Raw genomic sequence first — 225,942 nt, 5'->3', positions numbered from 1 at the left:
GCGAAGTTGTCGCTCGCGTCCAAGACGATGTCGTAGTCCCCCGCGATGTCCGCGATCGTTTCGCTGGTGAGTCGCGTTTCGTAGGTCTCGACGTCGATATCGGGGTTCAGTGCGTCGACGTACGAGGCCGCGCTCTCGACTTTCGGGGTCCCCACGTCGCCGTCGGCGTGGACGATCTGGCGCTGCAAGTTCGAGCGCTCGACGACGTCGTCGTCGACGATCCCAACGTGACCGACGCCTGCCGCGGCGAGGTACTGGATCGCCGGCGAACCCAACCCGCCGGCGCCGACGATCAGCACGGATCCCTCGAGCAGCCGCTGTTGACCCTCCGGGCCGACCTCGTCCATGATCACGTGTCTCGAGTACCGCTCGAGTTGCGTCGCGTCGAGCCGAAGATCGCTCATACCAGCCGATAGGGCGATGGCGAACAAAAGGGCGAGGGTCCGTGGCTGAACGCGTCGCACCCATCGATTATATCCACCGTAAGCGGCCGTCGGAAGCCTATATTGTCCCCTTTCGCGGCGACAAAGTGGGCCAACCAATTGATTTAATACTCTGGTGTGCCATACCATGACTATGGCAACCTCACCCAGTGGTGCCGACGACGTGTTCGATCAATTCCTCGCAGAACGCGGTCACGATGTCACAGACGCCGGCTGGGAACGGACGTATAACAAGAAACAGTGTCCGGAGTGTGGCGGCGTACACGATACGGCGGCGACGGACTGCACCGTCTGTGGCTGGTCGCCACACCGATAACGTCTGACGCCGAAAACGGATCGAGGTTTCTCGGGTCGGTTCCGGACGGCCGTCCGGAACCGACCCGTCGCGGTTTCGTCTCGAGCGATGACACGGGAGAAGCATCGTCACACGGGCTCTCGTCGTCCCGTCGCGCGTTCGGACCGTCCGCGAGAGGTGTGACTGAAGATCGGGACGTTCGGTTTCGATCCGGCCGCGGTTTCTACTCACATCTGTTCACTCCCCTTATTTTTCCCTATAAATGTTAGTAGTAATGATTAAATACGAGAGGGACCGATCTCGAAACGACGATGCCCACCTGCCAGAACTGCGATTCGTTCGTCACGGAGCGGTACGCGAAAGTGTTCACCCCGCAGGGAGTCGATGAGCCGCGAGTCTGCCCCCGCTGTCCCGACAAAGTCCGTGACGGAGCCGAAGTCAGAACCGCCCGCTCGACGCGAACTGCCTGACGTGTCCAAAACCCTCCGCCAGAGAGGGATTCGCTCGGCGACAATCCACGTGACTTATGCGTCTCGCGCCCTTGTACCGGTACAATGACTACCACGGAGACGACGGTTACCCGGCTGTTTGGCGGCCCGGGAAGCGGGAAAACGACCGCTCTTCTCGACCAGGTTGAAGAAATTCTCGAAGACGACAACGTTACATTCCGAGACATTCTCGTCGTTTCGTACACGCGAGCGGCCGCACAGGAGGTCCGCGAGCGACTCGCCGACCGACTCGACGAGAGTCCGCGAGCCCTCCAGGGCAACGTCTGTACGATGCACGCCAAGGCGTACGATCTGCTGGATCTCTCTCGCGGCGACGTGATCGGCGAATCCGACAAGGAGGAGTTCTGCGAGGACTACGGAATCGAGTTCGAAGACGAGTACAGCGGTGCCGGCAGGCGGACCGCCCGCTCGACGACGATCGGAAACAAGATCATCGCGACGAGCCAGTGGCTCCAGCGGACCCGACGGGAGGTCGTCGACTGGTACGACGTCCCCTTCCAGTGGGACGTCGAGGAGGTTCGGCTCCCCCCGGAAATCGATCCGAACGCCCAGGAGGGGAACAAGTACACCCCGACGTGGCCCTCGGACGACGACCGGATCGACGTGCCGGAGGCGATCCGCGCCTGGCGAAACTACAAGGGCTCCGAAGAGAAGATCGGCTTCGCGGACATGCTAGAGCGGGTCAGACAGCGCTCGCTCGTCCCGAACGTCGACTACCTGGTGATCGACGAGTTCCAGGACATCACCACGCTGCAGTACGATGTCTATCAGGAGTGGAAACCCTACGTCGATCAGGTCCTGATCGCCGGCGACGACGACCAGGTCGTCTACTCCTGGCAGGGCGCGGACCCGGCCCTGCTGCTCGAGGAGGAAGTCGACGAGGACATCATCCTCCCGAACTCCTACCGGCTGCCGTCGAACGTGCTCAACGCGGTCAATCAGGAGATCAGACACATCGAGAAGCGACAGGACAAGGACCTCAAACCGCGCAAGGAAGGCGGCGCCGTCGAGGCCAAACGCAACGCGTCGATGCTCGACGTCGTCAGACTCGTCCGACAGACGCTGGTCGAAGGCGAGGGGACGATCATGATCCTGTTCCGGGCCCGGTACCAGATGTTCCAGTTCATCGACGAGTTCATCACCGAGGGCGTCCCCTTCACCTCGCTGACCGACCAGCGGATGTGGACCGACCGTCTCACCCAGTACGTGCGCGCGGTCGAGGCGATCGATAACGGCGAAGACGTCACCGGACTGCAGGCCCGTCGCCTCGCCGACATGCTCCAGGACTCCGCGTTCGGAACCAACGAGCGCGACGACCTCTTCGATACGATCGACGAGCGCCAGGAAGAAGCCGGCATCGACGACCTCGAAGAGCTCATGATCCCGGCCGAGGTCGTCGCCGACCATACGCCGTTTATGCCCGGGCCCGAATCCGCCTCGGACATGCTCCGAAAGGTGACGAACTTCCAGAAAAAGAGCGTCAAAGCCTACTTCGCGATCGGCAGCTACCAGAAGATGGCGACCGACCGCGTCCGCGTCGGAACGATCCACTCCGCGAAGGGCCGCGAAGCCGACCACGTCGTCGTCGGCACCGACCTCACCGAGAAGGTCGTCGAACAGATGGTCGCGACCATCGAGGACCGATCGACCGCCGACCTCGAGAACGACGCCGAGGGGATCACGGACATTCCCGGCTGCGAGGAGTTCACCAAGACGACCTCGCCGGTCCCCGTCCTCACCGACAACGAACGCCGGGTCTTCTACGTCGGCATGTCCCGCGCTCGAGAACGGCTGGTCCTGCTCGAGAACCTCGTCGACGGCGCGCCGACGCTTCCGGTCGACGTGTTGCTCAACAACCGCCTGACCGACACGCCCCTCGAGGAGCTCGTCGAACAGGCCCAGAATCCGGACGCCGACGAAGCCGAACCCGAGGTCGAAGCGGAAGCGCCGTGAGCGAGCGTGTGTCCCCGACCGCGCGCGTCGCGTCGACGCTGTCCTCGAGAGACGCCGCGGCGTTCGTCCACGCCGGGCCGTCCCGCGACCCGGCGGTTCAGTACTGTCTGCGAGCGATCGATTCGATCGAGAGCGCTCCGACGGCCGATTCGTTCGATACGACCCACGCCGTCGCGTTCGACGGCACGCGGTGGCACCACGTCAGCCGTCGCGGCGTCCCCGAAGACTGGCCCCGGCATCCGGTCGACGAACTCGCGACTCGACTCGCGGACGATGGAGTCCCCGGAACCGTGCTCGCGCCGGCGACGATTCCCCACGACGCCGCACTCTATCTCGAGCAGAACGGGTTCACGCTCGCCTCGAGCGACGTCCTGACTCGCTCCCGACGCTCGAAAACGGATCTCGAGCGCGCGCTGATCGAACGGGCCCAACAGGCGACCGCAGCCGGCGTGAAGCGAGCGGCGACGGTGCTCGCCGAATCCGACAGCGACGACGAAGGGGCGCTGCTCGCCGGCGGAACGCCGTTAACGGGCGAGCGACTTCGAATTGCGATCGACGAGGCAATCGTGGCGGCGGGATCGCTTCCCGACGGACGGACGCGGGTTACTGGTGGGATGCGAAACGACGCACCCGCAACGAGTGACGACAGTGCCGGAGCAAGCGGCGACAGAGCCGAGACGAGCGACGATGTGCTTCGCGCGGGCGAACCGATCACCGTCGCCGCCTCACCGCGCGGCCGCGAGGGATATCACGGCGGACTGGTCCGCACGTTCGTCGTCGATAGCGACGGCGGCGATTCTCGGCGAGCACACGTCGCACTGACCCAGGCGTTTCGGTCCGTACGGTCGATGCTGACGGACGCGACCCACACGACTACGGCCGTCGAAGCCGAACTCGAGGCCGAGATTCGTGCGTACGGGTTCGGCGAGGCGGACGCCGTCGATACCCGCGTTACCGGCGTCGGGCTCGAGCCGCGAGAAGCGCCCGCAGCGGCCGATTCCGACGTCGGACCCGAAACCGTCGTCCGGATCGAAGCGGCGGTTCGCGTCGGCGACGGCCGATCGGTTCGCATCGCCGACCTGCTCGCCCCCGGTCGACCCGCACAGTGGCTCGAGTCGCCGTCTCGGTCGCTCGATCCCGGGGCGTACGCGGATGCAGAGCCGCGATAGCTCAGACCGTATAGATCGGAGTCGCATCTATTACGAACACGCGCGGACGCGAACGAAAAATAGGGAAGACCGGCGACTGAACCGCTCAGAACCGGTCCAGCGAAAACGTCTCGATGTCGTGTTCGGTTTCGCCCTCGAGCGTGAGGTCCGCGAGCACCTCGCCGATCGCGGTCGCGAACGTGGCCCCATGGCCCGAAAAACCGGCACCGATAGCGACCTGCGGGTGGTCGGCGAGCGTATCGAGGACGAAATCGCCGTCGGGCGTACTCGCCGACGGACGCGCCTGCAGACCCATCGTCGGCCCCGCGCCGTCCGGGAAGTGCTCCTCGGCGAACTCCCGGAGGAGACGCTCGTCCGCCTGCGTCGGTTCGCGTTCGAACGCGCGCGGTGAGTCGGCGGTCTCCCGACGATTACACCGGCCGAGCTCGAACCCGGGGACGTCGTGGACGGGAAACCCGTAGAATAGGCCCTCGGGAACCTGCAGCGTCCAGACCGGATGTGCTTCGGGTTCGAAGGATTCCGGTACCTCGGGCTGGAGCCTCGCCAGCACCTGTCGGTCGGGAACGACGATTCCCTCGAGTTCGTCGACGAACTGTGCGGTCCACGCGCCGGCCGTGACGACGAGGTTGTCCGCCTCGTACCTCGCGTGGTCCGTGTCGACGGTGACGTCGCCGTCTCCCGTCGACTGCCAGCCGACGACGCGCTCTCGAGCCCGGATCGTCGCCCCCGCGTCGTGGGCGCGCTCGACGTGGGCGACGATACACCGCTGGGAAGCGAGAAAGCCGCCGTCGGGTTGGTATATCGCCTCGTACGCCTCCGGGAGTTGAAATCCCGGATACCGATCGGAGAGGGCCGCACTCGAGAGCGATTCGTACTCGAGGCCGTGTTCCTCGCAGGCCTGGCGCGATCGCTCGAGGCGATCGCTTCCCGCGGGTCCGGCCTCGATCGACCCGGTCTCGTAGGTGAGCCGCCTGTCGTGGCCCGCCTCGAGGTCGGTCCAGAGTTCGTCGGCACGTCGGCGCAGGGAAACGTACGCGGGGTCGCCCTCGTACGCGCGTCGGATGCGACGCGTCCCGGCGGAACCGTCTCCGCGCGGAACGTCGTCGCGCTCGAGGCCGAGGACGGTCGTCCCCCGCTCGGCGAGGTGCGCGACCGTCGCAGCGCCCACCTCGCCGACGCCGAGGACGATCGCGTCGTACCGGTCGGTCATGCACCGACGTATCACGGCACGGACGAAAACCCTTCTCACTTTCGACGGCTCACTCGTCCGAACCGTCGCCGCTCGAGCGCCCGTTCGCCGCCCGGTCGCGAACGCGGCGCTTCTGTCGGCGTTCGCTCACGTGGTCGAGGCCGTCGGCTAACTCGTCTCGCACCTCGCTCTCGAACCGATCGAGTTCCTCGAGGAAGACCTCGGAGAACTCCTCGACGAGTTCGAACGTCCACTGGTCGCTGACCGCGCCCGCCGGGAGGTGCTGGTCCCGGAGTTCGTCGGCCCACGCGTCGTGACCCGCGTCTCGAAGTCGGGACTCCGCGTCCGCCATTCGATCCATCGCGTGGCCGAGCTGGTGGTGAAACGCAAGCAGCGAGCCGTAGGCCCGGTGGACGTGCTCGATTCCCAGCTGGAGATTGTGAAGTGCCTCGAGTTCCGCGTCGCTCAGCTCGAGGTCGTCGGCTCCGCCGGTCGGTGGTGTCTCTGAATCGTCCATGGTACCCCCCTGACGGCGGGTGGCGACAAAAAGTTACAGACGGGAGGGGTGGATAGACTGCCGAGCGGATCCAACTCGGTGCGATCGGACCGGCAGGTCGGCATACGCGATACGCTCGAATCGGCGGGTCGGCCAAACCAGTGCGATCGGGTCGACCAGTGCCGACCGAGTTAGCGACGCCCGAACAGTCGCTCGTAGAGACTCCGCTTGGTCGGCCGTTCGGCGAGGACGACCGATTTATCGATTTTCTCGATGACCTCGAGATGTAACGACCCCGAGACGAGTCGCGAAAGGAGCCCTCGTTCGGTCGCACCGATAACGAGCATCGTCTGGTCGTCGACGGCGCGACAGATCGCGTCCTCGACGTCGCCGGAGTCGTCGACCTCGAGTGTGGCATCGTCTAATCCGTGTTCTGCGGCCCACTCCCGTAAGAACTTCTCGCCTGCCTCGCGCTCGTCCGGCCCGTCGACGATGTGCAACAGCGTTATCTCCGAACCGGTCCCCGATCGGAGTAGTTTGACGACCTCGGCGCTCAGATCGGAGTCCGGACCGCCGGCGGTCGGAAGCACGATTCTCGAGGCGTCCAAGTCCCGCTCTCTGAGGACCAGGAAGTCACAGGGAAGCTGCTGGGTCAGTTCGCCGAGCGGCCGTTCGGCGCGGGCGGCGTCCCACAGGTCGTCGACCTCCCAGTTCATCACGACGAGGTCGGTGTGCTTTCGCTCTGCGGTCCTGAAGATCTCCTCGAACGAACGGTAGGTAACAACCGTCGACGTCTCGACGCCGACATTGTAGCTCTCGACCGTCTCGCGGATCCCCTCGAGTTGGCTGTCGGACTCGTCGATGATCTGCTGGCGCTGGTCCATGCTGTAGCCGGCGATCGTCTGGTCGGGAAGCTGGACGATGTGGACGACGTGGACGACCGCCGACTCCTTCTGGCTGGCGAGCGTGCTCGCGAAGTTGACGAGCGCCGACTCGGTCCGCGGGTTGGCGATCGGAACGAGAATGCGGAACGTATCGGGGTCCGCCGCGGTCTCCTCGACGGTGTCGATCAGGGGCACGAACGAGCGACCGGCGATCCCGCCCAACAGCCACTCGGTCGGGGTGAGGCGCGAATCCGCCCCGCCGAAGCGGGCGGACTCGAGGCGCTCCTCGCTGGTCTGATAGTAATTGACGATGGTGACGAGCACGACGCCGCCGATGGTGTTGCCGAGCAACACCGGGAGGACGAATCCCGTCAATCCCGGGAGCAACTCGAGTTCGCCGACGAAGACGACGTAGGCCATTTCGGTGAAGGAGGTGACCACGTGAAAGAGGTTCCCCAGCGGGATCGCAAGAAACGCGAGGTAGACGACGACGAGCCGGGAAATCGTATCGCGTGAGGCGAATGCGACCCAGACGACGCCGGCGACGATGAGCCCGGCGAAGGCGGCCTTGAAGAAGAGGTCGAACCACGGCGTCTCCGCGCCGTGGGTGCCGAGGTAGACCGCCGCGTCAGCCGCGTCGTCCGAGAAGACGCCGCCCCACGCGAGGACCGCCGCGCCGATCGTTCCCCCGATGAAGTTACCGATGATGACGATCAGCCAGTGGCGAAGCAACGCCGGGACGCTGGCCAGTCGCTCGATGGTGAGCGCGACGGGCGGGAGGGTGTTCTCGGTGTAAAGCTGGTAGCCGCCGATGATGATGTAGATGAACCCGAGCGGGTACAGCAGCGCGCTCAGTATCGGGTGTCCGTCGGTCGCACCGCGCAGCGACGAGTAGAGCAACACCGTGATCGAGATCGCCAGCCCGGCGGCGATGCTGCTAAACAGCAGTTCGCGACTTCCGGAGGTGATCTCCTCGTCGGCGGCGGCCACGATCCGCTGGAACACTTCGTCGGAGGAAAACCGATCCCGAACGACTGCACCGACCGCCGGCGCCCCGCTTCTGGACCGCTCGACCGCATCACGGACCGCATCCACCTCGTCGGGCGGTCCCGTATCCCGCTCCTGGGTCGTCTCCGCCTCCCGTGTTGCCCCCGCCTCCGCGGAGGAGTCGGAATCGTTCATTGGTTGGGTCAAACGAGCAAAGCGACTAAGCGTTTGGCTTTTGAGCCCGCGAAACCGGCGACATGTGCCGCCGAAACGAACGGAGACTCGAGTATCGTTCGAGTGGGCTCTCGTTCGACGAGCCGACCACCGAAACGAGTCGTCAGGCTGTACTCGTCCACGTCTCGCCAATCGCCGGCGCACTCGCGTCGAACCCGTCGTCGGCTAACTCGGCCGCGAACGCCCCACACCGGTCGCCGTGAACCGCGAGAACCTCCGTCTCGCGGTAGGACTCGAGAAACGAAAGCAGTCCGAAAGGATATGGTATGTGTCAGAGAGTGTGATTACCCATCGACCGACCGGATATCAAGAAGGAATCGACGAGGACAAACATCGCGGGCTGCTAACAGAGGGTAATGAAAATCCGGTTTCTCGGTGGAGTTCACGAGGTCGGTCGGAGCGCCATCCTCGTGAACGACCGCCTTCTTCTTGACTACGGGATGTTGACCGGGAACCCGCCACAGTTTCCGGTGGATACGCCCGACCCCGATGCTGTTGTAGTCAGTCATGGTCACCTCGATCACGTTGGCGCAATTCCATCGCTCCTCTCCGGCGACCGTCGCCCACCGATCCACTGGACACCACCGACACGAGAATTAGCACTGACGCTTGCCCGCGACACGCTCAAACTCCACGGCGGTACCTACGACTGTCCATTTACGGAAGAAGAGGTGCGGCGAGTTACTCAGGTCTCCAAGACGCACAGCTACCGAGAGAGCTTTGAGGCGGCTGGCCACGAGATCACGTTCTTCAACGCAGGTCATATCCCGGGGAGTGCTCACGTCCTCGTAGACGATGGCGAAACGAGGCTCTTCTACACGGCGGACTTCCATACAGAAGATCAGCGATTGGTCTCGGCATCGACTGCCCGCCCCGACGCTGACGTCGTCATCTGTGAAAGCACATACTCTGACGTCGAGCATGAGCGTCGACAGCGCATCGAGGATCAGTTCGCCGAGAGTATCGAAACGACGCTCTGGGAGGGCGGTACCGCCGTCGTGCCGGCATTTGCCATCGGACGGACACAGGAGATGCTACTTGTCTGTGAAGCCCGTGACATCGACTGTTACGTCGACGGTATGGGAAAACAAGTGACTCAGATGCTCCGACGCCACCCAGAGTTCGTCCGAGACGATGAGGCACTCCGCCGAGCGAAGTCGAACGCTCGCTTCGTCACCGGCCGAGATGGTCAGCGGAAACGAATTGCTGCTCAGAATACGGTTATCGTTACGACCAGCGGTATGCTATCTGGAGGACCGGCCATGACGTACATTCCAGAGATTCGGTCAAGTCCAACGAACAAGATCGCGCTCACGGGCTATCAGGTCGAGGGGACACCGGGGCGCGAACTTTTAGAATCTGGCCGAGCTGAGATCGACGGTCGCGTCATGCCCGTCAGCGCGCAGGCTGAATGGTACGACTTCTCTGCACATGCAGACCGTGACGGACTGTTGAACTTACTCAGTGAGTATAAAGATAGTCGGGTTCTTGTAAATCATGGCGACCGCTGTGATGCGTTTGCTGAGGAACTCTCTGAGATTGGATATGCGGCATCGGCACCAGAACTAGGTGACGAGGTCACAGCTTAGCTGCCTGGACTTGTCGAAAACACCATTATAGATTACGGCGGTTGTGCCAAATAGATTCACGTAGTGGTCAGCAGACATAGCCGTAACCACCACGGTGTCAGACGTCTGGCCGCGATTGTTCTCACGGCGTACTACCGCCCGCAACATGGTGAAAATTCTGAGAAACGGCCGATAAGATAGCCGAGGCTTCCGCTGATTGATTGCGGCGTGCGTAAATACCACCGTATTGATCCGGCACCAGTCCCTCGACACTTGGTCGAATAATTACAGATAATGACATCATCCACCCGCTCTCAACGTAGACCAAGCTTGGACCAACAACAAATGAACGTCGTTCCAGTAGATAGTGACCGCCAGATCACGTATACTGAATACGGATGTCCAGATGGAGTTCCAGTGGTATTTCTCCACGGAACGCCCGGGTCTCGTCAGCTAGGGGCGCTTTTTGAGGCAGAAGCGCAGGAGAACGGCGTTCGAGTACTCGCGCCCGATAGACCAGGATACGGCCGCTCCTCACCGTGGCCGAATCGCTCAGTGCGTGATGCCGCTGAGTTCGTTACGCCAGTTCTGGACGACGCAGACGTGCAAACTGCGGGTCTCATCGCATTCTCTGGTGGCAGTCCATACGCGCTATCAATAGCAGCAACGCAAGCCGAGAGAATTAACCAAATCGATATTATTGCCGGGGCGACGCCCCCGACCGCCAGCGATGAATCCCCTGCGATACAACGACTCCTGGCGAGTTTGGCGACCACGACACCATCCGTCCTCCGAGGACTCTTCCGTGGACAGATGTGGCTGGCGGAACGCTTGGATCCGTCGTTCGTCGTCGGGCAATATACTGCAAATGACGACGCGGTAGCCAACGCTGCGGCAGAGATCGTGAAGGAGGACTTCGTCGAGGCGTTCGCCCATTCTCGCAATGGCGCAGTGATTGAGTTCCGCGATACAGCAACTGACTGGGGTGTCGACTTCGACGAGATCGACGTAGAAGTACGGTTGTGGCACGGGAGTAACGATACGAACGTACCGATTGCCGGGGCTCGTCGCCTAGAAGGGGAGATACCGAGCGCCGAACTGCACGTTCTCGACGATGCAGACCACCTTCAGACGCTGCTTCGGAGTACTCCCCACGTGATGGAGGGTATCGATGACTGACTCCCAACACGGCGGTTCGACAGCTATGGACGCCGACGTGCTGATCGTCGGTGGAGGTCTGGCTGGCCTCGCGGTGGCAAACTACCTCGCCCGTTTCGACTACGAACCGACGATAGTCGAACAGCGCGCCGAATGGGATAGGAGTGGATACGGTATCGGCCTCTGGGCTGATGGCCAAGCTGTACTCGCGGACCTCGACCTTCTGTCGTCCGTCCGTGAGGTCGCGACTGACCCGCGAGCGGTTGCCGTGCATGCGAGCGATGAGAAAGTTCTCACACGGATGTCGATCCCGCGAGGACAATCGCTTCTCTTGGCGGTTCACCGTGCCGACCTGCACGCGACCCTCCATAATCATATTCCTGAAGCATGGCTCCGAATGGACACAGAACCAGTCCGAATCAACGAGACCCGCGGCGGCGTTGAAGTCACATTCGACGACGGTTCGACGGAGACGTTCGATGTTGTCGTCGGTGCGGACGGCGTACATTCCACCGTCCGTGAGCAGTGCTTTACCGACTGGACGGTACGCGAACGCGATACGTACATCTGGTCACTCTGGGCTCATCAAGACATCAAGATCGGCCCGGACATGGTCAGCGTTTGGGGTCCCGGAAGTGAAGGATTCGTGGCACGCGTCGGCGACCGCGTCGGATTCAATCTTGCCGCACGCCACGACACACCGGTAGCCGGGCCGGCCCGCGAGACGCTCCGCGATCATGCAGAAGCCATTGGTTGGAAACTCCCGGCGCTCCTCGACGGAACGGACGACGAGCCGTTCTTCGACCGCGTCCGAGAGGTTTCCTGTGAGAGCTGGCATACAGATCGTATCGTATTAATCGGCGATGCTGCGCACGCGGTTCACCCGATCTCAGGCATGGGCGCGTCGCTCGCGCTACAGGACGCCCGTGTGCTAGCCCAAGAACTGCTGACGACGGACCGATCGTCGTCTCGGAAAGCTTTCAGTCGGTTCGAACAGCGCCGCCGCCCCGATGCAAAACGCGTCCACCGAACTGCCCGAGTTGAGTCCACGTTCACACTCCTCAAATCACCCGTCCTTCGTCGGGCACGGAACGGTCTGACGAAACGGACACCGCTGTTCGAATGGTTTCTCAAACGTGAATTACGTTAGATAGTATGACGACCAGATCCCTCCATATCATTGCACTGGGTTTGGAGCTGCTCGGTCGAGACCATACTGATTGATATGTGGCTCAGTCGAACGCCGTTCAACGGCGGCATGAAACGAATCCAGTTCTCGGCCACCTATCCGAAGCGATTCATTCACCCACTTCACCAGCAGATCATGGAGCGGACATCGATTTCACGGGCCGAGCTGCTGATGTGGAGTCCGACCGAAGACGCGACGACGTTGTTCTGGTGTGACGGGGATCGAGAAGCGACTGAGAAAGCCATCGCCCATATCGACTCGCTTCTCGTTAGTAACTTCGTCGTGGATAATGATGGGACGTACGCGTTTCTACGGCAGTCCGACTACGAGTTCGCTTCGGCACTGCTGGATACAATCGAAGGTTCAAACGTGATTTTCCTCCCGCCAGTCGTCTTTCTCGAGACGGGTGAGGTACAGTTCGAAGCGGTCGGTGAAACGGCGGCACTCAGTACGTTCTACGAAAAGCTCTCCGAACTCGGTGAACTCACCATCGAACAGGTCCACGACTTCGAGCGGAAGAACTCGCCTTCACACCTCACTGACCGGCAAGAGGCGGCACTGGAGGCCGCGGTCTCGGTCGGCTATTACGAAGTACCTCGGGAGGGAACGGTTGCTGATATCGCAGGTGTACTAAACTGCTCGACGAGTACCGCCGGGGAACTGGTGCGGAAAGCAGAGGCAGCCGTGATTCAAAGCCATACCGAAACGGAGTGACGAGAGTGTCAAATGCGTCCGGCACAGGTTCGCGGGGAATCCAGCATTCGGCGATTAGTCTTTTCTACGCCGACCGAGAACGTCGTCCAACGTTGACGGATTGGCCTGAGAGGCGGAGCTCTTCTAAACTGAATCGGTGCCCCTACGAAGCTGACATAATAAGCGGGGAGGGAGTTATTACGAAGGGACGGCAGGTTCATCAGGACAAAGTGGAAGGCATCTGAATTTTAGCTATGGCGTCTGATCCGTTTACCGTTGCTGCTACAGGGGACGCAATCCTCGCACAGTCTATATCAGAACTGGAAGACGAAACGGAGGAGTTTGCCGCGCTTCTTGACGTTCTCCGTGAGACGGATGCGGCGGTAACTCAGGTCGAGCCTGTCTTGGTAACCACAGATAATCAACACGCCTCTCTGCGGCAGGTGACCGACCAGTACCAGTACCTCGCCCCATTCCCAGGCACAATCATGGGAACCACCCCCAGTATTCTTGGCGAACTGACCGACATGGGACTAAATCTCTTCACAGCCGCCTCTAATCACGCTCTCGACTTCGGGACCACTGGACTTCGAACCACCCTCTCTGCGATGCGTACGCGCGATCTCACGTTCGCAGGTATCGGACGGAACTTGACCGAGGCGCGAGATCCAGCGTATTTGGACACTGAAGCAGGCCGTGTCGGCCTCCTCAATGCTACAACGAGTATCCCACCTGGGGGAGAAGCGGGTGTCTCAACGCCTACGTTCGATGGCACATGCGGTGTCAATCCGCTTCACGTAGAGTGGACATACCGTATGATGCCTGAACATCTCGATCAGCTTCGGATGATCGCCTCCCAGACCGGGATTGACCAAGTTAAAGGGGAGTGGCTCCGGCGGACAAATCCTGATTGGCAGACCGATGACGCGTACTACTTCATGCAGATGCGATGTGCCCCCGCCACAGAGCAGCAGTCGCCTGGAATTTATCATTCTATTCACGAGCGTGACCGTGAAGCGCTCCTCGCCCGGGTCAGCGACGCGGATGCTATGACTGGGTGATAATGGGTTTGCACGCTCATCAGGCCAGAAACGGGAATCGAAATACGAGTGAGACACCCCTGTTCCTTCAGCAGTTCGCCCATGAATGTGTAGAAGCAGGCGTTGATGTAGTCGTCATAACCGGTCCGCACACTCTCCGTGGGATCGAAGTTCATCAGCGACGACCGATTTTCTATTCGCTCGGAAACTTCTTCTTCCACGAAGATGCCATCCGTCGGATCCCCGAGTCTATCAACCAAACTGTGGAATCGACTGTGCCTGACGTACGCGGAGAGGTTGCCTCACCAGAGACAGATTCAACCGTCACACATGATACGGACAACTGGATATCTGTCGTCCCACAGTGTGAATTTTCGGCAGATGGGACGCTCGCTAACGTGACTCTCTATCCATGCACCCTCCAACCACGCGCGCCTACTCCGCAGCGCGGTACACCGGCGCTTGCAACCGGCGAAAAAGCCCATGAGATTCTCCAAACGCTTGCTGAGCGCTCAGAGGCGTTCGGCACTACCATCCATATTAACGGTGATACCGGGACGATTGATCTGCCGTGACGTTTTCACGTTTATTCCTCTCGCCGTAGGGAATACCCTGGGACTATCTCATGACGATCATTCAGAATGACCACCTTCGTCCACCTCACAGCGTCAGCCAACGTTGTTAGGCATACGTGACCTCGTAGCCGGCGACCTCGAAGGTCTCGCGGTAGTCGTGGGTTTCGGACACCTGACTCACCTGCGCGAGCTCGGCCTCGGTGAACGGACAGTCATAGCTCCCGCCGCGCCGAGTCGGCCCGTTCGAGACGCCGTGGAGTTTCAGCGTGTCTCGAGCGAGCACCATCCGAGATCCCGGGTCGGCGGCGTCCAGTTGATCTCTGGTCGCGTATCGCCCGCCAGCAACGAGGCAAGCGACCCGACGTGATCGAGGTGGCCGTGGCTCACGACGATCGCTTCCGGGTCGACATCGCCGACGGGAAACGACGGCGGGTTCCCCGAATCCATGCCGAAACCGACCACCAGCGTCCCGTCGATCACGAGCACCTTCGACCGACTTCGCCGGCACCGCCGCGAAACTCGAGTTCCATCTGACGGTCCTACCGGTTCGAGGGGTTTTCGTCCATCGGTTCGCCCCCGTCGGTAGCGACGCCGATGAGATAGAGATCGAGCAGACAGACGAGCAAAACCGCGAGCGGAACGGCCACGTCGGCGTAGGCGACCGACTCGAGTTGCAGCGCCGTCACGACGAACGGATCGCTCGGGTCGAAGGCACCGACGACGGTTCGGGCGCTCAGGAAGGCGAGTGCAAGCGCGTACAGACCGAACCAGGCGAAGCCGCGGCGCCACTTCCCGAGATACCAGTGTCCTGCGCCCGCGACGAGCACCGACAAGACGTACGCCGGCCAGTACGGACGAGCGGCGTCACTCATCGGCGGCGAGCAAGCCCTGGAACGGGAGGTGCGCGGCTCGCTCGAGCCGTGTTCGGGGAGCGAGTTCGGACTGGTGGATGTCGTCGGAATGGCGATCCGACGAACCCTGGGCCGATCGAGCGGGGTCGTCAACAGCGGGCGAATCCTCACCGTCGGCCGTCGCGGGACCTCGATCGATCGGATCGACCGTCTCGATGGTCTCGAGGGCGCTTCGGGCGGACTCGAGTTCGTCCTCGAGGACGGCCGATCGATCACCCGCCTCCAGCGAGCCGTCGCGGTTGCCGACCGGTCCGTCGAGCGCGCACTCGCTCGCCGACAGCGGCGGTTCGTCCGTGTCATCGTCGAACGATCGCGCCGAGAGGACGCGAGTCGCGACCCACCGGGGTGATTCGTCCCGTGTGTCGACCGATCCGCGTTCGGCGATCGAGAGGGCCCGCGAGAGCGACGCGCCGTAAGCGCGAGCGGATTCGCGGACGGTTTCGGTCGCGCCGGCCGCCGCCGCCCCGAGTTCGGCGGCGGCACCCGCGAGTATCGCGGTCGGCGCGTCGCCGGCCGGCCGGTCCGGCCGGCTGGTCCGCGATGGGTCCGACACCGGCGTCGTGTCCGATCCCGAATCGCCCTCGGACGTCGCGTAGGCACTCGCCAGGGCGTTCGAGGCGTCCGTGAGCACGCGGAACAGTTCGAGCCGACCGCCGTCGGCCGGCGAGGCGTCGCCGATCGAGGCGTGGGCGAAGGCGTGGAGGTAATCGCCCGCGAGGATAGCCGCGTCACGCTCGGCCGCGCTCTCGTACCGGTCCGCCGCGAGCAGGTCGTTTCGGAGTCGAACGTAGCCCTGAAGCGGTTCGACGACGAGCGCGATCGACTCGAGCGTTCGCGCGCTCGGCCCGTCGCTCGAGACCGCCCCGGCGCTCGCTCGACAGAGAGCGACCGGAAACGACCGATCGACGGGTTCGAGCGCGTCGAACGCGATCGATCGAACCTCCGGGGAGAGCGCGGGGAGCGTTCGATCGAGTCGGTCTGCGATCGTTTCTCGGGCGGGCGTGGAGGTGCGTTCAGTCATGGTCGATCACCGGCGGACGTCGTCGAATCCCGTCTATCCGCCGTGCACCCGCAGTGACGGACCCCGACCGGCCGACTGGCCGACAGGATTGGCGTTCGAGACGGCGCCGGAACCGGTCACTGGGTACCTTCATCGTGGTCGTCGGCGGAATCGTCCGAACTCGCGGATTCGTCGTCATGCGAGCTACTGTCATGTTCGTCGTCCAACCCGTTTGTAGTTTCTGCTCTCGAATCGGCTCTCGACCCCAGTTTCTCGTTGGGTTCGAACGGGCCGTCAGTGCGTGGGTCCGTCGGGAGTTCGACGCCGTCGGCGAGAATATCGTCGATCACCCTGTCGACCGCCGTCGCTTTGAGGGTCTCGAGGTAGTCATCGTCCTCGAAGGTTATCTCTCGGATGCGCGCGCCGTTGACGAGCGTAACCAACAGCGTCGCGACGGCTTCGAAATCGTGGTCGACGAACGCGCCGGACTCGATGCCGTCTTCGAGGATGGTCTCGAGCGTGGCCTGCAGTCGTCGATCGCTCTTTTGGAACTGCTCGCGGTAGGTGTCGTTGTACGGTGCCTGGGCCCGCAACTCGAGCATCGCGGTGTGAAACGACGTCTGATCGGTGTCGTCGGGGCCGTACAGGAACAGATCGAGGAACGTCGCCAGCCGCTCGACCGGCGGCTCGCCCGCGGCCGCCTCGACGTGCTCGTCGTGGCGCTCTAAGAGATAGTCGATGAAGTCGGCGACGAGGTCCTCCTTGGAGTCGTAGTGGTAGAACAGGAGCGATTTGCTCTTGTCGGTTCGATCAGCGATGTCCTGTGCGGTCAGGTCGGTGTACCCGTGGGTACACAACGCCTCGTAGGTCGCGGTCATGATCGCTTCGCGAACGTCCGGATCGGTCACTAACTGACTAGTTAGTCAGATCCGTTCAAAGAGGTTTCGCTTCCGTCGAACCGTGTCCTCGTTACCGCCGGTAACGGCTTATTTCGAACCGCTCGTAGCCGCCGAACGCGACCTCTAGCGAGCCAATCCACCAGTTCCAGCGCGCTGGCGCGGTTCCGTCGGGCGCGTCCGAGAGCTCGTCGACGACCACGTCGTTCGTCAGCTCGCAGGCCAGATCGGCGCTGTACCGACCGGAATCGTCGAGGTCGACGGCCTGACGGGTGACTACCCTGGCTGCCCCGGCGGGCCCGCCGAACGCCTCGCGCAATCGCCGCTCGAGCGATTCCGGTTCGATGGCCACGAACGCGATGAGGAGCGCGACGAACTTGAATGCACCCGTGCATCGACCGGACGGTGCGAGAGGAGGTGACGGGGAACGATCGATCGCGAACGGAGCCACGGCGGTCGTGTCCGCGATCGGACCGAACCCACCCGGTCTGGATTCGACGTATTTTTGACTGCAGACCGTTTTCCCTCGGGCATGGCAAGTTTCACTGTCGTTGTCGGCGACCCGGACTCCGGGCTCGCACACCAACTCGAGGCGGACGGACAGGACGCGAATCGATTCCTCGGCAAATCGATCGGGGACGAAGTCGACGGCTCCGCCGTCGGCCTAGACGGCTACACCCTCGAGATCACCGGCGGCTCGGACGACGCGGGTCGACCGCTCAACGAGACCGTCGCGGGCTCAGAACTGCAGGAAGTGCTGATGGAAGAAAAGCAGACCGGCTACCATCCAGAACGGGACGGCGAGCGACGCCGTATCACAGTCCGCGGCCGCGAGGTTTCCGACGCCGTCGCACAGATCAACGCGACGATCGTCGAATCCGGCGAAACCGACGTCGATGAGCTGCTCGCCGAGGACGAGTAACGACAGCAACTCAGTTATGGCAGATCGACTTTCGAGTGACCACCCGTCGATTCGAACCGTCAGAGCGACGCTTTCCGAGACGACGACGGGAGTCAGACTGGAGATTCCCGGCGAGGAACGCGACGCCTTCGCGGTCGACGAACTCGTCCGGATCACGCTCGAGGGAACGGAGCGGTTCGCTCGAGTCGAGCGGGCGCTTACCGGCGACGAACTCACGATCGAAGGCGTCTACGAGACGGCAGACGGTGCCCGCGACCCGCGGGCCGGAACCGACGTCTTGCCCGAGTGGTGCGACGAGCACACCAGACGAGACGGGGGGTCGGTGCTGATCGACGTCATCGAACCCGAATTCGCCTACGGGATTCGCGGACCCGGCGAGACGACGTTTTACGACGCCTCGGAGCCGCCAAAGTCCAGCCTCTCCGATATCGCAAGCGACATCGACGGCTAGGCGTTCGCTCGAGGCCCGATCAGCCCAGAAACAGGTCGACCATATCGCCAGACGACTGGCCCCTGTACAGTTCGGAATAGCCGCAGTTGGTACAGCTGATGACCATGAACTTCCGGTTCTGTATGTCGAAGAACTTCGATAAGCCCGTGCCCGTCGTGGATATCTCGTCGATTTCCGTCTCCGTGTGATCGCACTTCGGACAGCCCTGATCGTCTTTCATATTCTCTCTTTCGTGTAATGTAACAAAACATTTGTGCTCACACCGCGAGAAAGACAGTACCGATGCTCGGTGTACTCGTCTTCGGCGCGTTTGTGCTCGTCGGCGTCGCCATCGCGATCGCACTCTGGGTCGGGATCGACAGCGAAACGTCGGACCCGACGGTCGTCGATCGAAGCGAGGCAGAACGACGCGCTCGAGAGCAAGGCGGCCAACGCTACGGACAGGCGTCCTCGAACCAAACTGGTAGTCGACCCGACGACGGGGGAAAGCGCGACGAACACGATGCCGAGTCCGGGTGGGACCGGGCCGAAGACGACGACCCGTGGGGACGACCCGCGGATGACTCCGACGGCGACGACCGGTGGCGATAGCTACCCCTGTCCAACCATTCGATCCTGGTCCGCCCACTCTTCTTGACGGAGTTCGTACTTCTGGACCTTCCCGGTCGCCGTCGTCGGCAGTTGCTCGACGAACTCCGTCCGCCGAACCGCCTTGTAGCCGGCCAAATTCTCTTTCGTGAACTCGAGTAGTTCCTCCGTCGTGACCCCCGGCTCGTCGGGGTCGCCGCTCTCGGGAACCACGAACGCCTTTGGCGTCTCGCCCCACTCCTCGCTCGGTGCCGGGATCACCGCCACGTCCGACACCTGGGGGTGATCGAACAGCGCGTCCTCGAGTTCGATGCTCGAGATGTTCTCGCCGCCGGAAATGATGATGTCTTTCTTCCGATCGCGAATCGCGATCATGCCGTGCTCGTCGATAGTCGCGAGATCGCCCGTGTGATAGTAGCCCTCGATTCGATCGGAGAAGGCCTCCTCGGTCGCCTCGGGCTTGTTCCAGTACTTCTCCATGATCTGGTTACCCCGGACGACGACCTCGCCGAGCGTCTCGTCGTCCCGGGGAACGTCTTCCCCGTCCTCGTCGACGACCCGGATCTCGGTGCCGAGGTAGGCCAGACCCTGGCGTTTCTTGATTCGGAACCGGTCGTCGCTGTCGGCCTCGAAGTGCCGACGCGCGTCGGAGGTGGTGATAAGCGGGCCCGTCTCGGTCGCCCCGTAGACGTGTTTCAAGTACCAGCCGAACTCCTCCTCGACGGTCCGGATCGTGGCCTCGGGCGGTGCGCTCCCCGCGGTCGCGAGTCGCACCGGCGCGTCGCCGGTCGTCTCCGGTTCGTACTCGCCGTAGTAGTCGACCAGCATGTTCAACACGGTCGGTGCGCCGCACATGTACGAGACGTTTTCGTCGCGAACCGCCTCGAAGATGCCACCGGCGTCGACGCCTCGCGTACAGACGTGTTTCGCGCCGATGCCGGTCACGGCGAAGATGTGACCCCAGCCGTTGGCGTGAAACATCGGCAGGGTCCACAGGTAGACGTCGTCGTCGGTGATCTCCTGATGGGCCACCAGCAGATAGGCGTGGATCGTCTCGCAGCGATGGGTCCGGCAGACCCCCTTCGGATCGCCCGTTGTCCCCGAGGTGTAATTGATCGTGATTATCTCGTCTTCGGCCATCTCCGGCCGATCGTATTCGGTGCCCGCCTCCTCGAGCACTTGGTCGAAGCCCTCCCAGTCCCCCTCGACGGCGGCGGCGTCGTTCGTGATGAACGTCTCCGTCGGCACCACGTCGCGCACCGCCTCGATCCCGCCTGCGTACTCGTAGTCGGCGTAGATCGCGTCGACGCCCGCATCCGAGAGGATATACTCGAAATCGTTCGGCGTGAGTCGGTAATTCAACGGCGTGTGGATCGCGCCCGCTTGCATGATCCCGTAGGCCGCCTCGAGGTGATAGTGCGTGTTCGGGTCGAGCACGGCCACCCGATCACCCTTCTCGATGCCGCGCTCCTGAAGCGCCGCCGCGAACCGGTCGGCCCGATCGCCGAGTTCGTCGTACGTGAACCGCTCCCCCGTCGTCGCGACGACCGCCTCCTCGTCGCCGTAGTGCGTCCGCGCCCGGTCGAGGAACTCCGGCACGAGTAGTGGTTTGTGCATACAAACCATGCTTCGTTAACGGCCCATACCATAGTTTCCATCAGTTGCACGCAGTGACAGTTCGACAATCAGTGACGACGGCTGGGGGGTGACCGCTATCGAACGCCCCCGATACGAGAACCGGTTCCGTCGGAGTCGTGCGCGGCTACCCGCCTCGCGGTGTCCGCTAGACACGCGGGAAATCGATGTCTCGGTGCTCTTTCTCGTTCCCGTTTGCCCTCTAGGGAGTAAGGGGACGGCAGTTTCCCCAATTACTGACCGACGAACGACCGAACGCCCCGCCGAAGAACGCGGTGGACTGACAGAGCATGACTCATATTCGGAGTCGATTGGCGACACTCGAGAGCATGCTGACAGACGGCCTCAATACCGAAAGCAGGACTTGTAGTGACTCTCCGTTAGACGATTGATTGACTTGAATATCCCAAGCCAGATGGAGGTCAAAGACTTGAGGCCCAATCCGCAGTGGTCAAGTTAATACTCTTACCGAAATTTGGCAGCGATTAAGACTATGACGGAAGCAACTACAATTCCGGCGAGACCGTATGATATAGCCGAGAGATGGTGCTCTACTACGTATATCACTACTCCTGTTCCACCACCAACGAATGCGATGTTGAAACTGCTCCGAATTGCCGACTGGATCGTCCCCTCATAACGAGGGATCATCCCCGTGTTCGAAACCTCTCCGTATACAAACACTATGACTGTCCAGCCGGCTCCAACAAGAAACGCAGCGGTAGCATCATTCATAACTATCATATAATATCGAATACAACTATATATTGAGTTTTTGGATTATACTAGCTGAGTCCGTGTATATCCTACAGCAAGGCTTCAGTATGGACACCGGTGTACGTTTCTTCCGGTCCTCCATCACGTAGGTCGCTCGGCTCGGGATCGTATTCGCTTGATCCTCCAACTGCGAGTTCTGGCGTACTGATTAAACCACCGCTTTCTCGATCCCAAACTGCAAATGTGCCATCTCCTCCGGAGAAAATACCATCTAAAATATCCTCGAATATAAGTGCACAGATACCGTCGGGAAGAATTCTGATAAGCGGTGTATCTGATATTTTCTTCAATAATTTCTTAATAGTCTTACTTTTCTTCCCGACTAGAATGAAAAGTGCATCACAAACGGCCCCCATCCCAAGTGTATCCAAGTCATCAAACTCGTAATCACCTAATTCCATTGCAACGTGATAATAATTGTGCTCATCATAGCCGACTGTACCACAGTCACCTATGTATTCTGTTTCTACATCTACCTGTTCAAATATCACACCACTTGACTGAAGCTGAATCCCTTTTGTGGCTTCAACTATCTCTTCCGGCTTCACAGGGTTCAAATAACTATCCGTAGATTGGATAGTCACGTTCTCAGCGGCAGTCATAGAACGAGTTTGATCTCTTAGCTCTTCATCTTCTGATGAACGCACCGTTGACACAGATCTACTCTCATCGGCTGTAGTGTTAGTAGATCCCATTTTGGCAAATACTGCTTCACCTTTTTCTAAATCAAACCGTAACAGCATCTTTGCCTCTGCCGTATCCACGCGTCGGTAAATATATCCGTCCGATTCAACGTAATTTTCGGCACTGAAATCGGTTTCTCCCGTGAGTTCATTTGACTTGTTGTTATTCGCGGTAGCTGATCCACTGAGACAGAGCGAACCGATTCCTGCAACAGTTGCGCCTTTGAGTATGTTTCGCCGATTCATTTCATTTCTATCGGACATATAAGAACAATATGCCTGGGGTCATATATAATTTTTCCACAGTATCTAATTTAGAACATTCTCGTATACACTATAACGTATATTGGAACGGGAAATAAAACTGCGTGCAACTACCAGCAACAGCGTATCCACTGGTCGGCGGGATAGTTAATAACGAAAAACAATCCGATCCGAGAGACTGAGGTGTATTAGTCGGCCTGGACGACCTCGGTCTCGTCTTCGCGGTAGTGCTCTTCGATGAGGTCCTCGTCGATACGGTTGAGCGCGTCTTTTGGCAACATCGACAGCAGGTCCCAGCCGATCTCGAGCGTCTCGTCGATCGAGCGGTTGGTGTCGTAGCCCTGCTGGACGAACTCCTTCTCAAAGCGGTCGGCGAAGTCGAGGAACTTGTTGTCCCGTTCGGACAGTGCTTCGCGACCGACGATGTTCACGAGGTCGCGCAGGTCCTCACCCTCCGCGTATGCGGCGTACATCTGGTCGGAAACGTCGCCGTGGTCCTCTCGAGTGAGCCCTTCGCCGATACCGTCGTCCATCAGTCGCGAGAGGCTCGGGAGAACGTTGACCGGCGGCTCGATACCCTGACTGTTCAGGTTCCGATCCATCATGATCTGACCTTCCGTAATGTAGCCGGTCAGGTCGGGGATCGGGTGGGTGTCGTCGTCACCGGGCATCGTGAGGATCGGAATCTGCGTGACCGATCCGTCGCGGCCTTCGATCCGACCCGCCCGCTCGTAGAGTTGGGCCAGGTCGGTGTACATGTATCCGGGGTAGCCACGTCGGCCCGGAACCTCCTCGCGTGCGGCGCCGATCTCTCGGAGCGCCTCACAGTAGTTGGTCATGTCCGTCAGGATAACCAGCACGTGATAATCCTTCTCGAAGGCGAGGTACTCGGCGGTCGTCAGGACCAGCCGCGGCGTGACCTGCCGTTCGACGGCGGGGTCGTCCGCGAGGTTCATGAAGACGACCGAGCGCTCGAGCGCGCCCGTGCGCTCGAAGTCGTCCATGAACTCGTTTGCCTCCTCGGCGGTGATACCCATCGCGCCGAAGATGACCGCGAACTCGGAGCCGTCGTCGTCCTCGCCCTCTTCCTCTTCCGGGACGGTCGCCTGTCGGGCGATCTGGAGCGCGAGTTCGTTGTGTGGCAGTCCCGAGCCGGAGAAGATCGGCAGCTTCTGGCCGCGAACCAGCGTGTTCATGCCGTCGATGGCCGAGACGCCGGTCTGAATGAACTCTTCGGGGTACTCTCGAGAGTACGGGTTGATCGCTTCGCCGACGATGTCGTGTCGTTCGTCGGGGACGATTTCCGGACCGCCGTCGATTGGGTTGCCGGAGCCGTCTAACACCCGTCCGAGCAGATCCTCGGTGACGGGCATCTTCATCGTCTCGCCCAGGAAGCGAACGGAGGCGTTGCGGTCGATTCCGCCCGTGCCCTCGAAGACCTGGATCGAGACGATACCCTCGCTCGATTCCAGCACCTGCCCGCGAAGGGTCCGCCCGTCTTCGGTCTCGATCTCGACGATCTCGTCGTATCCGACCGGCTCGTCGACTTCGGCGAACACCAGCGGACCGCTGATTTCCGTGATAGTCTGGTACTCTTTCATTGTTAGTACAGTGCTCGCAGTTGTTCTTTGAGGTCGTCTTCGATCTCGTCGATGAATTCGTTCCACTCCTCGGCCGTTCCCATGCGGTTGAGCCGCGGCGCGGCGTCGACGTTCTGGATCTCGTCGACGGGAACGCCCGCCTCGAGCGCTTCGAACGCCTCGTCGTTGAACGTCTTGATCGCCGTGAGCATACGATATGTCTTCTCGGGCTCACAGTAGGTGTCGACGTCGTGGAGCGCGTTCTGTTGCAGCCACGCCTCGCGCAGGTAGCGTGCGATCTCGAGGGTCAGCTGCTGGTCTTCCGGCAGCGCGTCCTTGCCGACGAGCTGAACGATCTCCTGCAGCTCGTCTTCCTCGTCGAGGACGTCGACCGCCCACTGTCGCACGTCGGACCAGTCGCCCGCGATGTTGTCCTCCCACCACGGATCGAGCTGGTCCTTGTACAGCGAGTACGACTCGTTCCAGTCGATCGACGGGAAGTGCCGCCGTTCCGCGAGGTCGGCGTCGAGCGCCCAGAACGTCTTGACGATACGGAGCGTGTTCTGGGTGACTGGCTCGGAGAAGTCCCCGCCCGGCGGCGAGACCGCACCGACGACCGAAATTGATCCCTCGTCGCCGTTGATCAGCTGGAACTTGCCGGCGCGCTCGTAGAACTCAGAGAGCGAGGCGGCGAGATACGCGGGATAGCCCTCTTCGCCGGGCATCTCCTCGAGTCGGCTCGAGATCTCCCGCATGGCCTCTGCCCACCGCGAGGTGGAGTCGGCCATCAGCGCGACGTCGTAGCCCATGTCGCGGTAGTACTCCGCGATCGTAATTCCCGTGTAAATGCAGGATTCACGCGCTGCGACGGGCATGTTCGACGTGTTCGCGATGAGACATGTACGAGCCATCAGCGGGTTCCCGGTCTGTGGGTCCGGCAGTTCCGGGAAGTCCTCGATGACCTCGGTCATCTCGTTGCCGCGCTCGCCACAGCCGATGTAGACGACGATGTCCGCGTCGGACCACTTGGCGAGTTGCTGCTGGGTGACGGTCTTCCCGGAGCCGAAGGGGCCGGGAATTGCCGCCGTCCCGCCTTTCGCGAGCGGGAAGAGGCCGTCCTGTACGCGCTGGCCCGTGACGAGCGGTTCGGTCGGCGTCTCCTTGTCACCGGCTGGGCGGGCCTCTCGGACCGGCCACTCCTGGTGCATCTGGATCTCCTCGCCGTTGTCGAGTTCGATGACGGTCTCCTCGACGGAGAACTCGCCGCTCTCGACGCTTGTGACTTCCCCGCCCTCGTAGTCCGGCGGGACCATCACTTTGTGCTCGATGGTGACCGTCTCCGGGACGACACCGACGATGTCGCCGGGTTCGACTACGTCGCCTTCCGCGACTTCGGGCTCGAACTCCCACTCTTTCTCCAAGTCGATACCGGGGGCGTCGACCCCGCGGTCGAGAAACGCCGTCCCCATCTTGTCCTCGAGAACGTCGAGCGGGCGCTGGACGCCGTCGTAGATGGAGTCGAGCATCCCCGGCCCGAGGTCGACGCTGAGGGGCTCGCCCGTGTTCTCGACGGGTTCGCCCGGGCCGACGCCGGAGGTCTCTTCGTACACCTGAATCGTGGTCAGGTTCCCTTCGATCTCGATGACCTCGCCCATCAGCCCTTCGTCGCCGACGTAGACGACGTCGTTCATCCGGGCGTCGAGGTCCGTGGCGGTCACGACCGGACCGCTCACGCTTTCGATTACACCGTCTTCGTCGACGGTTTCAGTTTGTTCTGCCTGGCTCATAGTTTAGCTGTCTTCGTCCTCGTCCATCAGGTCGATCCCGATCGCGCGTTTGATCTGTTCGCGCAGCCCGCCACCACCGGTGCCGCTTCCGATCGTGACGACGACCGGCTCGACGCTCGTCTCGACTTCCTGTCTAACGTTTCGCGACAGGTACTCGAGATCGTCGTCGTGCATGACGACGATACCGACGCCGTCGTCTTCGAGGGCCGCCGTCGCTGCGTCGTCTAACTGCTCGTCTTTCTCGTCGTCCGGAACGTTCTCGAATCGGCTGACGCCAGCGAGGCGAAAGCCGGTGGTGAACTCCGGGCTGCCGACGACTGCGATTTCCTGGCTCATAGGATCACCAGCTCTTCTTCGATTTCGTTCTCGTCGAGTCCGACCTCGCGACCGCGCGCGATAGCGCGGATGTTATCGACCTCGCGCTCTTTGGCGAGCACGAACGACAGAACCGGCGATATCGAGGTCGGGTACACGCTCGAGAGCGTATCGGCGTACTCGAGCAACGCGGCGTCTAGTGCGTGCTCGAACTGGATAAGGCTGTCAGCGTCGCGCAGTTGATCCAGCGCCCCCGACAGGCGGTCGCCGTAGCGTTTGTTATCCGCGATGTGGTCGACGAGCGTGTCGTAGTCGTCGATCAGCCGGTTCAGGTCGGATTCGTCGAACAGAACGCCACCTTCGATGAAGTACGCAGCAGGGTCGAGATCCGCTCCGCTCCGCGCGAGACGCAACGCGTTCCGCGCGTTTCGGAAGTCGATCTCCGCCTCGAGGAACTCGACGTACTTCGCCTGCGGTCCCTCTCGGGGCCGACCCAGGTCCTCGAGTAGGTTCTCGTAAAACGCTCGATCGAGCGCGTTCTCGATCGGAACGAGCGCCCCGCTCTCCTCGTAGTCTTCGTAGGCGTCCTCGAGCTGTTCGGCGAAAATCGTTCCCTCGAGGATCTCGACGACGTCTTCGACCGAATCGACTTCGACAAGTCGATCGAGCGTGCCGTCGTCGAGCTCGCCGGCGCGAATGAGGTCGGTCTGGATCTCCTCGGGATCGCTCTCGGTGTAGATCCCGCGAACGATCGTCTTCAGGTTCCAGACGTCGAACTTCCGGAGGTATCGAACGATGCGATCGTACAGTTCACCTTCGGACCACTCGAGCAGATCGTCGAAGTGCTTCGCGAGGTTTCGGTTCAACGCGTACTCGATCAGATCGACGCCGGAGAAGCGGGTTCCGAGGGCGTTGATCTCGGTTTCGTACTCCGTCTCTTCCATGAACCGCGCGATCTCGCTCGGCCCCATCCGGATCAGCTTGCGGTAGTCCTCGTCGGACAACATCGCCGCTCGGCGCGAGCGAACACGGGCGTTTACGTACTCCGGATTCGAGGCACCTGTGCTCATTGCTCGAAGAGTCTGTTACTGATCTCCTGGAGGTTGTCTTCCCAGACGTCCTCGAGCACGGAGTCGAACGTGTTGTTGACTCGCAGCCGGGACGCCTCGCTCTCGACGACGACGCCGCCGAGACAGTCGTACTCGCCGGCGTACTCGTAGTCGTCGTACTCCTCGAGGATCGATTCGATCAGTTCCTCGTCGGAGTCGCGACCGTAGACGGAGACGTCGTCGCCGTCGTCGAACTCGACCGTCGCGGCCTCGAGGAGCTCGCGAGTGAGTTCCTCGCGGGTGTCGCCCTCGAGCGAGGCGAGTTCGTCTTCGACGGACTCACGTACCTCAGTGAGCACGTCGCGGCGTGCCTCCAGGCGTTTTTGTTTCGCCTCCAGTTTCGCACTGGAGAGTCGCTGTTCGCGCAACTGTTCGATCTCGCGTTCGACTTCGTCTTCGGCGTCGGCGACGATCTCGTCTGCATCGTCACGGGCGGCGGACTCGATCTCTTCGGCGCGCGTTTCGCCCTGTGAGCGGATATCCTCCGCACGCGCGTGAGCCTCTTCTCGAATGTCCTCAACGACTGTGTCCAAACTCATTGTAAGAAGGTTCGAAGGGAGACGCTTTAAGGTCCGACGAAGAGCGCGACCAGTGCGAAGATCACGAGCGTCTCGGGAAGGACCGTCAGGAGAATGCCGATACCGGGCGAGATGGAGTCCTCGGCGAGTGCACCGACGACCGACGCGCCGATCGCTCGCTCTGCATACCCTGCGCCGATAGCTGCGAGACCGATACCGAGAGCCGCCGCCGCACCTCGTTCGATCATCGGACCGCCGCCACCACCAGCGGCCTGTTCCTGCAACACAACCGCGTTCTCAGCGAAACTGTTCAGCGCGAGTCCAAGTTCGAGTGGAGCTTCGATCATGATTGTAATTTACTCGTGGTTTTGCAACCGGACAGGTAGTACTACTCCGCAGTGTCTTCTTAAAACTTCCCAAACCAAACCGCCAAATCTGGCCTGCTAATCCCTGACACGCGGGTCCGAGACGCTCTCTCGCGGGTTTATAGCTATCGTATCGAAGACGAAAATAAATGAAACCGAACCCGAACTGATCTCGAAACGACTGCCGAGTCAGTTGTCGTCGTCGAGTCGCTCTCGACCGAACGGTTCGAACTTGCGACCGCCGCCATCGTAGAACCGGTTGAAGAACTCGACGTACTCGAGACGGATTCCCTGCAGGCCGGCGCTGGTGATGCCCAGCAGCAAGACGACGACGTGACCGAGGACGAGGATGAACACGCCGATGATCGCCATCAGGATGCCCCCGTGGAGCAGACCACTGAACATGACTTCGCTCACTTCGTATCCGTGGTAGGTTCCCTGCTCGAGCATGTGCTGAGGCGCGTGGGTGGTCCCGAAGTGCCACTCGGCACCGGAGTCGGTTTCGACGACGTAGACTCCGAAGAACAGCATGTTGACGACGAACGCCATCCCCGCCTTCGCGAGGATGACCGCCGCCATTCGGAGATACGAGAGCACGTCACCGAAGACGTTGAAGCTCTCGAGGCCGCCGATGATGATTCCGAGGGCACCGTAGTGTCTGACCTCGCCGTAGACCATCGTCACGAAGCCAAACAGTGCGATCAATAGTGGAACGCCGACTGCGAGACCACCAAGTCCCGGGACGGCTTCGGGCAGCGAGAACACTTCCATGACCGGGAAGCCGCTGAAGCCGATCGGAATCGGCCCCTCGCTACTGAACGTCTCGAAGAGGAACGCGGGCTTGGCTCCCTCGCCCTGGACGCTGAAGATCCACATCCAGAGACCGATCATGAGCAGCGCCCACGAGCCGTTCTCGAAGTAGGCTTCGCCAACGCCGTGCTCGAGGTCGTTGATGAAGCCGAAGATGTACCCGACGGTAAGGTGGCCCAGTCCGATGAAGACGCTCGCCAGCAGCCACGCCTGGCTGAACTGGGAGAACGCGGGCTGGATCCCTTTGCGCAGCGGCGGGCCGTCGCTAAACAGGACCTCGCCGAGGACGTGGAGTCCGAACACCTCGCCGTACAGAATCCCGAACAGCATCGTGAACCCACCGGCCCACATGCCGATCGCACCGAGACTCCGAACGATGTCCTGATCGAACTGACTGTACAGCAGGTATCCGACACCGGTGTACAACAGTCCGTATCCGAGGTCACCGAGCATGAACCCGTAGAACGCCGGGAACGTCAACAGCAAGACGATTGTCGGATCGAGTTCGCTGTACTTGGGCCGGTCGATCAGTCGAAGCAGGAACTCGAACGGTTTCGCGGGACCGACGTTGTCCTGGACGACCGGCGGCTCGTCCACCATCGTCACTGCACCGGTCGCCGTCGCCGACCCGCCGTCGGCGACCGCCTCTCGAGTTTCCCGCTCTTCTTCCTCTTTGGTGACCGTTTCGCTCGAGTCCTCGCTGTCGCCGTGTTCGACGGCCTCGGTTCGGGTCGGATACCCTTCGTCGTTGTAGTCGGCTCGAACGAGTTCCTCGATCTCGACGCTGTCGCCGACGACGTCGTTCAACCCGGAGACGAGTCGGTCGTACTCGTCGGTCGGCAGCCACCCTTCGGCGACGAACGCGTGCTCGGTCGTCGCGAACTGCAGGGGCGCTTCCGCCTGTTGAACCTCGACCGATAGCTCCTCTTCGGCTCGCAGGAGGAATCCGCCCTCGGCCTGTTTGATCTCCTCGAGTTCGGCGTCGATCTCCTCGAGTTGGGACTCGAGTTCGTCCCGTTGGGACTCGAGGTCCGAGACGTACGCCTCGGGAGTCTGGTCGGTATCGGGGACGTCGTGACGGGTGAACTCGACGCCGACGAGCGCGTCGTCGATCGGACTGTCGCCGGCCGATTCGGCGGGCGCGGCGGCGATGGCGACGACGCCGTCGCCGGTGAACGTCTCGTAGGCACGGATCTCGTCGGCCGCCTCGACGGCCGCCTCGACTTCCTCGAGGGAGCCCTCGCCGACGAGGACGTCGATCGAGTCGTATCCCGACAGCAGATCGAGGTCGATCCCGAGCGCGGCGAAGGGCGCGACGCGATCGATCCGTTCGTTGACCTGTCGAAGCTCGTCGTTGATCTCGCTTCGCCGGTCGTCGAGTTCGTTAACTCGCGTACGGATGGACTCGAGTCGGTCCTCCCAGCCGTCCTCGAGCGAACCCGAATCCGGGTTGGCGTCCTCGACCGAGAGATCCAACGTGCTCTCGAGGGCCCGGACGGTGACGAGCTTCTCGGACGCGGTCTCGGCGCCCTCGATCGGATCGCCGTTGTCGAACCCCTCCCAGGAGCCGTCGTAGTCCGAGAGATGAACCAGGTTCAGCCCGTGAATCGTCTCGATGACCTGGGACATGACGCCCCGTGAGCCGGTCACCGAGACCTTGCTCATCCGTTCAGGTCTGAGCATGGACGTCCTCCTGGAACAGTTCGACGACGTGGGCTGTCACTTCGTCGACCCGGTCTCGGGCGCGCTCGGCGAGTTCCTCCCGCTCTTGCTCGCCGTCCTCGAGAACGCGCTCGCACTCCTCGTCTATTTCTTCGCGCGCCTGCTCGAGCCGGCGTTCTTTGAGCTCGCGCGCTTCCTGTTCAGCGTCGGTGCGAATCTCCTCGGCGCGTTCCCGGGCCTCGGCTATTCGCTCGTCGCGGTCATCTTCTGCCTCTGCGACGATGTCGTCGGCCTCTTGTTCGGCCGACTGAAGTCGTTCGAGAACCTCTGGCCTCGGCATAATCTAAGCAAGCGAATCTTTGCTCAAGGGCGTATATGGTAGTTGCGAAAGTGATCCGCCGCTGGACCGCCGACGCAGCCGTATCGTGGTGTGGTTGCCCAACCCATTCGCGCCGGAATTCGGCAGAAAACCGAGAACAGCAAGCATATTGTGTTCGAACTGGAACTGCTCACCCAATGGGAATCCTCGAGAACAAAGCCAGGGCCCGGCTCTTTTATAAGTATCTCTCGACGGTCTACGACTGGATCAACCCGTTCATCTGGAACGAGGAGATGCGAACCGAGGCGCTCGACCTCCTCGAGCTCGAGTCAGATATGACGGTGCTCGACGTCGGCTGTGGGACCGGATTCGGGACCGAGGGCCTGCTCGAGCGGGTCGATCACGTCTACGCGCTCGACCAGAGCGAACACCAACTCGAGAAGGCCTACGGCAAGTTCGGCACGCGGAATCCGTCGGTACAGTTCCACCGCGGGGACGCCGAGCGGCTCCCGTTCGCGACCGATACCTTCGACGTGGTCTGGTCCTCCGGTTCGATCGAGTACTGGCCGAATCCGATCCTCGCGCTTCGGGAGTTCCGGCGCGTGTTGAAACCGGGCGGGCAGGTCCTCGTCGTCGGTCCGAACTACCCCGACAGGCTCGTCACGCAGAAACTCGCCGACGCGATGATGCTCTTTTACGACGAGTACGAGGCGGATCGAATGTTCAAGCACGCGGGATTCGAGGAAGTCAAACACAAGTTCATGGGGCCGTCCTACGAACCGGACGTCGCCATCACTACGATCGGTCGGGCTCCCGATCGGTAATTACGCTTTTCCCGTCGACGCATCCGGAATTGGGCTGCGAGCCATCACCGCGCCGTCGTCTCGAGCGTGGCGATCCGATGGTCGTCCGTCACGAGCGTCACGGTGACCGTCGCGCCCGCCCGTAATCGAGGATCGTTGGTCGACGCGAGATCGACGCGCGCGGATTCGCCGGCCCGCCAGATCGGCTCGCTTCTCGCGTTGAACGGGCCGGTCGGCGTCTCGTCGAACCCCTCGGCACCGACGAACGGAACCGGCGGCTGGTTCTCGAGTGCGACGCCGTCTATCTCGACGCGTACCGCGAGTTCGCGAACGTCGACCGCGTCGCCGCCGGCGTGCTCGAGTTCGATCGTCGAGTCCGCCGCGTCGGCCGAGAGGTCGAATCCGGCCGTCGGCGGGGTCCCGCCCGTCCCGAGCGCGCTGGCACCGACTGTGAGAATAGCTGCGAGAACGACGGTCACGGCAATCATGACAAGAATGCCGATCAACGGGCTGAGCGCTCGGGCGGGACAGTCGGTCGGTTTTCGCCCGTTCGAAGTTCGCTCGCCGGATGATTGCCCGTTCGGTTCCACACCGACGGTTGGGCCCCCGATCCGTCATAAACCCTCGTCTCGTCAGGAGACGTCCATCGAGACCGTACTCGAGCCCGATTCGGCCTCGAGTTCGTACGATTCGGTCGGGGGAACGTACCAGACGACGCCGTCGTCGTCGGTCTCGCCGATCACGGCCCCGTCGACGGAGATCGTAGCCGACTCGACCGGAGTGTCAGAGTCGGTCTCGTTGACCTGTACCCTGACTGGACCATTCGAAGGCGTCTGGTTGTGGGTCAGCTCCAGTCCGTCTGCCGTCTCCGTGGTCGACCCCGTGATCGGGAGCGTTTCGACGTTCAGTTCCTGGACCTCGTGGAAGACATCGGCAGAGTTGCTATCGAGGAACGAGGTGAGAATCCCCTGACTGTGTGGGACCTCCACGCGATACAGGTTCCACGGGTCCTCATGGTCGTTGCTGAAACTGGCGTCCCCGTCTTCGGTCGCCCACGGGTACAACTCCTCGAACTTATCGAAAGCGTCACCCTGGTCCGCGTACTCGCTGAGGCCATCGAGATCACGGTTGTCAAACCGGGTCGTCTCGACGACGTACGTACCGTCGACTATCGTCTGAAGGCGGTATCCATCGTTCGAGGTCTGTACTTCGATGGAGAGTCCGCCCGTCGTTCCCGGGCCGGTTCCCTGCTGAGCCGACGCCGCTAACGCCCGAACGGTCCCCTGCTGGACCGCCAGTCGCTCCCGATCGGACCGAAGGTCGCTTTCAACGTCATCGCCGATATGGTACCCGATGACGTCGTCCGATCGTTCGATTATCTCTTCGATTCGCTGCTCGAGGGCGTTCGCGTCGTTGTAGTTCCGTATGAGGGTCTGTAACAGCCGACCGGTCGACATATCTCCCGCGGCGTGGGCGCGGACGGCATCGAGCTCTCGCTGCTCGAGTTCGTCCGTCCGGTTGCGAACGTTCTCGAGGGACATGTTGATCATCTCGTCGCGTTCGCCGTCGTCGACGGTTTCGAACTCCTCGCCGAAGAGGACCTCCCACTCGTATTCGTTGCGGAGGTCGTCGTCGCTTTGAGCGAGTATCGTCCCCAGACTCTGGCCGTACTCGACCGAGTCGGTTCGAGCCGGATCGGACAACTTGAGACGGTTCGGCGTATCCATTACGGAAACTGGTTCGACCGACTGGGGGACGGGTTCGTACTGGTGTTGGACTCGCTGTTGGGTGGATCCCGGTGCCGCTGCGGTGACGGTCATGGCCGGAAGGGAGACGGCGAGAAGCAACGCGAGGAGGGCCGGAGTCGCGTTCGTCATTGAACGATAGTAGAGACCACTGATACAAAAATTGGTCGACAGCTACTCATCGCGAGTAAGCACAGGCTACCATCAGAATACCCACACGACGCGTGAAGTAATAATCGATTTTCCTATGGAAAGTGTTTTTTCCTCTGGGAAACCACCGCTTGTACGTATGCGGTTATCGACCGCCCTCACGCTTGCCCTCGTCGCCCTCCTCACCGCGTCGACGCTCGGGACGGTGGCCGCCGCCCCGACAGTCGCTTCGCCGACAGGGACGGCCTCTGCCGGTCCCCAGTACGACGTCTCGTCTATACCTCAGGATTCGAATGTTTCGGTCGACACTGCGGATCCGAAACAGGTCTTCCGTCTCAATATCACCGAATCGGGCGATGCCGAGTGGACGGTCGAGCACCGGTTCGTCCTCGCAGGTGACGACGAAGCAGAACAGTTCGAGGAGTTCGCAGCCGACAGGGTCGACAACACGTATCCGATCGACGCGTTCGAACAGGCCAGCGACATCGCCGAGGACTCGATCGGCCGAAATATGTCGATCGAAAACGACCACTGGAACGAACCGCGATTCGAACCGCCGACCGAAGCCGAACTTGAGACGCTCGAAAACGACGACGACATAGCGGCCGACAACGCCTCTGTCGGCGTGATTTCGTACTCGTTCACGTGGACGAACTTCGGATACGTCGACGGCGACCGCGTCTACGTCAACGACGTCTTCGAGGACGAACACGGCGATCCGTTACCGTATCTCAGCAGTAACCAGCAGTTAGTCATCCAGACACCGCAAGGATACGAGGCAGCGACGCCCGGCGACGAAAACGGGACCTACGTTTGGGACGGCCCCGTCGAGTTAGACGAAGAGCCGGATCTCGTCTTCTTATCGTCTGGTGGATCGCCGCTGTTCCAGAATCTGGGCTGGATCGGCGGGGTCTTCGCCGTGCTCGCGGTCGCGTTCGGTGTGAGCGGCTATCTACTCGCTCAGCGACGCTCGGAAATCGAGCCGTTGATCGAGCGCATTCCGGAGATCAACGTCCCGGGGACCGATTCAAGTCACGGCTCCGAGGCCGTCACCGACGGAGACTCCCTGAGTATCGCTGGCTCCGCCCGCGCTTCGAACGACCGGTCGGCGTCCGACGGGTCCCGCGATGCCGAACTCGAGTTCTCCGAGAACGATGAGGTCGACCCCTCGCTGCTGAGCGACGAAGAACGCGTCCACCGGATGCTCAGTAAGAACGGCGGACGGATGAAACAGGCGACGATCGTCAAAGAGACCGGCTGGTCGAACGCGAAGGTCTCCCAGCTCCTCTCGAAGATGGACGACGACGACGAGATCGAAAAGCTCCGGATCGGTCGCGAAAATCTCATTACGCATCCGGAAGTCGATCCGACGGAGATCGACTGAAGAGTTCGGTTGACGTGGACGTTCGCGAAATTCTAAAAGTGCCTACGCGAGCGGCGTCCGCTCGACGACCTGCCCATCGTAGGTCGGATACTGTTCGACGATTTCGCCGTCCTCGAGGTCGCCTTCGTCGATCATCTCCTCTAGGAGCCACCAGGCGACTTCGACGTGGTTCGTCTTGACGGTGTAGAACTCCTCGGGAACGCCGAGGTCGACGAATCGGGACGGATCCGCCCTGGTCTTGCCGTAGACAAGGGTTCCGTCGTCGGTGATGTCGTCGAACTCCCGGCGAACGTTTCGCGCGGCCCGTTTGAGCCGTCGCCGGTGCTGGGCGGCGTCTTTGAACACGGAGGTACAGAAGTAGGTCCGCTCGTGGTCGCCCATCACGTCGAGGATGGACTCACGATCGTTGTCGACTGCACTCATGTGATCTTCTTTGAGTTCGTATCCCTCGGCTTGCATCCGGCGGAAGTTCCCGTGGCTCATCTCGAACTCGTTTATGTTACAGAACTCCGCCGCGCCCTCGTCGAGAAACTCGAGGAACTCCGGTTCGGGACGGATACCGGGGATTTCGAACGCGGGCGTGAGCCCTTCCTCGCGCGCGATGTAGAGGATGTCCTCCCACTCCGTTCCGTGGAGGTCGCCCCACTGCTCGAGCGGCGGGTGGAACCGGATCTCGTCGAGACCGGCTTCGGAAAGTCGGCGCATGTTCTCTCTGCCGCCCGTAATGCCGGTGTAGAGGTGCGTGTGGTGATCCTCCCCGAACTCGTCTTTGAGGAGTTCCAGGTAGTGACAGGTTCGCTCGAGAGCCTCCTGCGGTTCACCGCCCGTGATCGACGTCCCGAGCGCGTCCATCCGGTGGGCCTCGGTGAGAACGTCCTCGTCGTCCTCGACGAGTCGTTCGTTCGCGTAGACGTCGGTGACGTTCTTGCGTGACTCGCCGAGCGGGCAGTAAAAGCAGTCGCGCTGATCGCAGTAGCCGTAGACGAACAGCACCATCTTGCCGCCTTTCGCACACTGCTCACAGCCCTTCGAGATCATTCGACTCCGTCTAGCGTCTCGAACGCCAAAAGCCGTGTGGAATCGCCCCGGTTTGCGGGTCTCACCCACGAAGATCGGTCGGTACGGCGAGTCTCCGGCCCGCGTACTACCCCAGAAGATGGAAATACCACGCACCCGTACCTCGACTCGATGCTGTTGGTCCTGTGTGTCGATCTCGACGACGACCTCGGCCGCAAGACCGGCTTTTCGACCCCGGTGATCGGCCGCGAACCGGTCGAGGAGGCCGCCGTCGCGCTGGCGACCGAAGACCCCGAGGACTCGGACGTCAACGTCATCTTTCAGGGGATCCACGTCTACGACGACCTCGCGGAACGCGACGAGAGCGTCGAGGTCGCGGTCGTCACGGGCAACGACGGGAGCGACCTCGAGGCCAACCGCGAGGTCGGCGACGAGGTCGACACCGTCCTCGCGAGCCTCTCGACCGCGGAGAACGTCACGACGCTGGTCATCACCGACGGCGCACAGGACGAGTCGGTCATTCCGATCATCCGCTCGCGGGTCCCGATAGACGGCGTTAGACGGGTGGTCGTCCGTCAGGCGCAGAATTTGGAGTCGATGTACTACACGATCAAGCAGGTGCTCGACGATCCGGAGACCAGAGGGACCGTCCTCATCCCGATCGGCATCCTGCTTTTGATCTATCCGCTCGCGCTGGTCGGCGCGTTGCTCAACCTGCCGGGGCTCGTCCTCGGGGTCACCTCGACGCTGCTCGGGCTCTACCTCATCTCCCGCGGACTCGGACTCGGCGAATACCTCGACGCCGCCGTCGAGTACGGTCGTCGTTCGCTGTACGCCGGTCGAACAACGCTGCTTGCGTACGTCGTCGCGGCCGCATTGCTCGCGCTCGGCGGTGTCAGCGGCGTCAACATGCTCGAGGACACGCGAGCGGCCACGTCGACCGACCTCGGGATTCCCATGATGTTGGCCGCGCTGGTGTACGGCTCGATCCAGTGGTTGGCGGCCGCGGGCATCACCACGAGCCTCGGGCAGATCACCGACGAGTACATCGCCGGCCGCCTCGAGTGGCGCTACCTCAACGCGCCGTTCTACGTGATCGGGATCGCCGTCGTCCTCTATGCGGTCAGCGGGTTCTTCCTCGACGAGTTCGGCATCACGATGCTCGCCGGTGCGCTGACCGCCGGAACGGTCCTCGGTATCGTGAGCACGCTCGCGTTCGCTGTCGCCGAATCGCGTTTTTCAGAGGGGACGCCTCGAGCGGACAGCGCCTAGCTGCAACGCGTCCGACCCTGATTTTCATTTCAGTCGTCGATTGGAACGGTACGCAAAATCGACCCAGAACCGCCCTGAATCCAGGCACAAAGCCCTAATCGATCCCGGTCGAAGGCACCGACATGGGACCGGTACAGGCCGACGACCTCGAGTGGACGGAACTGACCCAGGGGACGATGAACGTGCGACGCAAACAACTCGGCGAGGCCGCAGACGGCGAGCGACTCGGCTGTAGCCTCTACGAGCTTCCGGCCGGAAACGAATCGTGGCCGTATCACTATCACGCCGCGAACGAAGAGGCGATGTACGTGCTCGCCGGAACCGGAACGCTTCGGCTCGCGGACGAGACGTACGATCTCGAAGCCGGCGACTACGTCTCGTTCCCGGCCGACGAGCGCGGCGGCCACAAGGTGATCAACGATTCCGAGACGGCGCTTCGATACCTCCTGGTCTCGACCATGAACGAGCCGGACGTGACGGTGTACCCGGACTCGGAGAAGTTCGGCGTCTACGTCGGCTCGCCGCCGGGCGGGCGCGAGGAGCGGTCGCTCTCGGGGTACTACCCGATCGAGGCCGACGTGGATTACTGGGACGGTGAATAGTGTGGTCGCTCGAGCGTCGTCTGGGATGGCGGCCGATTACCGCTCGCGCTCGACGACGAACTCCGCCAGCTCGAGGAGGTAGTCTCGAGCCGCCGTATCGACGGCGTCGACTGTCTTGAGCGCGTCGATCGCCCGGTCAGCCTGCGATCGGGCCCGTTCGTTCGCCTCCGCGGGCGTCAGGTCGGTCACCTGGACGACCGAGGGACGCTCGAGGGCGGCGTCGTGGCCGGTCGGTTTTCCGAGCGAGGAGGGATCCGCAGTCGCGTCCAACACGTCGTCTCGAATCTGGAAGGCGACGCCGACGCGTTCGGCGTACTCGCCGAGCGTCTCGACGGTAAACGGATCGGAGTCGGCGGCGATCGCGCCCAGTTCCGCTGCGGCGCGAAACAGCGCGCCGGTCTTCCGGCGCGCGAGGGTCATGTACTCGGCTTCGTTCGATGGCTGGGAAGAGAGTTCGGTCGCCTCGCCGACGCCGAGTTCGACCAGCGACTCGGCGACGACCTGCGTCGCCTTCGGATCCGCCGAAAAGAGGGCGAACGCCTCGCCGAGTAGTCCGTCGCTCGCGATGATCGCCGGCCCGTGGCCGAACTCGGCCCAGGCGCTGGTCGTCCCCCGTCGAAGCTCCGAGCGGTCGATGATGTCGTCGACGACGAGCGACGCGGTGTGGACGAGTTCGATCCCGACGCCGAAGTCGACGGCGTCGGTCCGGTCCCCGCCGACCGTTTCACATGCCAGTATCGTCACCATCGGCCGCACTCGTTTCCCCCCCGAGAGCGTCACGTGGCGAACTTCCGAACTGAGCGTCTCCGGATCGAGGCCGTCGACGACCTCGACGAGACGCTCCTCGACCAGCGCCCGGCGGCGCTCGAGAAGTTCCATTGCCAGCGCTTCGAACGGGGGAAAAAAGTACGTGACGGTTACGGCCGAAACCGTTCGGTCCCTCGAGACGGTTCGGCGGAGTTCGAGATCGGCGGGACGACGAGAATAGCGGTATTGGGCCGTGTTACTGGAACTGTTCGGTCAGCGCCGGCACGACGTCGAAGAGGTCGTCGTGGATCGCGTAGTCGGCGATGTCCATGATCGGCGCGTTCGGGTCCGTGTTGATCGCCACGATGGTATCGGAGCCTTTCATCCCGGCGACGTGCTGGACTGCCCCCGAGATCCCGATGGCGATGTAGACGTCGGGCGTGACGACCTTGCCCGACTGACCGACCTGCCGGTTTTTGGGCAGCCAGCCGTTGTCGACGATCGGCCGCGACGACGACAGCGTCGCGTCGAGCGCGTCGACGAGGTCGCGAATGATGTCCAGATTCTCCTCTTCCTCGATGCCGCGACCGATCGAGACCAGCACGTCCGCCTCGCTGATGTCGACGTCGCCGCCGCCGACCTCTTCGAAGCCCGTGACGCTCGAGCCGATGGCGTCCTCGTCGATAGCGGCGTCGAAGGCCTCGATTTCGGCGTCGCCGGTGCCTTCGGCTTGGGGCCACTCGGCGCTACGGATCGTCGCGACGGCGGCCCCCTCGAGTTCGGTGGTCGTCTCGACCTTGCCGCCGTACATCTCGCGGTTCGCCCGAAGGGTCTCGCCGTCGGTCTCGAGGCCGACCGTGTCCGTGACGATCGGAAGGTCTAGCTCGTTGGCGACGGCGGGGGCGTAGTCGAGGCCGTTGACGCTGTTGGGCGCGAGCACGTATTGCGGACTGAGTTCGTCGTAGAGCTGTGTGATCGCCTGCGTGTAGACGTCGTGGTTGAACTCCTCGCCGTAGGAAACGGTGTGGATCGCGTCAGCGCCCTCGCGGTTCGCCTTCTCGGCGAACTCCTCGACGGGGCCGCTGATGATCGCCAGATGGAGATCGCCTCCGGTCTCGTCCGCGAGTTCGCGCCCGGCGGTGATGATCTCGTAGCTCACGTCTCGGAGTTCACCGCGGCGGTGGTCGGCGATCGCGAGTACGTCCGTCATTGTGCCACCCCCTTCTCGCGGAGCAACTCAGCGAGTTGTCCGGCCGTGTCGTCGGCACCGCCCTCCCAGACGGTCACGTCGCTCTCGGTCTCGGGTTCGTACATTTCAGTGAGCTCGAGATCGCCTTCGACGGCACTGGCGTCGACGCCGAGATCGGCCAGCGTCTGGACATCGAGGTCCTTGCGCTGGGCCTGGCGAATACCGCGCAGACTCGCGTAGCGGGGCTCGTTGATCCCGGTCTGGATCGTCAGCACCGCGGGCAGGTCGATGTCAGTGAGTTCTTCGACGCCGCCCTCGAGTTCGCGCCGGACCGACGCGACGCCGTCTTCGAGGTCGTGCTCGAGGCCGTTGACGACCGCGCCCCACTGGAAGCCGACGGCGCTGGCGAGCGAGACGCCGGTGGCGCCGAAACTGTCGTCGCCGGACTGCACACCCGAGAGGACGAGATCCGGCTCTTCAGCCTCGACGACGGCGCTCAGGATATCGGTCTTCGCGCCGACATCGAGTAGGTCGACATCCTCGAGGGCGTCGTCCCAGACGCGGATGGCGCGGTCGGCGCCTTTCGCGAGGGCTTGGCGGATGGTCTGCTCGCAGTCTTCGGGGCCAATGGTGACGGTGACGACCTCGTCGGCGAGGCCGGCTTCCTGAAGTTGGACGGCCTCCTCGACGGCGTAGTCGTCCCATTCGTTGAGATCGGCACCGAGGTACTGGTCGGCGATCGCCGTTCCCTCGATCTCGAACTCGTCTTCGACGGTCGCGACTTCTTTGACCGTAACGAGAATCTTCATCATTGTTTTGTGCGTTGCCATCCCCGTAAACGTTTTCGAAACCCCGTTTCATACGCGAGCAGTTGTCGCGATAGATTCGACGCGACCGAGAGTTCGTGAGTCGAGATGGGATCGCGCCTATGTGTCGAGTTCCGTTCGTCGCCGGCGACAGACCGGCCCGGACTGGACGCAGAAGTCGGGTCGAAACTGCGCGATCGGCGGCCGTCGGTCGCAACGCTCGCTCGAGCGTACCCGTCGTTTCCAAGACGCAAGCGGTTTAACGCCGCCGCTGATAGAAAACCGTATGGCAGACTGTCCACTCGCCGACGACTGTCCGAGCTTTTCCGAGCGGATTTCGGGAATGGGGTGTCAACACTACGGCGACCGTGGTGGCAAGGAGTGGTGCCAACACTACAACCAGCCCATCGACGACCTGAAGAGCCAACCGATCAAGCGCGGCGAGGAAGTCGTCGTCGACATCGTCGACATGCACGAAAGCGGCGCCGGCGTCGGCCGAACCGAGGACGGGTTCATCGTCATGGTCGACGGCGTGCTCCCGAAGGCCCGATCGCGCGTCGAGATCGAGCGCGTCCACAGCAACCACGCGAGAGCCAAAGAACTCGAGCGACTGCCGTTGGAAAGCGACGAAGACGACGAGCCGGACGACGAGAGCGACGACTTGAGCGACGACGACGAGGACGACGAAACCGAGAGCCAGCACAAACGGGAACGACTTGGCAGCCGCGACAACTTCTGGGGATCGTAACCGGCCCGCGCTGGCGACAGCGGCGGTCCGTGGACAGTGCCACCCACGACGTTTTCTTCGGTCTATCTCGTTCGATCTGGTGCAGTTGCGGTTCGAGCACGGCAGCGATTCGCTACCGCTTCGAGTCCGGCATCGATTCGATCGGAGACGCTTTGATCCTGCCGACCCGATATCAGATTATGACCACGCGCGCGACCCCGCTCGAGGTGGCTTCGCCGTGATCGACGACGTCGAAACGCTGCTCGAGGACATCGGGTTCGAAGCCGAGACGAGCGTCCTGACCCACAGGCAGGCACAGATCCTCGCGTTGCGAGAGCGAGACGTGTCCCAGGCCGACATCGCCGACGCGCTCGGCACGTCGCGAGCGAACGTCTCGTCGGTCGAGTCGAGCGCTCGAGAGAACCTGACCAAGGCCCGCGAGACGGTGGCGTTCGCGGAGGCGCTTCGCGCACCGGTCAGGGTTCGTATCCCCGCCGGGACGGACCTCTACGACGTGCCGGATCGCGTCTACGACGCGTGCGACGAAAACGGCGTCAAGGTCGATCACACCGCCCCCGATCTGATGAAAGTCGTCAGCGACGCCGCCGGGCCCGCGGTCCAGGGACGCAAGATATCGACTCCGCTCGTCATCGGGGTGACGTCGAACGGGCTCGTTCGCGTCCGCCACCGAGAATAACGGCGGCGGACGAATCCGCCTTCTTCACGTCGCTCCCGATTTCGTCCGCCATTCTGTCTCACTGTCGCGGTCAGCCTACTGCCGTGATCGTCTCGCAGTCGCTGCCAGCCGACGGTCGCGGTCGTCTCCCGTCCCCGAAACCTTTTGTCACCCGTCCCGTTTCCCCGCGCATGGATCTACACCTTGACGGGAACACGGCACTGGTAACGGCATCCTCGAGCGGTCTCGGTCTCGCGAGCGCGAGGGCGCTGGCGCTCGAGGGCGCGAACGTCGCCATCTGCGGGCGCGGGGAGGATAAACTCGAGGCAGCGAGAGAGTCGATCGAAGACGCCAGCGAGTCCGCGGACGGACCGACCGGGGACGTCCTCGCAGTGCGGGCCGATCTCACCGCGCCCGAGGAGATCGGAAACCTGGTCGAAGAGACCGTCGACGCCTTTGGCGGGCTCGATCACCTCGTCACCTCCTCCGGGGGTCCGCCGAGTACGACCTTCCTCGAGACCGAGCAGAAAGACTGGTATCAGGCCTACGACCTGCTCGTGATGAGCGTCGTCTGGACGATCGAGGAGGCCCACCCGCACCTCCGCGAGTCAGAATACGGGACGATCACCTCCATTACGTCCAGAACGGTCAGAGAGGTCGCGGACGGACTCCTCCTCTCGAACTCTGTTCGCCGGGGCGTGATCGGGCTGATCAAGACGATCTCCCGCGAGTTCGCACCCGATATCAGGGCCAATGCCGTGCTTCCGGGAACCATCGAGACCCCCCGAATCGAGGAACTGATCGAGGCCGGCGTCGAGCGGGGAACCTACGCGGACTACGAGTCCGGACTCGCCGAACTGGCGGCCGACATTCCGGTGGACCGAATCGGACAACCCGAGGAACTGGGCGAGACGGTCGCGTATCTCTCGAGTCCGCACGCGAGTTACGTAAACGGCGCGGAGATTCCGATCGACGGCGGTCTGCTCCGGAGCTAGGGTCGCTCGGCGCGGGCGATCGATCTCGCTCGGTTCTCCCCGCACTTCGCCAGGCGGTCCCGCACGTTTTTGGCCGCCCGCCGCGCGTGTCCGAATATGAAAGGTGCCGACCACGAGCGAACGGAGGCGGGCTTCAAGGTACGGACGCCGCTCGAGGAGGCCCGCACTGCCTTGCGAGACGCACTCGCGGTCGACGAGCGCGAGCCGCGAACGGAACGGCTCCCGATCGAGCAGGCGACCGGCCGCGCGATCGCCGAGTCGGTGACCGCCTCGCGGGACGTGCCCCACTACCGTCGGGCGGCGATGGACGGCTACGCCGTCGTGGCCTCTGATACGTTCGGCGCAAGCGACCGGTCTCCCGCCGTGCTCCGCGTCGCGGACGCCGACGATTCGATCGCGTCCGGGACCGCGGTCCGGGTTCACACGGGGAGCGCGCTTCCCGAGGGAAGCGACGCGGTCGTGATGATCGAGCGCGTCGAGACGATCGACGGGACCAACGAGCTCGAGGTCCTCGAGGCGGTCGCGGAGGGCGAGAACGTCGCCCCGGTGGGCGACGACGTCGAGTCGGGACAGCCGCTCTACGAACCGGGCCATCGACTCAGGCCGTCGGATCTGGGGCTGCTCAAATCCGTCGGCCGCTCGCGGGTTTCCGTCGCACGGGAACCGCGGGTCGGCGTCGTCCCGACCGGCGAGGAACTCGTCCAGCGCGATCCCGAGCCCGGCGAAGTCGTCGAGACCAACGGACTCACGGTCTCGCGGCTGGTCGACGGCTGGGGCGGCCGATCGACCTACCGGAACGTCGTCACGGACGATCGCGACGCGCTTCGGGTCGCCATCGAACGCGACCTCACCAAAGACGCGATCGTCACGACCGGCGGCTCGTCGGTCGGCGAGCGCGACCTGCTTCCGGAGGTCATCGACGACATCGGCGAGGTGGTCGTCCACGGCGTCGGCCTCGAGCCGGGTCATCCGGTCTGTCTCGGGATCGTCGAGGACACGCCGGTCCTTGCCCTGCCGGGCTACCCGGTCGCCTGTATCGTCACCGCCGTCCAGTTCCTGCGGCCGGTGCTCCGGTGGCTCGAGGGAACCGAGCCCGAGCCGCACCTGACGACGATGGCGCGTCTCACCCGAAAGATCCCGAGCGAGCCGGCCACGCGGACGTTCGCGCGAGTCGCGCTCGAGCCTCGAGCGACGGGCGGGGACGGATCTCCGGCCGACGAGGACGGAACCGGGCTCGACGACACGGACTCCAATGGAGCAGATCCCGACAGCGCGGCCGACGGACCGGTCGTCGACGCCGTGCCAACGCGAGCGAGTGGGGCCGGCGTGCTCTCGAGCGTCGCGCTCGCCGACGGCTGGGTCGTCGTCGACGACGACCGCGAGGGGATCCCGGCGGGCGAGACCGTCGCGGTCCAGCGCTGGGAGTGACGCTGCGGCCAGCGCGAACCGTGCCGTCGGCGTGCTCGAGGGTGACGACGCTCCTTTCGCTCCACAAAACTTATTTCAGATAGATACACAGAATCGATCATCTCACTGAACGAACCGATGATCGACTATTCGACAATCCTCCCCTCGGCGTCGAGAGCGGTTCCCTCGACATCGAAAGCGGTTCCGGTGACGGACTCGCGGTCGGTCGACAGCGGCGGGTGTCCCTAGATGGGCGTCGCCTCGAGACTCGAGCGGGTCGGACCGGACGCGGAACGGTACCGGCGGCTGCTTGGCCACCTCGAGCCGGTCGGCAGGCGGGTTCGCTCCCGGTTCGAGGTCGATACCCGCGCCCTCGCTGCGGTTCGCATCTCGTTCGGACTGATATTGCTGGTCGACCTGCTCGTCCGCTGGGGGAACATCGAGCAGTTTTACACGGACGACGGCGCGTACCCGATCGAGGCCTACGAGGCCACCTACAGCCAGTTCACCGGCCTGTCGGTCCACGCGCTTTCGGGCGAACTGTGGTTCCAGCAGCTGCTGTTCGGTATCGCGGGCCTGTTCGCGCTCGCGTTCGTGCTCGGCTACCGGACGAGATTGGTCGGGTTCGTCTCGCTGGGACTATTGCTGTCGCTGCAGGCGCGAAATCCCGCGGTTCTCAACGGCGGGGACAAGCTCCTTCGAGTGTTGCTGTTCCTGGCGCTTTTGACCCCGCTGGGAGAACGTTGGTCGGTCGACGCGCTTCGTCGCGGCTCGGCGCGGGCAAGCGTCGTCGGGTTCGGTACCGCGGCCCTGCTGATACAACCGTTGATGGTGTTCTCACAGAACGCCGTTCTCAAGCACCAGGGCAATACCTGGTACGAGGGCGAAGCCCTCCAGATCGCGATGTCGAACGACGTGATGACGATCTTTCTCGGCAATCATCTCACCGCGTATCCGACATTGCTCGAGGCGATGAACTGGGCCTGGGTGGGCCTGCTAGCCGGCTCGGTTCTCTTTTTGCTCGTGACCGACGGGCGGGTGCGAGCGGCCTTCGCGCTCGTCTACGTCGGCGCGTTCGCGGGGATGTTGCTGACGATGTCTGTCGGACTCTTCCCGCTCGTCCTCACGACGGCGCTCCTCCCGTTTCTCACGCCGCCGTTCTGGGACGCGCTCCGTCGTCTCGTTCCAACGGGCCTGCTCGAGCGGCTGCCGAGCAGGGCGAGACTCGAGTCGATCGCCGGACGGCCGCTCGAACGGCGCGCGTTCGACGCGCTCGAGCAACGGGGATACGAGTCGAAGCTGTCGTTCGTCCGCGCGTACTGTCGCTCGCTGCTGACCGTCGTTAGCGTCCTCGCGCTCGTTTCGATCCTCCTGTACGGGACGGCCTACGTCACCGATCACGATCTGCCGGACGAACTCGAGACGTCGGTCGACCAGCAACAGTGGGGGTTGTACGCGCCGAACCCAACGGAGGGCTACAGCTGGTACGCCGTCGAAGCGCAACTCGAGTCGGGGGAGGAGGTCGACGCGTTCGGCAACGGAACGATAACTGACGATCGGCCGCCTGACGCTTCGAAGGAGTACGACACGTTCCGCGAGCGAAAGTTCATGCAGACCGTCTGGGCCTCCGGAAACGGCGATACGGATGGAATCATCGCCGTCGACTACGCCGAGTGGGCCTGCGAACAGGCGATCGACCGCCGCGGCGACTCGGTCGAGTCGATCACCGTCCACCGGTTCTACCAGCCGAGTCCGATCGACGGCGAGTACGAGGAAACGGGTCGATTCACCGTCGTCGAACAGGCGTGCTAGGCGGCTTCGATCCCCGTCGGTTCGCGGGCACCTTCGGTCTCCGTCGGCTCGCAGGTGACTTCGGCGCTCGAGACGACCTCACCCGCTCACGGCTAGCCGAACCGCGTCGCCGAGCGCGCTGGCTCTCGTAACGTGCTCGTAGGTCTCCTCTCGCACGCCGTTCGTCACGTACGCGAAACTGATGTTTTCGGCGGGATCGGCCCAGCCGACGCTGCTTCCGAGACCGGAGTGGCCGAACACGCGAGACGGCGTGAGCGAGCCGAACGGATCCGTGCTCGTTCCCCCTTTCCAGACGCCGAGGCCGTACCGCGAGGGTCGACCCAGCGTCCCGTCCTCGTCCGTCGCGGCCCAGAGAGTCGTCACCGTCTCGACGACCTCGGAATCGAGGATCCGCGCGCCGTCGAGTTCGCCGCCGTTCGCGAGACAGGCGTAAAACCGGGCCATGTCTCGAGCCGTTCCGATCCCGTTTGCGGCGGGGATCACGGCCCGGTGGATCGCCTCGCTGTTGAACGAGTCGGCGATCTCCGCGTGCCCGCCGAGCCCCTCCTCGAGGTCCCGACAGCCGTCGAAGGCGTCGAACCCGGTGAGCGTCGCGACCGGCCCGTTCTCGTCGTCCCGCAGGCCGATTCCCGTGTCGTTCATCTCGAGCGGGTCGAAGACCCGATCCGCGACGACCCGTTCGATCGGGCTGCCCGAGACGCGCCTGACGAGTTCGCCGACGAGCCAGCCGAACGTCAGCGAGTGGTAGGCCGGCCGTTTGCCGGGCGGCGAGACCGGTTCCATCGCCTCGAGACGCTCGACGACGGCGGCCCAGTCGTCCCAGAGTTCGGGGCGGCGGTCGATGTCGCCGGACGGAAGCCCCGCCGTGTGACTGAGAACGTGCCGGACGGTCGTGCTTGCTTTCGTCGAACCAGCCTCGGCGAAGGAGGGCCAGTGGTCGACGACGCGGTCGTCGTAGGCGAGCGCGCCGTCACAGACGAGGGCGTGGAGCGCCGCGGCGGCGTAAGGCTTCGTACACGAAAACAGCACGTGGCGGGTGTCCGGCGTCGTCGGGAGGGCGCTTTCGGACGACTCGTCGCCCGCGTTCGCCTGTCCGCCGGCCAGATCGAGTTCGAGTTCCCCGTCGACGTAGACCGCACACTGGGCCCCGTGGTGGAGGCCGACCTCGAGGTGCCGTTCGAAGAGTTCGCGCACCCGCTGTCGGTCCCCCTCGCTGATTCGTGCCATAGTGGCGACTCAACTGGCAATTTCATAACTATTCCCATCTAACGTGACGACAGGGATCGAGAATGCAAACCGACGCCTCGCTGCTGACCGACTCGAGTGCCGAATCGACCTATCGCGACGTAAACGGCGTTCGACTCCACGTCGTCGCCGCGGGAGACGAAGACGGTCCGCTGGTCGTCTTGCTCCACGGGTTTCCCGACTTTTTCTACTGCTGGCGCGAGCAGATCGAACCGCTCGTGGAGGCGGGCTATCGCGTGCTCGTCCCCGACCAGCGCGGCTACAACTTGAGCGAGAAACCCGACGGCGTCCGATCCTACAGGAAGAGCGAACTCGTCCGCGACGTCGTCGAACTCGTCCACAGCGAGGGACGCGAGTCCGCACACGTCGTCGGCCACGACTGGGGCGCGTCGGTCGCCTGGGAACTCGCGCTCCGCTACCCCGCGACCGTCGACCGCCTCGGAATCGTCAACGTCCCCCATCCCGCCGTCCTCCGACATCACGTCCTGTCGAACCCGACACAGCTGAAAAAGAGCTGGTACGTATTTTTCTTCCAGTTACCTCGACTGCCCGAGTGGACCTGCAAGCGCGAGAACTTCGCGTTCTTCGAGCGAGCCCTGCGAGCCAACGCGTCGCCGGGGACGTTCACCGACGAGGATATTGCGCGGTATCGTGCCGCCTGGCGTCGACCCGGCGCGCTGACGGCGACGATCAACTGGTACCGCGCCGCCGCCCGTCACACCGCCTCGCCGCCTCGAGACCTCGTTGACGCTCCCACGCTCGTCATGTGGGGCGAACAGGACTTCGCGCTCGAGCCCGAGATGGCCCCAGAGAGTCTGGCCTACTGCGAGGACGGCCGCCTCGAGCGGTTTCCCGAAACCGGCCACTGGGTCCCACACGAGGAACCCGAGGCGGTGACGGCGCTGGTGCTCGAGCACCTAGGCGAGTAGCGTATTCCACCCACTGCGAAGGGTGGCGACCCGTCCTGCAGGAGGTATCGACCGACGTTTTTAGCCCCCGCGGCCGAACACCCGCTATATGGACCGCACGGAATTTCGCGACCTCGCCTCGCCCGCCGAGGCCCGCGAGGCGATCGACTCGCTCTCGCTCGAGGGCGGCGTCGAACGGGTATCGCTCGAGAATGCGCGCGGGCGCGTGCTCCTCGCGCGGATCGACGCCGAGCTCGACGTGCCCGGATTCGACCGCTCGAGCCTGGACGGCTACGCGCTTCGGGCGCGAGACACCTTCGGCGCCGACGAGGGCGATCCCGCGCGGCTCTCGGTCGTCGGGACAGTCCACGCCGGCGAGGAACCGGCCGTCTCCGTCGGCGAGGGCGAGGCCGTCGAGATCTCGACCGGCGCCGTGATGCCCGACGGGGCCGACGCGATGGTCCCGGTCGAACGGACGAGCGAGGATAGCGGGGACGCCGGGAGCGCGGCCGACGAGAGTGCCGACCGCGACGTTCTGGTGCGCACGAGCGTCGCTCCCGGTCACAACGTGATGTTCGCGGGCGCTGACGTCGCCGCGGGCGAACGGGCCGTCGGCCCCGGAACGCGGCTGACGCCGCGAGACATCGGGCTCCTCTCCGCACTGGGCCGCGAGGAGGTCCCGGTTCGATCGAAGCCTCGAGTCGGCATCGTCTCGACCGGCGACGAACTCGTTCGACCCGGCGAGCCCATAGAGAGCGCCCGCGGCGAGATCTACGACGTCAACAGCTACACCGTCGCCGCGGGCGTCGAAGACGCGGGCGGCGAACCCGTCCTCTACCCCCACGCGGGCGACGACCCGGCGGAGATGGAGCGGGTGCTTCGCGAGGCCGCCGCCGAGTGCGACCTCGTGCTCTCCTCCGGCTCGACGAGCGCGAGCACCGTCGACGTCATCTACCGCGTGATCGAAGACCAGGGCGAACTCCTCGTCCACGGCGTCAGCGTCAAGCCCGGCAAACCGATGCTCGTGGGCCGACTCGAGGACGCCGGACCTCGAGCCGACGACGCCGCAAACGGGGCGCGACCGTCGGCCGGCGAATCGGCCTACGTCGGCCTCCCCGGCTACCCCGTCTCGGCGATGATGGTCTTCCGGACGTTCGTCGCCCCGGCGATCCGCGAGGCCGCGGGACTCCCGGAGCCCGCGAGCGCGACCCTCTCGGGATCGATGGCGACCGAAGCGCGCTCCGAGCAGGGGCGACTTCGACTCATGCCCATCGGCATCACGACCGACGGCGACGGCGAGCGGCTCGTCTATCCCGTCGATAAGGGAAGCGGCGCGACGACGAGCCTCTCCGAGGCCGACGGCGTGGTCGAGATCTCGGCGGAGACTGACTACCTCGAGGCGGGCGAACGCGTCGAGGTGAAACTCTTTTCGCCGGACGTGCGCCCCCCAACACTTCTGGGCGTCGGCGAGGGCGACCCGACGCTCAATCGGTTGCTCGACGGCCTCGAGCACCCCCGATACCTCTCGGTCGGCACCCGACCGGGGCTCAGACGCCTTCGAGACGGCATCCCGGATTTCGTCGTCGCCGCCGGACCGCTCGAGCGCGATGTCGACGCGACCGAACTCGGCCGCTACACCCGCGAGTGGGGGCTGATCGTCCCGCCAGGAAATCCGCGAGAGGTAGAGGGGATTGTCGATCTCGTCGAGGGCGATCACCGCTTCGTCAACCGCACGCCCGACTCGGGGCTTCGAACGAGCCTCGAGCGCGAGATCGACGAGTTAGCCGACGAGCGCGACGCCTCGCGGGCGGACCTGACCGAGTCGATCGACGGTTTCGGCCTCGGGCTCCGCGCCCACGAGAGTCCGGCACGACGAATCGTCGACGGGTCGGCCGACGCCGCCGTCGGTCTCCGCGAGACAGCCGACCGACTCGATCTGGGATTCGTCTCCCTCGGCGAGCAACCCGTCCGCGTGCTGGGGAATCCCGACCGACTCGAGAAACCGGGCGTACGTGAACTCGCCGACCGGCTCGCGGACTGAGACGAGCCGAAGGTAGAGACGATTCGCAGAGATGGCGATTTGCAACCGGTAACGATTCACAGAGACGGCGGTTCGCAGACGATGGCGACTCGAACGTGCCCCAGCGACGAACAATCGCCGTAACTGGTTTTTCACGATATGACCGAAAACACGCTCGAGAGACCCTCTATTTGAGCGGAATAGGAGTTTTATCGCTCACTGCTGTACCAGTAGTGATGTCGACGATTGCCGAGTTCCGTTTCCCCGCGACGGAGACGATGCTCGCAACCACGTTCGAACAGGTGCCGGATATTCGCTTCGAGCTCGAGTCGTCGGTTTCCCAGAACCGGCCCTGTCTGTGGGTCATCGGAGCCGATCCCGAAACCGTTCGCGAGGCCTTCGAAACCGATCCGGCGGTCGAGGGCTACGAGCATCTCGTCACGGCGGGCGACCGGCTCCTCTACGACGTCCGGTTCGCGGGAACGACACCGCTGCTGTCCGACGAACTTCTCGAGGGGACCTGCTCGCTGTTGGCCGTCTGGGGGGTCGACGGCTGGTGGCAGGCGCGAGTCCGCGTCAGGGACAGAGACGACCTCTGGACGATCAGGGATCGGCTTCTCGAGGAGGATATCACCGCCGACCTTCGGCGGGTGACCGACGTGACCGCGGAGACGACCCGCGACACGAGGCTTACCCCCGAGCAGCAGGAAGCCCTGGAGGCGGCCCTCGAGGAGGGGTACTTCGAGATTCCGCGCCAGATTTCGATGGAGGAACTCGCCGAAACGCTCGACATCTCACATCAGGCGCTGTCCGAACGGTTGCGCCGCGCCTACGAGACGCTGGTCAACGAGGAACTTCGACCCCCGGGCGAACCGCCGACCTCGAACCAGTAGCTCGTTGTTCTCGTCAAAAGGCGATCAACCGTCTCAAATTCCTAGCAGTAACAGTCCCCGCGCTAAAACAGTTCGTCGAACGATTCGACGCGGTAATCGCCCAGCACGCACCGACCGCGTCGGTCGTGGCCGACGCGTTCGACGTGGATCGCGTCGAGTCCGGCGTTCCAGGCCGCACCCACGTCGTTCGCGCCGTCGCCCGCGAGGACGCCCTTGTGCCCGTTTTTCGCGACCTCGAGATCCGCCATTACCTGTTCGACAGGCGTCGGGTCGGGTTTCCAGCCCGTCTGTTCGGTACAACAGAGGATCGTATCGAACCAGTCGGCGATGTCGACGTTCGCCAACACCGGCTCGGCCAGAAACTCCTGGCAGTGGGTAACCAGCCCCACCGGCTCATCGAGGTCGCCGACGAACTCGGCGTCTTCGTGAAGGTAGGTCTGTTCGGCCCGGACGAGCGGGTCCTCCTCGTCGTGAAACGCCTCCCAGAACGTCGTCGGGTCGATCCCCCACTCGCGCAGTTGCCGGTCTCGAGAGCCGGTCAGCCCGCTCCAGACGATGTCCGCTTGCGCGTCCGTGAACTCGTAGTCGATTCGCTCGCCCACGCGGTCGAACACCTCGCGGGTGTAGGACCACTCGACGTCGACCAGCGTGCCGTCGAGATCGAGCAGCCAGAAGTCGTACTCGGAGACCATTCGGACGGTGTTTTACGAGACTCTCGACCAAGAGTGTGTCGCCCGCACGAACCGGTCCGGAGGACCGACAGGTCGACGACCGGCGGTTCAGATTCGCCTCGCCAGATCTGGGTGATCCGTCCACTCGAGCCGATTTCTCCTCACTCGGACCAGTCGCGCTTCCCACTCGGCCCTGCCGTTCGTCTCATTCGACTCGAACGCTCGAGCCGAGGTACTTCGAGAGGGCCTCGCGGGCGCTGTCGGCGTTGAACACCTCGAGGTCGCCCTCGATTTCGGTCCGGAGCGCCTCGAGGTACGCCTCGTCGGTCCGAAGCTCACGAAAGTCCACGGCGTCGATTTCGGCCGCGTGCTCGAGCCAGTCTGCGGCCAGCCGGCGACCGTACTCGCGGTCTGCGAGTTCGCCGTGCCAGAGGACGTCGCGAAAGAAGCGCCAGCCGTCGGTCCCCGGTTCGGCGGCCGCGACAGATATCGTCGTCTCGACTGTCGCCGGGTCGACGGAGACATCTGTGCGGTCCGGCTCGAGGCGAACGCGAACGCCGAAGACGTACTGAGCCTCCATCTGTGGGCCTCGGTCCGGGTCGAAACGGTTTTCCCCCGGTTCAGGCGGACTGTTCGGATTCGATCAGTTCGGCCATCTCGATGTCCGCATCCGTAATTCCACCCTCCTCGTGGCTCGTGAGTCGAACCTCGAGTTCCTCGTACCGGATGATGATCTCGGGGTGGTGAAACTGCGACTCGGCGATTTCGCCGACCATCTGGGCGGCGTTGACGCCGTCGAGATAGTCGTCGAACTCGTAGACGCGGACGATTTCGTCGCCATCGCGGTCCCACTCTTCGGGCAACTGGTCGCTGATCTCGTCGTCGGATAAGAGGTCGGCCATGGGCGATCGAACGAGAGCCAGAAAAATAACGATTGTGCCGCTCGAGACAGCCGCAGGTCAGTCGTCGTCGGTCGCGCCGATCGGACCGGACGCAGCGCCGAACAGCGACTGGGGGCGCTCTCCGTGCTCGCCACCGTCATCGCGGGAGCCAAAGTCCGGATCAAATAGCTGGAGTGCGGTGTTGATCGTCCGCCAGTCGTCCTCTTGGGCGGCTTCTCGAAGGCTCTTGGTCGGCGGCGCCAGGAGCTGGCTCACGAGCGAGTCGGCCATCGATTCGACGATGTCGCGCTGTTCGTCGGTGAGTTCGCCGCCCTTTGCGTCCTCGAGCCGGGAGACGGCGGTCTCGAGTTCCCGCGCTTTGATCCGTTCTGCGGATTCGTACATCGTCCCGATGACGTCGTCGGCCCGCGCTCGTTTGTACTGACTCTGGAGGTGGTCGAACTCGCGTTCGATCATCGTTTCGACCGCCGCGGCCGCCTCGGCACGCTTGCCCTGGGTTCGCTGGGTGACCGTCTCGAGGTCGTCCAGATCGAAGACCGTCACCGGCTCTAATCCGGCCACGGAGGGGTCGACGTCGCGCGGCTGTCCGAGGTCGACGACGACCTGATCGCTATCGCCGAAGTGGCGTCGATCGAGCAGCGGTTCGTCGCTCCCTGTCGCGGTCACGATGACGGTCGCGCGCTCGGCGACCGTCTCGAGCGACTGGAGCGAGACGGCGCGTCCGTCCACGTCGAGTTCCTCGATCAGGTGCGTCGCGTGTGACACCGTCCTGTTCGCGACGACGAGTTCCGAGACGCCCGTCTCCGCGAGGTTTCGGGCGGCGAGTCGCCCCATCTCGCCGGCGCCGACGACGAGTCCGGTCGCCCCCTCGAGCGAGCGCTCGCTGGTCGCGAGCCTGGCCGCCGCCGAGCCAAGCGAGACGACCCCCTCGTTGATCTTCGTCTCCGTCCGCGCGCGCTCGCCGACGTGGATCGCCTTCGTCACGGCCATCTCGAGCAGCGATCCGATCCCGCCGGCGGTTCGAGCGTCTTCGTAGGCGCGTCGGACCTGCCCGATTATCTGGTCCTCGCCGAGGACGACCGACTCGAGCCCGCAGGCGACGCGAAGCAGGTGTTTCAGGCTCTCGTCGTGGTCCGACCAGACGAGCGCGTCGTCGTCGGTCCCGTCGAAGAACTCGCCGATCGCCGCCCGTCCGACCGCGCTGTCGGTCGTGACGACGTAGGCCTCGACGCGGTTGCACGTCGACAGGACCAGCGCCTCCTCGACCTCGGGAACCGAGAGGAAGTCGGCGACGCTACGCCGCTGGCTCTCGGGACTCGCGGCCGCCAGGTCGTCGACGGTCCCGCTCTCGTGGGTGATCCGCGCGCCGGTGACGACGCCAGCCGAATTCACCGCGGATCACCCCCTCTCGAACGTTCATCGTCCAGCACGTCCTCGATCACTTGGCTAGTGTTCGAATTGCCAGTACGTAAAGCTGTCCAAGTCGCGGAATCGGAGACGACGTCGGAGACGATGGTTCGCCGCCGATTCGCAGGAACTCCCCGACGTTTGAGCTCCGTTCGAACCGCCGCGAGCACCGTTGCCATCTCGCTTGCGCCCTCGAGCGTGTCCTCGAGTTCCCGTCGGAGATGCTTGCTCAGCGCCGGTGCGGTGGCGCCGGTCGAGATCGAGACGACGACCTGTTCGTCCCGGACCGTCGCTGGTACGACGACGCTCCCGGGATCGCGCTCGCCGGCTCGATCCGCCCGGTTGACGAGAATCCCCCTCTCGCGGGCCGTTTCGACGGCCGCCTCGTTGACCGTCTCGTCGTCGGTCGCGGCGACGACCAGCGCCGGCTCGAGACGGTCGATCCACTCCGCGACCGCGTCGGAATCCGGTTCGGCGCGGACGAAGTCGACGTTTCCGGCCGTAGACTCGGCATCGTCGGCTTCGTCCGGAGCGAACGGTTCGTCCGCGAATTCGGGACTCACGACGGTCACGTCCGCTTCCCGGGCGAATCGACGGGCCTTCCGCGCCCCCACACGGCCACCGCCGAAGACGAGGACCGGAACGTCCGTGAAGTCGTGTAGCAGTGGAATCATCTCTCAGTTGGCGTCCTGGGTCGTGTTCGCATCGGCTCGTTCGGCCAGCCGAATGCCGGTCTTCTTGAGGATCTCAGTCGAGAACAGCGTGTCCCAGTCGTCGTCTTCGACGTCCCAGTGTTCGGCCATCGTCTCCCTGACCTGCTCGATCCGACGCTCGCTCTCCGCCTCGCTCCGGCCGTGTGTCATCGCGAAGAAGTTGTACGGCCAGACGCCCTCGTGGCGCGGGCGTTCGTAACAGTGCGTGACGAACGGGAGACTGGCCACTTCGGGACCAACAGTCGAGACGAGGTCGTCGGGCACGTTCCAGACGGTCATCCCGTTTTCTGTATACCCCAGCGCGTAGTGGTTCGGAACCACGCCGACCCGACGGATCTTCCCCTCGAGGACGAATCGCCGTATCGTCTCGAGCACCCACGAGGTCTCTTTCCCGATCGTTTCCGCGACGTCGGCGTACGGCGTCGGCGTCAGCGGAAGACCGCCCTGGACCTCGAGGATCAGGTCGCGTTCTGCCGGCGTGAGCGTATCCCTACCGCTCGGGGACACGTCGGGACCGAGGCCGGAGCAGTCGATCCCGCGGGTTCCGCTGGCCGCTTCGGGAGCGGTTCGGTCGGTTTCGTCGCCGACACTCGTCCCGAACGGCCCGTCAACGTAGAACTTCGCCTCGACGCGGAACTCCTGTCGTTTCGGGAGGTTGTAGGTCTCCTGTCCGGTCTCGGCTTCGATCTCCGCGAGCACCTCCTCGACGCGACTGCTCACGGCTTCGCCGTTCGCCCGTTCCGAGGCGCGTCGCGCCTCGCGCTCTGCCACGCTGACGACGAACCAGACGTTCAGATGCGGGTGTTCGCGCTCGTAGTTGTGCGCGACCTCGCGGCGGTCGTTGACGGCCTCGACGACCTCGTCGAATCGCTCTTCGGGGGCGTGCATGGCGACCAGCGTCGCCGCTCCGCCGATCTCCTGTGCGTTGACCAGCGGCCCGAACCGCGAAAGGACGCCCCGCTCGTCGAGGTCGCGAATCGTCTCGAGCACCGACTCGCCGGTCGTCTCGACGCCGCGATCACGCATGGCGGACGCGGCGGGTTCGAACGGCCGTTCGGTGACCGGAAATCCGCCCTGAAAGGCGTTGACGACCGCCCGCTCGTGCTCCGACAGATCGACGCTCGAAACCGCGTTCATATCGGTTCGTCAGGAGTCGCGTCACATAAGCCAATCGGCACTGTACGTGAATGATTGCCACCCAAATGGTTCTGTTGAAACCCTCGGCTGGTGATTGGTTTCAACAGCTGTGCTGAATAGCGGACGCAAGTCGGTCACTGGTTAATCGCCATCTGGCGGTAGCTCGGAGTGGAAAACACGGAGATCAAACGAATCATATACCTATAGATTGATGACAGTATGTGCAACAAGGGCGCGCCCAGAAGCTGCTCCCGTTGATGATTGTCGGTGGTCTTATTCAAGTAGGGATCGGCGTCTTGAGCGATAATTTACTTTTTGCAGGTTTTGGACTGTGCTACGTTCTAATTGGTATTATGTGGCTTTGGGCCTATCGGTAACTCACTACTCAGCACGCTATCTGCAAGTTGCTGACTAAACCCCGTATTCAGCAGCCAAACCCATCATCTACTAAGAATTAAATGTAATCGCCAAAATTGCTACCCGAATTCACTCGCCTTCGACGCCGGTCACGTCGAATCCGAGGTCGCGAACGTCCGACAGAATCGCCTCGTGGTCCGCGCTCGCTTCGTAGTAGATGACGATGTCGAAGCTGCCGTTTCGAAGCAGTTGCTGGCACTCCCAGACGAACTCCTCGCCGTCCAGGGTCAGCCCCTGATGCTGGTTCGAGGAAAAGTCGGTGTCGTCGTTGCCGGAGTAGACGAAGCAGTCTTTCGGGTCGTAGCCCGCGTGTTCGGCGATGACGTCGCCGACGTCGATCGTCGCCTGCATCATCTTCACGTCTTCCTGCCCCTCGTAGTCGGTGTGGACGACGGTCGCGTTGAGATCGATGTCGCCCGGCTCGAGCAGCGCCTTCGTCCGCTGGTAGAGGTCGTCGTCGATCGCGTCTGTCATTGGCGGAGACGAACCCCCGCGGACTCATAGCCGTCACGGTTCGAGGATCGGGGGGTTACTCGCTCGGTATAAAACAGTTATCACACGTATCATTGGTTCCGACTACCACACAAGACACATAGTGTCCGGCCCCCTCACAAAAGGTGATGAAGCGGTGGCTTCGCCGACGCGTCGACCGGGCCTACGAGCAACTCCTCTCGAGGGAAATCTCCGGCGCTCCCACCCACGTCGCCGTGATTCAGGACGGAAACCGGCGCTACGCGCGCCAGCACGGCGACGACGCACCCGACGGCCACCGCGCCGGCGCGAAAACGACCGAGCGCGTCCTCGAGTGGTGTCAGGACGTCGGCGTCGAGGAACTGACCCTCTATACCTTCTCGACGGAGAACTTCGATCGACCGGACGAGGAAAACGAGGAGCTGTTCGACCTCCTCCGTGAGAAACTCCACGAGTTCGCCGACGCTGACCGCGTTCACGACAACGAGGTGTGCATCCGCGTCCTCGGCGACGTCGAGCGACTTCCCGAGCGCGTACAGGACGCAGTCGAGTACGCAGAGCAGCGAACCCGCGGCCACGATCGGTTCGTCCTCAACATCGCGCTCGCCTACGGCGGGCGCACGGAACTGCTCAGTGCCGCCCGAAGCGTCGCTCGAGACGTCGACGAAGGCGACATCGCACCCGAGGAGATCGACGTCGAAACGATCGAATCGCGCCTCTACGATCGGACAGTCAGAGACGTCGACCTGATCATCAGAACGGGCGGCGACGAGCGGACCTCGAACTTCCTGCCATGGCACGCCAACGGCAATGAGGCCGCGGTCTTTTTCTGTACGCCCTACTGGCCGGAGTTCTCCAAACCCGACTTCCTCCGCGGGATCCGCACCTACGAGCACCGCGAGGCCTCCTGGCGTCGCACCCGCGCTCGCCGCGCCCTCGCGCTGCTCGGTGCCGTCAGCGAGCCCGAACTCTCGGAGGCGAAGTCGATCGTCGATCGGTTCCGCGACTCGCTTCCCACCGGCGAACGGCCCGACGAAGACGAGGAGACAGAGGGGCTCGAGGCCGGCGGACAGGCGGCGGACTGACTCGAGTTGGTGGACCGGCCGCGGACTAGATCCAACGACGGCGGCCCGAATCGATGCGAGTCCGAAGCGTCGGGAGCCGGCGCCGGTTACCGATCGAAACGTTGAATCGCCAACACGCGAAACGACCGGACAGGATGGATCGGCGACTCTTCGCGATCGGGCTCGCGGCGACCCTGCTCGGCGTCATCGGACTGGGATACCTTCTGGTCACCGGTGTCTTACAGCACCCGAGCGACGCCGCCGATCAGTACCGACCGGCCGATTTCGCCCTGATCGGCGGGTTCTTCGCGTCGCTTTCCATCGGCGTCGTCCTGACGTTTCGGTCGTACGTCGACCTCGAGCGCATCGATCGCTCTTCGGATAAATAACGGCGCTTGCGGACGCCGAATCCTACTCGCCGAACCGGCGGGAGCGGTTACGGAACTCGCGGACCGCCCGGAGGAAGTCTCGCCGTCTGAAATCGCGCCAGTTGACGTCGGTGAAGTACAGTTCCGAGTAGACCGACTGCCAGATCATGAAATCCGAGAGCCGCTCGGCGCCGGTCTTGATGACGAGGTCGGGTTCGGAGGGGAAGATCAGGTGCTCTTCGACTGATTCGTCGTCGATATCTTCGGGCTCGAGTTCGCCCTCGTCGACGCCAGTCGCAAGCGTTTGGACAGCGCTCGTAAACTCGTGTTTGCCGCCGAGGCCGATGCCGATCTGGATCGGCGCGTCCGCGGGAATTCGGTCGTCCGGCCCGCGAACCGCGCTCTCTCGAGGCGTTTCGATCGTCTCGAGGTCGTTGCGAAGCGTCGGCACCGCCGCGGCGTCGAGGACGCTGACGTAGACGGTCACGCGGTTCGCGTACTCGAACGCCCACTCGAAGAACGCAGAGAGCGTCTCGTAGGCGTCCTCCTCTAAGAGGTCGCGTTCCGTGATGACGAGCGCGACGTGGTCGGGACCGTCGGCGTCGTAGCGACCGATCCGGTGTGTCAGGTATCGCTCGTACAGTCCCACAGCTAGACCTTTCCCGCGAGATGCATACCGGTTTCGGGTTCGCTCACGAACCGATTCGTCCCCGCACGGTGGCGGTGACTTCGGCGCTACCGTGACCGGTTCCCGAACTGGTCGCAACTATTATCTCGAATGACACTCGAGTATCGATATGGGTAGCTCCGATGTCGTCGTCGAGTCGGTGATCCGATCGGGTATCACGCTCGCGATCTTGCTTCTGGCCGTCCCACTCGGGTTTTATCTGGGCATCGGAACGATATCTGCGTTCACGCAGGACCACGTTTCCGGCGTTCTCGCCCTGCTCGGATCATCCGCCGCGGTGGCGATGGTCGGTCTCGGGCTCTACATCGTAGCCGAGGGGGCCGTTCCGTCACCCCTTCGACGGTACGTCTTGGGACGTCTTTCGCGGTGAGTAGCTCGAGCGCCACTCGAGGACGTTCAGATTCCGTCGTGATTCCCTGTCCCTGCTCGAAACGTCCGCGAAGAAATCGGACTGGAACCGCCCTCTATCGGTTTATTTCACCGCCTACGTCGGTTCGGGAACCTTAAAGTAAACCCCACAGAAAGGATCTGCTATCGTGACAGCACCCGTCTGGCGAGCCGGCGCATTCGCAGTGCTCTCGACGCTGTCGCTCGTCCTTCCGCTCTTCGGGCCGGAGATCGGGCTCATACTCGGTTCGGTGGTGATTCTGGGCGCGCTCGTCGTCACCGAGGGTCGACTCTTCGACCTCCTGGCGTATCCGGACGACTACGAAGACGGCCGCCTCTACGGCGTCATCGCCTTCGTCTTCGGCGCCGGCATCCTCGGGTTTTTCACCACGGCGTTCTCGATGCCCGTCTCCGTGCTCGTCGGGACGGTGGTGCTGGTCGGCTACGGCAACCTCGCGGAGCGACTCGCTCGCCGTCGCTTCGACCAGGGGGTCCGCTCCGTCGCCGCGTTCTGTGTCGGGGGTGCCGTCGCCGGAGTCGCCGGCCAGATCGCGACGATCTCGATCACCGGCGACTCGCTCGAGTCCGCGCTCCCGGCGGTCCTCTTTCTGGCCGCCAGCGGCGTTCTCCTCGCGGCGCTACTGCGGGACGTTCTCCTGCTGTACGACGATCCGGTTATCATGCTGTCGGTCGGCCTGTTGCTCTGGTTGCTCGCCGAACTCGAGACGGCGATCGGGCCGGTCGAGATCCTCGCCGCCCTCGCGGTGACGATCGCGCTCGGCTACGTCTCCTACGCGCTCGATACGGCCTCGATCGCCGGGATGCTGACCGGCGTCTTGCTCGGCCTGTTGACCATCGTCCTCGGCGGGTACGGCTGGTTCGTCGTCCTCATCTCCTTTTTCGGCATCGGCGGGCTCTCGACGAAGTTTCGATACGACGAGAAGGAGAGTCGCGGCGTCGCCGAGGACAACGCCGGCGCTCGTGGCAGCGGAAACGTGCTCGGCAACTCCGCAGTCGGCCTCGCCGCCGTGCTGGGCTACGCTGCCAGCTCCGCCGAGATAGTCCCCGCCGAGTCCGAACTGTTTCTGTTCGCCTTCGCGGGATCGGTCGCCGCCGCGATGAGCGACACGCTCTCGAGCGAGGTCGGGAGCGTCTTCGACGAGCCGCTTTTGATCACGACGCTCGAGCCGGTCGACCCCGGAACCGACGGCGGCGTGACCTGGCAGGGGACCCTCGCCGGCTTCGTCGGCTCGGCGATCGTCGCGGCGCTTTCGTTCGGCTTTTTCACCGAAGTGGGCGCGGTCGGCGCGGCGATCATCGCCGCTGCCGGCTTCGTCGGGATGCTCGTCGACAGCGTCCTGGGGGCGACTCTCGAGGGGACGAGACTCGGCAACCAGGGCGTGAACTTCCTCGCGACACTCAGTGGAGCGATTTTCTGCGCGTTGATCGTGTTGTCGATGGCGGCGCTCGCCTGATCTCGAGCGGCCGAAGTTGCTGTCGTGCGGGATTACGCAGCAAACGGCTTTGCAGTCGTCGTTCACCGATCGGCTCCCTCGAGCGAGCGGGACCGCCGACTCGAAATCGTGAAAATTGAGGATGCGTCCGTTCGGTGAGCGTTTCCGCTCTCGCTCTGTTCGCCGTCGGCCACGCTCGATCAGGAGCTATTTCCCTGCGATTACGCCCGATCCGGCGGTTTCTCTGCCACCTCGTCGATGGCGTGAATGCGAACCGCGGTCGGTCGCTTCGTGAACTCGCCGAGCGCTCGAGCGATAATCCGCTCGACGCCGCGGTCGGTCGCCAGATCCAGCAGTCGCTGCTCGAGCACCGCGTCGAGCACGACCGCGGTCGGTTCGTCCTCGCTTCCCTCGAGAGTTTCGTAGGCGTCGTCTGCAGGGGCCGTCTCGAGTGCGTCTCCGTCCGCGTCGATGAGGCGAACGGTACCGCTTCGCTCGCGAACGACCTCGTTGGCGTGCTCGTAGACGGTTCTCTCCCCGTCACATGCGCTCTCGGTCAGTTCGCTCGTCGCCGACTCGGTCGTCGTCGCGGCGGTTTTCACGTCGGCCTCATCCCCGGTCGTGTTCGCGGGTGTCGGCGATTCGGCGACGCCGTCCGGCGGCGCGCTCGATCCCGCGGCATCCTCTGCGTCGAGGCCGTCGGGACGGGCGCTGGTTTCGGCTCGCCCTCTTTCTGTCGTCTGCTGGTCGTCGCCCTCGAGCGGTTCCGTCTCGGTTCGGCTCGGAACCGGCGGTGCGGGTTTCGCGCTCCCGTCGGTCGCGGCGACGGCCTCCTGGGGTTCGTTCAGTTCGGAGATGGTCTCGTAGGGGACCTTGTTGCGCAACGCGGCGAACAGTTGGTGGTGGTCTAAGTCTTCGACCGATTTATTCGCGGGCGCGAAGGTGACGTAGTCGACCTCGCCGACCTGCGCCAGTTCCTCGAGGATGAGGTCGCCGCCGCGGTCTCCGTCGAGGAAGGCGGTTACAGTTCGGTGGGTGGTGAGTTCCGCGACCGCCTCGGGGACGTTCGTTCCCTCGACGGCGATCGCGTTCTTGACACCGTATTTCAGCAGCGTGAGCACGTCGGACCGGCCTTCGACGACGATGATCGCGTCGCTATCTTGCACTCGAGGACCCGCTGGCAGCCCCTCGAATTCGGCGATGTCCTCGATGCGGACGTTCTGGCGGACCTCCGTGAGGATCTCCTCGGAGGTCATCACGGAGTCGTCGAATCCGGTCCGCAAGAGCTCTTTCGCCCGGTCGACGACTTCCTTGCGTTTGGCCGCCCGGACGTCTTCGATCCCGGTGATCTCGAGCGTAGCACGACACGGGCCGATGCGGGTGATCGTCTCGAGCGACGCCGCGAGGGTCGCGGTTTCGACCTTGTCGAGACTGGTCGCGATCGTCAGCGTGCCGTGTGACTGGCCGTTGGTGCTTGCGATTTCGACGTCGATTCGACCGACCTTCTGGGATTGTTTGAGGTCGCGCAGATCGAGTTCGTCGCCGAGGAGCCCTTCGGTCTGGCCGAAGACGGCCCCGACGACGTCGCTTCGCTCGACGACCCCTTCGGCCGTGACGTCGGCGTGGATGAGATATTTCGACGTGTCTTCCATTGGAGATCCGCCCCGCGAGAGACGCGTTCAGAGGCTCGGAGACTCGTTACCCGAACGTACGTCCGACGACGGCAAATACTTGTTGACCTCGATTCCCGGCGGCGTTCGACTCCGTTCGTCCGGTTCTATCACGCGGTTGTGATTCCGACGGCGCTCGGTTGCCAGCGGTCGACGCGTCGATCAGTAGGACCGCCAGTACCAGTAGACCGTCACGCAGATCAGCACTGACAGTCCGCCCAGGAAAAAGAGCAATCCCGGCGGTACGCTCGAGAACACCGCGTCGACGGTTTCGGCCACATTGTCGCCGAATACGTCACCGAGGATGCCCCCGTCGTCGGCGACCTCGTGTTCGCCCGTACCGGGGCCACCGCCCGTGTGGTCGGCGGTGCCGACGGTATCGCTCCCATCGCCGGATGCGGAGCCAGTCTCGCCGCCTGTGTCGTCGCTTCCGTTGGAGCCGTCGTGTTGTGTGGCTCCGATTTCGCCGCCGTCTCCGCCGTCGGCCGTCGAATCGTCGCTCGTCGTTCCGCCATCGCTCGAGGAGCTGTCGTCGCCCGACCGATCGTCCATCGTTTCGACGTCCCCGCCGGAGCCCCCGGCGTCGCCGCCGGAACTGCCGTCGCTTCCCCCCGCGGCTCCCGCGTCGGCTCCGATCCCCGGCGTCGCGTACCGCTGGAGGCCGTACTGGACGAGCAGGCTTCCGGCCGCGAGCGCGCCAACTCCGCCGAGAAACCGCGAGAGGGCGGTCCGAACCTTCGAGGCGGTCGACTCGTCGCTCGTGACGATCAGCGGCCCGTCGGCAGTCGCGTAGACGCTCATCTCGTTGCCCCGGGAGGAGTACCAGGTGTCGACGACCTCGACGAGGCCCGCGTCCTCGAGCTTTTCCAGATGGTAGCGGACGTTCTGGATCGAGGAGTCGACCGCCTCCGCGACGTCGCTCGGGGTGCCGGGTTCCTCGGCCAGCCTCGAGTAGATCTCGCGGGCGGTCGAAGAAGAGAGCGCGCCGAAGACTGCGTCGGCGTCCTCGTCCTCGAGGTCGACGACCCGCGGTTCGTCCCCGGCGGATTGAGCGTCGGATCGCAGGGGGAACAGTCGGGCCATCGTGGTCTCAGATAGGGTTCTCTCGCCAACAGTTATACTCCTTTTCCTACCTGAAATAGGGATTTCACCTTCGAAAATCGCACGACTGGACCGCCTCCTCGGATTGTGTGAAAATATCTCTTCGACCTGCGGTATCGAATAGAAACTATTACCAACGCGGGGGCTCGAGAGTGTGCTAATGAGTCGCATCGAACTCGTCGGGTGGGGAGTCGTCGGGGTGGGCCTCGCCGTCTTCTCGGTACCGTGGTTCCTCTGGGGGAACGAGACCGTCGTCGCCGGGCTTCCGATCTGGCTCTGGTGGCACGTCGGGTGGATGATCCTCACCGCGGTCGTCTTCTGGGTCTTCACGAAGCGCGCGTGGGGGATCGGAATCGAAGCCGACGTGGGTGATGTCCCGTGAGCCTCGCGATCCAACTGGGTATCATCGTCGGCTACCTGCTGCTCGCGCTGGCGATCGGTCTCCTCGCGTATCGACTGACCGACCGGACCGCCGAGGACTTCTACCTGGCGAGTCGAACCGTCGGGACCGTCGTCCTCCTGTTTACGACCTTCGCGACGCTGCTCTCTGCGTTCACCTTCTTCGCGGGGCCGAACATGGCCTACGCGTGGGGCCCGGAGTGGATCCTCGTGATGGGACTCATGGACGGAATCATCTTCGCCGTCCTCTGGTACGTCGTCGGCTACAAACAGTGGCTGCTGGGCCAGCGCTACGACTACGTCACGCTCGGGGAGATGCTCGGCGACCGGTTCGCCTCGAGCGGCCTCCGCGGACTCGTCGCCGGAATCAGCCTCGTCTGGCTCTTTCCGTACGTCATGCTCCAGCAGGTCGGCGCTGGGACGGCCCTCGAGGCGCTGACCGACGGCGCGGTATCCTACGCGATGGGTGCCGGACTGCTCACGGTGTTTATGATCTGCTACGTCGTCGTCGCGGGCTTTCGCGGCGTCGCCTGGACCGACACGCTCCAGGGTGCGTTCATGCTCGTAACGACCTGGCTCGCGTTCGCGTGGGTGCTCGTCGCCGTCGGCGGCCTCGAGGCGGCGACCGGAACGCTCGGCGACTCGCCGGCGACGGCGGAGTTCCTCGCGCTCGGCAGCGCCAACTACACGCCACAGTGGATGCTCTCGACGGCGATTACGATCGGCTTCGGCGTCGCGATGTTCCCGCAGGTGAACCAGCGGTTTTTCGTCGCGGGGTCCAAACGGGTCGTCAAACGCTCGTTCGCGCTCTGGCCGATCCTCTGTGTCCTGCTTTTCGTCCCGTCGTTCCTGCTCGGCGTCTGGGCGCGGGGACTCGGCCTCGAGATGGGCGAGAGCGGGAACATCCTCCCGGTCGTCCTGAACGAGTACACGCCGGTCTGGTTCGCCGCGGTCGTCGTCGCCGGCGCGATGGCGGCGATGATGTCATCCTCAGACTCGATGTTGCTTTCGGGCTCGTCCTATTTCACGCGAGACCTCTACCGGCCGTTTGTCGAGGCCGACCTCTCGGATCGACGCGAGGACCTGATCGCCCGCGCGGGCGTCGTCTGCTTCGCCGTCGCGACCTTCCTCGCGAGCCTCTACAACCCCGCGACGCTGTTCGAACTCGGGGATGCGGCCTTCGGCGGATTCGCGCAACTCGCGTTGCCGGTGATACTGGCTCTCTACTGGCGCGGGACGACCAGATCCGGCCTCATCGCGGGTATCGCCGGGAGTCAGGCGTTTTACCTCTCGAGTCTGTTCGTCCCACCGCTGCCCGGGAGCTACGCGGGGTGGACGGCCGGCGTCGTCGGCATGCTCCTCGGGGCCGCGCTCACCGTCGCCGTCTCGTGGGCGACCGCCTCGACCGTCGCGGACCGCCGATCACGATACTTCGACATCTCGAGCGACGACTGATCGGCCGGTTGGAGAACTCGAGTTGACTCAGAAGCACCCGCAGAGAGATGATCCAGAATCGAAACTGCTGAAGTCGATTCAGAACCGAAACCGCTCGAGCCAATCCAGAAGAATCCGCTCGAGGTCAGTAGCCGTCTTCCGGATCGGCGACGCCTTCGAACACCGAGTAGAGTACGACGAATCCCGCCCCCACGATGGGGAGGAAGATCGCCGCCATGATCGTCGTGATGTGAAGCGTCATCGGGGCGACGACCGCGTCGGCGATCGAGAGGTCCGCCGCGGGGTCGATCATCGGGTACAACTGCACGGCGAGAAAGCCGACGAAGACGACCGCCAGCCCGGCCGCCGATCCGAACGCGCCGCGGTCGGCGTCCAGTCGAGCGCCGGCGACGACCCCGAGCGAACAGACCGCGGTGGCCGCCGCGGCGAGAGCGACCACCTCGAGGGCGGCGCTTCCAATGGCGTACAGGACGCCTCCGGTGGCGGCGAACCAGAGGGCGTAGACCGGCGTGGAACTGGTCGCGTAGGTCACCATCTCCGCCCGGAGCGGATCGGTCGTTTTGACCGCGAGGAACGTCGCGCCGAGGACGAAACAGAGTCCGAGGAGGGTGACGCCGCCGGCGACCGCGACGGCGAGCGGGATCGCGCCGAACACCCACTGGACGACGAACGCGCCGAGGACGACCGGCGAGACGACGCTGCCCGCCACGAACGCGTAATCGCAGTAGCGTTTCCAGCGGTCGCCCTCGCGCTCCTCGCGAAGTTTGACGCCGATCCCCCGCAGGATCACCCCCAAGAGCAGGAGGAAGATCAGCAGGTAGTGACGCGAGAGGAGGTTCGCGTAGACGCTCGGGAACGCCGCGAACAGGACCGTCACGAACAGGACGAGCCAGACCTCGTTGGCCTTCCAGATCGGCCCGAAGGCGGCGTGGAGGGTCTCGCGCTCGCGTTCGCTCTCTCGAGTTCCATAGATGAGCCCGACGCCGAAGTCGAACCCGTCGAGGACGACGTAGATCGCGAGGACGCCGAACAGCAGCCAGAACCACGCCTCCGGGAGCCACGCGACGGCGTAGGCGGGGGTCGAAACTGGCTCAGTCATCCGCGGTCACCTCCGTCGGATCGGGGCGATCCGGCTCGTCGGTCGGACCGGATCGCTCGAGGACGTCCTCGCGTTCCGACGCGACGATCCCTCGACCGATGTACAGGAAGAGCGCGAGCAAGACGAGGTAGCCGACGGTGACGCCGACGAGCGAGAGCGTCGCCTCGAGCCCGTTCAGCGCGGGCGTGACGCCGTCGCTCGTCCGGAGCACGCCCTGGATGATCCACGGCTGGCGACCGATCTCGGTGACGTACCAGCCGGTGACGAGCGCGACGAACCCGAGCGGTGCCGAGAGCATCATCGCGAGGAGGTATCGCGGGCTCTCGGTCAGTTTGCCCCGGAGTCGGTTGTACGCCCCCCAGACGCCGAGGCCGACGAACCAGAACCCGAGCCCGACCATGAGTCTGAACGACCAGAAGACGATCGCGACCGGCGGCGACTCGTACTCGATGTCGTTCAGCCCGGTCACCTCCGCCCCCGGATCACCCCCGCTGGCGAGGAACGACGCGAGGTGCGGGATGCTTACCTTGTAGAGGTTGTCGGCCCGCGGATCGGTGAACCCATCGAGCGTCGTCGGGACCGCGATGAGATGCAAGTCGGCGCCGCGTTCGGTTTCGTACTGGGCTTCCATCGCGGCGAACTTCTGTGGCTGGGTCTCGGCGACGTGCTCGCCGTACATATCGCCCTGAACGACCTGAAAGACCGAGGTGAGTATCAGGACCACGATCGCGACTCGAAACGCCGTCTGCCAGGCCTCCGAGTCGCGGTTCTGCCAGAGGAAGTACGCGGCGACGCCGGCGACCAGCAGCGTGACCGAGATGATCGCCGCGTTCTGCATGTGGACGAACATCCACGGGAATCGCGGATTGAAAAACGCGGCGAGCGGGTCGGTCATCTGAACGATTTCGGTGCCGTCGTGACTGGCGAGTTCGTACCCTCGCGGCGTCTGCATCCACGAGTTGACGACGAGGATCCAGAAGGCCGAGAGCCACGCGCCGAGGGCGACGAAAAACGACGAGAGCGCGTAGAACCAGCCGGAGACCCGCTCGCGGCCGAACAGCAGGATTCCGAGGAAGATCGCCTCGAGGAAAAAGGCCATCTTGGCCTCGAACGAGAGCGGGCCGCCGATGAGCTCCCCCGCGACCGTCGAGAACGCAGAGAAGTTGGTGCCGAACAGAAAGCCCATCGGGATGCCGGTCACCGTCCCCATCACGAAGCCGACGGCGAAGACGTTGGTCCAGAACTCCCTGAGCTTTCGGTAGCGCTCCTCTCCGGTCCGGACCTCCTGGACGGTGAAATACACCAGGTACGGCCCGAGGCCGATCGACAGCGCGGCAAAGAGGATGTGGATCGTGATCGCGACGGCGAACTGCAGGCGACTCGCCAGGACGGGATCGATCATCGCGACCACCCGTACGGGAACTCGGTGACGAGGGCCCGCCCGTTCGCAAGCGCGGGTTCGAACGCGGCACAACGCGCGGCCGAACCCGGCCGCAGTGACACTCCCCTCAAGCGGCGTGCCGGCGGGACGCGTGGTAGAGCCATCAGCGGAAGTTCGGCGGCCGTTTCAATCAGTCACGAGTCGATTCCCGTCGCCTGGAAATCGACGGAATCGTTTCCTCCCCAATGAAAATACGTGGATGCAAGACAGTTCAGCGTCGAAGACGTTCTCGCGTCCGGCGCTCGAGCGGCCGACTCGAGCTATCGGTGGGGCCGGTACCAGCTTTTCTTGCGACGGTGGAGCGGTACCCGCTTTTTTCGCGACGGTGAGCTGATACCCGCTTTTCACGCAAGGTTGAGCCGGCGTGCATCGTCTTCCCCCGCGACGGCGACCGCTCGAGCCCCGATGGTTCACACCGTCGCCGACGGAACCTCCGGGGATTCTTAACGCCGCCGACGAAGTATAGCGTATGCAAACGCACATCGTCCCGGTCGGGTTCGACTACGACCGGCTGATCGCGCCGCTGGTCCGCGATCAGATCGACGTCGACCGGGTCGTCCTCCTCGAGGGGGCGGTCGGCAGCGAGGCCAACGTAGAGTACTCGAGACACCTCTCTAGCAAGCTCGAGGCGGATTTCGAGAATTTGCTCGGCGCGAGCACCGATCGGTTCGTCCTCGAGAACGTCTACGACTACGACGCGGCGTTCGAGCAGGCCTACGACCTGATAACGAACGAGCTCGACTGCGGAAACGAGGTCTGGGTCAATATCGCCGCGATGCCCCGGACCGTGAGCTTCGCGTTCGCGAACGCGGCCCACTCGCTGATGGTCGAGCGCCAGGAGGAACGCGAGCAGATCCACACCTACTATACGGCCCCCGAGAAGTACCTCGAGACCGAACTCGCCGAGGAGCTGCGCCGGCAGGCGACGCTGCTCGAGGAACTCCTCGAGGAAGCCGACGACACCCGCCGAACCGACGCGGGACGGTCCCCGTCGGCGGTCGACGACGACCGGATCGAGGAACGACTCGAGAGCGCTCGCGACCTGCTCGCGGAGTTCGACGAGCGGGGGACGACGATCGGTGCGAAAGAGATCGACGGCTCGCACATCGTCGAACTCCCGGTGGCGTCGTTTTCGAACGTCAAGCCCTTCGAGGAGTTCATCCTCTACAAACTCGGCGAGGACGGCGAGTTCGACTCCGTCTCGGAACTGGCCGAGGCGCTGGCTCGAGAGCTAAACGAGGAGTACACCGACAGCTTTCGCTCGAAGGTCATCTACAACGTCGACCGACTCGGCCCGGGCGGGAAGGGATACATCGAGCGCGAAGAACACGGCAAGTCCTACCGGACGCGCTTATCGCGGATCGGCGAACTGTGGGTTCGATCCCACTCCAACGACGTGCTCTCAGAGTGATCGATCCCGTCAGTTCGCCGGGGGAAAAAACTGCCCCTGCGTGAGCCGAAACGGGAACCGGTCCCGAGCCGCCGCCTCGAGCGATACCGTTCGCGTCTCCCGGTCGTACTCGACCAGCCCGTGGTCGACGAGACGCGGGATGTGACAGTGGACCAGTGCCGTCACGACCCGAGTGTAGATCCCCTCCGGAACGGTACTCGGCGGTTCGTCGCACTCTTTGGCCGCGATTTTTCGGCCGAACGTCTCGAGCGATCCCTCTTCGCGTTCGAAAAGCAGTGCGAGGAGTCGTCGTCGCCGGGATTTCGAAAGGATGCTGTAGGCTGTTTCCCGACTGATCGACTGGCCGTCGGTGGAAGGCATACGAATTACTTATGGCTATCTCCTATACAATAGTTGCCCCTAATCGCTGAGTGGGGGGATCGATTCCGGCGGGAATCGGACGCGAAACACATAACTCGGTCGGACCCAGACGTATCGCGTATGGCCGATACCGCCTGCAGGACCCGTCGAGGGGTCACCGATCCGCCGGCGGCCGTTTTCGTAGGGCCGTCCTAGGCCCACCTCTCTACCCCGTTTCGACGGATGTATTGTTCGCGACTGGATTCAGGCGAGTAACGACTGGTATTACCGATGTTCGAACACCGACTGCGATTTCGACGACAGCGCCACCGACAGCATCGACGACGCCCGACGCGGGCGGTGAGAGCATGAGCGCGGAGACCCCAAACTCCGAGTCCGGCGCGGACGGCGAACGCTCGTTCGAAGAGCCGGACCTCGAGGGCGGGTACGAGCCGGAAGCGGTCGAATCGCGCTGGCAACGCCAGTGGGTCGACGAGGACGTCTACGCCTACGACGGCGATCCGAAGCGCGATCCGAACACCGTCTACGCCATCGACACCCCGCCGCCGACGGTGTCGGGGAGCCTGCACATGGGCCACCTCTACGGCTCGACGCTGCAGGACTTCGCCGCCCGCTTCCGACGGATGTACGACGGCGAGGTGCTGTTCCCGTTCGGGTACGACGACAACGGCATCGCGAGCGAGCGCCTGACCGAAGCCGATCTGGACATCCGACACCAGGACTTCGAGCGCCGGGAGTTTCAGGAACGCTGCCGGGAAGTCTGCCAGAAGTACGAGGCGGAGTTCACCGAGCAGATGCAGTCGCTCGGCTGTTCGATCGACTGGAATCACACCTACAAGACGATCGAGCCACGCGTCCAGCGCATCTCGCAACTCTCCTTTATCGACCTCTACGAGAAGGGCCGCGAGTACCGCAAGAAAGCGCCCGCGATCTGGTGTCCCGAGTGCGAGACCGCCATCTCGCAGGTCGAGACCGAAGACGACGAGCGCCACGCGCACTTCAACGACATCGGGTTCGAACTCACCGGGGAGAACCCACCGCGCGAGGAGTTCGTCATCTCGACGACTCGACCCGAACTCCTCCCGGCCTGCGTCTCGGTGTTCGTCCACCCCGACGACGAGGACAATCGGGACCTCGTCGGCGAGACGGCGCGCGTTCCGCTGTTCGGCCACGAGGTTCCGATCATCGAAGACGACCGCGTCGACATGGAGAAGGGCAGCGGCGTCGTGATGTGTTGTACCTTCGGCGACCAGAACGACATCGAGTGGTACCAGGCCCACGACTTGCCGCTGCGGGTCGCGATCGACGAGACCGCGACGATGACCGACCTCGCAGGCGACTACGAGGGCCTGTCCACCGAGGAGGCTCGAGAGGCCATCGTCGAGGACCTCGACGACGCGGGATACCTCCGCGACCGGCGCGAGATCGTCCACGACGTCGGCGTCCACGAGCGCTGTGACACCCCCGTCGAGTACCGCGTCTCCAAGCAGTGGTACGTCGAGATCCTAGACCACGCAGACGAGTACCTCGAGGCCGGCGAGGCGATGGAGTGGTATCCCGAGAAGATGTTCACCCGCTATCGCCACTGGATCGAGGGCCTCGAGTGGGACTGGCTGATCTCCCGCCAGCGCGACTCGGGGATCCCGTTCCCTGTCTGGTACTGTACGGACTGCGACCACGCGATCATCGCCGAGAAGGCCGATTTACCCGTCGATCCGCTCTCGGACGAGCCGCCGGTCGACAGCTGTCCCGAGTGTGGCAACGACGCGTTCGAACCCGAAGAGGACGTCTTCGACACGTGGGCGACCTCCTCGCTCACGCCCCTGATCAACGCGGGCTGGGACTGGGACGAAGACAGCGAGTCCTTCGAGATGGACAACCCCGAACTCTACCCGTTCGATCTGCGCCCGCAGGGCCACGACATCATCTCCTTCTGGCTGTTCCACACAATCGTCAAGTGCTACGAGCACACCGGCGAAGTGCCCTTCGACGCGACGCTGATCAACGGCCACGTGTTAGACGAGAACCGCGAGAAGATGTCCAAGTCCCGCGGCAACGTCGTCGATCCCGACGACGTGCTCGCGGAGTACCCCGTCGACGCCATCCGCTTTTGGGCGGCAAACGCCGCCGTCGGCGACGACTTTCCCTACCAAGAGAAAGACCTCCGGGCGGGCGAGAAGCTCCTCCGGAAGCTCTGGAACGCCTCGAAGCTCGTCGACACGCTCGCGCCGCGCGAGCCCGACGAACCGGCCGAACTCGAGGCGATCGACCGGTGGCTGCTCGCGGAGTTAGACGACGCAATCGTCGACCTCACCGACTATCTCGAGGAGTACGAGTTCGCCAAAGCCCGCGACCGCCTGCGGACGTTCTTCTGGAACACCTTCTGTGACGACTACCTCGAGATCGCGAAGACCCGGGAGGACAACCCATCGACCCAGTACGCGCTGCGAACGGCCCACCGGACCTTCCTCGAGCTGTGGGCACCGATCCTCCCCCACGTCACCGAGGAGATCTGGCAGGCGATCTACGCGGGCGACGCGGCTGGGGACGCTGACGCAGGGTCGGATTCTGGCGACGCGGGATCCACCGCTGGCGACGACCTCGAGAGCATCCACCGGCGAGACTGGCCCGAACCGCGCGGGTACGACGCCGACCTCGCGGCCGGCGAGACGGCCACTGAGGTCATCTCGGCGCTCAGACGCTACAAGAGCGAGCGCCAGCTGCCGCTCAACGAGGAGCTCGAGGCCGTCGCCGTCTACGGGTCGATTTCCGGCTTCGAGAACGCGGTCCGGGACGTGATGCACGTCGCCGACCTCGAGGTGCTCGACGAGCAACCGGAGATCACGACTGAGATCGCCTCGATCGATCTGGATTACTCGACGCTCGGGCCGAAATACGGCTCGAAGGTCGGCGACATCGACGCGGGGATCGAAAGTGGCGAGTACGAGATCGACGACGATGCGGGCGTCTTGCGCGTCGCCGGCGAAGAACTCGAGGACGAGTTGTTCGACGTCTCGCTCGAGCGAACCTACTCGGGCGACGGCGAGATGCTCGAGACCGAATCGGCGGTCATCATCGTCGACCACGACGAGTAGGCTCCCCGAAGCCGAACCCGACGTTTCTGTCGTAACTGCGCATGGAGAAGACCGCGTTCCCCGATCCGTCAGCGACGCCGTCTATCAGCCGTTCCTGACGGCGAGTTTATATTCTCGGGCTAGCTAGAATAGCGAAGTGTACGATCCGTCGTACACCGATGGTGCTATGGCAGCAAATTACTACGACGAAGACACTGCGGAGGCGATTACCGAATTCGAGCGGAACCTCGAGTCGCTCGTCCTCGAGGCGTTCGCGAGCGGCGTCCCCATCGAGCGACAGTGGGTGTTCGTCTCCGAACCGTCTTCCGTCCCCGACTGGACCGTCCGGATCGAGCGCCGGTCGGCGGCGAGCGACGAAGAAGACTGAGAGACGGCGACGAACGCTGAGACGGTGGGAATCAGCCGAGTAAGCGTGCTCCGATAGTCTCGAGGAGAGAAGGGACGAGTACGCAGGGCTTACTTTCAGGGAGCGATGGGGGTTGGGAAAAGGTTATAGAATCGTCTCCCAATCGAGTACTGTGCTCAGCTGAAGTCGGTTCGAGATACCTCCTCGCAAGCCGCCGCGTAAGCCGAGTATAGCAAGCCATGAACTCAGATACCACGAACGCCGAGCAAGGAAGCGGCGACGGGTCCCTCCCGCCGAACACAATCTTCGACCTGTTGCTCGACCGACGGAGACGCCACGCGCTGTATTTTCTCTCCCGGCGAGTCGGGGCGGTGTCGATCGAGGAACTCGCCGACGGGATCGCCCACCGCGAGGGCACCCACCGTCCGGACGACCGCGAGCGCATCAGCACGGGACTGCACCACATCCACCTGCCGAAACTGGTCGAAGCGAAGGTCGTCTCGTACGATCCGGTCACCGAACGAGTCGAGCGACTACCCGCCTGCGATCGGCTTGACCCTTACCTCGAGTTGGCCGAGACCGACGACCTCGTCCACTCCCGCGAGTGAGCAGCCGTTCTCGAGCGCTCAGGATTCGGTTCGCCCGCGCTCGAGCCGGCCCAGTTCACACAGCTTGATCCGGATCGCCAGCGCGAGGAAAACGGCGGCGAACGTGAACGTCACTTCGCCGGCGGCGATGACTCCCAGCGCGTCGGCCTCGAGGAACATCGCGGTGTCTCGAGCGACCGGAATCGTCGTGTGGTGTGGGTCGCCGACGATCGGGACGAAGTAATCGACGACGAGATTGCTGCCGTACCAGATGGCCGCGACGGCGACGGCGTAAAGCGGAAAGTCGGTGATGCGATAGAGAACGAGCGCCTGAACGACCATCGCGAGGTGGCTCCAGAACAGGAAGTTGTACATCGCCCAGTGCAGCCCCGCGTACGCGTCGGCGAAGACCAGCAGGGTGAACGGGGTCCACAGCCCGAGGACGATGTTTCCGACGAACGCGAGCGCGGTGAGCCAGGCCTGTTCGCGCCCGAGCTTCCAGCAGGCGATCGCCAGCGCGATAAACAGCGTCGCCAGCGGGCTGTCCGGCACCCACGGCCACATGATCGCCGCGGTCTCGGCGAACTGCCCGCTGTAGTACCAGAAGCCGAACGCGGTCCCCAGCAGGTTGATCGCGACGACGACCCACGCCAGTCGCAGTCCGAGATCCTCGAGAACCTTTGGAACCGGCGCGAAATACGTCGGCAGTGAGGTTCGGTCGGGCAACCGACTCGTCGCTGTCATCGTCCGACGCGATGGGTGGCACCCCCAAAACGATAGCGGTCGCGGGTCGTTTCACTTTCCCAGCCCGGGCGATTTTAGGGACTACCGGCTACCAGCAAAGCCACGTGCGGTGGCGCGCGCTCGAGAGCGGGTCGCGAACCGCGACCCGCGAGCGAAAGCTGTGCGAGGGATGAGCGAGTGAGTGTGCGAACGAGCGAATCGGTTGGGGAGTGCGAGATCCTCACTCCGTTCGGATCTCGAAATGTGAACGGGGAACGGAGTGACCCGTGAGCGGTGTGGAAATCATAGTTGCCAGCAGTAGTAGTGTTCAAGAATACAGCAACGGCCCTTATCGTACAACTCGAGTACCGAAGCCGCGAGACGACATTATTCCTCCTCTGAAACAGTAGTTATATGACACTACAGGACGTTGCAGCAAACGGAAGCCATACACTCCACGGCAAGGGGGCATACGTATTGAAATGCCCCGGGTGAGTACAGCACCCGAGACGTGGCTTCCAACCCGTTAGAGGATCGGTTGCCATGATTGGATATCTTCTCCGCGGGCTTAAACATCCCGTCCGACAGACGAATCGAACCCAAGTACCGCCACTTGCTGCGCACGCACCACGACCCACGACGAACGCATCCTCGAACGCGGAACACGCACTCGAGAGGAGGCGCGAGCGATGACCGTCTCGACCGACGATCTGGTCGTGGACATCGTCCGCACCCTCGAGAAGCAGGGCATTCCTCGAGACGCCTACCAGCTCGGCAGAGAGTTCGACCCCGAAGCGCTCGCCCGACTGCTCGAGACCGGCGGCGATTCGGTCGAAGTCCGCCTCGAGGTGCGCGGCGTCTCGCTCGTTGCGACGAACCACGGCGTCTGGGTGACCGACGACCCACCGTCCTCTCAGCCCGAGTGCCCCAAGTGTGGCCTGCCGGTTGCCGCCGTCGTGCAACTCGTTCCGGCGTATCACACAGCCTACCCCTGTGGCTGTCGGGTCGAGGAAGATTTGCTCGAGTAGGCGCTCGAATCCGCAGCCGCAGGCGTTACGCTGGGTGTCGGTTTCAGAAGACGAACGGAGTACTCGAGTTGCGAGTGAATCTGCGACAGGTACAGAAGACAGACGTGTCGGTCAGATCAGCACTTCGAACAGTTCAGCGGAGAGTGTACGACATCACCCCTTTCCCAATCGAACGCGTCGGTTCGGGTATGGCTACTGAGGCGACGTTCACGGTTCCGTCTGACCAGTTCCCCTTGGGGACGGTGTTCCACCAACTGCCGGACGTGACGGTCGAGTTGGAGCGACTTATCCCCGCACAGGACGTGGTGATCCCCTACTTTTGGGTGCGGGGAACCGAGGTCAACGACATCGAGAGCGTGTTCAACGAGCACCCGGGTGTGAAGGATATTCGACTCGTGGACTCTGTTGAGGACGAGTACCTGTTACGCGTTGAGTGGGCGCTGGACTACGACGACGTGCTGACCATACTGGGGGAAACAGAGGTTCCATTGATTGAGGCCACCGGGACAAATCGCCAGTGGACGTTCGAGATCCGCGGTGATGAGCGAAGTGACATCGCCGCCTTTCAACGGCGCTGTCGAGAGTTGGACATCCCGATCACGTTGACGGAGTTGCACGCATTAACGCCGGTTGAGACGGCGGCCGAAGCCGTCCTCACTGACACCCAGCAAGAGGCGCTGGTGCTTGCCCACGAGCGCGGGTACTTCGAGTCCCCCCGCGAGGTCACGTTGGAAGACCTCGGCGAGGAACTCGGCATCTCACAGCAGGCCGTCGGCTCCCGCCTCCGAGGGGGGATCAAGCACGTTCTCGGGAGTACGCTCTCAGCTCTTACAGTCTGATCCCGATCGGAATGTTAAAAACAGTTTGTGTATGAAAAAGCCAGCGTGATTGCCGTCAGTCGTCTACAGTCGTCCAATGAATGGGGACTCGAGCGCCTTCGACTCGGCACTCGACCTGTGTCAACACCAGCACCGTCGGATCGTCCTGGGGACGCTCGCAGAAGAACAGCGGTCGTTGACGGTCAATGACCTCACGAAGGTCGTACTCAAGTACAATCATCAGACACCAATTACAGAGGCGTCTACGGACGTATTAGCAGAGATTCGCCTTTCGTTATACCATGTCCACCTCCCGAAGTTGGCTGCGGACGGACTCATAACCTATGATTCGGAGCGCCAACTCGTGGAACCGACCGAGCAATTCGATCAGGTGCAGCCGACCCTGTCTACGATCCTTGATGCCGATCCCTCGCTCGAAACGCCGATGACACTGTAGTCCCGAGCAACCGGTCTCAATCCTCGTTCACCCGGATCGTTTCACTGGATGAGTAAAGACGACGAACAACGTACGTAATTGTCGCCACATCACCGACTGGTACCGCAGCCGCTACGGCCCCTCGAGTCGAACGAACAAAGGACACGCGTAAGTACAGCGCGTTCGAACGCCTCGACATGACCGAGACGACCGATCTCGAGGAGCTGCGACGCGGGACGGACCTCGTCAAGCGCGGGTTCGCCCAGATGCAAAAAGGCGGCGTCATCATGGACGTCGTCAACCCCGAACAGGCCCGGATCGCCGAAGACGCCGGTGCCGTCGCCGTGATGTCGCTCGAGGCAGTCCCCGCGGACATCCGAAAACGCGGGGGCGTCGCCCGGATGGCGGACCCGGCCGACGTCGAGGAAATCGTCGAAGAAGTCTCGATCCCCGTCATGGGGAAATCTCGAATCGGACACACGAAGGAAGCCCAAATTCTCGAGACCGTCGGCGTCGACATGATCGACGAGAGCGAGGTGCTCACCCCGGCGGACAACGACTACCACATCGACAAGCGCGACTTTACCGCGCCCTTCGTCTGCGGCGCGCGCGACCTCGGCGAGGCCCTCCGCCGGATCGACGAGGGCGCGGCGATGATCCGGACCAAAGGCGAGGCCGGTACCGGCGACGTCAACCAGGCGGTCTACCACCAGCGGACGATCAAAGGCGAGATCCGAACGCTCGAGGGGATGTCCCACGAGGAGCGAGAGGCCTACGCTCGAGAGATCGAAGCGCCCGCTGAACTCGTCCACGAGACCGCCGAGATGGGGCGACTTCCGGTCGTCAACTTCGCCGCGGGCGGCATCGCGACGCCCGCCGACGCCGCGCTCATGATGCACCACGAGTGCGACGGCATCTTCGTCGGCAGCGGGATCTTCGGCGCGGAGAACCCGTCGGAGATGGCCGAAGCGATCGTCGAGGCCACGAACAACTGGGACGATCCCGAGACGCTCGCCGAGATCTCGAAGAACCTCGGCAAGAGCATGAAAGGCGACGCGAACGTCGACCTTCCCGACGAGGAGCAGTTGCAGGGTCGAGGCGTCTAAGCGAATCGCTCGAGTGGGTCAGCACCACTATCGGCGCTGGCGGGCGCTCGAGTCACCCCGGAGTTGCTGAGACGAACGCTCGTTTTCAGGCCGTATTTCGACCGATACTCGCGAGTAGGAGAGCGAGCAGAGATGCCACCAGTGCCCCGATACCGGCCGAGAGCACGCTCGAGGGGACGAGGACTGCGCCGATCCGGCGATACCGAACGCCGCGGCGAGCGACGCCGGACGGACTCTGCGGCTTCGCCGCTCCGCCTCGAAGTCTTGCGGACCCGCAACTCCAGATCGTTCCCAGTCGTCTCGCACCGTTTCGGGGTCTCGAGTCGCCACCTGTTCGAACGCGACCGCGGCTGCGCTTCCGAGGAGGAAAAACGGCGTCGAAACCGAGACCTCGACGAGAACGAACGCGAGTCCGAAGCTGCGAGCGAGATCACGGCGAGAAAGGCGGCGATTCGCGTCCGTCCCGGCGAACCCGGTCGCAATCGATCAATCGCGGTACAGCGTCGCGCCCGAACCGACTCGCGTCTGGTAGGCCCGGCTTTCGATGTCGTTGTCGTCGAACGCGTCGATCATCGCCCCGGCGACGGCCCGCCGACTCGAGCCCTCGCAGACGGCGAGGATCCCCGGCCCGGCACCGCTGACGGTGACGCCGGTCGCGCCCGCCTCGATGGCGGCCTCGCGGACGTCGTCGTAGCCGTCGATGAGGGCGGTTCGCTGGGGGGTGACGATGTCGTCGTCCATCCCGCGACCGACGAGTTCGGGGTCGTTGCGGGTCATCCCGACCGCGAGCGTGGCCGCGTTGCCGACCGACGAGACGACGTCCTCGAGGGCGGCCTCGTCGGGGACGACTCCGCGGGCGTCTCGAGTCGAGACGACGGTTTCCGGGAGGCAGGCGACCAGCGGGACCGACGTGTCGACCTGTGTGACGCCGTGGTCGGTCACGATGGTAAAGCCGCCGAGCAGCGAGGGGGCGACGTTGTCCGAGTGGGCTTCGCCCGAAACCAGCGCCTCGCCCTCGGCGGCGACCGGGACGAGTTCCTCGCGCGAGTGGCCGCGGTCGTAGAGTTCGTTCAACGCGACGGCCGCCGCAGCGGCGCTCGAGGCCGAGGATCCGAGTCCCGACGCCGGGCGGACCCCCTTGTCGATCTCGATGCGGGCCGGCGCGTCGAGGGCCTTCGCGACCGCACCAACGGTGTTTTCGGCTGGATCCTCGGGGATGAACTCGCTGCCGGCGCCCGTCACCGAAATCGTGGTTTCTCGCGCCCGCTCGACGCGAACGACGTCGGCGGGCGTCTCGAGCGCGACGCCGAAGACATCGAAGCCACTCCCGAGGTTCGCGCTCGTCGCAGGTGCCCGCACGGTGAGCATGTCGATTTATTCCGAGAGTGCAGGCAAAAAGGTAGCGAACGAAGACCGCCGACATCGAGAGGGGAGCCACTCGGTGCGTTCGAGGCGAACCGCGTCGGCGGATCGGGATACCTGCTCTGCGCTTGCCGACGCATCCGCTTCCCGCGGGTCAACACATCCGATCACTGCGATTCGACGCACCCGATCATCGCGGGTTGACGCATATACTCGCCCCCGGGTCGACGCGCCCATTGCGATCCGACACACCCGCTCTCGAGGCCCTTCGAACTCAGTCGTCCGTCGCCTGACCGGCAGCCGCCGATTCGCCGGTATAGAGCCGGTCGAGACCGAAAAGCAGCGCGGACGAGAGTACCGCCCCGAGGATCGAAAACGCGGCGATCGTCGCGAAGAACCAGGTCTGGGAGATGCCGAGGACGAAGCCGCCGACCGCGATGCTCGCCGCGCCGATGCCGAACTCGCCGAGGTAGGTGTAGCCGTAGGAGAGACCGCGGCTATCGGCGCCCGTGTAGACGGCGACCGCGTTCTGGTAGAACGGCTGGATCGCAAAGAGGAAGAACCCGAACACGCCACAGAGGGCGACGATCGGAACCAATCCCATCCCCGTCACCGGGACGAACGCGAGCGCGAGCGCGGTCAGAATCGCGAAACTGGCCGCCAGCCCGCGGGCCGGCGCGACGCGGTCGACGAGTTTGCCCGCGACGTACTGGCCGCCCATCCCGACCACCAGCAGGCCGACGTAGATGTAAAACGCCGGATCGATGTCGTAGCGCTCGAGCGCCGGCGCGATCTCGATGCCCTGGATCGCCCCCAGACCGTCGAGGATCTCGGGCAAATACGTGAGCATCCCGCGGTAGTACAGCCCTTCGAAGGCGACGATGACGAAGATGATCGCGAACGCACTGGCAAAGAGCGTGCGCGTACTCGAGACCAGTTCCGGGAGCGAGAGGGCGTCGTCGGGGCCGGCGTCGACGTCGTCCGCGACGGCGGCGACCGGATCGAAGGTCGCCCGCAGACCGTACAGCGTGGCGACGAGCCCAGGAACGGCCAGCAGCGCGGCGACGACGTGCCACTCGAGGACGATAAGCAGCGTGGCGGCGACGAACGGCCCGAGCGCAATGCCGACGTTGCCGGCGATGCCGTGCCAGGCGAAGACGGTTCCGCGGTCGTCGACGCCGGTGCTGATGAGCGCCAGTCCGGCGGGGTGGTAGACGCTCGCAGTGGCCCCCCACAGGACCAGGCCGATCGCGATCGCGTAGATCGAATCGACGACCGACGCCCCGGCGAGGGCGACGAACGAGAGGCTCATGCCGAGCAAACAACAGAGAATCAGCCGCTTCGGACCGTACCTGTCCGCGAGAATCCCGCCCGGCAGCGCGCCGATGCCGAACGGGGCGTACCCGAGCGCGACGACGAATCCGACCAGCGCGACGCTGACGTCGAACTCGGCGAGCCAGACCACGAGAAAGATCGGGATCGACGTCTCGAACCAGTGGACAAGCGCGTGGGCGGCCATCGTGAAGGTCGCGATGGATCGGTCGTTCGCGTTCAGAGCCATGGGACGGTAGTGAGTACCAATACCGCGTCGCCCGGCGCACTTAGCCCCTTGGAAACGCGAGCAACCGGCCGGTTCGCACGCCGCCGATTCCGGATGCCCGCTTCCCGATTCGGATCGCCGTTCCACTCCCGTTTTGGATGCTAGGTTCTCGTTTAGATACTCGCTTCCCGCTTCAGAAGAGGAACTCCCGTTCGACGTCCGGGGGAAGGATCACGTCGATCTCGCCGGCGGACTCGTACTCGTAGAGCACCTCGAGCATGTCCTCGAAGTCGGTTCGGAACTCGCCCTCGAGTTCGTGGTAGAACACGCTCGTGATCCCCGGCATGCGCGCGGTTCGCTCGAACGCGACTTCCGCCTGTTCCCTGTCGGGTTCGCTGATTCGGGAGGCGAGTGCGGTGTTCGAGGTGTACCCCTGTACGGGATACCCACCGGCGTAGCCGATCTCGTGGTACTCGTCGACGAGTTCGACCGTCGTCGCGTCGAAGTTCCCGAAGGGGTACGCGAAGTACTTCGCCCCCTCCTCGTAGCCTCGCTCCTCGAGCCAGGCCTTCCCCCTGCGAAGCTCCCGTTCTTGGGCGTCCCGGTCGAGCGTCGGCATGTCCGCGTGCGTGTCGGTGTGGTTGCTCAGACACCACCCCGCATCGTGGAGGTCCGCGAGCTGTGATTCGCTGAGGCGCTCGTAGCCGCCGACGTCCTTGCCGACGTAATTGGGATTGACGAACGTCACCGCCCCGTAGCCGTACTCGGAGAGCAAGGGCATCGCCTCGGTGTGGTCGGTAACGTGCGTGTCGTCGAACTGGATCATCACTTTCCCCGTGTCCGGTCGCGGGACGAAATGAAGGTCGTCGAACCAGACAGTTCGCTCGGTTCCCGCTTCCGCCCAGAGCTGAAGGTGCACTTCCGTCACGGCCGTCTCGTCGAACGACTCGTCGAGTTCGTCGATCCCGAAGTTATAGCGCATGAACGGGAGCCCGCCGGTCACCGTTCGCCGGTAGTCGATACGGTTCCCATTCTCGTCGAGTAGCCGGAGCCAGGGCGAGACGACCGTTTCGGCGGTAATTGCGACGCCCGGAACGACGTTCGACACGTCGACGGGTTCGTCGAACGTCTTGGAGAGGCGGCCGGTCGTCTGCGACGACCCGACCGTGAGGCGTGCGCTCTGGCTCCCGACGAGCGCGCGGCCCGGATCGGCCGAGAGCGATCCGGCGTCTTCGGTCCACCTCGAGAGGTCCTCGAAGTCGTCCTCGGAACCGGGTTCGACGACCCCGGAAGCGGGGGTCACCGGCCGCTCACGGTCAGTGTGCCCGTCGTCGGTACTGTCCGTGGTACTCGAATCGAGCGGTTCCGATCCCGCACAGCCCGCGAGACAGAGCGAAGTTGCCGCGGACGCCGTCATCGCCAGATACGCACGCCTGTTCATACACCGCGAAGATATCAATAGCGACCATTGTTATGGCCGGGTTAGCGTCACAGGTTCCGACAGTAATCAGCTCCCAACCCCGAGAAGGAAATGGCTTCGGGGAGTTCGGTGCTCGATTCGAACTGGCTCGAGCGAGCAACACCGGAACGGACTCGAGCGTGCAGTTCCGTAGTCCCGAGTAGGATGCCAATACCTGCGGTCGCGCCGGTCGGGTTACCGGTCCCGGTTCCCGGCGGTGTCGTCCGAAGTCGTCTCGTCGGTGGCATCGTCCATCACCGCTTCGTCGGCCCCGGTGGCATCTGTCGTCGCTCCGTCGGCCCCGGTCCCGTCGACGCCGACCGCACTCGTGAGATCCACGTCCGCCGCGTCGGGTTCGTCCTGTCCGCCGACGACAAGGTCTCCGTCGTCCGTTTCGACGTACACGTCGTCCGCGAAGCCGCCCTCGGCGTGGGGGTGGTCTGGATTCTCGAGTCGCTCAGGCGTCGAAGGGGCGTCCGGCAGTCCGTTCGGCGGCGCGAACTCGCCGAGCGGGTCGTCGATGGTGATTCCCCAGGTCTCGAAAAAGTCCGCGTAGCGGTCGTAGTGGTCCTCGAGTTCGTCGCCGGGAAACTCCATCATCTCCGTCCAGCCGTGGTTGTAGAAGTCGAAGTTCGACTGGATGTGAGTGATTTCGCGCGCCTCGGCCTCCGAATACCCGTCCTGTAAGGCCGCCAGATACGCGTCCATCGTGGCGTCGAAGAAGGCGTCGAGTCGCGACTTTCGCTCCGCCGCGTGGGCGGAGTCGGCCTTCCCGGTGAAAATTCCCGTGTGCATCCGAACGAGTCCCGATCTGACGACCGAGCGGACCACGGGCGTCTCGAGGGCCTTTCTCGAGGCGAAGTGACGAGCGTTCTGGCGGATCTTCATACTGATACGTGTGAACCCGAGGATAAAGAGGTGTTTGGATCGCCAAAAAGTGAATGATCGGACACGGAAACATCGCCGAGATAGCAATCCACTTTAACCCTCGTTACGAACGATCCGAATATGACCGAGTACGTGATCATCGGTGACGGAATCTCGGGCAGTTCGGCCGCTGAGACCCTCCGGGAGGAAGACCCGGACTCCGACATTACCGTTATCACCGATGAGGGAGAGTCGCTGTATAATCGCATTCTGATCAAAGAACACGCGAAGGGGAAGCTACCGGAGGCTCCCATCTCGATTCACGACGAAGACTGGTACGACGAACGGGACATCGATCTCTCGCTCAACACCCACGTCACGACCATCGACCCCGACGAGAAGATTGTTCACATCCACCAGGATGAGAACATCTCCTACGACAAACTCCTGATCGCGACGGGCGGGACACCGACACAGCTCCCGGTTCCGAACAGCGACGCGGACGGAGTCCACCACTTCTGGACGTTTCAGGACGCGCGCAAGATCAAAGAGAGCGCGGAGAGCGCGGACGACGCGGTCGTCGTCGGCGCGGGACTGCTCGGCATCGACTTCGCGGCGGTCTGTGGTGCACAGGGCGTCTCCGGCAAGTACCTGATGCGCGGCGACCGCTGGTGGCGCTACGCGCTTTCGGCCGACGGCGCAGAGATTATGCACAACGGGATGCGCGATGTCGGCGTCGAACCGGTGTTCGACAGCGGCGTCGACCGCTTCGAAACGGACGACGACGGACGGGTGACCGCCGCGGTCGATCCCAACGGCGAGCGCTACGAGTGTGACTTCGCCGGCGTCGCGATCGGCCTGACGTTCAACACCGAGTTCCTCTACGATACCGACCTCGAGATGGACAACGGCATCGTCGTCGACGAGTACATGGAAACGAACCTCGAGGACGTCTACGCCGCGGGAGACATCACCCGTTTCTACGACGTCCTGCTCGGCGAGCAGGCCCAGAACGGCTCCTGGGGGTCGGCCAAAGAACAGGGACGCGTCGCCGCGACCAACATGGCTGCAGACGAGCGATCCGAGGAGTTCCAGTGGGTCTCGTCGTACTCGATCACGCACTTTGACTTCCCGTTTCTGTCCTTCGGGCACCCGACGCTCGGCGACGACCACGCCGAACGGCGCTACAGCGATACCGAGTGGCGGCGGGTGGCGTTCAAAGACGGCAAAATCGTCGGCGGGGTCCTAATCGGCGATCTCTCCCCGCAGAGCACGTTCAAACAGCTCATGCGCGAACAGCGCGAAGTCGCAGACCAGGCGGACGTCCTCTTAGAGCAGTCCGTCGACATCGACAAACTCGCGCCGGCCCAGGAGCAGTAACGCGGGTCCGAGCTACCGGCTTCTGATCATCGTACTCGAAACCGACGAGTCACACGACCGTCTCCGCTCGAGGTTCGACGAGAAACGCGACGGTTCGACCGCGCTCGAGACGCGTGCCGAGGCAAACGTTTATGTTCTACCATGATAATTGATACCAACACACATGGCTACCAGCGAAACCGTCGACCGATCACCGGCGCTCCGTCGCGTCGAGTCACTCCCCGCGGACGCGACCGTACGGCACGTCGACCAGCTCGAGCCGTCGACGCTGACGTGGTTTCTGGAGGCGATCGAGGCCGGCCCGACGACCGCCCCCGTGGCGACCGACCTCGAAGACGGCGACGTAATCGTGTTCACGGCGTGCTATCGGATTGATCGTTCCTGACGCTTGTTGGTCGATCGACGCTTGGCTCGAGTGACTGCCTCGAGTGACGGCCTCGATCGGATGATGAGAATAGATCGGACCATAGCGCGTGTCGATTACGTCGAAACGCCGCTGCTCGGTATATTTCGACCCGGTCTGGGCGGATCTATGTCACTATTTAAGGTGTTCCCGCTACACTATGGCGATATACTCAGTATGTCCGACAAGACGGTATTTGCCATCGGGAGTGGAAAAGGCGGTGTCGGGAAGACGACGACGACGGTGAACCTCGGAACCGCGCTGGCACAGACGGGCGAGCGGGTCGCGATCGTCGACGCCGACCTCGGGATGGCGAACCTCGCGGGGTTCGTGAGTTTGAGCACCGACTCGACCACCCTGCACGACGTCCTCGCCGGTAACGCCTCCGTCTCGGAGGCGACCTACCCGCTGACGGACAACATCGTGGCCGTCCCCAGCGGCACCGGACTCGAGGCCTACGCCGAAACGTCGCCGGAGGGACTTCGAGACGTCGTCGACGAACTGCGAGACGAGTTTAGCTACGTCTTCCTCGACGTCGGTGCGGGCGTCAGCCACGAAACCGTCCTCCCGCTCGGACTCGCGGACGCGGTCTTGCTCGTCTCCACGCCGGAACCCGCCGCCGTCAACGACACGAAAAAGACCCTCAAGCTGACCGACCACGCGAAGGGAACGCCCGGCGGATTGATCATCACGCGCACCCGCACGGAAAGCAGCGTTTCCCCCGAGGACATCGCCTCGCGTCTCGATCTCCCGCTCGTCGGCTCGATCCCGGACGACCCCGCCGTTCGCGACAGCGTCTACGCGGGGACGCCGCTGGTCGTCTACGACGCCCAGCGACCCGCTGCGGTCGCGTACAAGCGGCTTGCGTCGGAGTTTCCCGAGATCATCTCGAAGATCGAAACCGAAGGCTCGGCCACCGATTCTCGAGGCGGACCGGCGGTTACCGGGGCAGTCCCCGACGGCGACGGATCGGCCCCCATCGACGATCCCTCGAGTGGCGGGCCCAGCGCAGAACCCGATTCCTGATTGCCGCCGACCACTTCACTTCGCCGCTCCCGACTGCTACAACTGTTTTTCCTGAACGAACACGCTGATCGCGCTCCCGGTAGTTAGACCCTTATCAGCGAACTAACTGGTGCCTACCGCCCCTATACCCGTCGCATTTCCGGATGTCAATCCATTCCGGAAAGAATGAGATGATTACTAATCAGGGGTGGGCTGGAGTGGGTGCACATGGAGCGAAGAAAAATCCTCCTCGGCAGTGGCGCCGTGTTCGCAACCGTGCTCGCGGGTTGTTCGGAGAATACTAGTGACGAGAACGACGACGGTGACGACGGAGACGACAACAGTCTCGACGACGGCACCGACGACTCGAACGGTGACGACTCGAACGACGACAACTCGAGCGAAGACGACTCGAACGACGAGGGACCGGACGAGATCCCCGGCTTCAACAAGGACAAACTCGACCTCGAACACAGCGAGGTAACGATCGAACACGTCAAACGCGACGGGTACCACGTCGACGTCGAAGCCAAACTCGAGAAAACGCCGAAACGAGACGAACTCGACGCGATCATCGAAGAGCTCGGTATCGTCGCCGCGGAAGCCATCGAAGATCCGGAAGCGTTCTTAGAATCGATCGAGAGCATCGAATTCACGCTACTCAACAAGGACGGAGACACGGTGTTGGGCTTCTACGTCGATGTCGCCTGGGCGGTCGCGTACATCCGCAACAACATGTCCGCCGAAGAGTTCGCCCATAAGGCGATGGCGACGGCATAGACGCTTTCGCCACTTCTGCGGGCGTCTTCTGAGTCGGAGAGTGGATCGGTCCCGCGGTAATAGAACCCGCTTTCGCCCGGATCCACCCTCGGCTGAAGGTCCGTCGCAACACTACAGCGCCCGCCGAATGTAGGCGTCCAGTTCGGTGACAGTCGCCGGATCGAACGTCCAGAATCCCTCCCACGTTCGCGGGCCCGTTTCTAGCGCAACGAGTGCCGCGTGCGTTCCCGTCTCGTCGGGAACGGAGACGACGAACCACGAGTCGCGGATCTCTCGAGACTGACCGCCGTGTACCGTCACATCGAACTGGGGGTCTCGATCGGGGACACCGTAAACGTGGGTCTCCGCGCTCGTCTCGGAGAGCCGTCGGTAGACCGCTCGAGTACCGCGTTCGTCATCGATCCGCGAGAGCCGTTGGAACGAGGCGCGATGGATCCCATCGCCGCGCTCGAGCGAAAGCCCCTCGATGTACCGCGAGATCGTAATGAGGAGGAGCTTTTCCTTGCTCGAGTCGGGATATCCGCGGACCCGAAAACGGGTATTCTCGAGCGCCGCAATCACTTCGGGCAAATCGACATCGAGTGGGCCGCGAGTCCCGGTGATGTACAGGTCCGAGTTGCCGAAAAGGATCGACTCGCTGAGTTCGCGTAACGGCGACGTTGCGACCACCGCGTCGTCTTCGAGGAGATACACCATATCCGCCGCTTCGTCGGGTCGATCCTGCTCTTCGATCGAAACCGGCTGATCTGTAACGAGGTCTTCGAGCATCGACTGCAGTGGCTGGGGCGCCTCGCGGTTGATGACGGCGAGGGTCAACTCGGATCGGTCAGCCGCTTCGATAACGTCTTTGAGACTCACGGATGTCGTTCGGAGAGATTGTCTGTGCGCGGGATAACTGTTCGCTCTCGAGCGTTCGGCGCTCACATCGAGCGAGGGGCGGCGACACCGAGCACCGACAGCGCGTTCGCGACGGTGTGGCGCGAGGCCGCGACGAGCGCGAGTCGCGCCTCCCGGACCTCGGGGTCGACGTCATCGGAAAGGACCGGACATTCCCGGTAGAACGCGTTGAACGCGTCGGCGAACTCGCGGGTGTAGGTCGCGACCTGGTGGGGCTGGAGGTCGTCAGCCGCGTCGTCGATCACTGCCGGGAACCGAGCGATCGTCTCGACGAGGTGTCGTTCCGCGTCGGTCTCGAGCGCGGCGGCGTCGACGCTCGCCGACAGCGTCTCGACGACTGCCTCGGGGTCGTCCGCGTCGAGGTCGTCGGCGTCGACGCTTTCGGCCAGGATGCCACAGCAGCGCGCGTGGACGTACTGGACGTAGGGAGCCGACTGGGCTTCGAAGTCGAGGGCCTGTTCCCACTCGAAGGTGATCGCCTTGGTCGGTTGCTTCGAGACGATATCGTAGCGAACCGCGCCGATCCCGACTTGGTGGGCGATGCGCTCGATGTCGTCCTCGTCTAAGTCGTCGTCGCGGATACGGTCGTCGAGACGGGACTCGACTTCATCGCGTGCGCGCGAGATGGCCTCGTCGAGGAGGTCGTCGAGGTCGACGCCGGTCCCGCGTCGGGTCGACATCTTCCCCTCGGGGAGGTTGACGTAGGAGTAAAGGACTTGTCGGAGATCAGATGTATCCGTGCCGAGCAACTCGAGGGTCTCCCGAATCTGGCTCGCCTGCAGTTTGTGATCCTCGCCGAGGACGGTGACCGCCCGGTCGTAGTTCTCGAGTTTCCACTCGTGGTGGGCTAAATCGCGCGTCGGATACAGCGAGGTTCCGTCCGAACGGAGGAAGACGAGGTTCTTGTCGATGCCCTGCTCGTCGAGTTCGAGTTGCCAGGCCTCGTCCTCGTAGACCGCGCCGTCGAGTTCCTTGAGCCGCGAGACGACGTCGTCGGTCGAGCCGTCTTTCATGAATCGCGTCTCCTTGACGAACTCGTCGAACTCGGCGGGCAGCCGAGCGAGACAGGTTTTCATCCCCGAGAGCACCTGATCGACGACCTCGGTCACGCGCTCGTAGGCTTGCTCCTCGCCCGCCTCGAGCCCCTGCATGATCGACTCGATCTCGGCCTCGGCGGCCTCGAACTCGGCTTCGGGCGCGCTCTCGAGGTAGGCGTTGCCCTTGCGGTAGTATCGCACCAGATCGTACTCGATGCGGTCGCGTTCGGGGTCGGTCTCGAGGTCGTCCTCGTCGAAGGTCTCGTATGCCCACGTGAAGACGGCCATCTGGCGGCCGGCGTCGTTGACGTAGTAGTGGCGTTCGACGTCGTAGCCGGCCGTCTCGAGGAGATTCGAGACCGCGTCGCCGATTATCGGGTTCCGGGCGCGACCGACGTGGACCGGTCCGGTCGGGTTCGCGCTCGTGTGCTCGACGACGACGGACTCGCCGCGGTCCTCGAGATTCCCGTAGGTCGGATCGGTCGCCCGCTCGACGGTCGCCTCGACGTAGGCGTCGCTCGGAAGGAAGTTCAGATACGGGCCCTGCGTTTCGACCCGATCGACGTAGGGCAGTTCGTCGACGTCGATTTCGTCGGCCAGTTGCTGGGCGACCTGCGGCGGCGGCGCGCCCGCTTCGCTCGCCAGTCGAAAGGCGACGCTCGAGGCGAGGACGCTGTCGACGTCTTCGGGCGGCTCTTCGATGCCGAGGTCCCCGGTCGGGAACCCGCAGGCCGAGAGCGCCCCCTCGAGGGCGTCTTCGACCGATTCGCGCAAGGCTAGGAACATATCGATCCGTATTCAGGGCTCGAGTAAAGGGGTGTCGGGTTCGACCGAAACGCGAGCCTCGCCGTTCGTCGTCGAGGGTTACAAAAGGCCGCTCTCGCCACGTTCCTCGTCTACCGCACTCGGTTACAGAAGGCCACCGTCGCTTCCGCTTTCTCCGCCGTCGCTCCCGTTTTCGTTCCCGCCATCGTTCGATTCGTTCTGATTTCCGTCGTCTTCCGGCGACGCCTCGGTAACCGACTCCATGAGCGAGATGATGTTGGACTCTTCCTCGTCGCGTCGCTCGTTCGGATAGACGCCGACGGTAACCAGGAGATCCTCCTCGGTTTCGACCGCTTCGCTGATGTGTATGGACACCTCGACGTCGGAGCCGTTGTAGCTCGATTCGGCGGTGAATCTGGACTGGGTCGTCTCCTGGTCGAGAATCGTCACGCTGCCGTCTTCCTGATGCGTGACGTTCTCCATCCCCGCGTAGTTGCCCTCGACGCGCTCGATGAGTTCTTTCGGCGACATGTCGCTGACGGGGTTGAGTTCCTGACCGAGCACGCTCGCCTGCGGCGTCGTCACGACGAGGAATCCGCCGCCGCCGTCCATAGTGAGCGGTCCGACCGTGATCGGCTTTTCGTGTTCGGTGATGTAGTTCGTCACCGAGACCTCCTGGGAGAACACCGCGAGGTCGACCGATTGCTCGATGGTGTCTTCCGTGACGCCGGTCTGTTCGTAGCCGGTGTCCTGACGCGCGCTCTCGTCGACGCTCGCGGGCGACGCCTCGTGCTCGGCCATTCCGAACGTTCCGAGACACCCGGCGACGCTCGTCGTTCCGAGGACGGCCGCTCCGGCGAGTAGGCTGCGACGATTCATAATCCGGTATTACTGTCCTGTTTGTATGAATTTATCGGAGCCGAGACAGACTGTTCGCGGCTTAACAGGTTTGGGGCCGAACGCGCCAGTTCAGAGATATATTCCGTCTGTCGTTTCTGCTACGAATACTTGAGGCCGCTGCCGGTCAACGGGACGACGACCTCGTCATCGGGTTCGACCATCCCTTGCTCGCGATACCGCTCGAGTCCCGCGGGCGCGACCGCGCTCGTCGGCTCCACGTTGAAACCGCTGGTGTGCAGCGACTCGAGCGTCGTCTCGAGCGTCTCGTCGCCGACCGCGATCGCGTCGCCGTCGGTCGCGTCGATCGCGTCGAGAATCTCGTCTTCGCGCGCAGGTGTCGCGATCCGGATGCCGTCGGCGAGCGTGGCGGTCGTCTCAGTTGGATCCCCGGCCTCGGGAGCGTCGCCCGTCCCGTCGCCGCTCGTCTCGTCGACGCCCGTCTCGCCCTCGAGTCGGCGAACGACGGGTGCGGAGCCGACCGCTTGCACGCCGAGGAGGCGGGGCAGTTCGTCGGTGAGTCCGGCCTCGACGAGACGCGAAAAGCCGCGATACGCGCCGAGAAAGAGCGTTCCGTGTCCGACCGGGAGCACGACCGCGTCCGGCACCGCCCAGTCCCGCTGGGCGGCGATCTCGAACGCGAACGTCATCGTCCCGGCGTAAAACGCCGGGTTCCAGGCGTGGCTCGCGTACCAGCCGTCCCCCGCCGCGACGGCCTCGAGACACGCCTCGGTTACGTCCTCGCGACTCCCCTCGATCGCGACGGCACGAGCCCCGGCTCGTTCGATAGCGCGACGTTTGGCGGGTTTGACGTCCGCGGGGACGTATATTTCAGCGTCCAGTCCGGCGCGGGCGGCGTACGTTGCGATCGCCGCACCGGCGTTGCCCGAGGAGTCCTCGATCACCGTGTCGACGCCGAGTTCGACCGCTCTCGAGAGCGTCGTCGTCGCGCCACGATCCTTGAACGATCCCGTGGGGGAGACGTACTCGAGTTTGAACGACGCGTTCCACCGGTCGGTCTCGACCAGCGGCGTCAGTCCTTCCTGTAGAGTCACGCGTTTCTCGACCGGCAGTAAGTCAGCAAAAGTCCAGAGCCCGTCGTTCGCGTTCATCGCCGGCGGGGATTCGATCGTCGACGGAAAGTCGACCGCTTCCGCTCGAGAGGGGTCCTCGCGGAGCTCGAGCGGGTGACCACACGCACAGCGCCACGGTTCGCCGGGCCCCGCTTCGTAGACGGTCCCGCAGTCGGGACAGTACAGATCAGCGGCGACCATCAGTACGAATCGACCTCGGTTCCGACCGAGCAGACGTACTCGCCGGTCGCGACTTGCGGGAGTCGACGCGCTCGCCAGAGCACGCCGTCGCTGTCGGCGGTGATCTCGGCTTTGGGCTCGCCGAAGACGGTCGTGACTTCGAACAGGGTCTCGCCGGCACGGACCTGCTGGCCGAGTTCCTTCTCGACCGAGACGAGGCCGCCGACGGGCGAGCCGTACTGTTCGAAGCTGCTCGCGCGGATCTGTCGGTTCAGGTCGTGGCTCTCGGGGAGAAAGTCGTAGTATCGAAGGACGTTGAACACGCCTTCGGTTCCCTTCTGGAGGCTCGTCTCGTCCCAGCCGACACAGCCGCCGAGTTCCGGGTCGACGGTCGGAATGCCCTCATCGGGGGCGGCTCGAGCGAGCTGTCCGTCGGGTCCCTTCTGGTCGAGCACGTAGCCACAGCCGAAGGCCTTCGCGAGCTCGAGACACTCATCGTGGAGCCGGTGGCGCTTGCCACAGCGGACGCGGACCTCGTCGATCATCCGGCTGGTCGATCCCTGATGGAGGTCGAGAATAACGTCCGCTCGTTTGGCCACGTCGAAGGTCGCGCGGGCGATCCGCTCGCTCGAGGTCCCGCCCTCCGAACCGGGATAGGTGCGGTTCATCTTCGTGTCGTCGATCGGGTTTCGATGTTGGGCGACCTGAAACGCGTGGTAGTTGACGATCCCGACGATGAGAATCGTTCCGGAAATCTCGGCGGGATCGAGCCGCGGCACGACGCGCGTGAGGACCCCGACACCGTTCAACTCGTCGCCGTCGCTTGCCGCCTGCAGGTACAGCGTTTTCCCGGCGTCCGCGCCGTTGACTACGGCGACGGGGAGTCCGAACGGACTGCCGTCTCGAGTCTCGCCGACCTCGAGACGACCCGTGTCGATTTCGCCGGGGTCCGCGCTCGCCGTTCCGAGCGTCGTCGTCATGTGCACGACGAAGAGGCCGCTCGCCTTTACTGGTTCGGTATACGGGCCCGTTTCAGGGCGGAACTGCCGCGCGATTCGGCGCGGTTCGGCGCGCTGGGGACGGAGTTATCTGTACGTTCGGTCGTCGAACTCGTCTCCGTCGGCGTCGTCGGTCCCGCCGGAGAGTCGCGGCGTGAAGCCGCCGGTCAGGATGACGGCGACGACGATCAGGGTCGAAGAGAGGACGACGAAATCGTCGCTGGGGTCGTAGTTCGCGAGCTCCGACCCCGTCGAGACGACGAAGATCGTGACGAAGAACACGACCGTTGCGAGCAACACCATGACGGCGACACCGGCGACGAGCATCGCCAGCGACGAGAGGTATTTGACGACCGACATACTGGACATTTTCCAGTCAGGGGTGTAGTGATTTCGGGTTCGGGTCCAATCGAACGAGAAATCGAATCCGATCGAACGAGTCGAAGACGAAATCTCGAAAACAAACTTTTTGGTTCGGAAATCTAATCGGGTGATACAGAAAGAGTAATGGCGAGATGCGATAACGTCTTTGCGACGACGGAAGCGGTCCTCCGTTCGCGAGAGAGGTCGACGAATCTCCACCTCGAGTCTCGGCACGTCGCTCGACGGGCGAGTACTCCTGATCGAACCGCGTCTCCGTACTAACTCGTCTACTGACAGCGGTTCGCAAATAGGAAAAATCTATTGGGCGTATAGGAAGAGTTCGTTTTCGAATTAGACAATCTTAATAGGGAAAAGCAATAATCGATCGATGATGCAAGAATCAGACCGAGAGTGGTGGCCTGATCAGTTGAGTCTGGATATTCTCGATCAGAACGCCCGCGCGGGCGATCCGATGGGCGAGGAGTTCGATTACGCCGAGGAGTTCGAAAAACTCGACTACGAGGCCGTTAAGGCGGACTTGGCGGAGCTGATGACTGACTCTCAGGAGTGGTGGCCGGCCGACTACGGCCACTACGGACCGCTGTTCATCCGAATGGCCTGGCACAGTGCCGGGACGTACCGGACGAGCGACGGTCGCGGCGGCGCCTCCGGCGGGCGCCAGCGTCTGGCTCCCCTCAACAGCTGGCCGGACAACGCGAACCTCGACAAGGCCCGTCGCCTCCTCTGGCCCGTCAAGCAGAAGTACGGCCAGAAGCTCTCGTGGGCGGACCTGATCGTGTTGGCGGGCAACGTCGCACTCGAGTCGATGGGATTCGAGACGTACGGCTTCGCCGGCGGGCGCGAGGACGAGTACGCACCCGACGGCGCCGTCGACTGGGGTCCGGAAGACGAGATGGAAGGTGCCTCTCCCGAGCGGTTCGACGAGGACGGCGCCCTTCGGGACCCGCTCGGCAACACCGTGATGGGCCTCATCTACGTGAACCCCGAGGGGCCGAACGGCGAACCCGACCCCGAAGCGTCCGCGAAGAATATCCGCCAGACGTTCAGTCACATGGCGATGAGTGACGAGGAGACGGTCGCGCTCATTGCCGGCGGGCACACGTTCGGAAAAGTTCACGGCGCCGCCGAGGCCGACGAACACGTCGGTCCCGAGCCCGAAGCGGCGCCGATCGAGGAGCAAGGTCTGGGCTGGAAGAACGACTACGGCTCCGGGAAGGGCGCCGACACGATCACCGGCGGTATCGAGGGGCCGTGGAACACCACGCCGACCCAGTGGGACATGGGCTACGTGGACTCGCTGCTCGATTACACGTGGTGGCCCGAGAAGGGGCCGGGCGGCGCCTGGCAGTGGACCACGCAGAACGACGAACTCGACGAGTCCGCCCCTGGCGTCGAGGACCCGTCGGAAAAAGAGGACGTGATGATGCTCACGACCGACATCGCGCTGAAGCGCGATTCCGACTTCCGCGAGGTCTTAGAGCGCTTCCAGGAGGACCCGGCCACGTTCCAGCGGACCTTCGCGAAGGCGTGGTACAAGCTGATCCACCGCGACATGGGACCTTCCGAGCGATTCCTCGGCCCCGAAGTCCCGGACGAGGAACTCATCTGGCAGGATCCGCTTCCGGACGCCGACTACGACCTGATCGGCGACGCCGAGATCGACGACCTCAAAGAGCGCGTCCTCGGCTCGGACCTCACGCGCACGCAACTCGTCAAGACCGCGTGGGCGGCGGCCTCGACCTACCGCGACAGCGACAAGCGCGGCGGAGCAAATGGTGCACGCATTCGCCTCGAGCCACAGCGTAGCTGGGAGGTCAACGAGCCCGAGGAGCTCGAGACGGTCCTCTCGACGCTCGAGGAGATCCAGACTGAGTTCAACGACTCGCGCTCGGACGACGTGCGCGTCTCGCTGGCCGACCTGATCGTCCTCGGCGGGAACGCGGCCGTCGAGCAGGCGGCAAGCGACGCCGGCTACGACGTCGAGGTGCCGTTCGAGCCCGGCCGCACCGACGCCACGGCGGCCCAGACGGACGTCGAGTCCTTCGAGGCCCTGAAGCCAGACGCGGACGGCTTCCGCAACTACCTGGGCGACGACGCGCGGAACTCGGCCGAAGAGGAACTCGTCGACAAGGCGGACCTCCTCGACTTGACGCCCGACGAGATGACCGCGCTGGTCGGCGGCATGCGCGCCCTCGGCGCCACCCACTCCGACCACGGCGTCTTCACCGACGAGCCGGGAACGCTGACCAACGACTTCTTCGAGACCGTTCTCTCGATGGACTACGAGTGGGAGCCGGTCTCCGAGGACCGCGAGGTCTTCGAACTGCGCGACCGCGAGACCGGCGAGGTCGCGTGGACGGGCACGCGCGTCGACCTCATCTTCGGTTCCAACTCCCGCCTGCGCGCCATCGCCGAGGTCTACGGCGCCGAAGGCGGCGAGGAAAAACTCGTCTCCGACTTCGTCGACGCGTGGTACGGCGTGATGGCGGCCGACCGCTTCGACCTCGAGTAATCGCGGCTTCCGACGATCACACGCTTCGGCTTCCGACGATTACGCGCGCTTTCGTTTTTCTCGTTCGAGTCCGGTCTTCTCGTTCGAACTGAGAGGCTGCACTCGCCGGGCGGCCTTTAGGGTCACGAGCCCCTAGCACGGTATATGGTCACCACGCTCTCGGCCGACCGACTCGCGGAGCTACAGGACGCCGACGAGGAGTACGCCCTTCTCGATACGCGACCCGAAGAGAGCTTCGAGTCGTGGCACGTCACCGGCGCGATCAACTTTCCGTTCGACCCGGAGGAAGACCTCGAGGGCCGCCTCGAGGAACTCGAGGAAACCGTCAACGGAACCGAACGCGTCCTCACCGTCTGCGCGAAGGGGCTCTCGTCGGCCAATCTCGCGACCCAGCTCGAGTCTGCCACCGACGAGTACGACGTGGCGGCCATCGAGGGCGGGATGAAAGGCTGGAGTCGCGTCTACGACCGGGCGCGGATCTCCGCCGGCGACTCCGTGACGCTCGTACAGGTGCAGCGACGAGCCAAGGGCTGTCTGTCGTATCTCGTCGGCTGTCCGGAAACCGGCGACGCGGTCGTCGTCGATCCCACCGCGGACACAGACGAGTTCGCGGTCGCCGCCGAGGAGGCCGGACTCTCGATCGTCGGGGTCATCGATACGCACGTCCACGCCGATCACGTCTCGGGCGGGCGCGAACTCGCGGACCGCCTCGAGGTCCCGTACTACCTCGGCGAGCGCGTCGCCGAACGCGGCGTCGAGGTCGAGTACACGCCGCTCGAGCGAAACGAAGTCCTCGAGGTTGGTACCCTCGGCCTGAAGGCACTCGAGACGCCGGGCCACACGAGCGAGATGCTCTCGATTCTGATCGACGACCGCGCGCTGTTGACGGCGGACACGCTTCACGTCGACTCGACGGGCCGGACGGAACTCGAGTTCAACGAGGACGAGGGCGAGCGAGGCGCGCGGATGCTCTACGAAAGTCTCCACCGCACCGTGCTCGCCGAACCCGAATCGGTCGTGGTCTGTCCGGGCCACGTCACCGTCACCGCCAACGGCGAGTTCTCCCACGGTTCGCCGGGCGAACCGATCGAAACGACGATTCGGGCGGCCCGAACCGGGATCGACGTCCTCGACCTCGAGGAAGCCGCGTTCGTCGACCGACTGGCCGACGCCGGCGAAAAGCCCACGAACTACGAGGAGATTATCGATCACAATCGGGGCACTGCGGCGGAACTCGAGTCGGAGGATCGCCTCGAACTCGAGTTGGGGCCGAACAACTGCTCGGCCTGATAACAGTAAGATATCTCGTCGATTCGTTGCTCGAAACCAGTGTTTGCCTGAGACTCACTATCATTATAGGTTTATTATAATTGAGGGATGCTAGCACTCATGGTGGCTGCTGATCCATTTGGACGAGCGATCCGAGACCACTACCTCGGCGAACGGGACGAACCGCTCGTCGATAGAAATGGCTCTGAAACTCGTGTTCACCCTATCGAAGCGTTCTATTTTGGAGCCGTGACCGGCGAGAGTGACGCACAACAGTGGGTCGATTCCTGGCTCAACGGGCCGCTTCTCGATATGGGTGCAGGAGTCGGGGCTGAGTCGCTCTACTGGCAAGAGCAGTTTGAGACGGTCGCGATCGAAATCAGCGACCTCCTCGTCAAAACGATGCGGGACCGGGGTGTCGAGAACGCGGTGCAAGCGGATATGTTCGCGCTCCCGGATTCTTTCGAACGGAACCAGTTCGCGTCGGTTCACGCCAAAGGAACGCAGGTCGAACTCGCCGGATCGATGCACGGACTCAGGCGTTTTCTCGGCGATCTCGCCGTTATCACGAAGCCGAACGCGACTGCAGTTATCGACTTCCACGATCCCGAACACGCAGACGCGGATGAGCTATTTGGCTATCGAAACGATCCCACGCGAGGGCTCGCCTACCGACTCTTTCACTGCGAGTACGAAGGGGCCGCGGATGAGGCGCTCCTGTTCCGGTTGGTTAGCCCAGCCCGGTTGCGAGAGGCAGCGATCGGTACCGGCTGGGAAGTGTCTGACATCAGACGGAGCGATACCGGATACCACTATCGGGCGGCCCTGACACGCACCTGAATAGGTCGGTGTTCTTCATCACGTTAGCTCAGATAGTTACGCGCCAACCGGCTGGCGTCCCCCTTCAAACCACGTGCGGTGGCGCGCACTCGAGAGCGGGTCGCGAATCGCGACCCGCTCTCGAGTGCGCGCCACCGCACGTGGGTTTTACCGGCTGTACGTTTCCAGCCGACAGATCGAGTCGTCCGCTAGCTCGAAGAAATCCGCGAACTCGAACAGTTCCGCCTCGCCCTCGAGGACGCGCCCTCGAGCGGCGATTCGGCCGCGTTCGTCGTCGACGACGAGTTCCGCGAGGTCGTGGCTCGTGTCGGGATTCGGCCGCTTCTCGCGCATGAACGCGACGAACGCCTCGCGGCTCTCGAAGGTTCGATCCGGTCGCTGCTGGACGAACGTCGGGTCTAGCAGTCCTGCGAGCGTCTCGTACTCGTGGTCGTCGAGCGCGTCGTAATACCGTCTCACGAGGGCGGCTCCGTCCATGGTCGCCTCGAGGTTCGGCCCGGCGGGTGAAAAGCGTCGGCGTCTCGGGTTCGTCTGGTTCATCGTCACCAGCTTCGGGCGACCCGACTGACGAGTCACACGGTTTTTCTCCCGGCCCCGCCTACGGCGGGTGTGGAGTGTCACGTCTACTACGAGGGCGACGACGACCCGGACAAGTGCACCGCCCGTCGCCTCGAGCAGTTCGACCGGGCGATCCTCCACCGGTCGATGCGACGGGTGCCCTACGGGATCGTCCTCAATCCCCACGCGGAGCAGGCGCTCTCGCCCGCGGACGCCGCCGACGGACTCGGGACGCTCGTCGCACTCGATTGCTCGTGGGAGTCTGCCGAGGAGGCGTCGTTCTCGATGAACGGCGTCCATCGCGCGCTGCCCTTTCTCGTCGCCGCAAATCCCGTCAACTACGGCCGCCCCTTCGAGCTGACGACCGTCGAAGCGCTCGCTGGCGCACTCCGTATTTTCGGCGAGCGCGAGGCGGCCGCGGACCTCCTCGAGCCGTTCCGCTGGGGCGAGACCTTCCTGACGCTCAACGAGGAGCCGCTGGATCGGTACGCCGAGTGCGCGGACTCGAGGGAGGTCGTCGCCGTGCAGGAGGACTATCTGGCCGACGAGTGAGAGTTCCCGAGGCTCCCGACGACCGCCTTGAAACGTCTCAGTGCGGACCGCAGCCATTATATGCGCCACCGGCCAATCCACCCACATGGCCAGTTTCGACGCCGCGGAAAAACGGATGCTCGAGAAACAGATCTGTATGCGCTGTAACGCTCGCAACTCGAAAGAGGCGAACCGCTGTCGCAAGTGCGGTTACAAGAAGCTCCGCCCGAAAGCCAAAGAAGCGCGCGCGGCATAATCGGCGAATTTTCTCACGCGATTTCGATCTACGGATCCTCGAGCGACTGGTTTTGCCGAGGAACCGACGATTCTCGAGGTTACTCGCTCACTCGTCGGGGTACTTCGGCTCGCGCTTTTGGGCTCGCTCGAGTGCCGTCTCGACCACGTCCGTGACGTCGCCGTGGAAGACGCCGCCGTGGCCCGCGTACATGTGTTCGACGGAGTCGGGCAGGCGACCGAGCAGGTCCTCGAGGCTCTCGATGAGTCGCTCGCGCGATTGGCCGGCCATGTCGGTTCGGCCGAAGCTCCCGTAGTCGAACGCGCCGTCGTCGTGGACGACCACGTCGCCCGAAAACAGCGTCGTCTCGGAGACGAAGGAGACGTGATCGTCGGCGTGACCCGGCGTGTAGACGACCTCGAAGGACTCGTCGCCGATTCGGACGGAGTCGCCGTCGTCGATCTCGTGCGTCCGAAGCGGGTGGGCCGCGTAGGCGTACACCTCGGGATCGAAGGCGTCGCAGACGGCCTCGAGTTCCGCGACGTGGTCGCCGTGTTGGTGGGTCAGGACGACATCGTCGAGAGAATCGCCCTCGAGGTGGCTTCGAACCGCGTCGACGACGCCTTCCCACGCGCCCGCGTCGACAAGTGTCGTCCGATCGCCACGAACGAGAAAGGCGTTGCAGGTGAACGTTTCGGCGTCCTCGGTGACGTGATGTACCTCCATAGGCGAGTTCTTGAGAGCCGTCGATATAATACTGGCGTCGACCTTCCCGAAAGCTGATAGTCGTATGACCCACGAAACTTTTGATGCCCCGGGTCGTATGGAACACCGTATGGGATTCGGAAGCTACGACGAATCCGAACAGCAAGAGGTTGACGCAGATTTTGACGACGACGACGCGGTAGAGTCCGAACAGAGCCACCACGACGGCACGCTCGAGTTCGAAAACGGCGCCTCGAGCGACGAACTACTCGACCGCCTCGCGGAGATCAAAGACGAAGACGACGACGCCTGATGAAAGCCGGGGCGCGGGTGTTGGGGATCGCAGAATCAGCCGCTGGTGAGCAGAGCACGCTCGCCGGTGCGGTCGTTCAGGCCGACCGAGTCGTCGAGACGATCGCGTTTTCGACGTGTACCGTCGGCGGGATGGACGCGACCGACGCGATCGTATCGGTCGTCGAAAAGATCGACCGACCGGACGTCGAGGTGGTACTGCTCGGTGCCGTCGCCCCCGCGTGGTACAACATCGTCAACCTCTCACGTATCGCACGAACAACCGACCGATCCGTTCTCGCCGTCACGTTCGAGGAGAGCGACGGCCTCGAAGACGCACTCAGTGACGCTTTTTCCGGCGACCAACTTACAGAGCGACTCGAGCGGTACCGATCGCTGCCGACGCGACGACTGGTGTCGGTCGACGACGAAACGGTGTACGTCCGCGCCGTCGGTGTCTCGCACTCGCGAGCGGCGGAGATCGTTCGCGAGTTCACTCCCGAAGGCGGCCGACCGGAACCGATTCGAGTGGCACGAGCGGCCGCGCGTGCGGGCCGCGAATACCGGTTCGACGCCGCGTGAATCAATTCACCGGGGTGAGTTGGACGGGCGGCGGTGAAACGACTCCGACCTAGCGGGTGCGATCGGCCGGCATGTGCGACCCGAAACACGTAGTATGGGGGCGTCCAAGCGACGACCATGGACGAGGAGCTAGACGGACTCGAGGTAACTGCCTGCGAGCGGTGTCCGAAACTGGTCGACTCGCGGAGTCAGATCGTCAACGGAACTGGCCCCGAAGACGCCGACATCCTGTTCGTCGGCGAGGGACCGGGTGCGAACGAGGACGAGCAGGGCGAACCGTTCGTCGGACGGAGCGGGTCGGTACTCGACGACACTCTGCTCGTCGTCGGCCTGGAACGCGAGGACGTTCGGATCACAAACTGCGTTCGCTGTCGACCGCCCGAGAACCGCGATCCGACGAAGACGGAACTCGAGAACTGTCGGGGCTACCTCGAGGCCGAAATCGAGCGGCTGGATCCGGACGTGCTCGTCACGCTCGGGAAGGTACCCAGCGAACACCTGCTCGGCCGCTCCGTCGGAATCACCGCCGAGGCGGGCTCCGTTGAGGAGATCCGGATCGACGGCTCGCCGCGACGGGTCGTCCTCTCGGTGCATCCGGCGGCGACGCTGTACGACCGCAGCCAGGAGGAGACGTTCAGGGACGCCCTCGAGACGGCCGCGGATCTGGCGGGTGCCGACGGCAGTACCAGCAGCCAGCGGCGACTTGACGGGTTTTGAGAGCGGCAACGGTCGGATCGTCCTCGACCGGCCGGTTTTCGGGGTGAGACTTCTCGAGCGAGACTTTCGGGGTGGGATTCTGAGGGAAACTTTCGGGTGGGACTTGCTCGAAGGGCAACGCACTTGCCGTCCCGAACCCCAGTCGACACTATGAGCACGATGCCATCGCCGCCGGAGGAGGAACTCGCCTCCGTGGTCGTCGTCGACTACGGGCTCGGGAACCTCCGAAGCGTGACCCGCGGGTTGGAACGCGCGGGCGCAGCCGTCGAGATCACCGACGACCCCGAGGCCTTCGAGGCCGCCGACGGGGTCGTCCTCCCAGGCGTCGGCGCGTTTCGGGAGGGCGTCGAGAACGCGGATTCGATCCGCGAGGACCTCCTCGCGGTCGCCGAGCGCGGCCAACCGCTCTTCGGGATCTGTCTCGGGATGCAGATGCTGCTCACCTCGAGCGAAGAGGGCGAGACAGACGGTGACGCCGCCGTCGAAGGGCTGGACCTGATCCCGGGGACGAACGTTCGCTTCGACGACGGGCAGAAAGTCCCTCACATGGGCTGGAACGAACTCTCCGTCGAGCGCGAACACCCGCTCGTCGAGGGCGTCGACGGGGAGTACGCCTACTTCGTCCACTCCTACTACGCCGTTCCCGACGCGGCGGAGGCGACCGTCGCCTCGACCGACTACGAACGGGAGTTCGCCTCTATCGTCGCCAACGAGGACGGCACCGTCTTCGGAACGCAGTTCCACCCCGAGAAGAGCGGCGAGACGGGGCTGCAGATCCTGCGGAACTTCGTTGAGATCTGCGCGGACGCATAGGGGCCTCTGCGCGGATGTGTAGTGGTTCTCTGTGTGGATACGTAAGAGTCGGTTTTCCCTCGGAGCAGTTTCGAGACGTTTTGTGACTGCATATCTCAGCGGAATGGGACGGGGACACACCCCGCGTTGCCGCTGTATAGGCACTCGAGAAGGTCTGAAAACCGTCGGTTGCTACGGTACGCCTGAGAGCGATCTATCACGGATTGCCAGCGGATTGCATACGAATTTCGATAGCGCTACAACAGGATCTAGCAATTGAACCGGTTCCAACATTCCTAAATAGGTGACTTTCGTGATAGTCCAGTAAGCAAATTGAACGTCGTGACGGTCACTTGGAATTGACCGTCTGTCCGCTCGAGTCGACTCGAGGTGCCGTTCTGGCTCGTTTTTCGCTCTATCGCGGCTTCCAGCACCGTCTCAGACGTCATTGACCTCAGTTTCGAGTCGACGGGACGACCGATCCATACAGCGGCAACGCGGGGTGTGTGTCTCCGCATACAGCGGCACCAAGGGGTGGAAAACGGCCCGCTAATTCCCTATAGAAACTCTTTTCAACCAATACAGCGGAACTACGGTGTCCGTCCTGCTCCCGCCGATTCGCCCGTAGGGTGGGACACTGTCGTCGATCGGCACCGATACAGCGGCACTCCGGGGTGGTCGTACACCATACAGCGGCACTCCGGGGTCCCGCCGCGGGGCCGTGGCGTAACTCGCGATCTGCTCGTGACGACCGCCGACCCAGCTCGCCTATACAGCGGAAAGTCGGGGTCCCCTCTAGCCCATACAGCGGCACCGAGGGGTGTAGATGCGTCGATTCAGTTCTCGTACCCTTCGAATCTCGAGTATACAGCGGAACTGCGGTCCCGAACGCTTAAGGGGTAACCGGCGAATGTCTCGAGCAACCGAATGTCGGGCTCGACGGATTACTTCGGGAGCGAAAACGAGATCTTCCGCAACAAAGAGCTGTTGCAGGTGTCGCACCTTCCGGACGGCGATCGGATCATCGGTCGCGAGGACGAGTTGACGAACCTCGCGAACGCGATCAAACCGGCGACGCGGGGCAACACGCCCAACAACGTCCTCGTCTACGGGAAGACGGGAACCGGCAAATCGCTCTGTTCGAAGTTCATCACGAACCAGGCGGTCGACCGCGCCACGGGCAACGACGTCTCGATCGGCGTCGCGTACGTCGACTGCCTCCAGGAGTCGACGGAGACCCAGGCCGTCCAGTCTGCCGGCCACCAGCTCAATGATCAGGCGGAGACGGACATCTCGATCCCCCACTCGGGGCTGAGCACCGCCGAGTATTACCGTCGGCTCTGGCAGATCATCGACACCCGTTACGACGTCGCGCTGATAATCCTGGACGAGGTCGACAAGATCGAGGACGACGACATCCTCATGCAGCTCTCCCGGGCCGTCGAGTCCGGCAAGCTCACCGAGAGCACGGTCGGCGTCATCGGTATCTCGAACAAGGTCCGGTACAAGGACTCGCTGGACGAGCGCATCAAGTCCAGTCTCTGCGAGCGCGAGTACGTCTTTTCACCCTACGACGCGACTCAGATCCGTGAAATCCTCCACTCGCGCTCCGACGCGTTCCACGAGGGCGTCCTCGAGGACGGCGTCGTCCCCCGCGTCGCCGCACTCGCGGCCCGCGAACACGGCGACGCGCGCAAGGCGATCGACATCCTGCGCTTCGCGGGCGAGATCGCCGAGGAGAACGACCTCGAGCGGGTTACCGAGTCCTGCGTCGATCAGGCCCACGAGCGCGAGGAGACCAGCCGGCTGGCCGAACTCATCTCTAAGAGCCCGAGCCACGCGAAGCTGGTGCTCGAGGCGATGGCCCTGCTCACCCAGCAAAAGGAAGGCGACGACGCGCCCGTGACGACCAACGAGGTGTACGACCTCTACAAGCGACTCTGCGATCGCGATCAGTCCGAGCACCTGAAACTGCGCCGGGTGCGGGACATCCTCTCGGAACTCGAGTTCCTCTCGATCATCGAGCAAGAGCGCAAGTGGGCCGGCAAGGGGAAGGGCAACTACATGGAAAATCGGCTGATCGACGACCCCGAGGTTATCATCGCGGCCTGTAACGAGTCCGACTGAGCTCCATCGGCTGGACGCTGCCAGCTCCGAGTCGTCCCCTCAAAGCAGTTCCCGCACGTCCGAGTACCACATATCGTGATACTCGACGTGGCCGACGCGTCTGGCGATGGCGACCGCCAGCGCGTGCCAGCACAGATCGGTCGGGTCGTCGTCGTCGAGGTTGTACTCGCTGTCTTTGCACGTACAGCCACGCTCCTCGACGATGTACTCGTCGTCGTAGCCGACGACGATGGTGAAATCCTGGTAGGCTTTCACCCGACCCTCGCCGACTGCCTCGATGGCCTGGACCCCGCGGTCGTCGTGCAGTCTGGTGATCTGCTCGACGATGTCCGGCGTGAGCCGCCCGGCTTCCTCGAGTCGGGCCTCCCACGCTTCGACGGAGTTCGAATCGGACACGACCGAACCTCTATTCCGAACTGTAAAATCCGTTTGGTTGTCGCAGCAGTGTTCGTTGGGTCGTCGGTGTGTCAACCGACGACCGACGATGCCGTCCTGACGACCCAGTCGGTCGATATTTGACGCCTCACACTGTAGCGTCGGTATGAGAATACGGCGACCGCACCGGCCACCCCAATTTCGACTCGCCGACTCCGCTCAACAGATCGTCGGCGGGTTTTTGCTAGCGGGGCCGTTCGTCGTGACCGAGGAGGTGTGGGACCTCGCGAGCAACATGAGCCTCGCTCAGGGACTGGCTACGACGGCGATCGTGTTCGCCATCGGCTACGCGACGCTGTACAAAGCCGACTCCACTCGAGATCCGGAGATCGAACAGGAACTGGCCGGGATCCCGATCCGATTCATCTCGCTGATGTGTGTCTCGTTCGGATCGGTGGCGATGCTTGCGCTCCTGTTCGACGCTCCCGACACGTTCCTCGAGTCCGGCCAAACGAGTGTCCAGACGTTGCTGATCACGTTCAAAGCCGTGAGTATCGGTTCGCTTTTCAGCGTCGTCGGCGCGGCGACGGCAGACAGCGTCTTTTCGAAATAACGTCCCGTCGCCGGTTCCCGCCGACGAAACGCGGTACTTGCTCGAGTCAGACCACGGCGTTTTTCGCCCCGCTCGACGGAGTGGACGTATGCGCGTTACGGAGGGGACCGCGGAACTCGAGGTTCCCGGCGAACAGACGGACGGGTTCGAGGAGTCGGTCTTTTACAACCCGCGCCAGGAGTTGAACCGCGACCTGACGATCGCCGCCCTGCGGGCGTTTCGAGAGCGGGAGCCTCGGGCGGAGACGTACCTGGACGCGATGACTGCAAGCGGGGTTCGCGGCGTTCGCGCGGCGACGGACGGCTGGGACGTCACCTGCTGTGACGTCGATTCCGAGGCCGTCTCGCTCGCCCGGGAGAACCTCGAACGAAACGACTGCGAGGCGACCGTCGAGCGGGCGAACGCGAACGCCCTGATGCACGAGTCGATGTTCGACGTGATCGACCTCGATCCGTTCGGGACGCCGATGCCGTTCGCCGACGCGGCCTTTGCGAACTGTCACAACCTCGTCTGTGTCACCGCGACCGACACAGCACCGCTTTGTGGTGCCCACCTCAACAGCGGGATCCGGTCGTACGGCTCGGTGCCGCGAAACACCGACTATCACACCGAGATGGGCGTTCGAACCCTCCTCTCGGCGCTCGCCCGAAGCGCCGCTCGTTTCGACGTCGGCGTCACGCCGATCCTGACCCACGCGACGAGCCACTACGTTCGAACGTACCTCGAGCTCGACCGCAAAGCGTCCGCGGCCGACGGGGCCATAGAGCACCTCGGTTACATCTCTCACTGCGAGGACTGTCTCCACCGCGAGTCGGCAGCAGGTCTTATCGCGGACCCGCTCGAGCGCTGTCCGAACTGCGGCGGCGAGCGGATCCTCGTCGCCGGCCCGGTCTGGCTCGGCGCGATTCAGGACGAGGAGTTCCTCGAGTCGGTTCGCGGCCACCTCACCGGCGAGTTCGAGACCGCGGAGACGGCCCGAGAGCTACTCGAGACGCTCGTGGCCGAACTCGAGGTGCCGACGTACTACGACCAGCACAAACTCTGTAAGAACTGGGGGCTTCCCGCGAACGCGATGGACGACTTTCTCGACGCCCTCAAGGAAGCGGGCCATCGAACCTCCAGAACCCACTACGGCGGGACGACGTTCAAATCCGACGCGACCGTCGAGGAGATTTTCGACGCGACCGCCGCAGACCTCCGCGAGTAGTCGGTCCAGAGTGGCTCACGCCGACCGGGACGATTTCCGGCCGATCCGTTCGCTCACTCGAGATCGGCGTAGAATCGAACGAGTCCACACTCCGGACAGCAGACGGCGTCGACGCCGGTCGTCGATCCGACGCCGAGTTTCCCCAGCAGGCCGCTTCGCTTGCCTGTGTTCATGGTGAGCGAAAAGCCGTCCTTGGATCGAACCGTCGTCTCCTCCATCGTTACGGCACAGTCCGGACACCGAACGTCGTTCATGGGGACCGACTCGAGTGCCACCCACAAAACGGTGTGTCTTCCTGATCGTCTACCGAATCGGGGGGTTCCGATATTTGCCGCTCGGTCGCGACTAGGAGAGCGTGATCGACCACAGACGGCTCCTCGAGGTGGGACGGCGCGCCGTCTTCCTCGCCCGGACCGAGCAGTTAACGCTGTTAGCTGCCGGCGTTGCCTACTACGCGTTCGTTTCGCTCGTCCCGCTGATGTTGCTCGCGCTCGGGGTGGCGGCGACGATCGGCGGCCAACAGCTCGCGGGATACGTAACGACGGCCGCGGACGACGTGCTCACGCCACCCGCACAGCGGCTCCTCGCGGAGACGATCACCGACGAGACCGGACGACAGAGCGCGACCGTCGTCGGCGCGCTCGGACTCCTCTGGGGCTCGAGTCGGGTCTTTCGCGGCCTCGATCGAGCGTTCTCAGAGGTGTACGGTACCGCGTCCTCGAAGTCGCTCGTCGATACGTTCTGGGACGTGTTAATCGTCAGCGCCGCCGTTATGGGGGGACTTATCGGCATCACGGTCGCCGAGATCGTCCTCGCGTTTGTCCCGATCGTCGGTGGCGCGTTGATCGGTCCCGTGCTGGTTCTGGCGGGCCTGTTCGCCGCGTTCTTGCCGATGTTCGTCGTCTTCCCGGGAGTCGACGTCGATCTCCGCGAAGCGATCCCCGGAACTGTCGTCGCCTCGGTCGGCTGGTTTCTGCTGAGTCGGATCTTTTCGGTCTACGCGGACTTCGTGGACGAGTACGCTATCTACGGCGCGCTCGGCGCGGTCTTGTTAGTTCTCGTCTGGCTGTACGTCGGCTCGATCGTCGTCGTCTTCGGCGCTGTCGTCAACGCCGTGCTCGCGGGTCGTGATACGGATCGGCAGCTACAAAGTCCCGGCGTGCGACAGGTTTCGACAGAAGCGATGACCGACGACGCTACGGGTGCCGACGGAGACCGATCGGACGACCGCACGAGCGCCCAGACGCGGGACAGAGCCGACGATCCGGCGGCGCTCAGAGAAGAGATCGAACGGCTTCGCGATCGCCTCGAGTCCTTCGAAGCCGACGTCGACCGACGAACGGTCGAGCGCGATTCGCTCGAGGAGGAACTCAAACGATACGTCAGAGGCCGGATCCGGAGCGGCCACTTCGTGGGCTGGGGACCGTACGTCGTCTTGCTCTACGGAACGGCGATGGCGATCGCGGCGTTTTACTTCCTCGATGGGATCTGGGCCATCCTCGCGATGTTTACCGTCTGGACGTCGACGCTCGGCGTCTACGTCCTGATGGTGCTTTTCGGTGCCGGGGTCTCGGCGCTCGGGATTCCGGGTCGGCTGCGCGATCGCATCGGCGAGTGGCGATCCTAACTCGCGTCGGCGTTCCTCGCTCCGCGTTAGCGTTTCGGGAATAGCATCGCAGGTTTCTCCGAGGGACGACCTCGAGTACTGTCTCGACGGTCGGCGTTTCGAATCGCGGTGACTCGAGTCGGTAGAAAGAGAGCGGAAAATAGCGGGCGCGCAGAAACGACGGCGTCGGCTTAGAACGTCTCGAGGTACCGGTCGAGTTCCCACTGGGAGACGTCGACCAGGTACTCCTGGAACTCCTGACTCTTGGCCTCGACGAACTTCTGTGCGATGTGGTCGCCGAGCGCGTTGTAAATGATCTCGTCTTCCTCGAGCGCGTCGACCGCTTCGCCGAGGTTCGTCGGGAGCGTCTCGATGCCGTACTCTTCGCGTTTGTCTTCGTCGAAGTCGTAGATGTTCTCGCGAACCGGGTCCGGACACTCGAGGCCCTTCTCGATGCCCTCGAGGCCGGCGTGGATGAGCGCGGCGAGCGCGAGGTACGGGTTACACGACGGATCGGGGAAGCGGGCTTCGATACGCGAGGCCGCCGGGATGCGCGCGGCCGGCTTGCGGATCAGCGCCGAGCGGTTGCGGTCGGACCACGCGATGTAAACTGGCGCTTCGTAGCCCGGGACCAGACGCTTGTAGCTGTTGACCGTGGGGTTCGAGATGGCCGTGATCGCCGGCGCGTGCTCTAAGATCCCGGCGGTGAAAGCGTGGGCTTCCTCCGAGAGGTCGAACTCGTCGTCGCCGTCGTGGAACGCGTTCTCGCCATCCTCGGTGAAAAGCGAGAGGTGCGTGTGCATGCCCGAGCCGTTGATCTTCGGAATCGGCTTGGGCATGAAGGTCGCGTGCAGGTCGTGTTCGGCCGCGATCGCGCGAACGACGGTGCGGAACGTGGCGACGTTATCGGCTGTCGAGAGGGCGTCTTCGTACTCGAAGTTGATCTCGTGTTGACCCTCTGCGACTTCGTGGTGACTGGCTTCGATCTCGAAGCCCATGTCCTCGAGGCCGTAGATGATGTCGCGGCGCACGTCGCTGGCGAGGTCTTTCGGTGCGAGGTCGAAGTAGCCGCCGGCGTCGTTGGTGTCCGTCGTCGCGCGACCTTCTTCGTCCTCTTCGAACAGGAAGAACTCCGGTTCCGGCGCGGCGTTGACCGTATAGCCGAGGTCCGATGCGCGCTCTAGGGCCTGTTTGAGAACGTAGCGCGGGTCGCCCTCGAACGGCTCGCCCGTCGACGTGTTGTACACGTCACAGATCATCCGCGCGGACGCGCTCTCTTCGCTGTTTCTCCACGGCAGGACGGCGAAGGTGTCCGGATCCGGAACGAGACGCATGTCAGATTCCTGAATTCGAACGAAGCCTTCGATCGAAGAACCGTCGAAGTAAATACCGTCGGTGAACGCTTTCTCGGCCTGTCGGGCCGGAACGGAGACGTTCTTGACCGTTCCGAGGATGTCGGTGAACTGGAGTCGAAGGAAGTCGACGTCCTTCTCTTCGATCTCGTCTAATACCTCCTGTTCCGTAGATGTGATGTTTCCGCTTGTCATCTTTCTCGTCGTGCTATCCGAGGATCCCTACTACTAAAACCCTACTGTATCGAGCAAATCTTCTCCTCCTGCGAGGAAACTGGATATTCGTAAAGTTCTAATGTGATGGGTGCGTGGGTCGATGTGATGACGTACGAAAATCTCGATGCAAAGTTGGTGAATGCGTTGCTCGGCGACGGCCGGGCGAGTCTTCGAAGTCTCGCCGAGGAGCTCGACGTCTCCGTGACGACCGTCTCGAATCACCTCTCGGATCTGGAAGAACAGGACGTAATCGACGGCTATACCCCCCGCGTCGACTACGATGCGGTCGGCTACGACGTAACCGCGGTCATCCAGCTCAAAGTCGAAGGGAACGCGCTCCCCGACATCACCGAAACCCTCCGCGACCACAAGCAGATGACCAGCGTCTACGAGGTCACCGGCGACTACGACGTGATCGCCATCGGCAAGTTCGTCGACACCGACGGAATGAACGAGCAGATCAAAGCCCTGCTGACCGATCCGGACATCAAAGCCTCGAACACGAGCGTCGTTCTCAACTCAGTCTCGGAGAACGAACAGTTCGAACTCGAGGTCCGCGAAGACGAGTAGTCTAGCTGCGACGTGGCGATTTTCCCGCGACTCGAGGCATCCACGGCCGATTCTCGATCATCTTCCCTGTGTGGCCCGGAGCGTCGTCTCTCGATCTCTCGAGTCCGGGTTCGGGCCCGCTCTCGAGGTGTCATGTTCACCTGACATACAACACGAGTATGCCGAGTACGAGCAGTCCGATCCCCCACCACAGTGAATCGCCGGGGAGGACGAACAACACGAGCGTGACGAGTCCCGAGGAAACGAGCGACCAGCCGATCGTGGTTCGATAGGCCATACGCTCTGTTCGGGGTCCAGCAGTAAAGAACCGACACACCGGTCGGTCGTCACCGTATTCGCTCGCTCGAAAAAATCGTCGAAACGGTCGGTCGTTCGCTGTCGGTCGATTGGCGGGTTGATGTGGCTTCGAGCCGAGTTTACATCATGCCGCCCATGCCACCGCCCATGCCGCCCATGCCGCCTGCACCGCCGGGCGCGCCACCCTCGTCGTCGCCCTTGTCGGTCGAGAGGTCGCCGGCGGAGATGATGTCGTCGATTTTGAGCACGAGGTTCGCGGCCTCGCTCGCGGAGGTCACGGCCTGTTCTTTCGCGTGGGCTGGCTCGACGACACCGGCGTCGAAGGTGTCCTCGACGTCTCCCGAGAAGACGTTCAGGCCGGCCGTAACGTCGCCGTCCTCGTGGGCCGCACGGAGGTCGACGAGCGTGTCGATGCTGTCGAGGCCGGCGTTCTCCGCAAGCACGCGCGGGACGAGCTCGAGGGAGTCTGCGAACGCCTCGACGGCGAGCTGTTCGCGTCCGGAGACCGAGTCAGCGTAGTCGCGCAGACGCGAGGCGAGTTCGACCTCGATCGCGCCGCCGCCGGCCAGAACGCGGCCGTCGGAGACGGTCTGTGCGACGACGTCGAGCGCGTCGTTGACGCCGCGCTCGAGTTCGTCGACGACGTGGTCGGTCGAGCCCCGAAGGAGGAGCGTGACGCCGTGGGCGTCCTCCCCTTCGACGTAGAACAGCTCGTCTTCCTCGTCTCGGGTGACGTCGCCGAAGCCGAGGTCCTCGGTGCTCGCGCTTGCGAGGTCCGAGACGACGGCCGCGTCGACGACTTCCGAGAGGAACTCGAGGTCGCTCTTTTTCGCGCGGCGAACGGCGAGGATACCCTCTTTGGCGAGGTAGTGCTGTGCGAGGTCGTCGATACCCTTCTGACAGAAGACGACGTCCGCGCCGAGGTCGGCGATCTGCTGGACCTTCTCCTTGAGCTGTTCTTCTTCGCGGTCGAGGAACTTCTGGAGCTGGTCCGGATCCGTCACGGAGACTTCGGTGTCGACGTCGGTCTCCTCGACTTCGATCGGCTCGTTGAGCAGGAGAATATCAGCGTCCTCGGCGTCGGTCGGCATGTTGTCGTGGACCGGGTCCTTGTCGACGATGCCGCCCTCGAGGAGGTCGGACTCGCCGACGGCTCGGCCAGTCTGGGTCTCGATGTTGAGGAACTCGAGGTCGACGACGTTCTCGCCGTCGTTCGTTTCCACGGTGACGCCGGAGACGGCGTCGACGATGAGCTGCGAGAGGTGCTCTTTGTTGACCTCGGCGCCCTTGCCGGTCATCGAGGTTTCCGCTGTTTTGCGGATGAGTTCCTCGTCGCTGGGGTCGATATCTTCGGCGATATCGTCGACCTCCGCTCGAGCCTGCTCTGCGGCCATGTGGAACCCTTTGATGATCGCCGTCGGGTGGATGTCCTGCTCGAGCAGGTCCTCTGCGTTCTTGAGGAGCTCGCCCGCGATCGCGACGGCGGTCGTTGTGCCGTCGCCGGCTTCGTCCTCCTGCGTTTCGGCGACTTCGATGATCATCTCGGCCGTCGGGTTGTCGATGTCCATCTCCTTGAGGATGGTGACGCCGTCGTTCGTGATGGTGACCGATCCCATCGAGTCGACGAGCATCTTGTCCATTCCCTTCGGACCGAGCGTCGAGCGAACGGCCTCGGCGACCGCTCGAGCGGCGCTGATGTTGTAGTCCTGCGCGTCCTGGTCTTTGACGCGCTGGGAGTCCTCGCTCATTACGATCATCGGCTGTCCCTGTTGCATTCGCTGACTCATAGTCAGCTGATTCTATGTTTGTCCTTCTATATAAATCTTCACTCTCGGTGTCGACAGGGGTCGCTCGGTCGCGGACGCGGTCGTGCCCAAAAATCGCACCACTGCGACCGGTTCACTCGAGAATCATGCCACATGATAGCGTACCTTCACAGGAACGAGCGTCGTCGGTTCCGTGCTACTTTTATATTCTATTGATCGGAGCGATCACACCGGTTCGATGAGCGACGCCTCGTCGGTCGCCGGACTGTTCACCGCCGTCGAAACCGGATAGGCGACCATCTCGTCCGCCGAGTGGGGCTCGAGCGCCGCCGTCGACGCCGCACCCGTCAGCCAGTCGCGCTCGACCGTCGGCTCGAGAATCGCCGCCATTCGGTGGTGTAACTCGCCGACGAGGTCGTTCGGTTCCGTCGTGACGACCGTAAAGGTCTCGAGCGGCCCCGCCTCCTCGTCGGCCTCGGTGTTCCCAGCGCCGCCCCCGAACGACTCGAGCCCGGTCTGGGTCGTCTCCGGCTCCCAGCGCTCCCAGAGCCCCGCCATCGCGAACGGTCGATCGTCTTCGAACGCGACTCGATACGGCTGTTTCCCGCCGTCTTCGGTCTCGGTCCACTCGTAGAACCCGTCGGCGAGCACCAGCGCACGGCGTTGCTCGTAAGCCTCGCGAAAACTCGGTTTCTCGTCGACGGTCTCCGCACGAGCGTTGATTAGCCCGTCTTTATCGTCGTCGGCCCAGGACGGAATCAATCCCCACTCGAGGGACCGGATCGTCTCCGGTTCCTCGTTCGTGATGACAGGGAGGCGCTGGCCCGGTGCCATGTTGTACCGCGGCGCGAACGGCTCGGCGAACCGGGCGTCGAACCGATCCTCGAGATCGTCCTGATCGACGAAGAGCGTGTAGCGACCACACATACCGGTTCCTACGGGACGCATCGATAAGTCCCTTTCATCGATTGGGGTACTGTCGAACCTCCCGCTGTGCTCGCTCGCACCGACTCCCGTCGGTCGATCGCCACTCGAGTTTCATCCCGCACCACGATGGTACACGGTCCTTACCGTCCCGATAGCCGTGGGTAGGTGCCCCGTTACCATACTCGATCCCGGTGGATCGGCGGACGATTCCAATGGACGACCGATACGAACTCGTGGTCTGTGACGACGGACTGCTCGAACTGCGCGACCGAGACGACCCCGACTGCTGGATCGCGACCGACTCCCCCCTCGAGATCGAGCGGTAACGCCGACTCGAGCGGCACAGACGGAAAACAACGCCCGCTCGAGGACCCCCCAAAGAGCGGCTTCGGCGGGTCGACTCTCGGGAGGAGTCGAATAGTCTCGAGGCTACAGTTGCGAACTGAGTACAATAAGTATATAGTTTGTCATCTAATCTCCATCTAATATGGACAGCGGGACTATCATCGGTATCGGGACATTTAGTATCGCCGCCGTCGCCGCCGTCTATCAATTACATCAGGAACAGTGGCCCACCAACCGGACCCTCGGTACTGGTATCTTTCTTGTCGGAGTCGCTATTGAGTTCTTTCTCGAGGATCTCATGCCGGCGAACGCGACCGTTGAGTTCTGGTTAGAGCCAGTCGCTGGCACAGTCATGATTATCGGCTTTCTCGTCACGTGGTTCTGGCAACCGGACTGATCGCGTTCTTCGAGACGTCGCTGTCGTGTACTGCCCCAGTACGGTCGTCTCAAAACGGGGCAGAGACTGTTGTTTACTAGATTCTGGAGGGATACGGTTTTAGGCGTCAGAATACGTGGAAAAACGGGACCAGACGGGGATTTGAACCACGGTCGGACGTGCTCGCTCACGGCTTCGCCGTTCGAAAGCGCGGTCGCATCGCGACCGCGCCCTCGCTGTGCGCGACCTCCCTGATTCAAATCCCTTCTTCGGGTATCTGTCGCTCACGAGTTTGTTCGCGACAGAATACGCCAGGACAGGGATTTGAACCCTGAATCCCAAAGGGAACACGCTTTCCAGGCGTGCGCCTTACCGTTCGGCCATCCTGGCTCACCCGTAGCTAACCGGGTCGATCGTTTAAAGACTACGATAGTGACCGCGCCTGCCTGCGGTCATCGTTCGTCCGTGCGTTGGGCCGTCCACGCGGCGATGCGATACTCGAGCCCGTAGGCGACCGCTGCCGTCACCCCACCGACGACGGCGGCGACGAGAACCGCCTGCGTGATCGAAAGCAACGGTTCTCGAGCGAGCGTGTATCCTTGCAATACGGCGAGAAACGCCATCGAACCGACCAGACCCCAGAGGAGGGCGGATTTGCGTCGTGAGTGCACTCGCTCGAGGGAAGTACCGGAGCCGACCTAAACGTACCGAAGCCGGCGCAAGCGCTGTCCACGCGCGAGCCTACACCAGCACGTCGACTTCGTACCCCTCCGAGCGCAGATCCTCGAGGAATTCCGCGACGTGGTCGTGTCCGCGCATCTCGAGGTCGATCTCGACCTCGGTGTCGCTCATGCTGATGTCGCGAGAGGTCCGATCGTGCTGGATGCCGTAGATGTTCGCGCGGTGGGCCGAGAAGATGTCGAGCAGGTCCTCGAGCGCGCCGGGTCGGTCCTCGAGGACTGTTCGGATCTTGAGGTACCGGCCGGTTTCGACCAGTCCGCGGACGATGACCGTCGAGAGCATGTTCATGTCGATGTTGCCCCCACAGAGCGCGGGGACGATGACCTCGTCGTCCTCGTAGTCGAACTGTTCGAAGAGCACGGCGGCGAGCGGTACCGCACCCGCGCCTTCGACGAGCGTCTTCGAACGCTCGAGCAGCTGTACCAGCGCTGTAGCAATCTGGGCGTCCGAGACCGTGACGACCTCGTCGACGCGCTCTTGAATGATCGGGAACGTCTGCTCGCCGATGCTGCGCGTTGCGATGCCGTCCGCGACGGTGTCGACCGAATCGAGCGTGACGAGTTCCCCCTTCTCGAGCGAACTGGCCGCGCTCGAGGCACCCTCGGCCTGCACGCCGATAACGCGCACGTCCGGGCGCTGTTCTTTGATCGCCGTCGCGATCCCGCTGATCAGTCCGCCGCCGCCGATCGGGACGACGACGGTCTCGGCCTCGGGGCAATCCTCGAGGATCTCGAGGCCGATCGTTCCCTGGCCCGCCATCACGTCCGGGTCGTCGAAGGCGTGGAGGTAGGTTCTGTCCTCCTCGCGTTCGATCTCGTGTGCGCGCTCGGCGGCCTCGCTGTAGTCGACGCCGTGGAGGACGACCGACGCGCCGTAGTTTTTCGTCGCCTTGACCTTCGCGATGGGCGCGTCTTCGGGCATGACGATCTTCGAGTCGACGCCCGTTCGCGTCGCGGCGAGCGCGACGCCCTGCGCGTGATTGCCCGCACTCGCGGTGACGACGCCGGCGTCTTTCTCGGCCTCTGTCAGCGTCGCGATTCGGTTCGTCGCCCCCCGAATCTTGAACGCCCCCGTTCGCTGCTGATTTTCGAGTTTCAGGTGGATCTCCGCGCCCGTCATCGCGGAGAACGTGTGCGAGTACTCACACGGCGTGTGCCGCGACGTCTCCCGTACCCGCGGACGTGCCTCGAGAATCGCCTCAAGTGAGAGCATACAATCGACTACTCGGGACGAACTGTAAGGATTGCTGTGGGCCGTCGTCGCTCGCCGATCGCTCGAGACGCGTCGCTCACGAGCAGTGTCGGAAGGTAGTGCTGATACAAGGGAACAGCACTACGGGAATACAGGGAATGCACGGCGTGTGACGTGCGACTATACAGGAGGACCGGGAACATATAAATCTCATGCCTCCGAAGTGAAAGTGGAATCGCAAGCGGGAAGCGACCTGTAACTGACGTCTGACGGCGAGCAGACGATCGTCATTCGTCGGTCAGTACCACGGTTCGATCCCGCTCGAGACGCCGACGAACCCGTTCGCCGAACGGCCCCGAGCCCGGCCAGTAGGGCGTCGATTCCCGCTCGGGTTCGACCCCGAGCCGATCCGGATCGCCGACGTACGTCCACACGGACGACTCGAGAGTCGGCTCACCTGCTGGAACGGCACCGGGCTCGTCGGACACCGTGACGTCGAAATCGTCCGCAGGCGGCGTCGCCGTCGAACCGCGCTGCTCGACTCGCGGCAGCCTCGCTCGCACGTACAGCCCTCGTGTGAGTCCCTCGTAGGCGTCGAGCGCCTCGAGATCGCGTTCGTCGACCGAGAGCACTCGCCCGGTAACGCGTCCGCCGGGAACGAGCGTCGGATACGCGCCGTCGGCGCGGTGGAGCCCCTCGAGCGTCGCGTCGCCGACGAACTCGGGGTCCGCGTACTCGGGCGGTCTGGACCCGCGGGTCGTCTCGTCGAGCACGGCATCGACTCGAGTCGCGTCGGTGAGCGTTCCGTAGACGAAGACGAACATCACTCAAAACCGGTCCCTGCGGCGGTTCTCGACTCGATCTATCGCTCTTCGAGTGGAGCGAGTTCCCGTTCATCCGGGCCGGTGTAGCGGGCGCGCGGCCGGATGAGTCGGTTTTCCTCCTGGTACTCGAGAACGTGTGCGATCCAACCGCTCGAGCGGCTCATCGCGAAGATGGGCGTGTACATATCGATCGGGATGCCCAGTTGGTAGTAGACCGACCCGGAGTAGAAGTCGACGTTCGGCGCGATGCCCTTCTCGACGAGTCCCTTCTCGTCGGTGAGGTAGTCCTCGATCGTCGTGGTGATGTCGTACCACTTCGAGTCGCCGGTTTCGGCGAGTTCGCGGCTGCGTTCCTGAAGGATCTTCGCTCGAGGGTCCTTGACGCTGTAGACGCGGTGGCCGAAGCCGGGGATGCGCCGCCCGTCCTCGGTCGCCTGCTCGACCCACTCGAGCGGGTCGAGACCGCTCTCGTCGATCTCGATGAGGACTTCCATGACGTCCTGATTCGCACCGCCGTGAAGCGGCCCCGAGAGAGCGCCGATTCCGCCGGTGACGGCGGAGTAGATGTCGGCCATGGTCGAGCCGATGACCATCGAGGTGAACGTCGAGGCGTTGAGCCCGTGGTCGGCGTGGAGGATCAGCGCCTGATCGAACGTCTCGGCGGCGACCTCGTCCGGCTCCTCGCCGGTCATCATGTAGAGGAAATTGGCCGCGAGTCCGAGACTCGGATCGGGGTCGACCGGCTCCTCGCCCTGTCGATACCGCTCGAACGCAGCGAGGATCGTCGGGATCTTCGCCGTAATTCGACGCCCCTTCCGAAGCGACGCTTCACGGTCCGCCGGGTCCGCGTCCGGTTCGGGTTCGGACGACGAGAGCATCGAAACCGCGGTTCGCATCGCCGCCATCGGTCGCTCGTCTGCCTCGACGAGCGCGCGAATCGTCTCGAGGATAGCGTCGTCTACGTCGCGCTCTGCGGCCATCGCGTCGGAGAACTCCGCGAGCTCCTCCTCGTCCGGAAGCGTGCCGTGCCAGAGCAGGTACGCGACTTCTTCGTAGCTCGCACCGCGTGCGAGGTCTTCGATGGTGTACCCGCGATACACCAGGCGACCCACGTCACCGTCGATGGAGCTGAGTCCTGACTCTGCGACCAACACTCCCTCCAGCCCTTTCTTGAGGTCGTCTGCCATACCTGTCGTTTCGGACCCCGATGGAAAAGTATTGTCGTTTGTCGGTTGTGACGGCCGAACGCGGGCGATGTTGCGGGTACAGAGCGTAAACCAGGAAATACAGCGAGTTCGTCAATTTCAAAAATTGTACTATAAATTGAGTTCCTTCTTTTTATAAAGAATATCGATCGTGTAGAATCTGAACTCGAGCCAACCCCTTGGGGCTTCGGTCGTCGACCGGACCGCTATTCGCTGCGGAGCGAGTCGACGATCCACGAGACCGCGACGAAACCGACGACCGCGATCACGGCGATAGAAAGCGTGAGCTCGCCTCGAGCGACGAGCTGGTATCCGAGGATCGCGACCAGGAGGACGGGAGCCTGCCAGAGATAGTCGGGGATCGAATCGAACGTCGCCATGACGACCGGTCGGTCGGCCGAACGAAAGAAGCTGACGATCGGTCGGTAAATCGCGTCGATCGGGTCGCAGTCTCGAGCGGTCGTCGAGCTCTCGGAGACGACGTAACCGGCGACTCGCGGGGTTATCGGCCGAGCTTTTCGCGACCGATTTTGACGCCGGTCGGCGTGATGATGATCTGGTCGTCGCCCTTCCGGACGATGTCGCCGTCGACTTCGTTCGCGACCTGTCGGAGCTCGTCGACGATGTGTTCGACCGTCTTGTCGTTCGTGCGCAGCCGCGTGATGTCGGCGATGACGATGTCGCCATCGTAGACGGTGTCTTTGATGTCGATCGCGGCTTCCTGTCCGTCGACTTCCGCGACGTGTACTTGCATCGCCGCCTCCGTCGTGTTGTCGGTCACGTCGTCGAGGTTCAACTCGACGTAGTCCTCGGCGGATCTGGATTGCTCCCCGCCCAGGATTTTAGTCATCAGTCCCATTGGCGGAATTCAGCCTCGCCGTGAGTATAGTTCTTACGTCAGACACTGTCTCGATAGCGAGACGTTCGCCGCCGCCTCGTCGCCGATTCCGCGAACGCCGTTCGACGGGCTCGAGGTGGCGAGGTGTTAAGGCCTCGGGAAGCGAGTATCAAGACGAAATGGAACGCCCCACCCGTCAGCGCGAGCGCGCGACCGAATCGGAACAGCAAGCGCAGGAGTCGGATCACGAACGGGTGTGCGACGAGTGTGAGTCCGGCACGCTCGTCAACAGCGACGACCAGGGCGAACTCGTCTGCGATCACTGCGGGCTGATCGTCGAGGAGACGAACATCGACCGGGGCCCGGAGTGGCGCGCGTTCAACCACTCGGAACGACAGAACAAGTCCCGCGTCGGCGCGCCCACGACGAAGACGATGCACGACAAGGGGCTGACGACCTCGATCGACTGGAAGGACCAGGACGCCTACGGGCGCTCGCTCTCGGCGGACAAGCGCAGTCAGATGCGGCGACTCCGCAAGTGGCAAGAGCGCATCCGGACCAAAGACGCCGGCGAGCGAAACCTCCAGTTCGCGCTCAGCGAGACCGACCGCATGGCCTCGGCGCTCGCGATCCCGCGTTCGGTCAGGGAAGTCGCCTGCGTGATGTACCGGCGGGCGCTCGACGAGAACCTCATCCGCGGGCGCTCGATCGAGGGCGTCGCGACCAGTACGCTGTACGCGGCCTGTCGCATGGAGGGAATCCCCCGCTCGCTCGAGGAGGTCGCTGCCGTCTCCCGGGTCGATCGCAAGGAGATCGGCCGGACCTACCGCTACGTCGCACAGGAACTCTCGCTGAAGATGGAGCCGGTCAATCCAAAAAAGTACGTGCCGCGGTTTTGCTCGGAACTCGAGCTATCCGAGGAAGTCCAGGGGAAGGCGAACGAGATCATCGACACCACGACCGAGAAGGGGCTCCTGTCGGGCAAGTCGCCGACCGGTTACGCAGCCGCCGCGATTTACGCTAGTTCGCTGCTGTGCAACGAGAAGAAGACCCAGCGCGAGGTCGCAGACGTCGCACAGGTCACCGAAGTGACGATCCGAAACCGGTACCAAGAACAGATCGAAGCGATGGGTATCCACCACTAATCCGCGAGCCGACGGTGTGGGACGTCTCGAGCCGAATCGGCCGTTTCTCCTCCGAACAGAGCGAGTGGGGCGAGTCAGCCCGCGAATTCGTAGAGATCGTCGCCGACGTGATGGAGCGAGTCGACGACTTTCCCCTCGTCGCCGACCATCTGGGTGCCGTCGACGCGTGCTCGACCGACGGCGAGTACCTTCCCGTGGGACTCCTCTGCGATGACGACCAGGTCGCCGCCGGTGATGTCACCCGAGGCCTCGGTGATGCCGGGACGCATGATATCAGCGCCGTCGCTGACGAACGAGATGGCACCGGAGTCGACGGTGACGAGTCGCTTCTCGGGTTCGTACGCGTTCGCACCACGGACGGTGAGAAACGGCTCGTCGTCGAAGTACGCGATCTGGGGCTCGCCGTCGACGAGGATGACCTCCCAGTCGACCGCTTCGAACTCGACGCGTTCGTAGGCGTCGCCGTCGAGTTCGACGCCGAGCTGGTCGGCAAGCGTCGTCTCGAGATCCGAAACGACGTCGCTGCGGAGATGGTGTCGAGATTTGACCTCCATGCTCGAGCGAACGGGCGGTTCGCGTATAAAACGACCGTTCTCGGCCACGGACGTACGTTGGGCAGATTCGGCGAGGCGCTCGCCGGAGACAGCCGGGCGGCCCGTTCGTACCGGTGGTGTGTCCGCTCGAGCGGACACTCGTCGTCGCCGACGGGTGTGACAATCGCTAAGTGTGCACACTCCAATCCAGTTCGTATGTGGCCCGCCAGGACCGAATCCGAGACGGTGACGTGCGTCGCCTGCGGTACGCACACCGACCGCGAGCTGGCTCGAGAGTACGACAAGTACGGCAATCGCTGGGAGCGCGAGGGCAAGGAGTTCGAGCACTTCTGTCGGTCCTGTCACGACGAGCTCTGTCACCACGCCCGGACCGAACTCGAGGAGTTGCTCGTCGAAATCGACGCCGGTGAGTGCTCGCGGCTCGAGTTCCTGTCGCGCTACGTCGCGACCGTCGAGGATCGGTACGGTCCGCTCGAGGAGCGGTGAGCGAGTCCGGTCGCGAGCGTCCGTCGGCCGAAGCGGATACCATCCCGACACGGCTTTCAGGGATACGTCCGTACCCACCGGTATGAGCGACGAGACACAGGCCGACGCAGGCACGGCCGAAGGGCAGGGCCCGGTCGAGATTTCCGAGGAACTCGCCCGTCACCTCGAGAACAAACGCGAGGAGTTATTCGAGAAGTTCGAGATCCGCGACGAGTTTCCGCCGGCGGTCCTCGAGGAGGCCGAGGAACTGTCCGGAGACGTACAGGGCGAGATCGACGAGGAGATCGACGACCGCCGAGATCTGCGCGACCTGACGACCTGGACGACCGATCCGATCGACGCCCAGGACTTCGACGACGCGATCTCGGTCGAAGAGCGCGAAGAGGAGTACGTCCTCTGGGTCCACATCGCCGACGTCACCCATTACGTCAACCCGGAGACGGCGATGTGGGACGAGGCCGTCGAGCGGGGGAACACGGTCTACCTGCCGGGATACACCATCCACATGCTGCCGCCGGTACTGGCGGAGTCGGTCTGCTCGCTGGTCCCGAACGAGGAGCGATTCGCCCACACCGTCGAGATGCACCTCGACAAGGAGAACCTCTCCTACGAGACGATCGATATCTACAAATCGGTGATCGAATCCGACGAACGGCTCACCTACTCGCAGGCCGAAAACCGACTCGAGGATCCCGACGCGCCGCTGCACGAGGAGAACGTGCTAGTCCACGAACTCGCCGATAGGATGCACGAGATCCGCAAGGAAGACGGCTCGCTCGTGTTGAACCCCGCTCGCGACCGCGCACACACCATCATCGAGGAGTGCATGCTGAAGGCGAACAAGGCCGTCACGCACGAACTCATGTGGTCTCGCGGCGTCGAGGCGATGTATCGGGTTCACCCGCAGCCGAGCCCCGACGAGTGGTCGAAGGCGCTGCAAGAGATCCAGGACTTGGACGGCGTTTCGATCCCCGGCGACAAGTGGGACGACCCGCGGATGGCGGTCAACGCCACGCTCGAGGACGCGCCGGGTCGCCAGCTCGATAAGATTCAGTGGGCCGTGATGAAAGTCATGCCGCGCGCACGATACATGAACGATCCCTTCGGCGGGCACCACGCGCTGAACTTCGAGATCTACGGCCACTTCACGAGCCCCATCCGGCGGCTATCGGACCTGATCAACCACTGGATCGTCTACCAGAACGACGTGCCGGAGAACCTCGTCGCGCTCTGCGATCGGGCCAGCGACAGGCAGAAGGACGCCGAACAGTGCGAACGCGAGTACAAGACGTTCCTACAGGAAGTCGGTCTCGATCCGACGGCGGTCAACAACCGCGGCATCGAGGTCGTCGAGGGCGACGCCGAAAACACGCTGTAATCGCCGACAGCGAAAAGACAAGCCTAGTTCCGAACGCGTCGCTTCGTCGGGACTACAGCGGCTTCTCGTAGACGTGTTCCTCGAGCGGCGCGTCGATCTCCGTCTCGTCTATTTCCGCCTCGAGGTCGGTGATCCGGGTTTCGACGCGTTCGAAGCCGGTCGATTCGTAGAACGAGATGCCGACATCGTTGCCGGCGAGAACGTGTACTCGGAGCGTTTCGAACGAGTCGTCGAGCGTTTCCTCGAGCGCCGTAACCAGCGCCGAACCGACGCCGTCGTCCCACGAGTCGGGATCGACGTAGATCCGGTTGAGCACCGCGACTCGCCGTGAATTTTCCGGCGGTTCACTCGAGTTGGCTGCAGCCGTCCCCTGGACGAACCCGACGACGGACGCCGATCGGGCCTCGTTGGATAGAGTCGGCGCCGTGTCGGCGGCCTTGTCGTCCGCGGCGAACTCGCTGTCGGCGACCAGAAACGCGCCAGTATCTCTCTCCGCCGTTTGCTCGAGACTCTCTTCGAGGGCCTCAATCGCGTACCACCTGTCAGTCAATTTTTCGACCGTCTCGGGACCGAGGATATCGTCGTAGGCCGCGTGCCAACTCCGCCGGGCGATCCTGCTGATCGCCCGAACATCCTCGAGCGTCGCCGATCGAATTCGAGGCATATCGACTCGACTGATGTCAGCAACTGATAAACAAGTTAGGGTGGTTCGTAGTGCGTTGTCAGTATCGTAACGCCGCGCGGCGACTCAGATCGGCGGTCGGTCTCCCCGAGTCGGAACCGTCACTTCGAGTACTCGAGCGGCTTAGGTCGCGGTAGCGGCCGGTCAGCTGAGAGCGATCCTAGAAGAGACTCAAGTTCATCGCGTACGGCCACGAGGAGACGCCGAGCGCGAGAAAGACCAACGATGCGCCGAGCAGGCCGACGTTTTTCAGGAAGCTGTTGATCTCGCCTTCTTTCTGCTCTTCGGGGACGTTCCAGAAGTCGTGCATCTTCGGCGTGACGACGACGAAGAACGCGACGAGCGCCGCCGCGGCCAGCACCGGGAAGACGCCAAGCACGATGCCCAGGCCGCCCAAGAGCAACACCGCACCCGAGAGCGGAATCGCGAGCGACGCCGCCGGGACGCCCTTCGCTTCGGCGTAACCGATCATGCCCTCCATGTCGAGGAAGTGATTGAGACCGGTAAATGCGATGACCAGCCCGAACAGGATCCGACCCGCCAACAGCAGTTCGGCGCCGGGGCCGTTCTCGAGTACCATCAGTTGCTCACCCGCGATTTCCCGACGCGCTCGTTCGAATTCGCCAGTTCATCTCTCCGATCGTACAGTCGTTGCATACGGTACCAGGTTCGGCCCCGCACAGACATATATTCTTCCTGATGATACGGTTATCTGGTATCCCCTGTGTTACTGGAACACCCGATGACTGAGAGGGGTGTCGCTACTAATTTATCTGGCCCACAATATGACATATATTAGATGTTTTCGGCGTTTGATAGCGAGAGTAGCGCGCAGGCCTCGCGGTAAGAATTCCGGTTCGAGAGCCGTTCGTTCACGGCATGGGGTCGTGACACGTACGATATCGCGGCCCATTTAACAAAATAGGGCGGGTACTTTCTCTCGAGAGCGCGGGTTCTCGAGTCGCCGAGAACTGAACAAACCGTGTAGGACCGCCGTACTGTTTCTCAGATACCGACCGAAATCCGCCATCCGATTTAAATATTGGGTCTGCATACCGATTGGCATGCGTAACCTAGTGACGGGGTTGGTCGGCCTGACCGGCCCAGCAGCATCGGCAGATTCGTCGACAGAATCTGGACCCAACGAGACCGAGGAAACGACCGTCGGCGGTCACACCGGCGACTGGGAGAGCGTCGACGGCGCGTTACTCGATCCGACCGGCGACGTCGAGCGCGTTTCCGCGGAAACGCCGTTCGGGGAGGCGACCGCGGAGTCGATCATCGTCAGTTATCTACAGGGGTCGACCGATCCCATCTTCGTCATCGACGCCGAGGGGAACTTCACCCACTCGAACGCGGAGTGTCGCGACCTCTTCGGGCGCGTTCCCGGCGAACTGCTCGAGAAGAACCTCTTCGACCTCGACGAGGCCGACAATTCAGTGATGAAAGAGGTCCTCGAGACCGAAGAGTCGATTCAGAACTTAGAGGGCGTCGTCGAAGTCGACGACGAGACGATCTACGTCAGTCGAACGTTCTTCCCGCTTTTCGACGCCGACGGCGAACTGACCGGTGCGATCGAGATCAACCGCAACGTGTCCGAACGCGTCGAGGCGGTCAATCGCCAGGAGACCTTAGAACAGTATCAAGCCTACCAGCAGGAGGTCGTCGAGTCGTTCCAGAGGTGGATGGATAGACTCAGCGACGGCGATTTCACGATCGACCCGACGATTCCGGAGCCCGAGGGCGACTCCGAGGAGATACAGGAGGCCTACGATCGGTTCTCGACGATGGCCGCAGATCTCTCGACGGCGGTCGACACCATTCACGACGCCCTCGCGGAGGTGCGACACAACTCCGAACAGTTGAGCGAGATCAGCGACACGCTCGTCGACGCGGCCGAAGAGACCTCGAGCGCGACCGTCGAGATCGATCGAGCGAGTCAGGCCGTCGATTCGAAAACGAGCGAGCAGGCCGAGCAGGCGGCCGTCGCCGAGGAAAACGTCTCGAACCTCTCTGCGGCGATCGAGGAGATCACGGCGAACGCGGGCACCATCGAGCAGCGGGCGTCGGAGGCGAGCGACCGCACGGATCAGGGCGCGACCGAGGCTGAAACGGCACTCGAGCGCATGGCGGAATCGATGTCGGCGTCCGAGGAGACGGTAACGCAGATCCAGACGCTCCAGGAACGGATGGGAACCATCGGGGAGATGGCGGAACTCGTCAGCGACATCGCCGACCAGACGAACCTGCTGGCGGTCAACGCCAACATCGAAGCGGCGCGCGCCGACGGCACCGGCGATCGGTTCGCGGTCGTCGCCCAGGAGATAAAACGCCTCGCCGACGAGTCAAAAGAGACCGCCGAGGGAATCTCGAGCGATCTCGAGGGCATCCAATCGGACGTCGAGGAGACCGTCGAAACCGTCGAACGAGCCAATACCACGGTCGAGACGAGCGCCGAAGCGGTCGACGGTATCGTCGATCACATCGAGGAAATCGACGACGCGGTACAGGAAACGGACCAGGGGATCCAGAACATCGCCCGCGCGGCCGAGGATCAGGCGGCGGACGCACAGGCCGTCCAGGACATCGTGACCGACCTCTCGAAGCGCAGCGCCGAGATCGACGACCGGATGGACGCCGTCTCGACGAACATCGACCAGCAGACCGATACCATCGATCGGATGGCCGAGATCTCGGAGTCGATCGACGAGATGGCCGCCGAGATGGAGACGCGCCTCGGCCGGTTCGACCTCGAGACCGCCGGAAAGGGGCCGGATTCTGCCGCCCCACAGCCGTCGTAGGCCCGAAGGTGTCGTAGCCACGTCCGTTGTAACCCACGCAGTCTCCGGAGACCACGCAACTGTCGGAGGCCACACACCGTCGAACCGTTACCGACAGTTTCGATACCGCCTCATCGTCGTCCATCCGAGGAGCGATGCCATCGCGATCACGGCCGATACGGGTCCGAATCCGCCGGTCGGAAGCGTTCGGGTCGAGAGGACGACCGTCACGGAATCTCGCTCACCGCTCTCGAGAGTCGCACTCTCTGCGGACCCCGATCCCGCCCCGTCGGCTTTTGCTTCGATCGTGTAGTGCTCGCCCGTTCCGGGCACCGTCACCGCGAGCGTTCCGTTCGCGTCGGTCCGCTCCGTCGGTTCGAACGACGCCCCCGAGCCGCGCGCGATCGACAGCGACGCGTTCTCGACGGGGTCGCCGCCGCCCGTTTCGGCGGTGACCTCGAGGGTCGCGTTCCCATAGAGCGCGTACGATTCGGTGACCGATTCGGCGTCCGCCTCGAGCCAGAGCGAGGCGCTCTCGGGTTCGTAGCCGTCGGCGGTCATCCGAAGGTCGTACTCGCCCAGCGTCGGGACGTGCTCGGCGACGTAGGTTCCGTTTTCGACGTGGGTTGCGGCGTACGTTCCGCGGTCGCCGACGAGTTCGACCGTCTCGGTGTCGATTCCGGTCCCGAAGTGGGCGTCGGTGAGGCGTATCTCGGCCGTCCCGGAACCAGCGAGCGCGGAATCGATCGTCGTCGTCTCGTCGGTCGGAACGTCGCTCGTCTCGGTGGCGCCCTCGTAGCCGTCCGCGTCGATGGAGACGGTGTACTTCTGCGCGCCGGAGAGCCCCGTCACGTCGTACCCGCCGTCCGCGTCCGTCGTCGTCTCGTACTCGGCGCCGTCGGCTGCGGTCAGCGCCACCGTCGCGTCGGGGATCGGATCGCCCGTTTCGCGGTCGGTGACCGTCCCGTCGACGGTGGCGTGAGTTCCGAGCGCGTCGATCGCCGCGTAGGCGTCGACGATGCCGTGCCCGTAGCGCGTGTCGGATTCCGTCTCGCAGTCGTCCGAGCGCGTGCACGCGTCGTCCGGTTTTGTAGCCGTCTCTCGAAGCGACTCGACGATCTCGCTGGCCTCGAGATCCGCCGCCGTCGCAGACTGCACGAGCGCGACCACGCCGGCGACGTGCGGTGCCGCGATGCTGGTTCCGCTTGCCGTCCGGTAGCCGTCGCCGGGGATCGCGCTCTCGATACCGACGCCCGGCGCGACGACGCCCGGCGTGCGGTAGGTCTCGGGCCAGTCGTCCGGCGCGTCGGTCCCCCACGCGTCGTCGGTCTCGATCGTTTCGCCGCTCGAGAACGAGGCGACCCCCCGGGATTCGTTCGTCGCACCCACGCTCAGGGCGTCGTAGACGTTCCCCGGCGTGAGCGAGGAGCCGTTTCCTCGGTTGCCGCTCGCGCCGACGACGACCGTTCCCGCGTCGTTCGCGGTCTCGACGGCGTCGATGAACGACTCGCTGTAGCGGTACCAGCCGAGGCTGATGCTGACGGCGTCGGCCTCGTGCTCGACCGCCCACTCGAGTCCCTCGAGGACGGCCGATTCGGATGTCCTGCAGGTACCGTCGGCACAGTCCGCGACGACCGCGCCGTGGAGGAGGGCCGCATCGGGCGCGACGCCGATCGGCGTTCCGCGCTCCGCGCCGCCGGTCGCGACGCCCGAGACCAGCGTCCCGTGGTCAGCGTAGACGGTCGGCTCGGGGGACGGATCGGTCGTGAAGTCCTTCCACCGCTCGAGGTCGATGTCGGGGTGGTCGTCGTCGACGCCGGAATCGAGGACTGCAATCGTCGCGCCCTCGCCAGTGGTTCGGAACTCCTCCCAGACCGCCGAGACGTTGGTCTGCTCGAGGTTGTACGGCACGTCGCCGGCGGTGCTCGAGGCGAGTGCGGCCGCGTCCGAGTCCGTCGACTGCTCGTCTCCGGCCTGCAGAACGGATATTTCCGCTTCCGGTCGAACGCGGCTCACCCGGTCGAGTTCGGCTATCGAGGCCACAGCGTCCGACGGCTCCACTCGGTCCGCGTCCACGGTCACCACCGCGGCGTTGTCGATCCAGAACCCGTGTTCGAAACTGACTCCTTCGGTCCGATTGGCGTACGTCTCGAGCGGCCGCTGGAGAGAATCGGCCGCTGCCCGTCGCGCGGCGGTCTCGTCCTCGATCGACTGGTTCGCCACCTCGCCGAACTCGACGACGACGGATTGCGTTCCGGTCGTGTTCTCGAGGGCCGGATCGATCGCGGGTCGGTTCGAATCGGTCGCGGGCGCAGCGGTGTCGACACGCTGGGGCTGAGTTCCCGACAGTTTGCTCTCGTTCCCACCGTCCGCAGGGACGCTGATTCCCGCGGCGGCCGCGGGACCGCTCGCGACCGCGAGCGACGCCGCGAGGACCACCACGACCACGATCGAGCGCCAGTTTCGGCGTCGATCCTCACCGCTCACTGCCCGTGACATTATCGAAATCGAGACAGTCCGCTCGCTTAAGAATGAGGGTACGTCGTCTCGAGTCGACAGGACGACCGCAGAGGAGCTACTCGGATCGCTCCTCGAGTTCGGCCTCGGCCGCCCGCAGGAGGCTATCGATGATTTCGGGCGTCGTCGGGTGATAGGCCCGATCCGGAATCTCGCGAACGTCCAGTGCCATCTCGACGGCCAGTTGCATCGTCTTTGCCATCACGTCAGCGTGGAGGTGAAGCCCCTGATAGCCAAGCACCGATCCGTCGTCGGCGTTGACGACCAGCGTCGCGCGCCCCTCCGGATGGTTCTTCGACTTGAACACGCCCTCGGAGGACGCCTCGCTCGAGACGACGATGGTATCCATATCGCTCGCGCTCGCCGTCGCCGGGGTGTGCCCGATACGAGCGAACGGATAGACGCCAAGCCCCGAGAAGATGACGTGGTGGGGGACGTTCGCGTACGCCTCGAGATCCTGCCCCCGATCGTGGCGGAGCACGTTTCGGCCGGCCGCGAACCCCTGTTCCTTGGCGACGTGTAAGATCGGCTCTCTCCCGTTGACGTCGCCGACCACGAACACGCGCTCGTCGTCGCGGGCCTGCATCGTCGAGCCGACCCATCCCTCCTCGACTTCGAGTCTCGTGTTCTCGAGCCCCAGGCCGTCCACGTTTGGTCGGCGACCGGTGAAGAGGTACAGCTTCTCGGCCTCGAGCGTTTCCTCGACGCCGTCTCGGTCGACGTGCAGGCGGACGCCGTCGGACGCGGCCGCCGTCGCGTTGAGATCCCGGTCGCTGTGATCGTCGCCCGATTCAATCGTCTCGAGTCGTTTCTCGTCGGTCTCGGTGAGGATTTCCACGTCGAAGTGCTCGCGGTAGAGCTCGAGGACCGTCTCGCCGTACTCGGACTCCATCTCGTCCAGGGGGTGCTCGTCGTGTTCGATGACCGTGACGTCGACGCCGCCGACCTCAGAGAGGTAGGGGACGAGTTCGAGGCCGATGTAGCCAAAGCCCATCACGATGGCGCTGTCGGGGAACTCGGTCGCGTCGAGCACGTCCGCGCTCGTCGAAAACGGCACGTCCTCGATGCCGGGCAGGTCGGGAACGTCGACCACGGAGCCCGTCGCGATGACGACGTAATCGGGCTCGAGCGTTCGATCGCCGACCTCGAGTACGCGATCGTCGACGAATTCGGCGGTGTCATGGACGAACTCGACGTTCTCGCGTTCGGCGAGTTCGTGGACGTGATCCCGCCGGTGCTGTGCGAACCCGAGGACGTGGTCGTCTTTCTGGTCGACGACGCGCTCGGGGACGACTTCGGGAACGCCCTCGAGCCGGTCGTCGTGTCTGACCTGATACCGGTGCTGTGCGGCCGAAAGCACGTCTTTCGAGGGCATACACCCCCTGAGAATGCAGAGCCCGCCGCCCGGCTCGCCGTCGTCGATCAGGGTCAACTCGAGGTCGCGTTCGGGGTCCTCGTCCGCGCGGTCGACCAGTTCGTCGGCGACGGCGACGCCCGCGCTGCCGTACCCACCGATAATCGCGACGTGTACCATACGGTGGCTTTCGCGCCGACACAAAAAATCGTTCCGCGCCTAGTAAACCGGAGCGTTTCGAACGACCGACCCGATGTTCTCGTTCCTGAGAGAAATGCCAGAATTGCCTCGGTGACCGCGAACATAGAGAAAGCCCTCCGCGGTTTCGCGGTTCTCGCTCGCTTCGCTCGCTCCGAACCGCGCCCGCCTCGCCCTTTCAATCCGCCAGAAGCTGCCGTCAGCCTGCCTTTCCCTGGGGAAGACGGCTCTCGCAGTGCTCGAGCCGTCCTCCCGGCCAGATAGAGTACGCCGGTGGCGACAGACTGGTTGAAACCAACTCTGTTGGCGAAGATCCGGCCAGCGTTCACGTTCACTCGTCGCGCCGATTAGCCGTGGACTCGAGCGGCCGCGGCCGACAGCAGCGTCACGACCGAGACGCCGACGCCGAAGCCGGGCACGGTATCGCCGAGCGCGCCGCCGTCGGCGCTCGCGCTCTGGACCGCCACGTCTCGCTCCGAGAAGTGGTTGACGGCGATGAGCACGTCAGCCGACGCGTCGGCCTCGCCCGACTGGGTCACCATGTACCGCGACTGGTCGCCCCCGATGGCACCCTCGAGTTCGCTGTAGGACGAGGCTTCGGCGGCGGCCTCGCCGTCGACCGTCACCTCGAGGTCGTCGGCCGACTCGGCACCCGCCACCGCCGCGTCGGAGACCGATGCGATGATGACCGTGCCCTCGCTCTGGGCGCGTTCGGCGGTCATCTCGAGGCGCTGTTCGCTCTCGGCCTGCGTCTCGACGGCGATGTCCTCTCCGTAGGTGGCCACGTCGGCGACTCGCTCGCCGTCTTGCTCGTCTGCGTACACTTCGGCCGTCGCCGTGCCGTTCGCGATCAGTCGTTCCTGCGTTTTGGCCGCCTCGTCGCGCTCGCCGTCGTCGTACGATCGGAAGACGAGCGTCGAGTCGCCGCCGAGGTCTGCCGTCACGTCGCCCTCGTCGTTGACGCTGACCTCGCCGTCGCCGGCGACGACGAAGGCACCGGTTCGGCTCTCGCTTTCGACGACGACGGCTTCGCCGTCGCTCTCGGCCGTCGCGTTGCTCTCCTCGGCGAGCGCCACTTCGACGTACTGGGATTCGCCGCCGGCGTCCACGGTCAGGATACCTCGTTCGGTGTCGTGGGCGCTCATCGTGGCGGACCCCTCCGAGGCGATCTCCACTCGAGTGTCCGTCTGCGCGCTCAACTCGAGTCCGAGTCCGGAGACGTTCGTCACCGCCGACAGTCCCGTACTGCTTCCGATCCCCATCTCGCTCTCGTGGTCGCTCTGGGAGGTGACGCTGACGTTCTCGAACACCGTCTCCCCGCCGACGCTGTAGTTCGTCACCGCCGTGTTCGACGTCTCGAACGCGACGTGCGTTCCCGCGTAGGCCTCGCCCTCGGCGTCGCTCGACTGGGTCGTTTCCTGCGTGCTCGCGCCTGCAGCCCCGCCCACCGCGGCGGCCGTGAGCATCGCGGTCGTTACCACCACTGCGAGTGCGATTGCGGTTCTTCTGGACATGACAGTCTCGAGTTCCGACGGGACCATAAAGCAGTTTCTGGCAAAACCGTCCAATTGTGTTCGGTATCCTCTCGCATGAACGTCGATGCGGACATCTCGACGCCACTTCGAAACCGGGGAAAACGCGGCGGCTCAGCCGGTTATCGCGAAATATCCGACGTCTGCTCTCCGATAACCGATTCGACTTCGGCCGGCGTGACGACCGCGATGTCGCCGGGGATCGTTCGCTTGAGCGCGGCCGTCGCCGCGGCGTACTCGAGCGCGCTCGAGACGCCGTCGCCGTCGATCCGGCGGGCGAGAAACGCGCCGGTAAACGCGTCGCCCGTCCCGATCGGGTCGACGGTCTCGGTCTCGTAGGCGTCGTGCTCGTGGTACTCGCCGTCGTGCCAGGCGAGCGCGCCCGCCGAACCGCGGGTGATCACGACCGTCTCGAACCCGTGATCGGTCCCGAGCGTCTCCGCGAGGGTCTCCGCGTCGCCCTCGAGGTCCAGTACCTGCCGAGCGTCTCGAGCCGCGACGACGAGTACGTCGATCGAATCGAAGAGCGCCGTCAGCGTCTCCTTCGCTTCGGACGGACTCCAGAGCTTGTTCCGATAGTTCAGGTCGAACGCCGTCGTCGTTCCGGCCCGACTCGCGGTCTTGAGCAGCGTCGCCGTCGTCTCAGCGAGCGTCGCCGACAGCGCGGGCGTGATCCCCGACGTGAAAAAGACCTCGGCGTCTCGAAGCGCCTCGAGGTCGAACTCGTCGGCTTCGGCGGTCGTGACCGCCGCGTTCGCCCGGTCGTAGACGACGTTCGTTCCGCGTGGTTTGCCCGCCTGCTCGAGGTAGTAGGTTCCCTGCCGGCCTTCCTCCGTCCAGACCGGATCGGCGTCGATGCCGTATCGCTCGAGTTCGCCGGCGACGCGCCGTCCCAGCGGGTTGTCGGGAAGCTTCGAGAGCCACGTCGAGGGGGTTCCCAACCGCTCTGCCGCGATCGCGACGTTGCTCTCTGCACCCGCCGCGCGAACCTCGAACTCGCCTGCGGTCTCGATTCGCTCGTTTCCAGCCGGCGAGAGCCGAAGCATCGTCTCGCCGAAGGTAACGAGATCACTCACGAGTTTCACCGCCACGGGGGCTCGCCGTCTGCCGTAACTCGGTCATGGCCGGCAAAACGGCCGGCGCAATAAAAGGGATACTGATCTCTCGAGCGCTCGCGGGAAACGGGTTCCCTACGCTCGTCGAACGAGAACGGAACCGCTCGTCCGTTCGCGGTCGAATTCGTAGCCGAACCGCTCGAGCAGCCCGAGACTGGTCTCGACGTGGTTGGTGACGGCCGGCAGCCGAACCGCGCCGCCGGCGAGCGCGAGAAAGACCAGCAGTTGATCGCCGAGGTGCCGGTCGACCGCCGCGTCGGACTCGAGAAATCGATTCGCCGCGTCCGCCGCATCCTCGCCGACGCGTTCGGCCGGTTTCCCCCGCTCGCCGAGCGAACCGAATCCCGCCAGCCCGCCGGCGTGTTCCAGTCGGAGCACGATCGCCGACCCGGGACAGTCGCTCGAGGCGGTCGTCAGCCGTCGGGTCCGAACATCGATCCCGCCAGTATCGTCGTCGCGCATCGAAAGCCGCTCGAGCGCTCCCCCCGCCTGTCTGTGGGCCACGTCGCTGTCCGCCAGCGACGCCGACTCGGTCGAGTACGCTCGCACGCCGTCGACCGGCCCTCGGGTTTCGAGATCGATCGGCTCGAGATCCGACGGGGCCAGATGGAGCGTCGCCCGGCCGCCGCCGTCCGGGTAGAACCCACGGCGATCGACCTCACAGCACACCTCGAGTCCGAAGCGCCGCAGGATCGGGTATTTGACCTGCGTCGCGTACTCGATCGGTGGCGACCAGGCGACGTCGGTCCCGCCGGTGACGGTGAGCGAGAGGGGCTCCTCGAGCGCGCTCGCGAGCGGCAAGACGGCGTCGAACAGGAGCGTGACGCTGCCCGCGGTACCGATATCGACAGCGTAGCTACCGCCCGGGACGGTCGCTTTCTCCACACCGGCGTCGGTACCGGGGTCGAACTCGATCGTTTCCGAGCCGACCGCGGCACCCGAAACCTCGGCGTCGCAAATCGCTTCCATCGTCTCGAGCACCGCGAGGTGCTGGGGTCGCAGCCCCGGCGTCGAGCGATCGCCGCGGACGTTCTCGATCCGGATCGGTTCGTTCTCGAGACCCGAAAGCGAGAGCGCCGTTCGGACGAACTGGCCGCCGGCGTCCGCGCCGTCGAGTTCGCGCATAGCGTCCCGTGCGCAGGCCAGGTGGATTGTTCTATCGTTCGCGGTCGAACGCCGGTCGCGACGGGCGACCGTTCCGACGGTCCTCGCGAGATGATCGCCACGGACGGGACTGGCGCCCACGAGATGAATACCGCGGACGAGTCCGCCGCCCACGAGATGATCACCGCGAACGGGACTGCCGCCTGCCGCTCACGAAATGATCGCGCGAACCGCAAACAGCAGGTTCTCCTTGCGTTCGCGGACGCGCCTGTAGAAGTACGACAGCCAGCGCGAGCCGTAGGGAACGTACTGGTAGACGCTGACGCCGTCGGCCGCCAGTTCGCGTTGGGCGTCCGCCCGAACGCCCATCAGCATCTGGACCTCGTAGGGCGTTCCGTGCTCCTCGTGTAACTGCTTCGCGTAGGCGATCATCTCCGGGTCGTGGCTCCCGACCGCGATTCCGCCGTCCCGATTTTCAAACGCGTCCTCGAGCAGCGTTCGGTAGGCCTCGTCGACCCGATCTTTCTCCTTGTAGGCGATGGATTTCGGCTCGTCGTAGGCCCCTTTGACGAGTCGAACTTTGCCCGGAACGTCGGCCAACCGCTCTAAGTCCTCGCGCGTGCGTTTCAGGTTCGCCTGCAGACAGAGCCCGAGGACCCCATCGACGGCCGCTCGGCCCTCGTCCACCGCTTCACCCGACCCGTTCGTCGCCGCCTCCGTCGACTCGCCAGTAGCCGGTTCCGTCGCTCGAGCACTTCGGTCCGCGTACTCTCGAGCCAGCAGTTCGTACGCCTCGAGCGTCGCGTCGGTCGTCGTGTGATCTTCCATGTCGACCCAGACGAAGACGCCGCGGTCGGCGGCGTGCGAGACGATCCGCTCGAGGTTCGACTCGAACTCCTCGGGGCCGATATCGAGGCCGATCTGCGAAGGCTTGACCGAGATGCAGGCGTCGAACGCCGTCCGCGCGATGGAGTCGACGAGCGATCGGTAGGCGTCGACGTCCGCGGCAACCGCGTCCGGATCCGTGTGGTGTTCGCCGAGCAAGTTGAGGATCGCCCCGACCCCCTCGTCATCGAGCGTCTGGACGTGCTCGAGCGCCGTCGCTGGCGACGTTCCGGCGACGAACCGGTTAGCGATCGGTGGTATCATCCCACATGATGTTTCGGCCGAGAGTGCTTAAGCGCTACACCGATATTCGCTCTCGAGTGCTAGCGGGTACCGAAGAGCGCTCGAACGTCGGCGTCTTCGATGCGTCCGAGTAACCGCTCGGTGGACGAGGCCAACACGTCTGGGAGTCGATCGACTGATTCCGCCATTGATATGCCGTATTCTCCGCCATCCATATTATATGCGATTCGAACGCTATTCATTTTACATCGTCACCCTCCTTCGTGAGGGGTAGCTACAATTCTCTCGAGGGTGAAGGAAGCGTATGGAACGCCAATCGACCGAAGACCCGTACGGACACTACGTCGCGGGCGAGTGGACCGCCGGCGACGGAACGGAGACGTTCGACAGCACGAACCCGGCGACCGGCGAGGCGCTCGCGACGTTCGAACGCGGAACCGAGTCGGACGTCGACCGGGCGCTCGAGGCCGCCGCCGAGGCCGCCGACGAGTGGCGAGCGCTCTCTTACATCGATCGCGCGGAACACCTCTGGGACATTTATCACGAACTACGCGAGCGGACGGACGAACTGGGCGAGATCGTCACGAAAGAGTGCGGCAAGGAGATCTCCGAGGGGCGGGCAGACGTCGTCGAAGCTTATCACATGGTCGAGTGGGCCGCGGGCAACGCCCGCCATCCCCACGGCGACGTGGTCCCGAGCGAAATCGCCTCGAAAGACGCGTACATGCGCCGGAAACCGCGCGGCGTCGTCGGCTGTATCACCCCCTGGAACTTCCCCGTCGCAATTCCCTTTTGGCACATGGCCATCGCGCTGGTCGAGGGCAATACCGTCGTCTGGAAGCCCGCCGAACAGACGCCGTGGTGCGGCCAGATCATCGCCGAGATGTTCGAGGACGCGGGCGTTCCAGACGGCGTCTTCAACATGGTCCAGGGCTTCGGCGACGCCGGCGCGGCCATCACCGACGACGAGCGCGTCGACACGGTCCTCTTTACGGGTTCGGCGGAAGTCGGTCAGGAGATCGCCAGCAAGGTCGGCGGCGAACCCGGCAAACTCGCGGCCTGCGAGATGGGCGGCAAGAACGGCATCGTTGTCACCGAGGAAGCCGATCTCGACATCGCCGTCCACGCCGCGGTCATGTCAAGTTTCAAGACGACCGGCCAGCGCTGCGTCTCGAGCGAGCGCCTGATCGTCCACACCGACGTCTACGAGGAGTTCAAAGACCGGTTCGTCGATGTCGCCGAGCGCATCTCGGTGGGCGACCCGCTCGAGGAAGAGACGTTCATGGGGCCGGTGATCGAGCCCGACCACGTCGAGAAGATCGCGAGACACAACGAACTGGCCCGAAAGGAAGGAGCCGAGGTGCTCGTCGACCGGTTCGAACTCGGGGACGAGGAGATTCCCGAGGGACACGAAAACGGGGCGGCCACCGCCGCCGATGGCGAGGGAAGCGACAGCTACGCGAACGGCTACTGGGTCGGGCCGTTCGTCTACGAAATGGCGTACGACCCCGATCTTCGCTCGCTGAACGAGGAGTGTTTCGGTCCCCACGTCGCGCTCATCGAGTATGACGGCGACATCGACCGGGCACTCGAGATTCACAACGACACCCCCTACGGCCTCGCGGGCGCGATCATCTCAGAAGACTACCGACAGATCAACCGGTTCCGCGACCACGCGGAACTCGGACTCGCGTACGCGAACCTACCGTGTATCGGCGCGGAGATCCAGCTTCCGTTCGGCGGCGTCAAGAAGTCCGGCAACGGTTATCCGAGCGCGCGCGAAGCCATCGAGGCGGTCACGGAACGCACCGCCTGGACGGTGAACAACTCGAGAGAGATCGAGATGGCACAGGGACTCTCCGCGGACATCACGACCGGCGAAAAACGCGAGTAGCGACGCGGAACGTGCCCGAGGAGATCAAACAGGAGCTGTCGATAGCTCCGATAACGAGCGTTAGTCGTCGTGATCCCGTAGCTCGTGGACCTCGGACTCGATTTCCTTGGCGAGTTCGGCCTGATACTCGTTGGCCTCGGCGATCTCGTTGCTGGCCTCGGCTATCTCCTCGGCTTTCCCCATCGAGGAGTCGGTCATACTGGCGACCTCTTCGGTGCTTGCGGCCTGATCGTCCGTCGCGTCGGCGACCTCCTGAATGCCGGTCGTCGCCTCCTGAACGGAGGTTTCGATTCGGTTGAGATCCTCGACGGCGTCCTCGACGAGGTCGACCGCGTCGTCGGTCTCGGCTCCCGCCCGATTCATGCTCTCGACGGTGCTCTCGGTCTCGCGTTGAATCTGTTCGACCATCTGCTCGATGTTCGTCGCCTCCTCCTGAGATTCCTCGGCGAGGGCTTTGACCTCGTCTGCGACGACGGCGAAGCTGTCGCCTGCCTCGCCCGCGGTCGCCGCCTCGATCGAGGCGTTGATCGCCAGCAGGTTCGTCTGATCGGCGATCGTGTTGATCACTTTGACGATCTCGTCGATCTTCTCGACTCGCTCGCGGAGGTTCTCGACGTCCTCCGAGACCTCGCTGGCGGCTTCTTCGAGACTTTCCATCTTCTCGAGGGCATCTTCGGCCGTGTCGGAGGCGTTGTCCGCGATGTCTCTGGCGTTCTCGCTCGTCGAGCTGACCTCCTCTGCGTTCGAGGCGATTTCCTCGACCGTCGCCGAGAGGCTCGAGATCTCGCCGGACACCTGAGACATCGACTCGACTTGCTCGTCGGCGAGTTGGCCGACCTCGTTCGACCGCTCGACGACGTCGTCGGCGGACTCGCGCAGTTCCGAGACGCTCGCTTCGACGCTTTCGGACACACGCTCCCGTCGCTCGAGTTCCGCCTCGATGTCTGCGTAGGAGTGGATGTACGTGTCCATCACGACCTGCTGGTCGAGGTTGATGAGTTTGAGCGCCGAGAGCGTGCGCTCGACGACCTCGTCGACGGCCTCGTCGACGGCCGCCTGCGCCTCGCTCGCGGTGAGAAGCGCCTCGTCTCGAGCTTTCGTCGCCGCCGCGCTCGAATTCGGCGCGGTATCCGCACCCGACGCGTCCGCACCCGTCGCATCCACATCCGACGTACCCGTACTCGAACTCGCAGACGTCTCCATCGGCGCTGTCGATTCGGTTTCGTTCGGCTCGCCGGCGAGAGCCGGTCGATCTTTCGCTTCGCTGGCGACCGCCTCGAGAATCCCTTCGTAGTAGATCGAATAGGCACCCAGATAGATCTCCGGGCCGAGATCCAGCATGTCGTGTAGCTTCCCGATCTTCGCGCGCCGATCGAAGTAATCCTGCCCGTACTCGCCGCGACCCAGGTCCCTGAGGTACTCCGCCTGGGTGCGTTTGAGCGCCTCGACCCGCTTGCTCGAGGCGTTCAGTATCTCGATCGTCTCCTCGTGAGACTGCATCTCCGCGTAGAAATCGTCGACGAGATCGTCCGCGATTGAATCTAACAGCTCCGACATCGACTCGAGGCGACGCACGTCTTCCCCGTCGAACCGCGTGAATTCCTTTCGCCACTCGATCTGCGCCGCGTCGATGCCGAGTTCGTCGGTCAACTGCGACCCGATGACGCTTCGCCGATCCTCATCAGAGATCTTGTACTCGCTCCCATCGCCGGTCATAATAACGATTTTTCAATTCTCTTTTGAGTATATAAATCCACTTGTTATTCCAGCCGACCGAAGTTTTGGGGACGAGACCGATGGCTCTACACGGGGAGCATCAACACGAACAGATTCGGTTTATTACTCCTCAGTCAGCCGATTCGCTTCCGTCTCGAGGTCGTCCATGAGCTCGAACTGTTCGTCCGCAATGGCGGCGATTTCTTCGGACTTGTCAGATACCTCTTCAGTCTGACGTTTCGCCTCTTCTGTCATACTCGCGACTTCCTCGATGCTGGCGGCCTGATCGTCGGTCGCCTCCGCGACCTGATTGATTCCCTCGGAGGTATCGCTGACCAGGTCCTCGATACGCGAGAGGTTGTCGACCGTCTCCTGAACCATCTGAACGCTCTCGTCCAGTTCCTCGATCGCCGTCTCGAGGCTCGTCGCGGTGTGTTCGGTGTCCTCCTGAATCTGCGTGACCGTGCGTTCGATGTTTTTCGCTTCCGTTTTGGAGTTTTCGGCCAACGACTTCACCTCGTCCGCGACCACCGCGAACCGGTCGCCGGTCTGGCCGCTGTCTGCGGCCTCGATCGAAGCGTTGACCGCGAGCAGATTCGTCTGGTCGGCGATGTCGTTGATGACTTCGACCACCTCGTCGATCTCCTGAACGCCCTCTCGCAGGGCCTCGACGTCTTCGGAGACCTGCTCGGTCGCCTGCTCGACGCTTTCCATGCTCTCGATGGCCTGCTCGCCGTTCTCGAGCGAGTCCTCGACGAACTCGGCGCTCTCGTCGCTGGTCGAACTGACCTCCTGTGCGTTCGAGGCGACTTCTTCGACGGTCGCGGAGACCGTCGACACTTCGCTGGTCACGGTCGAGATCGATTCGGATTGGCTCGAAGTCATCGAGTCGATCTCGTTCGAGGCCTGCTGGACGTCTTCGGTCGCCTCGCGGAGTTCCGCGACCATCTCTTGGGTTCGCTCGGCGATCGATTCCCGACGCTCGAGGTCTTCCTCGAGGTTGGCGTAGGACTTGACGTACTGATCGACCGCGACCTGCTGATCGAGGTTCAGTAACTTGACCGTCGACACGATCCGCTCGACCATCGTCTCGACACCATCTTGGACAGTACCAGCAGCAACGTCGGTCTCGGGATCCGCGTTCGCGACGCCGATCTCCTCGAGCATATCGGCCGCGATACCCTCGACCAGTGCCTCGGTGTGTACCGTGTAGGCCCCGATGACGATGCTCGGTTCGACTCCCATCTGCTCGTAGCGCTCGCCGGCCTTCGCCCGCTTCTCGTAATACTGCTTGCCGTACGATCCGGACGCCATCTCGTCCACGTGGCCGTTTATTTGCTGTCGAATTCGCTCGGCACCGGCCGAGTCGACGGTCCCCATCGCGATCGAGTGATCAGCGATCGTTTCGGAGATTCGATCCGCCTCCGATCGGATAACCGACGAAATCTCCTCGAGCCGTTTTCGATCCTCGTCGTCGAATCGCGTGAACTCCTTTCGCCACGCCAGCGATTGGCCGTCGATACCGAGTTGGTCCACCTCGGCCACAGCCCCGCCGTCCGTTCGATATGGATCCTCGTTCATGTGGGTAGTAATTGGTATACTTCCTCGCTATCGGGGTTTAGGTTTACTGGCCCACAGCGCGCTCGAGCGCCGTGCTCGGTCGCACATGGTCCCGAGAATTGCACTGGAATTCCGAAAAACCGAGTCGCTCGATAGTATTGCTCCCGTGACGAATCGGCTACAACGATTCGACGTCGAGGATCATCACCACGTCACCTTCGCCGAGGACGGACGCGCCACTGATTCCCTCGGTGGAACTGAGCGAGCCGTGGAACGGCTTGATGACGACCTCTTCCTGTCCGTTCATCCCGTTACACCGCAACGCGACTTTGCGAATGTCGTCTTTGACCCGAACGATCAGGTCGTCGTCTTGCTGTTGGGAGTTCGGAACCGACAGCGACTCGCCGAGGTCGATGATCGGGTACGTCTTCGAGTCGTGACTGAGGATCCTCGAGTCGTCGATCGACTGGACGTCCAGATCCGAGATCACCGAGATGTCATCGACGTTCTTGATCGGAATGCCGTACGCCTCGTCACCGATTTCGACGAACAACACCCGTTCGATCGCCACGCTCACCGGCAGGGTCAGCGTGACGCACGTTCCCTCACCGGGTTCGCTCTCGACGTCGATGTCGCCGTCGACGCTCTGGACCACGCGGTTGACGACGTCCATTCCCACGCCGCGACCGCTGATGTCCGTTACCTCGTCGTTCGTCGAGAAGCCGGGGTGAAAGATCAACTCGAAGACCTCCGAGCGCTCGAGCGACTGGATTTTTGCGGGGGTCATGACGTCCTTCTCGATCGCCTTCGAACGGATCCGCTCCGGATCGAGACCCGCGCCGTCGTCTTCGATAGCGAGAGTTACCGTATCGCGCTCGCGTGTGCCCCGAAGTTCGATGGTTCCCTCCCGAGGTTTCCCCTTCGCTTCGCGAACGTCCGGGTCTTCGATCCCGTGATCGATCGCGTTTCGAATGAGGTGGACGAGCGGGTCGCGCATCTCGTTCAGGATCGACCGATCCATCTCGATGTCGACGCCGGTCATCTCGAAGTTGATCTCCTTGCCCTGATCCTGTGCGATGTCCCGGACGAGTCGCGGGAAGTGGCCCGCGATCGTCCGAACCGGAACCAGCCGCATCTCGAGGACGGTATCCTGAATGCGGGAGGTGATCTTGTCGTGTTCGCTGAGTTCCTTTTCGACCTCCGAGACGCCCAGTTCTTCGATGGTGTTTCGAAGCTTGATTCTGCTCGTCACCATCTCCTCGACCTGGTTGTAGAGTTCGTCGATGGTCGTCACGTCGACGCGGATCGATTCGATCTCCGTGTCGTGATTGTCGAGTACCGACCCGCCGCCGCCCCCCGACGATCCGCCGTCTTCCTCGCCTTCGTCGTCCGCGAGCCCGCCTTCCAGCGCATCAGTAACCTCTGTCACTTCGACCGACTCGAGATACCGGTGACCGTCGTACTCCTCGAAAATGTCGTCGGCAGCCGCACCCGAGTCCGGCGAGACGTACAGTTCGAACCCGTCTTCGAACTCGCCGGATTCGATGTCGGTGATCGCGGGTACTCCCGCGTGAACGGTATACCCGTCCCGAATGTCCCCGAGAACGAACATCGCATCGACGAGGTTCGATTCGCCGTCACCGATCGAGAGATCGAGGTGAAAGACCGAGTCGGCGCTGGCCGCTTCCGTCTCGGCGAGGGTCTCGAACGGAATATCGATCGAGTCGTCGGCCGAATCGTCACCGTCGTCCGTCGGGGTGGTAACTTCCTCGCCGTCGCTGCCGTCGATCTCCGCTCTGAGCTGTGCGACCGTCGCGCTCGGGTCGAGTTGCACCTCCCCCGACTCGTCGATCTGGGTGACCATCTCGTCGAGCGAATCCACCGCTTCGAACAGCAGGTTCATCCGGTCGTTGGTCACCGCCATGTTTCCCTCTCGCACCTCGTCGAGTAAATCCTCGAGCGCGTGTGCGAGGTTCGACGGCGCTTCGAACCCCATCGCCCCGAAGTTCCCCTTGAGGTTGTGACTCACCCGAAAGACCGCGTCGATCGCCTCGGCGTCGCTCGGATTGTCCTCGAGAGCCAGCAACGAATTGTTGAGCTGGAGAAGGTCGTCCTGGCTTTCCCGAATGAATGTATCAAAAACGTCACTCATACCTTGATACGTAGTACGTCGAACACCAACGATTTAGGCTTACTGGCTGAATTACCATATCCTTACAACGTTCCTAGCCGCCATTATCGGCCGGTAAGCGGTCTGAAACGCCGCGTGTGGGGTGCGTTCGAGAGTTACTCGTCGTCGACCCATCAGTAGGCTGGAGGATCACACCGTCGAGACGGTCGGGGCGAAGCGGGCCGAGATGGGGCCGATCGGTTCGAAATGGAACTCGATCGGTTCGAGACGGGGCTCTCGAGGGCCCGTTTCGCCCGGTCGAAAGCGGGGCCAGAACAGTTATCCGGGTCGCGTTTGACAGTTCTCGTGTAACAGCACACGAACTTCGCATATCTTTGGAACGCGAGAGTAACTGGGTGCCGTTGGATGATGGACCACGAAACGAGGATGATCCGAGCGCACGATCAGACGGAGAAAAAATGACAGCGACAGACGAGACGCCGGAAGTGATCGCAGTCACACTGCAGAAGGGTGGGACCGGCAAAACGTTTACCGCGATGAACATCGCGGGGGGGCTTGCAGCTCGCGGGTTCGAAGTCCTTCTCGTCGATTTCGATCCGCAGGGAACGTTAACTGCCAACCTCGGCAAGCGCGAGCAGTATTTCGATCTCGACACGCTCTCGCTTGACGAGGTGCTGCTGGACCCATCGGAGTGGGATCGAGTGACAGAGCTGATCGAAACCGACCACGAAGAGTTCGACCTCGTTCCCGCGAACCAATCGTACAACGGGAACAAGACGCCCCTCGACGCCGCGGACGCCGGTGGGAACCGATTCGGACGGCTCTTAGAGCACTTCGAAGGCGAGTACCACTACGTCGTCTGTGACTGCCCGCCCGACTTCTCGCCGTACGCGAAGAACGCGGTAACTGCGGGCGAAAACATCGTCATCCCGATGATCCCGGAGACGGAGATGCCCCACTCGGTCGACTTGCTGTTCGACCAGTACGACGTCCTCGAGATGATGCACGAACTCGACATCTCCTATCTCGCCTCGGTGATGACCGTCGACTCGACGAAGATGACGAGCGAACACCAGCGGATTGTCTCCTGGTTCGAGGACACGTTCGGCGAGAAGGGCGTGGTGACGGACCACCGGGCGGCGTTCGCGAGGGCCAAGAAGAACCAGCGGTCGATCTACGCCTACGAGGAATCGCTCGCAAACGCGGAACTCGATACCTACGACAGGCTCGTCCGACTCGTCATGGAACAGACCGAGCCGCCGACGTTCGGAATCGACGTCGAGGCGGCGACACAGCTGTCGCTCGACGGTATTCGCCGTCGGCGAGAGCAAACCCGAGAAAAAGAGGTAAACGCATGAGCGAGGACACACCCGACCCAGACGACCAGTTCGAAGACCAACTATCGGACGTTGGTTCCCGAACGCGCGAGAAGTTTTCGGCGGAAGAACGGAAGAAAGCGGAAAAGCTCGGGGTTTCTCCGGGCGATCCGGACGAGTCGACGGCTGACGCGACTGACGCCGATACCACCGATGCAGATGGTGGTACAAGTGCCCCGTCGGATACCGACGCCGATGATGACAGAGCCGGCGTCGACGCCGGTACTGACAGAGACGGTGCTGCCGTCGACGCCGAGAGTAGCAGCGACGACAACGGTCCGTCCGATGGCGACGATACCGACGTTTCGCCCGACGGGAGAGACGCCACCGCCCCCGCTGCAGCCGACCGAGCCCACCCGTCACCATCCGATGCCGAATCGACCGGCTCCGGAGCGGGAACTGTATACGAATACAACGACATGAATTCCAAACTCGAACACGACACAGAGTCGTCCGTCGACGACCAGCGGCCGACGACCGAGGCTGCCGCCCAGGCGGACACGAACCAGTCGAGCGGATCGATGGCCGGCTTGGGCGGCGTGACGACCGGCGAACGGATGGCGGTCACGAAGACGGAGGTCGACTTCGTTACCGGAGACGAGGCGCAAACGAACGAAACGGAGCAGACGAAACTGCTGTATTTCGAACTCAACGACGAGTTGTTCGCCGCCCCCCTCGAGAGCATCAGTTCCGTCGAGGAGCTGTCGGGGCTGACCCGGTACCCGCGGTCGCCGGAACCGATCGACGGCGTGACCGATATGCGGGGCAAGATTATCGCGGTCTTGAACCCGAAGGTGATCGTCGACCTCTCGAACGCGAGCCACGAAAACGGGGCCGGCGGGGACTACATAATCGTTCAGGAGGAGATCGAGGACGAACACCGAATCGGGGTGCGGGTCGACGACATCAGCCACGTCGAATCCGCGAGCGAGGAATCGATCACGCCGATATACGACATCACCGAGATGGATCTTGTCACGATCGACGAGTCTTACCTCGAGGGCATCATCCACGGCTATCGCGCCGACGAACAGGCCCAGGTGCCGCTGGTCGATTTCGCGTCGCTCATGGAAACACTGAAAGAGTATTAATACTGGGTCTCAGAACGTTCGTACATGGTTACCGTTGGCATCGTCGACGACTCCGCGTTCATGCGGAACATTCTCACCGAGATTCTCGAGCAGCGCGGACACGACGTCGTCGGCGAGGCCAGCGACGGCGAATCTGCCGTCGAACTCGTCGAAACCACGGACGTCGAGGTCATCACGATGGACATCTCGATGCCCGGACAGGGGGGCCACTGGGCCGTCGACAAGATCATGGAGCGACACCCGGTCCCGATCGTCGTCTTGAGCGCACACGTCCACGAAGACGCCGAAGAGGCGCTCGAGTTGATGGAACGCGGCGTCGTCGATATCATCAGAAAACCCGGCGGCAAGGAGCGATCGGTTTCGCTCTGGGATCGCGCCGACGAGGTCGTCGAGCGAATCGCCGGCGCTTCGCAGTCGAGCACCCCGTCGGGATCGAGATCCACCTCGACGGCGAGATCTACTACTCGAGGAGTCGATACAGGGACCGGCCGGTCGTTGGGATCGAAGGCGTCGAGCAGCGAGCCATCGCGGGCGGGATCCGTATCAGTGGACGCACCCGGGTCGTCGAAGACGACGACGCTACTCGTTGGCTCCTCGACCGGCGGTCCGAAGACCGTCGAGACGCTGCTCGCGAACCTCCCGGCGAGTCTCGATCTTCGGGTCATCGTCGTCCAGCACATGACCGACGCCCTGACCGGCTCGTTCGCCGAGCGTCTCGACGCGGCGACGGACCTCGAGTTTCGCGAGGCGGGCTCCAACGATACCGTAAGCGGCGGAGAGGGCGTTCTCGCGAAGGGCGGCTACCACCTCGAGGTGACCGGCTACCGGCGCGGCCGGATCGACATCGACCTCTCGAAAGCGCCCAAGATCAACAACGTCAGGCCGGCCGTCGACGCGACAATGCGAACCGCGGCGGACGTCATCGACGATCACATGATCGGGGTAATTCTGACCGGCATGGGCCAGGACGGTGCGATCGGAATTAAGGCGGTCGCCGATGCGGGCGGTCGAACGATCGCTCAGGACGAAGCGACCTCGCGAATATTCGGGATGCCGAAAGCCGCGATCGAAACCGGGTCGGTCGAACAAGTTCTGGCGATCGAGGACATCCCAGAGGCGATCGTCGACCTCTGTACCGACGAGCGAAACGACTAGTCGAAATTTTCGGTCAGTTCGCTACGACACAGCGATAGAAGTCGTCGGTTCGGTCGTGAGAGTCTCAGATGCGCATCCGCGCCGGATCGAGCCAGATGACGAAATCGTCGCCTCGCCGAATAACGCCTTCGACGCCCGGCGCATTACCGCCGGCTTCGACCTCGCTCGGGGTAAACGAGTGGACGCCGCGAACGCCGTCGACGAGCCAGCCGAGCCGACTATCCGCGCCGTCCTTTCGCTTGAAGACGATGAGTTTTTCGTCGGCGTACTCCTCGCCGACCTCGAGCAGCTGCTTGAGGTTTATCACCTTCACGGCCTCCTCGCGGAGGTTGAGGACCCCTTCGATGTGGGGCGGCGTGCTCGGCAGGTTGGTCAACTCGCCGCAGTTTACGATCTCCGCGATGTAGCCGATCTCGACACAGAACCCGTCAGTATCGAGTTCGAACTCCAGTACGTCTACTGCATCCTGCTCGTTCGTCTCCTCGATGCCCTCGTCGACGGCTCCCTGCTCGTACTCTTTTGCTGCCATACGTTGGATTCACCCCCGATCTCAACCGATGTTGAAATCGCTTTCGTACTGAATCGTTTCCCAGACACGTACTTAATTCTCGCGGCCACGAACGTTCCGAGAGCTGATCCGACGACCGACTCGGCTGTTACTACTACCACGCCTGCTCGGTGATAGGTACCCGACCGGCGCGACGACTGCGAGGACGCGATGTACAAACAGCGAACAGTGCCGTATATGTCAGTTTATCGGCCAGATTCCTTTTGCCACACGGATCCACTACTGTACTACTAACGGCCCGTTTTGGCATAAATTCGGGACCAAAATCAAATGACTGACGATAGTGTCGCTCGAGCAGGAAAATTCGAATCACGCGGGAGAAACCGCTTTCGAACGGATACGGACTCGTCTCAATCCCAACCGACTACCGGATCCGCTTCGACGACGTTTTCCTCGAAGACACGATCGTCCAAGCCGACCAACCGCCGATCGGACGAGCCGATGACGATTCAACAGGCCGCCCGAGTCGAATCGCCGACCGTCGTTCCGGGACCGGCCGACAACATCGAGGAGTCCGCGTTCAAAGTCGGAATCGCCGAGTATGCCCTCACCGCCCACAACGAGTACCAGACGCTTCGCTCGAGCGGGTTCGGATCCTGCATCGGTGTCGTGTTGCACGACGAGTCCGCGGCCGTCACCGGGTTGTTGCATTTCATGCTGCCGTCGATCGAGCAAATCTCGAACCCGGATCCGAATCCCGCGAAGTTTGGGGACGCCGGGATCGAAGCGATGATCGATTCGTTCACGGCGCTGGGCGGATCCGTCTCGCGAGCGACGGCCAAACTCGCCGGCGGCGCGACGATGATGGACTTCGAAAACGACGGCGAGTCGATCGGGGAACAGAACGTGACCGCGGCTCGCACAGCACTCGAGTCCCGCGATATTCCGATCGCTGGAACGGATACCGGCGGTTCGATTGGGCGATCGATAACCGTCGACTCGCGGACTGGTTCGGTGTCTATTCAACGATCAGACAGCTCCGATCGAGTCATCTAAACCGGGTGTTTTCGATGCGAAACACGATCAGCTCGAACGGTCCGTTCGCACGTGATGGTATCGGAACATAGCCATTATTATGAAGTTCATCATCATTGAATTATTTAGATCGGTGTTGATTGGTTCCCTGTCGTTTATTGTGTGGCCGTTCCTCGGCTTGATTAGTCGTGGACAACGACCAATCCTGAGACCCCAATTAAGCGGGTCGGAAGTGGATTGTTACAGCCACGAAACCCCCATGGTGATCGAGAATGCGTGAGGAGCCACCAGAGAGTATGTCACTTCTCGAGAAGTTATCGAAAGTGATTACGACAAAACGGACGTCGGAATCGTACGAAACGCCAGTGAACGAGCGCGAAGACCCGGTCGATATCGAACACGAGTTCGAGGAACTCATGGCGCAAGTCAACGACGTTCTCCAGACCAACGACGTTCACTTCGAGGACACACTGGTCAAGGAGAACCTCGACGAGGTACTGCTCGTTCTCATCTCGTTGCACGGTGAAACACACGGGAAAGAGCTGCTCACGGACCTGAATCGGCTCTTCGAAACGGAACTCAGTCCGGGAACCGTCTACCCTCGACTCCACGCGCTCGAGGAAGACGACGTCCTCTCGATGCGCTCGGAGATCCGAACCAAAGAGTACGCCGTCGCGAACGAGGAACAGGTCCACTCGACTGTCGAGGAGACGATGGTCCAACACCTCGCCTTCGGACTCCTTTTGTACGCGTTTCTCTCGTGACAGCTCGCCCGCCAACAGGCGGGCGTTCGCTACCGGGACTCACCGTCTCCGAGTCCCACGACCAAAACTGTAAACAGTTATCCGACTGGGAGCGCAACCCTCCCATAACATGGCCAAAGATGTCAAGCCGACCCGCAAGAACTTGATGGCGATCGAGGAGCGCATCGAGCTCTCCGAACGCGGCCACGGCACGCTCGAGAAGAAGCGAGACGGCCTCATCATGGAGTTCATGGACATCCTGGACAAAGCTCAGGACGTCCGCGGGGAACTCTCCGAGGACTACGAACGGGCCCAGAAGACGATCAACATGGCTCGAGCGATGGAAGGCGACGTCGCAGTCCGCGGCGCGGCCGCGGCGCTGCAGGAACACCCGGAGATCACCACCGAGTCGAAAAACATCATGGGCGTCGTCGTTCCCCAGATCGAATCCTCCCGCGTCTCGAAGAACTTAGATCAGCGCGGTTACGGGATCATGGGCACCTCCGCGCGCATCGACGAGGCCGCGGAAGCCTACGAGGACCTCTTAGAGAGCATCATCCTGGCCGCCGAGGTCGAGACCGCGATGAAGAAGATGCTCCGCGAGATCGAGACGACCAAACGGCGCGTCAACGCCCTCGAGTTCAAACTCCTGCCGGAACTCTACAGCAGCCAGGAATACATCGAACAGAAACTCGAGGAGCAAGAACGCGAGGAGACCTTCCGCCTGAAGAAGATCAAAGAGAAGAAAGAACAGGAAGAAAAGGAAGAGAAGGCCGAAGAAGAAGCCGAACAAGCAGACGACCTCGAAGGCGATCAAACGCCGCCCGTTGGAAGTGCAGCGGGCGGCGACTGACGGCATCGCTGGCCACTCATCTACAACGATTCCGAGGGATCGACCGCTATCTCGAGGACGGCCCGAAAGCGCGGTCGTCCGGACGACGGCAGCGTTCGAACGCAAGATATGGTTTGTTCTCGATGTGAGTCCCCCGTCGTTCGATTTGCAGTTCCCGATTCGTACAGAGAGTACGCGCCGTCAGAAGCGTCGACGGCGACGATCTGTACGCGCTGTCTGCGCGTCCGTCCCCGTTCGGAAACCGACGGGACGAGCCGGAGCGAGCGTGCAGACGTCACCGCGGTCAGCGAGGCGTTCCCGACCCGACAGAAACCGGCCGTCGGCATCGCACTGGCTCTCGAGTTGTGCACGTCGCTCGCGCGGAACCGAGATCGGCTCGAGGCATTGCTGGCGGACCTAGAACAGGCGGGAACGGATCCGCTGTTGACGCTCGAGCGGCTCTGTCGGGACCCGACGATCGAACCGGAAACCGACCTCGAGCGCCGAGTGCACCAGCTCGAGCAGCTCCTTTACTAACCGCGAAAATCGGTTCGGAAATCCCTATCTCGCCGTCGGTTTCACGTTGTTGCTCAGCGCCTGTTTGACCTGCAACGCGGCGCTGGCCGCGAGCCCGCGAGCGACTTCGTCGCGCTCGTCGGCGTCGATCACTTCGTCAGCGGCGTCCTCGAGATCTGTCTCGAGGTCGGGCGTGAATCCGGCGCTGACCGCGTGTCCGACGGGCGGCCGAACCGCGACGGTCACTTGGGGCCCGGCGGTCCCCTGCGAGATGTCCGAATCGACCACGTACTCGTTCGGCAGGAACTCCCGCGTTCGAGCGGCGATTCGGGAGACGTCCCGGTGAAGTGTTCGTTTTTGTGTGTTCGAGATCTCGGGGATATCCGCCGCTGCACGCTTTCCAGCCCCAGTGACACCCGGCAAGCCCGCGTACGGCGTATTTCCGTTCATGAGAAGTCCTACCGGTCCTATGGGGCCGAGCGGTCAAAAGGATTCGGCTTCCGACAACTCAGACGATCGGATCGCCGTCGCCGTAGACCGCCAGCACGATCGCCGTCGTGTACGTACCGGCGGCCGCCTGCGCGCTCTCGACGCGGACGCGCGGCTCGGTGAAGTCCCAGTCGCGAAGCGCCCGTCCGCTCTCGAGTCCCTCTCGCACGCGCGTCTCGACGTCCTCACCGTCGGTCTCACCCCCCGCTTCGTAGAACAGCCCCGGTCCGTCGTCCGCCGACTGGGACCACCCCAGTCCGGCGCTCACCCGCCCCGGACCGGTGGTCGTGGCTCGAGCCTCGACGACAGTGAGTCGGTCGCCGGCGGGCCCGAGGTCGGGCGCGGTGCCGACGGCCTCGACGGCGGTATCGGCCGGGATAACGGACGAGACGGCGACGAGGTTGTAGTTCTCGACGCCGGCCTCGGCGAGCGCTGCGTCGTAGGATGCCATCGCCGTGGGGGCCGAGGCGGAGCCCCAGACGATTCGAATCGTGCTCATTGTCCGATCTCAGGGATCGATCGCGTAAGGCGTTGCGATTCGGGGGAGCCTCGATTCGTGAAGACAAAGGACGGTGGCCACGAGTGACGCCCGAAAACCTGAGGGCGTCACGAGACGGGGAAGGGCAGGCGGTCACACCGATACGCGCCGCGAGTAACCGGACGAACGTGCGGGCTGACCGACTGGTCCGGTGCGAACGAGCGAGCAGATCACTGGTCCAGAGCGAACGAGCGAGCCGACGATTGATCTGAAGCGAGTGAGACGAGCGGTGGGGAAGGAGGAGGTCTTCGTGAGTGAAACGAACGAAGGCTCGGAAGTCCCGGCCGCCAGCGAAACAGACCGCAGCGCAAATGGTCGGTGGCTATTGGTAGAAGTAGCCGGCCGAGGAGATAACGTCGCTCGAGTCGTCGTCTTCGATCTTCTCGATGGCGTTCGTAAAGTCCTCGTGGCGCACCTCGGTCCGGTCGTCTCGAACGGCGAACATGCCGGCTTCGGTCGCGAGACTCTCGATCTCGGCACCGGAGTAGCCCTCGGTTTCGGCCGCGAGATCGGCGAAATCGATCCCGTCGTCGACGGCCATCTCCCGCGTATGGATCTCGAGGATCTGTTCGCGTCCCTCCTGATTCGGTTCGGGAACTTCGATGAGTCGGTCGAAGCGGCCAGGGCGGAGGATCGCGCGATCGAGCATGTCGAAGCGGTTGGTCGCGGCGATGATCCTGATGTCGCCGCGGGCCTCGAAGCCGTCCATCTCCGAGAGCAGTTGCATCATCGTTCGCTGGACCTCGGCGTCCCCGGAGGTCTTGGACTCGGTTCGCGTCGTCGCGATGGCGTCGATCTCGTCGATGAAGATTATAGCCGGTTCGCGCTCGCGGGCCATCTCGAAGAGGTCCCGAACGAGCCGGGAGCCCTCGCCGATGAACTTGCGGACCAGTTCCGAGCCCGCCATCTTGATGAACGTCGCGTCGGTTTCGGTTGCGACGGCCTTCGCGAGCATCGTCTTACCGGTTCCCGGCGGTCCGTGAAGGAGGACGCCGCTCGGCGGCTCGATCCCCACGTCTTCGAACAGTTCGGGCTCGTCAAGGGGCTGTTCGACAGCCTCGCGGACTTCCTGAACCTGCTCGTCGATGCCGCCGATCTCGTCGTATGAGACGTCGGGCTTTTCGGCGATCTCCATGGCCTGTGCGCGGGCGTCGGTTTCCGCGTCCAGGACCGTCTGGATCGAAAACGAATCGTTGACGGCGACTCGATCGCCGCTCTCGACCGACTCCGCGATCCGCGGGGAGACGTCGGTGAGAACCTCCTGGTTGTTGCCGTGTTGTTTGACGACGACTTCGTCGTCCTCGAGGACGTCCTCGACGGTCGAGATGTAAAGCGAGGAGCTTTTGAGCGTCTCGTTTTCGCGCTCGACGGAGTTTACTTTCTCTCGTAACTGCTCGCGGCGCTCCTCTGCAGCGTCGAGCTGCTCGGACAGCTGATCTCGGACCTCGGTGAGATCTTCGAAGTGTCCACGGAGCGCCTCGAGCCGTTCGTCATCGGAGAGATCGGGATCGATCTCGCGATGTGGTCGCTCAGGAACAGATGGGCTTCGAGACATCGTGATGTACGTCGTTAGGATTCCCACGATAAATGTGCCTTTGGGTCGCGGTTGGTTTTCGGCAGGCCGGAAGCCGTGGGTGATACGACCGTTTCGGGTGCCACCGAGGGGAAACGATGGAGTTCGCTTGGCCGGTCACGGGAAATTGTCGACGAGAGAGATTCGACGAACGAACGGGACAGAATCTCGAGAAGCGAGGGTCAATAGAATCGAAAATGTAGACGGGACCTGACAGAGCGCTCTCGGCTACTCGAGCAGCGCCGCCATCTCGTCGAGGCGGTCGCCGTAGGTCGCCAGCGCGCGGTCGATCGGATCGCTCGAACTCATATCGACCCCCGCGATTCGCAGGAGGTCGAGCGGGTACTCCCGCGAGCCGCGACGGAGAAACTCGAGGTAGTTCTCGGCGGCGGTACAGTCCGGCTCGCTGCTGGGTCCGTCCGGGAGGATGCCGTCGACGATGGCGAGCGCGGCGGAAATGCCGGTCGAGTACTGGTAGACGTAGAACGCGCGGTAGAAATGCGGAATGCGCATCCACTCGCGGGCGATCCGCTCGTCGACGGTGGCGGGCTCGTAGTACGATTCTTTGAGCCCGTAGTAGAGGTCGTCCAGTCGATCCGCTGTGAGCGGCTCGCCGTTTTCCTCGAGCCGGTGGGCCTCGTGTTCGAACTCGGCGAACAGCGTCTGGCGGTACAGCGTCGAGCGGACGCGCTCTAGGAACTCGTTGAGGACGGCCTTTCGGAACGCCGGATCGTCGACGGTCTCGAGCAGGTGGTTCGTCAGCAGGGCCTCGTTGACCGTGCTGGCGACTTCGGCCACGAAGATCTCGTAGCTCGAGTAGACGTAGGGCTGTTCGTCCTTGGTGAGCTGAGAGTGCATCGAGTGGCCGAGTTCGTGGGCCAGCGTGTACATCGAGGCGATGTCGTCCTGGTAGTTCATCAGGATGAACGGCTGGGTGTCGTAGGTGCCACCTGAATACGCGCCCGACTGTTTGCCTTCGTTCTCGTAGACATCGACCCACCGCGACTCGAGACCCTCGGCGACCCGGGACTGGTACTCCTCGCCCAGCGGCCCGACGGCGTCGACGACGTACTCGGTCGCCTCGTCGTAGCCGACGTCGGGTCCTTCCCCGCCCGTCAACGGCATGTAGAGGTCCCACATCTGCAGTTCGTCGACCTCGAGGGCCTCGCGTTTGAGTTCGGCGTGGCGGTGGAGTTTATCGAGGTTGTCGTCGACGCTGTCGACCAGCGTATCGTAGACCTCGACGGGGACGTTCGGGCCGTCGAGTGCGGCTTCGCGTGCGGTGTCGTAGTTGCGAGCCTGTGCGGTCTTGACGTCCGCTTTGACGCTGTTTTTGTACGACGCCGCGACGGTGTTTCGCACCGCTTCCCACTCGTCGAAGTAGCCTTCGTACACCCGCCGTCGGAACTCCCGATCGGGGCGTTTGAGCAGGTTGGTGAAGTTGCTCTGGGTGATCTCGACTGCGTCGCCATCGGGATCCTCGAGGGTCGGAAACGACATGTCCGCGTTCGAGAGCATGTTGTAGACCTCGCCGGTCGCTCCCGTCACTTCGCTCAGGTCCGCGAGGAGCGCCTCGACTTCCGCCGAACGCGTGTGCGGTTTCATCCGCAACACGTCGTCGACGTAGTGGTCGTAGGTCTCGAGTGCCGGCTCCTCGTCGGTCATCGACTCGAACTCCGATCGCGTGAGCGTCTGGAGTTCGGGCTCGATGAACGAGGCGGCGGACTGTGCCTCCGCTGCCAGCGACTGGGATCTGGCGGTCAGGGCCTGATACTCCTGGTTGGTCGTGTCCTCGTCGCGTCGCATGCGGGCGTAGGCGGCCACCGTCGACACCTCGCGCATGATGTCGTTTCGAAGCTCGAAAACCGCGAGTAACGTCTCGGCGTCGTCGGTGGTCTGGCCTTCGTAGCTCGCCAACTCCTCGATTCGATCGCTCACCGCCGCGTACGCCTCCTCCCACTCCTCGTCGCTCCCGTAGATGCTCTCGAGGTCCCAGGTGTACTCCCGGTCGATTTCGGAGCGGTCCGGTACAGAACTCATGGCGCTGATTTCGGACCGAAGCTGTGAAAATCTACCGAAGCCGGGTGACGACGGGTCTGAGAGCGACGGCCGATCAGAGACGGTGATCCGCAAACGACGTGCCGTCGTCTCCTAGCCGCGCATCTCGGCGTCGACGGCGGTCCGAACCGTTCGGGCGATACCGAGAACGACCAGATAGCCCCCGGAAACGACGAGTGCGCCGAGCAAGAAGACGCCGAACAGCGTCGCGCCCGCCTGCGAGTGAGCGAGAAGCGGCGCGGTGACGCGATATCCGAGATACGCGACGAGCACCCCCGCGGAGACGAAAAGCGAGGCGCGCCAGTACGCGCCGTACTCCTCGGGGGACAGTTCCATACCTCGTGGTCGTCGCCCGAATCGTATAAACCCACTCACCATTCGGAGCCGCCGTGTGAGTCCGCCGACAGTCCGTCACGGAGCTGTCTCGAGACCCGCGCGACCGTTCGCTGCTCGACTCGCCGACGGTCGAAGATCCGCCGCGCGCTCGTCGCCGCCGCTTCGTCGACGGTAAACTCGAGGTCGGGGTACTCGACGGCTGCGAGCACGAGCGGTTCTGGCGGCGCCGGAGCGATCCCGTCGTGGCCCGCCAGCGGTTCGTCCGCGAGCGCCCGATCGACCTTCGCGAGCGGCGTCTCTCCCGAGCCGACGCTGTGGGCGAGCGAAACGAGCCGGCGGACCAGTTCGCGCGAGAAGCCGCCCGCCGAGACGGTGACGACGAGAAACGGCCCGTCGCGGGTCGCCTCGAGCGTCGGCGAGCGCTCCGTGTTTCGGTCGTCGGGCGTCAGGTTGTGAAAGTCGTGGGGTCCAGACAGGGCCTCGAGTGCGGCGCGGAATCGGTCGTCCTCGACGCGAGTCGCGTCCCCAGTCTCACGCCTCGACGGTTGTGCGTCGTCGGTCGGCTCCGGCAGGGCCGCAGTCGACCGCGACTCTGCCGGCGCGTAGAGGTGGTACACGTATCTGCGCTCGCTGGCGTGGTGTGTCGCGTGAAACGACGGCGACGCGTCGGCGCTGGCCCACGCCCTGACGTCCGCGGGCAGTTCGCTATTTAGCGCTCGCGGCGTGAGCCAGTCGGGTGCGTCGAAGGCGACGGTCTGTGCGAGCGCCGAGACGCCGGCGTCGGTTCGACCGGCGGCCGCGTAGCCGTCGGGTTTGTCGGCGTCGGGAGCGAGAATCTCGAGTCGTCTCAACGCGCCGAAGATCGTGTCCTCGACGGTTCGCACGTCGGGCTGGCGCTGGAAGCCGAAGTAGTCGGTGCCGTCGTAGGCGATCCGGAAGGCGCGCATCACTGTTCGATTCGAGTCACGCCACCCGTCGTGTTAGCTCCGTTGACTCCACCGTGGATATCGATCAACAGTTCGACCGGTCCGTGAGAGAGCGGTCGAAAAACGCCAGACCGGCATGAGCGACCTGCGCGTGCCGGGTCGGTGACCTTCCCCGCGGGAGGTGGAGGGTGCATACTATGGACTCGCTAACACGAAGTGAACCCGAGCCACATGAGTGTCCTCGAAACGTCGTTTTCGTCGTTCTCGACACCGCTCGAGCGACGAGCGTGAGCGATCGAACGATGCCGGCGCTGTCCCGACTGGCGACGGCGGGGACGGCGTTCGAGAACGCGTTTGCGACGGCACCGTGGACGCTGCCTTCCCACGCTTCGATGTTCACCGGGACGTATCCCTCCGAGCACGGAACGCACGGGCACCACCCCTTTCTGGACGAGTCGCTTCGAACGCTTCCCGAGGTCTTCGCTGACGCCGGGTACGAAACCGTCGGCGTCTCGAACAACACCTGGATCACCGAGGAGTTCGGCTTCGACCGCGGGCTCGATCACCTCCGGCGCGGCTGGCAGTACGTTCAGTCCGAACACGATATGGGCGCCGTCGTTCGCGGCGAGGACCTTCGCGAGAAACTCGAGGCGACCCGCGAGAACCTCTTTCACGGGAACCCCCTGGTAAACGCGACGAACATCCTCTACAGCGAGGTGCTCCAGCCGGCGGGCGACGACGGGGCCGATCGAACGACGACGTGGGTCGAGAACTGGCTCGAGGGACGGGACGACGACTCGCCGTTCTTCCTGTTCTGTAACTACATCGAACCGCACGTCGTCTACGACCCACCGCGGGAACTCGCCGAGCGACATCTCCCCGAGGGTGCGAGCTACGAAGCGGCCACGGCGGTTCGGCAGGATCCGCGGGCCTACGACTGCGAAGACTACGAGATCGACGACCGGGAGTTCGCCATGCTTCGGGGCCTCTACCGGGCCGAACTCGCCTACGTCGACCGGCAGATCGCGCGACTGCGTCGCGCGCTCGAGGAGACCGGCGAGTGGGAGGAGACGCTGCTGGTCGTCTGTGGCGACCACGGCGAGCACGTCGGCGAGCACGACTTCTTCGGCCATCAGTACAACCTCTATGACACCCTGTTGCACGTCCCGCTGGTCATCCACGGCGGCGAGTTCACCGGCGGCGGCACGCGACGCGACCTCGTTCAGTTGCTCGACCTCCCGGAGACCCTCTTCGAGGCGACCGGCATCGAGGACCCCGCGTTCGCCGAGCAGAGTCAGGGGCGGTCGATGCATCCCACCTCGGACACAGGCACTCGAGACGCAATCTTCGCCGAGTACGTCGCTCCACAGCCCTCGATTGACCGCCTCGATGCTCGGTTCGGCGACGTGCCGGACCGCGTTCGGGCGTTCGACCGCCGACTGCAGGCGATCAGAACGCACGACGCCAAGTACGTCCGCGGCGACGACGGCTTCGAGCGGTTCCACGACCTCGAGATGGACCCCCACGAACAGCGCAACCTCTGTGCCGAGCCGGACGCAGACTCGAGAAACGGACAGCAGCGTGATAGACGCGAAGCACTGATCCGTCGACTCGACGAGCGACTCGGCGACCTCGAGTCGGTCGTGAGCGAGACGGGCACGGAAAGCGTCTCGATGCGCGCGGGAACGAAAGAACGGCTGGCGGATCTGGGCTATCTGTAAAGGCGATCACTCAGCCCGGGCCGTCGTGACGTGCCGATTGAGCCGATCGAGCCGATCCGCGACAAACGGCCGGGGGATTGAAAGCCGTTCGCCGAGTTTTATACGGGTCTCGAGCGTGACTGTGTAGTATGGCAACTATTCGGACGGAGATCCACGAAGCCGAGTCCTACGCGACCGTCGTGATATCGAATCCGGACCGGAAGAACGCGGTCAGCGAGTCCGATACCGAGGACCTCGCGGCCGCGTTCCGCGAACTCGACGCGAACGACGAGGTTCGGTGTCTCGTCCTGACCGGCGCGGGCGAGGCCTTCTGTGCGGGTGCGGATCTCTCGAGCGTCGGCTCGACGCCGACGGCCGAATCGATCGACCGAGGGTTTCACGCCGCGGTCGAAGCCATCATGACCTGCTCGAAACCGGTGATCGCGAAGGTCGACGGGCCCGCGATCGGTGCCGGCGCGTCGCTCGCGACCGCCTGCGATTTCGTCTACGCCGCCGAGTCCGCCCGCATCGGCTTTTCGTTCTCGAGCATCGGCCTGACCGCAGACACCGGCGCGACGTTCATCCTGCCGCGGCTGGTCGGCGTTCGCACCGCGACGGAGCTGCTGATGAGCGGTGACATCCTCTCCGCCAGCGAGGCCGCCGATATCGGGCTCCTCACCGAAGTCGTGAGCGACGCGGACATCGACCAACGAGTTCACGAACGCGCGACGACGCTCGCGAGCGGCCCGACTCGCGTCTACTCCTCGATTCGACGGCTTCTGCTCCGGTCGAACGCCAACACGCTCGAGGAGCAACTCGACCTCGAGGCGCGCGAGCAAGAGCGGATGTTCCACACGCAGGACATGATGGAAGGCGTCGCCGCGTTTACGGAAGACCGCGAGCCGGATTTCAGCGGACGGTAGAGTGCCGCCAGTGGTGGGGTTCAGCGGCGATATCGGCCCCAGCGTGCGGGTTTCGTCCGGAGGCGACGATCACTCGGCGAGCCACCGGAAACAGCGCAGGTCGTCGTCCGCAACGGTCGCGACGATCCGATCGTTTTCCTCGAGACACGGATGCTCCGCCGCCGGGACGACGATCTGATCGACTGTCCGGGTGCCGTCCTCGAGTAAGATGACGACGTGTTCGCCGTCGACGATGCGGTCGACGGTCGAAACGTACGACTCGGGCGGGTTCGCCGCCGACTCGGGAACGGTGGGGATGTCCTCGCACTCGGTCGTGGATTCTCGCTGTTTTTCGGTGTCCGAGCCCGCTCGCTCGGTATCGGTCGCGCTCGCGCTCGAGACGAGCGCGAGCGCGGCGGCAGTGTTCGTGCCGATCGTTCGCAGGACGGTTCGGCGGTCGACTGTCGGTCGATCTACCATGGGCTCGTTGGCCGCGGAACGGTATATAAATGGTCGGCCGGTCTCGATACCCGACTTCGAATCGATCTCGCGAGCCGGGCTCGAGCACCCACCTCACGGGTCGGGCTCGAGTATCGACCCCTCGAACCGATCTCGCAACTCGACGGCGAGAAAGAACGTGCTGAGGCCGGCTGTACGCTTAAGCGGCCGCGGGACCTACACCGCGGCGATGTCCCGCACGACGTATCAGTGTACGTGTGGCGCGGTCCTCGAGTACAAGCAAGACCTCGTTTCCGATCGCGGAACCACGGGGCGGACGTGGAAGTGCAGGCAGTGTGCGACGCCCGTTCCCGGGATCGTCGCCGAGAAGATCGGCCACCAGCATCCGTCCTGAGTCGTCTCGATCGTTCTCAATCGTCTGTCTGGCGCGCGTGTTGTGGCGAAACGAGACGGTGCTATCGGCGGCGCGAGCGGCTTAGTCTTCCATCGGTTCAGCGCGGGGTGTTGGCTCGGGGTCGTCGATGTACCGGTTTCGCCAGGTCCCGCGGGCGAACCAGCCGACGCCAACGATCGCTCCGAGGACGTTCCCGACGGCCATCCCGATCCAGACGCCGGTGGCGCCCATATCGAAGACGAACACGAGGACGAAGACGCTCGAGACGCGACCCACCCAGAGGGTCAGAATCGAGAGGACCATGGCGGTCTTCGTGTTTCCGGCTCCCCGGAACGCGCCGAGGATCACCTGCGAGACGCCGATGAAGGCGAACTCGACCGAACGGATCTGGACGTACTCGACACCCAGCGCGATGGTTTCAGGCGCGTCTTCGACGTCGCCGAGGAACGCGCTGACGATCGGTTCGGTGAACGTGACCGCGACCACGGCGACGAGGATCATCACCCCGGCACCGGTCGTCGCGGCCAGTCGCACGGCGCGACCCGCTCGGTCCGCCCTGTCCGCGCCGAGGTTCTGCCCGACGACGGTGTCGATGGCCCGCCCGAGTCCCATCGCCGGGAGAAAGACCAGCGAGATGAGCCGGTTTCCGAGGCCGTAGGCGGCGACGACCGGCGGCGCGAACGTGACGACCATCGCGGTCAGAGAGATCATCGCCAGCGCGCTCGTCGACTGTTCGACCATGCTCGGGACGCCCAGACGGACGATGTCCTCAATGAACTCGAGGTCCGGTCGGAGGTGCTCGAGCGAGACCGCCGGACCGCGGGTCGTCGCGAACAGGATCCAGAGTCCGACGAGCGTCGCCGCGCCGCGGGCGGCGATCGTTGCGATGGCCGCACCTTCGATCCCCCAGCCCGAAAAGCCGGTCGCGGCGTAGACCGCGGCTTCGAAACCCGCGAAATCCAGCGCGCCGATGACGGGGAGGGTCTCGAGCCAGCCGACCAGCGGATTGCTATCGAAACCGAAGATGAAGATCGGATCGAGGACGACGTTGACGGCCACGGAGATGACCATCACGAGCATCGGCGTCCGCGTGTCGCCGTAGCCCCGCATGAGCGCCGAGAAGACGAAGAATCCGAACATCAACGGCATCCCGAGGAAGATAACCTCCATGTAGTCCGCTGCGAGCGGGACGACCGCGGCCGCCGTCTCTGGATCGCTCGGCAGGACATCGAGGGCCGGTCGCGTGTAGAAGTAGCCGGCGATCCCGATCGCGACCGAGAGGACGGCGACGAACGAGACCGTCTGGCCCGCGACCAATCCCGCCGACCGGTCACCTCTCGCACCGATGTACTGGGCGACGAGGATCGCCCCCGCGGTCGTAAAGCCGCCGGCGACGGCAATCAGGAGGAAGATAAGCGGGAACGCGAGGCTGATCGCACCGACCGCGTCCGCGGAGAGCCGACCCAGATACAGCGTGTCGACGACGTTGTAGGTGACCTGCAGCAGCTGGATGACGACGATCGGCCACGCCAGGTGAAAGAGCGGCTCGATGAGCGAGCCCTCCGTGATCGAACTCGAGGGGGTAAACGGAACGCTCGAGTCGCTTTCCGACGAACCCGCGTCCGAATCGGCGTCCGACGAGTTCGACGATCCGTCGTCGCTCGAGTCCGCGGTCGACTCCGTCCCCGATCGGGGAAGCGACTCGTCGGGCGACGAATTCCCCGTCGGCGCATCGTCGCTCGCTGGAGGGTCGTCCGCCCCTCGAGACGGACTATCGTCTGAATCGCGGGAATCGTCGGGCACTGACCCGACAGATGAGCGGCGAGGTGATCAATATTTTGAAGCGTCAACGAGTGCGACGATCGGTCGGGACCGGCGCGTGTTCGTCGGCGGTAGTCACTCCTCTCGGGGCACTTCGTGGCGACCGAAGCCGTAGCGGAGCCGACTCGCGAGCCGTCGCGAGAACCGGCCCTCGTCGGCCCGCGAGCCGAACCGCTCGGCCAGCGCCGTGTAGATCAGCGGCACGGGAACCTCCTGCTCGAGGCCTTCCTGAACCGTCCAGGTTCCGGTCGAGCCGCCCTCGACCCGATCCGCGACGTCGCCCAGATCCGTCCCCTCCTCGCGGAACGCCTCCTCGCAGAGTTCGAGCAGCCACGAGCGGATCACCGCGCCGTTGTTCCAGACTCGAGAGACGTTCTCGAGATCGAGGTCGTAGCGACCCTCGTGGAGGAGTTCGAACCCTTCGCCGTAAGCCTGCATCAGCGCGTACTCGACGCCGTTGTGGACCATCTTCACGTAGTGGCCCGAGCCCGCGGGACCCATGTGGCCGTGGCCGTCGGGGCCGGTCGCGACCGCGTCGAAGATCGGCTCGAGTTCCGCGTAGGCCGCTTCCGGTCCGCCGACCATCAGCGAGAAGCCGAGTTCTGCGCCCGCGGGGCCGCCGGAGGTACCACAGTCGAGATAGGCCGCGGGACAGGACTCGGCACGCCGAACCGAATCCTGAAACTTCGAGTTGCCGCCGTCGACGACGATATCGTCGGCTTCGAGGTGCGGTTCGAGTTCCTCGAGCGTCGCGTCGACGGCCGCGCCGGCGGGGACCATCAGCCAGATCCGTTTCGTCCCCTCAAGTTGCTCGCAGAGGTCATCGATCGAATCGGCGGGGTCGGCGCCCGCCTCCGCGGCCGCCGCGACCGCCTCGTCGTCGAGGTCGAACGCGACCACGTCGTGTCCAGCAGCGAGTACCCGATCGACCACGATCTGACCCATCCGTCCGAGTCCGATTACGCCCAGTTGCATACCGGAGGCTGGACGGGCAGGGGAGGTAGTGGTTGTGATTCGACCGCGGCGCTGATGGAGCCGATCTGTCGTCAAAATGGAATCGAAACCCGCTCGAGAGACGGTAAACGCGATGTCGGGCCCCTACTGCATGGGCGTCTCGAGGCGCGCCCAGCCGATCGCGTCGAGGACGACGACTCGGCCGTCGTACCAGACGTAGACGCCGTTGTATCCGTCCGACCGCCCTTCGTGGTAGGGAAGCGAGTCGCGGATCGCGTCGACGACCGACCAGGCGCCGTCGCGTTCGATCGTGACGTGTTCCCACTCCTCTCGAGCGTCGTTTCGAATCGCTCGACGGATCGCCTTTTTCGCGCCCGGGATGTCGTGGAGCGAGCGGCTCGAGGCGTCGATAACGGTCGCGTCGACCGGTACGTCCTCGACCACGCGCGCCCCGAGGTCGGCCTTCGAGCGCGCGGCGGTGGTGCTGGATCGACCCGACCGTAACACGTACCCGGCGACCGCGGCAGAGCCGACGACGAGCGCGGACAGTGCGACGTCTTTCCCCCTGATCATCGTTCACTACTGTATAGCAATCAACTAAGTATCTTTCGTCGGAATATGTTCGATTGATAATTCTTCGGACCGGAAATCAGACATGCGTCAGACGACGTTCAGGAAAACGGACAGTTATTGGATCCGAGCGGAACTTACACGAAGCGGGCGATGCCGCCTGTGAGCGCCCCCGCGACGAGGAGCAACGCGACACTCACGATCGCCGCCGCGCGGAACAACGGAAGCGCGTCCCGGGCGGGCTCGCGGATTTTCTTGCCGTTGAGTCCGGATTCGAATCGTTTGGTAGCGACTTCGACGAGTGCGGTCAACACGAGCCAGAGCGCGACCATCAGGAGGACGAGTCGACCCCGGAGCGAAAAGAACAGGGTATTTGAGTCGTAGACGGCGGCCGCGAGGTGACTCCCCGAGAGAAAGAGCACGAGGGAGCTGGTTCGCGAGATCGTCGCGAGCTTTCCGGAGATGGTCTCGAGCGGCGCTGTGGAATTAAAGGCGCCGTCTCGAGCCAGCGGAACGACGACGAACGCGACGTAGAAGACGCTGCCGGCCCACAGCGCAGCAAAGACGAGGTGTGCCGTTCGTGCGAGAAGAACGTCGACCATATGGAACTGGTTAGACAGCGACCGTATCAGGGTTCCGACTTTCGCTCGACCGGCTTCGAACGCCTCTCGGAAGGGGTCTCGGCGGTCGGCTCCCCACCTCGAGTGGCGTACTCCCGGAGCCGCGCCTGTCTCGTCCCGGGTTCCTCGCCCGAGAGCGCGTAGGGCACGAGGACGTACGTCGCGTTGATGACGAGAATGAGGACGATCGGGAGCAAGAAGAGCCCGTAAAACCCGAACACGACCGGGCCGACGACGTACGACACGAGCAACATCCCGGTGTGGGTCTGGTCGCCGCTGATGTGCGCTCTGATGAAAAAGTCGGGGATGAAATCGACGACGACGGCGCTGACGACGAGCAATATGCCGACCGGAACGAGCAACGACAGGTCGCCGGAGATCCACGCGTTCGCGGCGAGTACGGCGGTGACCGGAAGGTAGACGAGCTTTATGCCGACGACCGGGATGAGACTCCCGACGCCGGCAAGCGCCCCGAGCAGTTCCGGAAACGGCACCGCGACGGCCGCCGGCGCGAAGAAGTTGTACGCATAAAAGGTGGCGACGCCGACGATCGCGGTGACGAACACGTTGACGATGTTTCCGAAGAGCGTCATTGACAGCTCCGGATCGACGGCGCGGACGTACTCGCCCATCACGCCGGAGTCGTCGAAGCGCTCGAGGAGCCACGAGACGAATCGCGACCCGTCGACGAGCATGTAGTAGGTCAGGACGACGAGGATCAGTAACTGGACGAACGCGCTGCTCAGGACGCCGAGTGCTCCGAGAACGCTCACGCCGATCACGCTGAGCGAAGATTGTGAGATCGCACCGGAGAGAATCGACTGGAGCTCTTCGAAGTCGCCGACGCCGACGCGCTCGAGCGTCTCGACGAACGCCGGTCCGTGAACGTCGTAGACCTCGAGGATCGACTGGGCTTCGAGCGCGACGATGGCGATCGTATAGCCGACCAGGAGAACGAGTGGAACGCCGAAAAGAACCAGCGCGAGCCCCGCTCGCAGACGGCGAGGGAGGGCAAAACGCTCGAGCGAGCGGAAGATCGGGCGAACGGCGTAGTACAGAAAGACCGAGAAGACGACTACCGCGATGAATCGAACGGCGACGTAGGCGACGACCGCAAAGAGTGCGAGAACGAGTACTCCGACGCCCGCTCGGCGGGCGAAGGGGCGATCGAATTCCATATCTCACTGTAAGGCAGGTGGAGTATTTCACTCTCCCGACTGATCACGAGCGAGCGTTTCAGCACACGAACGAGACCCCGTCACGTATTCGAGCCGCGTTCGAGCGCGTCGAACGCCGGTCGAGAGTCACCCTCGAGAGCCGGCGCGAACCCGCTCGACGTCGAGACGGCCGTAGTGCCAGAGCGTCCCCGTCAGTCCCGCGTCGGCGATTCGCCGCCCAGAGCTCTCGACGAGCGCGCGAGCGCAGTAGCCCGTGTCGTACGAGCGGGCCAGTCGCCGACTGAACGCCGTATCCTCGTTGGGTACGTTCGGAAAGCCGCCGACGTCGTGGTAGGCGTCCCGGCGAACGAAACAGTTGAAGCCGGGGAGGATCGGCAACTCGAGGCGCGGAAAGACGTGGTTGATCGTCGCCTCCATCAGCTTCGCCCGATAGGGGCCCGTGATCCGACAGGCCGAACTGGCCCCGGCCACGCCCTCGGCTTCGACGTACCCGAGCATCGCCGTCAGGTAGTTCGCCCGGACGCGCGTGTCGGCGTCGACGAACGCCAGCCAGTCGCCGGTGGCGTAGTCTGCGCCGAGATCTCGGGCGGGGCCGATGCCGGAACCGCCGTCCGAAACGACCGTCACGTCGTACTCGCGTGCGATGTCGGCCGTCCCGTCGGTCGATCCGCCGTCGACGACGATCACCTCGTACGCATAGGCGGTATCCAGTCCGACGATACTCGAGAGGGTGCCGCGGATGTACTCGGCCTCGTTTCGCGCGGGAACGACGAAACTGACGACCGGCTCGAGGGATTCGCCTCGCGAACCCCTCTCAGCGGTCGTCTTACTCGCACTCATCGATTGAGACTCTCACCGCGTGCGTTGTAATTGTTGTCTATGCGACTGTTGATCCGGTGTGCAGGGTGGGTCAGCGACCGCTGAGTGACACGAACCCCTTCACTGGCGAAGTATATCATGAACTTTTATAATGCTCGGGCCAGAAGGGGAAAGTACAGATGTCGGTCGTACACGTACCACGGTGACACTCTTCCTTCAGACGACTCTCGGGCCAGTTCAGCGACACGACGGCTTCCAGTACCCGCCGTCGGACACACCGAATCACACCCCAGCACTCGACCGACATGAGCACACGAAACTTGCAAACACAGACGACGCAAATCTCGAACCGAACACCGACCACACCCGGCCGCCGAGCGACTCGAGATCGGGCCACCCCGACCGAACGCGTTCAGCGGACGTTCTGTCCGCAGAATCGAGACCGCCTCGAGAACCTGATCGACGACTGCAACTCCGCGTTCGTCACGCCGGCCTCGAGCGAATCCGAATAAACGTGTACTCGCCTGGGATCCGAACTGACTTTTCGACGGCCGCCGTAGACTCGAGCGGCCGATGACGATGGGTCCGCTCCGAACCGGTCTCGGCAACCGGTCGTGACGAGCCCTATGAGTGCCGAGGCCATCGATTTACTCGTTACGCTTGTACTACGCCGTTTCTCGATTGGTTCCGTACTTGCGAACGGCTGGTCGCAAACAGCACTTACTGCCGATGTGTCCGTATTTACATCTTCCTCGCCCTGAAGGGGAATGCCCTTCGCGTTTTCGAGGTCGAGGATTCCCGACGTCGTTGGGATATCGTGGTCCGCCCTAAAGGACGGAGCTTTTCTCCTTGACTTTCCGTAAGAACGCGCCGGGAGCAGCTGGGATTAGCCCGCTCGAGCCGGGACACCGAGAAACTCGAACTGCTCGGTCTCGACAAGTTCGTCGACGACATCGCCGGCGAAGACGTTCGCCTGGTTCTCACCGAGCGACAGCGATCGAACTCCGGCATCGGCTTCGAAGTCGATCCCCTCGAGGTCCAGCCAGAAAACGTTCGGAGAGAGCGCCGACTCGAAGTAGTAGCGACGGTCACGGTGATCGGCGACCGTGCGCCAACGCGTCGAGGAGATATGCGGTGCATCCGGCGTACTAATCCCGTACGGCACGGAGACGTTACGGATCGCGCCGAAGACGCTCGCCGTTGCGGCTCGCCGGTTCTTGGTCTGCGGAATCGCGTCCACGTAGAAACTTGCGCGGGCAAATCGGTCAGCCGGGCGGCTCGTCCCCGGTAACATGACTGTTCCGCCGATCTCCGACCAATACTCGTCGAGTGCGAGCTGTTGATCGAACGTTGGGGAATTCGTCATTACCTGATACTCCCGACCGTGGTGGATCGTCAACTCGCCATCGACGTACTCGAAGATGGCACTGTCACCCGTGACATCCGAGACGGACAGGTGGAGGGTGGCCAACCGGCCTTCGTCCGGGATTTCGTCGGAAACGACCACGAATTCTTCTTTCCGGTGACTCTCGACTGCTTCGGCCACCGTCGCGAAGTTGTCGAGGACGTATTGCGCCCACAGCGAGATCGACAACCCGGGTCTGTCGCCATCCCACTCTGGATAGTCGGATTCGGTGAGCCACAGGACGTTCGCAACCAGACCCGCCTCGTTCATCCCGTCGGTCGTCGCGATGTCGTACGCGGATGCGACGACACTGCCGTACTCAGCGGTCCACCGCATCGAGGCCGGACCGACTTCGCCTGTTCGCTCCATCCCGCGTGGGAAGCACCAGATGTTCGTTCCGATCTCTCCGTGCCAGTCCATCGACCGGCCAGTGAGCACGATATTCTCGGGACCGAGATACACTAATCGCGTACACATCTACGGTCTCCCTCCGGTCACCCGGCCGTTGTGTGTCGTAAGCCAGAACATAACTCTGGCCTACATCGATCAGGGCCATAAGTTGCATTCGGTCCGAACTGATACGTTCTGGCTGGGAAGGTGACGGTCTCTCGAGTTCGGAAACGAGCGCGCGACGATCGGACGGGTGACGCGTCCGGTGTGGTTCTCTCGGTCCACAACCTCACACGGAATTGACTCGGCCCTCGACTGTCAGAAAAGACCTCGAGAGAGACGTACGTTTTAGTCGCCACGGCAACCGAAAGAGGGTATGGGGATCGACCGATCGGAGCTACGGACCGGGTTGGCACGGACGTGGCCGTATCTGCTCTCACATCACCTGCCGTCCGAGCGCCACCGGTGTTACGCGCCGGTCGTCTTCGGTCGACAGATCCACGTCTGCGCGCGCTGTCTTGGGATTTATCCGGGTATCCTCGTGGCGGTTTTGGCTTCCGTGCTCGAGGGCGGTGTGGCGAGCCAGTCGCTCACCGGTCTCCCGGTCGTCCTCCTCTTTCCGCTCCCCGCGCTGATCGACTGGACGCTCACGACGTTCACCGACCGACGGGGATACAACCCGGTTCGAACGGCGACGGGATTCCTGCTCGGAATCGGGTACGGAAGCGGTCTCCTCGGCCTGCTCCTCGCCGGCGACCTTCGGGTTATCGCCGTTGGAATCGGGTACGGCGTCGCCGCCGGAGTACTGCTTTCTATTTCCCTCACTGATAATTAGGCAGTCGAATAATGTATGTCTTATTGATATGATTGAGATCATATAGATGCTATTTTATGAGGGGTGTGTGAATTTTCGTCAGAACACTGATGACCGACTGTACCAACTGTGGGGACCATATCGAGGGGAACACGGCGCGCTGTCCGAACTGCGGTGCGAGCCAGGAGACGCCGCTCGTGACTGACGGCGGAGAGCGAGCCGCAGACGAGAAATACTGCACCGAGTGCGGCGAGTTGATAAAAGAAGACGCGGAGATCTGTCCGGAATGTGGTGTCAGACAGCAGTCGTCCGGTGAAACCAGCTCCGATCAGGTCGTCGCCGGCGTGTTGGCGATCGTCGTCGGCTTCGTCGGGGCACACAAGTTCTACCAGGGGAACATCAAGTACGGCGTCCTGTATCTGTGTTTCTTCTGGACGGGAATTCCCGCTCTGCTCGGACTGGTCGAAGGGATCCTGATGCTCGTCGCGGACGAAGCGGAGTACGAGGAGAAATACGCCGACGGGAGCATCTTCGGCGAGTTCTGAGACGGATTCCGGCCGCACACGAAGCCGATCACACTCCTCGAGCGGTATTCGACCGAACCGGGCCGAGAATTTTTTCGATTTCCGGCTCACGCTGGCCAGTTCGTTCAGGCTTCACGATCCGCCGGTGAGTGGATTCGCTACACTCGAGCAGCCGCGCCGACGCCGTTTCAACCGACACGATTGCCGGACGATTGCGTTCGAGAGACGACGAAGCGTCGCGATTTCGGCGCGAACGCCCACTTCGTCGATTCTCATTTCGTCGATCGACGTAATGTCGGTTGAAAGAATATGAGTTATCCGTGTGGAGTGCACTCACGAAAGTAGCGACCAAAATCATGTCTGGCAAATACGACCTCGTCATCGTGGGTGGCGGTATCAGCGGTGCATCCCTGCTGTACACGACTGCGAAGTTCACTGATATCGAGTCCATCGCGCTGATCGAGAAAGAGTCGGAACTCGCCGCGATCAACTCGGACGTCACGAACAACTCCCAGACGCTGCACTTCGGCGACATAGAGACGAACTACACGCTCGAGAAGGCCGAAGACGTAAAGGAAGGTGCGGAACTGCTCGCCGGCTACCTCGAGAATCACGACCCCGACCGCGAGATGCACTCGAAGCGGTCCAAGATGGTCCTCGGCGTCGGGGACGAGGAGGTCGCACAACTCGAGGAACGCTACGAGGACGAGGGATTCGGCGACCTCTTCCCGAAACTTCGGGCGATCGATCGCGAGGAGATCGCAGAGATCGAACCGAAGGTCGTCGAGGGACGCGACCCCTCGACGGAGATGCTCGCGCTCCAGACGCCCGACGGCTACGTCGTCGACTACGGCGAGACGACGAAGTCGTTCGTCGAACAGGCCGAACAGGAGGCGAACGTCGACGTCTACACCGGAACGGAAGTTGAAGACATCACGGAGACCTTAGACGGCTACACCATCGGGACGACGAACGGTCGGTTCGACTGCGAAGCGACCGTCGTCGCCGCCGGCTCCCACAGCCTCCAGATAGCCAAGGAACTGGGCTACGGACAGGACAAGGTGTTGCTTCCCATCGCGGGTAGTTTCTTCCTCGCGGACGACTTCCTGAACGGGAAGGTCTACACCCTCCAGATGAAGAAGTTGCCCTTCGCCGCGGTCCACGGGGACGCGGACGTCCACGACGACTCGATCACCCGATTCGGTCCGACCGCGAAACTCGTGCCGACGCTCGAGCGGGGCCGAATCTCGACGGTGAAAGACTTCCTCGACGTGTTCGGGCTGAACGCGGCGGCGTTTCTCAGCTACGCCAACATCCTCTCCGATCGGGTCCTCCTGCCGTACGTGCTCCGGAACCTCGTCTACGACCTCCCCGAGGTCGGACGACGCCAGTTCCTCCCGCACGTCCAGAAGGTCGTCCCCAGCGCCGAACTCGAAGACATCGAACGCGCGAAAGGCTACGGCGGCGTTCGACCGCAGATCGTCGATACGAAAAACAAGTCTCTGGACATGGGCGAGGCGAAGATCGTCGGCGACGACATCATCTTCAACATCACGCCCTCGCCCGGCGCGTCGACGTGCCTGAAAAACGCCCTGCAGGACACCGAGCGGGTGCTCGAGTTCCTCGATGGCGAGTACGAGTTCGACGAAGCCGCCCTTCGCGAGGACACCATCGAAAACTTCCCGCGAATCGACGACGATGACGACGCGGCCGACGACGAGGCACAGACCGTTACCAGCCCGGCCACCGACGACTGAGCAGCGAGTCGAACGGCCACCGGCCCGCGATCGGGGCCGCGCGAACATATTGGCGAGATATACAAATCGGGAGTTTTACCCGTATCAGACGACCGAACGGGGGACTATACATCTTGGTGCTTATATTCGGGTACTTCGAATCGAGCGTATGAGTGTCTTCGGGGAGTTTCACGTCCCCTCGAACGCGTTCGCGCTGCACGAAACCCTGAACGCGGTTTCGGAGATGGTAATCGAAATCGAACGAGTCGTCGCGACCGAGGAGGTGCTCACTCCCTACTTCTGGGTCTCGGAGGTCAACTTCGGCACGTTCGAGGACGCGGTCGCGAAGGATCCGTCGATACGCAACCTCGAGCAACTCGACGAATTTCAGGAGACCGCACTCTACCGCGCGGAGTGGACCCGCCACGTCGAATCGATCGTCTACATCTACACCGAAATCGAAGCCGTCGTCCTCGAGGCGACCGGCTCAAACGAGCGCTGGGAACTGCGCATCAGGTTCGACGACCGCGACGAACTGGATACGTTTCAGCGCTACTGTCACGAACGCAACATCGCGTTCGACCTTCGACGATTGTACGATCTCTCCCAGCCGAAAACGGGCGGCCAGTACGGACTCACGTCGAAACAGCAGTCGGCGCTGGTCGCGGCCTGGGAAGCCGGCTACTTCGAAACCCCTCGAGAGGCGTCGCTCGAGGACGTTGCGGCCGAACTCGACATCACACAACAGTCGCTCTCGAAGCGGCTCCATCGCGCACACCGGTCGCTGATCGCGAACACGCTCATCGTGAGCGCCAGCGAGCCGAGTCAGCCGACGTGACTATCGCAGGACCACGGATACGCCCCCCTAAATAAGGGGTTGATAGTACAGGCCTGCCCCTTCTCCATCGGAGTCGCCTAGCCAGATCTGCTACTGAATACCTATGAATTCACGAACTCCGTCGACGATGCCGTCGTTTACCGACGTTGCGAACAGGTATCGCCGACAGACACTCTCGATTCTGGCCGAAGAGCAACCGCTCGACGTTTCCGAACTGGCGTCTCGAATCGCCGCTCGATCACCGGACGGTGCAAGCGGGGAGCCGACCGACGCGCAAGTCCGTTCCGCTCGAGTCGCACTGTATCACGTCCACCTGCCGAAACTGGCCGATTCGGGACTGATCTCGTACGCGCGCGAATCGGGTGAGGTGACCGTTCCGGCAGAAGTCGACGACCTCGAAGCGATCGCAGAAACGTATCGCTCTCAGTAAAACAAGACCAGATGGCGACCCACAGCCATCTCAGAGACGCACAGTGTCTGATACGAACCGGCGTTACCAGTTCGCGTCGACTGCGATTTCGCCGTCGGCGCTGATCCGGTACCGGTCTCGAGTCACCAGGATCTGCAATCCCTCGTACTCGAAGGTCAACTCGAAATGAGCGCCGGAGCCGTTTATCAGCGCCGCAACCGGCTCGGGATCGATCGTATGGTAAATCGGCGGCAGGCGATGTGGTTCGACGCCCTTCAGGTCCGCAACTGCATCGAGGAGGTCCCAGATACACTTTGACTCCGTCAGTTCGTTGGAGTACATCAAATCTCTCTACGTATCGGACTCGCACCCACTGGTCTAAAACTGTCGGAAACGCGCCAAACCTGATTGATATCGTGAAATATTGTAGAACTAGAACGCACCGAACACCAATAGATGTTCGATGCGTCGCTCGCCAGTGAACATCGCTCTCGAGCACGCCGTGTGGCTTCTCGAAGCCATCGCTTGCCGCGTCCTGAGTGACTGATCGCGTCAGTTATTCTGGGTGAGAACCCAGAACGAAACCGGGAGGCTCGCCGCGACGAGTCCGTACACGCCTCCCATAAAAGGGTCGAGGCCGAGTGACGGTGCCAGGAGATACCCCGCGGCGAATCCGATCGGATCACAGATCACCGCGAGAATTAGTAGTTGTTGTGCAAAGGGGCGGGATCGTAACCAGTTGAGCATTGATATTACTACTCTGTTCACATCTTACACCTAATACGTTTTGTGCTCACAACCGTCTCCATGGCACACCGAAACTGAGTTCCTGCCGGCTCTCGAGATCTCCGACCTCACCGAAACCGAAGCCGACCTGATCGAGGCGTTCGTCCCCGTCGCCGTCGACGAGGCTGGCGGCTTCGCCAACTTCCGCGAGACCGCCACCAAGACCAACTAGCCCGTCGACCGTCTGTGGAAGCTCACCCTCGCCGTTGACGACGTGCGAGACGGGTTAGAGAGTTATTTCGAGACGAAAGCATGGGCGGAGGAACTCGAGGAGAAAATCGAGAAGACGGACGTTGATCGACGAAATCGTCTACGAACTGTACGGATTGACGAGGAGGAAATCGAAATCGTGGAGGCAGCGGTTTCGGAGTAGGAACTGCCGTGAGCGCCACACTATAATTTGGATCGCAACCGTTCGACATCGTCGACCCGGAGGGCGTCATGTTCCTCGAGATACTGTTCGACGGCGACCTCGCTCGAGAGCGACTGCAGTGTCTCGATGATTGCACCCGCTTTGCGGTCGTACTTCGCGACCGGATAGGCGTCGTACTCGTGGTCCGTTATCTGCAGAAAATAAAAGATGTTGTACGCGGGTGGTTCATCGGCGAACACGCAGTAACCCCGCATGATGTCTCCGGCCCGAAACTGATCGACGTTGTCGACGCCGCGAAACGGTTTCTCGACGTACGTATGAGGGGTCTGGCTCTCGAGTGCGTTCTGGAGACGGGTGAGAAACTGTCGCTGTAGGGTGGTTTTCTTCCCGAGATCATCGAAGAGCGATTTGGCAGCGGTCGCGTCAAAAATAGCGACAGTTGTGTCCGAATCCAGTGTATGAGTACGCATCGTGGCTACTCACTCGATAAGTTCCAACATCTCGTCTACCGACGCCGTTCCGGATTCGTCATCTCCGTCGTAATGGTCGACACTCTGCGCAGTCGCCCCCAACTCCGAGTAGAGGTCGAATCCAGTCGCCAGCTCCTCGAGTCGTTCGAGTTCGACCTCCCACTCGTCTCTAATCGTTCGAAGATCGCTCTCGATGTTGTTCCGAAGCGCCCGCTGGTTCGTTCCGGGAGAGCGATCGACAGTGTCTCGAGAGACGAGAAGTGCGACATATTTCCAGACGGTGCTGTAGAAGTGGTCGACGGCCCGATTGATAAAACGCTGCTGTGACTCCGAGAGTTCGCCCTGCTCGCTCGCAGTCGCAACGATCCTCGTCACGACTCGTTCGTAAGCGTCTACCGCTGAGACGGACTCACTGAGGATGTCGTGTGAGTGAACCTCAGTCACGAGCCGCGGGAACCGCCGCTCGAGTCGAGTGCGACACCCGGTAGCGTCAGCGTGCCACGCCGGCGTTTTGATTTCGTCGAGGACCTGTTGGAGTTCCGCACTCGCGATGTAGAGATCGCGATACTCGTCCGGTGCGTGATCGAAGTAGAACTCGACCAGGTACTCTTTGGTCGGTGTTTCAAGGATATGCTGGAATTCCTCGAGATCGGAGCTAAAGAAGTGCGAGTACTCTCTGGGACTGAGTATCTTCCCCGTTGGGTCCCGAACACGCGGTTCATCTGCAGCAGGAACCTCCGCCAGCGGTCGCGGCGTCAGGTCGACAGTCCGACGTGCGACGTTTACCGGTGCGGGGCCGTACTTGTACCAGCCGTAGGTTATCGGCGGTTCGAACTCCTGAATAGCGAGGTATGCCAATTTGTTAACCGTGATCGGGTCGACGTGTTCCCCATCGAACCCGGTCCGAGCTAAAGCGATCTCAACTCCCTCCATGATGTCCTCGAGGAGGTCGTCTTCGTCGCTTAGAGTGAGCATGGTCGTACACGAAATTGGGGACCCCCACGAATATAGTTGTTCTGTTGACTTGCGCCCCCGGACGACGTGGGACGAGAGCGACTCGTCAGTTACGCGCCGTCAGTATCCAACGCTCCCGACTCGAGTTCTTCATCCAGATATCGACGCCCCAACGGGGTAAGTGAGTAATAGCCGTCGCTTTCACGATCGAGCAACCCGTGCTCGGCGAGCAGCCGACACCGTTGTCCGGCGTAGTTCGGATGCGATTCGATGTTGCGGCCAATAACCGCCGGTGGGACCTCGCCCGCATCGCGCACGTATTCCAAGATAGCGTCGTCGGTTGGAACCATCCAGTCAGCGCGTTCGCGCATACCACGGTTCGCGTGCTACTCGGCAATAGAACCCTCTCATGCGAACGAAAACACACGTATATGCGCATCTAGAAGTTTTTAGACAATCATTTGCGAATCTAAATATTTGCATATGCAAAGATATTAAGTGAGATAGCACGGAGATAGTGATGCGGAAGCTACAGTTTGGACTCGAGCCGAGATAATCGCTCGAGAAGTGGATCGGTGTTTGGCCACCGATCCGTGGTAGCTCCCGTATCCACACTACGGAAGCCATGTACGACGACGACTCATCGGGACTTGAAAGCCCCGACAGACCGAACGCACCGAACGAAATTGCGGACACTCGAGGCACTTCATCGACCACCCGCGACCGCCTCGAGCGAATCGATGCGCAGGCCGAACGCCTGCTCGCGAGCCTCGAGGGTGAGCGCGCCCGCGCGGTGAGACGACACGTCCGCGAGATCCGGGCGGAAGCCCGGTGGGCAAAGCGACTCCTCTGCGACCCGGAATCGGAGAGCCCCGAGCCACCGGACGAGCGCTCCTCGAGCGAGGGCACTCCTCCCTCGAGCAACTGCCCCGATACCGACGTGCCGATGCTGATCGATCGCGGCGGTGGCGTCACGACCGTCCGCGGCCCCGATCCGGTCGCCTACCAGCGCTGGAGCGAGCGCGACAGCGACCCCGACCGAACCGAGAGCCAGAAGTAAACCGCCGATCCCTACTCGTCCTCGAGTAACGTGTCGTCGCCGTGGGTCGAGCGCAGCGACTCGAGGTGGGCCCGTTGGTCCTCGAGTCGTTCCGTCGGCTCCGCATAGGTGTACTCGAACATCTCCCGCGGATCGGGTTCGTACTCCGAGGTCCGCTCGAGCAGGTCCTCGAGGGTCTCTTCGACCTCCGACTCGACGGCTTCGATGTGGCCGTTGTCGATGAGTCCCCGATTCCGGAGATAGAGTTCGAACCGGTCGATGGGGTCGCGCTCGCGCCACTCCTTGACCTCCTCGTCGTCTCGGTAGACGCTCGGGTCGTCCGCGGTGGTGTGTGCGCCGAAGCGGTACTGGACCGCCTCGATGAGCGTGGGTCGCAAGCGATCGCTCGCCGCCGAATCTGCGGCGTCGCCGTCCCCGGACGCTTCGTCGGGCGAGTCGAGGGCCTTCTCTCGAGCGGCCTTCGTCACGACGTAGGTCGCGAGGGGGTCCATCCCGTCGATCTGCACGCCCGTGAACCCGTAGGCGTCGGCTTTCTGGGCAATGGTCGTGCTCGCAGTCTGTCGCTCGCGGGGCACCGAAATCGCCCACTGGTTGTTGTGACACAGGAAGACCGTCGGGGTGTCGAAGACCCCCGCGAAGTTCATCGCCTCGTGGAAGTCGCCCTCGCTCGTCGAACCGTCGCCGAAGTGGACGACGCCGACGCGCTCGTCGCCCCGGAGTTTGGCCGCCCACGACCAGCCGACCGCGTGGGGGATGTGCCCGGCGATCGAGATGTTCAGCGGGAAGACGTTCACGTCCGCCAGCGCGGCGTTGCCGTCCTCGTGGCCCATCCAGTACAGCAGGTACTCCCAGGGGAGGTCTCTCGAGACGACCGCCCCGTGCTCGCGGTACTGAAAGGAGAGCATATCCTCGTCGGAGAGCGCGTAGGTCGACCCGATCTGGGAGCCCTCCTGGCCCGCGAGCGAGGCATAGGTCCCGAGTCGGCCCTGGCGCTGGAGGCTGATCATCCGCTCGTCGAACCGCCGGCAGAACTTCATATCCCGGTACATCGCGTGCAGCGTCGACTCCTCGAGGTCCGGCAGGAGGTCGGGGGCGACGACCTCGCCCATCGGGTCGAGGATCTGCACGCGATCGTCGGGTGCCCGGTCGAGTACGTCGCGTGACATCGGATACTCCCACGGAGGGAGCCGATCACCTTAAAATCGAGTGCGCGAGCGTGACCGTCGCCGTCTCGAACACGTTCGCTCGAACGCGGTGGGCCAGAACGCGTCGGGGCTGAACGCGGTGGGACAGAACGCGGTGCCCGGACTGCCGTTTGGGCCACAGGTATACGGATGGCACCCGTAGGTACGACCGAACGATGACCGACGAACCCGAAATTACCGCGACGCCGCCGGATAGCCCGATCAGCGTCACCGGCACCGACCACATCACGCTCATCGGAAGCAACGAGGAGGACACCATCGAGTACTACCGGGACCTGCTGGGCATGCCGCTGGTGCTCAGACAACCGAACCTCGACGATCCGAACTCCACGCACCTCTTTTTCGATACGGGCGACGGTCGGATCATCACCTTCTTCGTGACCGACGACCGCCAGTCGGACCACCGCCCGCTGCGCAATCAGGTCGGCTCGGTTCATCACCTCTCGTTTTCGATCGACGCCGAGGAGTTCGTCGAGATCCGCGACGCCCTAGAGGAGTCGCGATACGGCTACAACGAGTTCGACCGGGGCATCTTCCACTCGCTGTACACCCGCGATCACAACGGCCTCACCATCGAGCTTTCGGCGGACAAGTACGAGATCCCGGACGACCGCCGCGGGGAAGTGCTCGCGACGACCCAGCGAATCCGCGAGGAAGACGGCTCGGAGTTCGCCGAAGACAGGCACCTCGCCGCCGCGCTCGAGGAACTGGGCCTCGACGCCGAACCCGCGGACCTGCCGGACGCGCCGACGGGCGCGGGGATCTGAGTCGGCGGCCCGGCACGCAGCGCCGATCACCTCGGGGGGGTGCTTCCGCACCGGCCACCCCGTGACAATTTTCCACCGGGTTGAAGTTTTATTGCCGCGGGGCCGAATAGTCGGCCATGGCACTCGAGAAACCCGACCTATCGGGACAGACGGCGTTTATCACGGGAACGACGCGCGGAATCGGCAAGGCGATCGCGCTCGCGCTCGCCGAGCAAGGGTGTAACGTCGTCTCGACCGGCAAGACGAGCGAGGAAGACGACGACGCAGACGACCGCGACCTCGAGGGCACCATCGAGCAAACCGCCCGCGAGGCTCGAGACCGAGGCGTCGACGCCCTGCCGATTCAGGTGAACGTCCGCGAGGAACGCGAAGTCGAGGCCGCCGCCGAGCGCGCCATCGACGAGTTCGGCGAGGTCAACATCGTCATCAACAACGCGAGCGCGATCCAGATCGCGAACGTCGAGGACCTCCCCGCGAACCGCTTCGACCTGCTGACCGACGTGAACGTCCGCGGGACCCACCTCACCTCCCGAGCCTTCCTCGATCATCTGAAGGAGGTCGAGGACTCGTGGCTGTTGACCAACGCGCCGCCCGTTACGGTGGACCGAGCACCGGGCGAGGCACCGTACGCCTGGTCGAAACTCGGCATGACCTTCCTGACGCTCTCGCTGGCGAGCGAACTCGGAAACCACGACGTCGGCTGTAACGCCTTCTGGCCGGTCACCGCGATCGACACCCGAGCGACGCGGTACTTCGGACTCGGCACCGAAGACGACTGGCGGACGCCCGACATCGTCGCCGACACCGTCCTCGAGATCCTCGCTCGAGATCCCGCCGAGTACACCGGCAACGCCGTCTACGACGAGGAGTTGCTTCGGGAGGCCGGCCTCGAGGACTTTTCGGAGTACAACCTCACCGAGGGTGATCCAGCGCCGATGTCGGCGCAGATGTTCGATCCCGAGTTCACTCGATCGGCGTAACCCTCCCCGGCGGACATCGACGCGCTGTCGTACGGAAACAGAGATTACCTGCGGCGGCGTGCGCTGAGCCGCGATGAACGAACGTGAATCGCGGCTCGAAATCGCGCGAGGGATGAGTGAGCGACAGAGTGAGCGAACGAAGCGGCTGGGGAGGGCGAGGTCTCCTCGTGTTTCGTGCGAGCGGGACACCGTCAGTATCTTCCCCGGCTAGTCGAATACGCGAAGTTGGATACGCGAGTGCACGAACGAGGGATCGAGACAAGACGTTCGGCGACTCGAGTGGTCCGACGAGCGATCGGGCTGCTCTCGAGCGTTTAACCGACGAACGAGCGAGCAGTACGACGAACAAATAACGAGCAACGAGTTGTACGAGCGTGCGTCTCGAGACGAGTCGAACGATCCTCAGTCGTCGCTGGCCGCGTAGCCCGGCGACTCCGCTTCGGCGGGACTCTCGGGCGTGGCCGGGAGTTCGGCGCGAACGTCGTCGCGGCCGTCCTCGGTGATCGCCTCGTGGTAGGCGTCGGGCATGACCTTCACGAACGACTCGAGGGCGCGCTCCCACTCGTCGAGCAGTTCCTGGCCGCGATCGGAGCCGGTGTAGGCGACGTGGTTCTCGACGAGGCGGCGGAGCATGGCCTCGTCTTTCTCCTCGAGATCGTCGTGGAGGGTCACCATGCCGGTGTTCACGCGGTCGTCGAACTCCTCATCAGGGTCGTAGACGTAGGCGACGCCGCCGGACATCCCCGCGGCGAAGTTCGTGCCCGTCTCGCCTAACACGGCGACGACGCCGCCGGTCATGTACTCGCAGCCGTGGTCGCCGACGCCTTCGACGACCGCCTTGGCCGCGGAGTTTCGCACGGCGAATCGCTCGCCCGCGACGCCGTTGACGTAGAGTTCGCCGCCGGTCGCGCCGTACAGCGCGACGTTGCCGATGGCGACGTTCTCGGCCGGATCGTAGGCCGCGGATTCGGGGGTCCGGATCGTCAGCTTCCCGCCGGAGAGGCCCTTTCCGACGTAATCGTTCGCGCCGCCGTGGAGGTGCATCGAGACGCCGCTGGCGAGGAAGGCGCCGAAGCTCTGTCCGGCTGTTCCCTCGAGGTCTACGGTCAGTGTGTCTTCGGGTAGTCCCGCCTCACCGTAGCGGTCGGTAACCCGGTTCGAGAGCATCGCGCCGACGGCCCGGTCGACGTTCGACACGTCGGTCGACAGCGTCACCGGGGTCTGCTCCTCGATCGCCTGCTCGCCCGCGTCGATGAGTTTGCGATCGAGTTGCTCCTCGAGTTCGTGGTCCTGCTCGCGGATCTTTCGGCGAACGTCGCCGTCCGGGTTCGCGAGGACGGCCGAGAGGTCGAGGTTTCGGGCTTTCGGGTGCTCGACGTCGGTTCGTTGCTCGAGTACCTCGACGCGGCCAATCATCTCGTCGACCGTCTCGAAGCCGAGTTCGGCCATGATCTCGCGTAGCTCCTGGGCGATGAACGTCATGTAGTTGATGACGTGCTCGGGTTCGCCGGGGAAGCGCTTCCGAAGGTCCTCGCGCTGGGTGGCGACGCCGACCGGGCAGGTGTTCTTGTGACACTGGCGGGCCATCACGCAGCCGCTGGTGACCAGCGACCCGGTGCCGAAGATGTACTCCTCGGCGCCCAACAGCGCGGCGACGGCGACGTCGCGGCCGGTCTTCATCCCGCCGTCGGTCGAGACGCGAATCCGATCGCGCAGTCCCGTCTCGCGGAGCATCTGGTTGGCTTCGGCGAGGCCGAGTTCCCAGGGGAGCCCGGCGCTCTTGATCGACGTTCGCGGCGACGCTCCGGTGCCGCCCGAGTGACCCGAAATGTGGACCACGTCGGCGTTCGCCTTCGCGACGCCGGCGGCGACCGTGCCGATCCCCGCTTCGGAGACGAGTTTGACGTTGATGTCGGCGTCCTCGTTGGCGGCTTTCAGATCGAAGATGAGCTGTTTCAGGTCCTCGATCGAGTAGATGTCGTGTAGCGGCGGCGGGGAGATGAGCCCAACGCCGGGCGTCGACTTGCGGACGTGGGCGATCATCTCGTTGACCTTTGCGCCGGGGAGGTGCCCGCCCTCGCCGGGTTTCGAGCCCTGGGCCATCTTGATCTGGAGTTCGTCCGCACTCGAGAGGTACGTCGAGGTGACGCCGAACCGGCCGGACGCGACCTGCTTTACGTTGCACTCGCGTTCGGTGCCGAACCGTTCAGGCGGTTCGCCGCCCTCGCCTGAGTTCGACTTGCCGCCGATCCGATTCATCGCGATTGAGTTGTTTTCGTGGGCCTCCGGCGAGAGGCTGCCGAGGCTCATCGCGGCCGTCGAGAACCGCTCGACGATGTCCTTGATCGGTTCGACGTCTTCGATCGGAACGGGGTCGCGATCGGAGTCGAACTCGAGCAGGCCACGAAGCGTCTGGAGTTCGGTCTGCTGGTCGTTGATCAGCTCGGCGAAGTCCTGATACCGCTCGTAGTCGTTCGAGCGGACCGACTGCTGGAGCGCGCCGACGGTTTCTGGGTTCCACTGGTGGTGGATGCCGTTCGAGCGGTGCTCGAACTCACCTTGGCGGTCGAGTTTCGATTCCTCGTCGTCGCCGAAGGCCGTCTCGTGGCGTTCGCGAACGTCGGCTTCGATTTCGGCGAGGCCGATCCCCTCCGTGCGGTTCTCGGTGCCCTCGAAGTACTCCGCGACGAGGTCCGAGTCGAGGCCGACCGCTTCGAAGATCTGGGCCCCCTGGTAGCTCTCGACGGTCGAGATGCCCATCTTGGCCATGATCTTCAACAGGCCGTCCTCGAGCGCCCCGACGTAGGCGTCGATCGCCACGTCGGTGTCCGCGCCGTCGGGACCGGCCGTAATGTCCTCGATGGTCTGGTAGGCGAGATACGGGTTGACCGCGCCCGCGCCGTAGCCGACCAGCGTCGCGAAGTGGTGGACGGTGCGGGGGTCCGCGGACTCGACGACGAGTCCGACGTGGTTGCGCAGGCCGTTTCGCACGAGGTGGTGGTGAACCGCGCCCGTCGCGAGCAGGCTCGGGATCGCGGCCGAATCGGCGTCGACGTCGCGGTCGGAGAGGACGACAATGTCCGCACCGTCCTCGATCGCTTCGACGGTATCGGCGCGAACGCGTTCGATCGCGGCCTCGAGGGCCGCCCCCGACTCGTCGCCGTCGGGTTCGTAGGTGATGTCGATCGTCGTCGCCGAGAGGCCGTTCGCCCCGCACGTTCGGACCGACTCGAGTTCGGCGTCGGTCAGGATCGGCGAGTCGAGCACGAGCTGGCGGGCGTGCTCGGGCGACTCGTCGAGCAGGTTCCGCTGGAAGCCGAGTCGACTCTCCAGACTCGTCACGAGTTCCTCGCGGATGTAGTCAAGCGGCGGGTTCGTGACCTGTGCGAAGAGCTGTTTGAAGTACGAAAACAGCGGTCGGTTGAACTCGGTGAGCACCGATAGCGGCGTGTCGTCGCCCATCGAACCGACCGGATCCTTGCCCTTCTTGGTCATCGGCTCGATCAGGTTCTCGAGTTCGTCGTGGGTGTAACCGAAGGCCGCCTGAAAGTCTCGCAGGTTCGAAACGCGCTGTTGTGGGGTCCGGTCGTTCGTCGAGACGATGTCCTCGAGTGAGACCTGCTCCCGGTCGACCCACTCGCCGTAGCGGTCGTCGACGAGGTCGTCGAATACCTCCTCGTCGGGGATGACTCGCCCTTCTTCTGGGTCGGCGAGGAACAGCTGTCCAGGCTGGAGGCGGCCGCGTTCGGCGATTTCGTCCGGATTGGTCTCGAGCGCGCCGGCCTCGCTGGCCATGATCAGGCGATTGTCGGTGGTCACGTCGTACCGACACGGGCGGAGGCCGTTTCGGTCGAGAACTGCGCCGACGCGTTCGCCGTCGGTCGCGGCGACGAGCGCGGGCCCGTCCCACGGTTCGACGAGCGAGGCGTGGAAGTCGTAGAAGTCCTTGCGGTCGTCGTCCATGTGTTCGTCGCCGCGCCAGGCTTCGGGAACGAGCATCCGGAGTGCATGCTCGAGGTCGCGCCCGCCCTGCATGAGAAGCTCCAGCGCGTTGTCGACGCTCGCCGTGTCCGATTGCTCGGGGTCGTCGATGATGGGTTTGACCGCCTCGAGATCCTCCAGAACCTCGCTCTCGATGTCGGTCTCGCGGGCTCGCATCCAGTTGATGTTGCCCTGGATCGTGTTGAACTCCCCGTTGTGGATGATGTTCCGGTAGGGGTGGGCGAGGTGCCACGCGCCGAGCGTGTTCGTCGAGAACCGCTCGTGGACCATCGCGAAGTTCGATTTAACGCGTTCGTCGGAAAGATCCGGGTAGTACGATTCGACCTGTTCGCCCTTCAACAGCCCCTTGTAGACGATGGTGTCCGAGTCGAGCGAGCAGACGTAGAAGCGTTCTTTGTTCTCGATGTCGGCCGCTTCGACGGAGTTCTCGAGGGCGCGTCGCGCGACGTAGAGTCGCCGATCGAAGTCCTCGTCGGAAATATCGTCCTTCGGAGCAACGGCGACCTGCCAGACGTCCGGCTCCGATTCCACGGCCGTTTCGCCAAGTCCATCGTTGTTCGTCGGAACCGACCGCCACTCGAGGACCTCAAGGTCGTAGTCGGCAACGATCGATTCGGCAAGGTCGATCAGGGACGCTCGAGCGTCGTCGTCCTGGGGCAAAAAGAGCGAGCCGACGGCGTAGGTATCCGGGAGATCCGCGTCGAGAACGGCGTCGAAAAACGCGTCCGGCCGCTGCAGCATGATACCGGCCCCGTCACCGGTGTTTTCCTCAGCGCCGGTGGTTCCGCGATGTTCGAGGTTGACGAGTAGTTCGAGTCCGTCGGCGACGACGTCGTGGTCGACAGCCCCGTCGAGGTCCATTACGACGCCGACACCGCAGTTCGACCGCTCGTCCGCGGGGTCTGCGAGCCCCTGTGAACGACCGGAGGAAGATAAGTCGTGTGGCTGTGGCATAGCTTCCCTTGTGAGCGTCGTCCATAAGAGGCTGACCCATAATGACTAAATGTATTATAAACCCATACAAGGGAATATAAGGTGTTATTTTCTAGCGGTTAATCACGGCAATCAGGCACAGAAGTGTCAGAGGCACGTAGTGGTCGCTCGGGAGAGCGAACACCACGATACGTGATTAGTTGCCACCGATAAGGATGTGGGGGCTAATCCATTAGGTCCGGTAATTGATGGCAGATAGAATCGATGGTCGCCCTGGCGCGCTTCAAAGCGCTTCCCGAAACGGCGTCAGCTAGTACGACTTCGCGAAGTAGGCGATTTCGTCCGCCGGTTCGCCACAGACGGCACACTCGGCGTCATCGTCGTTGGGCGCTTCGGGAACGCCCGTCGTCTCCCCGCCCTCCTCGGCTAACGGCTGCATTACGATCTCTGCGGAGACTTTCTCCTTGATGGCTTCCTCGCAGGCCTGATCGCCACACCACGGGACCCGCACGTAACCGCCGTGCTTGCCGATCGTCCCCATGATCTCCTCGGGGCTGTCGGCCTCGCGAACGTTTTCCTCGAGCGTTTCCTCGGCGGCCGCATAGAGCTTGTCGTAGACCGTCTCGAGGTTCGATTCGACGGACTCGACCAGCCCCGAGCGGTCCGCGACGACGTTCTCGTTGTCGGGTCGGTGCACCAGCGTGACCTCCTCGTCGTCGACCTCGTTGGGGCCAATTTCGAGGCGTAGCGGCACGCCGTTGAGTTCGTGTTCGTTGAACTTGAAGCCGGGATTGCGTTCGTCCCGGTCGTCGAGTTCGACGCGAACCCCCGCTTCCTCGAGGTCCGCCGCGATTTCCTCGGCGTACTCGAGGACCTTCTCTTTCGTGTCCTCCTGCCATATCGGGACGATGACGGCCTGCGTCGGTGCGACCGTCGGCGGGAGCACGAGTCCCTGATCGTCCGAGTGGGTCATGATGAGTGCGCCGAGTGCGCGCCAAGAGAGCCCCCACGACGTGGTGTAGGCCGTCTGCTCGTCCTCGTCCTCGTCGACGAAGGTGATATCGAAGGCCTCCGCGAACGACTGGCCGAGGTGGTGGCTGGTGCCGCCCTGAACCGACTTGCCGTCGGGCATCAGCGCCTCGACGGTCGTCGTCGTGTCCGCGCCGGGGAACTTGTCGTGTTCGGGCTTTTTCCCGCGAAGCACCGGAATCGCGAGGAAATCTTCGTAGAGTTCTTCGTACTGTCCGAGCCGAGTCCAGACCTCGTTCCACGCGCCCTCGTCGCTCGCGTGTGCTGTGTGGCCTTCCTGCCACATGAACTCCTTCGTCCGGAAGAACGGCTTCGTCTCCGTGGCCTCCCAGCGCACGACCGAACACCACTGGTTGAGCCGCAGCGGCAGGTCGCGGTGGCTGCGGGTCCAGTCGGCCATGAACGGCGCGATGATCGACTCGCTGGTCGGTCGAACCGCCAGGCGCTCCTCGAGTTCGTCGTGGCCGCCGTGGGTGACCCACGCGACTTCGGGATCGAACCCTTCGACGATGTCTTTCTCCCGCTCCAGGAAGGACTCGGGGATGAACATCGGGAAGTAGACGTTGTCGACGCCGGTCTCTTTGAACCGGCCGTCGAGTTCGTCCTGCAGGCGTTCCCAGAGGGCGTAGCCTCGCGGTTTCGTGACGATGAAGCCGCCCATCGGCGCGTAGTCTGCGATCCCCGCCTTCTGGACGACTTCGGCGTACCACTCGCCGGGCTTGTGCGATTTCGACTCGGTGATCCCGAGTTCCTGACTCTCGTCGCTCATTGGTTCATCTCTCAGGTAGCGCGGGCTTAAACCATGCGAAGGCCGGACGCCGGTTCGCGACCCGCTACGGACTGCCCGGGAGTACCGGTCGTTCACGGCCGGTAGTCAACTCGAGTTGCGGTCGAGTCGCTCGCCGCGGGTGTACTTCCCGTGGAAGGCGAGCATGTCGATCCCCATCGCCGCCAGCGAGACCCCGCCGACGACGGTCAGGAGAAGGAAAAGGAGGCTGTCGCTCCCGGCGAATCCAAGCGGGAGCGATAGCCCGAGCAGGACGTTTCCGGCACCGCTCCACCGATACCACGCCCAGCGGTCGGTCAAGCCCGTATCGGTCGCTGCCACGATGTCGAACACGCCGGCCAGCCCGAGCAACGCTACCTGCACGAGAAATATCGGTTCCTCGAGACCGCCGGTTCCGAGCAGGACGATGCCGCCGCCGCTAACGAGAAGCAAAAACGCGCCGACGACGCCGCTGAGTCGTCGGTTGTGTCGTTCGTTCATGCGGTTTCTGCTGCCGATTTTGAGAACTGATTTCGTGTGTGGAGGAGCATAGACACGAGTTCTGACCATCGGTACTTAACCATTAGCCAGGGACGCGCACGTTTTTCCCGATAAATTAGAAAACTCGCCGGTTCGATTCGCTCGAGACATGTCAATTCCTATAATGATGGCGTTTCGAACTGTCGTTAAAATCATTATGTATTATTACTTCTCATGTTATGGAGGTCTGTTGCCATGGGAAATAACCACAGGCAAAGCAGGGTAGCACAGGAGCCAAGTATCGACCGGCGAACCGTTATGAAAGCGAGCGCGGCGCTCGGAACGCTCGCGCTCTCGGGAGCCACGTTCGGCGCGACGGGCGTAAAGGCGCTGCCCGACGGACCCGAAGCCGACGAGGACACCGTCGCCTTGCAGATGTTTCATCGCGAGTGGACCGAAATCGAATCCCGAATCCCCGATGTCGCCGATTCGGGATTCGACGCCATCTGGGTCCAGCAGCCGGCCGAGATGAAACTGGACTGGAACGACCTCACCTACGACGGGACGATGGGATTCTACGACGAGGTCGGCCCCTACGGACACCGCGATCCTCACCCACCGATCGGCTACCAGCCGGTCGATCTGCGGAACTTCGACTCCTCGCTCGGAACGGAAGACGAACTCGAGTCGCTGATCGAGACCGCTCACGAGCACGATATCGAGGTCATCGTCGACACCGTTCTCAACCACATGGCCGATCCGGTGGGGCCAGACGGACGGATCGACTGGCCGCAGTTCGACGAGAACGAACACTTCCATAACAACGGAACGCTCGGCGACGACTGTCGGGTAGACGGCGAGGCGGCGAACTACGAGTGTGATCTGCTCGGCCTCCCCTCGCTGGACATCGAGCATCCCGAGGTCCAGTCGGCCCACGAGGCCTACATCGAGAAGATCGCGAGTCTGGGCGCCGACGGCCTGCGCTACGACGCGGCCGCACACGTCTGGCCGTGGTATTTTGCGGAGAACGTCAATCCGCTGGCAGACGACCTCGACCTCTGGCGCGTTGCGGAGGTCTGGGAAGAAAGCGATATCGACCGTTTGCTCGAGTGGGCCGACACTGGTATGACAGTCTTCGACTTCCCGCTTCACGCGGCTATCTCCGACGCGTTCGAGAACGGCAGCATGGAGAACCTCTCCCAGAACGCCGCCCCGGGCGTCGCCCATCGGGACCCAAGCGTCGCGGTCACGTTCGTCCAGAACCACGACGCCGTCGGTCCGGGGGTCCAGCCGACCGACGACGCCCAGACCGTCCCCGAAGGTCGCGCGGTCGAACTCGCGGAGGCGTTCATCCTCGCGTACGCCGGCATGCCGATGCTCTACCGGTCGGGTCCCGAGGAGTACCACGAACTCGAGGACGAGGAGCTGTCCACGCTCGTTACGATCTCGAAGGAGTTCGCCCACGGCGAGGTCATCGACCGCGACGTGGGAATCGACCACTACGTCTTCGAACGGGAGGGGAACCTCCTCACTGGGATCAACAAAGGCGGTCAGCCCAGGTCGGTGGCGGTCGACTCGTCCTGGGCCAACACTGTCCTCGTCGACGCCACCGGGACCGGCGACGATATCGAGGTCGACTCGAGCGGCAAGATCACCGTCGAAATCCCGGCCGAGGGATACGTCATGTACGTCGAAGACGCGGATTCGATCCCCGCAGAGCGTGGCGTTTCGTTCGACTCGCTCGAGTATACCGTCGACGAGGCCGAATCCGTCGACATCGGCGTCACAGCCAGCGCCGGAGACGAACCGCTCACCGCGGACGTGACGCTCGCAGTCGACGGAACCGAGGAGGCGACACAGAGCGTCGACCTCGACACCGAATCGTCGACAGCAGTCGAATTCGAACTCGGAACGGCCGATCTCGACGACGGCGAATACGACCTCAAGGTCGCCATCCCCGACGACTCCGACACCGCCACGCTCCTCGTCGGAAGCGAAGCCGACGGCGGCGACCTGACGCTTCGGACGACGGTCGACGTCGGATACGGCCAGTCGGTCTACTTTACGGGAAGCACCGACGAACTCACCGACTGGGGTGGCGGCATCGAAGGCACCTGGTCGGAGGGTAACGTCTGGGAAGTCACCATCGCCGATCCCGGCGAGTTCGAGTGGAAGACTCGCCGCGGCCCGTCGGGCGAGACCGGCGACGTCTGGGAGCGCGGCGACAATCACGATCACACCGACCTCGAGCCGTCCCATCAGGGCTGGGCGGACGACGACTGATCGACCGCTCCGATCGCAGCTTCGAGCGACCGCTGGTCTCGCTTGAGGACGATCGACCGAGGCCGCACTGGTGACCGCCCGGCGCGACTCTCGAAAACGGTCGACCGGTTCCTCCCGGTTCTCGCGCTTTTATGCGGTTGTGTGTCGAACGAGATCGTATGCGAGCTATCGAGGTCCCAGCGTACGGAGAGAGCGACGCACTCGAGGTCGTCGACGTCGAAACACCCGAACCGGGTCCGGGCGAGGTTCGAATCGAAATCGAAGCCGCCGGGATCAACTTCGCGGACATCATGCAACGCCGCGGCGTCTACCCCGGCGGACCGGACGCGCCGTACACGCCCGGCATGGAGGCCGCGGGAACGATCGACGAGGTTGGTGAGGGCGTCGATCTCGAGGAGGGCGACCGCGTCGTCGCGATGCTCGAAACCGGCGGCTACGCCGAGTACGCGATCGCGAACGCTCAGATGCTGTTCCCGATTCCGGATGGAATGAGCTTCGAGGAAGCCGCCGGGTTCCCCGTTCAGTTTCTCACCGCCCACGCCTGTCTGTTCGAGTGGGGCGACCTGGAGGCGGGCGAATCGGTCCTGATACAGGCCGCGGCGGGCGGCGTCGGTACCGCCGCGGTGCAACTCGCCTCCCGGGCCGGTGCCGAGGTCTTCGGGACCGCGAGCACGCAGGAGAAACTCGAGCTCGCGGCGGACCTGGGCTGTGACCACCCGATCCAGTACACGGAGGTCGACTTCCGGGAGCCGATCGCGGACGCGACCGACGACGAGGGCGTCGACCTCGTCCTCGAGAGCGTCGGCGACGACGTGTTCGACCGCAGTCTCGACGCGCTCGCGCACTTCGGCCGACTCGTCACCTACGGCGTGGCGAGCGGCGTTCCGGCCGAGGCGGAGAACCGACGACTCCTCTTCGAGAACAAGAGCGTCCGCGGGTTCCACCTCGGACAGGCCGCCGCCCACGATCCGAGCAGGATCATGCAGGCCGTCCCGGAACTCACCGAGGGACTGCAATCCGGCGAGCTCGAGGTCGTCCTCGGCGAGTCGTTCGCGCTCGAGGACGCGGCCGAGGCCCACCAGTACATCGAGGACCGAAAGAGCTCGGGAAAAATCGTCCTGAAGCCGTAGCGAGGCTCGAGCGCCGTCTCGAGACTATTTTTATCGTGAGAACGCCGGTCCATCGACGGTTCACTGCCCGGTTTGCCCGCCGTCCGCTTCGATCGAGGGCTCGTCCTTGCCCTCTGCGGTCGCGTCCCCGTCGGGACCGCACCCGAGCGAGCGGTGCGGACAGTACTGACAGTGCGGCCCCGGCGTCGTCTCGGCGAACGTCGGCTCGTCGATCGACGCGAGCGACTCGCGGACCGCCGACCAGTCGGGGCGCTCCGCCGGCTCGAGGAGTTCGACCCGCGGCTCATCCACGTCACCGACGTAGACGTACCCGACTCCAGCGATCGGTTCGTCGAACGTACGCTCGCAGGCTCGAGCGTAGACGGAAAGCTGGACGGCCTCGGCCGGATCGATCCGGTCGGCGGTCGCCTTGTAATCGAGGACGACCAGCCCGCCCGCGGGGGTTCGCTTGATCGAATCGACGTAACCGACGACGTCGCCGGCGACTCCGGAGACGTCCTCGAGGACGAACGGCAGTTCGGCAGCGACCGTCTCCCAGTCGGCGATCGGTTCCTCGACCGCCGCGGCTTCGGCCTCGAAATAACGGTCGATACACGCCGAGAGTGCCTCGCGGTGCTCGAGGGCGTTTCGCGCCGCGAGCCGCCTGCTGGCCGCGTCGTGCCACTCCTCTCGGGTGTCGTAGCCGCGGTGGAACGCCTCCTCGGCGACGGCGTGGAAGACCGATCCGACGAGACGGCCGTCGGCCCGGGTCTCCGCTGCTTTCTGTGAATCTGGCGGCGCGGTCTCGGGGTCGCTCTCGGCCGGTCGAACGGGATCGGCGGGCGCTTGCACGACGTGATCGAGATAGTGTTTTCGAGCGCAGGTCTCGTGGGTCGCCAGCGCGGAGTAACTGTGACGCATCGTCGCCTCGAGCTCCGAGAGCGACGAGAGGGTCTCGACGGGGAACCGGACCGTTTCCGTCGTCAGCGAACTCGCCTGACGGGCCGTCGGCACCTCGAAGTCGTCGCCGACTCTCGCACTGCTCGCGGCGTCGGCGGCCGGGAGCAACTGCCCATCGCGGAGCAGTCGACCGAGGTGGTGGACCCGCTCGATCGCCGCCCTCGTCTCGAGCGGTTCGACCCGCCGGTCGTCGTAGTCCTGATAGTACGTGATCGTGCCCGGATTCGCGTGCGCACTCGTCTCGAGCGCGTCCGTCCAGTCGACGACGGTCTCCGGATACCGCTCGCGGACGGTATCGAAGCTCTCGGTGATCGTCGACCAGAGGTCCATTCGCTTTCCCGCCGCGGACCACTCGATATCGTCGGCGAGACAGGATTCGGCGTCCGAGACCGACACCTGCGTCTCGTCGCCGTCGTAGTCGTACTCCGAGCCGAACACGAGCAGGTGGTTCTCGGCTCGAGTCAGCGCGACGTGGAGTACGCGCCATTCCTCACCTAGCGGTTCCGCAGCGAGGTTGGCGAGCAGCGGCGAGTCGACCTCGTCGTCGAGCGTCGCCTCGAGGAGTCGGTACCGGTTGCGGCGAGCGTAATCGCCGTCGACGCACCACTCCTCGTCAGAGAGGAAGGGGACGAGGACGGTGTCGAACTGGAGGCCCTTCGCCTGGTGGACGGTCATCACGTCGACCCGGTCGCTCGAGCGAGCGCCGCGGTCGAGCGACGACTCGCTCGCGCGGAGCGTGCGTTCGAGAGCGTCGACGAACCGCGACGTGAGCGACGTCAGCACCGAATCGCCGTCGTATCCCTCGACGAAGCGCTCGAGTCGCTCGAGTTCGGTGCGTTCCGCCGCGGTCAGGAACCACTCGAGGTTCGTCCGCTCCCGGAAGCGTCGAACGAACTCCGAGAGCGGATAGACGTCGCGAATCGACTCGAGCGCCTCGAGGTGGTCGCGGGCCCGCGCGAGCCTGTCGACGGCCTCGACCGGAGGCTCATCGTCGCCGGTCGGGTCGGCCGCCGCACCGGTCTCGAGGTCACAGTCGAACAGCGCGTCGTACAGCGAGTCGCTCCGGCGCGCGAGCGTCTCGAGGTCCGATTCGGGGACTCGATAGCGGAAGAGCAACACGCGCCAGAGGTGGGCATCGGCCTCTCGGTCGACGAGCACCCGGAGGTACGAGAGCACGGTCTGTATCCCGGGGTGGATCTCGCCTCGCGGCGAGCCGGAGACGGCGAAGGGGATCCGCCGACTCTCGAGTTCGTCGGCGACCGCCTGGGCCTGCCGGTTCGTCCGAACGATGATCGCGACGTCCTCGAGCGAGCGCCGCGGGACGTTCTCGAGGCGGCCGTTGAGCAGCCGGGCGGTCGCTTTGGCCACCTGCTCGGGCGTCGACCAGGGCAGTTCGTCGCTCTCGACTTTCAGCAGTCGGTGGGGCGGATCTACCTCGTCGTACTCGCCGGGGGTCCGGTCGTTCTCCCGAAGCGTCTTCGACTCCTGTGGCCCGTACGAACAGTTGTTCGTCAGGTCGAGGATCTCCTGGCGCGAGCGAAAGTTCAACTCGAGTTCGATCGACTCGAACTCGTCGCCGGTGTTCGCGAGGCGGTCGAGGCCCTCGCGGTCGGTGCCTCGCCAGCCGTAGATCGCCTGATCCTTGTCGCCGATAGCGAGCAGATCTGGCCGATTTTCGCCCTCGGTGAGCGCTCGAATGAGCCTGAACTGCGTCTCGTCGGTGTCCTGGAACTCGTCGCAGTAGACGTGGTTCCAGCGGTTCGCGATCTCGTCGGCCACGGAGTCGGTTTCGGTGAGCAAGCCCGTCGCCGTCCGAACGAGTTCGTCGAAGTCGACGGCGTCGTCGCGCGCTAACCGCTCCCTGTAATCCGCGTAGACGTCGGTGTAGTGGCGCGCGAGTCGCAGGAACTCGACGTAGTGTTTCAACCGGCCGAACGGCGTCTGCTCGAGTCGACCCGTCGAGTCGCCCCAGATCTCGTTCCCGAACAGCGCTCGCGGCAGGTGTTTCGTCGTCGGCTCCTCAAGCGAGATCGTTTCGAGCGTGTTGGTCACGCACGTCTGGAGCGCCCGCAGGTACGCGTCGATCGTATCGACGACCGGGTCGGTCCGAAACTCGCTCGGCGCTTCCGCGATCTTCTCCCGACAGAAGCCGACCAGCTTGCCGTACTCGACCAGCGACTCGCGGGCGGCCTCGAGGTGCTCGGGGTCGTTGAAGTACCGAAACGCCTCGTTGTCGAAGGAGAACTCCTCGGAGGCCGTCTCCTCGAGCCAGAGGACGAACTCGGTACACAGCTCGAGGGTTCGAACCGACGGCAGTCGCGACGCGAGCGCGTCGGGGTCGATATCCTCCTGGCTCATCGTCGCGATGAACCAGTCGATGGCGTCCGCGAGGTCCGCCGGCGAACCGTCGCCGCGAGCGGGAGCGGCCGCGAAATCGTACTCCGTTTCGGCGAGGAGTCGGCCGACGATCCGCCGTCGCTTTCGTTCGGTCACGACCTCGAACTCCGGTGAGAGCCCGAGATAGTAGGCGTACTCCCGGACCAACTCGTAACAGAACGAGTGGTAGGTGTAGACGTCGATCGCCGCCGCAGCGTCCGGGTCGAGCCGTTCTGAGACCGCTTCGCGAATGCTCGAGGCGGCCTCGTTCGCGAAGGTGAGCACCAACACGTCCTCGGGGTCGACCGCCCCGGTATCGATCGCCCGCTCGATCCGCATGAGCATCGTCGTCGTCTTCCCGGTTCCGGCGCCCGCGTCGACGGAGATCGACGCGCTCTCGCTCTCGATGACCCGCCGCTGATTGCCCTTCGGCTCGAGCGGTTCGTCTCTCGCCGAGTCGGATCGATCAGCCATCGAATCCCACCCTCCGAGAGATATATCGCGGACAACAGACCGCGTAGGCGCAGTCCGGACACGAGTTGGTTTCGATCTGATCCCACCCGCTCGCGGGCTCGCGGCGCTCGGAAACGAGATCGGCGACGACGCTCGCGAGCCGTTGCTCGACCGTTTCGTTCCGGTGTTCGTGTGTCATACCGAACGTGTGGTGGTCGAGAAAGACGTCGGTCAGGTCGATCGCTTCGACGCTCGTCTCGACGGTTTCGCTGACCCAATTGACCGAGTTTCGAGAGCGATCCGCGAGCGGGATCAGGACGTATCGACAGGTTCGGCCCTCGAGTCCAAGACGATCGCACAGCTCCCGGAGGCCGTCGAGAACGGCGGCGGTCTCGAGCAACGTCCCCACTGGACCCGGTTCGAAAGTCGGGTCGTCCGGATCGAAGTGATCCGCAAACAGTTCGGCGACGTCGCCCTCCCAGTCCGACCGATATCGCAGGAGTCCGAGCGAGTCGACCGTTGGGACGAACCGAACGCCGACGAGCGAGGCGCCGTCGGGGACGACATAATCGACCGAGGACTCGAGGGTGATCGATCGGGTCGTCGCCGCCTCGTCGGCCGAAATCGAGACCGTCGACGACAGCGAGAGCGCCGGGCCGATCAGTTCGCCGGCGGTGCTCGTCGATCGAAGCTCGTCGATCCCCGCCGCGTGGGTCGTCCCGACAGCCTCGACGTACGCCCGGACGGTCGCCTCGAGCACTCGGCGTTCGAACCGGCGCTGTGCCAGCGAGTGAAAGCGCTCGTCGTGTTCGCTCCAGAGCGTCGCGAGTCGCTCGAACATTGCTTCCTCGAGGGAGTCACGCTCGAGTTCGCCCGTTCGCAGGCCGTCACAGATCGCGCGGCGAGCCAGATCGACGCGGTCGCTCGAGTCGGAATCGGCCGTCGGGCGACGGACTTCGTCGACGTGGGCGAACGCGTAGCGGCGCGGACAGCGCAGATACGTCTCGAGCGCGTCGACCGAAAGCGTTCGCTCACTCACGCCGGCTCACCTCCCCCGCGGCGAACTCGAACTGGGAGACGACCGCCTCGGCGAGTTCCTCGTCGACCTCGCCTTCCTCGAGGAGGACGGCGATCTCTTCGAACAGCGCCTCGGTTTCGGCGAGGTCCGCGCCGCCGCCGGTGCTCGCCTCCCTGAGAATGCGATCCAGTTCGCCGTGGGGCTGTTCGAGCACCGCCTCGAGCGCGTTCGATTCGCCGTAGATTTCCGCGTTCCGGCCCGTTACGTCGACGTCCTCGAGCGAACAGTTGGGGGCCTGCTCGAGGAACTGCAGGTACCGCGATTGCTCGTGGGTTCGGCGGAGTCCGCCCGAATCGCGTTCGTACGAACAGCAGTACAGTCGCTCGGTCGCCGCGCGGGTGCCGACCGCCAGCCGTCGCCGGGCGCGCTGGGCGTGATACGTCTCGAAAGGGTCCGCGACGGACTCGCCGTCGGTTATCGGTTCGAAGGTCCGCTCGAGCGCCGCCGGATCGGGATCCGTGACCGCCGGATAGTGGGTCATCTCCCGGAGCCAGGCCGTCGGAAACAGGTTCGTGAGCGAGGGGTCGCCGGGGTAGTTTCGCTCGATCAGATCGAGCACGAAGACGACGGCGTGTGGGTCGTAGGCGAGGTCGTCGATCGCACAGACCGTCACCCCGCCGGTCGGCGCCTGGGCGTCGACCGTGTGGACGTGTGGCGCGTCGTACCTGATGGTCCGCTCGAGCATGCGACGGACTCCCGCCCAGTCCGGCCCGACGAGGTCGGTCGTCTCGACGAAGCGGGCGATCTCGCGCACGCGACGAACGCCGGCGAACTGCTCTCTGGCGTCGACCCACTCCTCATCGCGAGCGATTCGGCCTTTCAGGTCCGTCCGGGTGAGCCAGCGTTCGATCGAGCGCGCGACGCTCGGCCCGTCACACGCCTCGAGGAGTTCGATAGAAAAGTCGTCGACTCGGGCCTCGAGACGATCGGACGCGACGGCTTTCGGGTCGTTCGCTCGAGCGTCGCGTGCCCGGGCCGAGTCCGGACCGCGACGAATGTCGGAAAGGGTCCCTGACTCGCGGGCCGACTGGAGGGTGACGAACGCGTAGAGTTCGTTGACTGCCGGATCCTCCGCGAGCGAGGGGACACCGAGGGTGGCGGTCGGGACGGACGCCTCCCGAAGTCGTGTCCGCGTTTCGGGCACCCGTTCGATGCGGGGGACGGCGACCGCCACGTCGTCGTATCGAAGGTCGTCGCGACGATCGAGGAGGGACTGGATCTCCGTCGCGACCGCCTCGACCTGCTCGCGTCGCGTTCGGGTCCGGATGCGTCGCGCGGTGCCGGGTTCGGCGTCGGTAGCGTCCGAATCCGCCGTCCGTCCGGTCGCGAGGAATTCCGTTATCCGTCGGTGCGGAGGTAACGCGTCGGTCGGACGATCCGGATCGGCGTCGAACGGGGCCTCATCGACGGATTCGATCGCGAGGCCGTCCGCGATATCGGAGAGCGAGCCAGGTTCGACGCGCGTTCGCTCGGTGCTCGCGTGGGGTTCGCCCAGACAGACCAGCGTCGCGTCCTCCGAGAGCGCCGCGAGGTACTGCCGGTCGAGACGGCGGAACTCCTCGAACTCGAGGGCCAACACCGCGTCGAAGGAGGCGGTGACGCGGGTCCGAACGCCGTCTTCGTCGGCCTCGAGCAAATCGACAGCCTGTGGAACGACATCCGCTCGTTCGACGTACCCTCGCGCCGCCAGTTCCTCGTGAAACCTGTCGTTCATCGCGTAGAGGAACTCGAGACAGTCGTGGAGCTCCCCGGACTGGAGAGCCGTCTCGGAAGAAGGGGGTTCAGCACCGTCGGCGAGCGAGAGTCGCTGTCTCGTCGCCTCGAGCAGCAGTTGCCCGACATCGCGGGCGAAGCTCTCGTGGTCGGCCGCCCGCTCGAGGTACGGGGGAATATCTCGGCTCGCGCCGTCGATCACCAGCGAGATGAGTTCGATCCGTTCTTCGTACTCGAGGCGATCGAGCGTCGGGTCGTACTCCTCGAGCACTTTCGAGGCGTGTTCGGGCAGGGATTCGAGACGGGGGGAGTGAGGAGCGGCGGCCGTCGCGTTCTCGTCCGAGGGTGTCGCGTCCCCATCCGGAGTTGGGGTATCGGTCGCGTTCCCATCCGTCGTTAGGCTACCAACCGCGCCCTCGCCGGCCAGCGCCTCGCGAACGCGCTCGAGTCCGGCGGGGTGGCGCTTGACGACGAGGACGTTTTCCGCGCCGTACTCCGCACAGAGCGCGCCGTATTCGGCGGCGACGATCTCGAGGATGTCGCTTCGAAGCGTCGGCAGGACCTTGAGCGTCCCCTCGAGGCGGTGGGCGGTTCCGGTCATCGATTCGTACAGTCTCGACTATGTGGCCGTCTCGTACTTAAACACACGTACGCGAGACTATCGTCCGATCTGACCCGATGGGACTCACCGACAGCGTCGCCGTCTGCGCGCTGCCAGCAACGACTTTCGAACGCCGTGGGTTCGTCGGCGGATCGATCCGGCTCCGACACACATTATAGTGTTCACGCATAACATGCCTGTATGGACGATATTTTCGTCGCGAGACTGATGTCCACGACGCTGCACACCGTCAGTCCCGACACGCTGGTCGAGCAGGCCGGACAGGAGATGCTCGAGAACGAGATCGGCTCGGTCGTCGTTGTCAACGACCAGAACCAACTCGAGGGGATTCTCACCTCCACGGACTTCATCACAATCGTCGCCGAGAGCTACCCGAAAGCCGAAACGTCGGTCTCGCGGTACATGACGACGGACGTCATCACGGCCTCTGCTCAGGACAGCATTCGGGAAGTCGCAGACGTCATGGTCGAACACGGCTTCCACCACGTCCCGGTGGTCAACGACGACGAGGGCGTCATCGGGATCATCACGTCCTCCGATCTCGCGGCGTATCTCTCGAACGTCGAGACCCCGAGTCCCGGCGAAGCGGCCTAAACACGGGACAGAGCTCGAGGCGAACGGGGACGGCAACCGAATTCTCGATTCATGAGGACGCTGTAGCGCCGGCTTCGTTCAGAGCACACCGCCTCGATCGACGTGGGAAGATTTATCATGGACGATGGTAAGAGACCACATGACCATGGATCTCTATCCAGGGGTAACCAAGATATCGGGCGTCTGTGGGAACTGCGGCGACGACCTCATGATGGTCCTGTCGCCGTACGCCGGAATCGTCGAAAACGGCACTAACGAGTGCAGCAAGTGTGAGACGACGGATTTCCAGCGCACGCTATAGCGAGAATCGACCCCCTATCTGCTTTTCTGTGAGAGCCATCCAACGATCGTCTCCGGCCGGTACCGAGTCAGTTACGCGGCCTGCCCAGAAACGCGGCCGGCACAGTTGCCTTACGGAGCGAAAGCCGTTCGTGAGGCGTATCGACCGCGCTGGTACACGTAGAGCAGTGCCGAGAGTGGCGGACCGCAAAGGATCGCGAGCACACCGATCGGTGGAACCAGGAGAAACGAAAGCGGTGCAACGAGCGCGTAGGACCACGCGAGCGGGACGCCCGTCCCGTACTGGGCGAGCGTTCGACTGTCCAGTTCGTACAAGATCCCGAGCGAGACGGTCATGAGCGCACCAATGACGAGCATCGTCCCATCCGTCGACGACGGGACGAAATCCGACACGCCAAAGCTGAGCGCGGGAACCGCTCCCCAGAACGCCCCGAGCGCCAAGATAGAGCGTCGGTAGCCGATTTTCTCGAGCGGCGGCCCTGCGGTATCTGTCGCCATACCTGATTGTTCGTCTATCGCCACAAGAAGGTTTCTGGCCAGTGAACTGTGAGGGATCGGCGATTTCGACGACCGATACCCGACTAAAACTCCATATTCGGCGGTTTACAGACGGGTTCGAGCGCAGCCCCCTCGAGCCTATTCGGTGGAAGTGAGCCCTACCCGATTCCCCTCGGAGTCGGTGATGACCGCGAAGTGGCTCTGCATCTCCGGAATCGACTCCTTCGGGAGGACTGTCTCGCCACCGCTCGAGTCGACTCGATCGAGGACGTCGTCCAGATCGTCCTCGACGGTCAGGTAGACGAGCGGCCCGCTGTCGTTCGGTTCGTAGGCGATCGACTCACCGCTCTCGCCGGTATACTCGCCGCTCTCGACGATCATTCCGCCGACTTCGCCGTCCTCGACGTGAAACATGCCCGCCCGTTCGCCGGGTTCGTCATCCGGCGAGTGGACGTCGATCTCGCGATCGAGGACGGTCGCGTAAAAGTCGACCGCCCTGTCGAAGTCGGTACTCGGAATCTCGAACCAGTTGATGACGTGTGCCATTGTGTGTTTCTCCGGGGATTTTCCCGTCGGATTCCACGCGTTCGAATCGGATATAGGATCGACGCTGCAGTCGAAAGGTCGTCGAATGCCCTCTCTATCGAGCCGTCGTCAACCGACCGCGTTCGTCGCCGGCGAATCGGAAACGGAAACCGAGCCCTCGAGGATACCTCCCTTCGATCCGTCGCCTCATCCATGGCACAGACACCAGCGTGTACCGGCGAGTCGCTTTAGAACGAACTTCGACGACACCTCGAGCGATGCAACCGGAGGCGACACCGAGCGCATCACTCAGGAACTCGCGCGAAAACACAGACGCCGGCTATCAGGTCGTCGAATTCCGTCGTCGCGGGAACGAGGTGTTACTCCACGAACGACGCTCGTCGGTTTCGGGCAACGAACTCGCCATCCACGAGGTCGCCGTCGATGGCCGCCTCCCCAAAATCGGCACTGTCTGGACCGGCCGGAATCTCGAGGACTGGCTCTCCCACCATCAGTACTATTTGGAATGGGTGCACCCGGATCTCAAGGTGGATAGGTAGTTGTCAGGCTATGCTTGAGAAAGTTGTTAAAATAGAGAGATTGGAGCCAAAAGAAGACGAGATTTCGCTACGTTCGTAATGGAATAACTAGCGACCAAATGATAAGTAGTTCTAACTTTTGTTTTCTCTTATGGAGTTATACTCAAACGATGGACCCTGATGATTTGTTTGATGTTATATCTAAAGTTGCTTTGCCGTTTGCAGTCGGTGCAGTTGGAATGACAGCGGTTAATGTAACACTCTTATACTTACTCCCAATATTATTTCCATCAGTATCCTTTAATGCTCTTAGAATCTGTATTCAGCCCGTTTTGGCGGCTATCCAAGAACCAATCATCTCCAAATATCTTCCTGCGGTTTTCATCGTTTGGTTGGCAAGAAGGTACGAATGGACAGAGAACTTGATTTCTCAACGCTACCAATACGGATTAGTTGGTGGTTTGACGGTTGGCGCACTTGAATGGGCCAGCAAATCACTTGGTGATCAGTCTCTTAGTTTTATTGAATTGGCACCAATCCTAATGCATACAGTTAACGGATTACTGATTGGGATCGGAGTGTTTCGAATCGCAGGAAAAGAAGGCCAACTACAGGATTACATTATTCTCACTATAGCAGTTGTTTTGGCAGTATTGACACATCTATTCTGGAATATTCGAGTTGCATTTTGGGTAACAGACCTCCCACCATGCCTAATGGTCTGAAATTAGATAAGAATTTATCAATTAGATTGATCCAATGCAAATCGATGTCCAGCTCAACTATTTCGAGATTTTTAATTCCTTCAAACGGACTTGCCGCCCCCAAGTAGTGATGAACTTGTCACTATGAAACTCAGGAAGGTGAAGGACCGCCATGTGCCATTATATATTAGTGAATTCTGACAGTAACAGAAGTTGACTGGCTGGGATGTGAAGTCTTTCGAGCCTTCCCTCTTGTTACTCGACAGAGGCCGGGATTTGAACCCAAAACCAGACGTTCCAGTTCGCTACGCTCACGGGCTGCGACTGGTAGGGGTTCAAATCCCAGTTGGGGCAGACGATTCGCGGCGCTCGCAACTTTGCTCGCGGCGCAGAATAGTGGACTCGCTGGGATGTTGAAATCCCGCTGAGTCACGTGGTTTTGCAAATCATGGTTTTATTCTGGTAAATTCTGACGACGGACCGCCATCTTCTCGCGTTCTGTTCTCGCGTCGTAGTGCTGGTAGAGCACATCGAGCGAGACATCCATCCGCTCGCTCACTGTCTCTGGTGCCGTTTCCTCGTTCAGGTGATTCGTGATCGCTCCACGTCGAATCGAATGCGGCGATCGTGCTGACGGACACTTGGATGGAACCGAACTGCTATCCAGTGCCTCGCAATCGCTCGGCTTTCGATCGTGAGGGCATTCCGCGTACTTACAGGGATGTAACGCCCGGATCACCCACTTGTAGATTGAGTGGCCGGTAGGGCGGGTGTCCTGCCGAGTCGTGAACAGCGGTCGGCGACCGTGCTCGTCGCGAACGTTTTTCCGATCGGGGTTCGCCACGAAATCATCGAGAATCGTGAACCAACGTGGTCCAAGGTAGACCCAGCGGTTTCCGCCATCGCCGTTTTTGAGCGGTGTTCCCGTATGGGGGCGGTGCTCGACTCGAATCGCCTGATCGTCACTATCGAGATCGTCAACATCGAGCCCACGTACCGCACCCCGTCGCATTCCCGTCCGCCAGATCAAAGCGATCAGTGCGTGATCCCGGCTCGCGTAGTGGTGGCGATCGTAGTATCGGAGCGCTCGCTTCGCGCGATCGGCCTCGAGGAACACATCCTTCGACTCGGCTCCGTCCGGTAGATCCGGTGAGTGCAATTTTTCAGCGAGACCTTCCTCGACACCCTCTATATCGGCCCACCAACGGAGAGCCATCCGAACGCTACTCAATTGCTTTTGCAACGTGATCGCCGCAACGTCACCCTGACGCCAGGCCACGAACGCCAACAGATCACGGCCAGTAAGGTCGTTCAAGTCGTCAACATCGTTCTCACCACACCACTCGAGGAACACCGACAGACGGTGCCGTGCGTTCTGCATCGAGGACTCACGGATACTCGGGGCGCGGTGCTCGAGGAACCGATCGACACCCTCTTTCGGGGGAAGTGGTTGCAGGTCCTCGCTCACGCTTTCCCCCGAACTTCGAGCGTGTTGCCCTGGCGCAACACCAGCTCGTCGCGATGGATTTCTTCCCCGGTCTTCAGATCGTGAAGCGCGTCGAACTCCGGTTCAACGTCCTCATCGTATGAGCGCGCACACTGCTGACACCAGAAATGGTTATTCGTGGGCTCCCAGGAACGATGACCGTTCGGGCACATGAACCGCCAGCGGTCAGTCCGGTTCGACAGTCGAATCTCTTCTTTGCTGGCAGGCATCACCTCGGGCGTCTCGCCGGGGTATAAAAACGGGGAGCCAAAAGCGCGGGCTGGAAGTGAAACTATTCCAAAGTCTCGTTGAATCCGATACGTCGGTCTTTCGGGGGGTTTATCCCCCGTTGCGTTGTGCGATTGCATGCTTCCGTAGGTTGGTTACGGAGGCCAGGCGGGCCGGTGCCCAAACACCGGGTCCGCGTTTTCTCGAGGACCCGGCCGAGCAGCGGCGGGTCCGTCTGACTTCCGTTATCCGGTCCCAATGAACGGGGGGTACTTAGAACTAGTGCATCAAACACCGCTCTACAAGGAGCCAAACAAGGAACTAATACCATCGAACCGAGTGTTCTAACATGGTGTTCTGAGTGATTCCGACTCAATGCGACGACCACGGGTGGATTGGATGACGAGAGCAGACGATGCGATTCTCGAGTTTTTGCTGAACGAGGGGAATCGCTCAATTATTGCTAATCCATCCACTGTAGAGGCGAATCTCGATTACAAGATATCTCACGTGAGACGGCGTCTAAGGGCGTTAGAGCAATCGGATCTTGTAGAATATTATGACAAGGATCGCGGTCTTTATCAGATCACTGATTGCGGTCGTGCGTATCTCGAGGGAGAGTTAGATGCGGACGATCTCGAAGAAAAGTAACCTCTACCCAATTTGATAGCAATTGCTGCGTGTCAAGAGTTTAGGTGGGTGGTACTGGACTGGGTGGATTTCCAGCCAGACACAATGTGTTCGAAGGATCACTGACGAATGAGGCCTTCACGTACTTTTTCTCTGCTTCCACAAATTAGTCTTGTGGCCGAAATAGGTTCGGCCAATACACTTATGCCCACCCATCAATCGGCAAGAATATTTATTAGATAATACTCGGAAAGCCGAAACACGTCCGGCATATCACAGAAACTTCGTTTCTGGTGGGTGCTCGGCGTGTAATCACACATGTTTGAACGAATTACAGACGAAGAAGAGCGCGGTCAGGTGGGTATCGGTACGCTCATCGTGTTCATCGCGATGGTGCTTGTCGCAGCGATTGCGGCAGGTGTACTGATCAACACCGCCGGTCTTCTGCAGTCCCAGGCAGAGGCAACGGGTCAAGAAAGTACAGCACAGGTTTCGAACGTCGTTGAGATTGAGTCCGCGACGGGTCAAGTAGGTGGCAACGGTGAAGTCCTCACAAGTGTTGACATCACATTTGGCCAGGAAGGAGCTGCAAATTGGGGAGATGCAAACACTATCACAGTACTTGCTGACGGCAATGAACTGGCAAGTGCGGGTGATATTTCGACCCTTGAGGGCGAATTAACGGAAACAGATCTCTCTGATGTTGACCAATTAGAAGTCGTTGTTGATGACGCTCAAGATTCTCCATCTGATACTCTTAACGTTCACGAAAGCTACGTGAATGCGGATGGTGTTCTTGAGATTCAAGATGAATACACGTTCAATTCTGGCTCTGATTCGTCACTTTCCATCTCTAGTCCATTGAATTTCAACGTGAATTCTGACACCACAGTAACGTTCTACGACGACATTGGATCACTGACTGATGTTGACGTGAACTGGGATACGAATGACATTGCCAGTGGTACGCCTCATCTGGATGCTGATTTCTCCGGAAATGACCTATCATCCGGCAATAACGAAGTGTCCGTGGATGTTGAATCGGATGACTTCGAAAGCACGGAAACTGCAACTATCGAACTCGATGCCCGTGCCATCCAGAACGGAATTAATGTCGTCGAAGACAGCGAGGGTGGCATCGACCTCGTTCACGGTGCAGACTACAACACTGACACCGGAACTGGTGACTACATCGAGAGCGCTTCGCTGATGGTCTCGCTCGGTCCCGGTGCAGACGCCGTCGACCTCGAGGCAGCGACGTTCGAGTACGTCGGTGAAGAGACGCAGCGCGGCCAGGCTGCCAACCTCGAGCATCTCGACATCGAGAACCTCGAAGGCGACAGTCTCGCTGAGGGCGAACTCGACGACGCCGTGCTCACCTCGGACGATCGCTACCAGATCGAACTCGAATTGAACGGTGGCAACAACGAGGACTTCACGCCGATCCCAGCAGGTGGCTCCGCAGAGTTCTCGATCGTGACCGCAGATAACGCTCAGACGACCGAAGTGCTGATGGCACCGTCGACGCTGACGTCCGACGCGATCAGTCTCTAAATCGGTAGCGAATCGCGGAACAGTTCCATTTTTCGTGACCCCGGTTTCTTGAAAGACGTATCTAAAATAGATCGTTATCCAAGATCATCTACCAATTCTACCGACCATTTTCCTTCCCCTGTACGCTGAACGTGAAAGTGATGGTCATCCTTGAGATTGCTATTTTCGTCGAGGATGCCATCAATTCGAAGGTCGTCTTTTGGCACGGTCACGCCGTAGGAATAGTCGTCTAATTCTCTGAGTTTGTTCAATGCCATACCGTCGCTCGCAACTTCCCCTAGTATAAAGGTAGGGGAAACTGGGGGTGACACTCTGGGGGAACCCTTGGTTTTCCGTAGCTTTTCGACCCCCCATGCTGACGGCTTCGAGGTATGGCAACTTCAGGCCTGTCCGGTGTAATGCCGACAAACATTCGATCGAAACACGGTATAGACCTCATAGACTCGATTCTCGCGCCCGTTTTCGTTGCTGCAACACTCGTGTTGAGCGGCCTCGGAACGGTCTCGATTGATGCACCGATCGCGTGGGCGATGTCCGACGCGATCTACTCGGCGCAGGGCACCGAGTTCACCTGGGCGTTCGTGATTTCGCTGATCGTGGTGGTGACGGCGTGGTCGACGAACGAGAACCAGTTCGACGACTTCAGCGACGAGGAAACGGCTGTTGTCGCGGCGATGGCGGCCATCCTAATCCTCTCAGCGCTCGTGCCGGCGATTTCGAGCGCGATTGAGTCATATTGGTGGCTCGGTTTCTTCATCGTGATGCTGAACGGCGCGGGATTCTACCTTCTGGCTTACCGATATAGGTTCTGAGACACATGAATTCGACATTTTCGGACAAACAAACCGACGAGTCGCACAGTCCACGAACGCACGCGGTCGGGGGGAGAATGCAGATATGTCAATAGAGAGCCCACAGCCCACGGAAACGGAGAGTATCGAGAAGCGAGCACTGAACGAAATGCTGGAAACGCGAGCGAGTCAGCGCAACGTTCTGCGCGGGATCGGCGCGACGGGGACGGCCGCCGCGATCGCGAACGAATCGGCCGCGATCGAGAGCGCGGCGATCGTGCAGGAACAGAACCGGACGATCCAATTCGGCGAGTGGACGGAACTCATCGGCTGGGGCTTCGAGGATGGAACGATGCAGATAGCGATCACGACCGAGCGGCCGGTTGATGTGGTCGTTGTGGACTCCGTGGCCGGCTTCGGCGAGGAAGGTGCGGTTCGGCCCCCGACCTCCCAAACATCGCTCGAGTCGGGCACGCACGTCGTCACGATGCCCGTGGAGACGTTCAGAGGAGCGCACTCAGTGACGGTCAACATCGACGGCGCGTCGGTCCGACTCTCGAGCAAGATGGAAGAGGAGGAGCCAGACGACCCGCTACAGTACTTCGGTGGGATATCTGGGTTGTTCTGGGGGATTGGGATGACGACCGGACTGGCGGGCGCTGCAGCGGCGTACGTCGTCTACAGAGAGGATAGCGGAGTGGTCAAAGCATGAGCGACACGAGCGACACCTACGACGGATGGGGCGGCCGACTCACGTACCTACTCGCCGAGGGGCAGATTCTGGCGTTAGGAGTGTTCTTCTCCTTGGGCATGGGCTTGTGGCTCTGGCAACCGTCGTTACCGAGCGTTCCGCCGGTCACGCAGGGGATTCTGGCCGCACTCCTGTTGTTCGGCCCGCCGCTGTTCGGCATTTTCGTGACCGGCGTTCGGAAGCTTCGGCAGAAACGGATGGTCACAGTCCACCACATCAACGGCGTGACCGATGTTAGAGAGAAATACTACGTCGAGCCGTCGGTCTGGCAGGAAAAACAGGTTGATGGTCCGAGTCCGTTCACGGTGAACGACGGCGCGGCGTTCGAAGTACGCGAATTCGAACATCAGACGGATATCGGTCAGTTAGTGGTTCGAGGCTGCTATTTCTCGCAGCTATCGGATTCGAAACTCATCACGATCAAAGCGATGCTCGAGGACATCCACGGCGATCTCGTTGAAGAGTTCCTGGCGTCGAACCGAATGCGCGGCCGAATCAGCAAGATGGGACTGCAGATCCAGAAGGACGTGGTGAACGAGGAAGTCGAGGCCGACGAGCGCGGATTGATGAACCCACGAACGGCGGTGAAGTCCCGATTCGAATCTGCGAGAGAGGACGCGGAGAACAACGCGACAGAGAACATCCAAGACGTGTCTCGCTACGTCGAGGAGTACGCCGACGGGCACGGTATCGACACAACTGGCGGCCCGCCTGCGACCCAAGAGCAGGCTGCACAGGCGGCGACAGACGGAGGTGAACGACATGGATAGACACGAGTATCGGAAGAACGGGAAGCGTCTCATGACCGACGGCGGGACGAACGAACAGGACAACTACACGGTCGGCGGCTTTCGGGAGTGGCAGGACGGCAAACTGGCGCGTGACCCGGACGAGGCGCTACCGCACACCGGATTCGTCCGTGATGAGCAAATCGACCGCCAGATGACCATGCGCGCGCTCCATCACGATCCCGACCGCTGGGATTCGAAAGCGGCGGCGACGTACATGGACGTGGGGAAGAACCGGCAGATCCTGAAAGGTGAAGGGAGCGACACGTCCCGGACCGCGCTCGAGAACGGCGATACGCTCACGCTGAAACACTACCTCGGCGACCCGGCGCAAGAGGCGGACCTCTCGGGGATCAAAGCGATTACCAGGCTACAGGAGATCGTGGCCGGCCCGGCCCCGGTGATCGTGCTGCTCGGCGAAATGGGAGCTGGGAAAACGAACCTCGCTTGCCTCCTGGCGCAGCTGCGTGATCGGTGGGTCGACGGCAACATGAAAATCGCATCGAACATTCGCACGCTCCCGCGAAATGACGACTGGGTGCGCGACAACGGCGACCTCGAGGACGGCTGGATTCCGCACTACCCGCTGCTCGAGGAGTGGGTTGGTCAGGACGGAAACCCAGTTGAAAACCCACAACAGCCGAAGCTGTTCATCGGCGACGAATTCTCGACGAACGCGAGCGGGACCGGCGAGGACGGGCAGTTAGTCCGTAAGCTGATGGGACCGCTGGTGTTCAAGATCCGCAAGTACAACGGCGCACTCATCTACATCGGCCATGACGAGAGTTCGATTCATCCACTGCTCTGGCGCCGGTACGATCCTGAAAAAGCCCGATCGGAACGACAAGGGGAAAGCACTCGTCGCAGAGCGGATTTCCGGCGGAAAGCTTCGTGATGTCGATCCGCGACCACTGAAAGGGATTCCTCCGGCGGATTTCGAACCGCACACGAACGACGAAGCCGACTGGTCCTGGCGGGCACCGTCCGGTGACGAGAAAGATGGTCCTGCAATCGCCGAGGAGGACGTGAAAACGGTCGCTGCATGGACGATGGAAGCATGTCGGGAACAGGGAATGTCGGCCCGCGAAACCGCCGAATTCGTGCCGTATAGTCACGCTACCGTCTCAAACTGGTGGAAAGAGATCGATGAGGGTGGCGAGAAGCGCGAATGGGTTGACACCGTAGAACAGGTGATCGCATGAGAGCGTCGGGTTGTGAAGCTGTAAAGCGCAACCGACCCCCCTTTAGTGACTGTCAAGCCCAAAGCCCACCGCGCTTGCTCCCTGTCGGGAGCGAAGCGGACCGTGGGCGTAGCGGCTCTGTGCCAGCGGGGTTTATATATCTCGGCGCTCAAGGCGCGTACGAATACCCAAAAAATGTAAGTTTTTGGGAGGCGATTTCGAAAAAATCGCGGCGCGCGCGTTGTGGGGATCGCTTGAAATGCCGTCGCACAAGGCCAACAAGTACGGAACCGCGTGCGAATACTACCTGGCGGAAAAGTATCGCGTCGATCTCGTCGACGAGAACGGCAATCGGATCGATACGAGCTGGTACGACGGTCTCAAGAACGGCGTCCCGTGGGAGTTCAAGGCCACGAAATACAAACACGCTGACGGGCAGTCGGGGAATTTTAAGGTCTACAAGCGATATCACGGCAAGTTACAGCGGAACGGCGGGAGGTACGGCTTCGCTGTCTATCGAAAGCGCGGCCGGGGAACGTAGATTCTGAAAACGACGTCGATTTCTGCATCCAGGCTTCCCACGTTGCGCTGGCACGGCGGCGGCGATCACCGCGACACCAAGCAGACAAAAATCTCGATCGAAGACGTGTTCTGACAGTAGATAGTAGCGCGGTTTTTTCATCCAGTTTGGAGTGTGTAACTGAAAAGTGCGATTCGGTAACTACGTGTGCGTACTGAACAGTATAATCTCATTGAATTATTTAACAACACCTACATAGTGGGACACATGGGATACCATGTAATTGATCCAGACGACTTAGACCCTGTTCCGGATAGACCGTCAGAGATGCACTACGTCAGTGAGGCCGCAGGTATGAACGAGATGGGACTAAGACTGTATCGTGTACAACCGGACGAGGAGATCCCATTGAGCGGCCTCCACTACCACGACCGCCAAGAGGAAGCGTTCTATGTCGTCAGCGGCCGACTGCACGTAGAAACTCCTGACAAAGAGTACGCCGCCAAACAGGGACAATTCTTCATCGCAGAGCCTGAGAGCGCACATCGCGCCTTTAACCCAGCCGAAAGTGAGGATCCAGTCGTCGTAATCGGTATGGGGGCACCGCCAATTAGCGACGGCCATTCCTACGAGTGATCGAAACAGATTCTATACTTACCGTGATTTTCACGGCCATCCATAGATAAAGAAATCGTATTACCAACACTACTAATCTCGATCGATGGTCACCGATTGCTCGGCTTCGAAGCTGACGACTCGAGTGCTGAGTGTCTCGGCGATCTCCTGGCGCTGCTCGTTGGTGAGGTCGTCGCGCTCGAAGTCGAATAGCGAGGCTTGCTCAGACATCCCGATCACCCCTAAATCGACCAGTAGCTGTACGAATGTACCGAAATTTATTTGTTAATTGAGAGGAGTTTCTAAATTAGAAGGATATTCGGAGTTGCCCTTTTAATCTTAATTGGTTTCATATTTGTAATGGTTTCCGCCTACGCAGGCGCTCTACGGGCGCTGGAAGTCTACTTCGATCCAGACCAAGACAGCATCTTTCTCTCAGATGATGCCGAGCCGCCAAATGATCGGTAACGTTCGAGGATGTGCCGCCGTCGGTCCAAATATTGTGATCGTCATCACCTCGAATCGACCTCCGTTTTCGCAATCGGGAACCCGAACCTCGAGACCGGCGGCGGACCCCCGGCTCAGTCGTCGGTAAGAATCGCAGTTTCCACAGCGATGGGCTCGGTCGTTCTCGTCGCCGAACACCCGGCCGAACCGATCCGTCACGTGTGATCCGCAATTCTGACAGGTCGATTCGTTAACAGACGGCCATGGTGCGACCGTCACGCCGAACACCCCGAATTTCCTTCGGTGAAATCGCCAAACGGCGCGGGGGTGAATCCCGTCCCGTCAATCACTCGATTCTGAAGGGGGGTTTCTACACTCGAAGGGCAAGTGCATAATTCTGACTTAGCCGCTAAGGTAGCGACTATCGGAACAATTCGAAACGTGACAACAATCCGATGGACTCGCTGGGATTTGAACCCAGGGCCTCTTCCTTGCGAAGGAAGCGATCTACCACTGATCTACGAGCCCTCGAACACACCTAACTCCGGTTTCTATTTGAGGCTTGTGTTTCGAGGACGCTCGAGCCCGCGGCTACAGCGACGGTCGATCGCGCTGGGTCGACGATTCGACGTGCAGGACTCGAGCGCGCCCCGCGAGCAACCCGAGCAAGAGCCCGGTGAAGTGTGCGACCAGTGCGACGCCCGGTGCGAACGTCGTGAGCGTGACGACGACGGCGACCACGAAGAAGACGGCGTAGGTCACCCAGTCGGGAACGTCGATCACCGATGCGACGCCGCTCGAGAGCCGGTTGCCGGCCAGGAGATAGCCAAGCAGAGCGAACACGGCACCGCTCGCCCCAAGTACGCCCGGAGTTGCCCCGCCCGAGCCCAAGCCCGACAGGACCAGAACCTGTGAGACGCCGGCGATGGCGCCCGTGAGCAAGAAGAAGGCGTGAAATCGCAGGCGACTCGTCGCTCGAGCGACCGGCCAGCCGAACAGGACGAGCGCGATCGAGTTCGAGAGCAGGTGGCCGACGCCGTCGTGGGCGTAGACGCTGGTGACGATCGTCCACGGGTCATTCGACAGCGGCGCGGCGAGAACGAACAGGCCGCCCATTAGGCCGAGAATCGAGGTCAAAAACTGCACGACGAACACGAGCACGAAGACGACGAGTAACTCGAGGATCGGACTCTCGGTTCCCGAGCGAGTCGACATACGTGTACTCCGGCAGCGAAATACAAAAGTGTGCACTCCGAACGTGCGACGGCGGTGAAAAACGCGTCCCGAATCGATTCCGAGTTAGTCTTCGAGGACGATCTCGATCGAAACGTCGTTTGGCACCTGAATGCGCATGAGCTGACGGAGTGCGCGTTCGTCGGCGTCCAGATCGATCAGGCGCTTGTGGACGCGCATCTCCCAGTGCTCCCACGTCGCGGTCCCCTCGCCGTCGGGGGACTTTCGGGTCGGGATCTCGAGGGTCTTCGTCGGCAGTGGAATCGGTCCACTGAGGTTGACGCCGGTGTTGTTCGCAATCTCGCGGACGTCGTCACAGATGTCGTCTAGGTCTTCTGGACTCGTGCCCGCGAGTCGAACGCGTGCCTGTTGCATCTATGTTACTTCTCGTCGACCTCGAGAACCTTTCCTGCCGCGATGGTCTGGCCCATGTCGCGGATGGCGAAGCTTCCGAGCTCTGGAATCTCGCTCGATGGCTCGATGCTGAGTGGCTTCTGTGGCCGGATCGTCACGATCGCGGCATCGCCCGACTGGATGAAGTCGGGGTCTTCGTCGGCGACCTCGCCGGAGGACGAGTCGATTTTCTTGTCGATGGACTCGATCGTACACGCGACCTGTGCGGTGTGTGCGTGGAAGACCGGGGTGTATCCCGCCGTAATGACGGAGGGGTGTTGCATGACGACGACCTGCGCCTGGAACGTCTCGGCGACGCTCGGTGGGTCGTCGGCCGGGCCACAGACGTCACCGCGGCGGATGTCGTCCTTGCCGATGCCGCGGACGTTGAATCCGACGTTGTCACCGGGCTCGGCTTTTGGCACCTCTTCGTGGTGCATCTCGATCGTCTTGACTTCGCCGCCCACGTCGCTGGGCTGGAAGGAGACGTTGTCGCCGACGTTCATGACACCCGTCTCGATACGTCCGACTGGGACGGTACCGATACCGGAGATGGTGTAAACGTCCTGAATCGGGAGTCGAAGCGGCGCGTCCGTCGGCGGCTCGGACTCCGGCAGGTCGTTGAGCGTCTCGAGGAGCGAACGGCCGTCGTACCACGGCGTGTTGTCCGAGGTCTCGGCGATGTTGTCGCCCTCGAAGGCCGAGATCGGGATGAACGAGTTGTCGTCGACTTCGAAGTTGACCTGATCGAGGAGTTTGTTGACTTCCTCGACCACGTCGTTGTAGTCGTCTTCGGAGTAGTCGACGATGTCCATCTTGTTGACGCCGACGATCAGTTTCTCGATACCGAGCGTCCGCGAGAGGAAGACGTGCTCCTGGGTCTGCGGAGCGACGCCGTCGTCTGCCGCGACGACGAGGACCGCGTGGTCCGCCTGGGACGCGCCGGTGATCATGTTCTTGACGAAGTCCCGGTGGCCAGGCGTATCGACGATCGTGAAGTAGTACTGATCGGTGTCGAACTCCTGGTGGGCGATGTCGATGGTGACACCACGCTCTCGCTCTTCGGCGAGGTTGTCCATGACGTAGGCGAACTCGAATCCGCCCTTGCCCTTCTCTTCGGCTTCTTCGCGGTGCTGTTCGATGACGTGCTCGGGTACGCTCCCCGTCTCGTAGAGGAGTCGTCCCACGAGCGTGCTCTTCCCGTGGTCAACGTGGCCGATGATGGCCAAGTTCTGGTGCGGTTTGTCTTCGCTCATTGTTGTAGCTCACGCGCAAGGCGCTTATATCGGTCTCTTTTGGCAGTAGCGGTTAAAACCATTTCGAAAGCGTATTCGAACCACCCCCGTTCCGTCTGTCGGTTTGCGCTACGTTCACACGAAGACGGCGGTGGCGAACGGACGCCGAACCGTCGGCGACAACGCCGTCGCTTGACGATCTGAACACACGCCGAAAACGAACCGAACCGAACCGAAGAACCGCGGTTCCGAAGACCGCGGAAACGGCGACCCGGCTATAGTTCGGGGAGTCGACCGACGTCCGAAAGCACGGCCGTCGCCGTCTCTGGGCCACCCGCGCCGCGACCGCTCGAGGCGAGCGAACCCGCGTGGCGCGTCTCGATCTCGACGATGTTCTGCGTGCCGGTCACGGCGAGCGCGCCGTGTTCGGGCACGAGCCGCGGCCCGACGCGGACGCTCTCACGGGAAGCTTCACCGATCAGCCGGATGGTTCGGCCGTCCTCCGCGGCGAGTTCCAGCGCGCTGCCGGGGATGTTCTGGATTCCGTCGACGTCGGCGTCCTCGAGCGAGAAGCCGCCGTCGTTCAGGACGTTCGCGAGGATGACGAACTTGAGCGCCGCGTCGGTGCCGTCGACGTCGAAGGTCGGGTCGGCTTCGGCGACGCCCAGATCCTGGGCCTCGGTCAGGACGTGTTCGTAGTCGAGCCCCTCGGCGGCCATCCGCGTGAGGATGAAGTTCGCGGTGCCGTTGAGGACGCCGCGGACGGCGGAGACCGCGTTGGGGGTGCAATCCTCGATCGTCGAGAGGACCGGAATCGCGCCGCCGACGGTCGCCTCGAACCGGATCGATCCCGCACTGTCCGCGGCGAGGGCCTGAATCTCTTCGTAGCGTTCGGCGACCGGACCCTTGTTCGCGAGGACGACGTGTCGGTCGGCCTCAAGCGCACGTTTCGCGTGCGTGAAACCGGGTTCCGCGTCACCGAGGGTCGTCGGGGTCGCTTCGACGAGCACGTCGTAGTCGGCGTCGAACGCGGCGTCCGGCTCGCGGTCGCCGACGGGGTCGTCGCCCGCCTTGCGCTCGAGGACGGCCTCAATATCGATACCCGTCGGGTCGACGGTCGCGGAGCTCGAGTCGGCGAGCGCGACGACCTCGTGGCCGTACTCGCTCGCGAGGTTCACGACGGAGGTGCCGACGGAGCCGGCACCCAACACGGCGAGTCGCATCAGGCCTCACCTCCGGGGAGCGGTTCGACGACGGTGAGATCCTTCTCCGCGCCGATCGATCGGATCGACGCGAGTACCTCCTCGGCGCGGCCGGTGTCGATAGCGAGTCGAAGGCGCGCGCTGGCGATCCCCTTCGTTCCGTCCGGGGCGGCCAGCGAGAGGTCGAGAACGACGGCGTTCGCTTCGGTTTCGATTGCAGAGAGCGTCTCGGAGAGGTCGGTATCGACGACGTGGCCGACGAGGACGACCGACACCTCGCCGCCGTACCGTTCCGCTCCGGCCTGGATGACGTTGACGCCGCCCTCGCGGAGGGATTCGACGATGTCAGCGAACCGGTCCGGCGGACACTCGAGGTCGACTTCGACGGGAATGTGTCCGCGCGGGGTTATGTTCCCGCGCTCGTGGTGAATACTCAGGAGGTTGCCGCCGTTTTCGGAGATCGGCGCGAGCGCGCGGAGCAACTCGCCGGGCTCGTCGACGAGCTCGAGGCGGACGGTGTACGCGCGAAGCCCGCCGTCGGAGCTGGGCTCGCTGGACTGCGTTTCGTCTACTGTGCTGGATCCGGGTCCTGCGCCGTCGGGGGTGGGCGAATCACCCATGGTCGACACCTCCCCGCAGGCGTCTACACGTCGTCATAGTCACTATCTGAGTAATGGGCGGGTAAAAACGTATAGTCGTTCCCAAAACTGTCCGCCCCCGCCAACGGCTACCACACGCGATCGAACGCCGAATACGGGAGACTACAGAAGTGCCGAGTACGGACGATCCAGATAAGCCGAACACGGGCGGCTACAGATGGTCTTTTCCGGGGTTCGACGATCCCCAGTCGCCCCGGCCGCCTTCGGTCCGGTCGATTCCCATGATCGATTCGGCCTGATCGGGACCGCCGAGCTGGTCTCGAGCGTCGGGGACGCGGACGGTGATGTCCTCGATCTCGTCCCACGTGAGGAGTTCGGCCTCGATGTTGCCCGTCGTGATATCGCTCACCGAGCAGCCGCTACAGCCCCCGCCGAGTTCGATGACGACCTCGCCGGTGTCCGGGTCCGCGGTCCGAACCGCGCTGGTACCGCCGTGCATCTGGATGATCGGCATCTCGCGTGCGAGCCACCGTTCGACGCGCTCGCGGAGCGGCTGTTCCGTCTGGGAGTCACTCATTGGCGCATCTAGCGTCTCGAGGAAAGAATACGTTCCGCTGCGTCCGAACGATCGTGAGGGTTTCGAGAAGCGACGGGTCGGCTCACTGAAAGAGACTCGGATTGGTCAGCGACGGCGGGTCGGGCTGCTCGCCGGATTCGATCGGGAACGTATACAGCGCGTTTTCCGGCTCGGCCGCACTCGTGTAGGCCGTGCTACTCGCGAGGAACGCCTCTCTGGGGTCGATCACGCGCGCCGTCCAGAACGACGCGGTCGTCGGCTCGCGCCACCAGGCGAGTTCCGTCGGCGACTCGAGGTCCGAGATGTCGTGGACCTTCACGCCGCCCCCGTACCACGACGAGTAGAGGTTGCCGTCTCGAAGCTCGAAGTTGTGCGACGTCGTCCAGAGTTCGCCGTCGTACGTGCCGTCGTAGCCCGCCGGGGCGTCGATCGTCGACCGGTGGACCGGCTCGGTCGGATCGGTGAAATCGTAGAGCTCGATGCCGCCGGGGCCGGTCGCCGTCTCGAGGTCGGTCTCCCAGCTCTCGCGGCCGATCGCGAGGACGTCGCCGGCGTCGTCGAGCGCGGCGAAGTGGTCGTTGCCTGGCAGGCCGAACTGCGCGTCCCGAACCTCGAAATCCGTCTCGTACTCGCGTTGGGTCTCGAGGTCGGTTTCGAGGAAGCGCGTGAGCACTCGCGGATCGGACGGATCGCTCACGTCGAGCAGGTAGGTGCCCGCGTTCCAGTACGAAAGTGCCGCGATATCGTCGGTGACGGTAACGTCGTGGAGATACCGCAACAGCCAGTCGACGTCCGCCCACGCGGGTTCGTACTCGAGCAGCGACCACCGGGTGAGTTCCTCTATTTCGCCGCCCGAGATATCGAAGACGACGAGCGGGTTTGCCGGCGCCGCTGCGGTCGAACCGGCGTCTGCGTCGGTCGCGGTGCCGTCTGTATCGGCCGCTCCGGTATCGCTCGTAACGTCGTTCGCGGCCACGTAGAGCACGTCGCCGTCGAGAAAGCAGTTGTGGATATGATAGTCCGTCTCGTACGGCTCGGCAGCCAGAACTGGTTCGGCGGGGTCGCTCACGTCGTACACTAAGAATCCGTGAAACACCCCGCTGAGGTCGTTGGCCGGTCCTGCAACGACCAGCCGATCGTCGCTCACTTTCACGTCGAGGATGTCGAGAAACCGTTCGCCCGCGGCGTCGCCCGCGCCCTCGTCCTCGAGTAAGTTCTTCGGCTCGGCCAGCACCGACAGTTCCTCGGGATCGGACACGTCCACGGCAGCGAAGCCGTCGACGCCGGCCACGTACGCCGTCTCGCCGTCGTCGCCGACGACCGCTTCCGCGGCTCCCTCGAGCGAAACCCGGTCCAGCGGCTCGTAGGAACCCGTGGGCTCCTCGGAGTCGGAATCGAACAAACAGCCGGCGACACCCAGCGAGAGGGACGCTCCCCCGGTCGCCCGGAGAACGGCTCGTCGTCGCATGATCGTATCTGTGACCGCAGCGACCAATAATGCAGCGTCTCGCCGCCCGCTGGGTTGGAGTCGTACTGGCGAGCTAGTTCTCGAGGCGTCGCCGGTCGCCGGTGCCGCCCGTGAGCGCGCTCGCGATCGCTCCCTCGACGACCACGTCGTCGCCGTGGTCGGTGACGCGAATCTCGGGGACGTTCGTCATTACCATCTCCGAGACCCGCTCGCGGATCGGGTCGACCACCAGTTCCTCGTTGTGCAACGCGACCGCGCCGCCGAAGGAGACCAGCAGTGGCGCGAACGAGTGGATGATGTTCGTCACGCCCAGGGCGTTCCAGTGGGCCATCTGGTCGATGGCGTAGTCGGCCAGTTCGTCCTCGCCGGCCAGATCGAAGACGTCTTTCGCGGAGAAGTCGGGGTCCTCAAGCGGCAGGTCGGTCGAAATCGTCGGATCGTCTTCGGCGAGCAGCCGCGTGAACTGCGGGATCGCGTTCCCCGAACAGTAGGCCTCCCAGTGGCCGTCGTGACCGCACCCGCAGGTGAGTCGCTCTCGCGGGTCGACGACGCAGTGGCCGATCTCGCCGACGTTGCCGTCCCACCCCTGCAGTATTTCGCCGTCGCAGCAGACGCCGGCTCCGATCCCCGACGAAATAGTGATGTAGACCATGTCGTCGGGGTTGCGATCCGCGTGGAAGCGCTCGCCGATGACCCCCGCCGCGGTGTCGTTGTGGAGGTGGACCTCGTCCGTCTCGAGGAGCTTTGAGATCGGGCCCGTCAGGGGGATGCGATCGATGGTATCCGGGAGGTTCGCCGGATCGATGACCGCCCCCTCCGCGAGGTCGAACGGCCCGATCGAGCCGATGCCGGCGGCCACGACCTGTTCCGGACCGATTCCCGCCTCGTCACACGCCGTTCGGACAGTCGCAAGGATACCTTCGGTGACGTCGATCCCGGTCGGGCCCCGTGGGGTCCCGTTTTCGCTCCGACCGATGATCGTCCCGTCATCCGTAGCGACGACCGCGCGCACGTTCGTCGCGCCGAGATCGACGCCCGCGTAGTAGACCATTCCTATCGTAAGGACGACCGCGGCGTTACTTAAGTTGCCAGTTTACTCGAATTGGAGTTAACACGTGACACGGTTCTGTGACAGTACCCGAGTCGCGGCGAAGCGACCTCTCACGGATAGTCTCGGAAACGGAGACTACTCGCTCGAGCGGTTAGCTATCGTTCCGGACGAACGTGACGGGCGCGGGCGACGACAGCAGGATGTCCTGTGCGGTCGAGCCGAACACCGCCTTGCCCGCCGGCGACCGCTTTCGCCCACCGACGACGACCCGGTCGGCGTCGGTCGTCTCCGCGAGATCGACGATCGTCTCGCCGTGATCGCCGACTGCTCCGCGAATATCGTAGGAAACGTCGTGTTCGTCGAGCGCCTTCTCGAGTTCGCGGATCGTCGCGTGGTGGTTCGCGACGTCGTTCGCGTGGAAGTCGTCGCGTTGCTGGTCGAAGTCGAGCCGATCGCAGACCTCCGCGTACTCGTCGGACGTGAAGACGTGAGCGAGCACGACGGTCGCGCCCGTCGGCGCGGCAACCTCGACGACTGCCTGCGCGAGGGCGTCGATTCGGTCAGAGTCGGTCGGTCCGACGGCCAGTAAAATCGTATCGAGCGACATACCACCGACAACTCACCCCACCCGCTTAAACGTTAACTGAACCTCGAGTACCAACCGCTCGGTACCGAACCACCCGTAAGTACCGAACTATCCGCGAGTCCCGAACCGCTCGAGAGCGCCGGTGATCGACGAACTGACGTTCAATACACATAACCCCGCGGGGCCCAGACGGAGCGTATGGACGGACCAGACCTCACGGGGCAGGTGGTTCTCGTCACCGGGAGCGGGCGCGGCATCGGGCGAGAACTCCTGCTTTCGACGGCCGAGTGCGGTGCCAGAGTCGCCGTTCACTACCACACGAGCGCCGAGGAGGCTCGCGAGGTCGCGGCCGCCGCCCGCGAACGCGGCGCGCCCGACTCGACGACGGTGCAGGGCGACGTTACCGACCCCGACTCGGTCGACGACCTGGTATCAGCGGTCGAATCCGAACTCGGCACCGTCGACGTGCTCGTCAACAACGTCGGCGACTTCGCGCCGGAACACTGGGAATCGATCGACCTCGAGACGTGGAATCGGGTGCTCGAGACGAACCTCAACGGGACCGCACTCTGTTCGAAGCGCGTGCTCCCCGGGATGCGCGAAGCGGGGTACGGCCGCATCGTCAACCTCGGCTACGCCTCGAGCGATCGGGCGATGGTCGACCCCAAGAACTTCCCGTACTTCGTCGCCAAAACCGGCGTCCTGCAGTTCACCCGGATGCTTGCGGCCGACACGCAAGACGACGGGATCACCGTCAACGCCATCTCGCCGTACGTCGTCGAGAACTCCGCGGAGTTCCCCGAGGAGTTACCGCGGGGGAGACCGGCGAGTTTCGAGGACCTGATCCGCCCGCTTTACTTCTTCCTCGATCCCGAAAACGAGTACGTGAGCGGCGAAAACATCGAAGTCGACGGCGGGTGGCTCCCCGAGGACGTGTGAGCACTCGAGACTCGAAGCGGATTTGAGCGAGCGCTCGAGCGCGCGAATAAATCGAACCGCAACGAACGGGTGAATCGAACTACAAGGAGCGGGACTGTCAGTCCCCTCAGCGCGAGGTGAGCCGCTGGCGGGCGAACTTCGCCAACAGCGGGAGGTCGCCGGGCTCGAGCAGTCGGAGGATCGCGCGTTTGTCTCCCTTGTTCGCCCTCGCCAGGGTATCGTCGTCCAGACGCGAGAGGTCGGCCATCAGCCGATCGTACCGCTCGTTCGAGGCGAGATACAGCAGTTCGGTCATCAACAGACGCGAATCCATGTTCGGCGCGACGTCCCGGTGCCAGAGGGTTTCGTAGACCTCGAGGTTCTCGGCGGTCGGTTCGAGACCGCCGTGTTTGAGACAGGCGTCGGCCGTGGTCGCGGCGGCCCGACCCGAGCGCATGCACTTGTTGATCCCCTCGCCCCAGAGTGGGTCGACCGACGGGACGGTGTCGCCGATGGCCATGAACCGATCCGTATACAGCTGGCCCGGCATCTGGATGTGCGCGGAGCCGCGGTGTTGTTTGCCCTCGATGCGCGAGGCGTCTGCGAATCGGGGATCGGTCTCGAGCCAGTGCTGGAGGTAGTCGTCGACGCTGAAGTCGTCGCGCGCGTAGTTCTGGTGACTCTCGTTTTGGATGTAACAGATGCCGACTTTCGCCGTGTCCGCGCCCGTGTGGAAGATCCACGAGTAGCCGCCGGGCGCGAGGTCGTGGTCGAGACGGAGCATCATCGCGTCGGTCAGGTCGGCGTAACCCTGCCGGTCGATCTCGATCCCCTCGAGTTCGTACTCGATCCCGATCGCGTGGTTCGTCCGCTCTAGGTCGCTGACGCCGAGTTTCTTCGCGATGGGCGCGCTCGGGCCCGTCGCGTCGATCACGATATCGGCGTAGACCTCTTCGGAGCCGTTGTACCGGACGCCGATCGGCTCGCCGTCTTCCATGATCGGTTCCGTGACGTGGGCGTCGAAGACGTACTCCGCACCGTCCTCGCGGCTGTCCGCGACCAGGAACCGCTTGAAGTCGGCGAACTCGAGGACGGCACCGGGCTGTCGTCGGACGTAGTAGTCGGTCGGCGACTCGAGGACGACGTTCTCGGTGTAGTTCATTACGACGTCGTCCGGAACGCCGAACGCGGACATCATCGACGGGAAGGTTCCCGCGGTCGATTTGTTCGACTGACGCGGGAACTCGTCTTCGGCCTCGGTCTCGAGGACGACGACGTCGTATCCCCGCGTCGCGAGATCGCGCGCACACTGGCCCCCAGCGGGCCCTGCACCGGCGATCACCACATCGTACTCGTCGTTCATGTTACCCCGACTATCCTGAACGCTAAAGAGTGTACCTTGTCCGGGATCGGTACGTCACACGATCGCACTCGCGGCTGGACGCTCATTTTGCGGGGGTAAACGGCCGCTATCCGCTTCGGTTCGTTGCCTGCAATGGCTGTGAGCGGGCGGCGAACAGATTCGAATGCACATCCCGGTGCGGCGCGAGACGCGGAGTCGCGCGAGGCGAGCAGTCTCGTGCGCGTTCGAACAGTAGTCTCGTCCGCGTCCGAGCAGCACCGTTATGTCGATCCTCGTCCGCGTCCGAGCAGCACCGTTATGTCGATCGGCGGAAACGATACAGCCACGAACCTCCCATGACCATGTACGACCGCATCCTCGTCGCGATCGACGACAGCGACCACGCGGCGACCGCCTTAGCGCACGCGATCGACCTCGCGACGTCAGTCGACGCGACCGTCTTCGCGCTCACCGTCGTCGAACCGTCCTCGCCGCTATCGTTCGGCGTCGAGGAAGTCGACGAACTCAACGAGGCCGCGAGTCGCCTGGTCGAAGAGACACGCGAGGCCGCCGCCGGTGCCGACGACCTCGAGGTCCGCGTCGACGTGCTCCGAGGGGAACCGAGCGACGCGATTCTCGAGTACGCCGCGGAGATCGACGCGGAACTGCTCGTCGTCGGCCAGGGAAGCGCGGACGGGATTGCGGAGACGCTGCTCGGAAGCACGGCCGAGCGCCTCTCCCAGCGGACGACGACGCCGATGACGATCGTTCCCCCGCCGGAGTCGAAGGGCGAGTAAGTCGAACCGCGAACGGCGAGACCGACGGCCGACTCGAGCAAACGGCATCGAATCGATCGGACTGAGGTTCACTTTCACCCCGGGCGATATCGCAACCGACAACCCTTCATTTCTGGGGCGGTTGCCACCCTCTAGATGAGCAAAGAGTACATCGAGGTGCGGGGTGCTGAGGAACACAACCTCAAGGATCTCGACGTCTCGATTCCCCGCGAGTCGTTCACCGTCGTCACCGGCCTCTCGGGATCGGGCAAGTCCTCCCTCGCGTTCGAAACCGTCTACGCCGAGGGCCAGCGCCGATACATCGAGAGCCTCTCGGCGTACGCTCGGAACTTCCTCGGGCAGATGGACAAACCACAGGTCGAGACCGTCGAAGGTCTCTCGCCGGCGATCTCGATCGACCAGAAGAACGCGGCGAACAACCCGCGTTCGACGGTCGGGACGGTGACGGAACTGCACGACTATCTTCGCCTTCTCTACGCTCGCGTCGGCACGCCCCACTGCCCCGAGTGCGGCCGGGAAGTCGGCGAACAGAGCGCCCAGAACATGGTCGAGCGCATCCTCGAGCTTCCCGAGGGGACGAAAGTCAAGCTCGCAGCACCCGTCGTGCGCGACCAGAAGGGGGCCTTCGAGGACCTGTTCGACGAACTCGTCTCGGAGGGGTACGCACGGGTCGAAGTCGACGGCGAGGAACACGACCTGAGCCTCGATCGCCCGGATCTCGACGAGAACTTCGATCACACGATCGACGTGATCGTCGACCGGATCTCGGTCTCGGCCGAGAATCGGCCGCGGATCATCGACAGCGTCGAGACGGCCCTCGACGAGGCCGACGGCGTCATGAAAGTCATCCTCCCCGATCGGCCCGCGGACGTCGATCTCGGCTCCGAATCGCGTACGACCGGCGCGCTGGGCGAGGAGACCGATGACGACGACGATCGGCTCGTCGTCGAGTTCTCGAAGGATCTGGCGTGTACCCACTGCGGGATCGACGTTCCCGAGATCGAGACGCGGAGCTTCTCGTTTAACTCGCCCCACGGAGCCTGCCCGGAGTGTGAGGGGCTCGGCGAGACCAAAGAGATCGACGAGAGCCTCGTCGTCCAGGACGAGTCCAAGGCCCTGAAACACGTCTTCGAACCCTGGAGCTACAACCGGTCGTACTACCAGACGCGCCTCGACGCGGTCGCCGAGCACTTCGACGTCTCGCTGTCGACCCCCTTCGAGGAGCTAGACGAGTCCATCCGGCAGGCGTTTCTCTACGGAACGAGCGAGCAGGTGCTGTTCAAGCGCCGAACGAAAAACGGCACCCGACGCAAGCAAAAGCGCTTCGAGGGCGTCATCCCGAACTTGGAGCGCCGCTACGTCGAGACCGACTCCGACTCGACCCGCGAGCACATCGAGGATTACATGAGCGCCACGGAGTGTCCGTCCTGTGACGGTACGCGCCTCAAGGCGGCCTCGCGAGCAGTACTGGTCGACGACACGGCGATCACGGACATCAACGCCGCCAGCATCGGCGACGCGCTCGGCCACTTCGAGTCGATGGAAGCCGACCTCACCGAGCGCGAGAAGGTCATCGCCGAGGAGATTCTAAAGGAGATCCGCGCCCGGCTCGGGTTCATGTGCGAGGTCGGCCTCGAGTACCTCACGCTCGATCGGGAAGCCGCGACGCTCTCGGGCGGCGAGAGCCAGCGCATTCGGCTGGCGACTCAGATCGGCTCCGGCCTCGTCGGCGTGCTCTACGTTCTGGACGAGCCCTCGATCGGCCTCCACCAGCGGGACAACGACCGGCTGCTCGACACCCTAGAAGAGCTTCGCGACCTCGGCAACACCCTGCTCGTCGTCGAGCACGACGAGGAGACGATGCGCCGGGCGGACAACGTCATCGACATGGGCCCCGGTCCGGGCAAACGCGGCGGCGAGGTCGTCGTCAACGGCCCCGTCGACGAACTCAAAGACTGCGAGGAGTCGATCACCGGCGACTACCTCTCCGGGCGGCGGGCGATTCCGGTTCCCGAACAGCGCCGCGAGCCCGACGGCGCGCTCACGATCCTCGGCGCGAGACAGCACAACCTCGACGACCTCGACGTGGACATCCCGACCGGTTGTTTCACCGCGATCACCGGCGTCTCGGGCTCGGGCAAGTCGACGCTCATGCACGACGTGCTGTACAAGGGACTCTCCCGGCAGATGAACGACAACACGAGCGTTATCCCGGGCGAGCACGACTCGCTCGAGGGGCTCGATCAGATCGAAACCGTGCGGCTGATCGATCAGTCGCCGATCGGGAGGACGCCGCGATCGAACCCGGCGACGTACACTAACGTCTTCGACTACGTCCGTGAGCTGTTCGCCGAGACCAAGCTCTCGAAACAGCGCGGCTACGAGAAGGGACGGTTCTCCTTCAACGTCAAGGGCGGGCGCTGCGAGGAGTGTGGCGGCCAGGGAACCGTCAAGATCGAGATGAACTTCCTCTCGGATGTCTACGTGCCCTGCGAGGAGTGTGGCGGCGACCGGTACAACGACGCCACCCTCGACGTGACCTACAAGGGCAAGACGATCTCGGACGTCCTCGAGATGTCCGTCGAGGAAGCCTACGACTTCTTCGAGTCCTCGAGCCAGATCCGGCGCCGACTCGAACTGCTGAAAGACGTCGGACTCGACTATATGAAACTCGGCCAGCCCTCGACGACGCTGTCGGGCGGCGAGGCCCAGCGGATCAAACTCGCCGAGGAACTGGGCAAGAAGGACTCGGGCGAGACGCTGTACTTGCTCGACGAGCCGACGACCGGCCTGCACAGCGAGGACGAGCGCAAACTCATCGACGTGCTCCACCGGCTGACCGACAACGGCAACACTATCGCCGTCATCGAACACGAACTCGACCTCGTGAAAAACGCCGACCACGTCATCGACCTCGGCCCCGAAGGCGGAGAAAACGGCGGTGAAGTCGTCGCGACGGGAACGCCCGAGGAGGTCGCCCAACTCGAGAGTTCCTACACCGGCCAGTATCTGCGCGACCTGTTGCCCGACGTCGACCTCGAGGGGCCTCGAGGCGAGCGGGTCGAACCGGTCACGGCACCGACGGACGACGACTGAATCAGTGGCACTGTTTTCGAGTGAGGTACCGATTCACCGGGTCGTCGTCTCCGATCGGTTCATCGAGGCGAATCGAACGAACGATTCGACCGACGAGGGGCGAACACTTCTCACGCTCGCCGCCGTAGCCGTCCACATGACTCGAGCGTACGCGGCGATGCAGGACCGACTGCTCGTCTGCAAGCGGGCCAGCGACGAGATCAGTACCGACGGCAGGAGCGAAGGCGGCGGAAGCGAACCCGTCGAGAGCGCGACCGACGGATGGCGACGCACCGACCGACTCGAGGGGTTCGACCTCGAGTGCGTCGCTGCGTCGGCCGACGAACCCGACCGCGTCTTCGTCGGAACCTTCGAGAACGGGCTCTTTCGCAGCACCGACGGCGGCGAGTCGTTCGACCGCCTCGAGACGGGATTCGTCAGGCACGACGGGAACGAACCCGAGGATGGTCGGGAAACTACGGGCCACGAAGCCGTCATGTCGCTCGCGATCAGCCCCCACGACTCGAGCGTGATCTACGCGGGGGCCGAACCCAGCCGCGTCTACCGATCGGAAGACGGCGGCGATAGCTGGACCGAACTCGAGGGTGTCGACGACCTGCCCTCCGAGCCGCAGTGGTTTTTCCCGCCGCGACCGAGCACCCACCACGTCCGCTGGCTCGAGGTCGACCCGTTCGATCCCGACCGCCTCTACGTGGGAATCGAAGCGGGCGCGTTCGTCTACAGCACGGACGGCGGCGAGACGTGGCGCGAGCGACCGGAGGGGTCGCGGCGGGACAACCACACGCTGGCGACCCACGCCGAAACGGAGGGGCGAGTCTACACCGCTGCGGGCGACGGCTACGCTGAAAGCGACGACGGCGGCCGGTCGTGGACTCAGCCGCAGACGGGCCTCGAGCACCGCTACTGCTGGGGGCTGGCCGTCGATCCGGCCGACCCCGAGTCGGTGCTCGTCTCGAGCGCGAGCGGGGCGTCGACGGCCCACGCCGCCCACCGGGCCGATTCGCACCTGTATAGAAAACGGGACGGTACGGAGTGGGAGCGAGTCGACGGGTGCGGACTCCCCACCGGCGAGGGCGTCGTCCGATCGGTCCTCGCGACGACCGGCGACCCCGGCGTTGTCTACGGCCTAAACAACCACGGCCTGTTCGTGAGCGAGGACTTCGGCGACTCGTGGGAGCGGGCCGACCTCGAGTGGCCGGACGGACTCGAGACGCAGGCGCCGCGCGGGTTGATCGTCCGGTAGTCGCGGGACGCCCGGCAGTCACAGGACGTTCGGTAGCCGCGGGACGTTCGACAGTCTCGGGACGCGATCGGGATCCGAGAGTCGGCACGCAGTTCACGTTCGTCCGGAGAGAACACTCCGTGCCGTGGTGAATCCGCGCCCAGAACACGGACTGACGGCCGAACGAAACGATCGACAGGTACTAGACGCGAGCGTCGCTAGATCCGGATACTCGCGGGGACCCGCTTATCCGCTACAGGTGGGCCCGTACGTCCCGTCCTATCACGTCTGAACACTCCGATACTCCGACGAATGTAAAGACATTTTAGGCAAGCCAAAAAATAGGACAGCATGTCCAAAAGCGGGAGCAATGACGATGAGACGCGCCGGCGTTCCGAGCGGGGATACGGGACGCGACACGGACGACGGAAGTTTCTCACTCTTGCCAGTTCAACGGCGGGCGCGCTCGCGCTCGCAGGGTGTATCAGCGAGGAGTCCGAGGAGTCGACGTATTCGCGGGACGAACCGATTCCGGATCCGAAGACGTACACGACTGACGAACTCTTCAATTTCGACGAGTGGCGCGGCTCCGGGCCGCTCATCGAGGACCGGCCCACGGAGTACACTGGCCGCTCGATGCTCGATCTGCCGGACTTGCAGGGGGAACTGACGGTCTATCTCGGCGGCGGCGAGGGCGGTCTGTACGAGAATCTGATGTGGCGAATCGAGCAGACCTACCGCGACTTCACCGTCAACGTCGACAAAGACTCCTCCTCGTCTCTCGCAAATACGATTACCGAGGAGGTCAACGCCGGTCAGAGTCCGGCCGACATCTTCTGGGCGATCGACGCGGGATCTATCGGGATCGTCTCGGAGAACGACGCGACGGTCGAACTCCCGGGGCATCTCGTAGACGAGATCCCGGATACGTACCATCCGACGGACCAGTGGATCGGGATCATGGGGCGCGCTCGGAGCATTCCCTACAACACGAACGACTTCTCGGAGTCCGACATCCCGACCGACATCATGGAGTTCGCAGAAGACTCACGGTTCGACTCGATGGGGTGGGCGCCCACCTACGGCGCGTTTCAGGCGTTCGTTACCGCGATGCGACACATCCACGGAGAGAGCAAGGCGCGCGAGTGGTTGAACGGCGTCCAAGAGCAGGGGATCGACACGTACGACACCGAGCTCGTCGTCGCGAACAGGGTCGCGGACGGCGAACTGAGCTCGGGCTTTTCGAATCATTACTACTCGCGGCTCGTATACGAAGAGCGTCCCGACGCCCCGCTCGATCTCGCGTTCACGCAGGGCGATGCGGGCGCACTCGTGAACTGTTCCGGGGCGGAGATCATTCGCGGCACGCCGAACGAGACCCTCGCGGTGGACTTTATCCACCACCTGAAAAGCATCGAGGCCCAGGAGTTCCTGGGGACGCGCGGGTACGAATACCCGCTGCTCCCCAGCGTCCCGCCGGTCGGGGACCTGCCGACGATCGACGAGCTAAACCCGCCGGACTTCGACCTCTCCGAACTCGCGGACCTCGAGCCGACGCTAGACCTACTGCGCGATGTCGGCGCACTATAGATGTCAGTGAGCGACAAGCTGGTCGGGCAGTTCGAGACCGAGGACGACGGCTATCCGGTCGGCCTGACGCTCCTGAGCGGTGCGATCGCCGTAGCGATGCTCTCGCCGCTCGTGTGGATCGTCTTTCGCGTGCTGCAGGTCGATATCGACTACGCGCTGTCGATCGTCGCGCGCCCGACGACCGTCGAGATCCTGCTTACCAGCCTCGGCCTCGTCGCCACCGTCACCGGCGCGTCGATCTGTCTTGGCGTGCCCCTCGCGTTCTTGACGGCGCGGACTGACCTTCCGTTCCGCCGGTTCTGGACCATCGCCGTCGCCCTTCCGCTCGTCATCCCGAGTTACCTGGGCGCGTTTACCTTCATCGCGGCGTTCGGCCCCAGCGGACAGCTCTCGGACGCGCTCGCACCGATCGGCATCGAATCGATTCCCTCCATCTACGGGTTCTGGGGGACGACGCTCGTGCTCACGCTGTATACCTATCCCTACGTGTTCATCACGACGCGGGCGTCGCTGCTTTCTTTCGACCAGCAACTCGTCGAGGCCGCGCGGACGCTCGGAACCACGCGCTGGCAGGCGTTCAGGCGCGTGACGCTCAAGCAGCTCCTGCCCGGAATCGCGTCGGGATCGCTTCTGGTCGCGCTGTACACGCTCTCCGATTTCGGTACGCCGTCGCTGATGCGCCTGGACGTGTTCACTCGCGTCATCTTCGTCGAGTTCAACGCCTTCGGTCGCAGGACGGCCGCCATGCTCTCCGTGCTGTTGCTGGCGATCACCGTAGTTATCCTCGCGATCGAGTCCCGGATCGGCGACTCGAGCAGCGGGGCCTACGTCGGCGCGGGCGGGAGTTCGGGCAGCGACACGACGGTCTCGCTGGGGGCGTGGAAAGGGCCCGCGCTCGCGTTCTGTGGGAGTGTCGTCACGCTCTGTCTAATCGTCCCGCTTGCCGTCTTGACCCACTGGCTGCTCCGGAGTCCGACCCAGACCGCCAGACGGGGCGCCCGTTTCCAGTGGGAGTTCGCGCTCAACTCTGTGTCCGTCTCGCTGGCGGCGGCGCTGGTCTGTGCGGTCGCCGCGCTTCCGGTCGCGTACCTCGCGGCGAGACACCGATCCAGGCTGGCCGAACTCTTCGACCGGGCGACCTACGTGGGCTATGCGATGCCGGGAGTCGTTCTCGGACTCGCGCTCGTGTTCTTCGCCACGTCTTACGAGGCGAACCTCGGCAACAAGCTGATTTTCGGCGTCGACGTCACTCCGGCGCTCTACCAGACGCTGCCGCTTTTGATCTTCGCGTACACCATCCGATTCCTCCCGCAGGCCGTCGGCTCGACGCGGTCGTCCG

The 225,942-nt window shown here is 63.2% G+C and carries 220 protein-coding genes, 2 tRNA genes and 6 pseudogenes (2 of these 228 cut by a window edge); 103 read left to right on the top strand and 125 right to left on the bottom strand.

Annotation, left to right across the window (positions count from 1 at the left end; genetic code table 11):
* Nucleotides 1-404, bottom strand: the start of a protein-coding gene (ubaA, locus tag BM348_RS03650) for an SAMP-activating enzyme E1 (protein WP_092902091.1). The gene continues 451 nt to the left of window position 1, outside the view; only the first 404 of its 855 coding nucleotides appear in the window; its start codon is at nt 402-404; its stop codon lies beyond the left edge, outside the window.
* A gap of 172 nt (nt 405-576) precedes the next feature.
* On the opposite strand from ubaA, the gene BM348_RS03645 reads away from it, so the two are divergent.
* The 4 genes from BM348_RS03645 (at nt 577) to BM348_RS03635 (ending at nt 4,369) form a co-directional block, all read left to right on the top strand.
* Nucleotides 577-759, top strand: a complete 183-nt coding sequence (locus BM348_RS03645; protein ID WP_092902088.1) for an HVO_0416 family zinc finger protein — start codon at nt 577-579, stop codon at nt 757-759.
* Nucleotides 760-1,049: 290 nt separating this feature from the next.
* Complete coding sequence (locus tag BM348_RS21090) at nt 1,050-1,208, top strand: DUF7563 family protein (protein WP_175507090.1); 159 nt, start codon at nt 1,050-1,052, stop codon at nt 1,206-1,208.
* Between the two features lie 84 nt (nt 1,209-1,292).
* On the top strand, nt 1,293-3,200 hold the full coding sequence (locus BM348_RS03640) for a UvrD-helicase domain-containing protein (RefSeq protein WP_092902086.1): 1,908 nt from the start codon (nt 1,293-1,295) through the stop codon (nt 3,198-3,200).
* Nucleotides 3,197-4,369: a M24 family metallopeptidase gene (locus BM348_RS03635; protein ID WP_092902083.1), complete on the top strand. Its 1,173-nt coding sequence runs from the start codon at nt 3,197-3,199 to the stop codon at nt 4,367-4,369. Before BM348_RS03640 ends, BM348_RS03635 begins: the two co-directional genes overlap by 4 nt.
* Before the next feature lie 85 nt (nt 4,370-4,454).
* Here BM348_RS03635 and solA read toward each other — a convergent pair whose 3' ends face one another.
* The 4 genes and pseudogenes from solA to BM348_RS21770 form a co-directional block, all read right to left on the bottom strand.
* Nucleotides 4,455-5,579, bottom strand: coding sequence for an N-methyl-L-tryptophan oxidase (gene solA / locus BM348_RS03630; protein ID WP_092902080.1), 1,125 nt, complete (start codon nt 5,577-5,579; stop codon nt 4,455-4,457).
* 49 nt (nt 5,580-5,628) lie between these two features.
* Complete coding sequence (locus BM348_RS03625; RefSeq protein WP_092902074.1) at nt 5,629-6,075, bottom strand: hypothetical protein; 447 nt, start codon at nt 6,073-6,075, stop codon at nt 5,629-5,631.
* A gap of 170 nt (nt 6,076-6,245) precedes the next feature.
* The gene (locus tag BM348_RS03620; protein WP_092902071.1) at nt 6,246-8,120 is read right to left on the bottom strand and encodes a formate/nitrite transporter family protein; all 1,875 of its coding nucleotides are present in this window, start codon (nt 8,118-8,120) and stop codon (nt 6,246-6,248) included.
* Nucleotides 8,121-8,262: 142 nt separating this feature from the next.
* Nucleotides 8,263-8,412 (bottom strand): annotated as a pseudogene (locus BM348_RS21770) (MBL fold metallo-hydrolase); the annotation flags it as partial.
* Nucleotides 8,413-8,515: 103 nt separating this feature from the next.
* Between BM348_RS21770 and BM348_RS03610 the strand changes: the two are divergent.
* From BM348_RS03610 to BM348_RS22345, 6 genes are all read left to right on the top strand, one after another.
* The gene (locus tag BM348_RS03610) at nt 8,516-9,748 is read left to right on the top strand and encodes an MBL fold metallo-hydrolase (RefSeq protein ID WP_092902065.1); all 1,233 of its coding nucleotides are present in this window, start codon (nt 8,516-8,518) and stop codon (nt 9,746-9,748) included.
* Between the two features lie 309 nt (nt 9,749-10,057).
* Complete coding sequence (locus BM348_RS03605) at nt 10,058-10,906, top strand: alpha/beta fold hydrolase (RefSeq protein ID WP_245779389.1); 849 nt, start codon at nt 10,058-10,060, stop codon at nt 10,904-10,906.
* Complete coding sequence (locus BM348_RS03600) at nt 10,899-12,035, top strand: FAD-dependent oxidoreductase (RefSeq protein ID WP_217641991.1); 1,137 nt, start codon at nt 10,899-10,901, stop codon at nt 12,033-12,035. The genes BM348_RS03605 and BM348_RS03600 overlap by 8 nt, the downstream gene beginning before the upstream one ends.
* A 75-nt stretch (nt 12,036-12,110) precedes the next feature.
* Entirely contained in the window at nt 12,111-12,788 is a 678-nt protein-coding gene (locus tag BM348_RS03595; protein WP_245779388.1) for a helix-turn-helix domain-containing protein, read from the top strand.
* A gap of 233 nt (nt 12,789-13,021) precedes the next feature.
* On the top strand, nt 13,022-13,828 hold the full coding sequence (locus tag BM348_RS03590) for a CapA family protein (protein WP_092902056.1): 807 nt from the start codon (nt 13,022-13,024) through the stop codon (nt 13,826-13,828).
* A gap of 2 nt (nt 13,829-13,830) precedes the next feature.
* A complete protein-coding gene (locus BM348_RS22345; RefSeq protein WP_092902053.1) occupies nt 13,831-14,382 on the top strand; it encodes a CapA family protein in 552 nt (183 codons plus the stop codon).
* 112 nt (nt 14,383-14,494) lie between these two features.
* Here BM348_RS22345 and BM348_RS03580 read toward each other — a convergent pair.
* From BM348_RS03580 to BM348_RS03560, 5 genes and pseudogenes are all read right to left on the bottom strand, one after another.
* Nucleotides 14,495-14,912: pseudogene (locus BM348_RS03580) on the bottom strand (MBL fold metallo-hydrolase); the annotation flags it as partial.
* A 9-nt stretch (nt 14,913-14,921) separates the two neighbouring features.
* Entirely contained in the window at nt 14,922-15,254 is a 333-nt protein-coding gene (locus tag BM348_RS03575) for a hypothetical protein (RefSeq protein WP_092902050.1), read from the bottom strand.
* A complete protein-coding gene (locus BM348_RS03570; protein WP_092902047.1) occupies nt 15,247-16,314 on the bottom strand; it encodes a hypothetical protein in 1,068 nt (355 codons plus the stop codon). Before BM348_RS03570 ends, BM348_RS03575 begins: the two co-directional genes overlap by 8 nt.
* 116 nt (nt 16,315-16,430) lie before the next feature.
* Nucleotides 16,431-17,201: a TetR/AcrR family transcriptional regulator gene (locus BM348_RS03565; RefSeq protein ID WP_092902044.1), complete on the bottom strand. Its 771-nt coding sequence runs from the start codon at nt 17,199-17,201 to the stop codon at nt 16,431-16,433.
* Nucleotides 17,202-17,262: 61 nt separating this feature from the next.
* Nucleotides 17,263-17,541 carry a hypothetical protein gene (locus BM348_RS03560; RefSeq protein WP_092903586.1) on the bottom strand — a complete coding sequence of 93 codons (279 nt, stop codon included), beginning with the start codon at nt 17,539-17,541 and terminating at the stop codon, nt 17,263-17,265.
* A 180-nt stretch (nt 17,542-17,721) separates the two neighbouring features.
* Between BM348_RS03560 and BM348_RS03555 the strand changes: the two genes are divergently transcribed.
* Together BM348_RS03555 and BM348_RS03550 are read left to right on the top strand one after the other, a co-directional pair.
* Nucleotides 17,722-18,111: a 30S ribosomal protein S6e gene (locus BM348_RS03555; RefSeq protein ID WP_092902041.1), complete on the top strand. Its 390-nt coding sequence runs from the start codon at nt 17,722-17,724 to the stop codon at nt 18,109-18,111.
* Nucleotides 18,112-18,127: 16 nt separating this feature from the next.
* Nucleotides 18,128-18,562 carry a DUF7112 family protein gene (locus BM348_RS03550; protein ID WP_092902038.1) on the top strand — a complete coding sequence of 145 codons (435 nt, stop codon included), beginning with the start codon at nt 18,128-18,130 and terminating at the stop codon, nt 18,560-18,562.
* A 19-nt stretch (nt 18,563-18,581) separates the two neighbouring features.
* Here BM348_RS03550 and BM348_RS03545 read toward each other — a convergent pair whose 3' ends face one another.
* Nucleotides 18,582-18,782 carry a zinc ribbon domain-containing protein gene (locus BM348_RS03545; RefSeq protein ID WP_050050817.1) on the bottom strand — a complete coding sequence of 67 codons (201 nt, stop codon included), beginning with the start codon at nt 18,780-18,782 and terminating at the stop codon, nt 18,582-18,584.
* Between the two features lie 62 nt (nt 18,783-18,844).
* On the opposite strand from BM348_RS03545, the gene BM348_RS03540 reads away from it, so the two are divergent.
* Entirely contained in the window at nt 18,845-19,153 is a 309-nt protein-coding gene (locus tag BM348_RS03540; protein ID WP_092902035.1) for a hypothetical protein, read from the top strand.
* Here the strand turns inward: BM348_RS03540 and BM348_RS03535 are convergent, their stop codons facing one another.
* The 11 genes from BM348_RS03535 to ahaH form a co-directional block, all read right to left on the bottom strand.
* Nucleotides 19,154-20,767, bottom strand: a complete 1,614-nt coding sequence (locus tag BM348_RS03535) for a long-chain-fatty-acid--CoA ligase (RefSeq protein ID WP_092902032.1) — start codon at nt 20,765-20,767, stop codon at nt 19,154-19,156.
* Between the two features lie 483 nt (nt 20,768-21,250).
* Entirely contained in the window at nt 21,251-21,520 is a 270-nt protein-coding gene (locus BM348_RS03530) for a hypothetical protein (RefSeq protein ID WP_139231133.1), read from the bottom strand.
* A 71-nt stretch (nt 21,521-21,591) separates the two neighbouring features.
* The gene (locus tag BM348_RS20520) at nt 21,592-22,509 is read right to left on the bottom strand and encodes a hypothetical protein (RefSeq protein WP_139231132.1); all 918 of its coding nucleotides are present in this window, start codon (nt 22,507-22,509) and stop codon (nt 21,592-21,594) included.
* Nucleotides 22,510-22,697: 188 nt separating this feature from the next.
* Nucleotides 22,698-24,110 (bottom strand): ATP synthase subunit B, encoded by a 1,413-nt coding sequence (locus BM348_RS03520; protein WP_092902023.1) that lies wholly within the window; start codon nt 24,108-24,110, stop codon nt 22,698-22,700.
* A gap of 2 nt (nt 24,111-24,112) precedes the next feature.
* Nucleotides 24,113-25,876: an ATP synthase subunit A gene (locus tag BM348_RS03515; protein ID WP_092902020.1), complete on the bottom strand. Its 1,764-nt coding sequence runs from the start codon at nt 25,874-25,876 to the stop codon at nt 24,113-24,115.
* Nucleotides 25,877-25,879: 3 nt separating this feature from the next.
* Complete coding sequence (locus tag BM348_RS03510) at nt 25,880-26,212, bottom strand: V-type ATP synthase subunit F (RefSeq protein ID WP_092902017.1); 333 nt, start codon at nt 26,210-26,212, stop codon at nt 25,880-25,882.
* Entirely contained in the window at nt 26,209-27,261 is a 1,053-nt protein-coding gene (locus BM348_RS03505; protein WP_092902014.1) for a V-type ATP synthase subunit C, read from the bottom strand. Before BM348_RS03505 ends, BM348_RS03510 begins: the two co-directional genes overlap by 4 nt.
* Nucleotides 27,258-27,839 carry a V-type ATP synthase subunit E gene (locus BM348_RS03500; RefSeq protein WP_092902011.1) on the bottom strand — a complete coding sequence of 194 codons (582 nt, stop codon included), beginning with the start codon at nt 27,837-27,839 and terminating at the stop codon, nt 27,258-27,260. Before BM348_RS03500 ends, BM348_RS03505 begins: the two co-directional genes overlap by 4 nt.
* 26 nt (nt 27,840-27,865) lie before the next feature.
* Entirely contained in the window at nt 27,866-28,165 is a 300-nt protein-coding gene (locus tag BM348_RS03495; protein WP_092902008.1) for a hypothetical protein, read from the bottom strand.
* Between the two features lie 207 nt (nt 28,166-28,372).
* Nucleotides 28,373-30,676: a V-type ATP synthase subunit I gene (locus tag BM348_RS03490; protein ID WP_245779387.1), complete on the bottom strand. Its 2,304-nt coding sequence runs from the start codon at nt 30,674-30,676 to the stop codon at nt 28,373-28,375.
* Nucleotides 30,663-30,995 (bottom strand): ATP synthase archaeal subunit H, encoded by a 333-nt coding sequence (gene ahaH, locus BM348_RS03485; RefSeq protein ID WP_092902005.1) that lies wholly within the window; start codon nt 30,993-30,995, stop codon nt 30,663-30,665. Before ahaH ends, BM348_RS03490 begins: the two co-directional genes overlap by 14 nt.
* 176 nt (nt 30,996-31,171) lie before the next feature.
* On the opposite strand from ahaH, the gene BM348_RS03480 reads away from it, so the two are divergent.
* A complete protein-coding gene (locus BM348_RS03480) occupies nt 31,172-31,798 on the top strand; it encodes a methyltransferase domain-containing protein (RefSeq protein ID WP_092902002.1) in 627 nt (208 codons plus the stop codon).
* Between the two features lie 44 nt (nt 31,799-31,842).
* On the opposite strand, the gene BM348_RS03475 is transcribed toward BM348_RS03480, so the two are convergent.
* Nucleotides 31,843-32,367: a type IV pilin gene (locus tag BM348_RS03475; protein ID WP_245779386.1), complete on the bottom strand. Its 525-nt coding sequence runs from the start codon at nt 32,365-32,367 to the stop codon at nt 31,843-31,845.
* A 42-nt stretch (nt 32,368-32,409) separates the two neighbouring features.
* The gene (locus BM348_RS03470) at nt 32,410-33,654 is read right to left on the bottom strand and encodes a DUF7096 domain-containing protein (protein ID WP_092902000.1); all 1,245 of its coding nucleotides are present in this window, start codon (nt 33,652-33,654) and stop codon (nt 32,410-32,412) included.
* A 157-nt stretch (nt 33,655-33,811) separates the two neighbouring features.
* Here BM348_RS03470 and BM348_RS03465 point away from each other — a divergent pair, with 157 nt between their 5' ends.
* Nucleotides 33,812-35,056 carry a helix-turn-helix transcriptional regulator gene (locus BM348_RS03465; protein ID WP_245779385.1) on the top strand — a complete coding sequence of 415 codons (1,245 nt, stop codon included), beginning with the start codon at nt 33,812-33,814 and terminating at the stop codon, nt 35,054-35,056.
* A gap of 42 nt (nt 35,057-35,098) precedes the next feature.
* Here BM348_RS03465 and BM348_RS03460 read toward each other — a convergent pair whose 3' ends face one another.
* A complete protein-coding gene (locus tag BM348_RS03460) occupies nt 35,099-36,094 on the bottom strand; it encodes a radical SAM protein (protein WP_092901997.1) in 996 nt (331 codons plus the stop codon).
* 150 nt (nt 36,095-36,244) lie between these two features.
* On the opposite strand from BM348_RS03460, the gene BM348_RS03455 reads away from it, so the two are divergent.
* Together BM348_RS03455 and BM348_RS03450 are read left to right on the top strand one after the other, a co-directional pair.
* Nucleotides 36,245-37,345, top strand: coding sequence for a DUF373 family protein (locus BM348_RS03455; protein WP_092901994.1), 1,101 nt, complete (start codon nt 36,245-36,247; stop codon nt 37,343-37,345).
* A 122-nt stretch (nt 37,346-37,467) separates the two neighbouring features.
* A complete protein-coding gene (locus BM348_RS03450) occupies nt 37,468-37,947 on the top strand; it encodes a cupin domain-containing protein (RefSeq protein WP_092901991.1) in 480 nt (159 codons plus the stop codon).
* 36 nt (nt 37,948-37,983) lie between these two features.
* Here the strand turns inward: BM348_RS03450 and BM348_RS03445 are convergent, their stop codons facing one another.
* The 3 genes from BM348_RS03445 to BM348_RS03435 form a co-directional block, all read right to left on the bottom strand.
* Nucleotides 37,984-38,826: a polyprenyl synthetase family protein gene (locus BM348_RS03445; RefSeq protein ID WP_092901988.1), complete on the bottom strand. Its 843-nt coding sequence runs from the start codon at nt 38,824-38,826 to the stop codon at nt 37,984-37,986.
* Nucleotides 38,827-38,950: 124 nt separating this feature from the next.
* Nucleotides 38,951-39,904, bottom strand: a complete 954-nt coding sequence (locus BM348_RS03440) for an electron transfer flavoprotein subunit alpha/FixB family protein (protein WP_092901985.1) — start codon at nt 39,902-39,904, stop codon at nt 38,951-38,953.
* Complete coding sequence (locus BM348_RS03435) at nt 39,901-40,692, bottom strand: electron transfer flavoprotein subunit beta/FixA family protein (RefSeq protein ID WP_092903578.1); 792 nt, start codon at nt 40,690-40,692, stop codon at nt 39,901-39,903. Before BM348_RS03435 ends, BM348_RS03440 begins: the two co-directional genes overlap by 4 nt.
* Before the next feature lie 283 nt (nt 40,693-40,975).
* Here BM348_RS03435 and BM348_RS03430 point away from each other — a divergent pair, with 283 nt between their 5' ends.
* The 5 genes from BM348_RS03430 (at nt 40,976) to BM348_RS03405 (ending at nt 46,306) form a co-directional block, all read left to right on the top strand.
* Nucleotides 40,976-41,437 (top strand): TRAM domain-containing protein, encoded by a 462-nt coding sequence (locus BM348_RS03430; protein WP_092901982.1) that lies wholly within the window; start codon nt 40,976-40,978, stop codon nt 41,435-41,437.
* A gap of 217 nt (nt 41,438-41,654) precedes the next feature.
* On the top strand, nt 41,655-42,113 hold the full coding sequence (locus tag BM348_RS03420; RefSeq protein WP_092901976.1) for a Tfx family DNA-binding protein: 459 nt from the start codon (nt 41,655-41,657) through the stop codon (nt 42,111-42,113).
* A gap of 170 nt (nt 42,114-42,283) precedes the next feature.
* A complete protein-coding gene (locus BM348_RS03415; protein ID WP_092901973.1) occupies nt 42,284-43,087 on the top strand; it encodes an SDR family oxidoreductase in 804 nt (267 codons plus the stop codon).
* A gap of 96 nt (nt 43,088-43,183) precedes the next feature.
* Complete coding sequence (locus tag BM348_RS03410) at nt 43,184-44,515, top strand: molybdopterin molybdotransferase MoeA (protein ID WP_092901970.1); 1,332 nt, start codon at nt 43,184-43,186, stop codon at nt 44,513-44,515.
* Between the two features lie 228 nt (nt 44,516-44,743).
* Entirely contained in the window at nt 44,744-46,306 is a 1,563-nt protein-coding gene (locus tag BM348_RS03405; RefSeq protein WP_092901967.1) for an HTTM domain-containing protein, read from the top strand.
* A gap of 78 nt (nt 46,307-46,384) precedes the next feature.
* On the opposite strand, the gene BM348_RS03400 is transcribed toward BM348_RS03405, so the two are convergent.
* Nucleotides 46,385-47,533: a serine hydrolase domain-containing protein gene (locus BM348_RS03400; protein ID WP_092901963.1), complete on the bottom strand. Its 1,149-nt coding sequence runs from the start codon at nt 47,531-47,533 to the stop codon at nt 46,385-46,387.
* A gap of 62 nt (nt 47,534-47,595) precedes the next feature.
* Here BM348_RS03400 and BM348_RS03395 point away from each other — a divergent pair, with 62 nt between their 5' ends.
* The 3 genes from BM348_RS03395 to BM348_RS03385 all read left to right on the top strand — a co-directional run bounded on the left by BM348_RS03395 (nt 47,596) and on the right by BM348_RS03385 (nt 51,372).
* The gene (locus BM348_RS03395) at nt 47,596-48,480 is read left to right on the top strand and encodes an alpha/beta fold hydrolase (protein ID WP_092901960.1); all 885 of its coding nucleotides are present in this window, start codon (nt 47,596-47,598) and stop codon (nt 48,478-48,480) included.
* 88 nt (nt 48,481-48,568) lie between these two features.
* Nucleotides 48,569-50,500, top strand: coding sequence for a molybdopterin biosynthesis protein (locus BM348_RS03390; protein ID WP_092901957.1), 1,932 nt, complete (start codon nt 48,569-48,571; stop codon nt 50,498-50,500).
* 215 nt (nt 50,501-50,715) lie between these two features.
* A complete protein-coding gene (locus tag BM348_RS03385; RefSeq protein ID WP_092901954.1) occupies nt 50,716-51,372 on the top strand; it encodes a helix-turn-helix domain-containing protein in 657 nt (218 codons plus the stop codon).
* A 62-nt stretch (nt 51,373-51,434) separates the two neighbouring features.
* Here BM348_RS03385 and BM348_RS03380 read toward each other — a convergent pair whose 3' ends face one another.
* The 7 genes from BM348_RS03380 to BM348_RS03350 form a co-directional block, all read right to left on the bottom strand.
* On the bottom strand, nt 51,435-52,064 hold the full coding sequence (locus BM348_RS03380; RefSeq protein ID WP_092901951.1) for an HAD family hydrolase: 630 nt from the start codon (nt 52,062-52,064) through the stop codon (nt 51,435-51,437).
* Between the two features lie 184 nt (nt 52,065-52,248).
* A complete protein-coding gene (gene lwrS, locus BM348_RS03375) occupies nt 52,249-52,623 on the bottom strand; it encodes an LWR-salt protein (RefSeq protein WP_092901949.1) in 375 nt (124 codons plus the stop codon).
* Nucleotides 52,624-52,663: 40 nt separating this feature from the next.
* Nucleotides 52,664-52,945 (bottom strand): 4a-hydroxytetrahydrobiopterin dehydratase, encoded by a 282-nt coding sequence (locus tag BM348_RS03370; RefSeq protein ID WP_092901947.1) that lies wholly within the window; start codon nt 52,943-52,945, stop codon nt 52,664-52,666.
* A gap of 57 nt (nt 52,946-53,002) precedes the next feature.
* On the bottom strand, nt 53,003-54,337 hold the full coding sequence (hemA, locus tag BM348_RS03365; protein WP_092901944.1) for a glutamyl-tRNA reductase: 1,335 nt from the start codon (nt 54,335-54,337) through the stop codon (nt 53,003-53,005).
* Nucleotides 54,334-55,026: a precorrin-2 dehydrogenase/sirohydrochlorin ferrochelatase family protein gene (locus tag BM348_RS03360; RefSeq protein WP_092901941.1), complete on the bottom strand. Its 693-nt coding sequence runs from the start codon at nt 55,024-55,026 to the stop codon at nt 54,334-54,336. Before BM348_RS03360 ends, hemA begins: the two co-directional genes overlap by 4 nt.
* A 3-nt stretch (nt 55,027-55,029) precedes the next feature.
* A complete protein-coding gene (gene ahbB / locus BM348_RS03355) occupies nt 55,030-56,202 on the bottom strand; it encodes a siroheme decarboxylase subunit beta (RefSeq protein ID WP_092901938.1) in 1,173 nt (390 codons plus the stop codon).
* A gap of 486 nt (nt 56,203-56,688) precedes the next feature.
* On the bottom strand, nt 56,689-57,093 hold the full coding sequence (locus tag BM348_RS03350; protein ID WP_092901935.1) for a DUF5778 family protein: 405 nt from the start codon (nt 57,091-57,093) through the stop codon (nt 56,689-56,691).
* A gap of 146 nt (nt 57,094-57,239) precedes the next feature.
* Between BM348_RS03350 and uppS the strand changes: the two genes are divergently transcribed.
* Together uppS and BM348_RS03340 are read left to right on the top strand one after the other, a co-directional pair.
* Nucleotides 57,240-58,175: a polyprenyl diphosphate synthase gene (uppS, locus tag BM348_RS03345; protein ID WP_092901933.1), complete on the top strand. Its 936-nt coding sequence runs from the start codon at nt 57,240-57,242 to the stop codon at nt 58,173-58,175.
* A 134-nt stretch (nt 58,176-58,309) separates the two neighbouring features.
* The gene (locus tag BM348_RS03340; RefSeq protein WP_139231131.1) at nt 58,310-58,543 is read left to right on the top strand and encodes a hypothetical protein; all 234 of its coding nucleotides are present in this window, start codon (nt 58,310-58,312) and stop codon (nt 58,541-58,543) included.
* Nucleotides 58,544-58,565: 22 nt separating this feature from the next.
* Here the strand turns inward: BM348_RS03340 and BM348_RS03335 are convergent, their stop codons facing one another.
* Nucleotides 58,566-59,171, bottom strand: coding sequence for an undecaprenyl diphosphate synthase family protein (locus BM348_RS03335; protein WP_092901927.1), 606 nt, complete (start codon nt 59,169-59,171; stop codon nt 58,566-58,568).
* Nucleotides 59,172-59,319: 148 nt separating this feature from the next.
* On the opposite strand from BM348_RS03335, the gene BM348_RS03330 reads away from it, so the two are divergent.
* Together BM348_RS03330 and BM348_RS03325 are read left to right on the top strand one after the other, a co-directional pair.
* Entirely contained in the window at nt 59,320-59,580 is a 261-nt protein-coding gene (locus BM348_RS03330) for a hypothetical protein (protein WP_092901924.1), read from the top strand.
* A gap of 166 nt (nt 59,581-59,746) precedes the next feature.
* Complete coding sequence (locus BM348_RS03325) at nt 59,747-61,072, top strand: DUF92 domain-containing protein (RefSeq protein WP_092901921.1); 1,326 nt, start codon at nt 59,747-59,749, stop codon at nt 61,070-61,072.
* 200 nt (nt 61,073-61,272) lie between these two features.
* On the opposite strand, the gene dnaG is transcribed toward BM348_RS03325, so the two are convergent.
* Together dnaG and BM348_RS03315 are read right to left on the bottom strand one after the other, a co-directional pair.
* Entirely contained in the window at nt 61,273-62,703 is a 1,431-nt protein-coding gene (dnaG, locus tag BM348_RS03320) for a DNA primase DnaG (RefSeq protein WP_092901919.1), read from the bottom strand.
* Nucleotides 62,704-62,883: 180 nt separating this feature from the next.
* Nucleotides 62,884-63,804, bottom strand: coding sequence for an ArsR/SmtB family transcription factor (locus BM348_RS03315; protein WP_092901916.1), 921 nt, complete (start codon nt 63,802-63,804; stop codon nt 62,884-62,886).
* Between the two features lie 178 nt (nt 63,805-63,982).
* Here BM348_RS03315 and BM348_RS03310 point away from each other — a divergent pair, with 178 nt between their 5' ends.
* Together BM348_RS03310 and BM348_RS03305 are read left to right on the top strand one after the other, a co-directional pair.
* Complete coding sequence (locus BM348_RS03310) at nt 63,983-64,204, top strand: DUF3311 domain-containing protein (protein WP_092901914.1); 222 nt, start codon at nt 63,983-63,985, stop codon at nt 64,202-64,204.
* On the top strand, nt 64,201-65,676 hold the full coding sequence (locus tag BM348_RS03305) for a sodium:solute symporter family protein (RefSeq protein ID WP_092901911.1): 1,476 nt from the start codon (nt 64,201-64,203) through the stop codon (nt 65,674-65,676). The genes BM348_RS03310 and BM348_RS03305 overlap by 4 nt, the downstream gene beginning before the upstream one ends.
* 124 nt (nt 65,677-65,800) lie before the next feature.
* On the opposite strand, the gene BM348_RS03300 is transcribed toward BM348_RS03305, so the two are convergent.
* Nucleotides 65,801-66,775: a cytochrome d ubiquinol oxidase subunit II gene (locus tag BM348_RS03300; protein ID WP_092901908.1), complete on the bottom strand. Its 975-nt coding sequence runs from the start codon at nt 66,773-66,775 to the stop codon at nt 65,801-65,803.
* Nucleotides 66,768-68,177, bottom strand: coding sequence for a cytochrome ubiquinol oxidase subunit I (locus BM348_RS03295; RefSeq protein WP_092903576.1), 1,410 nt, complete (start codon nt 68,175-68,177; stop codon nt 66,768-66,770). The genes BM348_RS03300 and BM348_RS03295 overlap by 8 nt, the downstream gene beginning before the upstream one ends.
* A 508-nt stretch (nt 68,178-68,685) precedes the next feature.
* On the opposite strand from BM348_RS03295, the gene BM348_RS03290 reads away from it, so the two are divergent.
* Nucleotides 68,686-69,627 carry an HFX_2341 family transcriptional regulator gene (locus BM348_RS03290; RefSeq protein WP_092901904.1) on the top strand — a complete coding sequence of 314 codons (942 nt, stop codon included), beginning with the start codon at nt 68,686-68,688 and terminating at the stop codon, nt 69,625-69,627.
* A 9-nt stretch (nt 69,628-69,636) separates the two neighbouring features.
* Here the strand turns inward: BM348_RS03290 and BM348_RS03285 are convergent, their stop codons facing one another.
* Nucleotides 69,637-69,987: a DUF7344 domain-containing protein gene (locus BM348_RS03285; protein ID WP_092901901.1), complete on the bottom strand. Its 351-nt coding sequence runs from the start codon at nt 69,985-69,987 to the stop codon at nt 69,637-69,639.
* A 347-nt stretch (nt 69,988-70,334) separates the two neighbouring features.
* Between BM348_RS03285 and BM348_RS03280 the strand changes: the two genes are divergently transcribed.
* The 3 genes from BM348_RS03280 (at nt 70,335) to BM348_RS03270 (ending at nt 74,036) form a co-directional block, all read left to right on the top strand.
* Nucleotides 70,335-73,082 (top strand): valine--tRNA ligase, encoded by a 2,748-nt coding sequence (locus tag BM348_RS03280; protein ID WP_092901898.1) that lies wholly within the window; start codon nt 70,335-70,337, stop codon nt 73,080-73,082.
* Nucleotides 73,083-73,248: 166 nt separating this feature from the next.
* On the top strand, nt 73,249-73,449 hold the full coding sequence (locus BM348_RS03275) for a hypothetical protein (RefSeq protein WP_092901895.1): 201 nt from the start codon (nt 73,249-73,251) through the stop codon (nt 73,447-73,449).
* 218 nt (nt 73,450-73,667) lie between these two features.
* Nucleotides 73,668-74,036: a DUF7344 domain-containing protein gene (locus BM348_RS03270; RefSeq protein WP_092901892.1), complete on the top strand. Its 369-nt coding sequence runs from the start codon at nt 73,668-73,670 to the stop codon at nt 74,034-74,036.
* Between the two features lie 18 nt (nt 74,037-74,054).
* On the opposite strand, the gene BM348_RS03265 is transcribed toward BM348_RS03270, so the two are convergent.
* Nucleotides 74,055-74,759 (bottom strand): DUF1405 domain-containing protein, encoded by a 705-nt coding sequence (locus BM348_RS03265; protein WP_092901890.1) that lies wholly within the window; start codon nt 74,757-74,759, stop codon nt 74,055-74,057.
* A gap of 668 nt (nt 74,760-75,427) precedes the next feature.
* Between BM348_RS03265 and BM348_RS03260 the strand changes: the two genes are divergently transcribed.
* From BM348_RS03260 to pdxS, 4 genes are all read left to right on the top strand, one after another.
* The gene (locus BM348_RS03260; protein ID WP_092901887.1) at nt 75,428-75,766 is read left to right on the top strand and encodes a hypothetical protein; all 339 of its coding nucleotides are present in this window, start codon (nt 75,428-75,430) and stop codon (nt 75,764-75,766) included.
* A 188-nt stretch (nt 75,767-75,954) separates the two neighbouring features.
* A complete protein-coding gene (locus tag BM348_RS03255; RefSeq protein WP_092901884.1) occupies nt 75,955-76,605 on the top strand; it encodes a helix-turn-helix domain-containing protein in 651 nt (216 codons plus the stop codon).
* A gap of 76 nt (nt 76,606-76,681) precedes the next feature.
* Nucleotides 76,682-77,041 (top strand): DUF7344 domain-containing protein, encoded by a 360-nt coding sequence (locus BM348_RS03250; protein ID WP_092901881.1) that lies wholly within the window; start codon nt 76,682-76,684, stop codon nt 77,039-77,041.
* A 176-nt stretch (nt 77,042-77,217) separates the two neighbouring features.
* Entirely contained in the window at nt 77,218-78,126 is a 909-nt protein-coding gene (gene pdxS, locus BM348_RS03245) for a pyridoxal 5'-phosphate synthase lyase subunit PdxS (RefSeq protein ID WP_092901878.1), read from the top strand.
* A 486-nt stretch (nt 78,127-78,612) separates the two neighbouring features.
* Here pdxS and BM348_RS03235 read toward each other — a convergent pair whose 3' ends face one another.
* The 4 genes from BM348_RS03235 to BM348_RS03220 form a co-directional block, all read right to left on the bottom strand.
* Nucleotides 78,613-79,494: a homoserine kinase gene (locus BM348_RS03235; protein WP_092901876.1), complete on the bottom strand. Its 882-nt coding sequence runs from the start codon at nt 79,492-79,494 to the stop codon at nt 78,613-78,615.
* Nucleotides 79,495-79,762: 268 nt separating this feature from the next.
* Complete coding sequence (locus tag BM348_RS03230) at nt 79,763-81,049, bottom strand: MFS transporter (protein WP_092901873.1); 1,287 nt, start codon at nt 81,047-81,049, stop codon at nt 79,763-79,765.
* A 172-nt stretch (nt 81,050-81,221) separates the two neighbouring features.
* Entirely contained in the window at nt 81,222-82,469 is a 1,248-nt protein-coding gene (locus BM348_RS03225) for a polysaccharide deacetylase family protein (protein WP_092901870.1), read from the bottom strand.
* Between the two features lie 213 nt (nt 82,470-82,682).
* Nucleotides 82,683-83,375, bottom strand: coding sequence for a DUF6149 family protein (locus tag BM348_RS03220; RefSeq protein ID WP_245779384.1), 693 nt, complete (start codon nt 83,373-83,375; stop codon nt 82,683-82,685).
* Between the two features lie 120 nt (nt 83,376-83,495).
* Here BM348_RS03220 and BM348_RS03215 point away from each other — a divergent pair, with 120 nt between their 5' ends.
* The 4 genes from BM348_RS03215 (at nt 83,496) to BM348_RS03200 (ending at nt 86,922) form a co-directional block, all read left to right on the top strand.
* Nucleotides 83,496-84,734, top strand: coding sequence for an NAD(P)/FAD-dependent oxidoreductase (locus BM348_RS03215; protein ID WP_092901867.1), 1,239 nt, complete (start codon nt 83,496-83,498; stop codon nt 84,732-84,734).
* Between the two features lie 163 nt (nt 84,735-84,897).
* Complete coding sequence (locus tag BM348_RS03210; RefSeq protein WP_092901864.1) at nt 84,898-85,119, top strand: hypothetical protein; 222 nt, start codon at nt 84,898-84,900, stop codon at nt 85,117-85,119.
* Nucleotides 85,120-85,314: 195 nt separating this feature from the next.
* On the top strand, nt 85,315-86,163 hold the full coding sequence (locus tag BM348_RS03205; protein ID WP_092901861.1) for a MinD/ParA family ATP-binding protein: 849 nt from the start codon (nt 85,315-85,317) through the stop codon (nt 86,161-86,163).
* A 207-nt stretch (nt 86,164-86,370) separates the two neighbouring features.
* The gene (locus BM348_RS03200; protein ID WP_092901858.1) at nt 86,371-86,922 is read left to right on the top strand and encodes a hypothetical protein; all 552 of its coding nucleotides are present in this window, start codon (nt 86,371-86,373) and stop codon (nt 86,920-86,922) included.
* Nucleotides 86,923-87,033: 111 nt separating this feature from the next.
* Here BM348_RS03200 and BM348_RS03195 read toward each other — a convergent pair whose 3' ends face one another.
* The 6 genes from BM348_RS03195 to BM348_RS03170 form a co-directional block, all read right to left on the bottom strand.
* Complete coding sequence (locus BM348_RS03195; RefSeq protein ID WP_092901855.1) at nt 87,034-87,780, bottom strand: DICT sensory domain-containing protein; 747 nt, start codon at nt 87,778-87,780, stop codon at nt 87,034-87,036.
* Nucleotides 87,781-87,842: 62 nt separating this feature from the next.
* Nucleotides 87,843-89,642, bottom strand: coding sequence for an arginine--tRNA ligase (gene argS / locus BM348_RS03190; protein WP_092901852.1), 1,800 nt, complete (start codon nt 89,640-89,642; stop codon nt 87,843-87,845).
* A gap of 123 nt (nt 89,643-89,765) precedes the next feature.
* The gene (locus BM348_RS03185) at nt 89,766-90,500 is read right to left on the bottom strand and encodes a DUF6517 family protein (RefSeq protein WP_092901849.1); all 735 of its coding nucleotides are present in this window, start codon (nt 90,498-90,500) and stop codon (nt 89,766-89,768) included.
* Between the two features lie 119 nt (nt 90,501-90,619).
* The gene (locus BM348_RS03180; RefSeq protein WP_092901846.1) at nt 90,620-91,792 is read right to left on the bottom strand and encodes a threonine synthase; all 1,173 of its coding nucleotides are present in this window, start codon (nt 91,790-91,792) and stop codon (nt 90,620-90,622) included.
* Nucleotides 91,792-92,751 carry a succinylglutamate desuccinylase/aspartoacylase family protein gene (locus BM348_RS03175; protein ID WP_092901843.1) on the bottom strand — a complete coding sequence of 320 codons (960 nt, stop codon included), beginning with the start codon at nt 92,749-92,751 and terminating at the stop codon, nt 91,792-91,794. Before BM348_RS03175 ends, BM348_RS03180 begins: the two co-directional genes overlap by 1 nt.
* Nucleotides 92,752-92,856: 105 nt before the next feature.
* Nucleotides 92,857-93,129 (bottom strand): hypothetical protein, encoded by a 273-nt coding sequence (locus BM348_RS03170; protein WP_394328082.1) that lies wholly within the window; start codon nt 93,127-93,129, stop codon nt 92,857-92,859.
* A 394-nt stretch (nt 93,130-93,523) separates the two neighbouring features.
* Here BM348_RS03170 and katG point away from each other — a divergent pair, with 394 nt between their 5' ends.
* The 3 genes from katG to BM348_RS03155 all read left to right on the top strand — a co-directional run bounded on the left by katG (nt 93,524) and on the right by BM348_RS03155 (nt 97,774).
* Nucleotides 93,524-95,665 carry a catalase/peroxidase HPI gene (katG, locus tag BM348_RS03165; protein WP_092903574.1) on the top strand — a complete coding sequence of 714 codons (2,142 nt, stop codon included), beginning with the start codon at nt 93,524-93,526 and terminating at the stop codon, nt 95,663-95,665.
* A 144-nt stretch (nt 95,666-95,809) separates the two neighbouring features.
* Nucleotides 95,810-96,955 (top strand): MBL fold metallo-hydrolase, encoded by a 1,146-nt coding sequence (locus tag BM348_RS03160; protein ID WP_092901838.1) that lies wholly within the window; start codon nt 95,810-95,812, stop codon nt 96,953-96,955.
* A gap of 99 nt (nt 96,956-97,054) precedes the next feature.
* The gene (locus BM348_RS03155) at nt 97,055-97,774 is read left to right on the top strand and encodes a methyltransferase domain-containing protein (RefSeq protein ID WP_092901835.1); all 720 of its coding nucleotides are present in this window, start codon (nt 97,055-97,057) and stop codon (nt 97,772-97,774) included.
* Between the two features lie 147 nt (nt 97,775-97,921).
* Here BM348_RS03155 and BM348_RS03150 read toward each other — a convergent pair whose 3' ends face one another.
* Nucleotides 97,922-98,251 carry a nuclear transport factor 2 family protein gene (locus BM348_RS03150; protein ID WP_092901832.1) on the bottom strand — a complete coding sequence of 110 codons (330 nt, stop codon included), beginning with the start codon at nt 98,249-98,251 and terminating at the stop codon, nt 97,922-97,924.
* A 132-nt stretch (nt 98,252-98,383) separates the two neighbouring features.
* Here BM348_RS03150 and BM348_RS03145 point away from each other — a divergent pair, with 132 nt between their 5' ends.
* Both BM348_RS03145 and BM348_RS03140 read left to right on the top strand, forming a co-directional pair.
* Nucleotides 98,384-98,884 (top strand): DUF367 family protein, encoded by a 501-nt coding sequence (locus BM348_RS03145; RefSeq protein WP_092901829.1) that lies wholly within the window; start codon nt 98,384-98,386, stop codon nt 98,882-98,884.
* 85 nt (nt 98,885-98,969) lie between these two features.
* Nucleotides 98,970-99,119, top strand: a complete 150-nt coding sequence (locus BM348_RS03140) for a 50S ribosomal protein L40e (RefSeq protein WP_092901826.1) — start codon at nt 98,970-98,972, stop codon at nt 99,117-99,119.
* Between the two features lie 87 nt (nt 99,120-99,206).
* Here the strand turns inward: BM348_RS03140 and BM348_RS03135 are convergent, their stop codons facing one another.
* Nucleotides 99,207-99,824 carry an MBL fold metallo-hydrolase gene (locus tag BM348_RS03135; RefSeq protein ID WP_092901823.1) on the bottom strand — a complete coding sequence of 206 codons (618 nt, stop codon included), beginning with the start codon at nt 99,822-99,824 and terminating at the stop codon, nt 99,207-99,209.
* 109 nt (nt 99,825-99,933) lie between these two features.
* Here BM348_RS03135 and BM348_RS03130 point away from each other — a divergent pair, with 109 nt between their 5' ends.
* From BM348_RS03130 to BM348_RS03110, 5 genes are all read left to right on the top strand, one after another.
* Complete coding sequence (locus BM348_RS03130) at nt 99,934-100,116, top strand: DUF5786 family protein (RefSeq protein ID WP_049953451.1); 183 nt, start codon at nt 99,934-99,936, stop codon at nt 100,114-100,116.
* Nucleotides 100,116-100,676 carry an endonuclease dU gene (locus BM348_RS03125; RefSeq protein ID WP_092901820.1) on the top strand — a complete coding sequence of 187 codons (561 nt, stop codon included), beginning with the start codon at nt 100,116-100,118 and terminating at the stop codon, nt 100,674-100,676. Before BM348_RS03130 ends, BM348_RS03125 begins: the two co-directional genes overlap by 1 nt.
* A 117-nt stretch (nt 100,677-100,793) precedes the next feature.
* Complete coding sequence (locus tag BM348_RS03120; protein ID WP_092901818.1) at nt 100,794-101,393, top strand: uracil-DNA glycosylase; 600 nt, start codon at nt 100,794-100,796, stop codon at nt 101,391-101,393.
* A 150-nt stretch (nt 101,394-101,543) separates the two neighbouring features.
* Entirely contained in the window at nt 101,544-102,206 is a 663-nt protein-coding gene (gene hisH, locus BM348_RS03115) for an imidazole glycerol phosphate synthase subunit HisH (RefSeq protein ID WP_092901815.1), read from the top strand.
* Nucleotides 102,207-103,112: 906 nt separating this feature from the next.
* Complete coding sequence (locus BM348_RS03110; protein ID WP_092901812.1) at nt 103,113-104,312, top strand: Cdc6/Cdc18 family protein; 1,200 nt, start codon at nt 103,113-103,115, stop codon at nt 104,310-104,312.
* Between the two features lie 39 nt (nt 104,313-104,351).
* Here the strand turns inward: BM348_RS03110 and BM348_RS03105 are convergent, their stop codons facing one another.
* Nucleotides 104,352-104,708 carry a hypothetical protein gene (locus BM348_RS03105; RefSeq protein WP_092901809.1) on the bottom strand — a complete coding sequence of 119 codons (357 nt, stop codon included), beginning with the start codon at nt 104,706-104,708 and terminating at the stop codon, nt 104,352-104,354.
* A gap of 145 nt (nt 104,709-104,853) precedes the next feature.
* Here BM348_RS03105 and BM348_RS03100 point away from each other — a divergent pair, with 145 nt between their 5' ends.
* Together BM348_RS03100 and BM348_RS03095 are read left to right on the top strand one after the other, a co-directional pair.
* The gene (locus tag BM348_RS03100) at nt 104,854-105,300 is read left to right on the top strand and encodes a DUF2391 family protein (RefSeq protein WP_092901806.1); all 447 of its coding nucleotides are present in this window, start codon (nt 104,854-104,856) and stop codon (nt 105,298-105,300) included.
* An 88-nt stretch (nt 105,301-105,388) separates the two neighbouring features.
* A complete protein-coding gene (locus tag BM348_RS03095) occupies nt 105,389-106,507 on the top strand; it encodes a tRNA (guanine(26)-N(2))-dimethyltransferase (protein ID WP_092901803.1) in 1,119 nt (372 codons plus the stop codon).
* A gap of 53 nt (nt 106,508-106,560) precedes the next feature.
* On the opposite strand, the gene BM348_RS03090 is transcribed toward BM348_RS03095, so the two are convergent.
* Nucleotides 106,561-106,761 (bottom strand): hypothetical protein, encoded by a 201-nt coding sequence (locus BM348_RS03090; RefSeq protein WP_092901800.1) that lies wholly within the window; start codon nt 106,759-106,761, stop codon nt 106,561-106,563.
* Between the two features lie 101 nt (nt 106,762-106,862).
* On the opposite strand from BM348_RS03090, the gene BM348_RS03085 reads away from it, so the two are divergent.
* Nucleotides 106,863-108,134, top strand: a complete 1,272-nt coding sequence (locus BM348_RS03085) for a YihY/virulence factor BrkB family protein (protein WP_092901797.1) — start codon at nt 106,863-106,865, stop codon at nt 108,132-108,134.
* 170 nt (nt 108,135-108,304) lie between these two features.
* Here BM348_RS03085 and glnA read toward each other — a convergent pair whose 3' ends face one another.
* Entirely contained in the window at nt 108,305-109,660 is a 1,356-nt protein-coding gene (gene glnA / locus BM348_RS03080) for a type I glutamate--ammonia ligase (RefSeq protein WP_092901794.1), read from the bottom strand.
* Nucleotides 109,661-109,786: 126 nt separating this feature from the next.
* On the opposite strand from glnA, the gene lrp reads away from it, so the two are divergent.
* Nucleotides 109,787-110,251 (top strand): HTH-type transcriptional regulator Lrp, encoded by a 465-nt coding sequence (gene lrp / locus BM348_RS03075; protein WP_050051273.1) that lies wholly within the window; start codon nt 109,787-109,789, stop codon nt 110,249-110,251.
* A 136-nt stretch (nt 110,252-110,387) separates the two neighbouring features.
* Here lrp and BM348_RS21085 read toward each other — a convergent pair whose 3' ends face one another.
* The 3 genes from BM348_RS21085 to BM348_RS03065 all read right to left on the bottom strand — a co-directional run bounded on the left by BM348_RS21085 (nt 110,388) and on the right by BM348_RS03065 (nt 113,241).
* Complete coding sequence (locus BM348_RS21085; protein ID WP_175507089.1) at nt 110,388-110,528, bottom strand: hypothetical protein; 141 nt, start codon at nt 110,526-110,528, stop codon at nt 110,388-110,390.
* Between the two features lie 139 nt (nt 110,529-110,667).
* Nucleotides 110,668-112,323, bottom strand: coding sequence for a thermosome subunit beta (thsB, locus tag BM348_RS03070; RefSeq protein ID WP_092901791.1), 1,656 nt, complete (start codon nt 112,321-112,323; stop codon nt 110,668-110,670).
* Nucleotides 112,324-112,539: 216 nt separating this feature from the next.
* Nucleotides 112,540-113,241, bottom strand: a complete 702-nt coding sequence (locus tag BM348_RS03065; protein ID WP_092901788.1) for an SOS response-associated peptidase — start codon at nt 113,239-113,241, stop codon at nt 112,540-112,542.
* Between the two features lie 487 nt (nt 113,242-113,728).
* On the opposite strand from BM348_RS03065, the gene BM348_RS03060 reads away from it, so the two are divergent.
* Nucleotides 113,729-113,983: a hypothetical protein gene (locus BM348_RS03060; RefSeq protein ID WP_092901785.1), complete on the top strand. Its 255-nt coding sequence runs from the start codon at nt 113,729-113,731 to the stop codon at nt 113,981-113,983.
* A gap of 288 nt (nt 113,984-114,271) precedes the next feature.
* Here BM348_RS03060 and BM348_RS03055 read toward each other — a convergent pair.
* The 7 genes from BM348_RS03055 to BM348_RS03030 form a co-directional block, all read right to left on the bottom strand.
* Nucleotides 114,272-114,352 (bottom strand) — tRNA-Ser (locus BM348_RS03055).
* A 62-nt stretch (nt 114,353-114,414) separates the two neighbouring features.
* Nucleotides 114,415-114,633: a hypothetical protein gene (locus BM348_RS03050; protein ID WP_092901782.1), complete on the bottom strand. Its 219-nt coding sequence runs from the start codon at nt 114,631-114,633 to the stop codon at nt 114,415-114,417.
* A gap of 70 nt (nt 114,634-114,703) precedes the next feature.
* Nucleotides 114,704-115,915 (bottom strand): threonine ammonia-lyase, encoded by a 1,212-nt coding sequence (ilvA, locus tag BM348_RS03045; protein WP_092901779.1) that lies wholly within the window; start codon nt 115,913-115,915, stop codon nt 114,704-114,706.
* Nucleotides 115,916-116,181: 266 nt separating this feature from the next.
* Nucleotides 116,182-116,718, bottom strand: a complete 537-nt coding sequence (locus BM348_RS03040; RefSeq protein ID WP_092901776.1) for a gamma-glutamylcyclotransferase family protein — start codon at nt 116,716-116,718, stop codon at nt 116,182-116,184.
* A gap of 38 nt (nt 116,719-116,756) precedes the next feature.
* On the bottom strand, nt 116,757-117,905 hold the full coding sequence (citZ, locus tag BM348_RS03035) for a citrate synthase (protein WP_092901773.1): 1,149 nt from the start codon (nt 117,903-117,905) through the stop codon (nt 116,757-116,759).
* 224 nt (nt 117,906-118,129) lie between these two features.
* Nucleotides 118,130-118,303 (bottom strand): hypothetical protein, encoded by a 174-nt coding sequence (locus BM348_RS21080; RefSeq protein WP_175507088.1) that lies wholly within the window; start codon nt 118,301-118,303, stop codon nt 118,130-118,132.
* A 122-nt stretch (nt 118,304-118,425) separates the two neighbouring features.
* Nucleotides 118,426-118,782, bottom strand: coding sequence for a cell division protein SepF (locus BM348_RS03030; protein WP_092901770.1), 357 nt, complete (start codon nt 118,780-118,782; stop codon nt 118,426-118,428).
* A gap of 158 nt (nt 118,783-118,940) precedes the next feature.
* On the opposite strand from BM348_RS03030, the gene BM348_RS03025 reads away from it, so the two are divergent.
* A complete protein-coding gene (locus BM348_RS03025; RefSeq protein ID WP_050050209.1) occupies nt 118,941-119,906 on the top strand; it encodes a transcription initiation factor IIB in 966 nt (321 codons plus the stop codon).
* 74 nt (nt 119,907-119,980) lie between these two features.
* On the opposite strand, the gene BM348_RS03020 is transcribed toward BM348_RS03025, so the two are convergent.
* Nucleotides 119,981-120,460: an RNA-binding protein gene (locus tag BM348_RS03020; RefSeq protein ID WP_092901768.1), complete on the bottom strand. Its 480-nt coding sequence runs from the start codon at nt 120,458-120,460 to the stop codon at nt 119,981-119,983.
* A gap of 195 nt (nt 120,461-120,655) precedes the next feature.
* Between BM348_RS03020 and BM348_RS03015 the strand changes: the two genes are divergently transcribed.
* Nucleotides 120,656-120,946 (top strand): DUF7562 family protein, encoded by a 291-nt coding sequence (locus BM348_RS03015; RefSeq protein WP_092901765.1) that lies wholly within the window; start codon nt 120,656-120,658, stop codon nt 120,944-120,946.
* Nucleotides 120,947-121,028: 82 nt separating this feature from the next.
* Nucleotides 121,029-122,324, top strand: a complete 1,296-nt coding sequence (locus BM348_RS03010) for an RNB domain-containing ribonuclease (protein ID WP_092901762.1) — start codon at nt 121,029-121,031, stop codon at nt 122,322-122,324.
* Between the two features lie 52 nt (nt 122,325-122,376).
* Here BM348_RS03010 and BM348_RS03005 read toward each other — a convergent pair whose 3' ends face one another.
* Both BM348_RS03005 and BM348_RS03000 read right to left on the bottom strand, forming a co-directional pair.
* Nucleotides 122,377-122,988 carry a GNAT family N-acetyltransferase gene (locus tag BM348_RS03005; RefSeq protein ID WP_092901759.1) on the bottom strand — a complete coding sequence of 204 codons (612 nt, stop codon included), beginning with the start codon at nt 122,986-122,988 and terminating at the stop codon, nt 122,377-122,379.
* Nucleotides 122,989-123,166: 178 nt separating this feature from the next.
* Complete coding sequence (locus BM348_RS03000) at nt 123,167-123,586, bottom strand: DoxX family membrane protein (protein WP_092901756.1); 420 nt, start codon at nt 123,584-123,586, stop codon at nt 123,167-123,169.
* A gap of 484 nt (nt 123,587-124,070) precedes the next feature.
* Here BM348_RS03000 and BM348_RS02995 point away from each other — a divergent pair, with 484 nt between their 5' ends.
* Nucleotides 124,071-125,807 (top strand): methyl-accepting chemotaxis protein, encoded by a 1,737-nt coding sequence (locus BM348_RS02995; RefSeq protein WP_092901752.1) that lies wholly within the window; start codon nt 124,071-124,073, stop codon nt 125,805-125,807.
* A gap of 87 nt (nt 125,808-125,894) precedes the next feature.
* Here BM348_RS02995 and BM348_RS02990 read toward each other — a convergent pair whose 3' ends face one another.
* The 6 genes from BM348_RS02990 to BM348_RS02965 all read right to left on the bottom strand — a co-directional run bounded on the left by BM348_RS02990 (nt 125,895) and on the right by BM348_RS02965 (nt 134,755).
* The gene (locus BM348_RS02990; protein ID WP_092901749.1) at nt 125,895-128,285 is read right to left on the bottom strand and encodes a S8 family serine peptidase; all 2,391 of its coding nucleotides are present in this window, start codon (nt 128,283-128,285) and stop codon (nt 125,895-125,897) included.
* A 76-nt stretch (nt 128,286-128,361) separates the two neighbouring features.
* A complete protein-coding gene (locus tag BM348_RS02985; protein WP_092901746.1) occupies nt 128,362-129,837 on the bottom strand; it encodes a dihydrolipoyl dehydrogenase family protein in 1,476 nt (491 codons plus the stop codon).
* Nucleotides 129,838-130,202: 365 nt separating this feature from the next.
* Nucleotides 130,203-131,369, bottom strand: coding sequence for a hypothetical protein (locus BM348_RS21075; RefSeq protein ID WP_092903572.1), 1,167 nt, complete (start codon nt 131,367-131,369; stop codon nt 130,203-130,205).
* 140 nt (nt 131,370-131,509) lie between these two features.
* Nucleotides 131,510-132,463 carry a bifunctional 2-dehydro-3-deoxygluconokinase/2-dehydro-3-deoxygalactonokinase gene (kdgK1, locus tag BM348_RS02975; RefSeq protein WP_092903570.1) on the bottom strand — a complete coding sequence of 318 codons (954 nt, stop codon included), beginning with the start codon at nt 132,461-132,463 and terminating at the stop codon, nt 131,510-131,512.
* 114 nt (nt 132,464-132,577) lie between these two features.
* On the bottom strand, nt 132,578-133,627 hold the full coding sequence (gene rtcA / locus BM348_RS02970) for an RNA 3'-terminal phosphate cyclase (protein WP_092903568.1): 1,050 nt from the start codon (nt 133,625-133,627) through the stop codon (nt 132,578-132,580).
* 189 nt (nt 133,628-133,816) lie between these two features.
* Nucleotides 133,817-134,755, bottom strand: coding sequence for a proline dehydrogenase family protein (locus tag BM348_RS02965; protein ID WP_092901743.1), 939 nt, complete (start codon nt 134,753-134,755; stop codon nt 133,817-133,819).
* A 283-nt stretch (nt 134,756-135,038) separates the two neighbouring features.
* Between BM348_RS02965 and BM348_RS02960 the strand changes: the two genes are divergently transcribed.
* Entirely contained in the window at nt 135,039-136,628 is a 1,590-nt protein-coding gene (locus tag BM348_RS02960) for an aldehyde dehydrogenase family protein (RefSeq protein WP_092901740.1), read from the top strand.
* Between the two features lie 60 nt (nt 136,629-136,688).
* On the opposite strand, the gene BM348_RS02955 is transcribed toward BM348_RS02960, so the two are convergent.
* The 3 genes from BM348_RS02955 to BM348_RS02945 all read right to left on the bottom strand — a co-directional run bounded on the left by BM348_RS02955 (nt 136,689) and on the right by BM348_RS02945 (nt 142,056).
* On the bottom strand, nt 136,689-138,344 hold the full coding sequence (locus tag BM348_RS02955; RefSeq protein ID WP_092901737.1) for a globin-coupled sensor protein: 1,656 nt from the start codon (nt 138,342-138,344) through the stop codon (nt 136,689-136,691).
* Nucleotides 138,345-138,467: 123 nt separating this feature from the next.
* Nucleotides 138,468-139,925 carry a globin-coupled sensor protein gene (locus BM348_RS02950; protein WP_092901734.1) on the bottom strand — a complete coding sequence of 486 codons (1,458 nt, stop codon included), beginning with the start codon at nt 139,923-139,925 and terminating at the stop codon, nt 138,468-138,470.
* Between the two features lie 157 nt (nt 139,926-140,082).
* The gene (locus BM348_RS02945; RefSeq protein ID WP_092901731.1) at nt 140,083-142,056 is read right to left on the bottom strand and encodes a chemotaxis protein CheA; all 1,974 of its coding nucleotides are present in this window, start codon (nt 142,054-142,056) and stop codon (nt 140,083-140,085) included.
* 437 nt (nt 142,057-142,493) lie between these two features.
* Here BM348_RS02945 and BM348_RS02940 point away from each other — a divergent pair, with 437 nt between their 5' ends.
* Genes BM348_RS02940 through cheB form a run of 3 tightly spaced genes read left to right on the top strand, consistent with a single transcriptional unit; the run spans nt 142,494 to nt 145,657 of the window.
* Nucleotides 142,494-143,393, top strand: a complete 900-nt coding sequence (locus tag BM348_RS02940) for a ParA family protein (protein ID WP_092901728.1) — start codon at nt 142,494-142,496, stop codon at nt 143,391-143,393.
* Nucleotides 143,390-144,502, top strand: coding sequence for a chemotaxis protein CheW (locus BM348_RS02935; protein ID WP_092901725.1), 1,113 nt, complete (start codon nt 143,390-143,392; stop codon nt 144,500-144,502). The genes BM348_RS02940 and BM348_RS02935 overlap by 4 nt, the downstream gene beginning before the upstream one ends.
* Nucleotides 144,503-144,526: 24 nt before the next feature.
* Nucleotides 144,527-145,657, top strand: coding sequence for a chemotaxis-specific protein-glutamate methyltransferase CheB (gene cheB / locus BM348_RS02930; protein WP_092901722.1), 1,131 nt, complete (start codon nt 144,527-144,529; stop codon nt 145,655-145,657).
* A 64-nt stretch (nt 145,658-145,721) separates the two neighbouring features.
* Here cheB and BM348_RS02925 read toward each other — a convergent pair whose 3' ends face one another.
* Nucleotides 145,722-146,186, bottom strand: a complete 465-nt coding sequence (locus BM348_RS02925) for a chemotaxis protein CheW (RefSeq protein ID WP_092901719.1) — start codon at nt 146,184-146,186, stop codon at nt 145,722-145,724.
* A gap of 480 nt (nt 146,187-146,666) precedes the next feature.
* On the opposite strand from BM348_RS02925, the gene BM348_RS02920 reads away from it, so the two are divergent.
* From BM348_RS02920 to BM348_RS02900, 4 genes are all read left to right on the top strand, one after another.
* Nucleotides 146,667-147,221: a chemotaxis protein CheD gene (locus BM348_RS02920; protein WP_092903566.1), complete on the top strand. Its 555-nt coding sequence runs from the start codon at nt 146,667-146,669 to the stop codon at nt 147,219-147,221.
* 251 nt (nt 147,222-147,472) lie between these two features.
* A complete protein-coding gene (locus BM348_RS02910; protein WP_092901713.1) occupies nt 147,473-147,964 on the top strand; it encodes a helix-turn-helix transcriptional regulator in 492 nt (163 codons plus the stop codon).
* 109 nt (nt 147,965-148,073) lie between these two features.
* Nucleotides 148,074-148,796 carry a V-type ATP synthase subunit D gene (locus BM348_RS02905; protein WP_092901710.1) on the top strand — a complete coding sequence of 241 codons (723 nt, stop codon included), beginning with the start codon at nt 148,074-148,076 and terminating at the stop codon, nt 148,794-148,796.
* Nucleotides 148,797-148,904: 108 nt separating this feature from the next.
* Nucleotides 148,905-149,312: a DUF6276 family protein gene (locus tag BM348_RS02900; protein ID WP_092901707.1), complete on the top strand. Its 408-nt coding sequence runs from the start codon at nt 148,905-148,907 to the stop codon at nt 149,310-149,312.
* Nucleotides 149,313-149,336: 24 nt separating this feature from the next.
* On the opposite strand, the gene BM348_RS02895 is transcribed toward BM348_RS02900, so the two are convergent.
* The 6 genes from BM348_RS02895 to truA form a co-directional block, all read right to left on the bottom strand.
* Nucleotides 149,337-149,741, bottom strand: a complete 405-nt coding sequence (locus tag BM348_RS02895) for a DUF5811 family protein (RefSeq protein WP_092901704.1) — start codon at nt 149,739-149,741, stop codon at nt 149,337-149,339.
* Between the two features lie 58 nt (nt 149,742-149,799).
* Nucleotides 149,800-150,279, bottom strand: coding sequence for a pyruvoyl-dependent arginine decarboxylase (locus BM348_RS02890; RefSeq protein ID WP_092901701.1), 480 nt, complete (start codon nt 150,277-150,279; stop codon nt 149,800-149,802).
* Between the two features lie 361 nt (nt 150,280-150,640).
* Nucleotides 150,641-151,873 (bottom strand): proteasome-activating nucleotidase Pan2, encoded by a 1,233-nt coding sequence (gene pan2 / locus BM348_RS02885; RefSeq protein WP_092901698.1) that lies wholly within the window; start codon nt 151,871-151,873, stop codon nt 150,641-150,643.
* Nucleotides 151,874-152,119: 246 nt separating this feature from the next.
* The gene (gene pepF / locus BM348_RS02880) at nt 152,120-153,931 is read right to left on the bottom strand and encodes an oligoendopeptidase F (protein WP_092901695.1); all 1,812 of its coding nucleotides are present in this window, start codon (nt 153,929-153,931) and stop codon (nt 152,120-152,122) included.
* Between the two features lie 111 nt (nt 153,932-154,042).
* Nucleotides 154,043-154,285, bottom strand: a complete 243-nt coding sequence (locus tag BM348_RS02875) for a hypothetical protein (RefSeq protein ID WP_092901692.1) — start codon at nt 154,283-154,285, stop codon at nt 154,043-154,045.
* A gap of 35 nt (nt 154,286-154,320) precedes the next feature.
* Nucleotides 154,321-155,232: a tRNA pseudouridine(38-40) synthase TruA gene (truA, locus tag BM348_RS02870; RefSeq protein ID WP_092901689.1), complete on the bottom strand. Its 912-nt coding sequence runs from the start codon at nt 155,230-155,232 to the stop codon at nt 154,321-154,323.
* 176 nt (nt 155,233-155,408) lie between these two features.
* Here truA and BM348_RS02865 point away from each other — a divergent pair, with 176 nt between their 5' ends.
* Together BM348_RS02865 and BM348_RS02860 are read left to right on the top strand one after the other, a co-directional pair.
* A complete protein-coding gene (locus BM348_RS02865; protein ID WP_092901686.1) occupies nt 155,409-156,932 on the top strand; it encodes a sulfatase in 1,524 nt (507 codons plus the stop codon).
* A gap of 128 nt (nt 156,933-157,060) precedes the next feature.
* Nucleotides 157,061-157,834: an enoyl-CoA hydratase/isomerase family protein gene (locus tag BM348_RS02860; protein ID WP_092901683.1), complete on the top strand. Its 774-nt coding sequence runs from the start codon at nt 157,061-157,063 to the stop codon at nt 157,832-157,834.
* Nucleotides 157,835-157,903: 69 nt separating this feature from the next.
* Here BM348_RS02860 and BM348_RS02855 read toward each other — a convergent pair whose 3' ends face one another.
* Complete coding sequence (locus tag BM348_RS02855) at nt 157,904-158,293, bottom strand: hypothetical protein (protein WP_092901680.1); 390 nt, start codon at nt 158,291-158,293, stop codon at nt 157,904-157,906.
* 208 nt (nt 158,294-158,501) lie between these two features.
* On the opposite strand from BM348_RS02855, the gene BM348_RS21070 reads away from it, so the two are divergent.
* Complete coding sequence (locus BM348_RS21070) at nt 158,502-158,666, top strand: hypothetical protein (protein WP_175507087.1); 165 nt, start codon at nt 158,502-158,504, stop codon at nt 158,664-158,666.
* An 81-nt stretch (nt 158,667-158,747) separates the two neighbouring features.
* Here the strand turns inward: BM348_RS21070 and BM348_RS02845 are convergent, their stop codons facing one another.
* The 6 genes from BM348_RS02845 to BM348_RS02820 all read right to left on the bottom strand — a co-directional run bounded on the left by BM348_RS02845 (nt 158,748) and on the right by BM348_RS02820 (nt 164,649).
* Nucleotides 158,748-160,235 carry an MATE family efflux transporter gene (locus BM348_RS02845; RefSeq protein ID WP_092903564.1) on the bottom strand — a complete coding sequence of 496 codons (1,488 nt, stop codon included), beginning with the start codon at nt 160,233-160,235 and terminating at the stop codon, nt 158,748-158,750.
* 327 nt (nt 160,236-160,562) lie between these two features.
* Nucleotides 160,563-161,537, bottom strand: a complete 975-nt coding sequence (gnd, locus tag BM348_RS02840) for a phosphogluconate dehydrogenase (NAD(+)-dependent, decarboxylating) (protein WP_281244658.1) — start codon at nt 161,535-161,537, stop codon at nt 160,563-160,565.
* A gap of 48 nt (nt 161,538-161,585) precedes the next feature.
* Nucleotides 161,586-162,014, bottom strand: coding sequence for a hypothetical protein (locus BM348_RS02835; protein WP_092901671.1), 429 nt, complete (start codon nt 162,012-162,014; stop codon nt 161,586-161,588).
* Between the two features lie 134 nt (nt 162,015-162,148).
* Nucleotides 162,149-162,613: a copper resistance protein CopD gene (locus BM348_RS02830; protein ID WP_092901668.1), complete on the bottom strand. Its 465-nt coding sequence runs from the start codon at nt 162,611-162,613 to the stop codon at nt 162,149-162,151.
* Between the two features lie 26 nt (nt 162,614-162,639).
* Nucleotides 162,640-163,809 (bottom strand): AI-2E family transporter, encoded by a 1,170-nt coding sequence (locus tag BM348_RS02825; RefSeq protein WP_092901665.1) that lies wholly within the window; start codon nt 163,807-163,809, stop codon nt 162,640-162,642.
* Nucleotides 163,810-163,935: 126 nt separating this feature from the next.
* The gene (locus BM348_RS02820) at nt 163,936-164,649 is read right to left on the bottom strand and encodes a glycosyltransferase (RefSeq protein WP_092901661.1); all 714 of its coding nucleotides are present in this window, start codon (nt 164,647-164,649) and stop codon (nt 163,936-163,938) included.
* 284 nt (nt 164,650-164,933) lie between these two features.
* On the opposite strand from BM348_RS02820, the gene BM348_RS02815 reads away from it, so the two are divergent.
* Nucleotides 164,934-165,140 (top strand): hypothetical protein, encoded by a 207-nt coding sequence (locus BM348_RS02815; RefSeq protein WP_092901658.1) that lies wholly within the window; start codon nt 164,934-164,936, stop codon nt 165,138-165,140.
* Between the two features lie 374 nt (nt 165,141-165,514).
* Here BM348_RS02815 and BM348_RS02810 read toward each other — a convergent pair whose 3' ends face one another.
* Nucleotides 165,515-166,510: a linear amide C-N hydrolase gene (locus tag BM348_RS02810; RefSeq protein WP_092901655.1), complete on the bottom strand. Its 996-nt coding sequence runs from the start codon at nt 166,508-166,510 to the stop codon at nt 165,515-165,517.
* 289 nt (nt 166,511-166,799) lie between these two features.
* Here BM348_RS02810 and BM348_RS02805 point away from each other — a divergent pair, with 289 nt between their 5' ends.
* The 5 genes from BM348_RS02805 to BM348_RS02785 all read left to right on the top strand — a co-directional run bounded on the left by BM348_RS02805 (nt 166,800) and on the right by BM348_RS02785 (nt 170,765).
* Nucleotides 166,800-167,258, top strand: a complete 459-nt coding sequence (locus BM348_RS02805; protein WP_092901652.1) for a DUF2085 domain-containing protein — start codon at nt 166,800-166,802, stop codon at nt 167,256-167,258.
* A gap of 89 nt (nt 167,259-167,347) precedes the next feature.
* Nucleotides 167,348-167,782: a TM2 domain-containing protein gene (locus tag BM348_RS02800; protein WP_092901649.1), complete on the top strand. Its 435-nt coding sequence runs from the start codon at nt 167,348-167,350 to the stop codon at nt 167,780-167,782.
* Between the two features lie 335 nt (nt 167,783-168,117).
* Nucleotides 168,118-169,518, top strand: coding sequence for an FAD-dependent oxidoreductase (locus BM348_RS02795; protein WP_092901647.1), 1,401 nt, complete (start codon nt 168,118-168,120; stop codon nt 169,516-169,518).
* A gap of 148 nt (nt 169,519-169,666) precedes the next feature.
* A complete protein-coding gene (locus tag BM348_RS02790) occupies nt 169,667-170,335 on the top strand; it encodes a helix-turn-helix domain-containing protein (protein WP_092901645.1) in 669 nt (222 codons plus the stop codon).
* 103 nt (nt 170,336-170,438) lie between these two features.
* A complete protein-coding gene (locus tag BM348_RS02785) occupies nt 170,439-170,765 on the top strand; it encodes a DUF7344 domain-containing protein (RefSeq protein ID WP_139231130.1) in 327 nt (108 codons plus the stop codon).
* 63 nt (nt 170,766-170,828) lie between these two features.
* On the opposite strand, the gene BM348_RS02780 is transcribed toward BM348_RS02785, so the two are convergent.
* Together BM348_RS02780 and BM348_RS22340 are read right to left on the bottom strand one after the other, a co-directional pair.
* Nucleotides 170,829-171,086 (bottom strand): HalOD1 output domain-containing protein, encoded by a 258-nt coding sequence (locus BM348_RS02780; RefSeq protein ID WP_092901639.1) that lies wholly within the window; start codon nt 171,084-171,086, stop codon nt 170,829-170,831.
* Between the two features lie 210 nt (nt 171,087-171,296).
* Entirely contained in the window at nt 171,297-171,491 is a 195-nt protein-coding gene (locus tag BM348_RS22340) for a hypothetical protein (protein ID WP_394328089.1), read from the bottom strand.
* A 64-nt stretch (nt 171,492-171,555) separates the two neighbouring features.
* Here BM348_RS22340 and BM348_RS02770 point away from each other — a divergent pair.
* A pseudogene (locus BM348_RS02770) lies at nt 171,556-171,903 on the top strand (restriction endonuclease); the annotation flags it as partial.
* Between the two features lie 20 nt (nt 171,904-171,923).
* On the opposite strand, the gene BM348_RS02765 reads toward BM348_RS02770, so the two are convergent.
* The 3 genes from BM348_RS02765 to BM348_RS02755 form a co-directional block, all read right to left on the bottom strand.
* Complete coding sequence (locus tag BM348_RS02765) at nt 171,924-172,373, bottom strand: hypothetical protein (RefSeq protein ID WP_092901636.1); 450 nt, start codon at nt 172,371-172,373, stop codon at nt 171,924-171,926.
* Between the two features lie 9 nt (nt 172,374-172,382).
* Nucleotides 172,383-173,348 carry a hypothetical protein gene (locus BM348_RS02760; RefSeq protein WP_092901633.1) on the bottom strand — a complete coding sequence of 322 codons (966 nt, stop codon included), beginning with the start codon at nt 173,346-173,348 and terminating at the stop codon, nt 172,383-172,385.
* A gap of 89 nt (nt 173,349-173,437) precedes the next feature.
* A complete protein-coding gene (locus BM348_RS02755) occupies nt 173,438-173,698 on the bottom strand; it encodes a hypothetical protein (RefSeq protein WP_092901630.1) in 261 nt (86 codons plus the stop codon).
* A gap of 254 nt (nt 173,699-173,952) precedes the next feature.
* Between BM348_RS02755 and BM348_RS02750 the strand changes: the two genes are divergently transcribed.
* Complete coding sequence (locus BM348_RS02750) at nt 173,953-174,387, top strand: hypothetical protein (protein ID WP_092901627.1); 435 nt, start codon at nt 173,953-173,955, stop codon at nt 174,385-174,387.
* A gap of 11 nt (nt 174,388-174,398) precedes the next feature.
* Here the strand turns inward: BM348_RS02750 and BM348_RS02745 are convergent, their stop codons facing one another.
* A complete protein-coding gene (locus BM348_RS02745; RefSeq protein WP_092901624.1) occupies nt 174,399-175,553 on the bottom strand; it encodes a thiamine pyrophosphate-dependent dehydrogenase E1 component subunit alpha in 1,155 nt (384 codons plus the stop codon).
* A 194-nt stretch (nt 175,554-175,747) separates the two neighbouring features.
* Between BM348_RS02745 and BM348_RS02740 the strand changes: the two genes are divergently transcribed.
* Both BM348_RS02740 and BM348_RS02735 read left to right on the top strand, forming a co-directional pair.
* Nucleotides 175,748-176,359: a VOC family protein gene (locus BM348_RS02740; protein WP_050050202.1), complete on the top strand. Its 612-nt coding sequence runs from the start codon at nt 175,748-175,750 to the stop codon at nt 176,357-176,359.
* A gap of 116 nt (nt 176,360-176,475) precedes the next feature.
* Nucleotides 176,476-177,339, top strand: a complete 864-nt coding sequence (locus tag BM348_RS02735) for an SDR family oxidoreductase (RefSeq protein WP_092901621.1) — start codon at nt 176,476-176,478, stop codon at nt 177,337-177,339.
* A gap of 402 nt (nt 177,340-177,741) precedes the next feature.
* On the opposite strand, the gene gltB is transcribed toward BM348_RS02735, so the two are convergent.
* The 3 genes from gltB to BM348_RS02720 all read right to left on the bottom strand — a co-directional run bounded on the left by gltB (nt 177,742) and on the right by BM348_RS02720 (nt 184,570).
* A complete protein-coding gene (gene gltB, locus BM348_RS02730; protein ID WP_092901617.1) occupies nt 177,742-182,295 on the bottom strand; it encodes a glutamate synthase large subunit in 4,554 nt (1,517 codons plus the stop codon).
* Nucleotides 182,296-182,584: 289 nt separating this feature from the next.
* Nucleotides 182,585-184,072 carry a proline--tRNA ligase gene (gene proS / locus BM348_RS02725; protein ID WP_092901614.1) on the bottom strand — a complete coding sequence of 496 codons (1,488 nt, stop codon included), beginning with the start codon at nt 184,070-184,072 and terminating at the stop codon, nt 182,585-182,587.
* 105 nt (nt 184,073-184,177) lie between these two features.
* Nucleotides 184,178-184,570 carry a hypothetical protein gene (locus BM348_RS02720; RefSeq protein WP_092901611.1) on the bottom strand — a complete coding sequence of 131 codons (393 nt, stop codon included), beginning with the start codon at nt 184,568-184,570 and terminating at the stop codon, nt 184,178-184,180.
* A 234-nt stretch (nt 184,571-184,804) separates the two neighbouring features.
* Here BM348_RS02720 and BM348_RS02715 point away from each other — a divergent pair, with 234 nt between their 5' ends.
* A complete protein-coding gene (locus BM348_RS02715) occupies nt 184,805-186,832 on the top strand; it encodes an alpha-amylase domain-containing protein (RefSeq protein WP_449272236.1) in 2,028 nt (675 codons plus the stop codon).
* A gap of 158 nt (nt 186,833-186,990) precedes the next feature.
* Nucleotides 186,991-187,962: a quinone oxidoreductase family protein gene (locus BM348_RS02705; RefSeq protein WP_092901608.1), complete on the top strand. Its 972-nt coding sequence runs from the start codon at nt 186,991-186,993 to the stop codon at nt 187,960-187,962.
* Between the two features lie 60 nt (nt 187,963-188,022).
* Here the strand turns inward: BM348_RS02705 and BM348_RS02700 are convergent, their stop codons facing one another.
* From BM348_RS02700 to BM348_RS02690, 3 genes are read right to left on the bottom strand one after another with little or no spacing between them, the layout of a single operon-like run.
* The gene (locus BM348_RS02700; protein WP_092901605.1) at nt 188,023-191,751 is read right to left on the bottom strand and encodes an ATP-dependent helicase; all 3,729 of its coding nucleotides are present in this window, start codon (nt 191,749-191,751) and stop codon (nt 188,023-188,025) included.
* Nucleotides 191,744-192,769 (bottom strand): PD-(D/E)XK nuclease family protein, encoded by a 1,026-nt coding sequence (locus BM348_RS02695; RefSeq protein ID WP_092901602.1) that lies wholly within the window; start codon nt 192,767-192,769, stop codon nt 191,744-191,746. The genes BM348_RS02700 and BM348_RS02695 overlap by 8 nt, the downstream gene beginning before the upstream one ends.
* Nucleotides 192,762-195,122, bottom strand: a complete 2,361-nt coding sequence (locus BM348_RS02690) for a hypothetical protein (protein WP_092901599.1) — start codon at nt 195,120-195,122, stop codon at nt 192,762-192,764. The genes BM348_RS02695 and BM348_RS02690 overlap by 8 nt, the downstream gene beginning before the upstream one ends.
* A gap of 201 nt (nt 195,123-195,323) precedes the next feature.
* Between BM348_RS02690 and BM348_RS02685 the strand changes: the two genes are divergently transcribed.
* Together BM348_RS02685 and BM348_RS21065 are read left to right on the top strand one after the other, a co-directional pair.
* Complete coding sequence (locus BM348_RS02685; protein ID WP_092901596.1) at nt 195,324-195,737, top strand: CBS domain-containing protein; 414 nt, start codon at nt 195,324-195,326, stop codon at nt 195,735-195,737.
* Between the two features lie 145 nt (nt 195,738-195,882).
* The gene (locus BM348_RS21065; protein ID WP_175507086.1) at nt 195,883-196,038 is read left to right on the top strand and encodes a hypothetical protein; all 156 of its coding nucleotides are present in this window, start codon (nt 195,883-195,885) and stop codon (nt 196,036-196,038) included.
* A 110-nt stretch (nt 196,039-196,148) separates the two neighbouring features.
* Here BM348_RS21065 and BM348_RS02680 read toward each other — a convergent pair whose 3' ends face one another.
* Nucleotides 196,149-196,535: a hypothetical protein gene (locus BM348_RS02680; protein ID WP_092901593.1), complete on the bottom strand. Its 387-nt coding sequence runs from the start codon at nt 196,533-196,535 to the stop codon at nt 196,149-196,151.
* 138 nt (nt 196,536-196,673) lie between these two features.
* Complete coding sequence (locus BM348_RS02675) at nt 196,674-197,081, bottom strand: VOC family protein (protein ID WP_092901590.1); 408 nt, start codon at nt 197,079-197,081, stop codon at nt 196,674-196,676.
* Between the two features lie 257 nt (nt 197,082-197,338).
* On the opposite strand from BM348_RS02675, the gene BM348_RS02670 reads away from it, so the two are divergent.
* Complete coding sequence (locus BM348_RS02670; RefSeq protein WP_092901587.1) at nt 197,339-197,620, top strand: hypothetical protein; 282 nt, start codon at nt 197,339-197,341, stop codon at nt 197,618-197,620.
* Nucleotides 197,621-197,769: 149 nt separating this feature from the next.
* Nucleotides 197,770-198,324, top strand: coding sequence for a hypothetical protein (locus BM348_RS20510; protein WP_139231129.1), 555 nt, complete (start codon nt 197,770-197,772; stop codon nt 198,322-198,324).
* A 433-nt stretch (nt 198,325-198,757) separates the two neighbouring features.
* Here BM348_RS20510 and BM348_RS02665 read toward each other — a convergent pair whose 3' ends face one another.
* The gene (locus BM348_RS02665; protein ID WP_092901585.1) at nt 198,758-199,771 is read right to left on the bottom strand and encodes a tyrosine-type recombinase/integrase; all 1,014 of its coding nucleotides are present in this window, start codon (nt 199,769-199,771) and stop codon (nt 198,758-198,760) included.
* Entirely contained in the window at nt 199,768-200,019 is a 252-nt protein-coding gene (locus BM348_RS02660; RefSeq protein WP_092901582.1) for a hypothetical protein, read from the bottom strand. Before BM348_RS02660 ends, BM348_RS02665 begins: the two co-directional genes overlap by 4 nt.
* A gap of 397 nt (nt 200,020-200,416) precedes the next feature.
* On the opposite strand from BM348_RS02660, the gene BM348_RS02655 reads away from it, so the two are divergent.
* Both BM348_RS02655 and BM348_RS02650 read left to right on the top strand, forming a co-directional pair.
* Entirely contained in the window at nt 200,417-200,668 is a 252-nt protein-coding gene (locus BM348_RS02655) for a hypothetical protein (RefSeq protein WP_092901580.1), read from the top strand.
* 297 nt (nt 200,669-200,965) lie between these two features.
* Nucleotides 200,966-202,201, top strand: a complete 1,236-nt coding sequence (locus BM348_RS02650) for an archaellin/type IV pilin N-terminal domain-containing protein (RefSeq protein ID WP_092901577.1) — start codon at nt 200,966-200,968, stop codon at nt 202,199-202,201.
* A 74-nt stretch (nt 202,202-202,275) separates the two neighbouring features.
* Here BM348_RS02650 and BM348_RS02645 read toward each other — a convergent pair whose 3' ends face one another.
* Entirely contained in the window at nt 202,276-202,458 is a 183-nt protein-coding gene (locus BM348_RS02645; protein WP_092901574.1) for a hypothetical protein, read from the bottom strand.
* A 114-nt stretch (nt 202,459-202,572) separates the two neighbouring features.
* Here BM348_RS02645 and BM348_RS02640 point away from each other — a divergent pair, with 114 nt between their 5' ends.
* The 6 genes and pseudogenes from BM348_RS02640 (at nt 202,573) to BM348_RS02615 (ending at nt 206,868) form a co-directional block, all read left to right on the top strand.
* A complete protein-coding gene (locus BM348_RS02640) occupies nt 202,573-203,013 on the top strand; it encodes a hypothetical protein (RefSeq protein ID WP_092901571.1) in 441 nt (146 codons plus the stop codon).
* An 85-nt stretch (nt 203,014-203,098) separates the two neighbouring features.
* Nucleotides 203,099-203,704: a hypothetical protein gene (locus BM348_RS02635; protein ID WP_139231128.1), complete on the top strand. Its 606-nt coding sequence runs from the start codon at nt 203,099-203,101 to the stop codon at nt 203,702-203,704.
* A complete protein-coding gene (locus tag BM348_RS02630; RefSeq protein ID WP_092901565.1) occupies nt 203,701-204,513 on the top strand; it encodes a hypothetical protein in 813 nt (270 codons plus the stop codon). The genes BM348_RS02635 and BM348_RS02630 overlap by 4 nt, the downstream gene beginning before the upstream one ends.
* Nucleotides 204,506-205,733 (top strand): annotated as a pseudogene (locus BM348_RS02625) (hypothetical protein). The gene BM348_RS02630 and the pseudogene BM348_RS02625 overlap by 8 nt, the downstream one beginning before the upstream one ends.
* Before the next feature lie 238 nt (nt 205,734-205,971).
* Nucleotides 205,972-206,367: pseudogene (locus BM348_RS02620) on the top strand (hypothetical protein).
* Nucleotides 206,368-206,439: 72 nt separating this feature from the next.
* Nucleotides 206,440-206,868, top strand: coding sequence for a cupin domain-containing protein (locus tag BM348_RS02615; protein WP_245779381.1), 429 nt, complete (start codon nt 206,440-206,442; stop codon nt 206,866-206,868).
* Between the two features lie 72 nt (nt 206,869-206,940).
* Here BM348_RS02615 and BM348_RS21060 read toward each other — a convergent pair.
* The 12 genes and pseudogenes from BM348_RS21060 to BM348_RS02560 all read right to left on the bottom strand — a co-directional run.
* Nucleotides 206,941-207,048: pseudogene (locus BM348_RS21060) on the bottom strand (DUF7692 domain-containing protein); the annotation flags it as partial.
* Nucleotides 207,049-207,282: 234 nt separating this feature from the next.
* Nucleotides 207,283-207,573, bottom strand: a complete 291-nt coding sequence (locus BM348_RS21765; RefSeq protein ID WP_394328081.1) for a DUF7563 family protein — start codon at nt 207,571-207,573, stop codon at nt 207,283-207,285.
* A gap of 177 nt (nt 207,574-207,750) precedes the next feature.
* Nucleotides 207,751-207,822: transfer RNA gene (locus BM348_RS02605), tRNA-Ala, on the bottom strand.
* Nucleotides 207,823-207,885: 63 nt separating this feature from the next.
* Nucleotides 207,886-208,509, bottom strand: coding sequence for a rhomboid family intramembrane serine protease (locus BM348_RS02600; RefSeq protein ID WP_092901562.1), 624 nt, complete (start codon nt 208,507-208,509; stop codon nt 207,886-207,888).
* Between the two features lie 84 nt (nt 208,510-208,593).
* A complete protein-coding gene (rpsJ, locus tag BM348_RS02595) occupies nt 208,594-208,902 on the bottom strand; it encodes a 30S ribosomal protein S10 (protein ID WP_049953579.1) in 309 nt (102 codons plus the stop codon).
* A gap of 5 nt (nt 208,903-208,907) precedes the next feature.
* Nucleotides 208,908-210,176 (bottom strand): translation elongation factor EF-1 subunit alpha, encoded by a 1,269-nt coding sequence (gene tuf / locus BM348_RS02590; protein ID WP_092901559.1) that lies wholly within the window; start codon nt 210,174-210,176, stop codon nt 208,908-208,910.
* Between the two features lie 254 nt (nt 210,177-210,430).
* Nucleotides 210,431-211,378: a homoserine dehydrogenase gene (locus BM348_RS02585; protein ID WP_092901556.1), complete on the bottom strand. Its 948-nt coding sequence runs from the start codon at nt 211,376-211,378 to the stop codon at nt 210,431-210,433.
* The gene (locus BM348_RS02580; RefSeq protein WP_092901552.1) at nt 211,378-211,977 is read right to left on the bottom strand and encodes an amino acid-binding protein; all 600 of its coding nucleotides are present in this window, start codon (nt 211,975-211,977) and stop codon (nt 211,378-211,380) included. The genes BM348_RS02585 and BM348_RS02580 overlap by 1 nt, the downstream gene beginning before the upstream one ends.
* A 190-nt stretch (nt 211,978-212,167) precedes the next feature.
* Nucleotides 212,168-212,533 (bottom strand): NifU family protein, encoded by a 366-nt coding sequence (locus BM348_RS02575; protein WP_092901549.1) that lies wholly within the window; start codon nt 212,531-212,533, stop codon nt 212,168-212,170.
* A gap of 82 nt (nt 212,534-212,615) precedes the next feature.
* Nucleotides 212,616-214,001: an LVIVD repeat-containing protein gene (locus tag BM348_RS02570; protein WP_092901546.1), complete on the bottom strand. Its 1,386-nt coding sequence runs from the start codon at nt 213,999-214,001 to the stop codon at nt 212,616-212,618.
* A 73-nt stretch (nt 214,002-214,074) separates the two neighbouring features.
* Nucleotides 214,075-215,052 carry an ROK family protein gene (locus BM348_RS02565; protein WP_092901543.1) on the bottom strand — a complete coding sequence of 326 codons (978 nt, stop codon included), beginning with the start codon at nt 215,050-215,052 and terminating at the stop codon, nt 214,075-214,077.
* 151 nt (nt 215,053-215,203) lie between these two features.
* Nucleotides 215,204-215,659 (bottom strand): universal stress protein, encoded by a 456-nt coding sequence (locus BM348_RS02560; protein ID WP_092901540.1) that lies wholly within the window; start codon nt 215,657-215,659, stop codon nt 215,204-215,206.
* A gap of 177 nt (nt 215,660-215,836) precedes the next feature.
* Here BM348_RS02560 and BM348_RS02555 point away from each other — a divergent pair, with 177 nt between their 5' ends.
* Nucleotides 215,837-216,577, top strand: a complete 741-nt coding sequence (locus tag BM348_RS02555; protein WP_092901537.1) for an SDR family NAD(P)-dependent oxidoreductase — start codon at nt 215,837-215,839, stop codon at nt 216,575-216,577.
* 106 nt (nt 216,578-216,683) lie between these two features.
* Here the strand turns inward: BM348_RS02555 and BM348_RS02550 are convergent, their stop codons facing one another.
* A complete protein-coding gene (locus BM348_RS02550) occupies nt 216,684-217,919 on the bottom strand; it encodes a digeranylgeranylglycerophospholipid reductase (protein WP_092901533.1) in 1,236 nt (411 codons plus the stop codon).
* Nucleotides 217,920-218,254: 335 nt separating this feature from the next.
* Between BM348_RS02550 and BM348_RS02545 the strand changes: the two genes are divergently transcribed.
* The 5 genes from BM348_RS02545 to BM348_RS02525 all read left to right on the top strand — a co-directional run.
* Nucleotides 218,255-218,695, top strand: a complete 441-nt coding sequence (locus tag BM348_RS02545; RefSeq protein ID WP_245779379.1) for a universal stress protein — start codon at nt 218,255-218,257, stop codon at nt 218,693-218,695.
* Between the two features lie 135 nt (nt 218,696-218,830).
* Nucleotides 218,831-221,791 (top strand): excinuclease ABC subunit UvrA, encoded by a 2,961-nt coding sequence (uvrA, locus tag BM348_RS02540; protein WP_092901530.1) that lies wholly within the window; start codon nt 218,831-218,833, stop codon nt 221,789-221,791.
* A 136-nt stretch (nt 221,792-221,927) separates the two neighbouring features.
* The gene (locus tag BM348_RS02535; RefSeq protein ID WP_092903556.1) at nt 221,928-223,034 is read left to right on the top strand and encodes a hypothetical protein; all 1,107 of its coding nucleotides are present in this window, start codon (nt 221,928-221,930) and stop codon (nt 223,032-223,034) included.
* A gap of 330 nt (nt 223,035-223,364) precedes the next feature.
* On the top strand, nt 223,365-224,603 hold the full coding sequence (locus BM348_RS02530) for an extracellular solute-binding protein (protein WP_139231127.1): 1,239 nt from the start codon (nt 223,365-223,367) through the stop codon (nt 224,601-224,603).
* On the top strand, nt 224,604-225,942 hold the 5' portion of the coding sequence (locus BM348_RS02525) for an ABC transporter permease (RefSeq protein WP_092901527.1). It continues 311 nt past the right edge of the window; 1,339 of the gene's 1,650 nt are visible here — the first part of the coding sequence; its start codon is at nt 224,604-224,606; the stop codon falls past the right edge of the window. It begins immediately after the preceding gene.

The sequence above is a fragment of the Halostagnicola kamekurae genome (assembly GCF_900116205.1).
Taxonomy (GTDB): domain Archaea; phylum Halobacteriota; class Halobacteria; order Halobacteriales; family Natrialbaceae; genus Halostagnicola; species Halostagnicola kamekurae.
This window is presented reverse-complemented; position numbering and strand designations above follow the sequence as displayed.

Bases quoted from the DNA above. Each gene is read 5' to 3' on its own strand.
- BM348_RS03645 (WP_092902088.1), top strand. From the start codon at position 577: ATGGCAACCTCACCCAGTGGTGCCGACGACGTGTTCGATCAATTCCTC.
- BM348_RS21090 (WP_175507090.1), top strand. From the start codon at position 1,050: ATGCCCACCTGCCAGAACTGCGATTCGTTCGTCACGGAGCGGTACGCG.
- BM348_RS03640 (WP_092902086.1), top strand. From the start codon at position 1,293: ATGACTACCACGGAGACGACGGTTACCCGGCTGTTTGGCGGCCCGGGA.
- solA (WP_092902080.1), bottom strand. From the start codon at position 5,579: ATGACCGACCGGTACGACGCGATCGTCCTCGGCGTCGGCGAGGTGGGC.
- BM348_RS03625 (WP_092902074.1), bottom strand. From the start codon at position 6,075: ATGGACGATTCAGAGACACCACCGACCGGCGGAGCCGACGACCTCGAG.
- BM348_RS03620 (WP_092902071.1), bottom strand. From the start codon at position 8,120: ATGAACGATTCCGACTCCTCCGCGGAGGCGGGGGCAACACGGGAGGCG.
- BM348_RS03610 (WP_092902065.1), top strand. From the start codon at position 8,516: ATGAAAATCCGGTTTCTCGGTGGAGTTCACGAGGTCGGTCGGAGCGCC.
- BM348_RS03600 (WP_217641991.1), top strand. From the start codon at position 10,899: ATGACTGACTCCCAACACGGCGGTTCGACAGCTATGGACGCCGACGTG.
- BM348_RS03595 (WP_245779388.1), top strand. From the start codon at position 12,111: ATGTGGCTCAGTCGAACGCCGTTCAACGGCGGCATGAAACGAATCCAG.
- BM348_RS03590 (WP_092902056.1), top strand. From the start codon at position 13,022: ATGGCGTCTGATCCGTTTACCGTTGCTGCTACAGGGGACGCAATCCTC.
- BM348_RS22345 (WP_092902053.1), top strand. From the start codon at position 13,831: ATGGGTTTGCACGCTCATCAGGCCAGAAACGGGAATCGAAATACGAGT.
- BM348_RS03575 (WP_092902050.1), bottom strand. From the start codon at position 15,254: ATGAGTGACGCCGCTCGTCCGTACTGGCCGGCGTACGTCTTGTCGGTG.
- BM348_RS03570 (WP_092902047.1), bottom strand. From the start codon at position 16,314: ATGACTGAACGCACCTCCACGCCCGCCCGAGAAACGATCGCAGACCGA.
- BM348_RS03555 (WP_092902041.1), top strand. From the start codon at position 17,722: ATGGCAAGTTTCACTGTCGTTGTCGGCGACCCGGACTCCGGGCTCGCA.
- BM348_RS03550 (WP_092902038.1), top strand. From the start codon at position 18,128: ATGGCAGATCGACTTTCGAGTGACCACCCGTCGATTCGAACCGTCAGA.
- BM348_RS03545 (WP_050050817.1), bottom strand. From the start codon at position 18,782: ATGAAAGACGATCAGGGCTGTCCGAAGTGCGATCACACGGAGACGGAA.
- BM348_RS03540 (WP_092902035.1), top strand. From the start codon at position 18,845: ATGCTCGGTGTACTCGTCTTCGGCGCGTTTGTGCTCGTCGGCGTCGCC.
- BM348_RS03535 (WP_092902032.1), bottom strand. From the start codon at position 20,767: ATGCACAAACCACTACTCGTGCCGGAGTTCCTCGACCGGGCGCGGACG.
- BM348_RS03530 (WP_139231133.1), bottom strand. From the start codon at position 21,520: ATGAATGATGCTACCGCTGCGTTTCTTGTTGGAGCCGGCTGGACAGTC.
- BM348_RS20520 (WP_139231132.1), bottom strand. From the start codon at position 22,509: ATGTCCGATAGAAATGAAATGAATCGGCGAAACATACTCAAAGGCGCA.
- BM348_RS03520 (WP_092902023.1), bottom strand. From the start codon at position 24,110: ATGAAAGAGTACCAGACTATCACGGAAATCAGCGGTCCGCTGGTGTTC.
- BM348_RS03515 (WP_092902020.1), bottom strand. From the start codon at position 25,876: ATGAGCCAGGCAGAACAAACTGAAACCGTCGACGAAGACGGTGTAATC.
- BM348_RS03510 (WP_092902017.1), bottom strand. From the start codon at position 26,212: ATGAGCCAGGAAATCGCAGTCGTCGGCAGCCCGGAGTTCACCACCGGC.
- BM348_RS03505 (WP_092902014.1), bottom strand. From the start codon at position 27,261: ATGAGCACAGGTGCCTCGAATCCGGAGTACGTAAACGCCCGTGTTCGC.
- BM348_RS03500 (WP_092902011.1), bottom strand. From the start codon at position 27,839: ATGAGTTTGGACACAGTCGTTGAGGACATTCGAGAAGAGGCTCACGCG.
- BM348_RS03495 (WP_092902008.1), bottom strand. From the start codon at position 28,165: ATGATCGAAGCTCCACTCGAACTTGGACTCGCGCTGAACAGTTTCGCT.
- BM348_RS03490 (WP_245779387.1), bottom strand. From the start codon at position 30,676: ATGCTCAGACCTGAACGGATGAGCAAGGTCTCGGTGACCGGCTCACGG.
- ahaH (WP_092902005.1), bottom strand. From the start codon at position 30,995: ATGCCGAGGCCAGAGGTTCTCGAACGACTTCAGTCGGCCGAACAAGAG.
- BM348_RS03480 (WP_092902002.1), top strand. From the start codon at position 31,172: ATGGGAATCCTCGAGAACAAAGCCAGGGCCCGGCTCTTTTATAAGTAT.
- BM348_RS03470 (WP_092902000.1), bottom strand. From the start codon at position 33,654: ATGACGAACGCGACTCCGGCCCTCCTCGCGTTGCTTCTCGCCGTCTCC.
- BM348_RS03465 (WP_245779385.1), top strand. From the start codon at position 33,812: ATGCGGTTATCGACCGCCCTCACGCTTGCCCTCGTCGCCCTCCTCACC.
- BM348_RS03460 (WP_092901997.1), bottom strand. From the start codon at position 36,094: ATGATCTCGAAGGGCTGTGAGCAGTGTGCGAAAGGCGGCAAGATGGTG.
- BM348_RS03455 (WP_092901994.1), top strand. From the start codon at position 36,245: ATGCTGTTGGTCCTGTGTGTCGATCTCGACGACGACCTCGGCCGCAAG.
- BM348_RS03450 (WP_092901991.1), top strand. From the start codon at position 37,468: ATGGGACCGGTACAGGCCGACGACCTCGAGTGGACGGAACTGACCCAG.
- BM348_RS03445 (WP_092901988.1), bottom strand. From the start codon at position 38,826: ATGGAACTTCTCGAGCGCCGCCGGGCGCTGGTCGAGGAGCGTCTCGTC.
- BM348_RS03440 (WP_092901985.1), bottom strand. From the start codon at position 39,904: ATGACGGACGTACTCGCGATCGCCGACCACCGCCGCGGTGAACTCCGA.
- BM348_RS03435 (WP_092903578.1), bottom strand. From the start codon at position 40,692: ATGAAGATTCTCGTTACGGTCAAAGAAGTCGCGACCGTCGAAGACGAG.
- BM348_RS03430 (WP_092901982.1), top strand. From the start codon at position 40,976: ATGGCAGACTGTCCACTCGCCGACGACTGTCCGAGCTTTTCCGAGCGG.
- BM348_RS03415 (WP_092901973.1), top strand. From the start codon at position 42,284: ATGGATCTACACCTTGACGGGAACACGGCACTGGTAACGGCATCCTCG.
- BM348_RS03410 (WP_092901970.1), top strand. From the start codon at position 43,184: ATGAAAGGTGCCGACCACGAGCGAACGGAGGCGGGCTTCAAGGTACGG.
- BM348_RS03405 (WP_092901967.1), top strand. From the start codon at position 44,744: ATGGGCGTCGCCTCGAGACTCGAGCGGGTCGGACCGGACGCGGAACGG.
- BM348_RS03400 (WP_092901963.1), bottom strand. From the start codon at position 47,533: ATGGCACGAATCAGCGAGGGGGACCGACAGCGGGTGCGCGAACTCTTC.
- BM348_RS03395 (WP_092901960.1), top strand. From the start codon at position 47,596: ATGCAAACCGACGCCTCGCTGCTGACCGACTCGAGTGCCGAATCGACC.
- BM348_RS03390 (WP_092901957.1), top strand. From the start codon at position 48,569: ATGGACCGCACGGAATTTCGCGACCTCGCCTCGCCCGCCGAGGCCCGC.
- BM348_RS03385 (WP_092901954.1), top strand. From the start codon at position 50,716: ATGTCGACGATTGCCGAGTTCCGTTTCCCCGCGACGGAGACGATGCTC.
- BM348_RS03380 (WP_092901951.1), bottom strand. From the start codon at position 52,064: ATGGTCTCCGAGTACGACTTCTGGCTGCTCGATCTCGACGGCACGCTG.
- lwrS (WP_092901949.1), bottom strand. From the start codon at position 52,623: ATGGAGGCTCAGTACGTCTTCGGCGTTCGCGTTCGCCTCGAGCCGGAC.
- BM348_RS03370 (WP_092901947.1), bottom strand. From the start codon at position 52,945: ATGGCCGACCTCTTATCCGACGACGAGATCAGCGACCAGTTGCCCGAA.
- BM348_RS03360 (WP_092901941.1), bottom strand. From the start codon at position 55,026: ATGATTCCACTGCTACACGACTTCACGGACGTTCCGGTCCTCGTCTTC.
- ahbB (WP_092901938.1), bottom strand. From the start codon at position 56,202: ATGAACGCGGTTTCGAGCGTCGATCTGTCGGAGCACGAGCGGGCGGTC.
- BM348_RS03350 (WP_092901935.1), bottom strand. From the start codon at position 57,093: ATGACAGACGCGATCGACGACGACCTCTACCAGCGGACGAAGGCGCTG.
- uppS (WP_092901933.1), top strand. From the start codon at position 57,240: ATGAAGCGGTGGCTTCGCCGACGCGTCGACCGGGCCTACGAGCAACTC.
- BM348_RS03340 (WP_139231131.1), top strand. From the start codon at position 58,310: ATGGATCGGCGACTCTTCGCGATCGGGCTCGCGGCGACCCTGCTCGGC.
- BM348_RS03330 (WP_092901924.1), top strand. From the start codon at position 59,320: ATGGGTAGCTCCGATGTCGTCGTCGAGTCGGTGATCCGATCGGGTATC.
- dnaG (WP_092901919.1), bottom strand. From the start codon at position 62,703: ATGGAAGACACGTCGAAATATCTCATCCACGCCGACGTCACGGCCGAA.
- BM348_RS03315 (WP_092901916.1), bottom strand. From the start codon at position 63,804: ATGGCCCGACTGTTCCCCCTGCGATCCGACGCTCAATCCGCCGGGGAC.
- BM348_RS03310 (WP_092901914.1), top strand. From the start codon at position 63,983: ATGAGTCGCATCGAACTCGTCGGGTGGGGAGTCGTCGGGGTGGGCCTC.
- BM348_RS03300 (WP_092901908.1), bottom strand. From the start codon at position 66,775: ATGACTGAGCCAGTTTCGACCCCCGCCTACGCCGTCGCGTGGCTCCCG.
- BM348_RS03295 (WP_092903576.1), bottom strand. From the start codon at position 68,177: ATGATCGATCCCGTCCTGGCGAGTCGCCTGCAGTTCGCCGTCGCGATC.
- BM348_RS03290 (WP_092901904.1), top strand. From the start codon at position 68,686: ATGCAAACGCACATCGTCCCGGTCGGGTTCGACTACGACCGGCTGATC.
- BM348_RS03285 (WP_092901901.1), bottom strand. From the start codon at position 69,987: ATGCCTTCCACCGACGGCCAGTCGATCAGTCGGGAAACAGCCTACAGC.
- BM348_RS03280 (WP_092901898.1), top strand. From the start codon at position 70,335: ATGAGCGCGGAGACCCCAAACTCCGAGTCCGGCGCGGACGGCGAACGC.
- BM348_RS03275 (WP_092901895.1), top strand. From the start codon at position 73,249: ATGGCAGCAAATTACTACGACGAAGACACTGCGGAGGCGATTACCGAA.
- BM348_RS03270 (WP_092901892.1), top strand. From the start codon at position 73,668: ATGAACTCAGATACCACGAACGCCGAGCAAGGAAGCGGCGACGGGTCC.
- BM348_RS03265 (WP_092901890.1), bottom strand. From the start codon at position 74,759: ATGACAGCGACGAGTCGGTTGCCCGACCGAACCTCACTGCCGACGTAT.
- BM348_RS03260 (WP_092901887.1), top strand. From the start codon at position 75,428: ATGACCGTCTCGACCGACGATCTGGTCGTGGACATCGTCCGCACCCTC.
- BM348_RS03255 (WP_092901884.1), top strand. From the start codon at position 75,955: ATGGCTACTGAGGCGACGTTCACGGTTCCGTCTGACCAGTTCCCCTTG.
- BM348_RS03250 (WP_092901881.1), top strand. From the start codon at position 76,682: ATGAATGGGGACTCGAGCGCCTTCGACTCGGCACTCGACCTGTGTCAA.
- pdxS (WP_092901878.1), top strand. From the start codon at position 77,218: ATGACCGAGACGACCGATCTCGAGGAGCTGCGACGCGGGACGGACCTC.
- BM348_RS03235 (WP_092901876.1), bottom strand. From the start codon at position 79,494: ATGCTCACCGTGCGGGCACCTGCGACGAGCGCGAACCTCGGGAGTGGC.
- BM348_RS03230 (WP_092901873.1), bottom strand. From the start codon at position 81,049: ATGGCTCTGAACGCGAACGACCGATCCATCGCGACCTTCACGATGGCC.
- BM348_RS03225 (WP_092901870.1), bottom strand. From the start codon at position 82,469: ATGAACAGGCGTGCGTATCTGGCGATGACGGCGTCCGCGGCAACTTCG.
- BM348_RS03220 (WP_245779384.1), bottom strand. From the start codon at position 83,375: ATGAAGATCCGCCAGAACGCTCGTCACTTCGCCTCGAGAAAGGCCCTC.
- BM348_RS03215 (WP_092901867.1), top strand. From the start codon at position 83,496: ATGACCGAGTACGTGATCATCGGTGACGGAATCTCGGGCAGTTCGGCC.
- BM348_RS03210 (WP_092901864.1), top strand. From the start codon at position 84,898: ATGGCTACCAGCGAAACCGTCGACCGATCACCGGCGCTCCGTCGCGTC.
- BM348_RS03205 (WP_092901861.1), top strand. From the start codon at position 85,315: ATGTCCGACAAGACGGTATTTGCCATCGGGAGTGGAAAAGGCGGTGTC.
- BM348_RS03200 (WP_092901858.1), top strand. From the start codon at position 86,371: ATGGAGCGAAGAAAAATCCTCCTCGGCAGTGGCGCCGTGTTCGCAACC.
- argS (WP_092901852.1), bottom strand. From the start codon at position 89,642: ATGTTCCTAGCCTTGCGCGAATCGGTCGAAGACGCCCTCGAGGGGGCG.
- BM348_RS03185 (WP_092901849.1), bottom strand. From the start codon at position 90,500: ATGAATCGTCGCAGCCTACTCGCCGGAGCGGCCGTCCTCGGAACGACG.
- BM348_RS03180 (WP_092901846.1), bottom strand. From the start codon at position 91,792: ATGGTCGCCGCTGATCTGTACTGTCCCGACTGCGGGACCGTCTACGAA.
- BM348_RS03175 (WP_092901843.1), bottom strand. From the start codon at position 92,751: ATGACGACGACGCTCGGAACGGCGAGCGCGGACCCCGGCGAAATCGAC.
- BM348_RS03170 (WP_394328082.1), bottom strand. From the start codon at position 93,129: ATGTCGGTCGTCAAATACCTCTCGTCGCTGGCGATGCTCGTCGCCGGT.
- katG (WP_092903574.1), top strand. From the start codon at position 93,524: ATGCAAGAATCAGACCGAGAGTGGTGGCCTGATCAGTTGAGTCTGGAT.
- BM348_RS03160 (WP_092901838.1), top strand. From the start codon at position 95,810: ATGGTCACCACGCTCTCGGCCGACCGACTCGCGGAGCTACAGGACGCC.
- BM348_RS03155 (WP_092901835.1), top strand. From the start codon at position 97,055: ATGGTGGCTGCTGATCCATTTGGACGAGCGATCCGAGACCACTACCTC.
- BM348_RS03150 (WP_092901832.1), bottom strand. From the start codon at position 98,251: ATGGACGGAGCCGCCCTCGTGAGACGGTATTACGACGCGCTCGACGAC.
- BM348_RS03140 (WP_092901826.1), top strand. From the start codon at position 98,970: ATGGCCAGTTTCGACGCCGCGGAAAAACGGATGCTCGAGAAACAGATC.
- BM348_RS03135 (WP_092901823.1), bottom strand. From the start codon at position 99,824: ATGGAGGTACATCACGTCACCGAGGACGCCGAAACGTTCACCTGCAAC.
- BM348_RS03130 (WP_049953451.1), top strand. From the start codon at position 99,934: ATGGGATTCGGAAGCTACGACGAATCCGAACAGCAAGAGGTTGACGCA.
- BM348_RS03125 (WP_092901820.1), top strand. From the start codon at position 100,116: ATGAAAGCCGGGGCGCGGGTGTTGGGGATCGCAGAATCAGCCGCTGGT.
- BM348_RS03120 (WP_092901818.1), top strand. From the start codon at position 100,794: ATGGACGAGGAGCTAGACGGACTCGAGGTAACTGCCTGCGAGCGGTGT.
- hisH (WP_092901815.1), top strand. From the start codon at position 101,544: ATGAGCACGATGCCATCGCCGCCGGAGGAGGAACTCGCCTCCGTGGTC.
- BM348_RS03110 (WP_092901812.1), top strand. From the start codon at position 103,113: ATGTCGGGCTCGACGGATTACTTCGGGAGCGAAAACGAGATCTTCCGC.
- BM348_RS03100 (WP_092901806.1), top strand. From the start codon at position 104,854: ATGAGAATACGGCGACCGCACCGGCCACCCCAATTTCGACTCGCCGAC.
- BM348_RS03095 (WP_092901803.1), top strand. From the start codon at position 105,389: ATGCGCGTTACGGAGGGGACCGCGGAACTCGAGGTTCCCGGCGAACAG.
- BM348_RS03090 (WP_092901800.1), bottom strand. From the start codon at position 106,761: ATGAACGACGTTCGGTGTCCGGACTGTGCCGTAACGATGGAGGAGACG.
- glnA (WP_092901794.1), bottom strand. From the start codon at position 109,660: ATGACAAGCGGAAACATCACATCTACGGAACAGGAGGTATTAGACGAG.
- lrp (WP_050051273.1), top strand. From the start codon at position 109,787: ATGACGTACGAAAATCTCGATGCAAAGTTGGTGAATGCGTTGCTCGGC.
- BM348_RS21085 (WP_175507089.1), bottom strand. From the start codon at position 110,528: ATGGCCTATCGAACCACGATCGGCTGGTCGCTCGTTTCCTCGGGACTC.
- thsB (WP_092901791.1), bottom strand. From the start codon at position 112,323: ATGCAACAGGGACAGCCGATGATCGTAATGAGCGAGGACTCCCAGCGC.
- BM348_RS03065 (WP_092901788.1), bottom strand. From the start codon at position 113,241: ATGTGTGGTCGCTACACGCTCTTCGTCGATCAGGACGATCTCGAGGAT.
- BM348_RS03060 (WP_092901785.1), top strand. From the start codon at position 113,729: ATGGACAGCGGGACTATCATCGGTATCGGGACATTTAGTATCGCCGCC.
- ilvA (WP_092901779.1), bottom strand. From the start codon at position 115,915: ATGCTCTCACTTGAGGCGATTCTCGAGGCACGTCCGCGGGTACGGGAG.
- BM348_RS03040 (WP_092901776.1), bottom strand. From the start codon at position 116,718: ATGTTCGTCTTCGTCTACGGAACGCTCACCGACGCGACTCGAGTCGAT.
- citZ (WP_092901773.1), bottom strand. From the start codon at position 117,905: ATGGCAGACGACCTCAAGAAAGGGCTGGAGGGAGTGTTGGTCGCAGAG.
- BM348_RS21080 (WP_175507088.1), bottom strand. From the start codon at position 118,303: ATGGCGACGTTCGATTCGATCCCCGACTATCTCTGGCAGGCTCCCGTC.
- BM348_RS03030 (WP_092901770.1), bottom strand. From the start codon at position 118,782: ATGGGACTGATGACTAAAATCCTGGGCGGGGAGCAATCCAGATCCGCC.
- BM348_RS03025 (WP_050050209.1), top strand. From the start codon at position 118,941: ATGGAACGCCCCACCCGTCAGCGCGAGCGCGCGACCGAATCGGAACAG.
- BM348_RS03020 (WP_092901768.1), bottom strand. From the start codon at position 120,460: ATGGAGGTCAAATCTCGACACCATCTCCGCAGCGACGTCGTTTCGGAT.
- BM348_RS03015 (WP_092901765.1), top strand. From the start codon at position 120,656: ATGTGGCCCGCCAGGACCGAATCCGAGACGGTGACGTGCGTCGCCTGC.
- BM348_RS03010 (WP_092901762.1), top strand. From the start codon at position 121,029: ATGAGCGACGAGACACAGGCCGACGCAGGCACGGCCGAAGGGCAGGGC.
- BM348_RS03005 (WP_092901759.1), bottom strand. From the start codon at position 122,988: ATGCCTCGAATTCGATCGGCGACGCTCGAGGATGTTCGGGCGATCAGC.
- BM348_RS03000 (WP_092901756.1), bottom strand. From the start codon at position 123,586: ATGGTACTCGAGAACGGCCCCGGCGCCGAACTGCTGTTGGCGGGTCGG.
- BM348_RS02995 (WP_092901752.1), top strand. From the start codon at position 124,071: ATGCGTAACCTAGTGACGGGGTTGGTCGGCCTGACCGGCCCAGCAGCA.
- BM348_RS02990 (WP_092901749.1), bottom strand. From the start codon at position 128,285: ATGTCACGGGCAGTGAGCGGTGAGGATCGACGCCGAAACTGGCGCTCG.
- BM348_RS02985 (WP_092901746.1), bottom strand. From the start codon at position 129,837: ATGGTACACGTCGCGATTATCGGTGGGTACGGCAGCGCGGGCGTCGCC.
- BM348_RS21075 (WP_092903572.1), bottom strand. From the start codon at position 131,369: ATGTCCAGAAGAACCGCAATCGCACTCGCAGTGGTGGTAACGACCGCG.
- rtcA (WP_092903568.1), bottom strand. From the start codon at position 133,627: ATGCGCGAACTCGACGGCGCGGACGCCGGCGGCCAGTTCGTCCGAACG.
- BM348_RS02965 (WP_092901743.1), bottom strand. From the start codon at position 134,755: ATGATACCACCGATCGCTAACCGGTTCGTCGCCGGAACGTCGCCAGCG.
- BM348_RS02960 (WP_092901740.1), top strand. From the start codon at position 135,039: ATGGAACGCCAATCGACCGAAGACCCGTACGGACACTACGTCGCGGGC.
- BM348_RS02955 (WP_092901737.1), bottom strand. From the start codon at position 138,344: ATGACCGGCGATGGGAGCGAGTACAAGATCTCTGATGAGGATCGGCGA.
- BM348_RS02950 (WP_092901734.1), bottom strand. From the start codon at position 139,925: ATGAACGAGGATCCATATCGAACGGACGGCGGGGCTGTGGCCGAGGTG.
- BM348_RS02945 (WP_092901731.1), bottom strand. From the start codon at position 142,056: ATGAGTGACGTTTTTGATACATTCATTCGGGAAAGCCAGGACGACCTT.
- BM348_RS02940 (WP_092901728.1), top strand. From the start codon at position 142,494: ATGACAGCGACAGACGAGACGCCGGAAGTGATCGCAGTCACACTGCAG.
- BM348_RS02935 (WP_092901725.1), top strand. From the start codon at position 143,390: ATGAGCGAGGACACACCCGACCCAGACGACCAGTTCGAAGACCAACTA.
- cheB (WP_092901722.1), top strand. From the start codon at position 144,527: ATGGTTACCGTTGGCATCGTCGACGACTCCGCGTTCATGCGGAACATT.
- BM348_RS02925 (WP_092901719.1), bottom strand. From the start codon at position 146,186: ATGGCAGCAAAAGAGTACGAGCAGGGAGCCGTCGACGAGGGCATCGAG.
- BM348_RS02920 (WP_092903566.1), top strand. From the start codon at position 146,667: ATGACGATTCAACAGGCCGCCCGAGTCGAATCGCCGACCGTCGTTCCG.
- BM348_RS02910 (WP_092901713.1), top strand. From the start codon at position 147,473: ATGCGTGAGGAGCCACCAGAGAGTATGTCACTTCTCGAGAAGTTATCG.
- BM348_RS02905 (WP_092901710.1), top strand. From the start codon at position 148,074: ATGGCCAAAGATGTCAAGCCGACCCGCAAGAACTTGATGGCGATCGAG.
- BM348_RS02900 (WP_092901707.1), top strand. From the start codon at position 148,905: ATGGTTTGTTCTCGATGTGAGTCCCCCGTCGTTCGATTTGCAGTTCCC.
- BM348_RS02895 (WP_092901704.1), bottom strand. From the start codon at position 149,741: ATGAACGGAAATACGCCGTACGCGGGCTTGCCGGGTGTCACTGGGGCT.
- BM348_RS02890 (WP_092901701.1), bottom strand. From the start codon at position 150,279: ATGAGCACGATTCGAATCGTCTGGGGCTCCGCCTCGGCCCCCACGGCG.
- pan2 (WP_092901698.1), bottom strand. From the start codon at position 151,873: ATGTCTCGAAGCCCATCTGTTCCTGAGCGACCACATCGCGAGATCGAT.
- pepF (WP_092901695.1), bottom strand. From the start codon at position 153,931: ATGAGTTCTGTACCGGACCGCTCCGAAATCGACCGGGAGTACACCTGG.
- BM348_RS02875 (WP_092901692.1), bottom strand. From the start codon at position 154,285: ATGGAACTGTCCCCCGAGGAGTACGGCGCGTACTGGCGCGCCTCGCTT.
- truA (WP_092901689.1), bottom strand. From the start codon at position 155,232: ATGCGCGCCTTCCGGATCGCCTACGACGGCACCGACTACTTCGGCTTC.
- BM348_RS02865 (WP_092901686.1), top strand. From the start codon at position 155,409: ATGGACTCGCTAACACGAAGTGAACCCGAGCCACATGAGTGTCCTCGA.
- BM348_RS02860 (WP_092901683.1), top strand. From the start codon at position 157,061: ATGGCAACTATTCGGACGGAGATCCACGAAGCCGAGTCCTACGCGACC.
- BM348_RS02855 (WP_092901680.1), bottom strand. From the start codon at position 158,293: ATGGTAGATCGACCGACAGTCGACCGCCGAACCGTCCTGCGAACGATC.
- BM348_RS21070 (WP_175507087.1), top strand. From the start codon at position 158,502: ATGTCCCGCACGACGTATCAGTGTACGTGTGGCGCGGTCCTCGAGTAC.
- BM348_RS02835 (WP_092901671.1), bottom strand. From the start codon at position 162,014: ATGATCAGGGGGAAAGACGTCGCACTGTCCGCGCTCGTCGTCGGCTCT.
- BM348_RS02830 (WP_092901668.1), bottom strand. From the start codon at position 162,613: ATGGTCGACGTTCTTCTCGCACGAACGGCACACCTCGTCTTTGCTGCG.
- BM348_RS02825 (WP_092901665.1), bottom strand. From the start codon at position 163,809: ATGGAATTCGATCGCCCCTTCGCCCGCCGAGCGGGCGTCGGAGTACTC.
- BM348_RS02820 (WP_092901661.1), bottom strand. From the start codon at position 164,649: ATGAGTGCGAGTAAGACGACCGCTGAGAGGGGTTCGCGAGGCGAATCC.
- BM348_RS02815 (WP_092901658.1), top strand. From the start codon at position 164,934: ATGAGCACACGAAACTTGCAAACACAGACGACGCAAATCTCGAACCGA.
- BM348_RS02810 (WP_092901655.1), bottom strand. From the start codon at position 166,510: ATGTGTACGCGATTAGTGTATCTCGGTCCCGAGAATATCGTGCTCACT.
- BM348_RS02805 (WP_092901652.1), top strand. From the start codon at position 166,800: ATGGGGATCGACCGATCGGAGCTACGGACCGGGTTGGCACGGACGTGG.
- BM348_RS02800 (WP_092901649.1), top strand. From the start codon at position 167,348: ATGACCGACTGTACCAACTGTGGGGACCATATCGAGGGGAACACGGCG.
- BM348_RS02795 (WP_092901647.1), top strand. From the start codon at position 168,118: ATGTCTGGCAAATACGACCTCGTCATCGTGGGTGGCGGTATCAGCGGT.
- BM348_RS02790 (WP_092901645.1), top strand. From the start codon at position 169,667: ATGAGTGTCTTCGGGGAGTTTCACGTCCCCTCGAACGCGTTCGCGCTG.
- BM348_RS02785 (WP_139231130.1), top strand. From the start codon at position 170,439: ATGAATTCACGAACTCCGTCGACGATGCCGTCGTTTACCGACGTTGCG.
- BM348_RS02780 (WP_092901639.1), bottom strand. From the start codon at position 171,086: ATGTACTCCAACGAACTGACGGAGTCAAAGTGTATCTGGGACCTCCTC.
- BM348_RS22340 (WP_394328089.1), bottom strand. From the start codon at position 171,491: ATGCTCAACTGGTTACGATCCCGCCCCTTTGCACAACAACTACTAATT.
- BM348_RS02765 (WP_092901636.1), bottom strand. From the start codon at position 172,373: ATGCGTACTCATACACTGGATTCGGACACAACTGTCGCTATTTTTGAC.
- BM348_RS02760 (WP_092901633.1), bottom strand. From the start codon at position 173,348: ATGCTCACTCTAAGCGACGAAGACGACCTCCTCGAGGACATCATGGAG.
- BM348_RS02755 (WP_092901630.1), bottom strand. From the start codon at position 173,698: ATGCGCGAACGCGCTGACTGGATGGTTCCAACCGACGACGCTATCTTG.
- BM348_RS02750 (WP_092901627.1), top strand. From the start codon at position 173,953: ATGTACGACGACGACTCATCGGGACTTGAAAGCCCCGACAGACCGAAC.
- BM348_RS02745 (WP_092901624.1), bottom strand. From the start codon at position 175,553: ATGTCACGCGACGTACTCGACCGGGCACCCGACGATCGCGTGCAGATC.
- BM348_RS02740 (WP_050050202.1), top strand. From the start codon at position 175,748: ATGACCGACGAACCCGAAATTACCGCGACGCCGCCGGATAGCCCGATC.
- BM348_RS02735 (WP_092901621.1), top strand. From the start codon at position 176,476: ATGGCACTCGAGAAACCCGACCTATCGGGACAGACGGCGTTTATCACG.
- gltB (WP_092901617.1), bottom strand. From the start codon at position 182,295: ATGCCACAGCCACACGACTTATCTTCCTCCGGTCGTTCACAGGGGCTC.
- proS (WP_092901614.1), bottom strand. From the start codon at position 184,072: ATGAGCGACGAGAGTCAGGAACTCGGGATCACCGAGTCGAAATCGCAC.
- BM348_RS02720 (WP_092901611.1), bottom strand. From the start codon at position 184,570: ATGAACGAACGACACAACCGACGACTCAGCGGCGTCGTCGGCGCGTTT.
- BM348_RS02715 (WP_449272236.1), top strand. From the start codon at position 184,805: ATGGGAAATAACCACAGGCAAAGCAGGGTAGCACAGGAGCCAAGTATC.
- BM348_RS02705 (WP_092901608.1), top strand. From the start codon at position 186,991: ATGCGAGCTATCGAGGTCCCAGCGTACGGAGAGAGCGACGCACTCGAG.
- BM348_RS02700 (WP_092901605.1), bottom strand. From the start codon at position 191,751: ATGGCTGATCGATCCGACTCGGCGAGAGACGAACCGCTCGAGCCGAAG.
- BM348_RS02690 (WP_092901599.1), bottom strand. From the start codon at position 195,122: ATGACCGGAACCGCCCACCGCCTCGAGGGGACGCTCAAGGTCCTGCCG.
- BM348_RS02685 (WP_092901596.1), top strand. From the start codon at position 195,324: ATGGACGATATTTTCGTCGCGAGACTGATGTCCACGACGCTGCACACC.
- BM348_RS21065 (WP_175507086.1), top strand. From the start codon at position 195,883: ATGGATCTCTATCCAGGGGTAACCAAGATATCGGGCGTCTGTGGGAAC.
- BM348_RS02680 (WP_092901593.1), bottom strand. From the start codon at position 196,535: ATGGCGACAGATACCGCAGGGCCGCCGCTCGAGAAAATCGGCTACCGA.
- BM348_RS02675 (WP_092901590.1), bottom strand. From the start codon at position 197,081: ATGGCACACGTCATCAACTGGTTCGAGATTCCGAGTACCGACTTCGAC.
- BM348_RS02670 (WP_092901587.1), top strand. From the start codon at position 197,339: ATGCAACCGGAGGCGACACCGAGCGCATCACTCAGGAACTCGCGCGAA.
- BM348_RS20510 (WP_139231129.1), top strand. From the start codon at position 197,770: ATGGACCCTGATGATTTGTTTGATGTTATATCTAAAGTTGCTTTGCCG.
- BM348_RS02660 (WP_092901582.1), bottom strand. From the start codon at position 200,019: ATGCCTGCCAGCAAAGAAGAGATTCGACTGTCGAACCGGACTGACCGC.
- BM348_RS02655 (WP_092901580.1), top strand. From the start codon at position 200,417: ATGACGAGAGCAGACGATGCGATTCTCGAGTTTTTGCTGAACGAGGGG.
- BM348_RS02650 (WP_092901577.1), top strand. From the start codon at position 200,966: ATGTTTGAACGAATTACAGACGAAGAAGAGCGCGGTCAGGTGGGTATC.
- BM348_RS02645 (WP_092901574.1), bottom strand. From the start codon at position 202,458: ATGGCATTGAACAAACTCAGAGAATTAGACGACTATTCCTACGGCGTG.
- BM348_RS02640 (WP_092901571.1), top strand. From the start codon at position 202,573: ATGGCAACTTCAGGCCTGTCCGGTGTAATGCCGACAAACATTCGATCG.
- BM348_RS02635 (WP_139231128.1), top strand. From the start codon at position 203,099: ATGTCAATAGAGAGCCCACAGCCCACGGAAACGGAGAGTATCGAGAAG.
- BM348_RS02630 (WP_092901565.1), top strand. From the start codon at position 203,701: ATGAGCGACACGAGCGACACCTACGACGGATGGGGCGGCCGACTCACG.
- BM348_RS02600 (WP_092901562.1), bottom strand. From the start codon at position 208,509: ATGTCGACTCGCTCGGGAACCGAGAGTCCGATCCTCGAGTTACTCGTC.
- rpsJ (WP_049953579.1), bottom strand. From the start codon at position 208,902: ATGCAACAGGCACGCGTTCGACTCGCGGGCACGAGTCCAGAAGACCTA.
- tuf (WP_092901559.1), bottom strand. From the start codon at position 210,176: ATGAGCGAAGACAAACCGCACCAGAACTTGGCCATCATCGGCCACGTT.
- BM348_RS02585 (WP_092901556.1), bottom strand. From the start codon at position 211,378: ATGCGACTCGCCGTGTTGGGTGCCGGCTCCGTCGGCACCTCCGTCGTG.
- BM348_RS02580 (WP_092901552.1), bottom strand. From the start codon at position 211,977: ATGGGTGATTCGCCCACCCCCGACGGCGCAGGACCCGGATCCAGCACA.
- BM348_RS02575 (WP_092901549.1), bottom strand. From the start codon at position 212,533: ATGAGTGACTCCCAGACGGAACAGCCGCTCCGCGAGCGCGTCGAACGG.
- BM348_RS02570 (WP_092901546.1), bottom strand. From the start codon at position 214,001: ATGCGACGACGAGCCGTTCTCCGGGCGACCGGGGGAGCGTCCCTCTCG.
- BM348_RS02565 (WP_092901543.1), bottom strand. From the start codon at position 215,052: ATGGTCTACTACGCGGGCGTCGATCTCGGCGCGACGAACGTGCGCGCG.
- BM348_RS02560 (WP_092901540.1), bottom strand. From the start codon at position 215,659: ATGTCGCTCGATACGATTTTACTGGCCGTCGGACCGACCGACTCTGAC.
- BM348_RS02555 (WP_092901537.1), top strand. From the start codon at position 215,837: ATGGACGGACCAGACCTCACGGGGCAGGTGGTTCTCGTCACCGGGAGC.
- BM348_RS02550 (WP_092901533.1), bottom strand. From the start codon at position 217,919: ATGAACGACGAGTACGATGTGGTGATCGCCGGTGCAGGGCCCGCTGGG.
- BM348_RS02545 (WP_245779379.1), top strand. From the start codon at position 218,255: ATGACCATGTACGACCGCATCCTCGTCGCGATCGACGACAGCGACCAC.
- uvrA (WP_092901530.1), top strand. From the start codon at position 218,831: ATGAGCAAAGAGTACATCGAGGTGCGGGGTGCTGAGGAACACAACCTC.
- BM348_RS02535 (WP_092903556.1), top strand. From the start codon at position 221,928: ATGACTCGAGCGTACGCGGCGATGCAGGACCGACTGCTCGTCTGCAAG.
- BM348_RS02530 (WP_139231127.1), top strand. From the start codon at position 223,365: ATGTCCAAAAGCGGGAGCAATGACGATGAGACGCGCCGGCGTTCCGAG.